The 230,686-nt window shown below is 38.8% G+C and carries 218 protein-coding genes, 2 tRNA genes, 7 pseudogenes and 1 riboswitch (1 of these 228 only partly in view); of the genes and pseudogenes, 167 read left to right on the top strand and 60 right to left on the bottom strand.

The features are described 5' to 3' along the window. Positions 1-1,152: the 3' portion of a tRNA uracil 4-sulfurtransferase ThiI gene (gene thiI / locus ABX891_RS14190; RefSeq protein WP_149602230.1), read on the top strand. Its footprint begins 306 nt before the window's first position; only the last 1,152 of its 1,458 coding nucleotides appear in the window; its start codon lies beyond the left edge, outside the window; the stop codon is at positions 1,150-1,152. Positions 1,153-1,177: 25 nt separating this feature from the next. Here the strand turns inward: thiI and ABX891_RS14185 are convergent, their stop codons facing one another. Together ABX891_RS14185 and ABX891_RS14180 are read right to left on the bottom strand one after the other, a co-directional pair. Next, positions 1,178-2,080 (bottom strand): ketopantoate reductase family protein, encoded by a 903-nt coding sequence (locus ABX891_RS14185; RefSeq protein WP_354629763.1) that lies wholly within the window; start codon positions 2,078-2,080, stop codon positions 1,178-1,180. After that, positions 2,073-2,426 carry a VanZ family protein gene (locus tag ABX891_RS14180; RefSeq protein WP_002958754.1) on the bottom strand — a complete coding sequence of 118 codons (354 nt, stop codon included), beginning with the start codon at positions 2,424-2,426 and terminating at the stop codon, positions 2,073-2,075. The genes ABX891_RS14185 and ABX891_RS14180 overlap by 8 nt, the downstream gene beginning before the upstream one ends. Before the next feature lie 152 nt (positions 2,427-2,578). Here ABX891_RS14180 and ABX891_RS14175 point away from each other — a divergent pair, with 152 nt between their 5' ends. Both ABX891_RS14175 and ABX891_RS14170 read left to right on the top strand, forming a co-directional pair. Next, a complete protein-coding gene (locus ABX891_RS14175) occupies positions 2,579-3,061 on the top strand; it encodes a YajQ family cyclic di-GMP-binding protein (protein WP_165744842.1) in 483 nt (160 codons plus the stop codon). A 165-nt stretch (positions 3,062-3,226) separates the two neighbouring features. Next, positions 3,227-3,410, top strand: a riboswitch (cobalamin riboswitch). 37 nt (positions 3,411-3,447) lie between these two features. After that, positions 3,448-5,298 carry a TonB-dependent receptor domain-containing protein gene (locus ABX891_RS14170; RefSeq protein ID WP_166377312.1) on the top strand — a complete coding sequence of 617 codons (1,851 nt, stop codon included), beginning with the start codon at positions 3,448-3,450 and terminating at the stop codon, positions 5,296-5,298. A gap of 236 nt (positions 5,299-5,534) precedes the next feature. Here ABX891_RS14170 and msrA read toward each other — a convergent pair whose 3' ends face one another. From msrA to ABX891_RS14155, 3 genes are all read right to left on the bottom strand, one after another. After that, positions 5,535-6,071 (bottom strand): peptide-methionine (S)-S-oxide reductase MsrA, encoded by a 537-nt coding sequence (gene msrA, locus ABX891_RS14165; RefSeq protein WP_354629762.1) that lies wholly within the window; start codon positions 6,069-6,071, stop codon positions 5,535-5,537. An 85-nt stretch (positions 6,072-6,156) separates the two neighbouring features. Then, positions 6,157-9,255 (bottom strand): efflux RND transporter permease subunit, encoded by a 3,099-nt coding sequence (locus ABX891_RS14160; RefSeq protein ID WP_354629761.1) that lies wholly within the window; start codon positions 9,253-9,255, stop codon positions 6,157-6,159. A gap of 3 nt (positions 9,256-9,258) precedes the next feature. Next, entirely contained in the window at positions 9,259-10,311 is a 1,053-nt protein-coding gene (locus ABX891_RS14155) for an efflux RND transporter periplasmic adaptor subunit (protein ID WP_354629760.1), read from the bottom strand. A gap of 246 nt (positions 10,312-10,557) precedes the next feature. On the opposite strand from ABX891_RS14155, the gene ABX891_RS14150 reads away from it, so the two are divergent. From ABX891_RS14150 to ABX891_RS14125, 6 genes are all read left to right on the top strand, one after another. Continuing rightward, positions 10,558-11,262, top strand: a complete 705-nt coding sequence (locus tag ABX891_RS14150; RefSeq protein ID WP_024598599.1) for a DUF2982 domain-containing protein — start codon at positions 10,558-10,560, stop codon at positions 11,260-11,262. Positions 11,263-11,284: 22 nt separating this feature from the next. Next, positions 11,285-11,617 carry a hypothetical protein gene (locus ABX891_RS14145; protein ID WP_342876926.1) on the top strand — a complete coding sequence of 111 codons (333 nt, stop codon included), beginning with the start codon at positions 11,285-11,287 and terminating at the stop codon, positions 11,615-11,617. 69 nt (positions 11,618-11,686) lie between these two features. Then, positions 11,687-13,336, top strand: a complete 1,650-nt coding sequence (locus ABX891_RS14140) for an Lcl C-terminal domain-containing protein (RefSeq protein ID WP_354629759.1) — start codon at positions 11,687-11,689, stop codon at positions 13,334-13,336. 9 nt (positions 13,337-13,345) lie between these two features. Next, positions 13,346-13,864 carry an Lcl C-terminal domain-containing protein gene (locus ABX891_RS14135; RefSeq protein WP_024598596.1) on the top strand — a complete coding sequence of 173 codons (519 nt, stop codon included), beginning with the start codon at positions 13,346-13,348 and terminating at the stop codon, positions 13,862-13,864. A 165-nt stretch (positions 13,865-14,029) separates the two neighbouring features. Then, positions 14,030-14,947 (top strand): ExeA family protein, encoded by a 918-nt coding sequence (locus tag ABX891_RS14130; protein ID WP_024598595.1) that lies wholly within the window; start codon positions 14,030-14,032, stop codon positions 14,945-14,947. Between the two features lie 11 nt (positions 14,948-14,958). Then, positions 14,959-15,996 carry a general secretion pathway protein GspB gene (locus ABX891_RS14125; RefSeq protein ID WP_354629758.1) on the top strand — a complete coding sequence of 346 codons (1,038 nt, stop codon included), beginning with the start codon at positions 14,959-14,961 and terminating at the stop codon, positions 15,994-15,996. Between the two features lie 53 nt (positions 15,997-16,049). Here the strand turns inward: ABX891_RS14125 and ABX891_RS14120 are convergent, their stop codons facing one another. Both ABX891_RS14120 and putA read right to left on the bottom strand, forming a co-directional pair. Further along, a complete protein-coding gene (locus ABX891_RS14120) occupies positions 16,050-17,243 on the bottom strand; it encodes a cyclic di-GMP phosphodiesterase (protein ID WP_354629757.1) in 1,194 nt (397 codons plus the stop codon). Between the two features lie 118 nt (positions 17,244-17,361). Continuing rightward, positions 17,362-21,165 (bottom strand): bifunctional proline dehydrogenase/L-glutamate gamma-semialdehyde dehydrogenase PutA, encoded by a 3,804-nt coding sequence (gene putA / locus ABX891_RS14115; protein WP_354629756.1) that lies wholly within the window; start codon positions 21,163-21,165, stop codon positions 17,362-17,364. 168 nt (positions 21,166-21,333) lie between these two features. Here putA and ABX891_RS14110 point away from each other — a divergent pair, with 168 nt between their 5' ends. After that, positions 21,334-21,816, top strand: coding sequence for a winged helix-turn-helix transcriptional regulator (locus ABX891_RS14110; protein WP_024596882.1), 483 nt, complete (start codon positions 21,334-21,336; stop codon positions 21,814-21,816). Between the two features lie 80 nt (positions 21,817-21,896). Here ABX891_RS14110 and ABX891_RS14105 read toward each other — a convergent pair. From ABX891_RS14105 to ABX891_RS14065, 9 genes and pseudogenes are all read right to left on the bottom strand, one after another. Beyond that, positions 21,897-22,337: pseudogene (locus ABX891_RS14105) on the bottom strand (GGDEF domain-containing protein); the annotation flags it as partial. Between the two features lie 34 nt (positions 22,338-22,371). Beyond that, positions 22,372-23,340, bottom strand: coding sequence for an IS30 family transposase (locus tag ABX891_RS14100; protein ID WP_354629755.1), 969 nt, complete (start codon positions 23,338-23,340; stop codon positions 22,372-22,374). Positions 23,341-23,411: 71 nt separating this feature from the next. Beyond that, the gene (locus tag ABX891_RS14095) at positions 23,412-23,984 is read right to left on the bottom strand and encodes a PAS domain-containing protein (protein WP_354629754.1); all 573 of its coding nucleotides are present in this window, start codon (positions 23,982-23,984) and stop codon (positions 23,412-23,414) included. 184 nt (positions 23,985-24,168) lie between these two features. Next, a complete protein-coding gene (locus ABX891_RS14090; protein ID WP_354629753.1) occupies positions 24,169-24,549 on the bottom strand; it encodes a DP-EP family protein in 381 nt (126 codons plus the stop codon). A gap of 20 nt (positions 24,550-24,569) precedes the next feature. Then, positions 24,570-27,823 (bottom strand): annotated as a pseudogene (locus ABX891_RS14085) (nSTAND1 domain-containing NTPase). A 168-nt stretch (positions 27,824-27,991) separates the two neighbouring features. Beyond that, a complete protein-coding gene (locus ABX891_RS14080; protein ID WP_002958733.1) occupies positions 27,992-28,828 on the bottom strand; it encodes a mechanosensitive ion channel family protein in 837 nt (278 codons plus the stop codon). Between the two features lie 38 nt (positions 28,829-28,866). Beyond that, positions 28,867-29,610 (bottom strand): LrgB family protein, encoded by a 744-nt coding sequence (locus ABX891_RS14075; RefSeq protein WP_278381385.1) that lies wholly within the window; start codon positions 29,608-29,610, stop codon positions 28,867-28,869. Continuing rightward, positions 29,603-29,956: a CidA/LrgA family protein gene (locus ABX891_RS14070; protein ID WP_002958731.1), complete on the bottom strand. Its 354-nt coding sequence runs from the start codon at positions 29,954-29,956 to the stop codon at positions 29,603-29,605. The genes ABX891_RS14075 and ABX891_RS14070 overlap by 8 nt, the downstream gene beginning before the upstream one ends. Positions 29,957-30,027: 71 nt before the next feature. Beyond that, positions 30,028-30,819: a crotonase/enoyl-CoA hydratase family protein gene (locus ABX891_RS14065; protein ID WP_354629752.1), complete on the bottom strand. Its 792-nt coding sequence runs from the start codon at positions 30,817-30,819 to the stop codon at positions 30,028-30,030. Positions 30,820-31,186: 367 nt separating this feature from the next. On the opposite strand from ABX891_RS14065, the gene ABX891_RS14060 reads away from it, so the two are divergent. Genes ABX891_RS14060 through ABX891_RS14050 form a run of 3 tightly spaced genes read left to right on the top strand, consistent with a single transcriptional unit; the run spans position 31,187 to position 32,870 of the window. Next, positions 31,187-31,507: an HI1450 family dsDNA-mimic protein gene (locus ABX891_RS14060; protein ID WP_002958729.1), complete on the top strand. Its 321-nt coding sequence runs from the start codon at positions 31,187-31,189 to the stop codon at positions 31,505-31,507. A 42-nt stretch (positions 31,508-31,549) separates the two neighbouring features. Next, positions 31,550-32,362: a DUF481 domain-containing protein gene (locus ABX891_RS14055; protein ID WP_354629751.1), complete on the top strand. Its 813-nt coding sequence runs from the start codon at positions 31,550-31,552 to the stop codon at positions 32,360-32,362. Positions 32,363-32,387: 25 nt separating this feature from the next. After that, positions 32,388-32,870: a hypothetical protein gene (locus tag ABX891_RS14050; protein ID WP_354629750.1), complete on the top strand. Its 483-nt coding sequence runs from the start codon at positions 32,388-32,390 to the stop codon at positions 32,868-32,870. Positions 32,871-32,913: 43 nt separating this feature from the next. On the opposite strand, the gene ABX891_RS14045 is transcribed toward ABX891_RS14050, so the two are convergent. Both ABX891_RS14045 and ygfZ read right to left on the bottom strand, forming a co-directional pair. Next, entirely contained in the window at positions 32,914-33,405 is a 492-nt protein-coding gene (locus ABX891_RS14045) for an FKBP-type peptidyl-prolyl cis-trans isomerase (RefSeq protein WP_354629749.1), read from the bottom strand. 12 nt (positions 33,406-33,417) lie between these two features. Then, positions 33,418-34,329 carry a CAF17-like 4Fe-4S cluster assembly/insertion protein YgfZ gene (gene ygfZ, locus ABX891_RS14040; RefSeq protein WP_354629748.1) on the bottom strand — a complete coding sequence of 304 codons (912 nt, stop codon included), beginning with the start codon at positions 34,327-34,329 and terminating at the stop codon, positions 33,418-33,420. A 164-nt stretch (positions 34,330-34,493) separates the two neighbouring features. On the opposite strand from ygfZ, the gene ABX891_RS14035 reads away from it, so the two are divergent. Both ABX891_RS14035 and ABX891_RS14030 read left to right on the top strand, forming a co-directional pair. Further along, complete coding sequence (locus ABX891_RS14035) at positions 34,494-34,745, top strand: FAD assembly factor SdhE (RefSeq protein WP_024598759.1); 252 nt, start codon at positions 34,494-34,496, stop codon at positions 34,743-34,745. Positions 34,746-34,800: 55 nt separating this feature from the next. Continuing rightward, entirely contained in the window at positions 34,801-35,157 is a 357-nt protein-coding gene (locus ABX891_RS14030) for a hypothetical protein (protein WP_354629747.1), read from the top strand. Here ABX891_RS14030 and nadB read toward each other — a convergent pair. Beyond that, complete coding sequence (gene nadB, locus ABX891_RS14025) at positions 35,132-36,742, bottom strand: L-aspartate oxidase (protein ID WP_024598757.1); 1,611 nt, start codon at positions 36,740-36,742, stop codon at positions 35,132-35,134. The two genes, ABX891_RS14030 and nadB, sit on opposite strands and share 26 nt — an antisense overlap. A gap of 246 nt (positions 36,743-36,988) precedes the next feature. Here nadB and rpoE point away from each other — a divergent pair, with 246 nt between their 5' ends. From rpoE to pdxJ, 10 genes are all read left to right on the top strand, one after another. After that, positions 36,989-37,570: an RNA polymerase sigma factor RpoE gene (rpoE, locus tag ABX891_RS14020; protein ID WP_002958721.1), complete on the top strand. Its 582-nt coding sequence runs from the start codon at positions 36,989-36,991 to the stop codon at positions 37,568-37,570. A 1-nt stretch (position 37,571) separates the two neighbouring features. Further along, complete coding sequence (locus tag ABX891_RS14015) at positions 37,572-38,189, top strand: sigma-E factor negative regulatory protein (RefSeq protein WP_007581717.1); 618 nt, start codon at positions 37,572-37,574, stop codon at positions 38,187-38,189. 4 nt (positions 38,190-38,193) lie between these two features. Next, positions 38,194-39,144 carry a MucB/RseB C-terminal domain-containing protein gene (locus tag ABX891_RS14010; protein WP_024598755.1) on the top strand — a complete coding sequence of 317 codons (951 nt, stop codon included), beginning with the start codon at positions 38,194-38,196 and terminating at the stop codon, positions 39,142-39,144. 19 nt (positions 39,145-39,163) lie between these two features. Beyond that, positions 39,164-39,613, top strand: coding sequence for a SoxR reducing system RseC family protein (locus ABX891_RS14005; RefSeq protein ID WP_024598754.1), 450 nt, complete (start codon positions 39,164-39,166; stop codon positions 39,611-39,613). 275 nt (positions 39,614-39,888) lie between these two features. Beyond that, positions 39,889-41,676 carry a translation elongation factor 4 gene (lepA, locus tag ABX891_RS14000; RefSeq protein WP_008134818.1) on the top strand — a complete coding sequence of 596 codons (1,788 nt, stop codon included), beginning with the start codon at positions 39,889-39,891 and terminating at the stop codon, positions 41,674-41,676. Positions 41,677-41,692: 16 nt separating this feature from the next. Further along, positions 41,693-42,628 carry a signal peptidase I gene (gene lepB / locus ABX891_RS13995; RefSeq protein ID WP_007581726.1) on the top strand — a complete coding sequence of 312 codons (936 nt, stop codon included), beginning with the start codon at positions 41,693-41,695 and terminating at the stop codon, positions 42,626-42,628. 2 nt (positions 42,629-42,630) lie between these two features. After that, positions 42,631-43,308: a ribonuclease III gene (gene rnc / locus ABX891_RS13990; protein ID WP_024598752.1), complete on the top strand. Its 678-nt coding sequence runs from the start codon at positions 42,631-42,633 to the stop codon at positions 43,306-43,308. Continuing rightward, positions 43,298-44,230: a GTPase Era gene (era, locus tag ABX891_RS13985; protein ID WP_024598751.1), complete on the top strand. Its 933-nt coding sequence runs from the start codon at positions 43,298-43,300 to the stop codon at positions 44,228-44,230. The genes rnc and era overlap by 11 nt, the downstream gene beginning before the upstream one ends. A 20-nt stretch (positions 44,231-44,250) precedes the next feature. Continuing rightward, positions 44,251-44,943 carry a DNA repair protein RecO gene (recO, locus tag ABX891_RS13980; RefSeq protein WP_024598750.1) on the top strand — a complete coding sequence of 231 codons (693 nt, stop codon included), beginning with the start codon at positions 44,251-44,253 and terminating at the stop codon, positions 44,941-44,943. A 22-nt stretch (positions 44,944-44,965) separates the two neighbouring features. Next, positions 44,966-45,697 carry a pyridoxine 5'-phosphate synthase gene (gene pdxJ, locus ABX891_RS13975; protein WP_007581734.1) on the top strand — a complete coding sequence of 244 codons (732 nt, stop codon included), beginning with the start codon at positions 44,966-44,968 and terminating at the stop codon, positions 45,695-45,697. Between the two features lie 79 nt (positions 45,698-45,776). Here pdxJ and barA read toward each other — a convergent pair whose 3' ends face one another. Then, entirely contained in the window at positions 45,777-48,551 is a 2,775-nt protein-coding gene (gene barA / locus ABX891_RS13970; RefSeq protein WP_354629746.1) for a two-component sensor histidine kinase BarA, read from the bottom strand. A gap of 109 nt (positions 48,552-48,660) precedes the next feature. On the opposite strand from barA, the gene rlmD reads away from it, so the two are divergent. The 5 genes from rlmD to eno all read left to right on the top strand — a co-directional run bounded on the left by rlmD (position 48,661) and on the right by eno (position 56,159). Further along, positions 48,661-49,986: a 23S rRNA (uracil(1939)-C(5))-methyltransferase RlmD gene (rlmD, locus tag ABX891_RS13965; protein ID WP_354629745.1), complete on the top strand. Its 1,326-nt coding sequence runs from the start codon at positions 48,661-48,663 to the stop codon at positions 49,984-49,986. 8 nt (positions 49,987-49,994) lie between these two features. Beyond that, positions 49,995-52,151 carry a GTP diphosphokinase gene (gene relA, locus ABX891_RS13960; protein WP_354629744.1) on the top strand — a complete coding sequence of 719 codons (2,157 nt, stop codon included), beginning with the start codon at positions 49,995-49,997 and terminating at the stop codon, positions 52,149-52,151. A gap of 2 nt (positions 52,152-52,153) precedes the next feature. Then, positions 52,154-52,951, top strand: coding sequence for a nucleoside triphosphate pyrophosphohydrolase (gene mazG / locus ABX891_RS13955; RefSeq protein WP_354629743.1), 798 nt, complete (start codon positions 52,154-52,156; stop codon positions 52,949-52,951). A gap of 162 nt (positions 52,952-53,113) precedes the next feature. Then, complete coding sequence (pyrG, locus tag ABX891_RS13950) at positions 53,114-54,748, top strand: CTP synthase (RefSeq protein ID WP_033020682.1); 1,635 nt, start codon at positions 53,114-53,116, stop codon at positions 54,746-54,748. A gap of 112 nt (positions 54,749-54,860) precedes the next feature. After that, a complete protein-coding gene (gene eno, locus ABX891_RS13945) occupies positions 54,861-56,159 on the top strand; it encodes a phosphopyruvate hydratase (RefSeq protein WP_002958706.1) in 1,299 nt (432 codons plus the stop codon). A 192-nt stretch (positions 56,160-56,351) separates the two neighbouring features. On the opposite strand, the gene mutH is transcribed toward eno, so the two are convergent. After that, positions 56,352-57,023 carry a DNA mismatch repair endonuclease MutH gene (gene mutH / locus ABX891_RS13940; RefSeq protein WP_354629742.1) on the bottom strand — a complete coding sequence of 224 codons (672 nt, stop codon included), beginning with the start codon at positions 57,021-57,023 and terminating at the stop codon, positions 56,352-56,354. A gap of 530 nt (positions 57,024-57,553) precedes the next feature. On the opposite strand from mutH, the gene rppH reads away from it, so the two are divergent. The 13 genes from rppH to ABX891_RS13875 all read left to right on the top strand — a co-directional run bounded on the left by rppH (position 57,554) and on the right by ABX891_RS13875 (position 69,483). Continuing rightward, positions 57,554-58,072: an RNA pyrophosphohydrolase gene (gene rppH / locus ABX891_RS13935; RefSeq protein ID WP_002958704.1), complete on the top strand. Its 519-nt coding sequence runs from the start codon at positions 57,554-57,556 to the stop codon at positions 58,070-58,072. A gap of 30 nt (positions 58,073-58,102) precedes the next feature. Beyond that, positions 58,103-60,367: a phosphoenolpyruvate--protein phosphotransferase gene (ptsP, locus tag ABX891_RS13930; protein ID WP_101217578.1), complete on the top strand. Its 2,265-nt coding sequence runs from the start codon at positions 58,103-58,105 to the stop codon at positions 60,365-60,367. Between the two features lie 90 nt (positions 60,368-60,457). Continuing rightward, the gene (locus ABX891_RS13925) at positions 60,458-61,267 is read left to right on the top strand and encodes a sulfite exporter TauE/SafE family protein (RefSeq protein WP_007583120.1); all 810 of its coding nucleotides are present in this window, start codon (positions 60,458-60,460) and stop codon (positions 61,265-61,267) included. Between the two features lie 13 nt (positions 61,268-61,280). Further along, positions 61,281-62,084 (top strand): prolipoprotein diacylglyceryl transferase, encoded by an 804-nt coding sequence (gene lgt / locus ABX891_RS13920; RefSeq protein ID WP_007583122.1) that lies wholly within the window; start codon positions 61,281-61,283, stop codon positions 62,082-62,084. Positions 62,085-62,094: 10 nt separating this feature from the next. Further along, positions 62,095-62,946: a thymidylate synthase gene (locus ABX891_RS13915; protein WP_354629741.1), complete on the top strand. Its 852-nt coding sequence runs from the start codon at positions 62,095-62,097 to the stop codon at positions 62,944-62,946. A 23-nt stretch (positions 62,947-62,969) separates the two neighbouring features. Then, on the top strand, positions 62,970-63,848 hold the full coding sequence (gene galU, locus ABX891_RS13910; protein WP_007583126.1) for a UTP--glucose-1-phosphate uridylyltransferase GalU: 879 nt from the start codon (positions 62,970-62,972) through the stop codon (positions 63,846-63,848). Between the two features lie 332 nt (positions 63,849-64,180). Next, positions 64,181-65,452 carry an IS4 family transposase gene (locus ABX891_RS13905; protein WP_354629740.1) on the top strand — a complete coding sequence of 424 codons (1,272 nt, stop codon included), beginning with the start codon at positions 64,181-64,183 and terminating at the stop codon, positions 65,450-65,452. A gap of 463 nt (positions 65,453-65,915) precedes the next feature. Beyond that, the gene (locus ABX891_RS13900; protein ID WP_354629739.1) at positions 65,916-66,599 is read left to right on the top strand and encodes an SPOR domain-containing protein; all 684 of its coding nucleotides are present in this window, start codon (positions 65,916-65,918) and stop codon (positions 66,597-66,599) included. 106 nt (positions 66,600-66,705) lie between these two features. Further along, positions 66,706-67,296 carry an SPOR domain-containing protein gene (locus tag ABX891_RS13895; RefSeq protein ID WP_354629738.1) on the top strand — a complete coding sequence of 197 codons (591 nt, stop codon included), beginning with the start codon at positions 66,706-66,708 and terminating at the stop codon, positions 67,294-67,296. 48 nt (positions 67,297-67,344) lie between these two features. Further along, the gene (locus ABX891_RS13890; protein WP_039484754.1) at positions 67,345-67,938 is read left to right on the top strand and encodes a FlgO family outer membrane protein; all 594 of its coding nucleotides are present in this window, start codon (positions 67,345-67,347) and stop codon (positions 67,936-67,938) included. Positions 67,939-67,951: 13 nt separating this feature from the next. Beyond that, a complete protein-coding gene (locus ABX891_RS13885; RefSeq protein WP_354629737.1) occupies positions 67,952-68,653 on the top strand; it encodes a FlgO family outer membrane protein in 702 nt (233 codons plus the stop codon). Positions 68,654-68,661: 8 nt separating this feature from the next. Beyond that, a complete protein-coding gene (locus ABX891_RS13880) occupies positions 68,662-69,336 on the top strand; it encodes a FlgO family outer membrane protein (RefSeq protein WP_154903503.1) in 675 nt (224 codons plus the stop codon). Between the two features lie 72 nt (positions 69,337-69,408). Continuing rightward, positions 69,409-69,483, top strand: a tRNA-Arg gene (locus ABX891_RS13875). A gap of 199 nt (positions 69,484-69,682) precedes the next feature. Here ABX891_RS13875 and ABX891_RS13870 read toward each other — a convergent pair. The 6 genes and pseudogenes from ABX891_RS13870 to ABX891_RS13845 form a co-directional block, all read right to left on the bottom strand. Beyond that, positions 69,683-70,234, bottom strand: coding sequence for an ADP-ribosyltransferase (locus ABX891_RS13870; protein WP_064435328.1), 552 nt, complete (start codon positions 70,232-70,234; stop codon positions 69,683-69,685). A gap of 127 nt (positions 70,235-70,361) precedes the next feature. Next, positions 70,362-70,544 (bottom strand): hypothetical protein, encoded by a 183-nt coding sequence (locus tag ABX891_RS13865; protein WP_354629736.1) that lies wholly within the window; start codon positions 70,542-70,544, stop codon positions 70,362-70,364. Between the two features lie 4 nt (positions 70,545-70,548). After that, positions 70,549-70,866 (bottom strand): hypothetical protein, encoded by a 318-nt coding sequence (locus ABX891_RS13860; RefSeq protein WP_354629735.1) that lies wholly within the window; start codon positions 70,864-70,866, stop codon positions 70,549-70,551. A 111-nt stretch (positions 70,867-70,977) separates the two neighbouring features. Beyond that, a pseudogene (locus tag ABX891_RS13855) lies at positions 70,978-71,910 on the bottom strand (exopolyphosphatase). 144 nt (positions 71,911-72,054) lie between these two features. After that, the gene (locus ABX891_RS13850; protein ID WP_354629734.1) at positions 72,055-73,503 is read right to left on the bottom strand and encodes a dihydrolipoyl dehydrogenase; all 1,449 of its coding nucleotides are present in this window, start codon (positions 73,501-73,503) and stop codon (positions 72,055-72,057) included. An 80-nt stretch (positions 73,504-73,583) separates the two neighbouring features. Continuing rightward, positions 73,584-74,312 (bottom strand): glutathione peroxidase, encoded by a 729-nt coding sequence (locus ABX891_RS13845; RefSeq protein ID WP_197098613.1) that lies wholly within the window; start codon positions 74,310-74,312, stop codon positions 73,584-73,586. 112 nt (positions 74,313-74,424) lie between these two features. On the opposite strand from ABX891_RS13845, the gene ABX891_RS13840 reads away from it, so the two are divergent. Continuing rightward, positions 74,425-75,324 (top strand): LysR substrate-binding domain-containing protein, encoded by a 900-nt coding sequence (locus tag ABX891_RS13840; RefSeq protein ID WP_354629733.1) that lies wholly within the window; start codon positions 74,425-74,427, stop codon positions 75,322-75,324. Here the strand turns inward: ABX891_RS13840 and ABX891_RS13835 are convergent. Then, positions 75,321-76,514 (bottom strand): flagellar assembly protein FlgT, encoded by a 1,194-nt coding sequence (locus ABX891_RS13835; RefSeq protein WP_354629732.1) that lies wholly within the window; start codon positions 76,512-76,514, stop codon positions 75,321-75,323. The genes ABX891_RS13840 and ABX891_RS13835 overlap by 4 nt on opposite strands. A gap of 140 nt (positions 76,515-76,654) precedes the next feature. On the opposite strand from ABX891_RS13835, the gene ABX891_RS13830 reads away from it, so the two are divergent. From ABX891_RS13830 to ABX891_RS13820, 3 genes are all read left to right on the top strand, one after another. Then, positions 76,655-77,113: an LPP20 family lipoprotein gene (locus ABX891_RS13830; RefSeq protein WP_024593173.1), complete on the top strand. Its 459-nt coding sequence runs from the start codon at positions 76,655-76,657 to the stop codon at positions 77,111-77,113. A 147-nt stretch (positions 77,114-77,260) separates the two neighbouring features. Continuing rightward, positions 77,261-77,968, top strand: coding sequence for a transglutaminase-like cysteine peptidase (locus ABX891_RS13825; RefSeq protein WP_024589974.1), 708 nt, complete (start codon positions 77,261-77,263; stop codon positions 77,966-77,968). Then, positions 77,968-78,228, top strand: coding sequence for a LapD/MoxY N-terminal periplasmic domain-containing protein (locus ABX891_RS13820; RefSeq protein WP_354629731.1), 261 nt, complete (start codon positions 77,968-77,970; stop codon positions 78,226-78,228). Before ABX891_RS13825 ends, ABX891_RS13820 begins: the two co-directional genes overlap by 1 nt. Before the next feature lie 26 nt (positions 78,229-78,254). Here the strand turns inward: ABX891_RS13820 and flgN are convergent, their stop codons facing one another. The 3 genes from flgN to flgA all read right to left on the bottom strand — a co-directional run bounded on the left by flgN (position 78,255) and on the right by flgA (position 79,783). Then, positions 78,255-78,686, bottom strand: coding sequence for a flagellar protein FlgN (gene flgN, locus ABX891_RS13815; protein WP_039484691.1), 432 nt, complete (start codon positions 78,684-78,686; stop codon positions 78,255-78,257). Beyond that, complete coding sequence (gene flgM / locus ABX891_RS13810) at positions 78,679-78,999, bottom strand: flagellar biosynthesis anti-sigma factor FlgM (protein WP_002959436.1); 321 nt, start codon at positions 78,997-78,999, stop codon at positions 78,679-78,681. The genes flgN and flgM overlap by 8 nt, the downstream gene beginning before the upstream one ends. Positions 79,000-79,075: 76 nt before the next feature. After that, positions 79,076-79,783, bottom strand: coding sequence for a flagellar basal body P-ring formation chaperone FlgA (flgA, locus tag ABX891_RS13805; RefSeq protein ID WP_354629730.1), 708 nt, complete (start codon positions 79,781-79,783; stop codon positions 79,076-79,078). Between the two features lie 140 nt (positions 79,784-79,923). On the opposite strand from flgA, the gene ABX891_RS13800 reads away from it, so the two are divergent. From ABX891_RS13800 to ABX891_RS13650, 31 genes are all read left to right on the top strand, one after another. Beyond that, positions 79,924-80,859: a chemotaxis protein CheV gene (locus tag ABX891_RS13800; protein ID WP_149591731.1), complete on the top strand. Its 936-nt coding sequence runs from the start codon at positions 79,924-79,926 to the stop codon at positions 80,857-80,859. 17 nt (positions 80,860-80,876) lie between these two features. After that, complete coding sequence (locus ABX891_RS13795) at positions 80,877-81,707, top strand: CheR family methyltransferase (RefSeq protein WP_010553245.1); 831 nt, start codon at positions 80,877-80,879, stop codon at positions 81,705-81,707. Between the two features lie 145 nt (positions 81,708-81,852). Then, a complete protein-coding gene (flgB, locus tag ABX891_RS13790) occupies positions 81,853-82,260 on the top strand; it encodes a flagellar basal body rod protein FlgB (RefSeq protein ID WP_149591732.1) in 408 nt (135 codons plus the stop codon). 5 nt (positions 82,261-82,265) lie between these two features. After that, complete coding sequence (gene flgC / locus ABX891_RS13785) at positions 82,266-82,697, top strand: flagellar basal body rod protein FlgC (RefSeq protein WP_010553247.1); 432 nt, start codon at positions 82,266-82,268, stop codon at positions 82,695-82,697. Between the two features lie 13 nt (positions 82,698-82,710). Continuing rightward, complete coding sequence (locus tag ABX891_RS13780) at positions 82,711-83,391, top strand: flagellar hook assembly protein FlgD (RefSeq protein WP_149591733.1); 681 nt, start codon at positions 82,711-82,713, stop codon at positions 83,389-83,391. Positions 83,392-83,449: 58 nt separating this feature from the next. Then, positions 83,450-84,832, top strand: a complete 1,383-nt coding sequence (flgE, locus tag ABX891_RS13775; protein WP_149591734.1) for a flagellar hook protein FlgE — start codon at positions 83,450-83,452, stop codon at positions 84,830-84,832. Between the two features lie 156 nt (positions 84,833-84,988). Continuing rightward, on the top strand, positions 84,989-85,732 hold the full coding sequence (locus ABX891_RS13770) for a flagellar basal body rod protein FlgF (protein ID WP_149591735.1): 744 nt from the start codon (positions 84,989-84,991) through the stop codon (positions 85,730-85,732). 21 nt (positions 85,733-85,753) lie between these two features. Next, complete coding sequence (gene flgG / locus ABX891_RS13765; protein ID WP_002959420.1) at positions 85,754-86,542, top strand: flagellar basal-body rod protein FlgG; 789 nt, start codon at positions 85,754-85,756, stop codon at positions 86,540-86,542. 16 nt (positions 86,543-86,558) lie between these two features. Beyond that, a complete protein-coding gene (gene flgH / locus ABX891_RS13760) occupies positions 86,559-87,242 on the top strand; it encodes a flagellar basal body L-ring protein FlgH (RefSeq protein WP_002959418.1) in 684 nt (227 codons plus the stop codon). Positions 87,243-87,253: 11 nt separating this feature from the next. Next, a complete protein-coding gene (locus ABX891_RS13755) occupies positions 87,254-88,348 on the top strand; it encodes a flagellar basal body P-ring protein FlgI (RefSeq protein WP_341603370.1) in 1,095 nt (364 codons plus the stop codon). Between the two features lie 167 nt (positions 88,349-88,515). Next, entirely contained in the window at positions 88,516-89,532 is a 1,017-nt protein-coding gene (gene flgJ, locus ABX891_RS13750; protein WP_354629729.1) for a flagellar assembly peptidoglycan hydrolase FlgJ, read from the top strand. A gap of 1 nt (position 89,533) precedes the next feature. After that, complete coding sequence (gene flgK / locus ABX891_RS13745) at positions 89,534-91,537, top strand: flagellar hook-associated protein FlgK (protein WP_002959412.1); 2,004 nt, start codon at positions 89,534-89,536, stop codon at positions 91,535-91,537. Positions 91,538-91,539: 2 nt separating this feature from the next. After that, a complete protein-coding gene (flgL, locus tag ABX891_RS13740; protein ID WP_002959411.1) occupies positions 91,540-92,760 on the top strand; it encodes a flagellar hook-associated protein FlgL in 1,221 nt (406 codons plus the stop codon). 330 nt (positions 92,761-93,090) lie between these two features. Next, positions 93,091-94,050, top strand: a complete 960-nt coding sequence (locus tag ABX891_RS13735) for a flagellin N-terminal helical domain-containing protein (RefSeq protein WP_002959410.1) — start codon at positions 93,091-93,093, stop codon at positions 94,048-94,050. Between the two features lie 454 nt (positions 94,051-94,504). Further along, positions 94,505-95,473: a flagellin N-terminal helical domain-containing protein gene (locus ABX891_RS13730; protein WP_002959409.1), complete on the top strand. Its 969-nt coding sequence runs from the start codon at positions 94,505-94,507 to the stop codon at positions 95,471-95,473. Positions 95,474-95,637: 164 nt separating this feature from the next. After that, on the top strand, positions 95,638-96,597 hold the full coding sequence (locus ABX891_RS13725; protein ID WP_002959408.1) for a flagellin N-terminal helical domain-containing protein: 960 nt from the start codon (positions 95,638-95,640) through the stop codon (positions 96,595-96,597). 86 nt (positions 96,598-96,683) lie between these two features. Beyond that, on the top strand, positions 96,684-97,100 hold the full coding sequence (locus ABX891_RS13720; RefSeq protein WP_002959407.1) for a flagellar protein FlaG: 417 nt from the start codon (positions 96,684-96,686) through the stop codon (positions 97,098-97,100). 27 nt (positions 97,101-97,127) lie between these two features. Continuing rightward, positions 97,128-98,528 (top strand): flagellar filament capping protein FliD, encoded by a 1,401-nt coding sequence (fliD, locus tag ABX891_RS13715; protein ID WP_002959406.1) that lies wholly within the window; start codon positions 97,128-97,130, stop codon positions 98,526-98,528. Positions 98,529-98,571: 43 nt separating this feature from the next. Continuing rightward, entirely contained in the window at positions 98,572-98,994 is a 423-nt protein-coding gene (gene fliS / locus ABX891_RS13710) for a flagellar export chaperone FliS (RefSeq protein ID WP_002959405.1), read from the top strand. Further along, positions 98,984-99,280: a hypothetical protein gene (locus tag ABX891_RS13705; protein ID WP_002959403.1), complete on the top strand. Its 297-nt coding sequence runs from the start codon at positions 98,984-98,986 to the stop codon at positions 99,278-99,280. The genes fliS and ABX891_RS13705 overlap by 11 nt, the downstream gene beginning before the upstream one ends. 7 nt (positions 99,281-99,287) lie before the next feature. Beyond that, positions 99,288-101,381, top strand: coding sequence for a motility associated factor glycosyltransferase family protein (locus tag ABX891_RS13700; RefSeq protein WP_002959402.1), 2,094 nt, complete (start codon positions 99,288-99,290; stop codon positions 101,379-101,381). Positions 101,382-101,426: 45 nt separating this feature from the next. Further along, positions 101,427-103,337: a class I SAM-dependent methyltransferase gene (locus tag ABX891_RS13695; RefSeq protein WP_002959400.1), complete on the top strand. Its 1,911-nt coding sequence runs from the start codon at positions 101,427-101,429 to the stop codon at positions 103,335-103,337. Beyond that, entirely contained in the window at positions 103,337-104,674 is a 1,338-nt protein-coding gene (locus ABX891_RS13690) for a glycosyltransferase family 2 protein (RefSeq protein WP_002959397.1), read from the top strand. Before ABX891_RS13695 ends, ABX891_RS13690 begins: the two co-directional genes overlap by 1 nt. A 262-nt stretch (positions 104,675-104,936) precedes the next feature. Then, positions 104,937-105,545: an SIS domain-containing protein gene (locus ABX891_RS13685; protein ID WP_002959396.1), complete on the top strand. Its 609-nt coding sequence runs from the start codon at positions 104,937-104,939 to the stop codon at positions 105,543-105,545. Then, on the top strand, positions 105,542-106,552 hold the full coding sequence (locus tag ABX891_RS13680; RefSeq protein WP_002959394.1) for a Gfo/Idh/MocA family protein: 1,011 nt from the start codon (positions 105,542-105,544) through the stop codon (positions 106,550-106,552). Before ABX891_RS13685 ends, ABX891_RS13680 begins: the two co-directional genes overlap by 4 nt. Then, complete coding sequence (locus ABX891_RS13675; RefSeq protein WP_002959392.1) at positions 106,545-107,204, top strand: SDR family NAD(P)-dependent oxidoreductase; 660 nt, start codon at positions 106,545-106,547, stop codon at positions 107,202-107,204. The genes ABX891_RS13680 and ABX891_RS13675 overlap by 8 nt, the downstream gene beginning before the upstream one ends. Beyond that, a complete protein-coding gene (locus ABX891_RS13670; protein ID WP_002959390.1) occupies positions 107,201-108,271 on the top strand; it encodes an AroB-related putative sugar phosphate phospholyase (cyclizing) in 1,071 nt (356 codons plus the stop codon). The genes ABX891_RS13675 and ABX891_RS13670 overlap by 4 nt, the downstream gene beginning before the upstream one ends. Beyond that, a complete protein-coding gene (locus ABX891_RS13665; protein ID WP_002959387.1) occupies positions 108,268-109,182 on the top strand; it encodes a phosphoglycerate dehydrogenase in 915 nt (304 codons plus the stop codon). Before ABX891_RS13670 ends, ABX891_RS13665 begins: the two co-directional genes overlap by 4 nt. Then, complete coding sequence (locus ABX891_RS13660; RefSeq protein ID WP_002959385.1) at positions 109,179-109,883, top strand: SDR family NAD(P)-dependent oxidoreductase; 705 nt, start codon at positions 109,179-109,181, stop codon at positions 109,881-109,883. Before ABX891_RS13665 ends, ABX891_RS13660 begins: the two co-directional genes overlap by 4 nt. A gap of 3 nt (positions 109,884-109,886) precedes the next feature. Then, a complete protein-coding gene (locus ABX891_RS13655) occupies positions 109,887-111,017 on the top strand; it encodes a cytidylyltransferase domain-containing protein (protein WP_002959383.1) in 1,131 nt (376 codons plus the stop codon). A gap of 32 nt (positions 111,018-111,049) precedes the next feature. Next, entirely contained in the window at positions 111,050-112,072 is a 1,023-nt protein-coding gene (locus ABX891_RS13650; protein ID WP_002959381.1) for a class I SAM-dependent methyltransferase, read from the top strand. A 39-nt stretch (positions 112,073-112,111) separates the two neighbouring features. Here the strand turns inward: ABX891_RS13650 and ABX891_RS13645 are convergent, their stop codons facing one another. The 4 genes from ABX891_RS13645 to ABX891_RS13630 are packed head-to-tail and all read right to left on the bottom strand — an operon-like array spanning position 112,112 to position 115,105. After that, on the bottom strand, positions 112,112-112,795 hold the full coding sequence (locus ABX891_RS13645; RefSeq protein WP_002959380.1) for a hypothetical protein: 684 nt from the start codon (positions 112,793-112,795) through the stop codon (positions 112,112-112,114). Beyond that, a complete protein-coding gene (locus tag ABX891_RS13640; RefSeq protein WP_002959378.1) occupies positions 112,792-113,733 on the bottom strand; it encodes a glycosyltransferase family 2 protein in 942 nt (313 codons plus the stop codon). Before ABX891_RS13640 ends, ABX891_RS13645 begins: the two co-directional genes overlap by 4 nt. A gap of 19 nt (positions 113,734-113,752) precedes the next feature. Beyond that, the gene (gene tagD / locus ABX891_RS13635; RefSeq protein ID WP_033020803.1) at positions 113,753-114,211 is read right to left on the bottom strand and encodes a glycerol-3-phosphate cytidylyltransferase; all 459 of its coding nucleotides are present in this window, start codon (positions 114,209-114,211) and stop codon (positions 113,753-113,755) included. Next, positions 114,212-115,105, bottom strand: a complete 894-nt coding sequence (locus ABX891_RS13630; protein ID WP_002959374.1) for a nucleoside-diphosphate sugar epimerase/dehydratase — start codon at positions 115,103-115,105, stop codon at positions 114,212-114,214. Between the two features lie 133 nt (positions 115,106-115,238). On the opposite strand from ABX891_RS13630, the gene ABX891_RS13625 reads away from it, so the two are divergent. Genes ABX891_RS13625 through ABX891_RS13585 form a run of 9 tightly spaced genes read left to right on the top strand, consistent with a single transcriptional unit; the run spans position 115,239 to position 123,077 of the window. Further along, the gene (locus ABX891_RS13625) at positions 115,239-116,255 is read left to right on the top strand and encodes a hypothetical protein (RefSeq protein WP_002959372.1); all 1,017 of its coding nucleotides are present in this window, start codon (positions 115,239-115,241) and stop codon (positions 116,253-116,255) included. Next, positions 116,242-117,318, top strand: a complete 1,077-nt coding sequence (gene pseI / locus ABX891_RS13620; RefSeq protein WP_002959370.1) for a pseudaminic acid synthase — start codon at positions 116,242-116,244, stop codon at positions 117,316-117,318. Before ABX891_RS13625 ends, pseI begins: the two co-directional genes overlap by 14 nt. Then, the gene (locus ABX891_RS13615; protein WP_033020801.1) at positions 117,315-118,055 is read left to right on the top strand and encodes a cytidylyltransferase domain-containing protein; all 741 of its coding nucleotides are present in this window, start codon (positions 117,315-117,317) and stop codon (positions 118,053-118,055) included. The genes pseI and ABX891_RS13615 overlap by 4 nt, the downstream gene beginning before the upstream one ends. Position 118,056: 1 nt before the next feature. Further along, positions 118,057-118,605, top strand: coding sequence for a GNAT family N-acetyltransferase (locus ABX891_RS13610; RefSeq protein ID WP_033020799.1), 549 nt, complete (start codon positions 118,057-118,059; stop codon positions 118,603-118,605). 1 nt (position 118,606) lies between these two features. Then, positions 118,607-118,846 (top strand): acyl carrier protein, encoded by a 240-nt coding sequence (locus ABX891_RS13605; RefSeq protein WP_002959364.1) that lies wholly within the window; start codon positions 118,607-118,609, stop codon positions 118,844-118,846. After that, on the top strand, positions 118,839-119,585 hold the full coding sequence (locus tag ABX891_RS13600) for an SDR family NAD(P)-dependent oxidoreductase (protein WP_002959362.1): 747 nt from the start codon (positions 118,839-118,841) through the stop codon (positions 119,583-119,585). The genes ABX891_RS13605 and ABX891_RS13600 overlap by 8 nt, the downstream gene beginning before the upstream one ends. Before the next feature lies 1 nt (position 119,586). After that, complete coding sequence (locus tag ABX891_RS13595; RefSeq protein WP_002959361.1) at positions 119,587-120,930, top strand: AMP-binding protein; 1,344 nt, start codon at positions 119,587-119,589, stop codon at positions 120,928-120,930. Continuing rightward, positions 120,917-121,960, top strand: coding sequence for a LuxE/PaaK family acyltransferase (locus ABX891_RS13590; protein WP_002959359.1), 1,044 nt, complete (start codon positions 120,917-120,919; stop codon positions 121,958-121,960). Before ABX891_RS13595 ends, ABX891_RS13590 begins: the two co-directional genes overlap by 14 nt. Further along, positions 121,944-123,077 (top strand): aldehyde dehydrogenase family protein, encoded by a 1,134-nt coding sequence (locus ABX891_RS13585; RefSeq protein ID WP_002959358.1) that lies wholly within the window; start codon positions 121,944-121,946, stop codon positions 123,075-123,077. Before ABX891_RS13590 ends, ABX891_RS13585 begins: the two co-directional genes overlap by 17 nt. Here the strand turns inward: ABX891_RS13585 and pseC are convergent. Together pseC and pseB are read right to left on the bottom strand one after the other, a co-directional pair. Beyond that, positions 123,035-124,237, bottom strand: a complete 1,203-nt coding sequence (pseC, locus tag ABX891_RS13580; RefSeq protein WP_354629728.1) for a UDP-4-amino-4,6-dideoxy-N-acetyl-beta-L-altrosamine transaminase — start codon at positions 124,235-124,237, stop codon at positions 123,035-123,037. The two genes, ABX891_RS13585 and pseC, sit on opposite strands and share 43 nt — an antisense overlap. 8 nt (positions 124,238-124,245) lie before the next feature. Further along, a complete protein-coding gene (pseB, locus tag ABX891_RS13575) occupies positions 124,246-125,247 on the bottom strand; it encodes a UDP-N-acetylglucosamine 4,6-dehydratase (inverting) (protein WP_002959352.1) in 1,002 nt (333 codons plus the stop codon). A gap of 208 nt (positions 125,248-125,455) precedes the next feature. Between pseB and ABX891_RS13570 the strand changes: the two genes are divergently transcribed. Continuing rightward, on the top strand, positions 125,456-126,241 hold the full coding sequence (locus tag ABX891_RS13570; protein WP_354629727.1) for a flagellin N-terminal helical domain-containing protein: 786 nt from the start codon (positions 125,456-125,458) through the stop codon (positions 126,239-126,241). Positions 126,242-126,390: 149 nt separating this feature from the next. Further along, a complete protein-coding gene (locus ABX891_RS13565) occupies positions 126,391-127,827 on the top strand; it encodes a sigma-54 dependent transcriptional regulator (protein ID WP_002959350.1) in 1,437 nt (478 codons plus the stop codon). A 313-nt stretch (positions 127,828-128,140) separates the two neighbouring features. Here the strand turns inward: ABX891_RS13565 and ABX891_RS13560 are convergent, their stop codons facing one another. Next, entirely contained in the window at positions 128,141-128,734 is a 594-nt protein-coding gene (locus ABX891_RS13560) for a DNA-3-methyladenine glycosylase I (RefSeq protein WP_002959348.1), read from the bottom strand. A 132-nt stretch (positions 128,735-128,866) separates the two neighbouring features. Here ABX891_RS13560 and ABX891_RS13555 point away from each other — a divergent pair, with 132 nt between their 5' ends. The 31 genes from ABX891_RS13555 (at position 128,867) to ABX891_RS13405 (ending at position 158,819) form a co-directional block, all read left to right on the top strand. Then, a complete protein-coding gene (locus ABX891_RS13555) occupies positions 128,867-129,979 on the top strand; it encodes a sensor histidine kinase (protein WP_007581877.1) in 1,113 nt (370 codons plus the stop codon). Then, the gene (locus ABX891_RS13550) at positions 129,976-131,442 is read left to right on the top strand and encodes a sigma-54-dependent transcriptional regulator (RefSeq protein WP_354629726.1); all 1,467 of its coding nucleotides are present in this window, start codon (positions 129,976-129,978) and stop codon (positions 131,440-131,442) included. The genes ABX891_RS13555 and ABX891_RS13550 overlap by 4 nt, the downstream gene beginning before the upstream one ends. Before the next feature lie 156 nt (positions 131,443-131,598). Continuing rightward, positions 131,599-131,931: a flagellar hook-basal body complex protein FliE gene (gene fliE, locus ABX891_RS13545; RefSeq protein ID WP_354629725.1), complete on the top strand. Its 333-nt coding sequence runs from the start codon at positions 131,599-131,601 to the stop codon at positions 131,929-131,931. A gap of 20 nt (positions 131,932-131,951) precedes the next feature. After that, entirely contained in the window at positions 131,952-133,667 is a 1,716-nt protein-coding gene (gene fliF, locus ABX891_RS13540) for a flagellar basal-body MS-ring/collar protein FliF (RefSeq protein WP_039484629.1), read from the top strand. Beyond that, a complete protein-coding gene (fliG, locus tag ABX891_RS13535; protein WP_007581881.1) occupies positions 133,660-134,700 on the top strand; it encodes a flagellar motor switch protein FliG in 1,041 nt (346 codons plus the stop codon). Before fliF ends, fliG begins: the two co-directional genes overlap by 8 nt. 3 nt (positions 134,701-134,703) lie before the next feature. Continuing rightward, positions 134,704-135,510 (top strand): flagellar assembly protein FliH, encoded by an 807-nt coding sequence (gene fliH / locus ABX891_RS13530; protein ID WP_354629724.1) that lies wholly within the window; start codon positions 134,704-134,706, stop codon positions 135,508-135,510. An 18-nt stretch (positions 135,511-135,528) separates the two neighbouring features. Further along, positions 135,529-136,863: a flagellar protein export ATPase FliI gene (fliI, locus tag ABX891_RS13525; protein ID WP_002959338.1), complete on the top strand. Its 1,335-nt coding sequence runs from the start codon at positions 135,529-135,531 to the stop codon at positions 136,861-136,863. Next, positions 136,863-137,309, top strand: coding sequence for a flagellar export protein FliJ (gene fliJ / locus ABX891_RS13520; RefSeq protein WP_024589948.1), 447 nt, complete (start codon positions 136,863-136,865; stop codon positions 137,307-137,309). Before fliI ends, fliJ begins: the two co-directional genes overlap by 1 nt. A gap of 89 nt (positions 137,310-137,398) precedes the next feature. Then, positions 137,399-139,168 (top strand): flagellar hook-length control protein FliK, encoded by a 1,770-nt coding sequence (locus ABX891_RS13515; protein ID WP_354629723.1) that lies wholly within the window; start codon positions 137,399-137,401, stop codon positions 139,166-139,168. A 57-nt stretch (positions 139,169-139,225) separates the two neighbouring features. Next, complete coding sequence (fliL, locus tag ABX891_RS13510; protein ID WP_002959335.1) at positions 139,226-139,756, top strand: flagellar basal body-associated protein FliL; 531 nt, start codon at positions 139,226-139,228, stop codon at positions 139,754-139,756. Between the two features lie 9 nt (positions 139,757-139,765). Further along, entirely contained in the window at positions 139,766-140,857 is a 1,092-nt protein-coding gene (gene fliM / locus ABX891_RS13505) for a flagellar motor switch protein FliM (RefSeq protein ID WP_007585802.1), read from the top strand. A gap of 20 nt (positions 140,858-140,877) precedes the next feature. Continuing rightward, entirely contained in the window at positions 140,878-141,276 is a 399-nt protein-coding gene (gene fliN / locus ABX891_RS13500; RefSeq protein ID WP_007585803.1) for a flagellar motor switch protein FliN, read from the top strand. Further along, on the top strand, positions 141,273-141,656 hold the full coding sequence (fliO, locus tag ABX891_RS13495; protein WP_002959331.1) for a flagellar biosynthetic protein FliO: 384 nt from the start codon (positions 141,273-141,275) through the stop codon (positions 141,654-141,656). Before fliN ends, fliO begins: the two co-directional genes overlap by 4 nt. 4 nt (positions 141,657-141,660) lie before the next feature. Next, a complete protein-coding gene (fliP, locus tag ABX891_RS13490; protein WP_002959327.1) occupies positions 141,661-142,401 on the top strand; it encodes a flagellar type III secretion system pore protein FliP in 741 nt (246 codons plus the stop codon). Between the two features lie 40 nt (positions 142,402-142,441). Next, entirely contained in the window at positions 142,442-142,711 is a 270-nt protein-coding gene (gene fliQ / locus ABX891_RS13485; protein WP_002959325.1) for a flagellar biosynthesis protein FliQ, read from the top strand. Positions 142,712-142,713: 2 nt separating this feature from the next. Continuing rightward, the gene (gene fliR / locus ABX891_RS13480; protein WP_002959323.1) at positions 142,714-143,493 is read left to right on the top strand and encodes a flagellar biosynthetic protein FliR; all 780 of its coding nucleotides are present in this window, start codon (positions 142,714-142,716) and stop codon (positions 143,491-143,493) included. 9 nt (positions 143,494-143,502) lie between these two features. After that, positions 143,503-144,633: a flagellar biosynthesis protein FlhB gene (flhB, locus tag ABX891_RS13475; protein ID WP_182737879.1), complete on the top strand. Its 1,131-nt coding sequence runs from the start codon at positions 143,503-143,505 to the stop codon at positions 144,631-144,633. Positions 144,634-144,705: 72 nt separating this feature from the next. Continuing rightward, positions 144,706-146,817: a flagellar biosynthesis protein FlhA gene (gene flhA, locus ABX891_RS13470; protein WP_354629722.1), complete on the top strand. Its 2,112-nt coding sequence runs from the start codon at positions 144,706-144,708 to the stop codon at positions 146,815-146,817. Between the two features lie 21 nt (positions 146,818-146,838). Beyond that, complete coding sequence (gene flhF, locus ABX891_RS13465; RefSeq protein ID WP_354629721.1) at positions 146,839-148,320, top strand: flagellar biosynthesis GTPase FlhF; 1,482 nt, start codon at positions 146,839-146,841, stop codon at positions 148,318-148,320. Then, on the top strand, positions 148,313-149,173 hold the full coding sequence (locus ABX891_RS13460; RefSeq protein WP_002959312.1) for a MinD/ParA family ATP-binding protein: 861 nt from the start codon (positions 148,313-148,315) through the stop codon (positions 149,171-149,173). Before flhF ends, ABX891_RS13460 begins: the two co-directional genes overlap by 8 nt. 26 nt (positions 149,174-149,199) lie before the next feature. Next, entirely contained in the window at positions 149,200-149,910 is a 711-nt protein-coding gene (locus tag ABX891_RS13455; RefSeq protein WP_002959310.1) for an RNA polymerase sigma factor FliA, read from the top strand. 40 nt (positions 149,911-149,950) lie between these two features. Further along, positions 149,951-150,334, top strand: coding sequence for a chemotaxis response regulator CheY (cheY, locus tag ABX891_RS13450; protein ID WP_354629720.1), 384 nt, complete (start codon positions 149,951-149,953; stop codon positions 150,332-150,334). Between the two features lie 17 nt (positions 150,335-150,351). After that, positions 150,352-151,125: a protein phosphatase CheZ gene (locus ABX891_RS13445; RefSeq protein WP_149602298.1), complete on the top strand. Its 774-nt coding sequence runs from the start codon at positions 150,352-150,354 to the stop codon at positions 151,123-151,125. A 15-nt stretch (positions 151,126-151,140) separates the two neighbouring features. Next, positions 151,141-153,360: a chemotaxis protein CheW gene (locus ABX891_RS13440; protein WP_354629719.1), complete on the top strand. Its 2,220-nt coding sequence runs from the start codon at positions 151,141-151,143 to the stop codon at positions 153,358-153,360. 58 nt (positions 153,361-153,418) lie between these two features. Further along, positions 153,419-154,582, top strand: coding sequence for a protein-glutamate methylesterase/protein-glutamine glutaminase (locus ABX891_RS13435; RefSeq protein ID WP_290173834.1), 1,164 nt, complete (start codon positions 153,419-153,421; stop codon positions 154,580-154,582). Next, on the top strand, positions 154,575-155,339 hold the full coding sequence (locus ABX891_RS13430; RefSeq protein WP_024606204.1) for a flagellar motor protein: 765 nt from the start codon (positions 154,575-154,577) through the stop codon (positions 155,337-155,339). Before ABX891_RS13435 ends, ABX891_RS13430 begins: the two co-directional genes overlap by 8 nt. A gap of 1 nt (position 155,340) precedes the next feature. Then, the gene (locus ABX891_RS13425; protein WP_354629718.1) at positions 155,341-156,300 is read left to right on the top strand and encodes a flagellar motor protein MotB; all 960 of its coding nucleotides are present in this window, start codon (positions 155,341-155,343) and stop codon (positions 156,298-156,300) included. Positions 156,301-156,312: 12 nt separating this feature from the next. Further along, positions 156,313-157,083 (top strand): ParA family protein, encoded by a 771-nt coding sequence (locus ABX891_RS13420; RefSeq protein ID WP_002959298.1) that lies wholly within the window; start codon positions 156,313-156,315, stop codon positions 157,081-157,083. 3 nt (positions 157,084-157,086) lie between these two features. Next, positions 157,087-157,878, top strand: a complete 792-nt coding sequence (locus ABX891_RS13415; RefSeq protein ID WP_024595393.1) for a chemotaxis protein CheW — start codon at positions 157,087-157,089, stop codon at positions 157,876-157,878. A 24-nt stretch (positions 157,879-157,902) separates the two neighbouring features. After that, positions 157,903-158,400, top strand: a complete 498-nt coding sequence (locus ABX891_RS13410; protein ID WP_002959294.1) for a chemotaxis protein CheW — start codon at positions 157,903-157,905, stop codon at positions 158,398-158,400. A 17-nt stretch (positions 158,401-158,417) separates the two neighbouring features. Then, positions 158,418-158,819, top strand: coding sequence for a DUF2802 domain-containing protein (locus tag ABX891_RS13405; RefSeq protein WP_024595394.1), 402 nt, complete (start codon positions 158,418-158,420; stop codon positions 158,817-158,819). A gap of 29 nt (positions 158,820-158,848) precedes the next feature. Here the strand turns inward: ABX891_RS13405 and ABX891_RS13400 are convergent, their stop codons facing one another. Continuing rightward, complete coding sequence (locus tag ABX891_RS13400) at positions 158,849-159,157, bottom strand: EscU/YscU/HrcU family type III secretion system export apparatus switch protein (protein ID WP_024606201.1); 309 nt, start codon at positions 159,155-159,157, stop codon at positions 158,849-158,851. A 2-nt stretch (positions 159,158-159,159) separates the two neighbouring features. Beyond that, positions 159,160-161,613: a flagellar hook-length control protein FliK gene (gene fliK / locus ABX891_RS13395; protein ID WP_354629717.1), complete on the bottom strand. Its 2,454-nt coding sequence runs from the start codon at positions 161,611-161,613 to the stop codon at positions 159,160-159,162. A 103-nt stretch (positions 161,614-161,716) separates the two neighbouring features. Between fliK and ccmA the strand changes: the two genes are divergently transcribed. Genes ccmA through ABX891_RS13345 form a run of 10 tightly spaced genes read left to right on the top strand, consistent with a single transcriptional unit; the run spans position 161,717 to position 169,437 of the window. Beyond that, complete coding sequence (ccmA, locus tag ABX891_RS13390; protein WP_100218342.1) at positions 161,717-162,337, top strand: cytochrome c biogenesis heme-transporting ATPase CcmA; 621 nt, start codon at positions 161,717-161,719, stop codon at positions 162,335-162,337. Further along, positions 162,337-163,023, top strand: coding sequence for a heme exporter protein CcmB (ccmB, locus tag ABX891_RS13385; RefSeq protein ID WP_002959286.1), 687 nt, complete (start codon positions 162,337-162,339; stop codon positions 163,021-163,023). Before ccmA ends, ccmB begins: the two co-directional genes overlap by 1 nt. Further along, entirely contained in the window at positions 163,023-163,760 is a 738-nt protein-coding gene (locus ABX891_RS13380) for a heme ABC transporter permease (protein ID WP_002959285.1), read from the top strand. Before ccmB ends, ABX891_RS13380 begins: the two co-directional genes overlap by 1 nt. Positions 163,761-163,762: 2 nt before the next feature. Continuing rightward, positions 163,763-163,966 (top strand): heme exporter protein CcmD, encoded by a 204-nt coding sequence (gene ccmD, locus ABX891_RS13375; protein WP_002959284.1) that lies wholly within the window; start codon positions 163,763-163,765, stop codon positions 163,964-163,966. Further along, complete coding sequence (gene ccmE / locus ABX891_RS13370) at positions 163,963-164,442, top strand: cytochrome c maturation protein CcmE (RefSeq protein WP_002959283.1); 480 nt, start codon at positions 163,963-163,965, stop codon at positions 164,440-164,442. The genes ccmD and ccmE overlap by 4 nt, the downstream gene beginning before the upstream one ends. A gap of 2 nt (positions 164,443-164,444) precedes the next feature. Next, on the top strand, positions 164,445-166,415 hold the full coding sequence (locus tag ABX891_RS13365) for a heme lyase CcmF/NrfE family subunit (protein ID WP_354629716.1): 1,971 nt from the start codon (positions 164,445-164,447) through the stop codon (positions 166,413-166,415). Further along, positions 166,412-166,981 carry a redoxin family protein gene (locus ABX891_RS13360; RefSeq protein ID WP_002959281.1) on the top strand — a complete coding sequence of 190 codons (570 nt, stop codon included), beginning with the start codon at positions 166,412-166,414 and terminating at the stop codon, positions 166,979-166,981. Before ABX891_RS13365 ends, ABX891_RS13360 begins: the two co-directional genes overlap by 4 nt. Further along, positions 166,981-167,442: a cytochrome c-type biogenesis protein gene (locus ABX891_RS13355; RefSeq protein WP_002959280.1), complete on the top strand. Its 462-nt coding sequence runs from the start codon at positions 166,981-166,983 to the stop codon at positions 167,440-167,442. Before ABX891_RS13360 ends, ABX891_RS13355 begins: the two co-directional genes overlap by 1 nt. Beyond that, positions 167,443-168,696, top strand: coding sequence for a c-type cytochrome biogenesis protein CcmI (ccmI, locus tag ABX891_RS13350; protein WP_309167087.1), 1,254 nt, complete (start codon positions 167,443-167,445; stop codon positions 168,694-168,696). A gap of 9 nt (positions 168,697-168,705) precedes the next feature. Further along, positions 168,706-169,437, top strand: coding sequence for an MlaA family lipoprotein (locus ABX891_RS13345; protein ID WP_002959276.1), 732 nt, complete (start codon positions 168,706-168,708; stop codon positions 169,435-169,437). A 147-nt stretch (positions 169,438-169,584) separates the two neighbouring features. On the opposite strand, the gene ABX891_RS13340 is transcribed toward ABX891_RS13345, so the two are convergent. Continuing rightward, on the bottom strand, positions 169,585-170,811 hold the full coding sequence (locus tag ABX891_RS13340) for an EAL and HDOD domain-containing protein (RefSeq protein ID WP_024606195.1): 1,227 nt from the start codon (positions 170,809-170,811) through the stop codon (positions 169,585-169,587). A 331-nt stretch (positions 170,812-171,142) separates the two neighbouring features. On the opposite strand from ABX891_RS13340, the gene putP reads away from it, so the two are divergent. Further along, positions 171,143-172,621 carry a sodium/proline symporter PutP gene (gene putP, locus ABX891_RS13335; protein ID WP_149602304.1) on the top strand — a complete coding sequence of 493 codons (1,479 nt, stop codon included), beginning with the start codon at positions 171,143-171,145 and terminating at the stop codon, positions 172,619-172,621. Between the two features lie 273 nt (positions 172,622-172,894). On the opposite strand, the gene ABX891_RS13330 is transcribed toward putP, so the two are convergent. Further along, positions 172,895-173,212 (bottom strand): YebG family protein, encoded by a 318-nt coding sequence (locus ABX891_RS13330; protein WP_024606193.1) that lies wholly within the window; start codon positions 173,210-173,212, stop codon positions 172,895-172,897. Between the two features lie 313 nt (positions 173,213-173,525). Between ABX891_RS13330 and ABX891_RS13325 the strand changes: the two genes are divergently transcribed. Then, entirely contained in the window at positions 173,526-173,822 is a 297-nt protein-coding gene (locus tag ABX891_RS13325; RefSeq protein ID WP_354629715.1) for a ComEA family DNA-binding protein, read from the top strand. Between the two features lie 24 nt (positions 173,823-173,846). Here ABX891_RS13325 and ABX891_RS13320 read toward each other — a convergent pair whose 3' ends face one another. After that, on the bottom strand, positions 173,847-174,149 hold the full coding sequence (locus tag ABX891_RS13320) for a DUF6170 family protein (RefSeq protein WP_010553884.1): 303 nt from the start codon (positions 174,147-174,149) through the stop codon (positions 173,847-173,849). A 1-nt stretch (position 174,150) separates the two neighbouring features. Continuing rightward, positions 174,151-174,669 (bottom strand): disulfide bond formation protein DsbB, encoded by a 519-nt coding sequence (gene dsbB / locus ABX891_RS13315; protein ID WP_354629714.1) that lies wholly within the window; start codon positions 174,667-174,669, stop codon positions 174,151-174,153. 544 nt (positions 174,670-175,213) lie between these two features. On the opposite strand from dsbB, the gene fadR reads away from it, so the two are divergent. Further along, positions 175,214-175,927: a fatty acid metabolism transcriptional regulator FadR gene (gene fadR, locus ABX891_RS13310; protein ID WP_354629713.1), complete on the top strand. Its 714-nt coding sequence runs from the start codon at positions 175,214-175,216 to the stop codon at positions 175,925-175,927. A gap of 362 nt (positions 175,928-176,289) precedes the next feature. After that, positions 176,290-176,895, top strand: coding sequence for a peroxiredoxin (locus tag ABX891_RS13305; RefSeq protein ID WP_354629712.1), 606 nt, complete (start codon positions 176,290-176,292; stop codon positions 176,893-176,895). A 61-nt stretch (positions 176,896-176,956) separates the two neighbouring features. Here ABX891_RS13305 and ABX891_RS13300 read toward each other — a convergent pair. Both ABX891_RS13300 and smpB read right to left on the bottom strand, forming a co-directional pair. Continuing rightward, positions 176,957-179,340: pseudogene (locus ABX891_RS13300) on the bottom strand (TonB-dependent receptor). 627 nt (positions 179,341-179,967) lie between these two features. After that, positions 179,968-180,447, bottom strand: coding sequence for an SsrA-binding protein SmpB (smpB, locus tag ABX891_RS13295; protein WP_004335699.1), 480 nt, complete (start codon positions 180,445-180,447; stop codon positions 179,968-179,970). Between the two features lie 146 nt (positions 180,448-180,593). Here smpB and ABX891_RS13290 point away from each other — a divergent pair, with 146 nt between their 5' ends. Both ABX891_RS13290 and ABX891_RS13285 read left to right on the top strand, forming a co-directional pair. Beyond that, on the top strand, positions 180,594-181,034 hold the full coding sequence (locus ABX891_RS13290; RefSeq protein WP_197098581.1) for a type II toxin-antitoxin system RatA family toxin: 441 nt from the start codon (positions 180,594-180,596) through the stop codon (positions 181,032-181,034). Continuing rightward, complete coding sequence (locus ABX891_RS13285) at positions 181,031-181,354, top strand: RnfH family protein (RefSeq protein WP_004335703.1); 324 nt, start codon at positions 181,031-181,033, stop codon at positions 181,352-181,354. Before ABX891_RS13290 ends, ABX891_RS13285 begins: the two co-directional genes overlap by 4 nt. 132 nt (positions 181,355-181,486) lie before the next feature. Here ABX891_RS13285 and ABX891_RS13280 read toward each other — a convergent pair whose 3' ends face one another. Further along, complete coding sequence (locus ABX891_RS13280; protein ID WP_004335706.1) at positions 181,487-181,846, bottom strand: outer membrane protein assembly factor BamE; 360 nt, start codon at positions 181,844-181,846, stop codon at positions 181,487-181,489. Positions 181,847-181,953: 107 nt separating this feature from the next. Between ABX891_RS13280 and ABX891_RS13275 the strand changes: the two genes are divergently transcribed. Next, positions 181,954-182,283, top strand: a complete 330-nt coding sequence (locus ABX891_RS13275; protein WP_024594786.1) for a GIY-YIG nuclease family protein — start codon at positions 181,954-181,956, stop codon at positions 182,281-182,283. Between the two features lie 94 nt (positions 182,284-182,377). On the opposite strand, the gene ABX891_RS13270 is transcribed toward ABX891_RS13275, so the two are convergent. After that, positions 182,378-184,297, bottom strand: coding sequence for a methyl-accepting chemotaxis protein (locus tag ABX891_RS13270; RefSeq protein ID WP_354629711.1), 1,920 nt, complete (start codon positions 184,295-184,297; stop codon positions 182,378-182,380). A gap of 192 nt (positions 184,298-184,489) precedes the next feature. After that, positions 184,490-185,962, bottom strand: a complete 1,473-nt coding sequence (gene ilvC / locus ABX891_RS13265; RefSeq protein WP_004335714.1) for a ketol-acid reductoisomerase — start codon at positions 185,960-185,962, stop codon at positions 184,490-184,492. Positions 185,963-186,100: 138 nt separating this feature from the next. On the opposite strand from ilvC, the gene ilvY reads away from it, so the two are divergent. The 6 genes and pseudogenes from ilvY to ABX891_RS13235 all read left to right on the top strand — a co-directional run bounded on the left by ilvY (position 186,101) and on the right by ABX891_RS13235 (position 191,745). Continuing rightward, a complete protein-coding gene (gene ilvY, locus ABX891_RS13260; RefSeq protein ID WP_024594947.1) occupies positions 186,101-187,006 on the top strand; it encodes an HTH-type transcriptional activator IlvY in 906 nt (301 codons plus the stop codon). A gap of 116 nt (positions 187,007-187,122) precedes the next feature. After that, positions 187,123-188,169 (top strand): annotated as a pseudogene (locus ABX891_RS13255) (GGDEF domain-containing protein). 401 nt (positions 188,170-188,570) lie between these two features. Next, entirely contained in the window at positions 188,571-189,383 is an 813-nt protein-coding gene (locus tag ABX891_RS13250; protein ID WP_197098577.1) for a MipA/OmpV family protein, read from the top strand. 1 nt (position 189,384) lies between these two features. Beyond that, positions 189,385-189,765 (top strand): DUF3019 domain-containing protein, encoded by a 381-nt coding sequence (locus ABX891_RS13245; protein ID WP_024594944.1) that lies wholly within the window; start codon positions 189,385-189,387, stop codon positions 189,763-189,765. Between the two features lie 14 nt (positions 189,766-189,779). After that, a complete protein-coding gene (locus ABX891_RS13240) occupies positions 189,780-190,472 on the top strand; it encodes a response regulator (RefSeq protein WP_004335729.1) in 693 nt (230 codons plus the stop codon). Positions 190,473-190,497: 25 nt separating this feature from the next. Continuing rightward, positions 190,498-191,745: an ATP-binding protein gene (locus tag ABX891_RS13235; protein WP_024606184.1), complete on the top strand. Its 1,248-nt coding sequence runs from the start codon at positions 190,498-190,500 to the stop codon at positions 191,743-191,745. Between the two features lie 25 nt (positions 191,746-191,770). Here the strand turns inward: ABX891_RS13235 and ABX891_RS13230 are convergent, their stop codons facing one another. From ABX891_RS13230 to ABX891_RS13220, 3 genes are all read right to left on the bottom strand, one after another. Beyond that, positions 191,771-193,081 (bottom strand): IS4 family transposase, encoded by a 1,311-nt coding sequence (locus tag ABX891_RS13230; RefSeq protein WP_309167426.1) that lies wholly within the window; start codon positions 193,079-193,081, stop codon positions 191,771-191,773. Between the two features lie 180 nt (positions 193,082-193,261). After that, positions 193,262-193,483 carry a DUF3820 family protein gene (locus ABX891_RS13225; protein ID WP_024606183.1) on the bottom strand — a complete coding sequence of 74 codons (222 nt, stop codon included), beginning with the start codon at positions 193,481-193,483 and terminating at the stop codon, positions 193,262-193,264. A 349-nt stretch (positions 193,484-193,832) separates the two neighbouring features. Beyond that, positions 193,833-195,407: a cation:proton antiporter domain-containing protein gene (locus tag ABX891_RS13220; protein ID WP_165742700.1), complete on the bottom strand. Its 1,575-nt coding sequence runs from the start codon at positions 195,405-195,407 to the stop codon at positions 193,833-193,835. 266 nt (positions 195,408-195,673) lie between these two features. Here ABX891_RS13220 and ABX891_RS13215 point away from each other — a divergent pair, with 266 nt between their 5' ends. Then, on the top strand, positions 195,674-196,417 hold the full coding sequence (locus ABX891_RS13215; protein WP_024606181.1) for a sporulation protein: 744 nt from the start codon (positions 195,674-195,676) through the stop codon (positions 196,415-196,417). Positions 196,418-196,486: 69 nt separating this feature from the next. Next, positions 196,487-196,936, top strand: a complete 450-nt coding sequence (locus tag ABX891_RS13210) for a GNAT family N-acetyltransferase (protein WP_354629710.1) — start codon at positions 196,487-196,489, stop codon at positions 196,934-196,936. A 78-nt stretch (positions 196,937-197,014) separates the two neighbouring features. Here ABX891_RS13210 and ABX891_RS13205 read toward each other — a convergent pair whose 3' ends face one another. The 6 genes from ABX891_RS13205 to ABX891_RS13180 all read right to left on the bottom strand — a co-directional run bounded on the left by ABX891_RS13205 (position 197,015) and on the right by ABX891_RS13180 (position 202,755). Continuing rightward, positions 197,015-198,370, bottom strand: a complete 1,356-nt coding sequence (locus tag ABX891_RS13205; RefSeq protein ID WP_354629709.1) for a sodium-dependent transporter — start codon at positions 198,368-198,370, stop codon at positions 197,015-197,017. A 204-nt stretch (positions 198,371-198,574) separates the two neighbouring features. Further along, complete coding sequence (locus tag ABX891_RS13200) at positions 198,575-199,867, bottom strand: sensor histidine kinase (RefSeq protein ID WP_354629708.1); 1,293 nt, start codon at positions 199,865-199,867, stop codon at positions 198,575-198,577. Positions 199,868-199,886: 19 nt separating this feature from the next. Next, complete coding sequence (locus ABX891_RS13195) at positions 199,887-200,591, bottom strand: response regulator (protein WP_004335749.1); 705 nt, start codon at positions 200,589-200,591, stop codon at positions 199,887-199,889. Positions 200,592-200,615: 24 nt separating this feature from the next. Then, positions 200,616-200,999, bottom strand: coding sequence for a DUF3019 domain-containing protein (locus ABX891_RS13190; RefSeq protein WP_354629707.1), 384 nt, complete (start codon positions 200,997-200,999; stop codon positions 200,616-200,618). Beyond that, positions 200,989-201,846 (bottom strand): MipA/OmpV family protein, encoded by an 858-nt coding sequence (locus tag ABX891_RS13185; protein WP_502936048.1) that lies wholly within the window; start codon positions 201,844-201,846, stop codon positions 200,989-200,991. Before ABX891_RS13185 ends, ABX891_RS13190 begins: the two co-directional genes overlap by 11 nt. Positions 201,847-201,951: 105 nt before the next feature. Next, a complete protein-coding gene (locus ABX891_RS13180; protein WP_309167037.1) occupies positions 201,952-202,755 on the bottom strand; it encodes a hypothetical protein in 804 nt (267 codons plus the stop codon). Between the two features lie 112 nt (positions 202,756-202,867). On the opposite strand from ABX891_RS13180, the gene ABX891_RS13175 reads away from it, so the two are divergent. Beyond that, the gene (locus ABX891_RS13175) at positions 202,868-204,022 is read left to right on the top strand and encodes a serine hydrolase domain-containing protein (RefSeq protein ID WP_354629705.1); all 1,155 of its coding nucleotides are present in this window, start codon (positions 202,868-202,870) and stop codon (positions 204,020-204,022) included. Continuing rightward, on the top strand, positions 204,019-204,519 hold the full coding sequence (locus ABX891_RS13170; protein ID WP_354629704.1) for a SixA phosphatase family protein: 501 nt from the start codon (positions 204,019-204,021) through the stop codon (positions 204,517-204,519). The genes ABX891_RS13175 and ABX891_RS13170 overlap by 4 nt, the downstream gene beginning before the upstream one ends. An 82-nt stretch (positions 204,520-204,601) precedes the next feature. Here the strand turns inward: ABX891_RS13170 and yhbY are convergent, their stop codons facing one another. Next, positions 204,602-204,898, bottom strand: a complete 297-nt coding sequence (yhbY, locus tag ABX891_RS13165; protein WP_002963153.1) for a ribosome assembly RNA-binding protein YhbY — start codon at positions 204,896-204,898, stop codon at positions 204,602-204,604. 88 nt (positions 204,899-204,986) lie between these two features. Here yhbY and rlmE point away from each other — a divergent pair, with 88 nt between their 5' ends. The 20 genes and pseudogenes from rlmE to purF all read left to right on the top strand — a co-directional run bounded on the left by rlmE (position 204,987) and on the right by purF (position 229,768). Next, the gene (gene rlmE / locus ABX891_RS13160; protein ID WP_002963155.1) at positions 204,987-205,616 is read left to right on the top strand and encodes a 23S rRNA (uridine(2552)-2'-O)-methyltransferase RlmE; all 630 of its coding nucleotides are present in this window, start codon (positions 204,987-204,989) and stop codon (positions 205,614-205,616) included. Positions 205,617-205,682: 66 nt separating this feature from the next. Further along, positions 205,683-207,617 (top strand): ATP-dependent zinc metalloprotease FtsH, encoded by a 1,935-nt coding sequence (gene ftsH / locus ABX891_RS13155; protein ID WP_138488736.1) that lies wholly within the window; start codon positions 205,683-205,685, stop codon positions 207,615-207,617. 78 nt (positions 207,618-207,695) lie between these two features. Then, positions 207,696-208,541: a dihydropteroate synthase gene (folP, locus tag ABX891_RS13150; RefSeq protein WP_354629703.1), complete on the top strand. Its 846-nt coding sequence runs from the start codon at positions 207,696-207,698 to the stop codon at positions 208,539-208,541. Next, positions 208,541-209,890, top strand: coding sequence for a phosphoglucosamine mutase (glmM, locus tag ABX891_RS13145; protein WP_309167026.1), 1,350 nt, complete (start codon positions 208,541-208,543; stop codon positions 209,888-209,890). The genes folP and glmM overlap by 1 nt, the downstream gene beginning before the upstream one ends. A 71-nt stretch (positions 209,891-209,961) precedes the next feature. Then, positions 209,962-210,711, top strand: coding sequence for a triose-phosphate isomerase (gene tpiA / locus ABX891_RS13140; protein WP_354629702.1), 750 nt, complete (start codon positions 209,962-209,964; stop codon positions 210,709-210,711). A 1-nt stretch (position 210,712) separates the two neighbouring features. Beyond that, on the top strand, positions 210,713-211,066 hold the full coding sequence (secG, locus tag ABX891_RS13135) for a preprotein translocase subunit SecG (protein WP_002962769.1): 354 nt from the start codon (positions 210,713-210,715) through the stop codon (positions 211,064-211,066). Positions 211,067-211,146: 80 nt separating this feature from the next. Then, positions 211,147-211,231: transfer RNA gene (locus tag ABX891_RS13130), tRNA-Leu, on the top strand. A 208-nt stretch (positions 211,232-211,439) separates the two neighbouring features. Further along, positions 211,440-212,467 (top strand): annotated as a pseudogene (locus tag ABX891_RS13125) (methyl-accepting chemotaxis protein); the annotation flags it as partial. A 70-nt stretch (positions 212,468-212,537) separates the two neighbouring features. Continuing rightward, positions 212,538-213,718 (top strand): IS3 family transposase gene (locus ABX891_RS13120; RefSeq protein WP_502936047.1). Its coding sequence is split into 2 segments (ribosomal slippage): positions 212,538-212,805 and positions 212,805-213,718, totalling 1,182 coding nucleotides; the frame shifts between segments, so codons are not numbered across the junction. Continuing rightward, positions 213,719-215,071, top strand: a pseudogene (locus tag ABX891_RS13115) (TonB-dependent receptor); the annotation flags it as partial. It lies immediately after the preceding gene. Between the two features lie 265 nt (positions 215,072-215,336). Next, on the top strand, positions 215,337-216,458 hold the full coding sequence (locus tag ABX891_RS13110; protein WP_024606169.1) for a 4-phosphoerythronate dehydrogenase: 1,122 nt from the start codon (positions 215,337-215,339) through the stop codon (positions 216,456-216,458). Between the two features lie 48 nt (positions 216,459-216,506). Further along, positions 216,507-217,523, top strand: a complete 1,017-nt coding sequence (locus ABX891_RS13105; protein ID WP_024594855.1) for an aspartate-semialdehyde dehydrogenase — start codon at positions 216,507-216,509, stop codon at positions 217,521-217,523. A gap of 354 nt (positions 217,524-217,877) precedes the next feature. Then, complete coding sequence (locus ABX891_RS13100) at positions 217,878-222,053, top strand: FimV/HubP family polar landmark protein (protein ID WP_354629700.1); 4,176 nt, start codon at positions 217,878-217,880, stop codon at positions 222,051-222,053. A gap of 303 nt (positions 222,054-222,356) precedes the next feature. Then, positions 222,357-223,667: an IS4 family transposase gene (locus ABX891_RS13095; RefSeq protein ID WP_354629699.1), complete on the top strand. Its 1,311-nt coding sequence runs from the start codon at positions 222,357-222,359 to the stop codon at positions 223,665-223,667. 90 nt (positions 223,668-223,757) lie between these two features. Next, on the top strand, positions 223,758-224,552 hold the full coding sequence (truA, locus tag ABX891_RS13090; RefSeq protein WP_165724236.1) for a tRNA pseudouridine(38-40) synthase TruA: 795 nt from the start codon (positions 223,758-223,760) through the stop codon (positions 224,550-224,552). A 162-nt stretch (positions 224,553-224,714) separates the two neighbouring features. Continuing rightward, the gene (accD, locus tag ABX891_RS13085) at positions 224,715-225,590 is read left to right on the top strand and encodes an acetyl-CoA carboxylase, carboxyltransferase subunit beta (protein WP_002958359.1); all 876 of its coding nucleotides are present in this window, start codon (positions 224,715-224,717) and stop codon (positions 225,588-225,590) included. A 25-nt stretch (positions 225,591-225,615) separates the two neighbouring features. After that, positions 225,616-226,881: a bifunctional tetrahydrofolate synthase/dihydrofolate synthase gene (gene folC, locus ABX891_RS13080; RefSeq protein ID WP_354629698.1), complete on the top strand. Its 1,266-nt coding sequence runs from the start codon at positions 225,616-225,618 to the stop codon at positions 226,879-226,881. Positions 226,882-226,892: 11 nt separating this feature from the next. Beyond that, complete coding sequence (locus ABX891_RS13075) at positions 226,893-227,534, top strand: SPOR domain-containing protein (protein WP_354629697.1); 642 nt, start codon at positions 226,893-226,895, stop codon at positions 227,532-227,534. 194 nt (positions 227,535-227,728) lie between these two features. Continuing rightward, positions 227,729-228,223, top strand: coding sequence for a CvpA family protein (locus ABX891_RS13070; protein WP_002958356.1), 495 nt, complete (start codon positions 227,729-227,731; stop codon positions 228,221-228,223). An 18-nt stretch (positions 228,224-228,241) separates the two neighbouring features. Further along, positions 228,242-229,768, top strand: a complete 1,527-nt coding sequence (purF, locus tag ABX891_RS13065; protein ID WP_024596369.1) for an amidophosphoribosyltransferase — start codon at positions 228,242-228,244, stop codon at positions 229,766-229,768. 114 nt (positions 229,769-229,882) lie between these two features. Here the strand turns inward: purF and ABX891_RS13060 are convergent, their stop codons facing one another. Continuing rightward, positions 229,883-230,482 (bottom strand): Yip1 family protein, encoded by a 600-nt coding sequence (locus ABX891_RS13060; protein WP_165744914.1) that lies wholly within the window; start codon positions 230,480-230,482, stop codon positions 229,883-229,885. Positions 230,483-230,686: the final 204 nt, after the last annotated feature.

Genomic DNA, 230,686 nt, shown 5'->3' with positions numbered 1-230,686 from the left:
CATACAATTGTGGGAAAAACTTTTTGTGTGCGTGCTAAGCGTATAGGCCAACACGACTTTACCTCGACTGATTTAGAGCGTTATGTTGGTGGTGGGCTAAATCAACATATTGAAGGCGCAAGCGTTAAGCTTAGCCGTCCAGAAGTAACAATACGCTTAGAAGTAAAAGACGATAAAGCTTACATTGTTTCGCAAACGCATTTTGGTATGGCGGGCTTTCCACTACCAACGCAAGAAGACGTGCTTTCACTTATGTCGGGTGGTTTTGACTCTGGCGTAGCAAGTTACCAAATGATTCGTAAAGGCGCACGTACGCACTTTTTATTCTTTAATCTAGGTGGCGCAGCGCACGAGATTGGTGTTAAGCAAGCGAGCTATTTTTTATGGAAAAAATACAGCTCAACACATAAAGTTAAATTTATAACAGTTGATTTTGAACCTGTTGTTGCTGAAATTCTAGAAAACGTTGAAAACAGCCAAATGGGTGTTGTACTTAAACGTATGATGATGCGAGCAGGAAGTGTAGTGGCTGAAAAGTTGAACATTCAGGCGCTTGTCACTGGTGAAAGTATTGGCCAAGTATCTAGTCAAACATTAGCGAACTTAAGCGTGATTGACCGTGTTACTGAAACGCTTATTTTACGCCCGCTAATTCAAAATGATAAACAAGAAATTATTAATCTTGCTCGCCAAATTGGTACAGCTGAAATGGCTGAAACGATGCCTGAATATTGTGGTGTTATTTCTAAAAAACCGACAGTTAAAGCCAAAATTGAAGTAATAGAAGCCGAAGAAGAAAAGTTCGATTTTGATGTGCTAGATACCGTAGTAAATAACGCGCGCATAATGGATGTACGCGATATTGACGTAGAAGCCAAGCAAGAGCTAAAAGAGGCAGAGTCGGTTGCTGATTTACCTGCAGGCTCTGTAGTAATTGATATTCGCTCACCAGAAGAAGAAGAAGCTGCACCGCTTGCAATCGATGGTGTTGAAGTGGTGCATTTGCCGTTCTTCCGTTTGGCTACTAAGTTTGGTGATTTACCAAAAGACACTGACTACTATTTATATTGTGACAGAGGCGTAATGAGCCAACTACAGGCACTTATGCTGCACGAACAGGGCTTCGAAACGGTAAAAGTTTATCGCCCGTAAAGTTAAAAGCTTATATAAGCGTGGTTTATACCACGCTTTTTTTTGCCTGAATTTTGACTAACAACTCATCGTTGTAAGGCGTTGGAATACTGTGAAGTTTACCTTGTTGGCTAATATAGCCACATATAGCTGATATTTCAGTTTCTCTATTGTGAGCTATATCTTGCTGCATTGATGAGTAATTATTTGCGGTTAACTCCATTATTTTATAAGCGATATTGAGCGCTTTAATTAATGGGATATTAAGCCCTTGAGCCTTTGCAATATTGCATGCTTCAGTGAGTGCATTAAAAATTATTGTATTGTACTTAGGTGCACGTAGTTCGCCATTTTTTACATTACTTAAAGCGCTTAATGGATTAATGGCAATATTGACGAGTAGCTTTTCAAAACGAAGCTGCTGAATGTTATTAGTAAACTTTAGGTTGGGTATTACTTTAAAAATATCAGCTATTGGCGCACTATTTTGAAGTGCAAGCTCATTACAGCCACCAATAACGCTTTGTCCTTCACCTGTGTGTTGCACAATATATTGGTTTGATTTAAAGCCCGCTATGCTTGTCGTTAAAAAGTAGAGTGCTTGATGGGTGTTTAGCTGGTTATTTATCTCATCAACGTTGCCCATTCCATTATGCGAAAGTACAACAGAGCAATGTGTCGGTAAAAATGGCTTTATTTGAGAAAACGCATCAAGCACTTGAAAAGCTTTAACGGTAAATAAAATCACATCAAATTCAGTTGCTTTATCTAACTGATTTAATGAAATAAATTTTGCGTTAATTTTTTTTGATGCACCCTTAGCTCTGCTGTAAAAGCGGGTGTTTGTTGGGTTTTTACGAGTTAAAACACTGATATTATGCGATGCGCTCAAAAAGTGGCTCAGCAACAAGCCAATAGCGCCATCGCCAACGATTAAAATATTAGCCATGTGGGTTCTTTTTTCGAGGTGTAAAAATTACTCTAAGTAAAAAGTAGCTTGCAGCACCTGCAAAATCAGCAAAAAAATCACCAAGTGATGCTTGCCTATAAGGAAGTGCGTCTTGCATTATTTCTATCGAGGCGCCATAGCCTGCTAATAAGAGTATTTGAGCATATAAAGGAAGCTTAAAAGCCTTATCCATTATTATGGCTAATATAAAAAAAATCCCAAAATGGGCGACTTTATCAACATGAGGGAATAAATTTACAACGCCACCTTTTATTTCTTTAGCAAATAAAAAGGTGAAAGCCACTATGCTGATTAAAAAAACTGCTTGATAAACACGCCTTGTCACGACAAATCCTAAAATCGCTTAAAAAAGAGGCGCAAGTATATCAAATTAATTTAGTATCGCACCTGAACAAGATGCAGAAAAATGTAAAGATTTATAATTTTAGCGTTATAATTGCCACATAAAATTAAGATTAAATAGTTAGGAGTATACTAATGCCTTCATTTGATATTGTATCTGAAGTAGAAATGAACGAAGCTAAAAATGCGGTTGATAACGCAAACCGTGAACTAGAGACTCGCTTTGATTTTAGAGGCGTTGATGCATCTATTGAGCTAAACGATAAAACAATTAAGCTTAAAGCAGAAGCTGACTCTCAAGTTATGCAGTTGTTCGATATTTTAGCGGGAAAAATTTCAAAGCGCGGTATGGATGTAGCTAGTTTAGAACTTCAAGATATTAGCCGTGCAGGAAAAAATGTATTTCGTAACGTTGGGTTAAAGCAAGGTATCGAAAAAGACATGGCCAAAAAAGTGGTTAAAGCCATTAAAGATTCAAAAGTTAAAGTACAAGCCGCTATTCAAGGCGAAGAAGTGCGTGTGACAGGTAAAAAACGTGACGATCTTCAAGAGGCTATGCAAGTAGTGCGCAGCGCTGAGCTAGGTCAGCCTTTTCAGTTTAAAAACTTTCGTGACTAAAGTGCACCTGCTAGACCCTAGCTAACGAGTGTGTTGAATGTATTAATAAAAGCTAAACAGTAATGTTTGGCTTTTTTCTGTGAGGTTATTTTTCGTATTTATCATAGGTAAATCTAGCTTTAGCTATATAGACGTCCATTGACATTTGTAAACAAAATACTCACAATAGCGACATATTTTCAAGGTGCTTGCTAGCCACTTCATGTAATGATTTTTTTAGCAGGATAATCGGGAAGTTGGTGCGTTTTCATGATGACTACAAGCCCAACACTGCCCCCGCAACGGTAAAGTATTGCATATTTTGATGTGCTTACTGAGTCCGGAGACCGGCCTTGATGCTATCTTACTTACTTAAATCTTTGCGGTGGGCAAAGGTAGGGGACATCATGTTAAACAAAACAACTTTAGGCGTTGCTATTTCTGCTGCGCTTTCATTTTCTGTGTCTGGCGCAGAGCAATCAATTGAAAAAATAACCGTTACAGCTAATAAATTTGAGCAATCAATCAATGACGTTTTAGCAAGTGTAAATGTTATTGAGCGTGCAGAAATAGAAGCAAGCAACGTACGCGATTTACCCTCTCTTTTAAATACAGTTGTTGGTCTTGATATTGTAAGTAATGGGGGCTTTGGGCAAAAAGCGGATGTATTTGTACGTGGCGCGTCGGCAAAATACACATTGGTTTTGGTGGATGGTGTTAGGATAAGTGATGCGACATCGGGGAGTGTGTCGCTTACTAATATCCCTGTTAATAGCATTGAACGTATCGAAGTTATCAAAGGTGCTCGCGCGGCCATTTATGGTTCAGATGCAATCGCAGGGGTTATTAACATCATTACTCGTGATGCAATTAATAATACCTTATCTGCAACATTTGGTAGCAATAGTTACTCAAACTATCAGCTAGCAGGTGGGGTAGCTAAAGATGCGTTGAGCTTTAAATACAATGCAGGTTATGAAGAAACAGATGGCTTTGATGTTACTGAAAAAGACCCTACTGCTGCAATTACTAAAGATCATGATGATGATGGCTATAGAAATAAAAATATTGGTTTTAACTTAAGCTATCATACTGAAGATTTGGGTCAATTTAGCGCACAAGCACAGTATAGTGAGGGTGAGGGTGAATACGACTCGGCATACTCTAGCGACGCTTATGATTTTGAAAACTATATAGCTAAATTAGGTTGGGAAAAAAGCTCTCAAAATTATAATCAAGGTGTTTCAGTCAGTTTATCGCAAGAAGAAAATGAGCAAACAGGGACTGCAGTAAATACTTTTTATAGTACTGAACGTTTTGAAGCAGAATATCGTGGTCTATATACTTTAACTCAAACACTAGAATTAAGTGGCGGTGTTAATTTATTACAAGAAGATTTATCCGGTTCTACAGCAACTTCATTACATGAAAAACGCGATAATAAAGCATTATTTATTGGTGCTTTTTATGACGATGACATATGGCTTGCTAGTGCTGTTATTAGAACCGATGATTACGATTACCACGGTCGCGCTAATACATACAGCACAGGTGTTGGTTATAAAGCTAATAAATATATTAGTGTTCGTGCAAGTCACGGTACAGCATTTAGAGCACCATCATTGGTGAACGCGTTTGTAACGAATAGCCTCTATTATGTAGGTAACAGCGATATTAAGCCCGAAGAGGCTGTGAATAATGAGCTGGGCATTACGCTTACAACAAAATGGGGTCGTTACGATATTACTATTTTTGATAATAATATTACAAACTTAATTGAAAACCAATATGACGCTAATTTGGGAAAATATGTCCCTTCAAATGTTGCGCGTGTGTCTATGCAAGGGGTTGAAATTAGTGCTGAGTTTAGCGCATTAGGATTTGAACATAACGCTAACTTAAGTTTTTTAGATACAGAAGATGAAACTACGGGTAAAGAGTTAGCGCGTCGTCCATCTGAAGCATTTAATTATACACTTACTAAAAGTTGGGGATATTTTGACGCCAATCTAACCATGCTATATCGCTCATCTCGCGATTCAATTTCATACTACGATACAGAAATTGCAGCGTTTACTGTGTTTAATATTGCTGCTAACTATCAGCTTTTAGATAATCTAGCGCTACATGCACGTATTGAAAACTTAACTGATAAAGAGTACTTCACTGCGGGTATTGGCTTTGCCGCAAGTGGTGAGCTTTTAGGTTACAGCGCACCCAGCAGACAAGTATTTGCTGGGATTAGCTACCAGTTCTAAGTTTATTATTTAGTTATAAAAAATACAAAAGCCCGATAAGTTATCGGGCTTTTTGCATTTTCTGTTTACTTTTAAGTTATACCAACCTGCATAGACCTCTAAACAGTTTAACCGATTAAATCATACGCTAACGTCGTTATAAATTTTTATTTAGAACCACTAGATATAAAATTTTTGCCTAGTTAGAGCGCAATTTTATTATCGTTAAATAGCTTCTATACTTATGCAGATTGGTATTAATCAGCTAAGAACTCTTTAAATACGGTTGCAAACTTATGTAATTTAGGTGCTATTAAAATACTACAGTAACCCTGCTGTGGGTTTTCGTTATAGTAATCTTGATGATAATGCTCTGCTGGATAATACGTAGTGGCAGGGCTGACTTCTGTCACAATTGGCTCACTCACATGGCTTTGCAGTTGAGCTATCATTTCATTGGTTTGCTTTAGTTGAGCTTCATCGTGATAATAAACAACGCTTCTATACTGTGTGCCTATATCGTTACCTTGGCGATTCAATTGTGTTGCATCATGCAAAGTGAAAAACATTGCTAGCAGTGTTTCAAAGCTAACTACAGTCGCGTCAAATTCAATTTTAACAACCTCAGCGTGACCGGTTGTGCCTGAGCATACAGAATCATATGTTGGGTTATTTGTTTCACCGCCGGTGTAGCCAGAGCTTACGGTTAGTACGCCATTTACACGTCTAAATGCAGCATCTATACACCAAAAACAGCCGCCACCAAATGTTGCTACTTGCGTTGTTGAGCTCATAAGTATTCCTAAAATGTATATGGGGTTTAAAGGCGAGCATAAATTGTATGCGCCGCAACAACAAGGTTACGGCGCAATTAAGAGGCTAGATCTCTTCGAAAGGTTTTTCAGCCGCTTGTTTGTCTAATTTTTGCTGTAAAAACTCAGGTGATTGAGTGTTACGTGCAAGTGCATAATATGCAGCAGGTACAACAAAAAGAGTTAGTAGGGTCGATACAATAACCCCAGTAAACACGACTACACCTATCACCATACGGCTTTCAGCGCCCGGGCCTGAAGCAAGTACTAAAGGTACCGAACTCATAACTGTAGTCAGCGAGGTCATAATAATAGGGCGCAAACGCTGAGTTGCTGCTTGCAAAATAGCTTCACTAAATTCAACGCCTTTATCGCGCAGTTGGTTAGTAAATTCTACAATCAAAATACCGTTTTTAGCACTTAGCCCTATGAGCATGACAATACCTATTTGGCTGTAAATATTTAAGGTAAGTCCTGTAGCCCAAAGTCCGAACATAGCGCCCATTAAACCAAGCGGTACGGTAAGCATAATTACAAACGGGTGCATAAAGCTTTCAAACTGCGCAGCAAGTACTAAAAAGGTAACGGTGAGTGCAAGTATAAATACGTAGGTCATCGCTGATGCGCCTTCGTAATAAAGCTGCGATTCACCTTTGTAATCTACTGCGCCATCTATATCGTTTTCCTCAGCGGCTACCTCGTTTAAAAAGTTAAGCGCTTGCTCAAGTGTATAACCGTCGGCTAAGTTGGCGCTTAATGTAATTGCGCGCATACGGTTGTAACGGTTTAAGCGTGAGGCTGTTGCTTCTTCTTTTAAGCTGATAAGGCTATCAAGTGGTACTAGTTCATCGCTTCGTGATTTAAGGTATATATTTGAAATATCAGTAGGGTTGGTGAAATCTTCTTTAGTCCCTTTTAAAATCACATCGTATTCTTCACCGCGGTCAATAAAGGTTGTAACACGGCGCTGGCCAAGCATTGTTTCTAGTGTACGGCCTACATCAGATACCGACACGCCTAAATCGGCGGCTTTGTTTTTATCTATACTGACTAAAAACTGTGGGAAGGTTTCTTTATAATCATGATCGATTCTAACTAAACCAGGGTTTTGCTCAGCACGCTTTATTATACGGTCACGCCAATCGGCAAGTTGTGCATAGTCATTACCCTGCAGCACAAACTCAATTGGGCGAGATGAACCACCACCGCCAATACCACGGCGCATAATGGCAAATGCACGAACATCGGTAACTTCTTGCATTTTACCGCTTATTTCATCCATTACTTCCCACGTTGAGCGTTTGCGTTTATCCCAATCGGCCATACCCACAATCGCAACACCGCCGCTGCCACCCCAACCGGGTACTCGAACAAGTACGCGACTTAGCTCACCTGCTTGCGAATAAGGCATTAGGCGCTCTTCAATTTTAGCCATATTAGCGGCGTTATTTTCGTAACTTGCGCCTTCAGGGCCGCTCATCATAATAAAGAACGTGCCACGGTCTTCTTTTGGTGTTAGCTCAGAAGGAACTTGTAAAAACAACGAGTAACTAACAAAGCCAGCTAATAATAAGCTCACCATTAAGCCCCATTTTCGGGTTATGTTAGTGGAGAGTGAATTACGGTAACTTACTTCAATTTTAGTAAATTGACGGTCCATCCATTGGCTAAATTTATTTGGTTTGTCTGATACTTTAAGTACTTTAGAGCACAAAGCTGGTGCGAGAGTAAGTGCTGTAACACTTGAGAAAAATACGGCAGCACTTACCGCCATAGCAAACTCAGTAAATAATGCACCTATACGGCCATCCATAAATACTAATGGCACAAACACAGATATAAGTACAAGAGTGGTTGCTATTATGGCAAAACCTACTTCACGCGCGCCTCTAAATGCAGCTAGTAACGGCGGCTCACCCAATTCAATACGACGGTGGATATTTTCAAGCATTACAATGGCATCATCTACTACTAAACCAATGGCCAGTACTAAGGCAAGTAAAGTGAGTAAGTTAATTGAGTAGCCCATTGCTAATAAAAACATAAAGCTACCAACAAGTGCAACGGGTACGGTGACCGCTGGAATAAGCGTTGCTCGTATATTGCCTAAAAACAAAAATATAACGAGTACTACTAAACCCATAGAGATTGCTAGTGTGCTGTAAACCTCATTAATAGACTCTTTAATAAATACAGACGAATCGTAGCTGTCTTGGATTGTGGTGCCTTCAGGTAGGTTTCGTTTGATTTTTTCAAGCTCGCTACGTGCGTTATCTACTACGGTAAGTGTGTTTGCTTTAGCTTGTTTTACAATACCTAAGCCAATCATATTACGCCCGTTACCACGGAATAAGCTTTCGTCATCGGCAGCTTCTAAGTGTACATCGGCAACTTCACCTAAACGTACTAAATAGCCTTCATCGCCACGTTTAATTACCAGGTTTTTAAAATCGCGTTGATCTTTATAGCTACGTGCAGTACGTACTGTAAAGTCACGATCTATTGATTCTATTTCACCGGCAGGTAGTTCAACGTTTTCTGTACGAAGTGTATTTTCAATATCGCTTGAAGTAATACCACGAGCAGCCATTGCTTGGCGGTTTAGCCAAATTTTCATTGCGTATTGACGCTCACCACCAATACGTACGTTAGATACGCCGTCTACCACGGCTAAACGGTCAACAATAAAACGCTGCGCGTAATCAGATAACTGTAACGAGTCCATTGTTTCGCTGTTTAATACAAACCATGCGATTGGGCTTTCATCACTATTTGATTTAGACACTTCTGGCGGGCGTACCTGATCAGGCAAACTATCAAGTGCACGTGCTACCCGTTCGCGTACATCGTTAGATGCAGCGTCTATGTCGCGGTTAATATCAAACTCAATAGTAATGTTTGAGCGCCCATTACGGCTCGAAGAGTTAATACTTTTGATGCCTTCAATACCTGAAATTCGATTTTCTATTATTTGCGTTATTTTGGTTTCTATAATTTCGGCAGAAGCACCTGTGTATTCAGTGCTGATATTTACAATGGGTGTTTCAATATCTGGATATTCACGAAGTGGCAGCATAGTAAACGCAACCAGTCCAAAAGTAAGCAGCAGTAAATTAATTACAATGGCAAAAACGGGGCGTTTAACACTAGTATCTGTAATTTTCACGTATTACCCCTTTACGCTTACTTTACTTCCAGAGCGAATTTTTATTAGCCCCTCAGTAACAATTTGCTCGCCATCGTTTAAGCCTTCGTCTATAGCAACCCAGCCATTATTTCTGCCAGCTACATGTACTTCAACTCGATTAGCTATTCCGTCTTGAATTTGAAAAACAAAGTGTTTGTCTTGCAAAGGGATTACGGCTTTTTCAGGTACCATTAATGCCTGGTTGCTGCTTAGCTCAAGTGCTGTATTTAATAACATACCAGGGCGAAGTAATCCTGATTTATTAGCAAAACTTGCTGTTACTTCAACACTGCGTGTAACCGAATCAATACGCGAGCTAATATGCGTTACCTTGCCGTTAAATGTTTGTCCTGGATAGGCATCGTTTTGGGTAAGTACTTTCATGCCCATGTTTAATTGTGCTAAATATTTTTCAGGTACTTTAAAGTCAACTTTAATAATACTAATATCATCAAGTGTTGTGATTATTGTTGTATTACTTACGTAGGCACCTATTGATATTTCACGCTTACCTAACAAACCTGAAAACGGAGCACTAATAGTCATCTCGTTTAATTTAGTTTTAGCGCTTTCTAGTTGGGCCTCTGTTGCATCAACCCGCGATAACTGCTCTTCAAGTAACGATTTTGCCGTTGATTGCGAGCGTGAAAGTTCGGTTAGGCGATCTAACTGGCGCTTTTCTTCACGTAAGTTTATGCCAAGCTCTTTAACTGCAATTTGTTCTTGTTGGCTTTGTAGTTTTACTAGTTTTTGTCCTTTACTGACTAAGTCGCCGTCTTTAAAATATATATCTGTGACATAATCGTTTTGCGCACTTTTTATATAGATAGCTTGGTTTGCACGCGCGCTACCGATAGCTTCTATCATCACAGCATTTTCCTGTGAAGTAACAGTATGAGCAGTTACCTGAGTAGACATTTGTGATGAATCGGCCTGTTCGCCGTGGCTAGCGGGTAGATATAAATAAACGCTAAATATTAGAAGTAACGTAATAATAAATGGAAAAAGTGCTTTACCTGATTGTCTTGAGTACATTGATTTCATACCTGAAAATGAATTGTAAGTATTGTACGAAATAAGACCGGGAAAAGACGGTTATGTGTCTCATAAATTTGTGCGTTAAGCGTAAAAGTAAATAAGATTTATTCATTGTTCCTATTTTGTTGAGGTAAAAGTGGTAATGTATGAAATTTAAAACTACCTGTAACTTATGTATAACAACAAGAAAGGTCATAATTTGGGCCATTATTATGTTTGTTTTTTATATGGTGTTTTACCAATATGGATAAATCTAACAATGTCATTAAGTTTCGAGCACAAGGTGCGCGAAACGCAATTGAGGTGCTCGCTGTAGGTGCTATAGGCTTAGCTTTTATTATGTTATTCAATATACTAAGGCCAGGTGAAATTAGCATCCTTGAAGTGTTTTTAGTTAGTTTGTGCCTTGCTGCTATTTTTATTGGCTTTTTGAAAACCCAAGAGCCATATCATAGTCTTATTTTAAGTGAGTCGGAGCTTGTTTATTGCCATAAGTACGGGGCTTGGTGTATGCCTCATAGTAACTTTCATCACAGTGGTATACCCAAAGTAGAAGATGGCTTTGATTATTTAGAATTAAATGCAGTTGGTGTTAAGGTAAACGACATAGACGAGTTTTTAACAAGCATAGCGCCTAGAATTGCAGGGAAATTATTAATAGAGCAGCGCAACTTATTCATGCAAGTTGTTCAAAAACATTGCAAAAATGGCAATTGCCCATCAGAATGGCTAATAGAAGATACACATTACACATCCCATAAAGGGATAAGCTATACTGGTCTTATAGCCATGTTTGCCAACAGAACTAAGCACCTTCGACTGTTAACCGGTTACGATTTATTATTGCCAGCCAGTGTGTTGGATAGAGATATCTGGACATTTAGTGCTAACTTAAATAAATGGAAGCGCGAGCCTAGTCAGTTTATAGCGTCGCAAATTAATAATTAAGCTGCGACTGTAGGAAAGAAAAATGAGCCAAGACAGAGCCTTTTTAAAAAGTGGTCGAAACACCATAATACATAAAGATAAAAAGCACGATTTAGTGATTGTAAACTCTGAAATCCATCCCAAAATTAAAGTAACGCAACATGGCTTGGAGCCATTTAAAGAAGAGTTACCCAAAAACCGTCGCGACGCAAAAGAGCGTTATTTAGAGATGGTTTATGTAAGTAGCGCTGATATATTTGGCGAAGAAAAACAGTTATTGTTTATTCAAGCGTTAGATGGTCGAGAGTATAAAATTGATTACAGCAAAATAGGCACAAAGCTATTTGTACGCATTCATCAAGACACATATATGTAGCACTTTAATGGCATCTTTATTGCTTATGATTACACTATAGTAATTATTTGACATAATAAGGAGCTGCGTATGAAAGCGTTTGCTTTAATCCCCCTCATTTCTTGTGGTTTGCTGAGTGCGTGTGGAGGCGGTGGCGGTGACAGCGATAATACAGTTGTAGAAACATCTGTTAATGCTGGAGCCGATTTACAAATTATCGAAAAAACTGAATTTACCATCACAGCACAAGGTTCCCCTGCGGATGGTACGTTTTCATGGCAACAGGTTAGCGGCCCAAGCTTAGAAGGTTTTCCGCTTGATGGCGCAGAGCAAACACTTACAGCCCCTGACGTAAAAACTGATAGTGAAATAATCTTAAGAGTGAGCTATCAAAGTACGGGTAGTAGCGCTGTTAGTGACGATATTTCTATTTCGGTTAGCTCTAATAATCAGCTTCCTTTAGCCGTTATTACCCAAACCTTACCTGAAACACTCCCTTCTGTTTATAATGATACAGTGACTTTGAGCGCCCTTGAGTCGAGCGATCCTGATGACAATGGCCAAATTGATAGTTATTTGTGGCAACTGCTATCAGGTCCTGATTTAGATATTGCGAGCTTTAACGAGTCAACTCTTAGCTTTTCTCATCCATTACTAGAAAGTAACGTAAATTTATCTTGGCAGCTAACAGTCACTGATGATGAAGGCGGTGAGGCGAGTACTCAATATTCAATGACACTTAATAAAACAAATGAACTAGTGGATGCAAATGCAGGCGCTGATCAAAATGTCGAAGAGTTTGAAGAAGTAACGCTTGATGCAACGAATAGCGAAACTGTCACCGATACGTATCAATGTAAATGGCAACAACTTACCGGTAATAGCGAAACATTAAGTAATAGCGACCAATGTACAACGACATTTTTTGCCTCTGATGTAGATACTGAATCCACGTTGAGCTTTGAAGTAACGGTAACCGACTCAAAAGGACGCACCGATACAGATTCTTTATTTGTTGATGTATCACCAAAAGCGCTTGGGCTTATAAATGATAGTGGTGTTGGTGAGTGCTATAACAACACCCAACGAATTAACTGTGAAAGCGATGACTTTCCAGCGCAAGATGCTGAGCTTGGACGCGATAGCTATGCAAACCGCATAGATAAGGTTGGCAAAGGTAATTTAGCGTTTGACTACACTAAACTTAATCAGTTTGCTGATGAAGTTGGTGATGATAGTAGTGACTTTACCTGTATACGCGATAATGTTACTGGACTTGTATGGGAAGTAAAAAGTGAATCCTCAGGAGTATTACCAAATACAAGTTTGCGTGAGGGGCAAAATCATTACTTTTGGGATGTAGGGAATACTACTTTTACCGATACCAGTACAGCCAATTCAACGTGTCCGGACAACACAAGTTGCGGTGTACAAAGTTATATAAACGAAGTAAATAACTTAGATTTTTGTGGTGGTACAAACTGGCGGTTACCTACTTATACAGAGCTTTTAGGTTTAATTGATTACGGTAAACAAGGGCAAAGCATATTAATTGATGAGGCGTTTTTTCCTAATATGCCCAGTGAAAGTGCATTAAGCCATTTACGTTACTGGACCTCACAAACCGCAGCCGATGGTACAAGTTTATCGCAAGCGTATATCATTGACATGAGTGATGGTAACGATCTTGCTTATCCAAAAGAAAATACCGCGTATGTTCGCTTAGTTAGAAGCCGTTAGGAGAAAATAATGAGATTAAAATTACTCTATGCACTAGCAACTATAAGCTTGAGCTTTAATATTGCAGCGGCGCAAACGTGCTACGACGGTGCAGATACCACAACGCCGACAGATAGATTTACCATAAATACAGATGGTACAGTGTCTGATACCGAAACAGGCCTCATGTGGCAACGCTGTAGTTATGGGCAAACTTATAATACAGAGACCCAGCTTTGTGAAGGCTCAACACCTTCTCTTACTTGGCAAGAAGCACTACGCGGTGCTAAAAATGATACAACCGCAGATTACGATGATTGGCAAATGCCTAACATTAAAGAGCTTGCGAGTATTTTAGAGCACAGTTGTACCGAGCCGAGCATTAATGAAGAGGTGTTTTTTGGTACTAAGCTTCAAAACTATTGGTCAAATACATCGGGTGTGAGCACTATGAGCTCGGCGTGGGTTTATCAATTTGATAGTGGGCTTAATAGCTTACACGCCAAAACCAGTAATGTGTATTTGCGGTTAGTTCGTTACGAAGAATAAAGTACATAGTAAGATTAGACAGATGAAAGTGCAGCCTTAAACCCGCTGCATTTTTTGGTTTTACATAAATTTACGTTATTTCAATAATAAAGCGCTTACAACGTTGTCACTTAGCGCGTTTTTTTGCCATTATAGGCCGTGATTTAATTACGAAGGAACATCACGGTGTATTTAAGCTATTTTGGCCTGAATGAAAAACCTTTTTCAATTTCGCCCAACCCTCATTACTTATTTTTAAGTGAACGACATAAAGAAGCCTTAGCACACCTTACCTATGGATTAGGTGAAGACGGTGGTTTTGTATTATTAACAGGCGAAGTGGGTACAGGTAAAACTACAATTACCCGCAGTATGTTAGAGCAGTTACCTGAAAACACGCAAGTAGCTATGATCCATAACCCAGCACTTTCAGAGCTAGAGTTATTAGCCAGTATTTGTGATGAGCTCAACATTAGTTATGATGCTAATAATGCAACGCTTAAAAGTCTTACCGATATTATAAAAAAGCATTTAGAGACCAATAATAAATCGGGTGGGCATACCATTCTTATAATTGATGAAGCGCAGTTACTTGCCCCTAATGTGCTTGAACAATTACGCTTGTTGACAAATATAGAAACCGATCATAAAAAATTATTACAAATAGTATTGGTTGGTCAACCTGAGCTACAAGAGCTTTTAAAGCGCAATGAATTAAGGCAACTCGCCCAGAGAATAACAGCTCGTTACCATTTATTACCACTTACGCAAGGCCAAACAGTCGCTTACATAAAGCACCGTTTACATGTTGCAGGATGTGATAAAGGAATTTTTTCGATGGATGCTATGCAAGCTGTTCATCAATTAACCGGTGGTGTGCCACGATTAATGAACTTGGTCTGTGAGCGAGCTTTGGTAGGCACTTTTGCAAAGCAGCAGTTGATAGTTGATAGCGATATAATAAAAAAATCAGCACATGAGTCATTACCCATGGATTTTGTAGCGCCCGTTAATGAGGCTAACAAAGCAACGTCACTAGTACCATATAGCCTTGCATTCGCTGCTTTATTTGCCGTAGGCATTGGGCTTTCATTTATTTTATAGTTAGGTAAGTTATGTCTTATTTATTAGATGCGCTAAAGCAGTCACAGCAATCAGATATGAGTGCTGAGCAATACGACTTACAATCAGAGCAGTTAAAGCAACAGCAAGCACTTAAGCGTTATAGACGATTAGCGCTAGTATTTGGTACAAGCTTAGCTGCTTTTATTGCGGTAGCTGGTGGGTTTACTACGGGTAAGTGGTTTCAAGGTACTACTTTATTAAACATATCGGAGCCCGCTGTAATTAAGGTGGTTGAAAGTGAAAAATCGTCACCTAAAGAAGAAGTTAAAGAGGTAGATGTTGAAGTTGAAAAACAGCAAATAGCTAAGTTAGAGCCTGCTAAAGTAGCTCCAACAAATACTGCAACAATTGAAGGGCAACTTGTGCATGTGCAAACACCCAATGGTGTACAGCAAATGTTATTAACCCCAAATGGTCAGTATATTCCTATGCCGTCGAGCCAGATCACGAGCGCAGCAGGTTATAATCAGCAAAACATGCAACAAGTAATGCCGGTTCAAAATTATAATCAGCCAGTATTTAATCCACAAAGTAATTACAATCCAAATAATATGCAGAACGCTTCGGTATTTGGGCAAAGTCAAAATACAGCATCTGCTCAACTAGATATGAGTAAATATAAAGTCCTGGGTAAGCCAATTAATGGTAGCAACCAATCTCAATTGATGAGCGATCCTGAACTTGATGAGGTGCCTACAACACTTAAAAATGCGTTTGCTCAAGCTATACAAGACGTCGAAAAAAATCAAGATTATGAAGTTACCCAAGCATCAAAAACGTCATCACGTGTTGAGCCTGTAGAATTGCTGCCTGATGGTTTGCAATCAATGTTGCCTAGTATTAAATATCAAGCACATATATATTCATCGAGTGCGGATAAGCGTTGGATCAAGCTAAATGGCCGAGAGCTACATGAAGGTGAGAGCATTGGCGCTTTAACTGTAAGAGAGATTACACCTGAACAAAGTGTACTTGATTTTGATGGTTATGAGTTTAGCTTAAAAGCTTTGCAAGATTGGCCAGAGTAAGCGCTTAGTTATTTAATTGAGAGCTCGGTAGAGTGTTGAGCTCTCAATATTGCTTAGGATAATATTGAGTTTTTATAAAAGCGTTCTAAATCAATATTATACTCTTTAGGTTTCACCGCTGATTCAAGGGTATCTAGGGTTTTTTTATTAGATAAATCGATATCTTTTATCTCTGTATAGCGACTATGTTTGGCGCTGTAAAATGTTTTAACAATAGGCTTTAGTGGTGTACTTGGGTTACTCTCGGTCACTAAGCCAACTTTTTGACTCGATAACCTAACAAGCGTTCCTACTGGGTGAATACCAATACATTGAATAAACTTATTAAGCAGCACAGGGTCGAAGCTATCTGGGCACCCATCTTTTAGTATTTTAAACGCTTTTATTGGCTCCATGCCTGCCTTGTAAACACGCTCTGCAGTGAGTGCATCATACACATCTACAATTGACGCCATACGTACGTATTGGCTTATTTCGTCGCCCTTTTTACCAAATGGGTAGCCTTTACCATCAAGCCTTTCATGATGCATACCTGCAATATCAACAGCGATACCTGTTAAGCCGGACTTTTCTAAAATCTCTTTACTGAAAAGCGAGTGCAATTTCATTATTTTAAATTCTTCATCAGTAAAGCGACCAGGTTTATTGAGTATTTCATCTGGAATTTTTATTTTTCCAATGTCATGTAAAAGTGCGCCTGTAGTCAGCTCAACGATAATGTTTTTTTCTATACTTAAATGCTTAGCGAAGATCCCCATTAGTATCGATACATTAATAGAGTGCTCAAGTAGGTAGGCATCTTTTTGGCGCATTTGAGTAAGGCAGGCTAGGGCATCTTGGTTTCTAAAAACAGAGTCCATAAAGCCACTTGCCAGCTCTTTAAATGGCGCAATATCTATATCGCGGCCTGCTTTTATATCTTTAAATGCTTTTATTTGTAGCGTTTTAGCTTCGTCATACAGCTTTTTTGCCTTTCCCATTTCTTGTTCGGCACTGTGTGTTTTTTGCCAAGGGTCGCGCTTTATTTTTGTTGTAGGTGTCGCAATTGGATCTTTTTCGGGGACTGTATCAATGAGGGTTTTATCAGGGTCGATTTCTATTTCTAGAATGCCTGCTTTTATCAAGTTGTTAATACCTGCCTGAGTTTTAACCCAGCCTTGATTTTTAATTTTGATACTACCAGTTTGCTTGGTAACACTTTGTACAAACATACCTGGGAGTAGCTGACTAACGGGAATTATTTTCAAATTTACTGCTTCTGTTACTAATCTTTAACTAACCTAACAAAAACATACGTTACTACCTAATAAAAAAGGCACTTTTCAGTGCCTTTTTTATTTTTTATTTAAAAAAACATTAGCTTAATTATTCATCATCTTCAACAAGCGTCATTAGTGATGTGTTACCACCCGATGCTGTTGTATCAATACTGATTGTTTTTTCAGTAATAAGACGTTTAATCAGTGTATCGTAATACTCAGAGCTAATTACTGGTAAAATTGCGCCTTTACGCTGTGCAAGCTGTTGGCTAAAGTAGCCTAAGCGAGACGAGCGAGCAGCAACTACCGCACCGGCTAAATGAGGGTGGGCCAAAATAGCTTGTAGCTGGTTAGGTTTAGCTACTTGGAAAACACCTTCAGCAACACCTGTAGAGATAAATTTATCTTTAAAGGCAACGGCTTCATCATAAAACAGCTCAGACGCTACTGTAATTACCGTATTACCGGCGGCAATAGCAGTAATGATAGACAATGCCCAGAAGTTAAATGATGTACTCTTATCTGCATAGCACACTACGCAACCACGTGCTTCTAGATGAAGTGTATTTGACTCACCCGTTGGCCCAGGCAGGGTAGTAAACTTACGCATGTGCTTTTCAAGGCGGTTAAGCTGTGCACGTGCTTCTGATAGTGTTAATGCTAAATCGTCTGCTAAATCGTCGATAATTTCTACCGTCGCAATTTTAGCAAGCAACTGACGTACAGCCGAAACACGGTCGTTTAGTGGTGTTGCGCGCCAGATTTTTTCATCGCGCATTGAGTTCGTCATTAGCTTTTGAACTTGCTCATTCGCACCGCTGTAGTGGTGTAAATCAAGCTCATCTGGCGTCAGGTTAGTCATTTGTACGTTATCTGGTGATGCTTTTTCTTTTACTAAACGTTGTAGGTAGTTAGGGCCACCGGCTTTAGGGCCAGTACCTGATAAACCACGGCCACCAAACGGTTGCACACCAACAATTGCACCAATCATGTTGCGGTTAATGTAAACATTACCTGCACGTGACATCTTAGCAAGGTACTCACAACGCTCTTCAATACGTGAATGAACCCCCATTGTCAGACCATAGCCCGTGTTATTTATTTGATCCATCACATCATCAAGTTCATTCGATTTAAAGCGAACAATATGTACACATGGGCCAAACACTTCACGTTTAAGTACTGATAAGTCTTCGATTTCGTACAAGCGAGGGGCAAAAAAGTATGCGCCATTTTGAGTGTTATCAGGGATTTTACACTCGTAATGAAGTATAGAATTACCTTTTAAGTACTCAACGTGTTCATTTAAGTTTTTAAGTGCTTTTTCATCAATTACAGGACCAACATCAGTTGATAATAACGATGGATCGCCAATGTGTAACTCAGCTAAGGCACCTTTAAGCATTTCAATAATGCCATCAGCTACGTCATCTTGAATGAATAAAACACGAAGGGCAGAACAACGTTGGCCAGCACTTTGAAAACCAGAACTGATCACATCGTCAACTACTTGCTCAGGAAGGGCCGTTGAATCAACAATCATACAGTTCTGGCCACCTGTTTCTGCAATTAACGGTACTTGAATATCGTTACGTGCAGCAAGTGTTTGAGAAATTAATGTGCCTGTTTCAGTAGAACCTGTAAACATAACCGCTTGAATGCGCTCATCAGGAACGATTGTTTTACCTACTTCAGAACCACGAGCAATAACCGGTTGAACAACATGCTCAGGTAAACCAACAGACAGCATTAGTTCAATAGCACGAAGGGCGATTAAACTTGTTTGCTCAGCAGGCTTAGCAATTACAGTGTTACCTGTAACAATCGCAGCAGCAACTTGACCTAAGAATATTGCAAGCGGGAAGTTCCACGGGCTAATACATAAAATAACGCCACGGGCTTCAAAACGCTCATCTTTAGATAACTCTTCAGCGCGCGCTGCGTAGTAACGACAAAAATCAACCGCTTCACGTACTTCATCAATACCATCTTGCGCTACTTTACCCGCTTCTTTAATACAGATAGCGACTAGTTCATCATGATGGCGCTCTAAAATATCAGCAACGCGGCGCAGTAGATTAGCACGGTCTTTTACAGGTGTTTGTGACCATGATTCAAGTGCAGCTTCAGCGTTAGCCAGTAATACTTTCATCTCTTCGCCAGTTTGCAATTTAACGTGGCCGATGATTTCTTTGTGATTTGCTGGGTTTTTAACAGCCAATGAGCCTTCTGGTACTTGGCTTTGCTCAATTAAGTGCTCGTTAAACCATGTTTCAAGATTCTCTTTGAAAGGGGTAATAACGTTAATATCGGTTAAATCCATGCCTTTAGAATTAGCACGTTCTTCACCGTATAAATCAATCGGCATTCTGATTTGCGTATTGTACTTATTACGCAAGCCTTGCAGTGTTTCTACAGGGTCTGGTAGTAATGATTCAACAGGTTTTGTTGTATCCACAATGGCGTTTACAAATGATGAGTTAGCACCATTTTCTAACAAACGACGAACAAGGTAAGCAAGTAGGTCTTCGTGTTGACCAACGGGTGCATATACACGACATTGAATTTTTTCTTCGTTAACGATTTGGTCGAATAATGATTCACCCATACCGTGCAAACGTTGAAATTCAAAACCTGTGTTGTCGCCTTTCGCTACTTCTAAAATAGTCGCAGCAGTGTAAGCGTTATGTGTAGCAAATTGCGGATAAAGCACGTCGCGCGCTTCAAGCATTTTAATTGCACATGCTTTGTAAGAAACATCGGTCGTTGCTTTACGAGTAAATACAGGGAAATGCTCTAAACCATCTTGTTGTGTGGTTTTGATTTCTGTATCCCAGTATGCGCCTTTAACTAAACGTACCATCATCTTACGACCAACACGGGTTGCAAGGTCTGTTAGCCATTCAATTACAAAAATAGCGCGTTTTTGATACGCTTGAACCGCTAAGCCAAATCCTTGCCAATCACCAAGATCTTCATCACTAAATACTGCTTCAATTACATCTAGAGAAATATCTAAACGGTCAGCTTCTTCAGCATCAACAGTAAAGCCGATATCGTATTTCTTAGCGGCAAGCGCAAGCTCTTTTAACTTTGGTACAATTTCTTCCATCACACGGTCTTTATGAGTGAACTCATAACGTGGATGAATAGCAGAAAGCTTAACTGAAATGCCAGGGCTCTTAATTGGACCACGACCATTGGCCGCTTTACCAATAGAGTGTATAGCGTTCATGTAGCTGTCAAAGTAACGCTTCGCATCTTTCATTGTGCGCGCGCCTTCGCCTAGCATATCGTAAGAATACACATAGCCTTTTTGCTCTGTTTCGGCAGCACGTTCAATTGCTTCGTCAATGGTACGACCCATTACGAATTGCTTGCCCATAATTTTCATAGCAAAGTTTACAGACTTACGAATAACTGGCTCACCTAAACGACCAATGGTCTTTTTAAGCATGCCGAACTGTTGTTCTTTAGTTTTGTCTGTGTAGTTAACCATTTTACCGGTAACTAATAATCCCCAAGAAGATGCGTTTACAAATAAAGAATCGCTGCTTCCTAAATGAGAGCTCCAATCACCTTTGGCTAACTTGTCACGAATAAGTACATCTTGAGTTGCTTTATCTGGTACGCGAAGCAGTGCTTCGGCCAAACACATTAATACAACGCCTTCTTCACTAGAGAGTGAAAATTCATTTAAAAGCGCATCAACACCGCCTTGCCCATCTTGCTCTTTACGAATGTTCAAAACAATCTGGCGGGCTCTTTCCCAGGCACGACTTCGTGCTTTTACGCCTACTTCTGCAAGCGGTAAAATATGATCAATAACTGCATTTTCATCTATGCGGTAGAAGTCACGGATTCTTTGTCTGATAGGACAAGTAGTAGTTAAATCGCCGTTGAATAACATAAGCAACCCTCAGGATGTTAAGAATTAAAGTAAAATTAATTACCAATAAATTACCAGTGATATTGTGAGTGCATTCTAATTAAAATTCAGCAGAATATGCTGGTTAAATTTCGCGATTTACGATAATTTACAGGGTATAAATTTAACTTATCCGCATAAAATTCTGTTATGACAATTCCAAATAGATTACGCATGCTAGATCGTATTGATTTAGCCATACTAGACGTTCTTCAAAAGAACGGCAGAATTTCTAATGTTAACCTCGCAAAACAGGTTAATTTGAGTGCCAGCCCGTGCCTAGATCGTGTTAAACGATTAGAGCAAGAAGGGTATATTGAAGGCTATTATGCCAAGCTTAGCGAAGCTAAACTTAATCAGAGCTTAGTAGCGCATGTTCAAGTATCGCTTGTTGCTTCAAATACAGCTGTATTTAAAGTATTTAGAGAGCACATATTAAGGATAGAACAAGTAGTCGAATGTGACATGGTTGCTGGTGGTTATGATTACTTATTAAAAATTCGCGTTTCTAATATGGAAGAATATAGACAAGTTCTTGGCGACTTAGTAGATATTCCCGGCGTGGGTACTCATCATACTTATATGGTGATCGAAAAGATTAAAAAAGACGAAGGATTGCTAATCGATATTTAAGCTTTTCTCAAGTCATAAAAAAACCGCAATTGCGGTTTTTTTATTTTAGTAGATAAATGCTATACCAAATAGTTAGTACATCACCTTATACATAATTTATTACGACCTTCCGACTTCGCTCTGTATAAGGCCGTATCCGCCGCGCATATTAATGCCTCAGATGTTCTGTATTGATTATTGTATTCACATGCTAAACCCTGACTTACACTTATTTTTACATTCGCTGGTAAACCGAGATCTCTAAAATTAATGTTGAGTATTTTTTCTTGAATACGCTTAGCAATCATTTGTGCATTTGAAATGTGCGAACGAGGCAGCACAACAGCAAACTCCTCACCACCATAGCGTGCTACTAAACTGTCTTTAGATGGTAAGCACTCTTCAATTGTACGAGCGACTTTTTGAAGGCACTTATCACCTTTTACATGGCCAAAGTTATCGTTAAATAATTTAAAGTAATCAATATCAATAAGTATAAAACTAAGAGGCTGCTTGTTAACTATGCATTCTTGCCAATTTTTAATGACGCGGATTCAAATCTGAAGTGCATAACGTTTAGGCGGCTTTAGCCGCCAAGTGATCCTGCATCAATTTTGCAGGCGTTTCAAATCCAAGTGTCTTCCTCGGACGATTATTAAGTTGCTCAAGTACTGGTATAACCTGCGCTGGTGTTACCGCCTTAAAATCTGTGCTCTTCGGCCAATACTGGCGTAGTAATCCATTCGTGTTTTCATTCAATCCGCGCTCCCATGAGTGATAAGGGTGAGCAAAATAAACAGGAACACATAAAGCCTCTGTGATTTGCTCGTGATAAGCGAACTCTTTTCCATTGTCAGCCGTGATGCTATGAAGCGCTGACCTATATGGCCTTAATAGTTCTATCGTCGCCGCAGTGACGGCTTGTGCTGTTTTGCCTGCCACCTGCGTTGATACAGTGAATTGGGTGACCCGCTCTACAATGGTAACAAGGGTACCTCGATGACCTTTACCTATGACGGTATCTATTTCCCAATCTCCGATACGACCTTTCTCATCAACTATTTGTGGGCGTTCTTCAATGCTAACGCGATTTTTTATTTGCCCTCGGTTTGTTTTACCATGACTGCGCTTGTGATATTTCTTACCGTGTCGGCGCAGATGTAGGTATAACTCACCACCTGCTTTTTTATCTTCCCAGATATACAGATAAATGCATTCATGGCTGACAGACCGTTCACTTTCTTTACGCAACCATCCCGTTATCTGTTCAGGGCTCCACTTCTCATTAAGCTTCTGGGTAATTAAAGCCATCATTTCAGGTGTCATCTTAAGCGGTTTTCTTACACTTCTTCGGCGAAACAAAGCCCGCTCATGAGCTTGTTTGTGTCTGTAACCTCGCTTACCTGTATTTCTAGAAAGCTCTCTTGAAATCGTAGATTGCGATAAATTAGTTAGCTCAGCAATACTTTGTTGCGTAAAACCACTTTTCTTTAGAACGGCGATCTGGCATCTTTGCGCATAGGTCAGTTGTTTGTAATGTCTCATTGTAAAATCTCTTGCCGGAGAAAAAGCAGTTAGCTTATGAGCAACTGACCACTTAATCTACCCAAAACAAGTTATGCACTTACAATTTGAATCCAGGTGATGGTTTTTTCTAAAGTACAACGATTAGCAATACCAGTGAGGTGATCAAGTTTGGCTACGTTTTCCAGTACTTTATACTTTTTAACGTGCTTTGAAATATCATGCATTATACAAATAAAAAGTGGGGTACTTGCGACTACCGATTCGGGTAAACATGATATAGATAACTCAACATCTAAACAGTTACCATTGTTTTTTCTTATTTTAACTTCTTTCGGGCCATGGTTGAGTGGTGTTTGATAGTTGTTTTTCCAACTTTCAAACATGTATTTATAGTCATCGCGATACTGTTCTTGTAAACAATCTTGCCATTTTTTACCTATTAATGAATCAGACGTTACATTGAAAAAACGTGCTGCTACGGGATTTACTGATTCAAACACCCCATCTGCATTAACAATAAAAATAGCATCGGCCATGACATTAGTGACATTAATAATTGCGCTTATTTTTTCATTGTTAACGGTATTAGAAATGCTGCTGATTAATGCAGATACAGCGCTGTCGGTGTTGTTTGCTTTGCTATTTTCATTATTGTTAGACATGGTGTTGCTCATTTTTATTGTTAATGAAACTTTATGTCTAGCAGTTTATTCAATTTATCGTTTTTAAACCTTTCGGTAACCTTCTGATTTAAGTTGTTGTTATTTAAGTTTATTTAAGGGGCGTTTTTAAATAAATTACACCGCAATTAATATGCCTGTGCAATTTAAAAATAAGCATTACTAATTAGAGTTCTTTTTCATTCTTAACTTGAGGATCAGCGCTTTCATATTTATTGCCATTACACTCAACGTTAAAGATTAAGCATACAGAGCCATCATTTTCATCTGTGTCGGTAATGATAATTGTGTGGCCGTTGTCACTTACTTTATAGCTGAAGTCTTGGGCGCATGGTTTTTGTGTGTCGTTATCGGTGATAGTAGCGCCAGTAAATACGAAACCATTTTGAATTGTGGCGTCGTCTAAATTGTAGTTGCCAGCGGTTTCAGTTCTTACAACACCACCGCCAGTAGCGGATTCGCCATTTTTTGTATAGCTAAAAATAGCTTCACCGTTGTTAAGTTCAATATTTACTTGAAAGTCGACATTTTCTAGGGTGTTATTCATATCATTTCCTTTATGAGTAATTATAGTTGGAAGTTCGTAATGCCTAATTTAACTAGGCTTGTTTTTATATCTGATATTTCGTCTTCCCTGTTTAAACAGGTATAAGCTTGTACTAGTGGGTATGTTATTTTTACGCTCTGACTTATTTTTGCAGCTTCAGAAATTGCTTTGATAGCACTTAAGCAAAATTGCTCTCGCTGTTTATTAGTTGTAGCTAAGTTTGCTTTGATTAAGTTTATTCGCGTATGTACTAAGTAATCACCAGTTCTAGTTAGGTTGGCTAATTGATGTGTGTAGTTTTCATTATTCTCAAGCTCAGTTAACAACTCCTGCGCTTTGAGTGGTAATTGTCTATTTATAAAATATTGAATCAGTGTAATTTGTGTATTAATAGTGCTGTTATTTTTAAAATTTTGAGATTTTAAAAAATTAATTATTTTTTCAATTGTTGAGTCAGTAGCTTCATCAGTAGATAGCATTAGTGAATGTGCTAAAGAACGATAATACATAAGCTGAAATTTATTGTTTTTTGGATCTTGTACTAAAGCTTCATTGATAACTTGATTAGCCAAGCTGGCTTTTTTATGAGCCATCCGTTTATCACTCAAATAGCTCAGTAAATAACTTTGTTGCATATATAGGTTTGCTGACGTGTAAAAAAGGCTTGCATCACTAGGGTAGTTATCAATCAATTTTGTGATTACTTCAACTGCAGCCTCTAATATATTAACTGCTTCTTTAAAGTTACTTAGTTTCTCTTCTGTTTTTGCAAGCCAACTAATCGTATCGGATTTATCTCGAAGTAAATCTTTGTTATTAGGTTTCAGTTCAAGCGCTTTATTTTTAAGTAAAAGTGACTCTGTAAAGTTCTTTTTTGCAGCGCTGTAGTTAGATTTTTCTATGTATAAAGAACCTAAAGAATTAGATGAATACGATAATTCCATAATGGAGTTAAAATCATTGGCCGCCAGCGCATACATTTTTTTACTGTAAGCGTGGTATTTTTTAAACATTTGCTCAGTAGCTTGATGATCATTTTGATCATAAGCTAATTGACCAAGCCAAAAGGCATTGGCACCTGCAAGCGTGAGTAGCTCTAAGTTGTTAGGCTGTATTTTTAATAATGCCTCAAGGCGGGTGCGGGCGTTTTCAAAGGCGGTAAAGGCTTCATCGGTTTTACCTCGGGAATAAGCTACTTCACCCATTGCTTCGAGGGTTTGTGCGTACTGAAAACGGTTGTTAAATTGTGCTTTATTATCGCTAAAGCTAAAAAGTGAACTTGAATCGTCAGTTTGATCAGTAAAATACTCAAGTGCTTTATTACTAATACCATCAAGTAAGTCCATACGTTCAACGCTACGTAATTTATCGGCAAAGTCGCCGACCATAAACCCTAGTAAGCTTTCGGCCTCAAGCTGTTTTTTTTGCGCATGCTGTTGGGCTTTAAAACTAGTAAAGCTCATTAATAACGCGGTAAATGTAAGTAAGCACAATAAAGCAACGGTCACTCGTTTTGCTCTTATTTTTGTTTTTGTTTTTTTACAGAGCTTTTGATAAGAGCATGCTCGTTATCATCTAATTTAAACAGCTTGTCGTTAAGTAATAGCTGCGCTTCTTGTAGCGGTTTACCTGGCGCTAGGAGGTAAGCACTACTTTTATCTTCATCTACCCAATTTTGTGCTTGATGTTGTAAACGACTTTTTATTGCTAAGGCATCTTTGTGGTCATTAATCCATTGTTTTGCGCGCGGCCATTGACGCAATAATGCCTCGTGAGCAAGGCTAAAACAGGCTTCTTGGTTTTGTAAATGCGATACAAATAAACGGCTATCGACCATGGCTTGCACAAGCTCTTTTTGGCTTGTGTTTGTTAATGTTTGCCAGCGGGCAGCGCGGCTCGTAATGGTTTTACCATCTGGGTTTAAAGTGATCAGTTGTGATAATACGCTTTTTAGTTGCTGCTGTTGCTCATTACTAAGGTCAATAAATATATCTTCTGCTTTTTTGCCTATGGCACCCTCAATACCCCCGAGTTTTTTGTAAACACTGTGCAGTAGCTCGTTATTATCACTGCGCTGTAAGTACAGCTCTTGCAATGTGTATTGCAGCATGGGCAATGCATCGGGGTTATTGGCGGTATCGGCGCACAATATTTCATCCAGTGGTGTTTGAGTTTGTGGGTCATTGGAGAACGTTAAATTAGCGGTTAACGCTGGCAGGCGAATAATTTGTTGGAGTTCTTGGCGGTTTGGCGGTGTTAAATCGTAGTGCGCGCCATGAGCTTTGCCTGCCATTAAACTTGGTTGTTCAACCACTAAAGGGTAAAAGTCGTTACGACACGCACTAAATACAATCACAGCTTTAGAGATTGCTAAGCGTTCAATAACCGATAAAAAATGGCTGCGTGTTTCGCTACTAAATATAGGAGAAGAAAGCAGTACTTCTAAGCGGTCAATAAATAAAAATAACTGGGGTGTTTTAAGTTGTGTAGAGGCTTTACTAAGTGCAGCTTGTATGGCGTTAATTACGCCATCTATTGCCAATTCTAGTTGCTCTGCAAGTGTTTGCGCGCTTAATCCTTCAAACACAGGCTGGGCGTTTATATCCCAATCAAGTAATGCAGAAGCTAAGTCTAGAAAAAGTCTATTTTTATGCACATCTGCAAAGTCGATCTGGGTGTAGGAAATAACCCCGATGCTATTATAGCCTCGCTCATCTAGCAGTTTTGGTAAAATTCCAGCATTAACAAGCGAGGATTTACCTGTACCACTAGGGCCAAGTATTAAGCAAAAAGCACGACCGTAATTTACCTGGCTAGATATCCTTTCCAGCAGGGTAGCTATAGATTGGGTACGGCCAAAAAAAACGTGGGTATCATTTGGGTTATATGCACGCAGGCCTAAGAAAGGGGATCCTCCCTGCCATGTACTTTTAGTGCTTGGGATAGGATCTGCTAACGGAAAAGATAATTTTGCAATAATGCGGTAGCCACGTTTACGGATAGTTTCAATATAATGTGGTTCATTGGCTTTATCACCGAGCGCTTTTCTTAGCTGAGTGATAGTTTTATGTAATGGATTATCGCCAATATCAGTATTTTTCCAGCATTTATTGAGCAATTCATCGCTGCTTACAATGTCGCCATTTTGTTGACACAAATGCAATAAAACTTCCATCGCTTTGGGCTCTAACTGTTTGGCTTTACCAGTGAGTTGAATTGAGTTAGTTGAGGGTGTTACTTGCCAATCGCCTAGGTAGAAGGGGTTGCGCATCATCATTACTCATTATTGTTTTTTATTATTAAAAATTAAGTGCGTATTGATATTTATTAACACTATTTATATGGCAAATAAATCTATAACACAACTATTTGAGTTTATTCTGAGCAGAGGGGGGTAGTAAAGGATGAGCTTGCAGATATGCAAGCTCAAAATAAAAATAAATTAGCTTTCTAGGTCTGCTTTGTTAATTGTAATGACGCGTTGAGGGAATGGAATTTCAATATCAGCGTTATTAATTGCTTTATAAACACCACCGTTAATAGCCAGTTTGGTTTCGATAATTTTAGTAGTAGGCACCCAATATCGGTAGCTTATTGTAACACCGCTATCGGCGAAGCGTTCAATACCCACTTGTGATAACGGATTTTGTGCGACTAATTCATGTGCTTTAAGTACGTCTTCAATGAGGCTAATCGCGTTATCAGAGCATGCACTATAAGCTATATCTATTTCACCTTTGACCAATGAGTAACTAAATGAGTTATGAAGTATTTCACCCACTATGTGCTTATTTGGAATGGTGATTTCTACTTTTTCTTCATTGATTAAAATAGTGTAGCCAAGCTCAATTGTTTTAACTTGGCCGCTTACATTTTTAACTTCAATAGTATCACCAACAACAAAAGGTCGCGTGGCTATAATGGCAAGGCCTGCACCATAATTAGAAAGCATTCCTTGTAGTGCTAAACCTGCACCTAAAGACGCAGCACCAATGGCTGCTACAAATGGCGTAACGCTAATACCTATTTTGCCAAGTGCAATAATTATAACCATTACAATGAGCAGTACTTTTACCACGCTACTGACAAAGTTTGTGAGCGTAATATCAACGTTATGACGGGTCATTAACGCGGCTACAAATTTGGCAAGCTTTTGTGCTATCCACAAACCAATGAGGACGATAAAAATAGCGCCAACAATTTGCATACTGTAGGTAACCATATACTCAGTAAGCATGGTGTAATATTTTTCAAACTGTTCGATTTCAGAACTGATCATAAAGCGCTCTATGTTAGGGCTATGTTGTATTTTTCCAACTATAGCAAAATGTTGACTAAAAATGGATATAACAGCGGCACTATAATCGCTGTTAATAAAGCACTTAGTGCCATTGCAACTGATGAGTAAGCGCCTACTTTTGGATGCTCAGCAATAGCAGCAGCGGTCCCAATTGCATGGCAAGCTGTGCCCATGGCAACTCCTTGAGATTCGTGATTAAAAATATTAATGAGTTTAAAAAGCATAAAACCAAATAAAGCGCCTAGTAAACCAATAAAAATAACTAAAGCCGCAGCAAGTGAGCTAATCCCTCCTAACGAGTCGGTAACAATTAAAGATATTGGGGTCGTCACACTGAGTGCGGCAACAGATGCACTTAGCTGCGCTGGCGAATTAAATAATATGCTTAGCAAAAATGCCACAACGGTTGCGTTAACAATACCTAAGCTACATGTTGCGACTATGAGTAATAGATTTTTTCGTACGTGTGTAAACTGCTGATATAAAGGAAGCGCTAAAGCTACAATCGCGGGCTCTAATAACCAGCTTAGTAATTTGCTGTGCGTGGCAAATTGCGTATAAGGCAAGTTTAGATTAACGAGTAATAAAGCAATAATACTAATACTTAAAAATACGGGGTTGGTGAGCGATTTAAATACGCTGTTTTTTATACTTTGGTTTACGGCCCTTAGTGCTAAAAATAATACAATAATAAAAGGAATACTTAGCCACCATAAATTAGGCTGTAGCTCTGAAATAGCGGAAAAAGTAAAATTAGTCATTATTTTCTCTTCCCTTAAAGTACGCAATTACACTGCTAACAAGCAATAAAGTAGTTATAGGGACAAGCACCACAACTGATGCTAAAAATGCCCAGTGCGATTTTATAAGGCCGAGATGCTCAATAAATCCCACACCCGCTGGAATGAAAAAGATAGGCATAATATTTAAAATAGGGGAGGCGCATGGTTTTATATGTTGCTCTTTTACAATACCCGATAAGAGTAAAACTAATAAAATAACCATAGCGAGTAACGGTGCAGGAAAGCTTCCACCAATAAAGTGCATAATGAGTTTAGCGCAGGCTAAACATAGTAAAATAATAGCGCTACTGAGCAGATATTTCATCAAAGTGGCTCACAGAAAAGATAAGAGCTTAACTTTAACAAATCAAACTCTTTTATGCATTGTGCAATAGTCTACCATTGCTTTGTATTTGCGTAGGTTATATCCGCTTTTCCTTTTGCTTTAGCAATTGCTTTTTTAGTGTTTGGGTTTAGCAGTAAGCGAATTTGGCTGAAAGTTTCTTTAGCGAGTATTTTTCGTTGGTTTGGTTTATAGCTAAGTTGTGTAACACGTTTAATAGCAGCAAGCGTATCGGGTGAGCGCTCAAGTAATGTACTGAGCATGTTTTGAGTGGCTTGTTGAGTATCATCGGTAAGCTGAGTAACTAAACCTAGCTCATTTGCTTGTTGTGCTGTGATTGGTTTTGCGTGGCTTGCAAGCCAAAGGGCTTGGTCACGCTTAACTAAACCGCTCATCATTACATTGGCGCCCATATCGGGGCACAACCCCCAACGCGCTTCCATAATGGCAAGCTTGGCATCAACATGGACAATCCTGTAATCGGCACCCAGCGCTATTTGTAATCCACCCCCTAAGCAGTTGCCATCAATTTGTGCAATAACGGGCACGCTGAGTGATTGCCAGCCTAATACTACTTTTTGCGCTAAATTTTGATTGCCAGGTAACCATTTAAGCAATAATTTTATAATATTCAATGGTGCCGCCATTACGGCTGATATATCAAGCCCTGCACAAAAATGCTCGCCATCGCCTTTTATTACTACAGCACGAATACTGCGATCTCTTTTTATGTTTTTAATGGCTTTGTTTAGCTCTACAAACATTTCAAAGCTTAATGCGTTTTGTTTTTTTGCTCTGCTAAGCGTTACTGTTGCAATGCCATTTTGTTTTTTTAGTTTTATCATTACACACTCCTCTGACCTGTTAGTTGAGCTTATGTTGTTATAAGAATTAAGTAAAGTGACGGTATTTTTTAAATAAATGGAATTTATTGCTAAAGCTGTAGTCTTAAAGGGTTAGATTTAGATGAGAAAAAGCTAAACAATTAGAACTTGAGATAATAAAATTTTTTACGTTGTTATTTTAAGCTTAAATTAAAAAAGTAATCTTGATATTCAATGGGTTAGTTAAATTGTTATTTATTGTTTGAGTTGTATGCTGAATAAAGCATGACTCAGTTACAAAAAAGTCAGTGTTTTACGCTTTTTTTTATCAAAGTGATGATGAAATTTGATAATATAGCGCAACTTAAAAGCTTAAGGTTAAGCACATATGTCGGGTCCACGTTTATATACGGTAGAAGAAGCTACTCACCAAGCTTATGATATTTTTTTAGAGCTAGCGCCAAATAACTTGAGTGATAAAGATGTTGAAGACTTTAATGAGTTTAGAGAAGACCTAGGCTTTATTGAAGAAGACGAGCCAGACGATCAGTGGCAAGATTTTGTTGCCCTTGAGATAGAGCCAGAGCACTTTATTCAGGTGCTAGTTGGTTTAGAATTTGAAAATGATGATGTTTTGTTTGCTAAAATTTTGATTAGTCGTGATAAAGATGCTCCGTTTTGTCATATTTTATGGAAAGAGAGTGAATAAGCAATACCGCTTATTTTTATAATTGTGTGCAGAGAGAGTGTTGTGCGTAAGTATTTATTTTTAATTTTTTTAATAATTAGCTGCCCAAGTTGGGCTGTTGATCCATTTGAAGATTTTCATGAATATGGCAAGCTCTCTGATGAAGAAATTCATGAGTTACACAAAGGTGATATGCTTTACGGTGATACTGAATTTGGTTTTATTCTAAGTAAAGGTAACACCAATTCGACCAGTTTTAAGCTCAAAGGTAATTTATACCAAGATTTTGAAAAGTGGCGTAACCAATTCAAAATAGACTCTCTTTATAAGCGTGATGAGAACGATGAAAGCGGTGGCACTGATGTTACAGCTAATCGTATTTTTGTATCAGCGCAAGGTAACTATAAATTAGGTGTTAAAAACTCCTCATTTTTTATTTACGGTGATTACGAAGAAGATGAGTTTAGTGGACTTGATTTTAAAAGCACGGTGGCGACAGGCTATGGTGCGCGTGTATATCAAGGCTCTAAAAACAAAGTAGATATTGATATAGGACCTGGTTTATACCGTTCAGTCGCCGATGAGGATTCGGATGTGAGCGAAGATGAAATTGATAAAACCGGTTATTTAGTACGTGTTGCAATGCAGTGGGAACGTTTAGTTTCTAAGCGTACTCGTTTTAATCAAGATGTGAGTATAGAGCAGTCGCTTTCAGGTCTTAATTCTCGCTTAAAATCGGAAACCGCACTGATAAGCCAAGTGATTGGCGCGGTATCACTCAAATTTACCTACATGTATCGTTATAATTCAAAACCCGAAGATGATAAACTCAAGTTTGACTCAGAGCTGAGTGCTACATTGGTATACAGCTTTTAAGTATTTATTTAATTTAGAGAATATTATGTATCAGCATAAACAGTATGCGGTGTTTATCTTTTTTGTATTAGCGTGGATTGGCGGTTTTGTGGCGCTTGCGTGGAACTTGTTAGGCGCTGATGGACCTTTAATAATATTTACTGGGATTTTAGTGCTGGTGGGCTTTTTGTTCCATGGCCTAACAGTAAAAGTAGATGATAAGAATATTAGCTGGGCGTTTGGTCCAGGTGTTGCTGGGCAAAGTATTGAGCTTAGCGAAGTCGCAGAAGCAAAAGCAGTTCAAAACTCTTACAGGCACGGTATTGGTATGCGAATTACTCATGATGGTTGGGTGTATACAGTATCTGGCTTTAGTGCAATACAGTTAACGCTTAAAGATGGCACTTTGTATCGAGTTGGCACAAACGATCAAAAAGGTTTACTAGCCGCTTTAAAAGAAAAGAATGTATCAATCGCGCTGCCTAGTAAGGCAAAAACTGAAACAGTTAAGCGCAACAATATGATATAAAAAAAGCGCCTTAGGCGCTTTTTTTAATTGGTATAACAGTGTATTAGTGGTCGTGACCACACCCACCTTCACCATGTACATGTACATGACCATGAGTAAGTTCTTCTTCGGTTGCATCACGTACTTCTAGTATTTCCACATCAAAGTTAAGTGTTATGCCTGCAAGTGGGTTATTACCATCTACAATAACTTCTTCATCTTGGATATCGATGATCATTACTGATTGGTCACCATCGTCTGTTGATGCACGAAATTGCATGCCGACTTCAATTTCCATACCTTCAAACATCGACTTAGGTACAGCTTGCATTAGGTTATCGTGGCGTTCGCCATAACCTTCATCAGGTTCAACTTTTACGCTAAGTGTGTCGCCTGGTTGTTTGCCTTGCAAAGCATTTTCTAGGCCTGAAATTAAGTAGCCTGTGCCAATGATAAAGTGTAGTGGCTCACCACCGAACGAATTATCAATGCTATTGCCATCATTATCCATTACCGAATAATGCATTTTTACCACTTTGTTTGCCGCAACGATCATAGTCATTCCTATTTATTCATCTTCAAAAGAGTAGGGTAGAGGCAGAATGCTTAGCTCCACCTGAGGTGTGTGTTTTACACGAAGTACCTGAGTTACATCAGTATCGTTTGGCAACACAACAAGGCCGGTTAATTTTTTTGTTTGTTCATTAAAGCTTTGTGCAATAAGTTTACCCGCACGGCGCCAGTTTTCGCCTAATTGGGTTTCCAAATCAGGCTCTGAAAGTATCCCTTCGCTTTGACCTGAGACTATATACATTGCACGCTTATTTTTACCTAGGTACTTCATGCGAGCCACAGTTTCTTGACCGGTATAACACCCTTTTTTAAAGCTTATACCGCCAATAGCATGTAGGTTTACCATTTGAGGAACATACTCGCCAATTGCATCTGCACTTAACTGAGGTTCACCTGCAAGCATAGATGCTTGTTGCCAAGGAGCTTCGTTATCAAGTGTAGATACGTCATCAGGCATACTAAACTGACTATCAACCATTAATAAAACACGGTTATCAGCTAATTTTAGTGCTTTCCCGGTTTCAAAGTCACACGCGCTCGCATCACCTTCAAAGTTAATATCAAGTTGTGCGAGTACATCCGATAAATCATCACCAATGAGACCAATTAATCGCTTTGTGCATGCACTAATGTCAACTTTTGCAAATACGGCATACTTTTTTAGCTCAGCTAACGATTTTTCTACTTCATTTTCGCTGCCTGTAAGGTAGTAGCTGTCTTGATAAGAAAATAATTTAAATACGCCCCAAAGTTTACCTTTAGCGCTGCAATGGCCAGCCCACAAATAATTACTGCTGGTTAATTTATTTAGATCTTGAGTGATTTGCCCGTGTAAATAAGATAATTTATCAGCGCCTGAGAGGCTAATAAGTTGATGAGATAACGGACATGCATAAACGCTCGACATAAAAACCTTCTTTGCAATAGAAATGAAGTGACATAATAACGCAGTTGTTACGTATGGTACAGGCAAGCGCTTATTGGTGCGGGTTTATTGTTTAATAAGAGATTAATAGCTGCTAAATAGGCTTGTGTTTGTTAAACTTAAGTCAATTAAGTATGAGGTTTAAAATGGTTGAAATTCATAGTAAAGCACGTATTCGTTGGGCCTGTCGTCGTGGCATGTTAGAGCTAGATGTTTTGTTTATGCCGTTTGTAGAAGAAGCATACGACTCTTTAAACGCAGAGCAGCAAGCTATCTTTCAGCGTTTGCTCACAGAAGAAGATCCTGATTTATTTGCATGGTTTATGGGCCATCAAGAGTGTAAAGATGAGCAACTAAATAGCATGGTTCAGCTTATCTTAGACCGAGTTCGTGTATAGGTTTACGGTTACAAATAATAAAGCTGACCACAAACCTATTGTGGTCTTTTTTTGTATGCTCGGTTTAATATTATGCCTATTTTTAAGTTCAGTATTAGCCATTATTTTTTGCTTAGTAATGAATGTGACCGCTGGTTTTGTAGTTTGGCAAAAAGTGTTAGCGATTCATCCAACCGATGGCGTTATAATATTAGAGTCTAAGCTATTTAGGTTTGAGGGCGGGAGCTTAAAAATCCAGGGTGAAATTAGTAAAAAAAGCCGCTTTTATGGCAATAGCATTTGGCTGCATATTAAGGGTTTTAGTGACAACCATTGGCTAATAATTTCAGCCAATGGTGTTAACAAACAAAGCTATGCGCGTTTAAAACGTGCTACTTTAAGCGCGATTAGTTGCGCTGAGGAGTCAAAATAGTCGGTGTTGGGTTTTCATTTTGTTCTGGGTAATCAATAGTATAATGTAGGCCTCTGCTTTCTTTTCGCTCCATTGCACTTCTGATAATGAGTTCTGACACTTGTACTAAGTTACGAAGCTCAAGCAAGTTATTACTTACTCTAAAGTTTGCATAATAATCGTGTATTTCTTGCTGTAGTAACTCAACTCTATGCAGTGCACGTTCTAAGCGTTTAGTAGAGCGTACAATACCTACATAGTCCCACATAAATAAACGTAGTTCATGCCAGTTATGGGTAATAACTATTTCTTCATCAGAGTTACTAACACGGCTTTCATCCCAATGAGGTAGAGCCATTGGCTCTGGTGCTTGTTCAATTTTACTTAAAATATCTTTAGCTGCGGCGTGGGCAAACACAATACATTCTAATAGAGAATTACTTGCCATACGGTTTGCACCATGTAGGCCTGTGTAAGCGACTTCGCCAACTGCATATAAGTTATCGAGATCTGTTTTACCGTTAAAGTCGGTCATTACGCCACCACAAGTGTAATGTGCAGCAGGTACAACTGGGATTGCTTCTTTTGTTATATCAAGCCCTACACTTAGGCATTTTGCGTAAATAGTAGGAAAGTGCTCAATAATAAAGTCTTTATCTTTGTGGCTAATATCTAAATAAACACAATTAGCACCTAAACGCTTCATTTCAAAATCGATTGCGCGTGCCACTATATCGCGTGGAGCGAGTTCTTCACGGCTGTCAAAGTCTTTCATAAAACGAGTACCATCAGGTCGTTTTAAATAAGCCCCTTCACCGCGCATAGCTTCTGTAATTAAAAAGTTTTGTAGCTCTGGATGATAAAGGCTTGTTGGATGAAATTGATTAAACTCCATATTGGCAACTTTACAGCCAGCGCGCCATGCCATTGCAATGCCATCACCACTTGATACATCCGGGTTAGATGTATACAAATACACTTTGCTTGCGCCACCAGTGGCAAGGGCAACAAATTTAGCTGAAATGGTTTCTACCTTTTTAGCTTTTTTGTTCCACACATACATACCTTCAATATGTGAGCCTGTTTTTCCGGCGCTTTTATCTGTAATTAAATCAATGGCGTTGTATTGTTCTAGGAGCGTTATGTTCTTATGAATTTTAACTTGGCTAATAAGTGTGGTTTGCACCGCTTTACCAGTAGCATCGGCTGCATGCAAAATACGACGATGGCTGTGACCGCCTTCACGTGTTAAATGAAAACGCTCTTTTCCTTTGCTATCAAACTCCATATCAAAGGGAACACCTTGGTCGATTAACCACTGTAGGCAATCGTGGGCGTTGCTGGCAGTATAATGAACAGCGTCTCTGTCACATAAACCGCCGCCCGCATCGAGTGTATCTTCAACATGAGATTCTATGCTGTCGTTTTGTTTATCAAATACAGCTGCTATACCACCTTGAGCATATAAAGTAGAACCTTCTGTAAGCGCTCCTTTACTGATCACGGTAACGTTACAATAATTAGCGAGAGATAATGCAAGTGATAAGCCTGCTGCGCCGCTACCTATAATAGCGACATCTGCAATGTGATGTTTATTTTGGTTCATGTCAGAGGTACTTTGCGGTTACAATGCTCATATAGAGCAATATTTGTTTTTAATATCTGTAGTTGTACCATATTTGTCATACTACTACGTAGTGATTTTAAAGGCTTAGCGCCGTTATTTATCATCTATTTTATAAAAAAATAATATTAAGCAGAACTTTTTATTCATAAAGAGGTCAGAGTATTTGTGAACAATGACGACAATATGAATAACAAGCAAAAATCAGACATAGGAGTACCGGCTCGAATGAGCGAGCAGGAATTAGATTTAGTGCTAGTAAAAAGGGTCCAGCAAGGAGATAAAAACGCCTTCAACCTATTAGTAAAGAAGTATCAAAACAAAATTGCAGGTTTGATCTCACGTTATGTATCAAACCAAGGCGATATTGCTGATGTAGCACAAGAGGCTTTTATTAAAGCTTACCGTGCACTTCCTAACTTTAGAGGTGACAGCGCCTTTTACACGTGGTTATACCGTATTGCCGTTAATTGTGCTAAAAATTACTTAGTAGCCCAGGGGCGTAAGCCGCCAGCAAATGATATAGACGCCGAAGATGCCGAATTTTATGATTGTGCAGATTCAATGCGATCTAATGCATCTCCTGAAAACCTACTTTTAAGCGAAGAAGTACGCGCTGTTATTTTTAATACGATTGATAGTTTGCCTGAAGATCTTAAAACCGCAATCACCCTTAGAGAAATTGAAGGGATGAGCTATGAAGAAATAGCAGTGGTAATGGATTGCCCGGTCGGGACTGTGCGTTCGCGTATATTTCGTGCCCGTGAAGCAATAGATAACAAATTAAACCCATTAATAGGCGAGTCTTAGTATGACAAAAGCACACCTTAACAAGTTAGATAACGAAGCGTTATCGGCATTACTTGATGGCGAGCAACATCTGACTGATGCAAAAATTGCAGAGCAAGATGTAACTACGTTTGGCCGTTATGCGTTAATTGGTGATGCGATGCGTGCTCAAAAAAATAATAACGACATACATATTGATATTAGCGATCGCGTTGCATTAGCACTAGAAAGCGAGCCTGTTTATGCTGACTTTAGTCAGTCAAAAACACAGCCTCAAGCAATCACTGAAACAGTACAAGATAATAAAGTAGTGGCTTTTAATTGGCGTAAGCCAGTTGCTCAACTAGCAATTGCAGCCAGTGTGGCAATGTTTGCTATTGTAGGCGTTAATACGTTACCTCAAAGTAACAACGAGCAACAAAGCGAAATTCCATTACTACAAACCACACCGCTGACAGGTATGGCATCGCCAGTAAGTTACTCATCTGAGCCTGCGCTTGAAAATGCAGAGCAAGGTTTACGTGAATTACAGCAACAACGTATTGGTGCATTAGTTCTTGAGCATCAACGCCAAGCACGAGTTGCGAATTCTTTAGAAACAGCGCAAACTAATACCAAAGCGTCTGAGGAAAAAAACTAATTAAATGAAAGTAATCACTTTTGTTCTGTCGTTGGTAGTAAGCTTTAATGCATTTGCCAACGACACAAATCCTGCCAAAGATTTATTACTAAAAATGGCTAATGCCGTTCACACCCGTAATTTTGACGCTTCGTTTGTGGTTGTCAAAGGTAAAACAATGGAACCCTACCGATGGGTGCATGCTTTACAAGGTGACACAGAACTTGAGCATTTAAGTTTACTTAACGGTGCTGGGCTTGAAATGGTCCGTATTGACAACCAAGTTACTTATTTTGAACCTCAGTCAGAACCATATTCTCTAAAAACAGATTCAATAGCTGGTCCAATTCCTGAAGTACTTTTTAAAGATATAGATCGCTTAAGCGCGCACTATGATTTTGTACTAGGTGGTAAAGGTCGTATTGCAGGGCGTGCTGCACAACTAGTTCGCATAGAATCTAAAGACGAGTATAAATATAATTATTGGATTTGGCTGGATATGGAATCGTCGTTGTTACTAAAAGCCGCTTACGTTAACCACGAAGGTGAAGCTTTAGAGCAGTTACAGCTTACTCATATTAGTGTGACAGAGCAGCCAGCAGGTATGTTACTTGAAGTGCTCAATCGAAACTTTCCAACGCCGTTACCAAACGATGCACTTGTAAATGAAGATAGTACTGCTACTAATTGGCAAATCAGTTGGTTACCAGATGGCTTTGAATTACTAAAATCAGACAGACATAAGCTCGATTTAAATAACGAATTAACAGACTATTACTTGTTCTCTGATGGTTTTGTTGAAATTTCGGTATTTATTCAGCGTCCATTGCCGGGTAAGCGTTTAAGTGGTGCACTAACCTCTGGTGCAACGACAGTATATGTGCATAATGGCGGTAATTTTGATGTATCGGTTGTTGGTAATGTACCGAGTATGACCGCAAAAGCGATTGCTGAGTCAGTTACCCGCGCATTATAAACGATTCGTAAGGATTGTTATGATTGAACAAACCCTCACTGTTGTGGCCCTCGATGGCCACATTGCTCATTTAGAAGCGCAACAAAAACAAGCATGTGAAGGCTGCAATGGTCGTTGCGGCTCACAAGTGTTTGGTAAGCTGTTTGGCACTGCAAAAAAAACCTTCCCTTATAAATTTGAATCCTCTGTTGAAGTAGGACAAAAGGTAACCTTGTCACTTGACGATAGTCACGTCGTTAAGCATGCATTTGCGGTATACATGCTTCCGCTCCTTCTAAGTTTAGTTTTTGCACTGATTGCAGCGCAATTGTTTATGGCTTCCGAAGCTTGGCAAATTTTAGCTGCAGCTTTAGGTGGTGTTACTGGCTTTTTTATAGCTAAAACTCGCGTGAGATCGCTAAAGCACGATATAAAAGTTATAAAAATTCACCCAATTAGTATCCCTTTAACTCAAATAGATGGTGATTGACGCCAATTAAATGTAAAATTGCCGTTTTATACCAAAGTAACTTGGAAATACAGGGAATAGTGGTTTTTAAAATTATTTTATCTAGTTGGGTTATTTAAGTTAAGAAAGCATAACTTATTGTTATTTAATAAATAAAATAATTGTAACCGATCTTAAAAAGCGTGAGTGAAGTCTGTAACTTACAAACTGAGCTTATGGCATCCTAAAGTAAGTATTTTCAAGTCACTTAGGTATTCATATTTAGTCCATTAAAATAGAAGTATAGAATCCAGTTTATGAAGCATATCCGTAATTTTTCGATCATCGCCCATATTGACCATGGTAAATCGACCCTTTCAGATCGTTTGATCCAAGTTTGTGGCGGTTTAACCGACCGTGAAATGCAAAAACAAGTTTTGGATTCAATGGATATTGAGCGCGAACGTGGTATTACCATTAAAGCGCAAAGTGTAACGTTGAATTACAAAGCGAACGATGGCGAAACTTATCAACTTAATTTCATCGATACTCCAGGGCACGTTGATTTTACGTATGAAGTATCGCGTTCTTTAGCCGCATGTGAAGGTGCGCTACTCGTTGTTGATGCAGGCCAAGGCGTTGAAGCACAAACATTAGCTAACTGTTACACCGCTATTGAAATGGAATTAGAAGTAATTCCAGTACTTAACAAAATCGATTTACCGCAAGCAGATCCTTTGCGCGTTGCAGAAGAAATTGAAGAAATTATTGGTATTGATGCCCTTGATGCAGTGCAATGTAGCGCTAAAACGGGTGTAGGTATTGCCGAAGTACTCGAAATGATTGTTAGAGATGTTCCGCCGCCAGTAGGCGACAAAGACGCACCTCTACAAGCGCTTATTATCGATTCTTGGTTTGACCCATACCAAGGTGTTGTATCACTTGTGCGTATTAAGCACGGTGAATTACGCACAGGCGACAAAATAAAAATAATGTCGAACGAGCATATACATACTGCTGACCAAGTAGGTGTATTTACGCCTAAACAAACCAACACCGGTATTTTAAGAACAGGTGAAGTAGGGTTTGTTATTGCTGGCATTAAAGAGATACATGGTGCGCCAGTTGGCGATACTATTACTCATCAAAAAAATGCTGCTCCACTTCGTTTACCTGGTTTTCAAAAAATTAAGCCACAGGTTTATGCAGGTATGTTTCCAATTGCATCAGATGAGTATGAATCGTTCCGTGATGCACTTAATAAATTAAGCTTAAACGATGCGTCGTTATTCTTTGAACCAGAGAATTCAACTGCACTAGGTTTTGGTTTCCGCTGTGGCTTTTTAGGTATGCTACACATGGAAATCATCCAAGAGCGTTTAGAGCGTGAATACGATATTGATTTAATTACAACGGCACCTACGGTAATCTATGAGATAGTTACTAAAGAAGGTACATTCCAGATTGATAACCCGTCTGATTTACCTGCAGTAAACGATATTGTAGAAATTCGTGAGCCGATTGTTGAAGCTAATATTTTGGTACCACAAGAATACTTAGGTAATGTTATTACTTTGTGTATTGAAAAACGCGGTAGCCAAACAAAAATGACCTATCACGGAAAGCAAGTAGCTGTTACGTACGAGCTACCTATGGCTGAAGTGGTAATGGACTTTTTTGATAAATTAAAATCAACAAGCCGTGGTTTTGCATCGCTTGATTATAACTTTAAACACTTTCAAACATCAGATATGGTGCGTGTTGATATTTTAATCAATAGTGAGCGTGTTGATGCACTTGCGATTATTGTTCATAGAGATGGTGCGCAGTCTCGTGGTCGCCAGTTAGCTGATGCATTAAAAGAGCTTATTCCACGTCAAATGTTTGATATTGCGATTCAAGCAGCGATTGGACAACACGTTATTGCACGTACTACGGTAAAACAGTTACGTAAAAACGTAATTGCTAAGTGTTATGGTGGCGATGTGAGTCGTAAGAAAAAGCTACTTAAAAAGCAAAAAGATGGTAAAAAACGTATGAAGCAAGTAGGTAATGTTGAAGTGCCTCAAGAAGCGTTTTTAGCTATTTTAAAAGTTGGTAAATAAAAACAAAGGATTATAAATGGCTGGTTATTTTTCAGTTTTATTGGTGCTATTAACCTTAGGCTCAGGCTTAATATGGTTAATAGATCACTTAATGTATGCACCTAAAAGACAGGAGCGTTTAGCGATAGCGCAAACGTCTGCTGGAGCTCCGTTAGATGAAGAAACTGCGGCATTAATTGCACCAGAACCAGTACTAACAGAAACAGCAAAGTCGATTTTTCCGATGATTGCAGCAATTACTATTTTTAGATCATTTATTTTTGAACCGTTTCAAATTCCATCTGGTTCAATGATGCCTACACTGTTAGTAGGTGACTTTATTTTAGTACAAAAGTATTCATATGGAATAAAAGACCCAGTTTGGCGTACTCAATTAGTTGATATTGGTGAACCTGAACGTGGTGATATTGTTGTTTTTAAATACCCTTTAGATGAAAGTGTTGACTATATTAAACGTACGATTGGTTTACCTGGCGATAAAATTGTTTATCGTGATAAACGTTTATATATTCAACCAAACTGTAAAGAAGGCGAAACCCAACAGGGTGAGCTTTTATGTAATGAATTCAATAAAATTGATTTTAAACTAATTAATGATAACGAATTTAAACAAGGCCCAATGCCTCTAGCTCGTGTGAATGAAAATTTAACAACAGTTACGCATGATATATTAATCAACCCACAAGCGCCTGAGAGAAAAGGGCGTTACTATCAGCAACCGGGCACACCTTCTGATGAATGGACTGTTCCTGCTGATCATTATTTTATGATGGGTGATAACCGCGACAACAGCCAAGATGGTCGCTTTTGGGGCTTTGTACCAAAAGAAAACTTGGTGGGTAAAGCTGTCTTTATATGGATGAGTTTTGAATTTGAGAATGGCCCTGATGATATTTTACCAGGATGGGTTCCAACTGGTGTTCGCTTTGAACGCCTAGGTAATATTCAGTAACGATGAAAAAAAATGTAACAGAATTATATAAAAAAATTGGCTATGAATTCGCTGATCAAGGTTTACTTGAGCAAGCAATGACGCACCGCAGCCACAAAGGCCAACATAATGAGCGACTAGAATTTTTAGGCGACTCAATTTTAAGCTTTGTGATTGCCAATGCACTTTATGCCAAATTTCCTAAAGCGCGTGAAGGCGATTTAAGCCGCATGCGTTCAACACTTGTGCGTGGTCAAACACTTGCCGAGTTTGGTCTTGAATTTGGTCTAGGCGATTATTTACGCCTAGGGCCGGGTGAGCTTAAAAGTGGCGGATTCCGTCGCGAGTCAACGCTTGCTGATGCAGTAGAAGCTATTATAGGCGCTGCATTTTTAGATTCAGGTATCGACAGTTGTGGCGACCTTATATTGGCGTGGTACCAATCACGTTTGGATGCTATTTCACCAGGGCTTAACCAGAAAGATCCTAAAACCCTGCTGCAAGAGTATTTGCAAGCTCGTAAATTATCGTTACCGGGCTACACGGTTGTTGATACTAAAGGCCAAGCACACAATCAAACATTCACGGTCGAATGTATTGTTGATGGAATGGATAGCATAATTTCTGTTGGTAGCTCGCGCCGTAAGGCCGAACAAAAAGCTGCCGAAAAAGCATTGAAGATACTTAAAAATGAACCTTGATACCTTAATACAACCTCATGAACGTGATGTAGATACATTTTGTGGAATGGTGGCGATTGTCGGTCGACCAAACGTAGGTAAATCGACTTTGCTTAATGAAATCATTGAGCAAAAAGTGAGTATTACCTCACGTAAACCACAAACTACACGTCACCGTATTATGGGTATTCATACTGTAGATAAACACCAAGCGGTATACATAGATACACCGGGTCTACACGTTGAAGAAAAGCGTGCTATTAACCGTCTAATGAACCGAGCAGCGTCTAGTTCTATTGGCGATGTGGAACTTATTATTTTTGTTGTTGAAGGCACTCATTGGAATGCTGATGACGATATGGTACTTAATAAAGTATCACAAAGTGGTAAGCCTGTATTATTAGTAATTAATAAAATTGACCAAGTTAAAGACCGTGATCTTGTATTGCCTCATATGAAGTGGTTAAGTGACAAGTTTGATTTTGTTGGAATTATGCCAGTATCGGCAACGCAAGGTAAAAACGTTGATTTAATCAAAGAAGAAGTAACTAAGCGCTTACCTCCTTGCGAATTTTACTTTCCTGAAGATTACGTAACTGACCGTTCGATGCGCTTTATGGCAGCTGAAGTTATCCGTGAAAAGCTAATGCGTTTTATGGGTGAAGAACTACCGTATTCTGTGACTGTTGAAATTGAGCAGTTTAAATGGCAAGACAACGGTATTTGGCACATAAATGGGTTAATTCTTGTTGAGCGCGAAACACAAAAACGCATGGTTATTGGTAATAAAGGCGAAAAGCTAAAAACCATTGGCCGTGAAGCCCGTAAAGACATAGAAGAAATGCTTGATAACAAAGTGTTTTTAGAACTTTGGGTTAAAGTTAAGTCGGGTTGGGCTGATGATGAGCGTGCACTAAGAAGCTTAGGTTACAGTGAAGACTAAACCAAGCAGTAGCTTAGTGAATGGATAGCGACTTCTACACTGCGTATTTATTACATCGGCGTCCTTATAGTGACTCCCAAGTAATGTTAGATATGCTTGTAGAAGGCGTTGGTCAGTTAAGAATGCTGGCCCGAATTAGTGGTCGCCAGGCCACTAAGCATAAAGCACAACTTCAGCCGTTTCAGGCACTCCTTGTTAATTACAGTGGCAAGTACGATTTAAAATACATCAATAAGTTTGAACTGCATGGTAATTCGCACTTTTTAAAAGGTGATGAGCTTTATTGTGGTTTTTATTTAAATGAGCTGACTAACCGCATCGTTCCTGTTAATGAGCCAATTGAACAAGTATTTGAGCTATATAAATCCCACCTAGGAAATCTAAACAGCGGAGCTAATTTACAAGAAGTACTTCGCTCGTACGAATTTCAATTATTGGAATTACTCGGTTATGGTGTGGATTTTAGTTTTGATGCCAATGGTGAACCAATTGATGAAAAGCAGACGTATAGTTATTTCCCCGAACTTGGTTTTTTAGTACAAGAAGATACGCGTTCTGGATTTAGTGGCAAACAACTCAACGCCATAGCAAATCATGACTTTAGCCAAAGTGATGTGCTATATATGGCAAAGCAATTAAGCCGCTATTTATTAAAACCCTTATTAGGTAGTAAACCATTAAAAAGCCGTGAGCTATTTATGGCCTCTCAATAAACGTAATTTTACAGGTAAGAAAATGAAAGATATTCTTTTGGGTGTAAACGTAGATCATATTGCAACACTTCGCCAAGCGCGTGGAACAAGTTACCCAGATCCAGCTCATGCAGCAAGTGTAGCAGAGCATGCAGGCGCAGACGGTATTACGATTCACTTACGTGAAGACAGACGCCATATTCAAGATCGCGACGTTTATGTGATGGCTAAAACTATCCAAACTCGCATGAATCTTGAAACCGCTGTTACCGATGAAATGATACAGATAGCGCTTGAAGTAAAACCCGAGTATGTGTGTCTAGTGCCTGAAAAACGTGAAGAACTAACCACCGAAGGCGGCTTAGATGTAGCGGGTAATATAGATAAAATTAAAGCCGCAACAAAAACGCTTACCGATGCGGGTATTAAAGTATCGCTATTTATTGATGCAGATAAAGCACAATTAGATGCAGCTAAAGAATGTGGTGCTCCTTATGTAGAAATACACACAGGCGCGTATGCTGATGCAACAAATGATACTGATTTACACAAAGAGTTAGAGCATATTCGTGAAGGTGTTAAATACGCAGCAAGCTTAGGTTTGATTGTTAACGCTGGCCATGGCCTTCATTATCATAACGTTAAGCCCATTGCCGCGATGCCTGAGATTTACGAGCTAAATATTGGCCACGCTATTATTGCTCGTGCAGCGATAGATGGACTCGATAAAGCCGTACGCGACATGAAACGATTAATGATTGAAGCAAGAATGTAATACGAACTTACATAAGTATTTAAATAGCTTAATTAAAAACGCGGTAAATACCGCGTTTTTTTGTATCTAAAATAAAACCTTACCTTTGCAGTTCGGTCACACTTGCATCTGCAAGTAGGTTTTCAAGCTCGTCCTGTAACTCAAATAATTCAGGTTCAATATTCTCTAACAAGCATTTATTTTTAAGTGATGTTTCAATTGTTTCTGCGAGTGATTTAAGTTTAGGTACACCCGTGTAGCAACATGCGCCATGAAACTTGTGGACAATACTTAAGACTTGCTGACAATCGTTACCCTCTATCGCTTTAGCAAGCAATGTAAGAGTTTCAGGGACGCTTAGAAGTAGCATATTAAGCATCTCTAGCGCTAACTCGCTCTTTCCGCCAGCACGCTGCAGCGCTTGTGCCCAATCAATTCGACTACTTTGAAATGGTGCAGGGCTTTGCGGTGTATCTGTTTTTGTTTTATCACGATTAACCGGGGTCTGTGGACTATGGTCGCTAATAATTTGTTTAAGCATATCTTCATCAATAGGCTTAGTTAAATAGCCTTTAAAGCCATCTTTTAGTAGTTGCTCTTTTTCGCTTTGAAGGGCGTGAGCCGTTACAGCGATAATGGGTGTATCTTCATTAAGTGATGATTCTTGTATAAGCTTACATGCGGTTATACCGTCCATAATTGGCATTTGTATATCCATAAAAATTATGTCGTATTTATGACTTTTACTTAAGCTGTATGCTTGTGAACCATTATGAGCCGTTTCTATTACTTCAATCTGTTCACTTAATAAAGTATGGAGAAGTTTTAAATTGGCATCGTTATCATCAACAACCAATACTTTTAACGCCAGCAAAGCTTGATCGTTTTGTTCAATATTATGAGTCGGGTGGTCAAGTCTGTAAGGTGCGGCAAGTACTTCACATAACTTACGGTGATTAAGTGGTTTACTTAAACATGCATCAGCTCCGCTGCCTATAAAGGCTTCTCGCATATTGTGCGATACAGTATTAAGCATTAAATATAAGTAATCAGTAGATTCACGCACGGCTTTTACATAGCTTTTTAGTTGCTGCATATCATCAACTGATGCCATATGGCCAATTAAGCAAACGTCATATTTATGTTCAGTATTTTTTATAGCGTCTAAAAAGCTAGTTTCGTTAAAGCATGCCGTAACGTTTGATTCCCACTGGGTTAATAACGAAAGTACGGCATGGTGCGTATGCTCATGTGGCTCTAAATATAAGATACGCTTACCAATGAGCGATTTAGTCGGTAAGTCATTTGTAAATACGTGATTTGGCAAACTAAACACACTATTGAATGTAAAGCAGGTACCGTTACCAGGCGCAGAATTTAACGTTATACGACCACTCATTGCTTCAACAATATGCTTGGTAATAATAAGACCAAGGCCTGTACCACCAAACTTACGTGTAATGCTTGAGTCTGCTTGCCCAAATGGAGTGAATAAAGAGTCTTGCTTATCCATAGGTATACCCACGCCAGTATCTGTTACTGACACAAGTAAAGAAGTGCGTTCGTCGTCAAGTAACCGATGGCTTATGTCGACCTTAATAGAGCCTTTTTCGGTAAATTTAATCGCATTACTTAATAGGTTTATTAAGACTTGTTTAAAGCGAGTGGGATCGCCTGTTAAGTCATCCGGTACTTGTTGGTTAATGTAAATGGATAGCTCTAATTGCTTATCGTGTGCGCTAGGAGCGAGTAGTGTCATTACTTCATTTACAGCATCACGAAGTTGAAACTGTATCGACTCAAGCTCCATTGCACCTGCTTCTAGTTTTGAGAAGTCTAGAATGTCGCTAATAATAGTCATTAAACTATTTGCTGAGAGCATAATAGTGTCGAGGTAATCTTTTTGATGTTTATTCAGCGGTGTTTTATAAAGCTGGCGTGTAAACCCAATAACACCGTTTAACGGAGTACGAAGCTCGTGACTCATTTTAGCTAAAAAGTCTGATTTTACACGGTTAGCATCTTGCGCTTCTTTTTTAGCAAACGAGAGCTCTATATTTGACGTTTCGTATTGCTCTAGTGTTTCGCGGTAGTCGCTTGTTGCTTGATCAATATTTTTTTGCATTTCATCTTTTTGCTTCATCATAGTGTGAGCAATGGTGTTTAAGCCTTCTCGAAGTAACTCAAACTCACCAATCATGTTGTCGTTAAGGCCAGTACTTCTTTTACCTTCAACTAACTTGTCGGTTGCAAGTACTAACTTATTAAGCGGCGTCATAAACATGCGGCTTAACCTTAAAGCTAAAATAGCTGCAAACACCAATGATAAAATAATCACAATACCGCTAATTAATAAAGCTCGTTGTTGCCCTATAACAGCTTGGTCTTTGTTTAGCTGTATAATAACGGTGCCCAGAGATGACTGAAAAGCCGACGGGTCCCATTTAGAATCGTGACTTGTATGGTTAATAATGGGGGTGAAAAATGTAACAAGCTCATCTGACTTTTGCACATGGGTGGTTTTTAAATTTATGAGCGTTTTTTGACTAATTAACTTTTCAAATGAGCGGTGATAATTACTGGTCATTAATAGCGCATTATTTTTATCAAAAATTGCAATCGACTTAATTGTAGGGGAGTGCTTGTTATGTGTGTAGCTTATAAGGCGATTCAATAGCTGTTTGTTTTTTTCGAGCATGGGTTGCTCAAGCGCAATAGCAAGGGGCTCAGAAATAGTAGTGCCTTGCTGATATAAAATTTCATCAAGCTCAATGTAACGATTTATTGTAAAATAGCCACCAAGTAGTAATCCTATGATCACCGTTGGGATCAGGGTCAGTGTTAAAACAGAATCGCGTAAGCCTAATTTGGTCATAATGAGAGCGTTTTATCGTTATTAGTATGACTTGAGTATATACGGTTCAACACGCATTCTAAAGCATCTAAATATAGGTGCTTCATAAATAAAGTTAAGGTAATGCCTAATGGCGCAAATTTTTAAAGCGAAAAAAAAACCGTTAAAGCAACAAACACTAGAATTAACTATAACGGGAATGGATCATCAAGGGCGTGGCATTGCTAAACATAACAATAAAGTATGTTTTGTAAGCGGTGCATTACCAAACGAAACAGTCAAAGCAACACTCGTCGAAGATAAAGCTAAATACAGCAGTGCAAAAGTAATTAAAGTTATTCAAGCGAGTGAATCAAGAGTAGATGCTTTTTGTGAGCACTATAATCAGTGTGGTGGTTGCCAATTACAGCATTTAGAAGTAAGCCAACAAGTTGTAGAAAAACAAACTGCAGTTACTCAGTTATTTAGTAAGTTTGCTAAATTAAACAGCTTAAACTGGCAAACCCCATTATTAAGTAAACCTGTGCATTACAGACGCAGCGCTCGTATAGCTGTTATGTTTGATAAAGCAGCTAAAAAAATGCGCGTGGGTTACAGAGCAAGTGGCTCAAAAAATATTGTGAGTATTAATAAATGTGCAGTACTTGATGAAGTATTTACAGATGTTTTCACACTTTTTGATGATTTAATTAATCAACACAAAGCACTGCACAGTATAAGCCATTTACAGTTATGCCAAAGTGATAAACAAAACTTTGTTGTTATTCGTCACACTAAAGCAATTAATGATGATACAAAGGCTTTGGTTGAGCACATAACAAAAAGCCAGCAGTTTAAAATTGTATGGCAAAGCGAGAGCGATGCAATAGAACATTCACACTTAGCCATGCCATTTTATTATCTTAAAGAATTTGATCTAAAATTTGAATTTGGTTTAGGTAATTTTATTCAGGTAAATGCGCAAGTTAACGAAGCTATGTTAAAGCAAGCTGCAAATTGGCTTGATTTAAAAGGTGATGAAAATTTATTGGATTTATTTTGTGGGATTGGTAATTTCTCATTAGTGTTAGCAAAACAAGCAAAATCTCTAATTGGTGTAGAAGGTGTGACTTCAGCGGTTGCAATGGCTGCTCAAAATGCGCAAACTAACTCTATTACCAATGCGCAGTTTCATTGCTTTGATTTAACCCAAAGCATACAGAGCGCCCCATGGTTTAGCAAAAACTTAGATGTGCTTGTACTCGATCCTTCGAGGACTGGTGCTATGGCTGTATTAGAGGAATTACCTTTAAAGCAGTTTAAAACTATTTTATATGTCTCTTGTGACCCTGTTACTTTAGCCCGTGACAGCGCAATTATTTCACAAGCTGGCTTTGATCTTAATAAAATTGGGCTAATGAATATGTTTCCTCATACAGGGCATATTGAAACTATGGCGTTATTTCAACGGAGGTAGAACGCATTATGGTAGCTACACGACAATCACATCAACAAGATGAGACAACAGATTTTAGCACTCGGCTTTCATTTCTTGCCTTGTCTGAAGAAAAAACAGAGCTACTTACTAAAGCCCAAGCGCTCTGCGTAAAATGTGATAGTGAAAGCAGGCAAACTACTGCAATCGAAATGGTTGAAATTTTAGCTGAGCTAAATCTCGACCCCGAATCGTTAGCTACTGCGTATTTAACCCCGTATTTTTTAAACGACTTAATATCGCTTGAAACCATCGAAGAGCAGCTTGGGAATAACATTGCCATGCTGCTAACTGGGGTTGCACAAATGGCCACTATTAGTACTTTATCGCATCAAGGTAAAGGCACTATGCAAGTTGATAATATTCGAAAAATGTTATTAACCATGGTTGAAGATGTGCGCGCCGTGGTCATTAAGCTTGCAGAGCAGGTATGTCATTTACGCAATGTAAAAAATGCGGATGAAGAAGACCGCGTCATTGCCGCTAAAGAAACGGCTGATATTTTTGCACCATTGGCAAACAGATTAGGAATAGGGCAATTAAAATGGGAACTGGAAGATTTATCGTTTAGATATTTGCACCCAGGCACCTATAAAAGCATAGCCAAACAACTTGACGACAAACGCCTTACACGCGAAGCCTACATGGAAGATATGGTTGAGCAAGTAAAAAACCGTTTAAGTGAAGCGGGCATAGAGGCCCAGGTTTATGGTCGTCCTAAGCACATTTACAGCATTTATAAAAAAATGCAGCAAAAAAACTACGAGTTTGATCAGCTTTTTGATATTCGGGCAATGCGTATCGTCGTTGAACGATTGCAAGACTGCTACGGTGCGCTGGGCATTGTGCACACCAATTGGCGTCATCTTAATAAAGAGTTTGACGACTATGTAGCAACCCCAAAACAAAACGGCTATCAGTCAATTCATACCGTGGTATTTGGACCTGAAGGTAAAACGGTAGAGATACAAATTCGTACCAGCGACATGCATCAAGATGCTGAGTTAGGGGTGGCGGCACACTGGATGTACAAAGAAGGTGCATTACCAGGGCGCGGCTCGGGTTATGAGCAAAAAATCAGCTGGTTGCGTAAATTACTGCAATGGCAAGAAGAAGTAGTCGATGGCGGCGATTTAGCAGAAGAGCTTAAAAACCAAGTAGTAGAAGATCGCGTATACATATTTACCCCAAGCGGCGATATTATCGATTTACCACTTGGCGCTACACCGCTTGATTTTGCTTACTACATCCACTCAAATGTGGGGCATCGTTGTATTGGTGCAAAAATATTCGGCAAAATAGTGCCGTTTACGCATCAACTTACAACAGGGGATCAGGTAGAAATACTCACCCAAAAACAACCAAATCCAAGTCGTGATTGGTTAAACCCGTCATTAGGATACATTAAATCATCCCGTGCTAGAGCCAAAATTCATCACTGGTTTAAACAGCTCGACCGCGACAAAAACTTAAGTGCGGGGAAAGAAATTCTCGACAGTGAATTACAAAAGCTCAATTTAACATACAAAGATTTAGAGCCAGCCATTAAGCGTTTTAACTTTAAAGAGCTGGATGACTTAATGGTTGCGATTGGTGCGGGCGATGTTCGCCTCAATCAAATGCTTAACTTTGTAAGTGATCGGACTGAAGATGAGCCGGTTATTCGCATTAAAGCACCAAGTAAAGTAACTGGTGACAAAAACGGCATTGTAGTTGATGGCGTTGGCAGCTTAATGAGCCATGTAGCCAAGTGCTGTCGCCCAGTACCTGGCGATGAAATAATAGGTTTTATAACGCAAGGTCGAGGAATAGGTGTTCATAAGGAAGACTGTGATTCGTTTAATAACTTAAAAAACCAGCATCCTGAGCGTGTTATTTCGGTAAGTTGGTCTGATGATATCAACGGCTCGTACGCACTAAGTATTAAAATAGAAGCCACCGACCGTTCAGGGCTAATACGCGATATAAGCTCAGTACTTGCTAACGAAAAAGTAAATGTTTTAAACATGAACGTAAATACGGTTGAAGATAATCAGTTAGCTATATTTACAATGCAAATAGAAGTACATGACTTATCGGGTACTAACCGTGTTCTTTCTAAGTTACACCAAATTGAAGGTGTACATGATGCCAAGCGTGGTCATTAATCATGAATGATAATGCAGCGCTTACACAACTTCTTAGCATAATGAAAACACTGCGAGATCCCAAGAGCGGTTGTCCGTGGGATCTCAAGCAAGATTTTAAATCTATTGTGCCGCATACGCTAGAAGAAGCGTACGAAGTTGCCGACTGTATTGAATCAGGCAACTTAGATGAGCTTAAAGGTGAATTGGGTGATTTGCTATTTCAAATAGTTTTTTATGTGCAACTTGCACAAGAGCAAAATCTATTTGATTTTAATGATCTAGTAGAGCAATTAAACGATAAGCTTACCCGTCGTCACCCGCATGTGTTTGGTGAAAAAAAAGAGCTAACAGATAAGCAATTATCACAGCAGTGGCAAGCAATCAAAGCACAGGAGCGAAGTGCTAGAGCACAAGCCGAATCCCCTTCTTTTTGGCAAGATATCCCTGGCAATATGCCAAGCTTAAGTAAAGCCAAAAAAATTCAACAACGCGTGGCTTCCCTTGGCTTTGATTGGCCAACCTATCATGGTGCACTAGATAAAGTGAGCGAAGAAGTACTTGAAGTAAAAGAAGCGATTGAGCAAGACCCGCTATCTGATCATACAGCGGAAGAACTCGGCGACTTACTTTTTGCCACTGTTAATGTTGTACGCCATGTTAAACGAGATCCCGAACAACTGCTTCGTAGCGCTAATGATAAGTTTTCAGCGCGTTTTGAAAAGGTAAACGCTTATTTGCATGCGCAAGGTAAAAGCTTAGATACAGCAACCTTTGAAGAGATGGATAGTGCGTGGGATGCGATTAAAAAAGTAAAATAGGCTTAATGTTAAATAGTGCACATTTTTTGTGCGCGTATTAGCTAATTTTAGCTGGATTGATAAGCAGTGTTTTGGTACAATTTCGCCCCGTCTTGATGATATACCCAGAGTCTCTTTCTCGGGTGTTATATTCCTTTTAATTCCTGATATTCTAGGGTTCGCATGAGTACAAAATTTATCTTCGTTACTGGCGGAGTTGTTTCTTCGTTGGGTAAAGGTATTGCCGCAGCTTCACTGGCCGCTATTTTAGAAGCCCGTGGTTTAAATGTTACCATTTTAAAGCTGGATCCTTACATCAACGTTGACCCAGGCACAATGAGCCCAATTCAACACGGTGAAGTTTACGTTACAGAAGACGGCGCAGAAACGGACCTTGATTTAGGTCACTACGAGCGTTTTATCCGTACCAAAATGACTAGTCGTAATAACTTCACACAAGGCCGTGTATATGAAGACGTATTACGTCGTGAGCGCCGTGGTGAATACCTAGGTGCTACTATTCAGGTTATTCCACATATCACTAACGATATTAAGCAACGTGTATACGACGGTGCTGAAGGTTATGATATTGCTATTGTAGAAATTGGCGGCACTGTAGGTGATATTGAATCACAACCGTTTATTGAAGCAATTCGTCAGATGGGAACTGAAATTGGTCGCGAACGCGCGCTATTTATTCACTTAACACTAGTGCCATTTTTAGGCCCTGCCGGTGAAGTGAAAACGAAACCAACTCAGCACTCTGTTAAAGAGTTGCGCTCAGTAGGTATTCAACCAGATATTCTTATTTGTCGTTCAGACCGTAAACTACCTAATAATGAGCGTGCAAAAATCTCATTATTCACAAACGTAGAAGAAAAAGCGGTTATTTCACTACCCGATGTAGACAGCATTTATAAAATTCCTGCGTTATTAAAAACACAAGAATTAGATAACTTTGTATGTCGTCGTTTTCACTTAGATCCACCAGAAGCTGATTTAGCTGAGTGGGAACAAGTACTTTATCAAGAGTCTAACCCAACGGGTGAAGTGACCATTGGTATGGTTGGTAAATATATTGAATTACCAGATGCGTACAAATCGGTTAACGAAGCATTAAAGCATGCGGGTCTTAAAAACCGCCTAACAATCAACATTGAATACGTAGATTCACAAGACTTAGAAAGCAAAGGTGTTGAATTACTTTCACACTTAGATGCTATTTTAGTACCGGGTGGATTTGGCGGACGCGGTGTTGAAGGTAAAATTTTAGCAGCTAAATATGCACGTGAAAATAAAGTACCATACTTAGGTATTTGTTTAGGAATGCAAGTAGCATTAATTGAATATGCACGTAATGTTGCAGGTTTAACGGATGCAAACTCTACAGAATTTAATGCAAATTCAGAAGCACCGGTAGTTGGCTTAATTACTGAATGGCTAGATGCTGAAGGTAATGTTGAAACACGTAGCGAAAAATCTGATTTAGGTGGCACTATGCGTTTAGGCGCACAAAAATGTCATTTAACGCCTGGTTCTAAAGTACATGGAGTATATGGCAGCGACGAAATTGTTGAACGTCATCGTCATCGCTACGAAGTAAATAATAACTTCGTAGAAATACTTGAAAAAGCAGGCTTAAGCTTTACTGGTTTATCAGAAGATAAAAAACTGGTAGAAATTATCGAAAATAAAGATCACCCATGGTTTATTGCCGCGCAGTTCCACCCGGAATTCACGTCAACGCCACGTGATGGTCATCCGTTATTTGAAGGGTTTGTAGCAGCTGCGCACATCCACCAAAAAGCGAATTCGTAATTTTAAAAGCCGTGCATATTGCACGGCTTTTTTGTTTTAAGGGCTGACTAAGCTATATAAAACGTAGTAAAGTTAGCTGAACTCACCATTTTGGGAATATAGAGGAATCAAGATGTCAGAAATCGTAAAAGTAATCGGTCGCGAAATTATGGACTCGCGTGGTAACCCAACTGTTGAAGCAGACGTACATTTAGCAGATGGTTCTTGGGGTCGTGCAGCAGCACCTTCAGGCGCATCTACTGGTACTCGTGAAGCATTAGAGTTACGCGACGGTGATAAATCACGTTACTTAGGTAAAGGCGTATTAAAAGCAGTTGGTTATATTAATAAAGAAATTGCTGATGCTTTAGCTGGTCAAAATGCATTAGATCAAAACGCTGTTGATAAAGTGATGCTAGATTTAGATGGTACCGAAAATAAAGAAAAATTAGGTGCAAACGCAATCTTAGCTGTATCACTAGCAACTGCGAAAGCAGCTGCACAGTCTAAAAAAGTTGAGCTTTATGAGCATATTGCTGACTTAAATGGCACACCAGGTGTTTACTCTATGCCACTTCCAATGATGAACATCATCAATGGTGGTGAGCACGCAGATAACTCTGTAGATATTCAAGAATTCATGATCCAACCTGTTGGCGCTAAAAACTTCCGCGAAGGCCTACGTATGGGCGCTGAAGTATTCCACAGCCTTGCTAAAGTGCTTAAAGCTGATGGTCACTCAACAGCGGTTGGCGATGAAGGTGGTTTTGCACCTAACCTTGCATCTAACGAAGCGGCTCTTGCTGCAATCAAAGTAGCTGTTGCAAACGCAGGTTACGAGCTAGGTAAAGATATTACTTTAGCGATGGATTGTGCTGCATCTGAGTTTTACGATAAAGAAGCAAACATCTACGATCTTAAAGGTGAAGGTAAAAAATTCACTTCTGAAGAATTTAACTTCTTCTTACAAGATCTTACTAATCAGTACCCAATCGTTTCTATCGAAGATGGTCTTGATGAGTCAGATTGGGATGGCTTTGCACACCAAACTAAACTAATGGGTGATAAAATCCAATTAGTAGGTGATGACTTATTCGTAACTAACACTAAGATTTTAAAACGTGGTATCGACAACGGTATTGCTAACTCAATCTTAATTAAGTTTAACCAAATCGGTTCTTTAACTGAAACTTTAGCTGCAATCAAAATGGCTAAAGATGCTGGTTTTACTGTTGTTATTTCTCACCGTTCTGGTGAAACTGAAGATTCAACAATTGCTGATTTAGCAGTGGGTACGGCCGCAGGTCAAATCAAAACAGGTTCATTGAGCCGTTCTGACCGTGTTGCAAAGTACAACCAATTGCTACGTATTGAAGAGCAATTAGGTGATAAAGCACCGTACAATGGTCTTAAAGAAGTTAAAGGTCAGTAATTCTAATTATATAGAATCTAACTTTTAACTTTAGATGATAAAATCCTCGCCTATGCGGGGATTTTTTATGCCTGATACTTTTTCCAAAGAGATGAAAATAAATTGTAGGCTTCAAGCTTGTTGATGTCCGCAGCACTAAAGAGTGGAACACAAAAGTATAACGCTTTATTCATGCTTTAACTTCTTACGCACTCATAGCTGAAACTGCTGCTTTAAAATATCACCTGTAAAACTGGTTTTTAAATAAAAACCACGGGGTAGGGTTTTAATTATTTGCCCATTTGGGCCAATAGCATCAGTGACTATTTTACTATGAGCAGCTTTGGGGCGTATTTGCATAGCATCGCCTAAATGGCCTGATATTTCGTCGACTCTACCTAGCGCAATTAGCTCCATTTGCTCTTCCCAGTCGCGTTGTAACAAAGCGTCTTGTTCAGGTGAGGGCTGCCAGAAAAAGCCGCTGCCGATGGTTCTGTCAAACGGCGCAATATCACGTTCGCTTAAAATTGGGAGCCATAAAACATGATTTAGTTTTTTACGCACAGAGCTGGTATGCCACGTCATTCCTGTCACGTTCATTAAAGGTGTAACCGATACAAACGTAGTTTCCAGTGGCCTACCTTTATAAGAAATAGGCAGTGTTTTTAGCTCAATTCCTAAATCTTCAAAATCGGGGAGGGGTTTTGAGCCTGCAGTAGCGCCTAGTACGTTTTCAATGAGTTGCCCAGTCCAGCCTTTTTCACGTAGTAAATCATCTGGCGTTTTAAAATTATACTTGTTAGCAAGTTGTCCTAGCGTTAATCCGGCAATACTGTTAACGCGTTGCATTAAGTCGTTTATTGAGTGTGGTTTTGTAGGTCGCATATTATTAATTTCGGTTGTATAAATACCATAGCCATGATAGCAAATAGGCTAAGCCGTGGATATCTTTAGGGTTGTACGTTTTTTGCTCGCTTGTTGTTTGTGTTAATTTTGCACATATTGAAATTAAGCTACTTTACTTTAAGTTACTGACTCTGCAGGTTTTTTTAAATGTGCACGTTCAGTTTTGATTAAGCCATTTAAAAGTTGTAAGGATAAATACAACTATATGAACATGTTTATCCACAGAATCTGTGGAGAAGCTAAGTTTTAAGATCTAATATTGTGGATTTGTTTGCAAAATGAGCGTGTTTTACAAAAGTTATGCACAAACTGTGAGTAACTAGAGGAAAACAAGAACCGCAATAGCTTTGCTGAGTTATTTTCTAAATATTTACCTATTCTCTATTAATTTATCAACATACTAAAAGCTCAAACTTAGCTCACTAATTGGCTTGGGTATAATAGTATTTGCCGTATTGCGGCTAATGTGGAACAATCATTAAAAATCGACTTACAAATGAGGCACTAAGGTGATTGATGCCGAAGGTTTTCGTGCCAATGTCGGAATTGTGATTTGCAATAATCAGGGACAGGTTTTTTGGGCCAGACGTTATGGTCAACACTCTTGGCAATTTCCCCAAGGTGGTGTTGATGATGGCGAAACTGCAGAACAAACCATGTACCGTGAATTACACGAAGAAGTAGGGTTGCGACCAGAAGATGTAGAAATAGTCGCAAGCTCAAAACATTGGTTACGCTATAAATTACCCAAACGATTAATCCGCCGAGACTCTAGTCCGGTGTGTATTGGGCAAAAACAAAAATGGTTTTTACTAAAATTACGCTGTAAAGACGAAGATGTAAATTTACTTAAAACCCATCATCCAGAGTTTGATGATTGGCGCTGGGTAAGTTATTGGTATCCTGTAAGACAGGTTGTATCGTTTAAACGGGATGTTTATCGACGAGTAATGAAAGAGTTTGCTCCTTTCGCCATGCCTTTTAATAAGAGAGAACAACATAAAGATCATTGGCGGAGTAAAAGGTAGTAATTTCTCGATACAATAAAGGAGCAGGGTATGCTGGCTACACTGAGATCTATTGCGGAGTCTGTATCGCGACAAGCGAATTTAGACAGCGCATTAGTGTGCTTTGTGCAAATGGTTAAAGATGCCATGAAAACCCAGTGCTGCTCCATTTATTTTGCAGATTACAGCCAGGACAATTTTGTACTTATGGCAACCGAAGGGCTAAACCCCGATGCGGTAGGTAAGTTTAGAATTGGTTTTACCGAAGGTTTAGTTGGCCTAGTAGCGCAACGCGAAGAACCTATTAATATTGCATTTGCTAAATCGCATCCTCGTTTTAAGCTCTCCCCCGAAGTAAACGAAGAAGGCTACAACGCTTTTTTATCTGTACCCGTTGTTCATCAAAAAAAAGTACTGGGCGTTATTGTTGTCCAACAAAAAATGGCACGTGTATTTAGCCAAGACGAAGAGTCTTTTTTAATAACACTTTCTGCTCAACTTGCTTCACAGTTAGCGCATGCTGAAATTAAAGAAATACTACGCCAAGATGAATCATCTCATCAAACGTCTGTTTTAAAAGGTGTATCGAGCGCGCCAGGAATAGGTATAGGACAAGCATTTGTTGTATTACCAAAACTTGATTTTAAATCTATTGAGCTTTTAAAAGACAGTGACGTCACTGAGCAGCGTCGTTTATTTACTCAAGCTGTAGCTGCAACGCGCAAAGAATTTAATACCCTATCTATGACGCTAAGCGATTCTATTCCGCACGAAGCTCTTGCGGTATTTGATGTGTATCAACAACTGCTTGACGCTAAAAGTTTAGGGCATAATGTTGAAATGCAATTACAAGAAGGCTGGTGTGCTAAAAGCGCCCTAAAAATTGTAATAGAGCGTTTAATATCTCAATTTAATGCCATGCAAGACCCTTATATAAAAGAGCGTGCTGTTGACGTTAAAGACATTGGTCTTCGCGTATTACACCACCTTGTAAATACCGAGCACGCTGTTAAAAATTATCCGGCCAACACTATTTTAATTGCTAATACCTTAACACCCGCCATGCTTGCTGAAGTGCCAAAAGGTCACTTAACAGGCGTTGTAAGCGTAAATGGCTCTGCAAATAGCCATGCTTCTATATTAACGCGTGCGATGGGCATTCCTGCTATTTGGGGTATAGAAGATTTACCTCTACTGCAGTTTAATGGCAAATCGATGATTTTAGATGCATTTGCTGGGCGTTTATATATATCGCCTTCACAAATGCTGATGGACGAATACACAGAGTTACAGCATCAAGATAACCTACTTAATAACCGCTTTTTAGCTGAGCAAGACTCAGAATCAATTACGCTTGACGGTGAACATGTTAGCTTATTATTAAACGCAGGCCTTGAGCTTAATACTGAGCAAAGTAGCGCTCATATTTGTGACGGTGTGGGGCTTTATCGAACCGAAGCGTGGTTTATGCAAAAGGGTCAGTTTCCTTCGCAATCAGAGCAAGAAAATTGGTACCGAGAAGTACTAACTAGCTATCATCCTAATCCTGTGGTTATGCGTACATTGGATATTGGGGGCGATAAGGTACTTGATTACTTTAATATTACCGAAGAAAACCCATTTTTAGGTTGGCGTGGTATTCGTATTAGCCTTGATCATCCAGAGTTATTTTTAGATCAACTAAAAGCGATGCTTAAAGCAAATATTGGTTTGGGTAATTTAAAAATAATGCTCCCTATGATCAGTGGCACTGAAGAAGTTGATGAGTCACTTGCGTTATTTGAACAGGCTTATTTTGAGTTAAGTGAAAAATACCCAGAGCAAACCATAGAAAGACCCGACATAGGAATAATGCTGGAAGTACCTTCAAGTGTATTTATGCTTCCAGAGTGGTCAAAAAAAGTCGATTTTTGCTCAGTAGGCAGTAACGATTTAACACAGTATTTATTAGCAGTAGACAGGGCTAATGCACGTGTAGCCGAACTTTTTAACCCTTATCACCCAGGTGTACTAAGAGTACTAAATAAAGTGGCGCACGAATGTGAGCAATATGAACTGCCATTTAGTTTGTGTGGTGAACTAGGCGGCGATCCTGAAGGAGCTATTTTACTTATTGCCATGGGTTACAGACGCCTGAGTATGAATTTATCATCGCTTAATAAAGTGAAGTGGGTACTTAGGCGTTTAAATGTCAGTGACATGGAACAACTACTAAGTGAATGTTTAGCGCAATCCACAGCCAAACAAGTACTACGTTTAACGCGAAGCTTTATGCTAGAGCATAAATTAGGTGATTTGTTTTACACCCCAAAATAAGCTTGTACACCTAATTAATTGCAATACACAGATGCTATTAGTTTTATAATCCTTTAATATATAAACCTTAAAAGGGTATTTGAGATTACTATGTATGACTTAGGTTTGTTAGTCGCAAGCTGCGCACTACTAGGCTGTATTGTTGGGTTTTTAGCTGGGTTACTAGGCATTGGCGGCGGTTTAATTATCGTTCCAGTACTAACCACTCTGCTACTCTCATTTAATGTAACGTCGGCTGATCATGTATTAGTAATTGCTATTGCAACCTCACTCGCTTCTATTTTATTTACTTCAACGTCTTCAGCGCTGGCTCATCATAAAAATGATAATGTGCCTTGGGCAATCGCCCCGTGGGTTATGTCGGGTGTGGCTTTAGGTGCACTTATTAGTGGCTTTGCAGCAAGTTTAATCCCTGAACAAATATTACGTACAGTGTTTGCTATAAGTGTTGTATTTATTGCAGCAAGAATGGTGCTCTCCGCGCGTAATAAACCGATGTCAGAAAAACCGTTGCCGGCTGGTCCTATTTTAGGGGGCGTTTCTGCAATAATGGGCGGGTTATCAGGTTTAATAGGGATTGGCGGCGGAGCTTTAATAGTACCGATGCTTAATTATTTTTCGGTTGATATAAAAAAAGCAATTGGCTGCGCGGCAGCGTGCGGAATTGTTATTGCATTATTTGGCTCTATTGGTTACATCAGCGCAGGCTGGCATGTTACCGATTTAGAGCATGGTTTTGCCGGGTTTGTTTATTTACCTGCATTATTTGGGATTGTTATTACCTCGTGGTTTGTTGCGCCCATTGGCGCCAAAGCAACTCACTATTTACCTGTTAATACAATTAAGAAAGTTTTCGCGGTGCTGCTTGTAGTTATCGCAATTAAAATGGTTTTTAGCTAAAGGTTTATTTTTTATGGCACTTGAGTTTCCTCAAATTGATCCAATTATTTTTTCTGTTGGACCGCTAAGCGTACGTTGGTATGGCTTAATGTACTTAATAGGTTTTGCATTTGCGATGTGGTTTGCTAATCGTCAAGCGTCAAAGCCAAATTCGGGTTGGACTAAAGACCAAGTAAGCGATTTACTGTTTTACGGCATGTTAGGGGTAATACTGGGTGGGCGTATTGGCTACGTATTGTTTTACCAGTTTAGTTATTTTATAGAAAACCCACTGTATTTATTTAGGATAGATCAGGGCGGTATGTCGTTCCATGGTGGAACACTTGGCGTTATAACCGCCGTCGCAATTTTTTCGTGGACGCGTAAAAAGTCACTGCTTCAAGTAGGCGACTTTGTTGCACCACTTGTTCCTGTAGGGCTTTTAGCAGGGCGTATTGGTAACTTTATAAACGGTGAGTTATGGGGCCGAGTTACTGACGTGCCATGGGCAATGGTATTTCCAACGGGCGGTCCGCTTGCGCGTCACCCATCGCAATTATATGAAGCATTTTTTGAAGGCTTAGTACTGTTTTTAATCCTGCAATGGTTTATTAAAAAACCACGTCCAGCAGGCAGCGTAGCTGGTGTATTTTTATTAGGTTACGGCGTGTTTAGATTCTGTATTGAATATTTCCGCCAACCCGATGCACAACTAGGTTTATTTGCCGACTTTATTTCAATGGGACAAATATTGTCACTTCCTATGATAGTGGGTGGTTTAGGTTTATTAATTTGGGCATATAAGCAACCACAACACGTTAAAACAGCTAAGGCATAATAAGAAAAGCATGAAACAATATTTAAAATTATGTCAGCGTATTGTTGACGAAGGTCAGTGGGTCGAAAACAAACGTACAGGTACGCGTTGTTTAACCGTTATTAATGCCGATTTAGAATACGATGTGGCTAATAATAAGTTTCCAATGATCACGACGCGCAAAAGTTACTACAAAGCAGCGATTGCTGAGTTACTAGGATATTTACGCGGTTACGACAGCGCTGCGCAGTTTCGTGAGATTGGCTGTAAAACATGGGATGCCAACGCGAACGATAATAACGCATGGCTTAATAACCCTAACCGTAAAGGTGAGGATGACATGGGGCGTGTTTATGGCGTACAAGGCCGTGGTTGGCAACGTCCAGATGGCTCAACGCTTGATCAGCTTTCCAAAGTTATTGATAACTTAAAAAATGGCATTGATGACCGTGGTGAAATAATCACGTTTTATAATCCAGGTGAGTTTGAGCTTGGTTGTTTGCGCCCGTGTATGCATACGCACACTTTTTCACTACTTGGCGATACGCTATACTTAACGTCATACCAGCGAAGCTGTGATGTACCGCTTGGCCTTAATTTCAATCAAATTCAGTGTTTTGTGTTGCTTGCGTTAGTGGCTCAAATTACCGGCCACAAAGCGGGTAAGGCGTATCATAAAATTGCTAATGCACATATTTACGAAAACCAACTTGAACTGATGCGAGACGTGCAGTTAACGCGTGAGCCATTTGAATCACCTCAGTTAAAAATTAATCCAAAAATTAAATCATTAGAAGACATAGAAACGTGGGTAACACGAGACGACTTTGAAGTAACAGGCTATCAATGCCATGAAGCGATTCAATATCCATTTTCAGTATAATAAAAGATTAAGGAAAACATAAAATGAAAGCAGTGATCCCAGTAGCGGGCCTTGGTACTCGTATGTTACCAGCCACTAAAGCAATTCCTAAAGAAATGCTGCCAGTGGTAGACCGTCCTTTAATTCAATATGTAGTAAACGAAGCCGTTGCTGCAGGAATTAAAGAAATAGTGTTAGTAACGCACTCAAGTAAAAATTCAATCGAAAATCACTTCGATACAAGTTTTGAACTAGAAGCTACTTTAGAAAAGCGTGTTAAGCGGCAACTACTTGCCGAAGTGCAAGCAATCTGCCCTAAAGACGTAACCATTATTCACGTACGCCAAGGTGAAGCAAAAGGCTTAGGCCATGCTATTAGTTGTGCAGCGCCTATTATTGGTAACGAACCGTTTGTAGTTATTTTACCAGATGTAATTATTGACGATGTAGAGAGCGATCTTAAAAAAGATAACTTAGCAGAAATGATCGCTAATTTTGAGAAAACCAAGCACAGCCAAATTATGGTAGAACCAGTACCAATGGCACAAGTTAACCAGTTTGGTGTGGTTGATTTAGGTGATGTTGACTTAAAGCAAGGTGAAAGCTCACCAATTCTTAATATGGTAGAAAAGCCGCCAGTAGATGAAGCTCCATCAAACTTAGCTGTAGTGGGTCGATACGTATTAAGCGAAAATATCTGGCCGTTACTTGCAAAAACTCCGCAAGGTGCAGGCGACGAAATTCAATTAACTGACGCAATTGCGATGTTAATGGAACACGAAAAAGTAGATGCATACGCTATAAAAGGCCGTAGCCACGATTGTGGAAGTAAAATTGGTTACTTAAAAGCAACGATTGAATTTGCACTTCGTCGCGATGAATTTGCCGATGAATTAAAATCATTTATTAAAAAATTGATTTAACAGTTAACGTAAAACATGAAAGGCGCCTATATCGGCGCCTTTTTTTATGAGTTTTATTAGGGCCTGTTTATCTTTCGAGGTTAGATTTTCAGCAGGTTGTTTGGTATTTAGGCAAGGCAGAGCCTATGTAGTGTGGTTATTCCCCATAAATAGGCGATAACGTAGCATAGATGCAAAACATGCGCTGCCCGAAGGGTTCTGCCTCGGGGCAATTTACTCTTTGTTACCTACATGGATGTCATAGGTAAGATCTTAAGAAATTGAGTTGAAGCTCAATTCATGATCAAATGGTTGTTACCACACAAACCACAGAATCAAGAAAAGAGCTTCAAATGAATGCTAACATTTTTATTAATAAGTTAAAAAGTATCCTAAGTGAAAAAAAACTGAACCGACTTGGTAAACAAGTAGCATTTACTAAAAGAGAAAGAAATATTACCGCATTTCATATGGTTGTTATTCTTGTTGCTGCGCTTGGGGATAAAAAAACGATCTATTTATCCGAAATATTAAGAGTTTATAACCAGCTAACAGGGCAGTCTATTAAGTATAAGCCTTTTCATAACCAGTTAGTTAAACCTGAACTAGCTGAACTAATGCGAGAGGTAACAAATAGAGTTTTTAATTGTTGGATAAATGATGCGCTTAAGTACACTAAAAAAGATTTGTGCAAGTTTGAGAATATTTTAATTCAGGACGGTAGCTCTATTATGCTTCATCGTTCTTTAAAAGATGTTTTTCCTGGGCGATTTTCAAATACGTGTCCAGCAGCCATTGAATTGCATGCTACTTTAAATTTAACGCAAGGTTGCTTTGAAAAAGCAGGTATAACACCAGACAGTTACTCTGAACGTGAAGAACTTCCAACATTTAAAGAGTTGAAAGGACAGTTGTTACTTGCTGATAGAGGATATTATTCAGGTAGTTATATTCATGAATTAGATAAAGCAGGAGGATTTTACGTATTAAGAGCGAAGGGATTAAAAGCAGTCAGAGTACATAATGCTTTTAAGCAAAATGGACAGGAATTAACAGGAAGTCATTCCCCAAAGTTATGTGAATTGCTTCCCGAATTACCTAAAAATGATCTTATTGATATGAATGTTAGCATAAAAAACAAGCTAACAAGAGTCGTTGGGTATTGGTCAAAAAAAGAAAAACAATATACATTTTTAGTCACTAATTTATCTATTGATGAATTTACAGCGACTGAAATAGGCAAATTATATAGGTTACGCTGGCAGGTTGAATTACTTTTTAAGGAGTGTAAGTCTTATAATAATTTACGCGGCTTTCAAACATCAAACGCAACCTTACAAGAGGCGCTAATTTATGTAAGTTTAATAGTAACCACGCTTAAAAGATTTTTAACTGGCTGTATTGAAAAGATATTTAAAACTGAAATGTCTACAATGACAGTAGCAAAAACAACGGGTGTTTGGTGGATTGCCATATTAACAGCGATTATTAGGAAGCATAGGAAAGGATTGTTAAATGCAGTTAATGGAGCATTTGACTTTCTGAGGAAAAATGCAGCTAGGGCACACCCCAAACGCGATCGAAAAACAGGAGTATTTCAGTATGGGGTAGAGCCAAATTTTTAAGGCTGTACTTAATGTTTTTCTTAAGTACCTACCTATGACATGGATGTAGGTAAGGGGCGTGAGCAGGACGCGGAAGCTTTACTCGGTTTTTACTTAGCCCACTAGGTTACAAACCTCGCGCCGCGATTAAATGGCCCCTAGATTGAACAAATTTTAATCCTGAAAGGTCAACAGGCCCTAGAATAAAATAAGGAAAGGAATAGCTCTAAAATAAAAGTTTTTAAGTCATTACAGACATATTGTTATTTATGTTGTAAAGTTTGTGTTAATTGGCATTGAATTTGTATTAAATAATGCTCTCAAGGAAGGGGTGGAGTATGCAACGTTGTGTTTTACGAAATACTGACAAGCATGCGAAGAGCTAAGTTTTATAGCTCACAGCTTAAATAAAGTTAAACGCTTTCTTGTGAGAATGTTTAACTGAAATGTAGTGTAAAAACACTGCTTTCAGGACAACTAATACATGTTTATATATAAAAAAAATAACATTGGGCTTTTATTTAGCTTGCTAATGCTTTTATTTGGCACAGCATGCAGCGTTACGCCTGAAATAAAAACTATTGACGAACAACCTCAAAATAACTCGCCTGACTACGTCTCAATTACAGCCTTGGAGCTTGCTCAGCTAAAAGATGCTGCAATGCAGTGGCAACAAGCACGCGAAGGTATAGAGCGAATCTTAAGGTTAGAAAAAGAAATAACTTACCTCGTAAATCATATTGATATTATAAACAGCAAAGCTATTGCGCAGGCTAATCAAGGGTATAGCAGCAAGTCTGTACGCTCACCTCGAAACACACGTAATGTTAAATCACGCCAACAAGTTAAACAAAACTACAGTAATAAAAAACAAGCTGTAAAATTAAATAAACCAAAACATGTATTTGCTTTGCAGGTAGCTTCGGTTGACTCAGAGCAAGGTGTGGCTAAAGCATGGCAAGAGCTAAATACTAAAGCAGCACCGTTGTTTAGAGACAAAATATTGACTAACGTAGAAACCGCCAAAATAAACGACAAAATGTTTTACAGGCTAAAACTTGGCTCTTACCAAAACTTTAAAAATGCAAAAGCAGACTGTGACGTATTCAAGCTGTACAAACTCGATTGCATAGTAAGTAACTACACCGATAAGCCAGTAAGGCTGTAGTTAAGAAACTTGCTTAAAAATTGTTTATCCATAAAATACACCCTTCATAATTAAATACGTTTAGGGGATAAATAACCCCTAAACAACGTCATTTTAGGGAAGTTAAATGTTATTAAAATGGAGTTTAGAATGCATGATGCTAATGGTTGTACTTGTTTTATCTGCATGTAACTCATCTCAACAAGTTAAAATGGCTCAAGCAACCCCGCAACCGATTCTTATTGAAAAGTCTGATTTAGAGCAGCTCAAAATCTCTGCGGCACAATGGGAAAGCTCTCAACCAAAAGTAGAGGAGCTACTCAAGTTAGAAAATCAATTAACGCAGCTTGCTACTAATCTAAAACAACTAAATGATTCTGATGCTCTAAATACTCTTGTAAATGATGAAGTTAATCACGAAAGTATATTAAAAACCCACTCGGCATTGTTTGCTTTACAAATTGCCGCTTTTAAAAATAAAAATGCATTGCAAAAGAAGCTCAGCGAATTCCAAGAAAAAATACCACAAAATATTATCTCACCCACTGAGATAAATGTAGAAACCGTAAGTGTTAATAACACAACTTTTTATCGATTGAAGTTAGGTGCTTATAGTAATTCAGCGGACGCAAAAAGTGATTGTTTAGCCCTTATAAAGCAACAAGTAACATGTTTTGTTAGCTATTATGTTCAACAACCTTACAGAAGTACGATATAGGCATACAAATTGCTTCACCCTCAGTATGTTTTGAAGAGGATGGCAATTATGCGCCTTTTACTGCCTTTATTATTTTTAAATTTAGCTGCTTGTAACTTGGTGCCACCACCAGAACCAAGTGTGCCTACAAATGCATCTAAAGCGGCCATGGCTCCTTTTACGGTTAATGATTATGTAGTTAATTTAACTTCGCAACTTAACCACCTAAATGGAGCGTTAAATGCTAATGCACGTGTTGGCGTTAGTAGCTTCTTTTATGCAGATGCACTAGATACAAAATTAGTGACAGGGCAGGCCTCAGGCTTAAGTCAGCAGATCCAAGAAAGTCTGCTTACACAATTTACTCAACTGGGTTATCACACCGTTGAGTACAGACTTGGGAATAACCTCTCTTTATCAGAAAACTCAGACAGTATTTTAAGTCGCGATTTAAGTAAATTACGAAACCGCCAAAATATTGACTTAGTTATCACAGGAACAGTGACTCGTCAGCAGCATGCATACATAGTTAATGCACGGCTTGTGAATATTGAAAATAAACAAGTGCTCTCTGCGGGAAGTACCGAGATCCCAATTAATGTAATGTGGGGCAATGAAAAAATACAGCAACGCGATGGCTACTTATACCGCAGCGAATACTAATCAGGAGCACAAAATGAGAAACCTATTAATTACCCTCTGTTTACCTTTGGGCTTTGGCTGTTCGCATATACTAAGTGGTATGAATACAGGTACAGACGAGGCCCAGGTTCAAAATAATAACCAAACAATGCAACTCGTTAATAATCAGCGTGATGTTGCAGATCCAGTATCCAATGACCGTTTATTTCAATCGCACTTTGCTCAAAAAAATAGTCATACTAAGCCGACTCCGCCAATGCGAAAGAACATAAATCATTATGTACGCGGAATAATGCAAGACATGGTTGAAAACCTGCAATATGTTAATGGAAAAACACCATTAGCTGTTTCAAGTTTTGTATTTTTAGATGATGATTTTAATGACAGTAGTTTACTGGGTAATCAAATATCCGAAAGTTTTATGCACGAGCTACATAATTTTGGTATACCCGTTATTGACTTTAAAACAACCGACTACATGCGTGTTACACCTGAAGGAGACTTTGTATTTAGTCGAGATTATTTAGAGCTTAACCAAGATCAAAACTTTAAATACGTACTCGCTGGAACATTAGTGAGTAGTCAAGGAGGAGTCCTTGTAAATGCACGTATTATTGGGCTGCAAAGCAAAGCCGTAGTAGGCACTGCGCAAGGTTTTATTCCGCAGTCAGTTGTTGATGCACTTAATAGTAACTACCGCACTGATGGCATAATGCTTAAGCAAGCAAGCAAGTGAGGCTAACTATGTCGTATATACTAATTACTATCGTTGGATTTACTACTTTAATTGGGTTAACAGGCTGCTCAATGACGCAAAATAATGAGCATAACGAAAACACAACACGAACAGATTACACAGTAAACGGTGGTAATGATCAGCTTAATGTTGCTTATAACAATCAAGCAATACAATCGCAAGTTGAATACGATCCATCTCAGCAGTTCACACCACTTAAGCACCATAAAACACTTGCTAACTATGTAGAGCAAATGGCACTTGATTTGGTTGATACGCTTGAGTTTGAAAGTGATACCGACACCAATATTAATATTGCCGTTACTACCTTGGTCGATCTTGATTCATCGCTTACTAAAAGTAATCAATTGGGTAATCAAATTTCAGAAACGTTAATTCATCAGTTACAAAAGTTTGGTTATGGCGTGGTTGATTTTAAAACAACCCAAACAATAGATGTAAATAGTCGTGGTGATTTTGCTTTTTCGCGTGATATTGAAAAGCTTAGCGAAGATCAAATGGCGAGCCATGTATTAGCGGGTACATTAATTTATCGCAGTGATGCTGTTGTTGTAAATACACGTGTAATTAACGCGCATACAAAAAAAATCGTCGCGAGTAGTCGAAAACTAATCCCAATTTATGTACTAAATAAAGAAGATATATACTTATCAAGCAATTAAGTTCAGTTGTCGCTTGATATAAAAAACCAGATGCCGTTATAATTCACACCTCTAAGCACACAGCTTATTTGTGGCCTCTTAGTTAAATGGATATAACGGCCCCCTCCTAAGGGGCAGTTGCAAGTTCGATTCTTGCAGGGGCTACCAATTAAATCAATGAGTTACAAATTAATTCATTCCCCATCTTTTTTCTGTGTAGCACATGTGTAGCAGAGTAAATTGAAGTTTAAGAATTTAGCGCTGTCCTTTTTTATTAAAGTACCCAAATTACATTCAGGCTGTTTTGTGCCATGAGCAGACATTGAAGATTTTTAATGTATGAAGTCAAAATTTGACCCCATTAGCTTTATGTAACTTGCCTAATAATATAGTCAATTTCATCACATCGAGTCAAAGTGTTGATAAAGCTCGAACCTCTTGGCAATATAACCTCTTGAATATCTATAGAATAATCATCAGAGTATAAAGCTATATCACGGCCATTCAAATGTTCAATTTTAAACAAAATGCACTCAGGATCTGCCATTGTAATCTCATTAGGAAATTTCAATGTACTTAAATAAGCTTTTTCAAATACTTCTTCATAACTATCTAATTTTTCCTTTTCTTCAAGCAGAGGTAAAGTCCATCTAAAAACATATTTCCCTCGGTAAATTGGGAGATTTTTAATTCCTGAATCTATTAATTTAATTATAAAATTATTCGTATCACCATCCCGTAGAGCCTTATTTATCTCCTTGTATAATGGTGGGTGACAAAGCGTATATGCGTAGAGTGCAATGGCCTCATCTTTTATTAATTTAACTTCTTGATTTACCTTACTATGGTTTAATTGCACCATATTCCAGAACTGATCATAAGTGGCTACTTTGAGTAGCCTTTTTAAACTAGATTGCATTACTTGTTAAATATTCTCTAAAAGCATCTATTGAGCTTGGACGATGTTAATTACCTAACATTGGGTTTATGTTTAATTGAAAACTAGAAACAATTACAGTTATGTTTATTTAGTAAAGACAATATATTTAGAACAAACCTGCTATTTTTCCAACAAGCCCTGAAATTATAGCTATGATAACAACAACAGACCATAACCAATGATCTCTCACGTACTCAATGAGCGCTTTAGGGTGAATCCCATACTGATCTTGCCAAGAAGCATTGGTGATTAAAGAACCATCAATAGTTCTTTCAAATATATTCGACATACAATCAATTTTCCGTAATGCTGTTTTCTAGTTTTTGACACTCTAGAGTTGTTTCATCAAAGTATTCGGAATAATCCTCAAGCGTAGGGTAGTCTTCTGGATCCCATTTAGCCAAGTAGAAACTACTTACATCATTGCTGTACTCTTCTTCAAATACTTTTTTTAAACCCGATAAGGTATTAAACATTGGAAGTAGTGAGTAGCTACCTGTGTGGTAAAAGCCCATTACATAAAGATCGTTACCGTATTTTTGTATAATGTTTTTAAATGCTTTTTTGGTATCTTGATAAAGTGTTTTTTCGAAGTTTTTAGTATCTAACATGAGGTCATTATTTTTTATGATTACAGAAATTTATATGAAAAAGAGTGATTAAAACTCATTCTACTAAAATAACCAGAGCTATTATATGACTCTGGTTATTGTAAGTTAATATTAACCATCACTTGTAATTTTATCGATTAACTCACTAAGCACGGCTTCAGATTTACTTGTTTCTACTTGGCAAGTCCCTGCATTTAAATGGCCGCCGCCGCCGTATTTAAGGCACAGTTCGCCAACATTGGTGTTTGAACTGCGGTTAGTTATTGATTTACCTATGGCATACACTACATTTTGCTTTTTAAGGCCCCACATTTTATGAATCGAGATATTGCAGTCGGGGTACATGGCATAAATAACAAATCGGTTTGTGGCGTAAATTGTTTCTTCCTGAGTTAAATCAAGGACTACTAAGTTTTTATGAACGGTAGCGCATTGAGAAATTTGCTCTTTGGCTTTTTCGTTATGCTCGTTATATAAAGCAACACGTTCGGCTACGTCTTCCATTTGTAGGATTTCTTCGATGCTCTGATCTTTACACGCATCAATCAGTTTCATCATTAATTGGTAATTTGAAATTTTAAACTCGCGAAAACGGCCAAGTCCAGTTCGCGCATCCATAATAAAGTTCATTAATACCCAATCGGTTGGGTTTAATATTTCGTCTTTTGAAAACTGAGCAGCATCGCCTTTGTCTACCGCGTCCATCATTTCAACAGAAATATTTGGAAGTTTTTCAGCGCCGCCATAGTAGTCTTACACTACGCGAGCTGCTGATGGGGCTTCTGGATCAATGATATGATTTTTTATGTCGCTTGAGTTACGAACGGTTTCGCTAAGGTGATGATCAAATGCTATATGACAGCCTGCAACGTAGGGGAGGTTGGTCGTAATGTCGTTTTCGGTAATGTCTATTTTGCCATCTTGCATGTCTTTTGGATGAACAAATAAAATATCGTCAATTAGGTCTAAGTCTTTGAGCAATACGGCACAAATTAAGCCATCAAAATCGCTGCGAGTGACTAGTCTAAATTTATTATTGGGCATAGCTATTCCATCTTTTTAATTGAATTATCAATTAAGTGTAACAGCTAAATTTTTTTTGAGAGGTCAGCTCAAAAAAATTATAAAAAAAAGCCAAAACGTTAGTTTTGGCTTTTACTTAGCAAGTTTGTATGTGTAGTAAATTGGTTATGCGCCTGGGCCACATTCCATACATGAATTTACAATATCTGGGCCAAATTTAAGTTTGGCGTTTAAGTCGCGAAGGGCGGTACGTAGCCCTTCTTCAATTACTGGGTGGTAAAATGGCATATCAAGCATTTCTGGTATGGTCATTTTGTTTTGTACAGCCCATGCTAGTAAGTGAGCAATATGTTCGGCTTGTGGACCAATAAACTCAGCACCTAAAAATAAGCCTGTACCTTGCTCTGCGTATACTCGCATATGGCCTTTATTTTTTAGCATTACTCGGCTGCGGCCTTGATTTTCAAAGCTGACTTCGCCTACTTCAAAACAACCACATGGGCCTAATCGGTCAGTAATTTGCTTGTAGCTTTCGCCTACCATTGCTATTTGTGGGTCGCTAAATACGGCTGCAATTTTTGCTCTACGCAGACCTATACGTACATCAGGGAAGCGCCCAGCATTTTGACCTGCAATAGCACCTTGGTCAGATGCTTCGTGTAGCAATGGGAGCATGTTACTTGCATCACCTGCTATAAATATATTCGATTCACCACATTGCATTGTGTGCGTGTCTGCGTGCGGTACGCCGCGTTCATCAAGCGCAATACCGGTGTTTTCAAGGCCTAGTTTATCTACGTTAGGTACTCGGCCTGTGGCTGCAAGTACGTAGTCAAACTGTTCGGTGTGCTTTTCACCTTGTTTGTCGGTGTAAGTTAGCTGCGCTTTGTCGCCAACTTGCATCATGTCAGATACGTTTGAGTCGGTATCTACAAAAAATTCTTCAGCAAAAACAGTATTTGCATAGTCTTTTACTACTGGGTCTGTAAGTGGGCCAATTGCGCCGCCTACACCAAATAGTTTTACATTTACGCCTAGTCGGCTAAGTGCTTGGCCAATTTCAAGGCCTATAACACCAGGGCCAAATACAGCGACTGATTCTGGTAGGTCATCCCAATCAAATACGTCGTCGTTGATAATAAGTTTGTCGCCAAAGTTATTAAATACGCCAGGGTATGAAGGGCGTGAACCGGTAGCAATTACAAAGCGTTTTGCTGTAATAATTGTATGGTCGTCTATTTGTACGCGGTTTGTGTCTAAAAATTTAGCGTAGCCACGAATTTTATCACCCTCTGGTAATTCATCTACGGCTTCTACTACGAATCCTGCAAAACGATCTCGTTCACTTTTAACGCGTGCCATAACTGCTTTGCCATCAATGACTGGCTTTGAGCTATGAACACCAAATGCAGGTGCCATTTCAATTGCGTGTGCGGCTTCGGCTGCGGCAATTAATAATTTGCTTGGCATGCAACCAACACGTGCGCATGTTGTGCCGTATGGGCCTGATTCGATCATTAATACGTTTTGTGTAAACTGTTTAGCGTTACGGTAAGCACTTAAACCAGCAGTACCAGCACCTATAACAACAACATCGGTTTGCAATTCTTTCATAGTATTTTCCTCTAATAAATAGGGGCATAAAAGCCCCTATTTTTTACCTACTAACGTTAGGTATTTAATTTACTTATCAATTAAGCAAAGTATTTTTCTAAGTCGTCTGAACCACCGATGTGTTTACCACCAATGAATATTTGTGGAACAGTGTCACGACCAGATACAGCTTTTAGACTTGTTAGTGATGCGCCTGCACCCATAACAATCTCTTCATATGCGAAGCCTTTTTCTGCAAGAAGCTCTTTTGCTTTTTTACAGAAAGGACAGCCAGGTTTAGTAAAGATGCTTACAGGTTCTGGTTTAGCTTGCTTAGGGTTGATGTAATCAAGCATTGTGTCTGCGTCAGATACTTCAAACGGGTCACCTGGTAAATCTGGTTCGATGAACATTTTGTCAATCACGCCATCTTTAACCAGCATAGAGTATCTCCAGCTGCGCTTACCAAAGCCTAGGTCGCTCTTGTCTACTAACATGCCCATGCCGTCAGTAAATTCGCCGTTGCCGTCTGGTAATAAAGTAATGTTTTGCGCTTCTTGATGCTCAGCCCATGCGTTCATTACAAAGGTATCGTTTACTGATAAACATACAATTTCGTCAACGCCGTTTTGCTTAAGTACGCCTGCTAATTCGTTGTAACGTGGTAAGTGAGTTGATGAACATGTTGGTGTGAATGCACCTGGTAGTGAAAACACTACAACCGTTTTACCTTTAAAAATGTCATCTGTTGTTACTGATTTCCAATCGTTATTTTGACGAGTTGCAAATGTAACACTTGGGATTGTTTGACCTTCGATATTGTTTAACATAATTTTTGTTCCTCTTGATTTGTTGATAGCCATTATGGTGAATAATTAAATATAGTTCCAATCGTTTGTTTGTATTAAACTGATAGTTATAAACTATCACGTAGAGCTGAATATGAACTTAAAAGATTTTGAATATGTAAAAGCAATAGCGCAATATAAACACTTTCGCAAAGCTGCCGATGCATGTTTTGTAAGCCAGCCTACATTAAGTGGCCAAGTAAAAAAACTCGAAAATGAGCTTGGCGTTACTTTATTTGATCGTTCAACCAAGCAAGTTACCTTAACAGCAAAAGGTGAACGTTTGTTGACACAAATAGAGATTATTTTAGAACATACGCAAATACTCAAAGAACTTGCTGCTACTTCTAACGAGCCTCTACAAGGTAAATTAACTATTGGTATTATTCCTACCATTGCGCCTTACTTGTTGCCTGCGTTATTAACATCGATGAAAGCGGCATTTATTGATAGCCAGTTTTCGTTTATTGAGATGCAAACAGCAACAATTTTAGAAGCTTTAAACAAGGGGGAACTCGACTTTGCTATTTTAGCCGATGTGCCAGAGCTTATTAATTACCATACGGTTGCTTTATACAAAGAAGATTTTTTAGTGGCGGTATCACACGATAACGCGCTGTCTAAGCATAAAAAAGTAGCGCTGAGCGATCTTCAAGGATGCAGCCTATTAATGTTAAGTGATGGCCATTGCTTTAAAGATCAAGCCCAAAAGTTTTGTTTTTCTGCGGGGGTCGATGTATCTAACCAGTATAAAGGTAATAGTTTAGAAACATTATTAGCGTTAGTGGCTATGGATGACGGTATTACATTTGTACCAAAGTTGGCATGTACCGACCGTGTAGGGATTGATTACTTGCCTATATTCCCTAATCAGCAGCGTAATGTGGTGTTTGCATGCAGAAAGCATTATCCGCACTTATCTGGTGTAGAACTATTGGGCGAGTGGTTATCGGCTCACCCTAATTTAAAAGCTAAATTGAGTAAAAAACTCTAAAGATCTTGGCTGATTATTTCTACTACATCGTTAATTTGCACGCCAGGTAGCGGTTTGTCATCAATACTGACTGCTACTGCGGTTTGCTGATAAAGCTGCTCTACGCGAATTTTATTAAGCGTGGTAATGGTGTGCGGCATAACATTCCCTGCCGCGTCGGTTAAATAGTTATGGTGCGCAATGCTTAGCATTTGGCCTTTTTTTAACCCATGAGCTTTACCCAAGTTAATAACGATTTTGCTATTTTCCATATGCATTATTTTACCTTGAGTAGGTAAACACGCCATGGCTGCTTGAATGTCATAACTTACTGCTTGGTTGATATCAGTTATGCTTTGCCCATAAGGCGATTGCCAAAATCTATCACTATTAACATCAACTATGGTTGTTTTTTCAAATGGCCAAATTGCTTGAGTATGGTAACTATTTTGCCAAAGTTGCTCATAGGTAGTGCCATCAAACAGTGCAAACTCAATGTTGTAACTGCGCTCATACGCTTCGTCTTGCCAAAATGCATAATCGTTATTGAGTTTGTCGCTAGTCGAAAGGCTGGTTATTTGGCTAAGCAGAACATATTGAGCGTTACTGCGCGAAGATATTTCTTCTAATTGAGCGTTTGAATAGTCGTGCTGCTGCGAAAAGTATTTATCAACGCTTATTGCATTATTATAGTAAGCAATAGGTACTGCGCTCATTTTTGATTTTTGCAGGGAGGTAAAAATATTTTTGCTAATCGCTTTGCTTACGTCAAATATTTGACCCATTTTAGCGTGTTCACGATGAACAAGTTGGCTTTGTGTAACGGCCACAAATTTATTAAAACTATTTTGTGGACATTGCTCTGTTTGAGAAAAAATATCGAGTCGTAATGTAACGGCAAATTTATTGTCGTATTTATTTTCGCTGACCAGTTCAATTTTTTGAATTTCGCCGTGGCTGCTAATTTTTAGCTGATCTTGCATTAATACGCCATCTACCAAGGTTTGCACAGAGCTAACCCGTGCGCCAGAGAACACTAACGCTTGTGTAATCGCATCTTTTATAGCGGCAGATTTAGCTGTGCTCGTATCGCCATTTTGGACGTTCGCGTGGCCCGTTGATTCATACCACTGCGCTTTAGTAAAAGGGGAGAAGGTTAATAATGCCGTTGCACTTAATCCTGCAAATGCCAATGATAAAAACGACTTCATACTTTTACTCCAATTAAACGTTAGCTATTAACTAGGTAGAGCAAGGACTGTACCAATGTTATTTGGTAATTATTAGTAATGCTATAAATGGCATTAAACGTGCATATGTACTGCTAATTACTATACAAGGGCTAAATGCTATGCGAGCAATTTCATTACTTATTACACTTGGGTGTTTAACCTTAGGTGGTTGTAGCAGCGTTTTTGATAAGCATGTTGAATATAAATATGTAGAGCCAAATAATTACCCCGTTTTAAAAGCGATAGGGTATGCACCTATTAGCTTGCAAAAAGGCGCTAACCTGTCGCAAAAGCAACTTATGGCAATTAAGGCTTCTAAGCTTGAGGCTTACCGCGAGCTTACTGAGCAAGTATATGGGCAAAAAATTACCGCAGGAACAACGGTGGAAGGTTCAATTGCTCAAGACGATTACCTAGAAAGTAAAGTGCAGGGGCTTATTAAAGGTGCACAAATAATTAAAACTTACGCAGTAGATGACACTTACGTGACCGAGCTTGAGCTTAATATGAAGCGTGTGCACGATTTATACATAGGTGAAGTAAAACCACGCGAAGTTAAAAAAGTAACTTATTACTAAATAGCCCAGTTAATTAAAAAAGTTATTCAAAATATCTCATCCTCTTATATTGAGTGCTATGCTGTTGTTAGGATTAATTTTTAAGCAGATTGCGTAGTGCTCAACAGATGTATTTTATTGCCACTTATATTAACAGTGGCTCTGTAAATGGCGTTTAAGCCAACTCATTTAAATCCTAAATTATTTATATGGTGCAAAGCCAATTTGCGCTACCTATTGTTGTTTTTTGTACTCTCTAGTGGTGTGCTTGCAAGCCGACTAACTATTCAATTTAATACCTTTATTGAGCTGATGGGTCAAAAATATGGACCTGCGCGAGCGGCTGTTGCACGTAACTGGCAAAGTATGTTGGTACAAACTCAAAACAAACCAGAGCAACAACAAATTCTTATTGTTAATGATTTTTTTGCGCGTAATTTACGCTACCAAACTGATATTTTGCTATGGAAACAAAACGATTATTGGGCAACCCCTTTAGAAACGTTAGGCAGAGGCTTAGGTGATTGTGAAGATTACGCAATAGCAAAGTATATAAGCTTGAGAGCCCTAGGGGTGAGCGACGACAAGTTACGCCTTATTTATGTAAAAGCAAAAATTGCGGGCACTAACAAAACGCAAGCACATATGGTGTTAGGTTATTTTGCTACACCAAACGCTCAGCCACTTATTTTAGACAGTTTAATAACAAAGGTTTTACCTGCTGCAAAACGTGTAGATTTAAGCCCTGTTTTTAGCTTTAACAGCCAAGGTTTATGGGCTAATAATTCAACCAAAAGTGTAGCCAGCCCAACAGCAAGACTTTCACGCTGGCGTAAAATTTTGGAGCAGACAACCAAAGAAGGAGTTATGTGGTAATGGCATCATTTTCCTTATCTAAGTATCTTAAAAAACGAAAAATAACACTCAGGCAAGAGCTGTGGATTGCATTATTAATTGTTATTTTTGTAGGCTTTATAAGTAGTGTTTTAATTAGCACTAATTCGGCTAAAAGTTATTTTTCGACCCAGCTGTACTTAAAAAATGTAGATAACGCCAGTTCACTCGCGTTAATGATCAGCCAATTAGACAAGGACCCCGTTGAGGACATTAAAAAAGCCTTATTGATAAATCAATAAGGCTTTTTTAATGTAAAATTTTGGGCTTACGCTTTTAGATTACGAACCAGTTTACTCTCGGTATTTACAGATTTACCGGCTTGGTCGTAGGTCATTGACGTTGGTGCGCCAATTAATATCTCTTTTAATTGTTTAACACTAAGCTGGGCTTGACGGGCAGCATGAGCATTAACATTATTTTGTTTTTGGCATTGCGCAAGTTGAGTTTTAACTTGGCTTATTAACTCAGATATTTCAGGGCTTTGTGTATCGTTACTGGCAATTAGCTTACTTAGCTCTTTATCTAGAGTGCTTAGCTTAGTTAAAAAAGACATTTTTTGTTGGGCAATTTCTTTTAAACCAGCACCACGTCGTGAGGCAATAGCAGTAAGCTCATCGTTTAATAGCGTGTGTAAAGAGTCTAAACAACTTACTTGTTGGTTTAGCTTTACGCTAATTAAACTATTATGATCAGCCATACACGTTAAACTCAAAATCAGCTAAGTTTTTAGCAAGCTTTTCACTGTCCACTTGGTATTTACCTTCAGTTATTGCTTTTTTTAGCTCAGCAACTTTATCGCTGTCAAAGCCAGGCGATTGCTGTGCTTTATCTTGAAGCGTTTTTAATTGCTGCGCTTGCGGCGTTAAACTTACAGAATCACTTGCAGCTTTAGGCGAAGGGGCCTGAGCAGCTTGTGTATTTGCGTTATCTTTTTTTAAATCAACTTGTTGCTGCTTTGCATTTGTTAACGCATTAGCTTGTTGATTACTGCCATTAACTTGATTAACCATAATAATAAACCCGTATATTACCCAACTTATGCCATGTTATCGGCATATACGTAGGATACTTTAGTATAAATCTAAATTAAATATTCACTTGAACAGACTCTACACCATCTACTCGCGCATTTAAAACTTTACCTGATTTTTTGTTTTTTATTTGTATCTGTTCGCCCAAAGTACCGTCTTCTAAAGCAATACCAGTGGTTTTAATTCTAAGGCCTCTTAGGTTTGCGTAAATATTAACAGAGTCACCTTTACACACCATGCAAATTTGGTTTAGTAATACTGGCATACCACTTCTAATATTTCGTTTACTTCTACTACCTATTAGCATTGTGGGATCATCTAAGTACTGTATTCGTACAAAGTGAGTTGGTTTCATTTCAATACTTAAATGCGATTTAGTTATTACTTCACCGCGGGTTAAATTAGCAGTGGCAACAACAACTGGGGCCATTTCAACAACTCTTACATGAACGTATTGAGCCCACGTTTGCGCATCATTGCACTTAGCTTGTAAGGTTACTTGGCGGTTAAATGGTGGTTCATCGGAAGTTGATAATTCAAGGTCAGAATTACAAATACGATCAGGAATACGACTGTCTAAAGGCAGTGCACTTAATTGCATATTAGTATTTTTTAATGTACCAATCTGCTCAGTTATATAAGCAACAGCCATCTCTTGTAATAAATCTTTGCTAAATACTTTGGCCTGCAAAGGTAATGCAAAGCAGAGGCTAGCAACAAAATAAAAAACACTGTATCTTCTGACTTTTTTTAACAAACTCATAATGTTTCGACTATGCTTATGGTTTCAAACAGGGTATAAATATTTTGCGTCAAAAAGTAGACGCACCCGCGATGTTATGTAGCTTTATTAATAGAAAGCAATTATCGTTCCGCATTATTTGTTTTCTTTAGGAGATTTGAATGGCAGGCATTTTAGACTCAGTAAACCAACGCACACAGTTGGTTGGGCAGAACCGCCTAGAATTACTTTTATTTAAGCTCAGAGGGCGTCAGCGTTTTGGCATTAATGTATTTAAAGTGAGAGAAGTATTGCAATGTCCTCCACTTACAAGCATGCCAAAATCGAATGCTTATATTCGTGGTGTTGCTCATATTCGTGGTCAAACTATCTCAGTAATTGATTTATCAATGGCTGTAGGTGGGCGGCCAATAGAAAATATTAAAGACAGCTTTATTATCATTGCCGAATACAATCGCTCTGTTCAGGGCTTTTTAGTTGGTGGCGTGGAGCGTATTGTAAATATGAATTGGGAAAAAATAATGCCACCGCCATCAGGTGCTGGGCGTTATTCATATTTAACAGCAGTGACCGAAATCGAAAATGAATTAGTAGAAATTTTAGACGTAGAAAAAATTCTCAACGAAATTTGCCCAGTAAATACAGAAGTAAGTGCTGAAGTTGCACAAAGTGGCGACATTCAAAAAGACTTAGGCGAGCGTATCGTATTTATTGCAGACGACTCCGCTGTTGCGCGTAATCAAGTTAAACGTGCTTTAGAACCGCTAGGTGTGCAAACAGAGCTTGCTAAAAATGGTAAAGAAGCTTTAATTAGGCTTAAAGAAATAGCAGAGCTTGATTGTAAAAACGACATTACTGAACGAGTAGCATTACTTATTTCTGATGTTGAAATGCCAGAAATGGACGGTTATACATTAACAGCCGAAATAAAAGCAGATCCTAAGCTTGCACCATTACATGTTATTTTACATACATCATTGAGTGGTGTGTTTAACCAAGCGATGATAGAAAAAGTAGGTGCTGACGACTTTATCGCCAAATTTAACCCTGATGAGTTAGCAACTGCGGTTAAAAAATGGGTTAATAGTGACCAATAAAAATAGGTGTTATTGATTTGAATAATAAAGATTTGCAGCAAAGTGAATACGACCAGTTTCGTTCGTTTTTAGAGCAGCAATGCGGTATTGTTTTAGGTGAAAATAAGCAATACTTAGTTAAAAGTCGACTTGCTCCACTCATGGCTCGATTTAATGTGGAATCTTTATCACAATTAGTAAGTAAAACACTTGGCCTTCATGAGCGGCAATTAAGAGCCGCTGTTGTTGATGCAATGACCACAAACGAAACGTTATGGTTTAGAGATCAATACCCATTTGAATTACTTCAAAATAAATTATTTCCTGAATTTAAAGAGTTAAGAAGACCATTAAAAATTTGGTCTGCTGCCAGCTCCTCAGGGCAAGAACCCTACTCGATAGCTATGTCGGTTGCCGAGTTTCAAGCTAAGCAACCTGGCGTGCTTCGTATGGGCGCGCAAATTATTGGTACAGATATATCTAATACCATGCTCGATATGTGTAAAAATGCAGAGTACGACGCGCTTGCACTTGCCAGAGGCTTATCGGCAGAACGCCGTAAAAAGTTTTTTAAAGATAGCGGCAACGGTATGGCACAAGTAAACGATACAATAAAAAAACAAGTTAGTTTTAGGCATTTAAATTTGCTTGATTCGTACGCGTTAATGGGCAAGTTTGATATTATTTTTTGCCGTAATGTACTTATTTACTTTGCACCTGAAATAAAAGCTAAAATTATTAATCAGTTTGCACAAGCGTTAAATCCAAAAGGGTACTTGTTTTTAGGTGCATCAGAGTCTTTGACTGGCTTAAGTACTGAGTTTGATATGGTTAGGTGCAACCCGGGTATAATTTACCAAAAGAAATAATTAAGTTAACTCCCTTCCCTAAAACGACGCACTCAGCGTCGTTTTTCTATTTAGATACATGACCTTATAAAAATGTAGCATGCCCTAACATTAATGGCTTATTTTTTGCTTTATTAATGGGTAAGTCAATTTTTTGGAGAAGGTTATGGCTATCAGTTTTGATAAAGCATTAGGTGTGCATCCGCAAGCCATGTTGATCCGTTCACAGCGAGCAGAATTAATTGCGACTAATATAGCTAACGCTGATACGCCTGGCTATAAAGCAAAAGATATAGACTTTGCCTCTGCTTTAAAAGCGGCAAGGTCAACCCAGCAAAGCGGCAATACTATGGTAAGAACTAATGATAAACACATTGGTGGAGGTACTCATAGTATGGGCAGTTCAGAATCATTTCGTATGCCAAATCAATCAGATACGGGTGATGGTAACTCGGTTGATATACAAGTGGAACGAAACTTGTATACACAGAATGCTATGGAGTATCAGGCCAGCTTGCAATTTTTAAGCGGCAAATTTAAAGGCCTGAATAAAGCTCTCGGTAGTCAAGGATAAAAATTATGAGTTTATATAATGTTTTCGATATTGCAGGTTCGGGTATGAGCGCACAAAACGTTCGCTTAAATACTACAGCTAGTAATATTTCTAATGCTAATACCATTAGTTCATCTCAAGACAAAACGTACCGAGCGCGCCAACCTGTATTTGCTGCTGAGCTAACAAAAGCTTCAGCATCAGCAAGTAATCAACAGGGCTCCGCAGTTGGTGTTAAAGTTTTGGGCATTGTTGAAAGCGATGCACCATTACAAATTGAATATAACCCAAATCATCCAAGTGCGGATGAAAATGGCTATATCTATAAACCCAACGTTAATGTTGTAGAGGAGATGGCAAATATGATTTCTGCCTCTCGTTCTTACCAGACAAACGTGCAAGTTGCTGATGCAGCAAAGCAAATGCTAAGTAAAACACTGTTGCTAGGGCAGCGGTAACCGAGGGTAGGTTATGAGTAACGATATTAGTACATCTTCATCCTATTTAGACTCTTTGCGTTGGCAAGAATCGCAAGTAGCGACCAGCGATGGTGAAAGCGATGCGTTAACGCAAGAAGACTTTTTTTCTTTGTTAACTCAGCAATTATCGTATCAAGATCCCAGTAATCCTGCGGATAATGATCAAATGATTGCTCAAATGACTAGCTTTACGATGGCGCAGGGTATTAGCGATTTGAATTCAAATTTTGATACGTTGGCTACTTCGATGACATCAAACTCAGCCCTGCAAGCTTCAACGCTTGTTGGCAAGCAGGCTTTACTAGAGTCAAATACTGTTGATTTAAATGAATCAGGTGATGCTAAAGGGTCTATCGTTGCTGAAAGTGCAGTTGAAAGTTTAACACTTAGTGTAACTGATGCTTCAGGACAGCTAGTGAGAACAATTGATATGGGTTCTCAGCCTGCGGGCGCTGTTCGCTTCGCCTGGGATGGCAATAATGAAAGCGGTGAGCGTTTACCTGAAGGGGAATACACGTTATCGGCACAAGGTAGTACAAATGGTCAGTTTTCTAGCTTGCCTATTGCAACTTTCAAAAATATTGAAAGTGTAAACATTAACGGATCAAGCGGCATCATTGTTAACACTAAAGAAGGTGCGGTTAGATTAACCGACATTGCAGAGATCGCGTAATAAATTTAATATTTCTTGCCTGCCAGCAGGCCACAGACTAACAGGTTAGAGGTGAATTATGAGCTTCAATATTGCATTAACCGGCCTAGCTGCCGCACAAAAAGATTTAGACGTAACTGCAAATAATATTGCAAACGTAAATACAACAGGTTTTAAAGAGTCACGCGCTGAGTTTGCTGATGTGTACGCTTCATCAGTATTTAGCTCTGGTAAAACTAAAAATGGTGACGGTGTACAAGCGACAATGGTTGCACAACAGTTTCACCAAGGGTCATTACAATTCACTAATAATTCGCTTGATTTAGCGATTACTGGTGAAGGTTACTTCGCGATGACAGATGACTTATCTTCGCAAGACTTAACATACACACGAGCAGGTGCATTTAAATTAAACCAAGATAATTTCATAGTTGATGCTAAAGGTAATTTTTTACAAGGTTTCCCTGTTGACGAAGCAACAGGTAATACAACATCAGTAAGCCTAAGCACTTCATCAGCTTTGCAAATTCCTGATTCATCAGGCTCTCCGCGTGCAACAACAAGTGTGTATAGCTCATTCAATTTAGATTCGCGAGTTGAGTCACCAACGCTTCCATTTAATCCAGATGAAAGTGCTACTTATAATTCATCAACATCAACTACAGTTTATGACTCATTAGGTGAGCCACATGTTTTACAGTTATTTTTTGTAAAACGTGATGATACCGCAACTGCGACTGACGCAAATAAATGGGATGTTTATACTACCCTTGATGGTGATAGTTTTGGAGAGGATGGCGTGCTTCAAGATGGGAGTACGCCTTATGTACCTTTAACAACCCTAGGCTTTGACTCGAGTGGCGTACCGTCAACAACAGGTGATCCAGCTGAAGATAATGTAGCGAATACTTTTAAACCTATTTCGATAATTGGAGGTGATGCAGCCTCCGGTACAGCAGGCCTTTCTGATTTATTAACGAATGGTGCAAGCTTTCCTGCAGATATCGAAGTTAATTGGCGTGATGAAACTGGTACAGCAAATAAAGTGCCTACTCAATATGCTAGTAATTTTGAGGTAAAAGCGCTTGAGCAAGATGGAGCAACGGTTGGCCGTTTAGCCGGCATTGATATTGGTACTGATGGTAAAATTGTAGCGTCATACAGTAATGGTGATACATCATTTTTAGGCCAGGTAGCTATGGTGCGCTTCTCAAACTCGCAAGGTTTACAGCAAGTCGGCGATACTGCGTGGAAAAAAAGCTTAACATCGGGTGAGCCTATTGCAGGTGAGCCAGGATCGGGTACTTTAGGATCAATAAATTCATCTGCACTTGAGCAATCAAACACCAATTTAACTACTGAACTAGTAGACTTAATTACTGCACAGCGTAATTACCAAGCAAACTCACGTGCGCTTGAAGTTAACTCAACAATTCAGCAGAGTATTTTGCAGATTCGATAAGTTACACTCAATTGAATATATTAGGCTGCATTTTTGCAGCCTTTTTTATAAGCCCTCTTTGCAAGCTCTTCTAAATACCTCTCAATGTTGCGTCAAATTTAATCTGGCATCTATTTTGCATTTGTAAGTTCATAGTTTTTTATGTGAGTCGATACTATGGACAAAATGGTCTACATTGCGGCCTCTGGCGCTAAGCAAAGCCTGCAGGGGCTTGCGCTTAAAGCCAATAATTTGGCGAATGCAAATACAACAGGATTTAAAGCCGACTTTGCCCAGGCGCGTTCTATGCAAGCGTTTGGCGAAGGTTTGCCTACACGTGTATTTGCAATGCAAGAGCGTCCGGGTTCTAACATGGTATCGGGTGGCATTGTTCAAACCGGGCGCGATTTAGATATTGCAATGAGCGATAACGCGTGGCTTGCCGTGCAAGATGCCTCTGGTAACGAAGCTTATACCAAAGTAGGTACGCTCAATATTACTGCGCAAGGCATGTTAGTAACGAGCGGTGGTCGTCAAGTAATTGGCGAAGGCGGTCCTGTTATTTTACCCGTCCCAGTCGAAAAAATAGGGTTTAGCCAAGATGGCGCTATTCAAGTTCGCCCGCAAGGCGCTCCCGCTAATTTTTTAGAAGAAATCGACACGCTTAGAGTGGTAGAAGCAAACAGCTCACAGCTCGAAAAAGGTAACGACGGTTTATTTAGACCAAAAGCCAATGTAACAGTAGATACCTCTGCCAATGTAAAAGTTTTAAGTGGTTCGCTTGAAATGTCGAATGTGAATCCGGTTCACGAAATGGTCGACATGATAAGCCACCAGCGCCAATTTGAATTACAAGTGAAATTAATGAAAACAGCTGAAGAAATTGACGAGCGTCAAGATCAGTTATTACGCATAGTTTAACTTTAAAGTGAGGACACGATTATGAATCCAGCATTGTGGATCAGTAAAACGGGGCTAGACGCTCAACAAACCGATATATCGGTTATTTCAAATAACTTAGCGAATGCGAGTACTGTAGGTTACAAAAAAAGCCGCGCTATATTTGAAGATTTACTTTATCAAAATATTAATCAACCAGGTGGTCGTTCATCGCAAGATACCGAAATGCCGTCGGGCTTAATGTTAGGTGCGGGTGCTAAAGTTGTAGCTAACCAAAAAGAGTTTACGCAAGGCAACATGTTAACCACTGAAAACTCACTAGATTGGATGATTTCTGGCGAAGGTTTCTTTGAAGTACTGCAACCAGATGGCAATATTGCTTACTCGCGCAACGGCCAGTTTACTACCGATGGCGATGGACGAATTGTAACATCGGGCGCAGGTTATGTGATTCAGCCAGAAATGAATGTACCAGACGACGCGCAATCAATTACGGTGTCGCAAGACGGTGAAGTATCTGTACGTGTTGCAGGCCAAGCGGATAACGTAGTCATTGGTCAGCTGACTATTAGTGACTTTATTAATCCATCGGGCCTTGAGCCAATTGGTCAAAACCTTTATACCGAAACCGCTGTAAGTGGTGCGCCGGTGCAAGGTAATCCGGGTGTTGAAGGATTAGGTAGCATTATTCAAGGTTCACTCGAAACATCAAACGTAAATGTAACTGAAGAGCTGGTAAATCTAATAGAAACTCAACGTATTTACGAAATGAACTCAAAAGTAATTTCGGCCGTTGACGAAATGATGAGTTATATCAATCAACAGCTTTAATAAAGTAGGGGGAATTATGCGTAATATTATTTTATTTGCAGCGGGCACATTATTTTTAAGTGGCTGTATGTCTACGCAAAATAGTGAGGTAGTGCAGGACGACCCTTACTACGCACCTATGTACCCCGAGCCTATTTTAGAGCCGCTGGTAGCCACAGGTTCATTGTTTAATACTCATACATCAAACGACTTATATTCTGATAAAAAAGCGCTACGTACTGGCGATATAATTACGGTTAAATTGCAAGAGTCTACTCAAGCAACAAAGGCGGCTAAAACAGAAACAGACAAAGAAACTGACGCAAGCTTAGACCCAGTGATTGGATTAGGTGGTCTACCTGTAAATATAGGTGGCGATAGTATTCAGTTTGGTATTGGTAGCGATTCGTCGTTTACGGGCGATTCAAAATCAAACCAATCAAACAGCTTAGTGGGCGATATTTCGGTTAATGTAATGCGCGTTTTACCTAATGGTAACTTAGTTATTCGCGGTGAAAAATGGCTAACGCTTAATACCGGCGAAGAGTTTATTCGTCTAGAAGGGCTAGTACGCCCTCAAGACGTAAGCGCCGATAATACGGTTGAATCAAACCGTATTGCTAATGCACGTATTCAATACTCAGGTAAAGGGCAAACGCAAGAAGCGCAAAGTCCTGGTTGGCTTACACGTTTCTTTAGCAGTTCGCTGTTTCCATTTTAGAGGGTAACAACATGAATAGCCTTAAAGCTTTATGTTTAGTTGTGTTATTAGGTTGGCAGTTTACTGCCAGTGCTGAGCGCATAAAAGATGTGTCTATGGTTGAGGGCGTACGCTCTAACCAATTAGTCGGTTATGGCTTAGTGGTTGGTTTACCGGGCACTGGCGAGCAAAACTCATACACACAACAAAGTTTTAGAGGCATGTTGAACAGCTTTGGTATTACGCTACCTTCAACTCAAAGTCCTAAAATTAAAAATGTTGCCGCTGTTGCGGTGCATGCAGAACTACCTGCATTTAGAAAGCCCGGGCAAGCAATCGATATTACGGTTTCTTCTATAGGTAGTGCAGGCAGCTTACGTGGTGGTACTTTACTACAAACTTTTTTAAAGGGTGTAGACGGTAACGTGTATGCAATTGCACAAGGCAGTTTAATTGTCGGTGGCTTAGGCGCACAAGGTCTTGATGGCAGTAAGGTTGTAATTAATACCCCTACCGTTGGTCGTATACCTAATGGTGCAACAGTCGAACGTGCAGTAGAAAGCCCATTTATGCAAGGTGATTACATTACCTTCAACTTAAACCGCCCAGACTTTACAACGGCAAAACGCCTAGAAAAAACAATTAATGACTTAGTTGGCCCAAATAGCGCACAAGCAATTGATTCAGTTTCCATTCGTGTTATAGCACCACGCGATGCATCCCAGCGTGTATCGTACTTATCAACACTCGAGAACTTAGAATTTAAGCCAGCTGACATGGCTGCTAAAATTATCGTTAACTCGCGCACCGGTACCATTGTGATTGGCAAGAACGTTAAGCTTCAGCCAGCGGCTATTACGCACGGTGGCTTAACCGTAACTATTGCAGAACAACAAAATGTGTCGCAACCAAATCCGCTAGCAAACGGTGACACCGTTGTTACCCAGCAAAGTATTATTGATGTAAACCAAGATGACTCGCGCGCCTTTGTATTTAACCCAGGTGTAAGCCTTGACGATTTAGTTCGCGCAATTAACGAAGTAGGCGCAGCACCTGGTGACTTAATGGCTATTTTAGAAGCACTAAAAGAAGCCGGCGCAATTAACGGACAATTAGTTGTTATATAAATAACCCGAGCCAATAAATAACGCATTACTTAAGCCCTATATTTTTGAAATTAGGGCTTTTTTATTTACAGCAACTTAAGTTTACTATTTTTATCTTCCTTGTTTTATCGGTAGTGGCTCAATTTTTGCATTTTTAACTGCATTATTCATTTTGTGTCAAAAAGCCGATGGAAACTAATCACCTCGATAAACAAAACTTTTTTGATTTAGGCAACTTAGATTCACTTCGTAAAGAAGCCTTAACGAGTGGCGGTGCATCAACTGATGCCTCTAAAGCTGCGCTCAAAAAAGCGGCCGCACAATTTGAAGCTATTTTTACGCAAATGTTGCTCAAAGGAATGCGCAAAGCTAACGAAGCATTTGAAGACAAAGACAGCCCATTTAATTCAAGTGGCGTAAAGTTTTTTGAAGAAATGCACGATCAGCAACTTTCAACAGAGCTTTCATCAAATGGCTCGTTAGGCCTTGCCGATTTAATAGTTCAGCAGTTATCGCCTGAGTCTAAAAACTTTATGCCAGGCTCGGTGCTTAGAACAACCAACGATATTTTTAGCGATACGCAAGTCGGTTCCGCTCTTCCTCATGAGCAAAAAAATAAGCAACCCGATCTTATCGTTAATAACACTAAAGCCGATATTGCTGAGCCTAAAGTCGATACTACAGAGACTAAAGCTGATAGCCCAACATTTAAAAATGCAGAAGAGTTTGTAAGTTCAGTGTGGGAACACGCTAAAACTGCAGCGCAAAAAATTGGTTTAAATCCTGCGGTAATGGTTGCACAAGCGGCACTTGAAACCGGTTGGGGTAAGCACATTATTAATAAAAGTGACGGTGGCAGTTCAAATAACTTATTTAATATTAAGTCAGATAAAAGCTGGGAAGGCGATAAAGCAAGCAAAATAACGCTTGAGTTTGAGCAAGGTACACCCGTTAAAAAACAAGCCAGCTTTAGAGCCTACGATTCAATTAAAGACAGCGTGAACGACTTCGTTGATTTTTTAACGCAAAACCCACGCTACAAAGAAGCATTACAAAATACAGCTAAACCAAACGACTTTTTAGATTCATTACAAAAAGCAGGTTATGCAACCGATCCAAATTATGCCAACAAAATAAAACAAGTGCTCAATAGCAGTCAGCTAAAAGACATTGCGGCAAACGTGATCCGCCAAGGAGTAGAGTAACATGTCGTTTAATTTATTAAATATTGCCAGTTCTGGGGTTAGAGCAAGCTCGGAGCTACTGCAAACGACAAGTAAAAATATCGCCAATGTAAATACCGAAGGCTATGTGCGTGAGCGTACAGAGTTTACTACTATGGTTGACAACCAAGTAGGGCGAGGCGAAACATACCGATTACTAAACGAGTTTGCTCAGTCACAGCTAAATCGTGATACCTCTAATAAATCGTTTTTCGATCAGTTTATTACTGAGGCTAATCGAGTTGATACTATTTTTTCTGAAGAGTCGAACAACCTTTCGACTGGTATTAACTCTTTATTTAATAACGTGCAAGAAGCGCTAAATCAGCCCTCATCTACTGTTGCTCGCTCATTAGTAATGACAGATGCGCAAAGCTTAATTGATCAAATGGATAGGCTTTCGGGCATCGTGCTTGATCAAAAAAGTATAGTCAATGAGCAGCTCGAAATATTTTCAGATGAAGCAAACTCACTCATTCAGAGTATTAGCACGCTAAATCAAAATATTGCAGCCGTTAATGGCACTAATAACGCCGCAGATGCCAGCTCTACCTATAACGAACGCGATAAAGCAATACGCGACTTATCAGAGCTAATAGACATTGAAACGCTTGATGGTCCAAATGGCGAAAAACTCGTTTTTATGGGCACAGGTGAAGCGGTTGTTATGCAAAATGGCGCATTTAACCTATTTTCGATGACAGGGGATCCTGATCCTAATTTTAAAGAATTCACGCTTGACGTTAATGGTGGCAAAGCTGTGCCGCTTGAAGTTGATGTAAGTAAGCTTAAAGGCAAAATTGGCGGCTTACTTGCTTTTAGAGATGACATATTAGTCCCTGCGCAAAACCAAATTGGTCAAATGGGCTTAGCGATAGCTGATGCATTTAACGAACAAAACAAACTCGGTATGGATGCAACAGGTCAGTTAGGTGGTAATATTTTTAATATTCCTACCGTTGGCGCTTATGCGTATCAAGCTAACACAGGTACTGCCGGTATGACTGCAACGGTAGAGCCAGGTAAGGGCAGTGAACTTCCTGCCAGTGACTTTATTATTACTTATACAGGCAATGCTAATGAAGTAAGTATTCAGCCTATAGATAACAAAGGCGACCCGTTAGGTCAGCCTTCACTTGCTGATATATCGACAGGTGTTATTGATTCATCGACTACTACCGGAGAATCATTTGGTCTTCAAGTAAATGTATCTGGGGCTGGTGTTGAGGGTGATCAATTTCAAATAAAGCTTAATTCAGATGCTGCTTCAAGTATTACACTTGCAACAGGGCGCGCAGAAGATTTAGCACTAGCATCGCCAATCCGTACTGCTAACGATTTAAATAATATAGGTACCGCCACTATTTCAGCGGGAGAAGTAACAAGTGTTACCTCCGGTGGTTTTACTTCAGCACCAGGCTTAACAAACGGTGAAATAACACTTGTTAAAGCTGCTGGTACAAATGATTATTTAATTAGCGATGGTAACGGTACTAATGTAGCAGTAACGATAGCGCCACCGGGTAAAAATGTTTTAGCAGGTCTTGGTACCCCTTATGATTCATATGGTTTTGACTTTGATATAGAAGGTACACCAGCAACAGGCGATACCTTTACACTTGAGTTTAATGAAGGCGGCTTTGACGATAACCGTAATGGTTTAAAATTAGCTGATTTACAAAATGGTGAGTTAGTCCGTTTAAATGTAGAAACAACAGCAACGGCCGACAACCATAAAACGTTCAACCAAGCTTATTCAGGATTAGTGAGTGATATAGGTGTTATAACTGGCCAAGCAATCACAAGTGGGGCTGCATTTGACGCTCTAGCACAGCAATCTGAGGCATGGTACGAGTCGTTATCAGGAGTAAACCTAGATGAAGAGGCCGCAAATTTACTGCGTTTTCAACAATCATATTCAGCATCAGCAAAGGTTTTAGCGACTGCTCAAGCAATTTTTGACACCTTATTAAATGCGGCGAGGTAATTATGCGTTTATCAAATAATTTAATGTATCAAAATAACATAAATAAAATATTAGAAAATCAACAAGGTGTGAGTAGAGCTCAAGAGCAAGTTAATACACAGAAGCGAATTTTATCAACCTCAGATGATCCATCAGCGATGTCTCAAGCGTCGCTTTATTCAGATAAAATACAAGCAAACGAGCAGTATGAAAAGAACATTACTATGCTTTCTAGTCGCTTAACTAATGAAGAAACCGTACTGGATAATATAAAAAGCTCATTAGAGCGAGCGCATACATTAACAATTCAAGCAGGTAATGGAGCTTATTCCGATATTGATCGTGAAGGAATCGCAGAAGAACTAAAATCTATACAATCGACAGTACTCGATTTAATGAATGCTAAAACAGAAGATGGTAAATACCTTTTTTCTGGATATCAAGATAATACACCTGCTTATAGTTATAACAGCGCGAACCAGAAGTATGAATATGCTGGAGACCAAGGACTGCATAAAATAAAAATAGCCGAAGGTATCGATATAAAATCAAGTGATAATGGATTTGATGTTTTTGAAAAAGTACAAGCTAGGTTAAATGTAAGCTCAAATGATGGTGTAGTATCGGGTGGAGTACTCGATTCTAAGGTATACGTTAAGGAACAAGGGCAATTTGATAGCTTTCATAGTGCTGAATATGATCCTTCAGGTGCTAATAATACCTATAATGTGATAACAACAGCAGGCTCCCCTGGAACTTACACAGTCGAGCAAGGAGGGAATGTTTTAGCCAGTGGTGACTTATCTGATGGGCTTGTTAAATTTAACGGGCTCGAAATAAGTATTTCACCTGTAGCTACGGGGCAAGTGGATTTCACTCTTGGGGTACCTCAAAAAGAGAACGTGCTTAATACTATGAGCAATTTAATTACAGGTTTAAAAGATATAAGCCTAGATCAAGACGCTTTTGAGCAAGTAATTGCTGATGGTCTATTGCAATTAGATAATGGGAGAAATAAAGTATCGTTAACGCAAGCAGGCCTAGGTGGGCGCATTAATGCTGCAGATAAAATTTCCCAGTCAAATGCCGAGTTGGATATAAACAATAAAGCGGCACGTGCCGATTTAGTTGAGTTAGATATGGCAGAAGCGATTACCGAACTAACGAAGCAAGAAACTGCCCTTCAAGCATCTCAGGCAACTTTTGGCCGTTTGGCTAACCTATCACTATTCGATTACTTATAAGTAAGTAAAGGAGTAAGGCAATATCTTACCTCACTCCTGAGTTTGCCATGCCTTTTAAGATTATCTCCCTATTATTTTACAGCTTAATATTTCCCTGACAAAAAAGACTTGGATAATACTTTTTATTTTTGTAATGAAAATAATTAATAACTATAAATTATTTAAATTACATGGCTTTATAAAAAAATATAAATAAAATAAAAAAAAAGCTAAAGGATTTTTCGACTAGACCGATAACTTAATTAACCAAGCAAAGCGTTGTAACTAACAACCACTGCTTAATCTAGTAAGTTTGAGAGTAAATGATAAGTTTACTTCTGGAGAGATATCATGGCTTTATATGTAAATACAAATGTTAGTTCATTAAACGCACAAAGACAATTAAGTAATTCAGGTAATTCACTGGATACATCATTCCAACGTTTATCATCAGGTTTTCGTATAAATAGTGCGAAAGATGATGCGGCAGGTCTACAAATTTCTGACCGTTTAACGTCACAAATTAATGGCTTAAATCAAGGTAACCGTAATGCGAATGATGGTATTTCATTAGCACAAACTGCTGAGGGTGCACTTGACGAAGTAACATCAATGTTTCAACGTATGCGTACATTAGCACAGCAGGCTTCGAATGGTTCAAACACAGACGAAGACAGATTAGCAATTCAAGAAGAAATGCGTTCGTTATCATCAGAAGTTAACCGTGTTGCAGGTGATACTACGTTTGGTGGTCAAAATTTACTAGATGGTACTTACGACGCTAAATTTCAAGTAGGGGCGGATGCAGTGCAAACAATTAACTTTAGTATGCAAACCGTTGGGGGCAGTGGTAACTCTTTAGAAGCTAATGGTGGTTTCACATTATCTGGTATTGCAGGTGTTGCTGCGGGTGTGACAGGAAATACATTAACAGAGCTAGCTGATGGTGTAAGTACTATTTCTGGTGAAGCTAATACATATACTTTTGCTGATACTTTCAAAGCTGGTGATATTAGTGTATCAACTCAAGCAAATGCACAGGCTGTATTTGCCGGTATGGACTCATTAATAGCGGTAGTTGATAAAAAGCGTGCTGAACTGGGTGCTGTACAAAACCGTTTTCAATCAACGATTCGTAACCAATCTAATATCTCTGAAAATTTAAGTGCAGCACAATCACGTATTAAAGATACTGACTTTGCGCAAGAAACGGCTAACTTAACTAAGATGCAGATTTTACAGCAAGCAAGTCAAACAATTCTTAGTCAGGCAAATCAGCGTCCACAGGCTGCACTAAGTCTTCTAGGGTAATAGTTAGCTTTTGTAAAAGTTAAGAGCAGTCAAGAAATTGACTTGCAAGAAAAGCGCCTTTGTTTGATGGGGTATTAACAAAGGCGCTATTGAAGGACTATAAAGCGGAGGCGCTTAAAATCCATCTGTAGTGTTCTAATATTTGTAAGAACATTACTAACAAAGCACGAATTATGCCATATTTTATTCTTCATAAACCCACTCTCAAACTTATCTTATATAAAGGCTCTATTTAGAGCCTTTCTTATGCTCGATCCTCTATCGTACAACTGTTTGCATAACTATAAAAGTTGGCCTAAAGCTTGCTCTGCTCTTATTAAGTTTTTAAAAAACCTGCAAAGTGGCGGTTTTTTGCCTCAGGCAATTAAAGTTTGCCGTTGTAATGAGTCACTTTGTCAAATATCACCAATTTCAGCTGGTGAATTAATTTTGACAGATAAGAAGAGAGTTTATTATGGCTTTATATGTAAATACTAATGTGAGTGCACTAAATGCACAACGTCAGCTAACAAATACAGGTAATGACTTAGATACGTCATTTAAACGTTTATCATCTGGACTACGTATAAATAGCGCAGCTGATGATGCTGCAGGTTTACAAATATCGGATCGACTCCAGTCGCAAATACTTGGTTTAAACCAGGGAAACCGTAATGCTAACGACGGAATCTCTCTAGCGCAAACGGCTGAAGGGGCGTTAGATGAGATAACGTCGACTTTCCAGCGTATTCGTACGTTATCTCAACAAGCCGCTAATGGTTCAAATACAGATGAAGATAGATTGGCGATTCAAGAAGAAATCCGTCAGTTATCGGCAGAAGTAAACCGCATTGCGAGTGATACGACGTTTGGTGGCCAAAATTTATTAGATGGTAGTTATTCGGCAAGTTTTCAGGTCGGTGCTGATGCAGTACAAACTATTGGGTTTAGCATGCAGTCTGTCGGGGTTAGTAATAATTCATTGGAAGCCAATGGAGGCTTTACTATTTCGGGTATTGCAGGCATTGCAGCAGCCGTTGGTGGTAAAGGCTATGACGTATTGGCGGCAGGAATTAGTGGTATTGATGGCACTGTAGCTGCTGCTTCCATGAGCTTTTCGACTGTTTTTACAGCCGGTGGAATTAGTGTATCAACTCAGGTAAAAGCACAAGCTGTATTTGCTGGTATGGACTCATTAATCGCGGTAGTTGATAAAAAACGTGCCGAGCTAGGTGCTGTGCAAAATCGTTTTCAATCGACTATTCGTAACCAAGCTAATATCTCTGAAAACTTATCTGCAGCTAAATCGCGAATTAAAGACGCAGACTTTGCTGCGGAGACTGCAAGCTTAACTAAAAATCAAATACTGCAACAAGCAAGCCAAACTATATTAGGTCAGGCAAACCAACGACCTCAAGCCGCTTTGAGCTTGCTACAAGGTTAAGGTTAAATAAAAAGTTAAAAATATTTACAAGTGAAGCTAAAGCTTCCATTTAATCGGACGATAAAAGAGTTAGAGAACTATTATTTAGAACTCTAACTCAGGTAATGTTACAGGGTAGGGGTATCCCGTTATATTACTCATAAAACGATAAAGTGGAGGCTATTATGGCTTTATATGTAAATACCAATGTGAGTTCTTTGAACGCACAAAGACAATTAAGTAAATCAGGCAATTCACTCGATACTTCGTTCCAACGTCTATCATCAGGTTTTCGTATTAATAGTGCAAAAGATGATTCTGCTGGTATGCAAATAGCCAACCGTTTAACAAGCCAAGTTAATGGTTTAAATCAAGGTAACCGAAATGCTAACGACGGCATTTCACTTGCTCAAACGGCTGAGGGCGCACTTGACGAAGTAACATCAATGTTCCAACGTATTCGTACCCTGGCTCAACAGGCTTCAAACGGTTCAAATACTGATGAAGATCGCTTAGCGGTTCAAGAAGAAATTCGTTCATTATCTGAAGAAGTTAACCGTGTTGCAGCGGATACTACATTTGGTGGTCAAAATTTACTAGATGGTACTTACGACGCTAAATTTCAAGTAGGAGCGGATGCAGTACAAACAATTAACTTTAGTATGCAAACCGTTGGGGGCAGTGGAAACTCTTTAGAAGCTAATGGTGGTTTCACATTATCTGGTATTGCAAGTGTTGCTGCGGGTGTGACAGGAAATACATTAACTGAGCTAGCTGATGGTGTAAGTACTATTTCTGGTGAAGCTAATACATATACTTTTGCTGATACTTTCAAAGCTGGTGATATTAGTGTATCAACTCAAGCAAATGCACAGGCTGTATTTGCCGGTATGGACTCATTAATAGCGGTAGTTGATAAAAAGCGTGCTGAACTGGGTGCTGTACAAAACCGTTTTCAATCAACGATTCGTAACCAATCAAATATTTCTGAAAACTTATCTGCTGCTCGTTCGCGCATCCAAGATACAGATTTTGCACAAGAAACTGCAAATTTGACGAAAATGCAGATACTTCAGCAAGCAAGTCAATCTATTTTGAGTCAAGCTAATCAGCGCCCACAAGTTGCTTTATCGTTACTTGGGTAGTAAATACGCTTTATAAGCCACTACGTGGAAGCAGAATATTTTCTCATAGTGGCCTATACTTTAGCTTATAAACAAGGGGAGTTGTGATGATTGATTTTAATTCGGCACAAAGAGCGAGCGAAAGCTTCACTTCTACTAATTCTAGTCAGGTAAAGATCGGAATAGAAGAAGAAAAGCTTAGTAAAGGCACGGAAATTGCTGGTAGAGAAGCAGTAAATATAGATAAAAATACTCTAGTAGATCAGCAAGAAAGAAAAAATTTATTTACTGAAGTAAAAGATAATTTGGAAAAGCTCAATGAGTTTATTCCAGTCACTGCTACAAATTTGATTTTTGAGTTTGATGAGTTAGGAGAACCACCAATTATAAAAGTGCTTGATAAAAAAAGTAATGAAGTAATACGTGAGATCCCAACTGAAGAATTTAGAGAAGTTGCTAAAGCTTTAGATGAATTTGCCGATAAACTTACCAATAAAGGTTTATTGTTTAATAAAACGGCTTAAAGTATTTAATATACTAGGAGTATTGTTATGCCACTTATTACATCTGCAGGTATAGGTTCTGGTTTAGATTTAGAAAGTATTATTTCGGCGTCAGTTGCTGCAGAAAATACTCCTAAAATGAATGCTTTTGCCACAAAAGAAGAGTCGCTAAATGTTGAATTATCGTCTTTGGGTGCAGTAAAATCAGCTATGTCAAAACTTCAAGAAACAATTGAGAAGTTAGCAGACCAAGACAACTTTGATAAGCGAATTGCGAATATCATTCAACCCACTGGTGATAACGGTGACCTGATATCTGTTACTCCGACATCAAAAATAACACCAGGAAACTTCAATGTCGAAGTAGTTGCTTTGGCTCAAGGAAGTCGAGCAGTTTCTAATGACAGTTTATTTTCTTCTACAGATGATGTGGTTTCGGCTTCAGGTGGTACATTATCCTTTGCAGCAGGAGATGATAGTTTTGACTTGACCCTAGATGCAGGAGCAACACTTGCTGATTTACGTGATGCAATTAATGATTCTGATGATAACTTTGGTGTTACAGCGAATATCATTAATACAGGTACTGAAGCAAAGCTTGTACTTACCTCAAACGTAAGTGGCGCAGGGAACGATTTAGTTATCACTAATGATAACGCTGAACTCGATAATATTTCCACAGTTGCAAATGGCGGCGGGGCTGGTGGAATCGCAATTGCAACAGGTGATGAAGCAACCAGTGCAGTTATTAAAGTCGATGGCTTATCTATTACAAATGATACCAATACATTTAAAGATGCAGTTCAGGACATGACAATTGTTGCTAAGCGCAAAAGTGTGGATAATGAAACAGCAAAATTGTCAGTTGAATACGATAAAAGTAGTGTGACTAAACTAGTTGATGAGTTAGTTACAAATTACAATAACCTAATAGGGCAAATAGGTTTGCAGACCCGTGTTGATAAACCTCTCAATGGAGATTCAACGATACGTTCATTTGATGCTCAATTAGTAGGAACTCTTTCTACCGAATTAACAGATGCTGGTCCTTTTTCAAGTATCTTTGATATTGGCTTAGGTATTGATAAAGATGGATACTTAGAAAAATCATCTTTAGTTCGTAGTCTAAGTGAAGCTATGGATGAAAACTTCGATGATATTGGTAAGGCTTTTGCGGGTGAAAATGGTCTCGCAACTAAGTTTGAAGCTTTGCTGAGTAATTATGTTGATTCAGATGGGATTATGAAGCAGCGTGAAAATAGTTTAAACGAGCAATTAGATGAATTAGAAGATGATGTGATTAATCATGAATATCGAATGGAATCACTTGAAGCTCGTTTACGTGAGCAGTATGCGGGCTTAGATGTACTGCTAGCTCAAATGCAATCAACACAAAGCTATTTAAGTGCACAATTATCAAGTTTGCCAGGATTTACTAAATCCTCTTAACTTACCTTTTTTAATTATATTTAACACGCAAAATAGGTGACTCATGTATAACGCGAGAGTAAAAAATTATCAAAAAGAAGCCCTCAAAACACGTGTGGCAGGGGCTGATCGCTATGAAATTATTCAAATGTTGATGGCGGGAGCTATTGAAAAAATGGTACTTGCAAAAGTGGCGATTGATAAAAAACATCTAGAGGCCAAAAGTGAACATCTATCAAAGGCATCTGCAATTCTTGCTGCATTACGTGATTGTTTAGATTTTGAAGTTGGTGGTGAAGTAACCGAAAACTTATTTTCACTATATTCTTACATGATTGAGCGCTTAATTGATGCTAGTATTCACAATGATGTGAAAATTGTAGATGAAGTATCTAATCTGTTGAAAGAAATCAAATCAGCGTGGGATGCCATTCCTGCCGAAGTACGCAACCAAACATTTGCTGAAAACAGTGCTCATGCAAGCTAAGCTAGAGCAATTAGAAGGCCAATTAAATTTATTAAAGCGACAAGTAGCTGAACAGAAAATAGAAAAGTCAACGGCTCAGCTTGAGCTTTTTCTTAATTCATTAAAAGATGTATTTAGTCAGCCTCATAAACTTAATCAGCTAGAGCAAGTGCAATTACAAGAGATGAACCAACAACTTATTACACTGTGTCAACAGCTTCAAGGCGCAAAAGACTCAAGTAAAAGTAACCTTTCTAATCTAATGAAAAACAAAAAGAAAGTTGGATTATATAACCAGCTTAAGTAGGCTATCAATGACTCTTCCTCCGAATTTTCAAGAGCAAATAAACGATATAGAACAAAAGCTCACACAAGCACAAGCCCATGAGTTAAGAGAAGAGAAGTTTGCTATAGAGGCGAATGAGCGCTTTACAAAAAACTTAGCCGCATTTGAATATTATTACCCTGACGTTTTTAAAGCTATTCAAGAGTTTCAACCTCGCGAAGATTTTTGTCTTCATGTCACCAAGTCTGGACACGGCAATTTTGTGCCGCGGGATAAAGAAGCTCCTTTGTATGGGGATGACCCAATCGAGCAGGTTCGGAAGCAAGTAGAGCATGCTGTAAAAAATCCAACCCTAACATTGACAGAATACACTCGATATAACCCTCTAAGCCGAGATCAGCGTATCCATATTAGGTATATGCAGACTTTGGGCAAATATATGTTGGATCTCAAGAACGGAGTTGAGCCCGAACAGTTAAAGTCTTTGCCCTCACAATTTCCCTCAGGAATTATTTTTGGTCTAGGGTTAGGTTACCATCTGCAACCTTTGTTAGATAAGACAACGTTTGATTACTTATTTATAATTGAGCCTGATTTGGAAGTATTTTTTGCAAGTCTCTTTTGTATTGACTGGCAAAAGATAATAAAAAAAGTTGATGAAGAAGGCCGCTGTTTATTTTTACATATCGGTGCAAATAAAGAAGATCTTGTAAATGACTTAAACACGGTTGTTGAAGATATAGGATCGTTCTCTGTTGTTCGAAGTTTCTGTTTACAGCATTACCCAGACGACACGTTAGCTAATTTAGTAAACCAGTTTTTTGCAGATTATTTCCGTTTTCAATTTGGCTTTGGTTTTTATAATGATGCAATAACAGGCTTAGCTCACACTTACCACTTAGTTAATAAGCAAGTTCCATTTTACGATGCTGAGACCCCTGCAATAGCCGCTTTTGCCGATATTCCTATTTTTATCATTGGAAATGGACCTTCTCTGGATGAAGCAGAGGCGTTTATTAAAAAAAATTATCACAAGGCAATCATTTTTGCTTGCGGTAGTGCATTAGGTTCGCTGACTTCAATGGGTGTGAAAGCTGATTTTCATATTCTAGTTGAACGTCCATACCGTAATTATCAGGCCGTATTGGATATGGCATCACCTGAGGTTTATAGGGAATTAAATCTACTTGCTTTAAATACTGTGTATCCAGACACTGCGGATTTATACCAATGGTCCGGTTTAGCCTTAAAAGGTAATGAAGCCGCTACAGACTTTGTTAATATTATGTTGGCACTACAAAACAGAAAGAGTTTAACTTCAGTACCTTACTCTAATCCTCTGGTTGCAAATGCCGGGTTATCTTTTGCTTTAAGTTTTGGCTTTAAAAATATTCATCTCTTTGGAGTAGATAATGGAAGCTATGACTCTGCTCATCATTCAAAACATAGTATTTACGATGATAAAAGTAAAACAAAGTTTAGGTATTTCCCAAATAAAGTGGGAGAACACAGCTTGCCAGGAAATTTTGGAGGAGAAGTATCAAGTAATAGCGTTTATTCAATGTCAGTGAAACAGCTAGAAGACCTTCTCTATTATAAAACTGGAGCAAATGTTTGGAATGTAGGACCAGGTGCTAAGATACGAGGGACTCAAGCAACACATGCTGATGAATTGGTCTCACTCGATTTGGATTTTGATAAACAAGCTGTGATTGATGTTATTAAAAGTCAGTTTCATCAATTGCCGTTTCCATCACTTGATGAAAACACACTTGGCATAAAAAAAGCGTATGAATTGGTGTCAAATTTAAAAAATATTGCAAGTGAAAGCTTTGCAACAGTCTCTGAGGCAAATGAGTTGTTAAAGCGTCAGCAACGCTATTTATATGCATTTAGAGGTAGTGTTTTTAGTCATGTTTTTCAGTTGTTTAAAGGTACTTTGTTGTATTACCATTGTCCAATGCTAACTATTTTATATAAATATGAGAGAGAACAAGACTGCTTAAATGTTTTTTCTGATTTAAATAAATTGTGGATTGATTATTTGGATGAAATAGCTGAGCACTTAGCTACAAGCGCGACAGAAAAGTGTGATTGGTCTTTCTATAATATTAAAAAATAAACTTTGAAGATCTACTAATTTTTTATAAAAAGTTTCGGAGTATTGATGAAAATATCAGAACTAAATAAAAAGAAGGTTATTTTAGCTCCATATAACGATCTCTCTATTAAGCTTAGAAATACACTTCCAGAAGATATTTACTTTGCTGGTTTTGTTGATAACTTCAAATCAGAGGATGGGGTTTTTTCTTCTAAAAACTTGCCGAAACATGAAGCTGTTATTATAAATAGCCCTAATCATTGGAGAAAAATTGCTGCCGCTTTCAATACTAGTAAGGTATATTTATATAATATGCTAGGCTATGAAATAATTTCTTATGATGAATATATTAAATTCGTTGAAGAAGAACATTTTTTTGATGTGTTACTTTTACCATCAAATAAGTCAAACATTTATGATTTGTCAATAATAGCTAGAGAACTAAAAGAGCTAAATATTTCTTCCGCCATTATAGATATTTCTTCTAACATTAATGAAAATTTCAAAGAAGGTTTAGAAGAGAATAACGATATTCGAACTGTACATAAAGACCAGGTTGATTATACGAAACGTAAAGCAATTTTATCCTCCACTGATTGGCAAGTTGGGTTCTGTCATCCATTTTTAAAGAAAGCAAGAGAAAATGGTGAACTCACTATTGGGATAGTTGATGGAATAGAGGATTTTGAAGATGCTGATTACCTTTATCAAAGGAATGCATATGAGACTGTAGAGTTTGTTTTGTTAATGGGTAAAGATGATCAAAATCATTTGAAACATAAAGTTGAAAAAACATCAATAGTCGGTTTACCTAAAATGTGGTCTCTTGTCAATGAACGATCCTCATTACCTAGAAATGATCGAGTAATGATCAATGTTAATTTTACATATGGTAGCTTTGAAGAAGCTAGGGAACAGTGGGTGAATGACGTAATGTCTGCTTGTCAATCTGCAGAATTACCTTTTATTATTTCTCAGCATCATGCTGATAATGGTTCATTCCCAACAGAGCTTGTTTCTACGAAAAGTGTTTATGACACAATAAATGATACATCAATTGTCGTTTCAAGATTTAGTACCGTCATACTTGAAAGCTTAGCAATGGGTAGACAGGTTATTTATTTTAATCCCCATGGAGAAACTGTGAAACTTTACGCAGACCCAGAAGGTGCTTACCAAATAGCTAAGACAATTCCCGACTTAATTAATTGTCTGAAAATTGCAAAAAATGATAGAAGTTATGGTAAGAACGAAGCTCGTCAATTTCTTGAACGTAAATGTAATATTAGTTCAACAATACCTCCTGGTAAGTTAGCAGCCTATAGAGTTAAAAACTTAATTGAAGAACGAGAGTTCATTAGTCTCACTCCTGAGTATAAATATGAAATGGATCAGCGTTATTGTGCTCGAAAAGTTTTTCATCAATATGACATTCAAAGCCATGAAGATGAGTGGAGGTTAGAAGTTTATCTGCATGCACTTGGATTAATGGTTAAAAATCGCTTTACTAGTATTGCAGACGTTGGTTGTGGTTCAGGCTTTAAGTTGATGACCTATTTTAAAGACTACAGTACTTTAGGGTTGGAGCTACCAAAGAACGTTAATGTTTTGAAAGAAAAATACCCAGATAATAATTGGAAAGTATCTGATTTTTCTTCACAAGTTCAAGAAATATCGACGGATGTAATTATTTGCTCTGACGTGATTGAGCAAATAGTAAATCCTGATGCGTTATTGTCTTACTTAGACCGACAATCATTTGAATATTTAATATTATCTACTTCAGCTAGAGAGCTTATTTACAGTAAAGATGATCCCGCTATGTTTGGACCACCAAAAAACCTTACTCATCAACGAGAATGGAATTTTGAAGAGTTTCAATCTTATCTATCAAAGTTTTTTGATGTTATTGATCATAGAATCACAAATTACCACCAAGCTACGCAGATGATGATTTGTAAGAAGAAGCGTAAGTAATGGCTTGTGAACAACCTTTTTTTAGTATTGTGGTACCTATTTATAATACTGAGAGATATTTATTTAAATGTTTAGAAACAATAAAAAACCAAGAACATTTCTCCAGTTTTGAAGTTGTATTAGTCAATGATGGTTCTACTGATTCTTCATTTCATATATGCAAGCGTTTCTTAACTAGTGATAGTAGATTTAAATACTTCGAAAAAGAAAATGGTGGTCTTAGTTCTGCCCGCAACTTTGGCGTTGAAAAATCTATTGGTAAATATTTACTATTTGTGGATAGTGATGACTATGTCCATTTAGAATATTTAGCTACAGTATATACTTCAATTTTGCAAAATGAGTTTCCCGATATAGTTGAATTTAAGTTAGCAAGAGTAAGTAATGATAATGTTATCTTTGAGTCAGCATATAATCAGACACCTTCTCCATATACTGTTATTGCTTGTATATCTGACAGCTCAGTGTGTACAAAGGCATTTAAAAGATGTTTCTTTATAGAATCTAATGTTTTATTTCCTGTAGGTTGGTTATATGAGGATATTGCTACAACATACAAGCTTTATTTACTAGCAAATGAAATTATAAGTATTGATGTAGCCCTATATTTTTATGTACAGAGGGGAGGCTCAATAACAGATGAAATAAAGCTAGTGAATATTAATGATCTTTTTAAAATTGCTCACACTACAAAAGAATTCTTAGAAAATAAAAACTTAGATTGTCAATATGCTGATGCAATCCATCTGCGTTTTATTTCAGTGGCATTGTTGTGTTTAAAGGGGTTGTGGGGGTGTCCTTTAAAGCAAGAATACGTATCTATCGTTGTTCAAAGGTTACATTCTATCTATAGTGAGGAGTCTAACTTAGAGCTCTTGAAGAGTAAAAGTATTTTGCAATTAGAAAAATACGTCGAGAATATTTCCTTGTGGAAGGAAAAGTGCTCTTCAGAAATTAAAAAAAATGAAATCTATAAATCTAGCCTTTGTAGCGCTAATAATGTTGCATTATCTCGCGATCTAAACGCATTTGTTTTCTTTTTTTCAGAGCTAAAAAAGAAGCACAGCAAAATTGCATTATATGGAAATGGTAATGTATCAAAGCTAATTAAAGCTATTTTAGGTGAGTCTGTTTGTTATGTTTTTGATATGATTAGTAATATTGACAAACTTCAGAGCTTTCAATTAAGTCGAGCTGTACTAAATCCGAGCTGTATAGATGCTAGTCAATTTGACATTATTGTTATTTCGATTCTCGGGAGAGAGAAAGAAATAATGCGCTTTCTATTAGAAGAGCAATCAGTTCCTATTGAAAAAGTAATAACGTTTAAAAAGTAGCGTTGATATAGCCTGAATTTAAGCTGAGCTAACCAAAAAGCTGTATTTAATCTTCGTTTTTTGAGCGGTTAATAGTAAAAAGTGGCACTCATTATGCTTGAGTCAATTGTTGCTTTAGTCTGTGTCCAAAAACTTTATGGGTGTATTAGCAAAATATTAGACGTTATTGATCAATTTGTTTTTAAGGTCTGTTTTAGATTTGATTATGGTAAAGCTTCTTAGCAATGAGTTGATTTACATAAATACTTGAAAGAGAAAGTCCATGAAAAATGCAAAACCTTTTGTTGAAGGGTATATAAAAAAATTAATAAGTGCTCTTGAGAGTATCAATACTGCTGAAATTAGCAAAATCATATTTGCGTTAGAGAAGTGCCATGAGCGTCATGGTACCGTCTATGTAATTGGGAATGGTGGCTCTGCTGCAACAGCCTCGCATATGGCAAATGACTTTGGTGGTGGTTTGAAGTTAAGAGATATTAGAAACTTTAAAATCGAAAGCTTGGCAGATAACTCGGCTTTGTGTACTGCAATTGCTAATGATGTAGGGTTCGAAAATATCTTTTACGCACAAATTGTTGATGAAATTTCGGATAATGATTTATTGATAGCAATTAGCTGCTCTGGCAACTCTCCTAATATTGTGAAAGCAATTGAATATGCACATGAAGTTGGTACTGAAATTATAGGCTTATCAGGTTTTTCTGGAGGCCGTTTAAAAGAGCTTTCCACTTACAATTATCATGTTGAAACTGAGGCCGGTGAATACGGTATTGTTGAAGACCTTCATATGATTTTTGACCACATGATTTTTTCATATTTTTTATCATTAGAGCCTGAGAAGAAAAGCTACAGTAAAAGGTTTAAAGCATGAGTATCAGCGTTGCTATTGCCGGTTTCGGTAAAATGGGGAAAATCCGCGCAAAAACGATATTAGAGAATAAAGATACTGAATTAGTTGCTATCTATGAACAAAATGATGAATACATTTGTAATGATGACTTAGCCAATTTAAGTGTTGATAGCTTTGATGATTTACTTGCAGTAAACCCTGAGGCTATTTTTATTTGTGCATTTAATCATGTCGCTGCTGATTACACTATTCGTGCTTTGCAAAAAGGCATTCATGTCTTCTGCGAAAAACCCCCAGCAAAAAATACTGCAGAATTAATGCAAGTACTTGCTGCTGAAAAATCTGCAAAAACAGTACTAAAATATGGTTTTAATCATCGTCTCCATTATAGTGTGAGTGAAGCAAAGAAGATTATCGATAGTGGCAAAATGGGTAAGTTACTTTGGTTACGTGGTGTTTATGGCAAGGCAGGGAGTATTGATTACCAAGATAATTGGCGTAACTTTAAAAATTATTCAGGCGGGGGGATTTTGATGGATCAAGGTATCCATATGCTTGATCTGTATAACTATTTGTCAGGCCTTAACTTTGAGGTTGTTTCTGCAACATTGCAAAACAGCTTCTGGCCGGTCGGTGTGGAAGATAATGCATTTGTATTGCTACAAAGTGATAGTGTTATGGCATCGATGCACTCATCGGCAACTCAATGGAAACATAAGTTTTTATTAGAAATGTGCTTCGAAAACGGCTTTGTCAACCTAGATGGCATATTATCTGACTCTAGAAGTTATGCGCCAGAAACGCTTGTTGTTGCAAAAAGGGAATTCGAAGATGTGACATTTGCTATGGGTAAGCCTGCTGAAAATATAACTTGGTTTGAGAATGACGATAGTTGGAAGCTTGAGTTAGCTGAGTTTGTTGCAGCTGTAAAAGGAGAAGAAAAAATTGTGAATGGAACGAGTGGGGATGCCTATAAGGTACTTGACTTAGTTGAGCGAATCTACGCGAAGAGTGGTTTCTATGACTAAAAATGTCTTATTAACAGGCGGTAGTCGAGGCATAGGTCGCGTCATTCAAGAAATATTCACTAAAGCGGGGTTTAATGTAATTGCTCCGAGTCGTAATGAGTTAAATTTAAGCTGTGAGGTTTCTATAAGTACATTTTTTGAATCAACAACTGCAGAATACGATGTGGTTATTAATAATGCGGGCATTAATATTATTAAGCCAATTTTAGAGATCACTTCTGATGATCTAAAGCTTATTAATCAGGTAAACCTCTCGGCACCTTTACAGATCATTCAGCATTGTGTTCCCTATATGAAAGAGCAACAATCAGGTCGTATTATAAATGTCTCATCTATTTGGGGAGTTCGCTCTAAAGAATATAGAACCCTTTACAGCGGCACTAAATTTGGGCTTATAGGTTATACTAAAGCGTTAGCTAGAGAATTGGCTGAGGATAATATTTTGGTGAATGCAGTATGTCCCGGCTTTATTGATACAGAATTAACCGCAAAAAGCTTATCAGAATCTCAAAAAGATGAGCTATTAAAGCAGGTCCCGCTAAACCGTTTAGGTAAGCCTGAAGAAATCGCGAAACATATTTTATATCTTGCTACAGAAAATACATTTATTACAGGGCAAGCGACGATTATTGATGGAGGTTTTTTATCGTGAATACAATAGAGATCCCTTCAAATATACATAACTACCTTGTTCACTATGGTTATGAATTTCTAGATTTAAAGGAAAAGTTTGAAGATAATGCTTTTTACATAATTGATAAAAAGGTTTTCCAAGCATTTAGCAAGGAGTTATCTTTTGTCAATGAAAATAATAGCCTGCTTATTGATGCATTAGAAGAACACAAGAATCTAGATAAAGTTATTGAAATATATAAAGTATTATTAAGTTATGGCTTTAAAAGGAATTCGCATTTAATTAGTATTGGTGGTGGTATAGTACAAGATATCTCAGGTTTTGTTGCATCTACTCTATTTAGAGGTGTGCAATGGAGTTTTATCCCGACTACTCTACTAGCGCAAGCAGATAGCTGCGTTGGTAGTAAAACATCGCTAAATCTAGACAGCTATAAAAATACAATTGGTAGCTTTTACCCACCAAATAACATATACATTTTAGAAGCTTTTTTGAGAACTTTATCTGAACAAGAAATTGATAGCGGTTCAGGAGAGATTATTAAATTTCTATTACTTTCAGATCACGAACAACCAAATATTTCTAACATTAAGCAACTTGTAAAAAGAGTAAAAGAAGGTAAATGTAAAAAAGCTATTTATGAAACCCATTTAGTTAAAAAGAGTTATATTTCACAAGATGAGTTTGATCAAGGTAAGCGTAATCTTTTTAATTATGGACATTGCTTTGGGCATGCACTTGAGTACGCTTCGTCATATGCAATACCTCATGGTATTGCAATCACGATAGGAATGGTTTTAGCTAACATCATAAGCTTGAACCGCGGGTTGATTAGCGCTGAATGCTTAAACTTATTAAATGAGCAGCTTCTTTTAGATAATATTAATCTGACTGTAAATCCTGAATATGTCGTAATAGATTCAATCATTGAGGCATTGAAAAAGGATAAAAAGCGTAGAACAAATGATTTGACTTTCGTCCTTCTCAACAGTGATGAGTTCTCTGTTGGGATGTACCACGACGTGTTGCAAACTGAAGTTGAACAAGCTATCAATCAGTTAATGGAGATTTTGGATTCAAAATGAAAGTAGCAGTAACGTCAAAAGCATTTTCAAAAAATGAAACGCTTATTAATTATTTAGCTCATTTTTTCCCCGAATATAAACTAAATTTGACGGGCAAGAAGCTTAATGATAATGAACTAGTCGATTTTCTTTCTGATGTCGATGCAGTAATCGTTGCATTAGAATCTATCAATGATTATGTATTATCAAAATTGCCGAATCTTAAATACGTATCAAAATTTGGTGTTGGTTTGAATAATATTGATTTTGATGCTTGTGAGCGAAATAACGTTAAAGTGTTATATAAAGCCGGAGTTAACAAAGGGTCTGTAGCTGAAATGAGCTTAGGGTTTTCATTAATGCTACTAAGAAACCTCTATACAACATCAAACCTTTTATCCCATGGTGAGTGGCGTAAAAGTGGTGGGGTCAGCCTCTACGGTAAGACAGTCGGTATTATTGGTGCTGGTCATATTGGTGAAGAATTTATTAGGCTTCTGCAACCATTTGATTGCAATATTTTGATCAATGATATTTTAGATAAATCAAAATTGATCGCTGAGTATAATAACGTAAAACAAGTGCCATTAGATTCATTACTCAATCAATCGGATATTGTATCACTTCATGTTCCGTTAACTGTCGAGACAGAGCAACTTGTTGATACTCGTTTTCTTGCAAAGATGAAACCTTCGGCGGTTCTTTTGAATACAGCAAGAGGAGAGTTGGTAGATCAACTAGCATTGAAAAATAGTCTACTGAAGGCACAAATATCAGGGGCAGCAATCGATGTTTATGATCAAGAGCCACCAACTGATTTAGAGCTATTATCAATACCTAATTTAATTCCTACACCTCATATTGGTGGAAATTCACTGGAAGCAACGCTTGCAATGGGTAAATCGGCAATTCATAACTTGAGGGATTTATGAATAAGGCTTTGGTAATAGGAGGGAGCAGCGGAATTGGCAGTGCGATTTGTCAACGATTTACTGATGCTGATTATAATGTTTATAGCACTGTGCGTGATGCTAATTTATCTCTAGAATTTACTGACGGACTTTTTGTATTAGATTTAACAGATACTGAGTCGTTTAATCGTTTTTGTAAAGATATTGAATCTGTAGGGGCATTTGATGCCGTTATTTTTAATGCCGGTATCATAGAACCTCAGCCATTTGGTGAATACGAATCCATTAATATAGACAATATGTTTTGTGTTAATACATTATCACCCTTAAAGCTTTTGAATAAGTTAGTGAAAGCTGAGCTTATTCAAAACACTGGTAAGGTGGTATTCGTAGGGTCGATTGCCAGTGTTGTTTCTAAACCAACTTCTGTTGGCTATAGTGCGAGTAAATCAGCCTTAGTTGGTGCAATTAAGGCCCTCTCATTGAGTCTTGCTGAACACGGTGTTTTGGTCAATATCGTTTCACCTGGTCCAACAAAAACTGCTATGTTAGATAAAAACCTCAGTCCTCAACAGCAGCAGGAAATTATCAATACAATCCCTTTAAAAAGGCTAGCTAGACCTGAAGAGGTCGCTCAAGCGGTTTATTTTATGGGCTCAGAAATGAACACTTATATCACAGGGCAAAATATTATCCTTGATGGTGGATTTACAAGTAGGTAAAAAATGAAAATAGTAGCAATGATCCCTGCTCGTCTAGGCAGTAAGCGAGTTCCGAAAAAAAATTTACGTATGCTAGGCGATAAACCTCTAATTGCATATGTGACAGAAACAGCAAAAGCGTCAGGTGTTTTTGATGAAGTGTATATAAACTCTGAAGCGGACGTGTTTGATAAAATTGCTGATGAGTATGGAGTTAGCTTTTACAAGCGTCCAAGTTCGCTTGCTGCTGACCAAACAAATAATGATCAATTTCTTACTGATTTTTGTGAGAATGTTGACGCAGACATTGTCATTCAAATTTTGCCAACATCACCATTTTTAACGGTTGAAGAAATTACAGCTTTTGTACAAAAAATGAGAGATGAAAGCTTGGAAACGTTAGTTTCTGTTGTTGACCATCAGATTGCGGCTGTTTATCAGGGGAATGAAGTTAACTTTTCAAAAAATGAACCTCATATATCCTCTCAAGATATGGTGCCTGTATCTAGTTACGCAACCGTGCTTATGGGGTATCAAACAGCTACATTCCTTAAAAATATTAAAGAATATGGCTTTGCATATCATGGTGGCAACTCGAAGGTAGCATACTTTCCAATTAAGGGTTTTTCTACAGTTGATATTGATAACGAAGAAGATTTTGAGTTAGCAGAAGCTGTGCTTTTATACGTGGAAAATAAGGGCAAAACTCTGCCTAAATACTACCAAGAGAACAACGTCGAGCCTTCAGAAGCTGAAGCGGATGTACCTTCAATTTTAAAGCTAGATGGGATCCACCATTCTAATTTTGAAAATGAAAATAAAATGCTGAGTAATATTCAGGATATAATTAACTCAATGGACAGTAGTGAGTCTTGGTGCTATCGAGTTGTAAATTCTGAAAGCAATAGCGCGACATTGATTTCTCAGCTACCAGGAGAAGGTAATCGTCGTCACTATCACCCTGATTGGAATGAGTGGTGGTATATCGTTGATGGGCAGTGGCAATGGGATATTGAAGATGAGTCGCTTGTAGTTTCCAAAGGGGATATGGTCTTTATAGAAAAAAATAAGTGGCATAAAATCACCGCTATTGGCGATAAGCCTGCAATCAGGCTAGCTGTAAGTCGCGGTGATGTAGTACATGTCTATAAATAATCACCAATCAAACTTTTAAAGCGGATACTAAAATGGAAAGAAATATTAACTATGCGGAAAATTACTCTTTTAGCGTTAAATTGAATAGAGCTTATGATTTTATTGAAGAACTAAAACGTGAGAATAAGAAAGTTTTATTATATGGGAATAGTAGGGCTGGACGCATCATTGCAAGTTTGTTAGGTGAGTGCGTAGTTGGAGTTGCTGATAGAGCTCATGATGGTTCAGAATCATCAGAAAAACTTTATTCACTTCATCAAATATCAGAAGTGAATTATGACATTTTACTTGTAACGGTTCTTGGCCGAGAAAGTGAAATTATTAATGAACTTGTAAATAATTATAGTGTTAAGAAGGACACCATTTTAACCTTAAACCTCTCATATGTTCCAGCAAATAACGATAAAGTTAGGGCTTCAATTACAGATGCAAATTTAAATATCAAATATAATAGAGATCGGTGGGGCTCTGAAAGTAAATGGCTAAATTTAGATAACTACGGATACTCTTGGGATGGTGGAAATTCACATACATTGAGTAGCATAGCCAAGCTGTCTGATGAGTACCTAAAACCATACTTAAATAATCAATATAACCTAAATATTTTAGAGTTATCACCTGGTGGTGGAAGGTTTACATATGAATTGTTGAGATATGCAAACTCTATAGATTTAGTCGATATGAATGAAGTTTGCCTTAGTTTGTGTAAAAAAAGATATTCAAATTTAACTACTCCAATGCAATTTTATCAAAATGATGGCCAAAGCCTTTCTTGTTTATCAGGTAAAAAATATGATCTGATTGCATGTTTTGACTCAATGGTTCATATGCATCCTGATATTGTTGAAGGCTACATAAAGCAGTTTGCTAAATTAATAAATGAAGGTGGTATTATTTGGTTAGATCATAGTGGTAAAGGTGAAAAGGATATTGGCCATCGTACAGATATGACAGACCTCAAAATTACCGAGATCGCTATGAAAAATGGGCTTTCAGTCATTGCACAACATTTTAGAAATAGTCATGACTGTATTTCAGTTTTATCAAAGGGTTAATTTAAGTTTATTGAGCGATAGTTTTGTTTAATAGCTTCTTTAGATCAATGTAAAGCTAAAAGTACCGAGATGATTAAAGTTAACTTGGTACTTCTTTTTTGCATTTATCTCAACGCAAGGACTAATTCCACCTGTTGCCACTAACTGTCCTTCCCTAAGTGGTAAATTATGCTTTTTTGCTAATTCTAAAAAGTCTGTTAATAAATTGAATGGGGACTTAAGAAGGTTGTTGTAAAGCCCTTCGGTAACAGGTTTTTTGTGATCTAAAAGCTCAATACAGCCGCTAAAATTACTTATTAATGAATCATTCCACTCTATCTCTTTACCGATAATCAGTGCACCAGCGGCGCAATTATCTCTAATTAGATCGGGTAAGGTTATGCTAGATAAATCATGTTTTGAATAAGGAAGCTCAACTGATGGCATTACACTGCTTATAAAGTTACAAGCTGAAGTGATTGGGTAATCTATAAAAAAATTGGTTTCAATTTGTTCGTTTAATCTAAAAGTAATTTCAAGCTCCGCTAAATGAGCAGTTGTATCAATCAGCTTGTCTAAGTACGAAAAAATTTGTGGACTTTTTAATGGGCCATAGAATAAATGTTCAGGGTTAAAGTGTTTAGAGCTGGCTAGATTTGTACCTCCTAGCTTCCAAGCCGCAATATCTTTATAATTGTTATTCAGGGCTCTTTGTTCAGTAAATGCGTCAAGTAATGTCATCATAAAAGTGAAACTCGCTGTGACAGATTGCTATCAAGAGACTCGTAAGGAAAGTTAAATCGTTTACAGTAAGTGCGCCACCTTAGTTCAAACTCCAAAAAGCAATCGGGAAAAGAGTGCTGAGATAATGTGCAAACTTCTAACAAAATTTCTTTTAATTGAGATATGTTTAATACTTTTTGCTGTTCGCAAAACTTAAAGTAACTGTTTAGTTGATCAACATTGAATTGAATTCTGTAGTGCTTCAAATGTGTTTGTAATAATTCGATACGACGTTGTTTTTGTACATCGGCAAAGGTATTGCAAATAGAGCTGTTGTGTATTCTGTATTGATATAGTGCTTCTGGAACAGATAATATCTTGCCATTTTCTCCACGTATTACACGGTTTAAGAAGTCAAGATCCTCTAAGTGTGTATAGTTTGGATTAAAAGGGTATTTTTGGAACAAGCTTTTGTGTGCTAAAAAGGAAGCATGTGTTAAACAGCACCGGGCAAACAAACTAATCACTCGCGATTCATCGTTAGTGCGTCTGTAGTGCCAGGTTTCAGATCGTCCTCCAAACAGTTTAATCCAGCACCCAACGAGCATAATATTTTCTTCAGAAGTTATTTTTGTTAATTGCCTTTCTATTCTGGTTGGTAGTGAAATATCATCGCCATCCATACGAGCAATGTAGTCACCTTTAGCAAGCGTAACCATTTCATTAATTGTATCTATTAAGCCTTTATTCTCTCTAGAAATAAACCTAATGCGTTTATCTATAGAAGAGTAGTGTTTAATTATTCCTAGACTTGCATCTGTAGAGCCATCATCAATAACTAGGAGCTCAAAATTTTTATACGTTTGATTTAAAATAGATTCAATTGCAGCATTCAGGAAAGGCGCGCAATTGTAAACAGGCATTAAAATAGATACTAATGGCTGAGCAGATAGATGCATTTTCATTTCCTGTTATAACTTACTGAATTGTGTTTATAATTGCTTTGATACCATCAAGCGCTTTTTTAAATTCATCGATTTTGGCTGTATTTAGTATATTGATACTTTGTTTTACAGCGGTAGACGAAATGTTTTCTGTTCTTGGTAAATAGATAACATCACATTGGTTTTTTAAGTGATCAAACTTACCTGCCCAATCATTGCCAATAGCGAATGTACTTACATGGTATTTTTCTATATCAGTTAATTTTTGTTCCCAGCTATATTCTGGAATAACTAAGTCTACACAACCAATTGCTTCTACTATATCGGCACGATCCTGATATTTATAAATACTTTGTTTGCCTTTCTCTAAATTAAACTCATCTGTGGATACACCAACAATTAAATGATCACCCATTGCTTTTAGTCTACGTAGTAGATTCAAGTGGCCAATATGGAACAAATCGAAGGTACCGTAAGTTAAAATCGTTTTCATCTACTCCCCCTTAAAAACGGTTGCATTACTTATCTGTCCTAAATGCCACTCTTTTTTCGGTGTACGCCAGTCATCACCATAGTGATCCTGTAGGTAACTCTCAGCTTCTTTAGGGATTATTAAGTTGTGAGCTTTAAACGTAATGTTTTTTCGATGAAACATATGTTTACTTTTAAAGGTGAAGCCGCGTGATGAAATAACATGATACATTTCATTACCATTGATATATTTAATAAAAAAATCAACTTGTGGGAACTCTTCGAGATTAGTTAATGGGCGTAATTTAAAACTAGCAATATCATTTTCTTCTATTGTAGCGTAGTCACTCTTTGCATAATTCTCAGCAATATTCCATGCAACACCAAAACATTGCTCTAGTTTCGGTATTAGCTTATTGAGTGCATTTAAACACTGTTTTGCATGGGGGTGAGCGATGGCGATATCTAAATCATCGTCCCATGGGATTAATTCATCATCGCGAACAATCCCTAATAGCGTGCCTGCATCAACAAAGTAATCTATCGATTTAAGACTCAAGGCTCTGCAAATAAGGCCAAGTAATTGAGTTGCCCGCTGTTTAGTTTTGGTATCACCAAGTTTTGTTACTTTAATAGCGTGAGCTGGGAGTACTTTCACTTTCTGAGCAGCTACTCCAAATTTAGTAATAAGTTGCTGCTCTATTTGTTCAAAAAACTCACTGGCAATAAAAATATAATCAAATTCAAAGTGAAGAACCTTTTCAGAGGCATATATGTTCAAACCATTTATTTTGGTTGCTTGTTTTTCAGCATCATTATCAATATAACCCTTTACACTATAGTGAGCTTTTAAAAAGTTGTATGCGGCGATACCGGCGTCACCAGCACCAAAAATATAGGCTGTTTGTTGTGTCATAGTATTTGTATTATTATTTACATATTAAAAATTAAGCAAACTTTAGACCATTTAGTTAATTTTGCTAGTGTACTTGAATATAAGCTTAACTGAAGGCATAGTCATTTGATAGTTTCTTCGAGCACTTATTTGTATGAAAGAGCAAAGAAAAATCGCATTTTATGCAAATGCAGGTCAAGCAATTGGTTTTGGCCACATTATGCGCCAGTTAGCATTAATTGAAGCTGCTTTACTGCAAAACTATCAGATTGTTTTGTTTGCATATGATATTGCTCCGACAATACTAAAACGATTATATTTACTGCCAATAAAAATAGTGTTGTTAGAAGGAAAATGCTTAACAACGCAATTGCATAATACAGAGGTGTTGATAATTGATGATTATCACTTAACTGAATTGAATTTTGTAAATTTAAAGCAAAGTGTGAGCTGTATAGTTTTGTTTGATGATAATACTTATGAGCCTACCCTAGCGGTTGATTTAATAGTAAATCCTAGCGATGCGTTTGAGAGTAAGCATAATGCATCTATAATATTGCAAGGTCTAAGTTATAGGCTGATACGCCAAGAGTTTTTGTTGCAATCTCATACTACTTTTCGAAAAAGTGGTCGGGTATTAGTGTGTTTAGGTGGTACTGATGTCAAAATGTTGTCGGCTAAAATATGTCATGCTTTACTGTCGCATTCTGCTGTTGAGCATATTGATGTACTAGCGACAAACTCGATGGCTAAGCAAACTCTCGAAGAATTAAAGAATTTATTGGCTTGTAATCGAATTACACTTCATCTAGATGCAATGAATGTTGCTGCAATTATGGCTCAAGCTGATATATCAATTGCAGGTGCTGGGGGGAGCCTTTACGAGTTGCTCTATTTAGGTGTGCCAACGCTTGCTTTGGTGATGGCCGATAATCAACAGCAAGCGCTTTTATCGCCTTTATGCGGTACTGCTTATATTGGTCTAGATTTGCGCAACAGCGTGCGAAGCATTGAAAATATAACACATCAGGCTTTACTTTTATTACAATCAGCCGATAAGAAAAGTAATTTAAGGCAAGTGGCGAACGAATCGCTCGACGGCAAAGCCGCCACACGTATTTTAGATGCAATTAATCGACTTATAGTGAAAAACAATAATGACTCAATTTGATGTAGGGCAACTACAAAAACACATTACTATTGACGGTATTAAAATTGGTGAGGGTTGTCAGCCTTACACGATTGCTGAGCTTTCTGGAAATCACGGTGGCGATATTAATAAAGCACTTGAATTAATTGATGCTGCTGCTAAAACGGGGGCAAGTGCAATTAAAATACAAACTTATCGCCCAGATACGATTACACTTAACCATGATGGGCCAGAGTTTGTTGTTAAAGATAAACTTTGGAAAGGCCGTACTTTATATCATTTATATGAAGAAGCACATACTCCGTGGGATTGGCATGAAGCGTTATTCGCACGAGCAAAGCAACATGGCATTACACTTTTTTCTTCGCCATTCGACAAAACTGCAATTGATCTGTTAGAAGACTTAAATTGCCCTGCATATAAAATTGCTTCGTTCGAAATTACAGATATAGGTTTGATTCAATACGCGGCTCAAACAGGTAAGCCAATCATTATGTCAACTGGCATGGCCACCCTTGATGAAATTGAAGAAGCTGTGACTGCGGTAAAAGAAGCTGGTGGTAAACAGTTGGCAGTTTTACACTGTGTCAGCGGTTACCCTACACCAATCAATGACTGTAATTTATCAACACTTGCTTATTTAAAACAGCACTTAGCACTTCCTGTTGGTTTAAGTGACCATAGTCTAGTCGATACTGCTGCGATAGTATCAGTTGCACTGGGGGCGAGTATTATAGAAAAACATTTTAAATTAGAACATGATACAACAAGTGTTGATGCTGCCTTTTCATTAAGTCCTAGTGCCTTTAAAGCGATGGTTGATGCTACAACAGCGACCTCTAGCGCGCTTGGTGAGCCTAGCTTTCGCTTAGCGAAAAGCGAGCAAGATAACGTCGCATTTAGACGTTCTTTGTATATAGCGCAAGATATTAAACAGGGTGAGTTATTTACTGAAACAAATTTACGCTCAGTTAGACCCGGCCTTGGTTTACATCCACGTTATTTAAACTCAATGCTAGGTAAGCCTGCTAGTAAAGCATTGAATAAAGGTAGCGCGATGAAGCTGGAGTATGTTCAGAAATGAAAGTGATTGCTTGCTCACAAGCTCGGTATGATTCCAAAAGACTACCAGGAAAAGTGCTACAAACTGTTAATGATCAATCGTTGTTGCAATACCATATAACACGTCTTAAGTCGGCAAAAAATATTACCGAACATGTAATTGCAACGAGTGATCATAATAATGACGATGATGTTGCTGTGCATTGTTTAAAACTAGGAGTCAGGGTTTTTCGCGGTAGTAAGCTTAATGTATTACAACGCTTTGCTGATGTTATGCAGGTACTTGTCTTGAATGATGATGACCGTATTGTACGTTTGACTGCTGATTGCCCGTTAGTGGATGCTCAACTTGTTGATCAATTAATCGCTTATCATATTGCTCAAGGTGATGATTATTCGAGCCTGTACATCGGTGAACATATCCGTGGTTTTGATGCAGAGATAATGTCGGTTAAGGCGTTAAAAATGGCTGCAAAAAATGCTGTGGAAGATTATCAAAAAGAGCATGTAACGCCTTATTTGTACCAGCATCCAGAGCAATTTAAAATTAGTCAATGTAAAGTACCATGTGATTATCAAGGTTATGCGCGATTATGTATTGATGAGCCAAGAGATTTACAGATGTTTACACAATTAGTGACGGCTTATCCCAGTGATATTAGCGTAGCTAAGTACATTGATATTTTAGATTTTTTTAAATCACGCCCTGAAATAGCTTTGCTCAATCAAGATGTAAAACAAAAAAAGTTAGGAGAATAACGTGCGTCTTTCTCGATTAGCAAATTATGCAGTACAGTTAAGTGAAGTTAAAGCAAGTGATTGTGAGCGCGTTTGGCAATGGCGAAACCTTGATCATGTTAGGACCCAGATGAAGAGTAGGGATGCTATACAGTGGCAGCATCATCAACAATGGTTTAATGCGATGCTTGTAGATGATAAGCAGCAGCATTTTATCATTAATTATAAAACAGCTGCGATTGGTGTTATTAATATTCACGCACAGCAAAACCTTGAAACAACAGAGACTGCAAGTATTGGACTTTATATTTCTGATACACACTACCTGAATAACATACTGGCCTTTGCGCCGTCTTTAGTGATGCTGGATTATGCGTTTAATGATTTGAATATTTTACATTTAAACTCAGAAGTAAGGCGGGAAAACCAAGATGCAATTCGCTATAATCAACAACTTGGCTATCAGCTCACTGAACACCCAAGTGATAATCATATGCTCAGCATTTCACTCAACCAATCAGTGTTTGAGCAAGCAGCAACTAAAATAAAGCACTTTTTAAATCGAGGTTAATGTGTCATTAGAAAAGCTCACCACTGTATTTGTTAACGTATTAGAGATCACACCAGAAGAAGTGTGCAATGAACTTAGTTATTCTGAACATCCTAAATGGGATTCAATGAGCCATATGATGTTAATTGCAGAACTGGAAGGCGAATTTGATATTATGTTTGATACGGATGATATTATAGATATGAGTTCGTTTTTAAAAGCCCAGCAAACTTTAGCTAAGTACGGAGTGTCATTTGAATAACACCGCTACTTATACGTTGATCACAGGCGCTAACAGTGGCATAGGATATGCCACTGCGAGTAACCTTGCGGCGCAACATAAAGCTGTAATTTTGGTTGCTCGAAATGCTGAAAAACTAAACATGGCGCGAGAGCAATTACTATTAAGTCATCCCATGGCAAATATACTCACAGAGATTACTGATTTAGGTGATAGTGCAGATATAAAACAACTGTTTAGTTCTATTTCTCTGCAGAAGATTAATCTTGAAGGGGTTGTGCATTGTGCTGGTGATATGCTTGAAGCTCCTTTGATAATGAGCCGTGATGCGCAGATTGATCAACAATATCAAATACATTTAAAAGCAGCACTATTACTTTGCCAAGGCGCTAGCAAACTGATGCTTCGTAAAAAGTGCGGTAGTATCGTGTTAGTTAGTTCTGTTGTTGCAGAGCAAGGTAGTAGCGGTCAAGTTGTCTATGCTAGTATGAAAGCCGCTATTAAAGGGTTAGTGACAAGTTTAGCGCAGGAACTAGGAAGTTATAATATTCGTGTAAATGCTTTAGCACCAGGGGTTATAGCAACACCGTTAATCGCTCATTTTGATGATGCAAAGAAACAGCAACTCAGTCAACGTACCGCACTTAAACGTTTAGGGCGGGCTGAAGATATTGCCAATGTGGCGGCATTTTTGTTAAGCAGTCAAGCGGCTTATATTACGGGTCAAACAATTGCGGTTGATGGCGGATTAAGGTTGTAATATGGCTGGAATGTTCTGGCAACTAACAGCAAAAAATCCTCAAGGACGACTGTTTTATGGTACTCAGGCAATTGATTATATAGAGCTTGAACAGCAAGTATGTGATATTCAAAGTACCTTACCAATTGAGCGAGAATTGATTGCACTGGTTGCAAACTCTTCCCTTAATTTTGTTGTTTATTATTTAGCATTATTAAGAACGCAGCACGTGGTACTTTTAGTTGACCCGTCATTAAGTGACACCGAAAAACACGCTTTGTACGATCGTTATCAAGTTAACTTTATAATTATAGAACAAACTATTCAGCCATTTAGCAAGATAAAACATAAGCTTGCAGCTGAACTCAGTGTGCTTTTATCTACCAGCGGTTCAACTGGTTCGCCAAAGCTGGTGAAGTTAAGTAAAGCAAATATTGCGGCTAATTGTGCCTCAATCTGTGAGTTTTTACCGATAAAAAGTAGCGATGTAACAATGACATTTTTGCCGCTTTCGTATTCATTCGGGTTGTCTATTTTGCACAGTCACTTGGCGTGTGGCGCCTCGATAGTTATACAAAAAGAGAGCCCAATGTCAGCAAGTTTTTGGCAGCAGTTCCAAAAATTTAAAGTAAATAGCTTTTACGGTGTGCCATTTAGTTTTCAGTTGTTGGTGCGACTGGGTTTAGACAAACTACCTTTACAGCAAATTCGCTACATGGCGCAAGCTGGTGGAAAGCTGCTTGAGAATCAGTGGCAGGCCCTTGCTAATTTCACAGAGGCTACTGATGTCGAATTTTATACTATGTATGGACAAACAGAAGCCACTGCACGAATTGCTTATTTGCCCGCCGAGAATTTTACTGAAAATACTGGGGTGATTGGCCAGGCGATCCCTAATACAACCCTGCATCTCATTGATGGAGTCGAGCAAGAAGTTACTGCCTGTAATACGCCTGGAGAGTTGTGTGTGGTTGGCGATAACGTATTTGGTGGTTATGCGAATTCAGTGGCAGAACTGAATACATTCACGCAAAATTTACCGTTAAAAACAGGCGATATTGCACAACGTCTAGAGAACGGCTTTTATCAAATAGTGGGTCGCTCAAAACGTATTTGTAAACTTACGGGTAAGCGTATTAATCTTGATGAAGTTCAAGCTTGGATAAGTACTGAACTTGCTCTAGAGGTAATCTGTACTGGCAGTGAAGATGTATTTAATGCTTATGTTAGTGAACACACGAATGCTGATATAAAAAAAATGCTAGCCGATAAGCTCAAATGCCATAGTCGATTAGTCAGTATTATTCATTTGAAAGCGATCCCGAGACTTAGCAACGGTAAGGTAGACTATCATGCACTTAACTGATGAACAGTTGCGAGAATTACCCGTTTATGGTTTAGCTAATAATGAAAAGCAAGCTTTTTTAAATGTGCAACTTGCATTTTTAGATAGTTACCACAAGCAGTATTGTGTGTCTTATCAGCGTTTGCAGCAATCATTCGCTGATACAATGCCATTAGCTGTACCCTTATTTAAGCAGTTTTTGTTGTCCAGCATAAATGCAGATCAACAACATCGTTTATTAACTTCGTCGGGCACCAGCGGCGCGGTATCTAAGATATCATTAGATGCACAGACTGCGCAGTTACAAAGTAAAATTCTGACAAAAACATTGCAGCATTGGTTAGGTAAGCAACGTTTACCTATGTTGATTATTGATGCGAAACAGACGGTACAAAAAAAATCAGCAATGTCAGCACGTGCAGCAGGCATACAAGGCATGTTGTTTTTTGGTCGTGATCCGCATTTTGCACTAAATGATGATATGACTTTAAATATGCTTGTCATTGATGCTTTTTTTAAAAAATACAGTACTACACCAGTGTTTATCTTTGGTTTTACTTTTATTGTTTGGCAGCAATTTATTCAGGCATTGGTTAAATGCGGTAAAAAGATTCAGTTTGAAAAAGGAGTATTACTACACGGTGGTGGTTGGAAAAAAATGCAACAGCATGCTGTGACCAATAATGTATTTAAACAAGCTGTTGCAGAGCAACTCGGTGCTATTAAGGTGCATGATTATTATGGCATGGTGGAACAGACGGGCACGATTTATATTGAGTGTGAGCATGGTTTTTTACATACGCCTGTTTGGTCTGATATTACTATCGTTGATGCAGCTACACAGAAACCTTTACCTGCTCATACGCAAGGGGTAATTCAAGTTGAGTCAGTGCTAGCCAAAAGTTATCCCGGACATCGTTTATTAACCGAGGATTTAGGCACTTTGCATGGTGAAGATAATTGCCAATGCGGTCGACTGGGTAAATACTTTACGGTAGAAGGGCGGCTAGCTAAATCACAAGTTAGGGGCTGTAGTGACACCTTTATTTAAACATACCTCATTGCAGCAATTGCAGGGGGATCTCACGCAGTTATCACCGCAGGCAGTGCCGTTTCTAGATGATACTGTTGCTGATATTGCTACTTTCTCACAGTTTTTGTTGGAAAAGCAGCAATCGAATGCAATATCAGCACTGGGGTTTTGGTGTCGAAAGGCAAATATACTTGCTATGAAAAAACACTATATGGCGCTAAATCATAGTCAGCCACGAGGATTAGTTTTTCATATTACTCCGGCTAATGTCGATACAGTGTATTTTTATAGTTTACTACTGAGTATGCTCTGCGGTAACTGTAATATTGTGAGGATCAGTGATCGCAGTGGCGAGCAAACTTATCAGTTGATAGCTTTACTGAATGAATTTTTATCCTTGCATCCATACTCGGTATTAAACTCATTGTGTGCCATTGTATCTTATCCAAGTAATGTGCAGGATATTACTGAGCATTTTAGTGAGCATTGCGATATGCGGATCATTTGGGGTGGCGATGATGCAATAGAAAAAATCAATCAACAAGCCAATGTTCAACACCAAGTATGCTTCCCTGATCGATACTCGTTAGCGGTCATTCGTCTTTCGACAAATCTCGATGTTGACCTTGCTGTGACACGTTTTATTCGTGACTTTAATGCTTTCTCTCAACAAGCTTGTTCTTCACCTAAAGCTATCTTGTGGTATCAGACATCCTTAGAGTTACAGCAGTTATTTTGGCAGGCACTTCGCTTAGCTCTTAGTAAAGATGAATCACAGTTTAGCCAAACCGCAAAAGCCAATCGTTTATATCATTTACAGCAGTTAATTTTACTTGCAAATATTAATATACAAGCTATTGATAAATATTCTGAATTTATGTGTTGTGAATTAGTGGCATTTTTACCAGATATGCTATTACATCACCAAGGTGATGGTTTGATTTTGTCTTATCAAATGCAGCGTTTAGAATTAAATAAAACGGATAAATTACAAACTATTAGTTGTTTTGGATTAAACGCCAGTGGGCAAAATCAACTTGCTACAGCTGCAATTAGAACGATTGCTTTAGGGCAAGCGCTCACATTTGATCATCATTGGGATGGTGTGGATTTACTCGCAGAACTGAGTTGTTGATAAAGACTCTTAACTGTATTTTTAACCGTGCTAATTTCTTGCTCGTTAAGTGTTGGGTGTAAGGGAATAGTAATAGCTTGAGAGTAGTATTTTATCGCATTTGGGAAGGCTGATTTAGCAAAGCCCAGCTGTTGATAGAAAGGCTGCAAAAATATTGGAATATAGTGTAAATGAGCTTGTACGCCCTGAGCTCTAAGTTGTTTTATCATCATAGCTTGCTGTGCTTGATTGCTAAACTCTAAGCGCAAAATATACAAATGATAACTACTGTAGGCATCTTCAGTGCTTAACAGCGATTGCATGTTTTGCTCAGTAAAAAATACATCGAATTGTTTTGCAATTCGATTTCGTACTTTCACAAAGCTGTCGAGTTGATTTAGCTGGCTTAACCCAAGTGCGGCTTGTAATTCTGTCATTCGATAATTAAAGCCAAGTTCAATTTGTTGATAATACCAAGGACCGTGGCTTAGTTCGGTCATTTCATCAGGATTATTAGTAATTCCATGACTGCGTAAGAGCTTCATCTTGTTATCGATTTCTTCGCAGTTGGATACTGCCATACCACCTTCAGCTGAGGTAATAATTTTAACGGGGTGAAAGCTAAATACAGTGATATCTGAGTAGTCGCAACAGCCAACAGGTTTATTGTGATATTTAGCACCAATAGCATGAGATGCGTCTTCAATTATTTTGAAGTTGTACTTTTTGGCTAGATTTGCAATGGCCTGCATATTACATGATTGACCCGCAAGGTGAACAGGAATAACAACTTTCGGCAAAGAGTTTGTTTTTTCTGCTTCGAATAATTTTTGCTCCAAGGCCAATGAAGACATATTCCCTGTTTCGAGGTCTATATCGACAAAATCTACTTTTGCCCCACAATACAAAGCACAATTAGCAGAGGCAACAAATGAAATTGGGGATGTCCAAACGGTGTCACCCTCGCCAACGCCTAACGCTAAGCAAGCAATATGCAATGCTGATGTAGCACTATTCGTTGCACAGGCGAATTTTGCACCACAGTAATTAGCAGTTGCGTGCTCAAAAGCGGGTATTTTAGGGCCTTGTGTAAGCCAGTCAGACTTTAATACATTAACAACGGCATCTATATCGTCTTGTGAAATAGTTTGCTTACCGTAAGGAATGACTTTATTTTTCATAGCAGTATTTACAACAAAGCTTGCACATTAAAGTCTTTTATTTCTTCAAGAGTCATGTACTGTGGGTTGCTTAAAGAGTTATATTCAAAACCTTGTTTTACTTTTTTGCCTTTTTCACCCAATGCATTAACAGTGAAATCATTACTGCGGCTACTAAATTTAATTCCAGGAGCTATTAAGAAATGATCTTGATATTCATAAGTTTCAAAGCATAAATCCGCAGGACACATTACTTCATGAAGCTTTTCTCCAGGGCGAATACCAATTATTTTAACCGGTAAATCGGGAGCCATTGCTTTGGCTAAATCTGTAATACGGATTGAGGGGATTTTAGGAACAAAAATTTCACCACCTAGCATACGCTCAAAGTTTGTTAGTACAAAATCAACACCTTGTTGTAGGCTTATCCAAAAGCGGGTCATTTCTTCATGGGTAATAGGGATATGGTCGCGACCTTGGTCAATAAATTTTTGGAATATAGGCACTACTGAACCGCGCGAGCAGACTACATTACCGTAACGAACAACTGAAAATGTGGTGCGATTACCACCGGCAATGTTGTTAGCCGCAACAAAGAGTTTGTCAGATGCTAATTTTGTGGCGCCATATAAATTAATTGGGTTGGCTGCTTTATCAGTCGATAGCGCAATGACTTTTTCAACATTGTTGTCCAGTGCTGCATCAATCACGTTTTCAGCACCATTTATATTAGTTTTGATACATTCCATAGGGTTGTATTCAGCCGCAGGGACTTGCTTTAAAGCAGCTGCATGAATTACATAGTTGACCCCACGCATTGCACGTCGTAAACGGTCTTTATCGCGTACATCACCGATAAAATAGCGCATACATGGTTGATCAAAGTCTTGCTGCATTTCAAATTGTTTCAGCTCATCACGAGAGAAGATAATTATTTTTTTTGGTTTGTATCGTTCAAGTAACGTTTTTACGTATTTTTTACCGAATGATCCGGTACCACCGGTAATTAAAATTGTTTTGTTATCGAACATAGTGTTACCCAAGTTATTTATCATTGGCGTAGTTATAGTAAAAATTAAATACGCAAAAGTGAAATTTAATACACTGCTCAGTACTTTACCTATTAACAGAGTAGGTTAGCAAGCACGATGCCAAGTTAATTTAGTTTAAACATGGTACAAAGTACAAAATTTGGCAAATTAAGCTATAATTTAACCATTCAGTGTGTCGGAGCCTGTTATGAAAATTCAATCACCAGCAACTAACTTTTTAAACCAAACTCAGCAAACCCCAAAGCAGCTTGCAGAGCAACTTGCTACGGGTAAAAAAGTAAACTCAGCGGCGGATGACGCCGCGGCATTACAAATTATTGACCGGTTAACCTCCCAACAAGATGGTTATGGGCAAGCTGTTCGCAATGCTTACGACGGTATCTCTTATTCACAAGTGACTGAGTCAAGTTTATCTGGGGTTAATGATGCAGTGTCACGTATTCGGGAATTGTCTCTTCAGGCGGGGAATGGTGCGTTAAGTGATAATGATCGTGCTGCATTACAAGAAGAAGTGGTGCAGTTACAAAGTCAAATTACAGAGACGTTTGAAAACGCGTCTTTTGGCGGTAAGCCTTTGTTCGATGGTCAGTCAGTGTCGTTTCAAGTGGGGCCAGATGCCAATACAACACAAAAAACTACACCTTCCGACGGTAGCTTTGCTGCTGCGATTGCAACTATTGATATTTCAACTCAAGCAGGCGCACAAGCTGCTATTGATATTAGTGATCAAGCGAGCGACGAAATTAATGCTCAGCGTGCTGAACTAGGCGCTTTTCAAAATACCTTAGCGAGCACTATTAAAGGGCTAGGTACACAGCAAGAAAATATTGTTGCGAGCCAAAGTCGTATTCAAGATACTGATTATGCGCAAGCAGTTTCACGACAAGCTTCAAACGATATTTTGACGAATGCATCTATTGCTCTTCGTGGACAAGCTAATCAATCTGCTGAGTCTATTTTGAGTTTACTCTAACTTAATAATCATTAAGTATTATTAAGTTAACCAATCCGTCTGTTTTTTGGCGTTTATGTCAAAAAACTGCCGCTATCACTTGCATCCATGCTGAACTGGCTTACAATTTAACTAATTATACAAATTAGTGAAAGTACGGCTCGCTAAATATGATCTTGATTTTAGATAATAATAACAACCGCGCAATAGGATTAAATGCTTCACTTGGCTTTATTGGTGAAGCTGTACAACTATTAAGCGAAGACTGCTTTGAACAAGAATGCAAAAAATATCAGCAGCAAGAATGCATGATTATTTTAGGAGCGTTGCAATCACTTGACTACGAAAGCTTAATTAAACGCTATCCAACATTACCGTTTTTATTAATTGGCGAAACGCTAAAACCACTATTAAGTATAGCTAATGTGGTGGGGCTTATTTGCGAGCCATTTAATCACGAAGTGACAACGCAGTTACTTCACGATTGCCAGCAGTATCAGCGCATGTTGCCAAATGAGCATAAGCATTCTAAACCACATAAAACTTTTGACGGACTTGTTGGTGAAACAGAGGCCGTAAAAGATGTTCGCTTTTTAATTGAACAAGTGGCAAAAACCGATGCTAATGTTTTAATTTTAGGCGAGTCAGGCACAGGTAAAGAAGTGGTTGCCCGTAATGTACACCTGCTTTCAAAGCGCATTAATGGACCGTTTGTACCTGTAAACTGTGGTGCTATTCCGGCAGAGCTGCTCGAAAGTGAACTATTTGGCCACGAAAAAGGCGCGTTTACTGGTGCTATATCGGCTCGTAAAGGGCGCTTTGAACTAGCTCAAGGCGGGACGCTATTTTTAGATGAAATAGGCGATATGCCACTGCAAATGCAAGTTAAGTTGCTGCGAGTATTGCAAGAACGCAGCTATGAACGTGTTGGTGGTACAAAGGCAATCCAAGCTGATGTACGCGTTATTGCGGCCACGCATCGTAATCTTGAAACAATGATTGAAGAGGGCAGTTTTAGGGAAGATTTATATTACCGCTTAAATGTATTTCCTATCGAAAACCCATCGCTTAGTGAACGTGCTGATGATATACCGCTGCTTTTAAAAGAGTTAATGCGCCGTGTTAACGACCAGACTGGTTCTACCGCTAAGTTTACAGAGCGGGCAGTTGAGAGCTTAAAAGAACATGCTTGGCCTGGTAATATTCGTGAGCTTGCTAATTTGGTGGAGCGTATGGTCATTATGTTCCCTGACAAAGTGGTTGATATTCCTGATTTACCTAACAAATATCGTTACATTGAAGTTGAAGCCTACGAGCCAGAATACCCTGAAGAGTTAATGGAAAAAGATGCCTTTAACGACATATTTAGCACCGGTTTTAGTGATTATGAAAGTGAGCCCGATGCTGAGTTTAGCCAAACGGGTAGTGGGCTATTGCCTGATGATGGTATTGAACTTAAAGATTATTTAGCCGAACTTGAAATTAGCTTAATAACCCAAGCGTTAGAGCGCTATGATTACGTTGTAGCGCGTGCTGCGGAGATATTAGGGGTTCGCAGAACAACACTCGTTGAGAAAATGAAAAAGTATAATCTTTCACGAGATTAGAAGTACGAAAATGGTGAAATACTTTTCGTTATTTATTATTTATTATTTATTTGTGATCAATCACTTTACGGGCTTTGCCCGTCACGCAAGCAAGTTTGGCGTCTACAAGATAACCCAAACTTAAACCTTGGCGGTAGACGCTGAGCTTGCTCGCGTGAAAAGCGTAGCTTTTAATCATTTAAATAAAACGTTATTTCACAAAGAGAAAAACGAAGGTAAATGAGAAACCATAGTCAACTTACGCTTTACTTCTCTAAAGCGCAGCGTCTCTTAACCTCTTTGTGAACTAATCACTTTTATGGTTATAAATCACTTACTCACTAAAAGTCTTAATAATTTCTTCTTTCCTAAAACAATCATTACTGTGATCGTTAACCATACCGCAGGCCTGCATATGAGCGTAAACCGTGGTTGGTCCTAAAAACTTAAAACCCCGTTTTTTTAAATCTTTCGCAAATGCAGTTGATGCCTCTGTAATTGCTGGGTAGTCCTCAGCGTTATTTAAATTACTTATAATCGGTTTATTATCGACAAACTGCCATTGGTAGTTACTAAAACTTCCAAATTCTTTTTGTATTTCTATAAAGCGCTTTGCGTTGTTGACGGTTGCCGCAATTTTTAAGCGATTGCGCACAATACCCTCATCAAGCATTAATCTCTCAATGTCATCTTGTGTGAATTGTGCCACTTTATCTACATCAAAATTAGCAAATGCTTTTTTATAACCGCTGCGCTTTTTTAAAATTGTGTACCAGCTTAAGCCGGCTTGCGCTGATTCAAGAGTGATAAATTCAAACAGCTTTGTATCATCATAAAGAGGGACGCCCCATTCTTCATCATGGTAAATAACGTAGTCGGGTTTAGTGGTGTCGAGCCACGGGCAACGGCACTTTTTTTGCTCACTCATTATTATTCCTTTTTGTGTGCGTCATTTTTATGTCGCTCAAATTATTGATGTAACTTAATGATAAGTATGTAAATAAATTTTGGTATAAATCGTGCATTTAGACATATATCTACATCAATTCGAGATTTGATTATGGCCCTTGCTAGCGTGCTAAAACCACAGTTTTTTTCTGCAAATCAGTATAACCCATGTTTACTTCAAGAGGAGTACATTGGTGAATTAAGCGATCTGCGCAAGCAAGCAAGTTGGCTTTCGCATTTGGTTGATACCATGCCAGCAGGCGTGGTTGTACTTGATGGCAAAGGGTTGATTGCAAAAGCGAATCAAATAGCGATTGATATGCTTGGCGAGCCACTTGAAGGTGAGCGCTGGTTTAATGTTATTCAGCGCTCTTTTAGGCCACATCAAGATGATGGCCATGAAGTGTCTTTAAAAGACGGACGCCTAATAAAGCTTGATATTACTGCTTTAGCACCAGAGCCTGGGCAACTTATTTTAATGACGGATTTAACCGAAACTCGCCGCTTACAAAAACGTGTTGCACATATGCAGCGATTAAGCGCGCTGGGTAAAATGGTTGCATCATTAGCGCATCAAGTCCGTACGCCGCTCTCAGCCGCTATGCTGTACGCTGCTAATTTAGGGTCTAAGCGCTTACCCGAAGCATCTCGCGATAACTTTCAAACAAAGTTAATGTCGCGTTTAAAAGATTTAGAAACTCAAGTAAACGACATGCTGTTATTTGCTAAAAGTGGCGATCAGCAAGTTGTTGAGCAAGTTTCAATGCAGCAGCTTTTAACCGAAGTTAAAGCAGGTGCCGATGCGATGGTCGCACTTAATGAAAGTGAACTGGATGTAAGCTTACCAGAACCCGATATACAAATAGTTGGTAATAAAACGGCATTGGCCAGTGCTATTCAAAATCTAGTGCACAATAGTATTCAAGTTATTGGCGGCGGCGCAAAAGTAAAAATTAGCGCACAAAGAGATTTAAAAGATTTAGATATGGTTCGTATTAGTGTGAGCGACAATGGCCCAGGTGTTGATTTAAGCCAAAGCGATAAAATTTTTGAACCATTTTTTACTACAAAAAGTCAGGGCACGGGTTTAGGGCTTGCTGTAGTGAGTTCGGTGGCTAGTGCGCACCAAGGCCGTGTTGATGTGACTAATAATACGCAGGGTGGTGCCTGCTTTAGCTTGTTACTGCCTATTAAGGCAACATCTAAATTAGAGGGGTCATTATGAGTAACACTATTTTAGTTGTCGAAGATGACGCAGGGCTTCGTGAAGCCTTAATAGATACCCTTGAAATGTCGGGTATTGAATGTGTTGCAGCGAGCAGTGCTGAGCAAGCAATGTTACTGCTTAAAAAAGATCAATTTTCGCTTGTTGTAAGCGACGTGCAAATGGGCGCAATGAGTGGACTGGATTTACTACGTAGTATTAAATTAAACCACCCTGATTTACCTGTATTGATGATGACGGCGTATGCCACAATTGACGATGCGGTAGAGGCCATGCGCCTAGGTGCAATTGACTACATGGCAAAACCATTTGCACCTGAAGTGCTGTTAAATATGGTGAGTCGTTATTTGCCTGAAAAAGCAAAAGAAACCGACGGCCCCATTGTTGCTGATCCAACTAGTATTCAATTATTGGAGCTTGCAAGTAAAGTAGCACGCTCTGATGCAAGTGTAATGGTACTTGGCCCAAGTGGCTCGGGTAAGGAAGTACTTGCGCGTTATATTCATGATAAGTCGAGCCGATGTAATGAGCCATTTGTAGCGATTAACTGTGCGGCGATTCCTGAAAATATGCTTGAAGCCACGTTATTTGGTTACGAAAAAGGGGCTTTTACGGGGGCGATTCAAGCATGTCCGGGTAAGTTTGAGCAAGCACAAGGCGGCACTATTTTACTTGATGAAATTACTGAAATGGATTTAGGGCTACAAGCTAAGCTTTTACGCGTACTGCAAGAACGTGAAGTAGAGCGTTTAGGGGGGCGTAAAACAATTCAGCTCGATGTACGTATTTTGGCAACCAGTAATCGTGATTTAAAAGAAGCTGTAGTAGATAATCAGTTTAGAGAAGATTTATATTACAGGCTTAATGTTTTTCCACTTATGTGGCGACCATTGAGCCAACGCCCTGGTGATATTATTGTATTGGCTAAGCATTTAATTGAACGCCATATAAGTAAAAGCAAAGAGCCCATGGCATATTTAGATAAAGCTGCTGAGCAAAAGTTACTGGCTCACGCGTGGCCTGGTAATGTACGCGAGCTTGATAACGTTATACAGCGTGCACTTATACTGCGAAGTGGCGATACAATAAACGAGCATGCTATTTTTATCGAAAACTTAATATCTAATAACTTTGTTATGGAGCCTTCATTGGCACCGGCGCAAACCGTATCGCCAACAGAAGTGACTCACGCAGATAAAGGCGCTGATAAAAGCATGTTAAGCTCTGCATATTATGATGAAAAGTCGCATGCTGAGGATGAGCCTAAACAAGGTTTATTAGCGGCAGATACCGGTAGCTATAAAGATGAGCTTAAAGACAAAGAGCATCGCATTATTTTAGAAACCCTTGCACGTTGCCAAGGTAAGCGTAAAGACGTTGCCGAAACGTTGGGCATAAGCCCACGAACTTTACGTTATAAACTAGCGCAAATGCGCGATTTAGGTATTTCACTTCCTGCATAACCTCCTATAAACCCTAAGTTTGCGCTGCGAACTTAGGGTTGTCAAAACTCTGACTCACGTAAATTAAAGTTAACCTTTTGTATTTTAATGATTAATTATTTGGCATGCTTTGTGCTTTATTACTTATAAGAGTTCACTGCGTGTCAGAGATAAATTATGAAAATTCAAAACAGTGCTGTATTTCAAGAAATGCAATCAATGGCTTTAGAAGCCGGCCGTAATAATCAAACTAATAAACTGCCAACTCAGGCGCAGTCTACTTCTACAGCACAATTTGGCGACATGCTAAGTGATGCAATAAATTCAGTGCACGGGTTACAACAAGATGCCGCGCAAAAAGTAACAGCAGTTGAGATGGGGGATCGAAGTGTATCCCTTGCTGAGGCGATGATTGCTTCTCAAAAATCGTCAGTTGCTTTTGAGGCTACAGTACAGGTTCGTAATAAACTTGTTGAAGCTTATAAAGAAATCATGAACATGCCTGTTTAATTAGGTAGTGGAGAATTATTGTGGCGCAATCTAACCAATCTACAGACCTAGCACTTGCTGGTGGCGGTATTGACCAAAGTGGTGGTGATGATCAACAAGAACAAAAGTCAGGCTACTTAAGTGCTTTAAATGGTGTTGATGTATTGCGCCAAGTAACATTGGTTATAGCATTGGCTATTTGTTTAGCTATCGCGATTTTTATTATTATTTGGGCTCGTCAGCCAGATATGCGCCCGTTAGGCAAAATGCAAACAGAAGAGCTTATTCAAACATTAGACTTTTTAGATGCGCAAAAAATTGAATATCAACTTGATGGCAATGTTGTATCGGTTGATGAAAGCGAATACCAAAATATTAAATTGCTAATGACCCGCGAAGGGTTAGAGCAAGGCCCTGCATCTGGCTCTGACATAATTATGCAAGATATGGGCTTTGGTGTAAGCCAACGCTTGGAGCGTGAACGCTTAAAGCATGGTCGTGAGCAGCAATTAGCACGCACCATTGAAGAGCTAAATAACATTACGCGCGCCAAAGTATTGTTAGCCATCCCTAAAGAAAACGTATTTGCCCGCAGAGAGAAAAAACCATCCGCTACTGTTGTATTAACACTTAAACGTGGCCGCTCACTTGACCGTGAAGAAGTAGACTCTGTTGTTGATATGATTGCTTCAGCAGTACAAGGCTTAGAGCCTGCACGTGTTACAGTTACTGACCAAAATGGTCGATTATTAAATTCAGGTTCGCAAAGCTCATTAGCAGCACGCTCTCGTAAAGAATACGATTTAGAACGCAAGCGCGAACAAGAGTATCTTGAAAAAATAGACAGTATTTTAATACCGGTTGTTGGGCTTGCAAACTATACAGCTCAAGTTGATTTGAGCATGGACTTTAGCTCAGTTGAGGAAACTCAAAAGCGTTATAACCCAGACCTACCAGCGGTTAGAAGCGAAACCACATTTGAAGAAAATAACATTGGTGGTTTAGCTGTTGGTATTCCTGGTGCGCTTACAAATCAGCCACCGCTAAACTCAAACATCCCTGAAGTTGCAGGACAAGGCGGCGCAGGCACAGCTACATCACCAACACGTAGCCACAAAGAAGCAACACGTAATTATGAACTTGATACAACTATTTCTCACAAGCGCCAGCAAAGTGGTGTAATACGCAGAATAAGTGTGTCAGTTGCTGTTGACTATGTCCCTAAAGTGGGAGAAAACGGCGAAACAACTATGGCCCCGCGCTCGGTAGAGGCATTGTCAAATATTCGTCGCTTACTACAAGGTGGTGTAGGTTTTGATATGCAACGTGGTGATGCACTTGAAGTAGTAACAGTGCCGTTTGTACGTGAAGCAACAAATTTAGCAATAGAAGTGCCACTGTGGGAACAAGACTGGTTTATGAAAATAGCCCGCCTTGTACTAGGCGCCTTAGTTATCATTGTATTGATAATGGCAGTAGTAAAACCAATGCTTAAGCGCTTAATTTACCCAGACGATACACTAGAAGAATACGACGAAGATGCATTAAGTTCAGGCGTAGATATTGGCGACAATACACTTGATATGCTAAATAAAGACTTTGATTCTGCTTCGGTTGGTTTCTCAAGTGATGGTACACTGCAGTTACCGGATTTACATGGCGACGAAGATTTACTCAAAGCAATTCGTGCCCTTGTAGCTAACGAACCAGAACTATCATCACAAGTAGTCAAAGCGTGGTTAACAGAAGATGACTGATCAAGAACAAAAACAACTCCCGCCAGCCTTTGATGTTGATAAGCTAGATGGGGTAGATAAAGCCGCTATATTACTTTTGAGTTTATCAGAAGAAGATGCCGCGCAAATCCTTAAACACTTAGAACCTAAACAGGTGCAAAAAGTGGGTATGGCAATGGCTGGGCTACAGGATTTATCTCAGGCTAAAATAAGCGCTGTACACAACTTGTTTATAGAACAAATTCAAAGCTTTAGTACCATTGGTTTTCAGTCAGAAGACTTTATTAAAAAAGCGCTTACAGCAGCACTTGGTGAAGACAAAGCCGCTAGCCTTATTGACCAAATTGTTATGGGCTCAGGTGCTAAAGGCTTGGATTCATTAAAATGGATGGACTCTAAGCAGGTAGCAAACATTATTCGTAATGAGCATCCGCAAATTCAAACTATTGTATTATCGTATTTAGAGCCAGAACAGTCAGCTGAGATTATTGCTCAGTTCCCTGAAAAAGTGCGTTTAGATTTAACAATGCGTATTGCAAACCTTGAAGAAGTTCAGCCAGCAGCACTGCAAGAGCTAAACGAAATTATGGAAAAACAATTTGCTGGCCAAGCAGGTGCGCAAGCCGCTAAAATGGGCGGCTTAAAAGCAGCTGCAGATATAATGAACTACCTAGATACCAATGTAGAAGGGCAGTTAATGGACTCTATTCGTGAGCATGACGAAGAGATGTCGCAGCAAATTCAAGACTTAATGTTTGTGTTTGAAAACTTAATGGATGTTGAAGACCGTGGTATTCAAGCAATCCTGCGAGAAGTACAACAAGACGTATTAATGAAAGCAATTAAAGGCACCGACGATGCCCTTAAAGATAAGATACTGGGCAATATGTCTAAGCGTGCAGCCGAAATGCTTGCTGATGATTTAGAAGCTATGGCACCTGTTCGTATAAGTGAAGTAGAAGCGGCGCAAAAAGAGATTTTATCAACAGCGCGTCGTTTATCTGACTCAGGTGAAATTCAGCTGGGCGGCGGCGGTGGCGAGGAGTTCTTGTAAACCATGAGCAAACTCAAAGGGCGCACACTTCGGGCTGATGAAGCCGATGAATTATTAAAAAACTGGGCTATTCCAGATGTAGCACCAGATGAGAGCAGCTTTGGCAATCGCTCTACAGCTTACGGCACACCGCTTAGTGATCTGTATAAAAAAGAATTAGCTGAAGAAATGCCAATTGATGAGCCACAAGAACCAGAATTGCCTGCGCTTACTATGGTTGAGCTTGAACGCATTAGGCAAGACGCCTACGAAGAAGGCCTCAAGCAAGGTCATGAGCAAGGCTACATAGACGGCTTTGAGAAAGGCGTTGGCGAAGGCAAAGAGGCTGGCTACAAAGAAGGCTTAGAGCAAGGTAAAACCAAAGGCCTTGATGACGTAAAACCATTAATTGAAGAGCAGTTAACAAGTTTAAAAACTATTTTAGAGGGACTTACTGCACCGCTAGATAAAGTCGATGAACAAGTTGAAAAGCAATTAGTACAACTTGCTAGTATGTTAGCGGAAGCTGTTATTTATCAAGAAGTAAAAACATCGCCTGATGTGATTTTACATACGTTAAAGCAAAGTATAGATTCTCTTAATGCCGAGCAAGAAAAAGTACGAATTCATTTAAACCCCGAAGATTTAGAGCTCATAAAAGAGAGTTACGGTGAACAAACCATTATTGATAATAACTGGCAATTAATGGCAGAGCCCACTCTTGAGCGCGGTGGCTGTGAAGTTAAAACAGCGCAATCATCACTCGATATGACCCTTAAAACACGTGTCAAAGAAACGTTGGATAGTTTTTTGCATAATAGTGGTATCTAACTATTTTATTGGCGTGTTATGTCAACTCAACGTGCACCTTTAAGCGAACGCTTATCTCAATATCAACAACATATTAAAACCCCAGCGCCTGCTGTGGCAGGTATTTTAACGCGTGTTGTTGGCCTTACCCTTGAGGCTAGAGGTTTACGTGCTCCCGTTGGTAGCCAATGTAAAATAGAAACTATGAACGGCTTTGTAGACGCCGAAATAGTCGGTTTTAACGATCAAACTTTGTACTTAATGCCTAATGATCATATCTCTGGTGTACTTCCTGGTGCGCGTGTAATTCCTCAAGTTAATAACTTAGGTTTACCTGTAGGGATGAGTTTACTAGGGCGCGTGGTTGATGGCTTAGGGCGACCGCTAGATGGCCTTGGTAAAATTAATGCTGAGCATCATTTAAAATTTGCACAAAATACTATAAACCCGCTTTCAAGAAGACCAATTACTAAGCCTATGGATGTAGGTGTGCGTGCTATTAACTCGGTTATTACAGTAGGGCAAGGCCAGCGCATGGGCTTGTTTGCAGGCTCTGGTGTGGGTAAATCAGTACTTCTCGGTATGATGACCCGAGGTAGCGAAGCCGATGTCATTGTTGTTGGCTTAGTGGGGGAGCGTGGTCGCGAAGTAAAAGAATTTATTGAAGAGATACTCGGTGTAGAGGGGCGCAAACGTTCAGTTGTTGTCGCAGCGCCCGCTGATTCATCACCGCTTATGCGTTTAAAAGGCTGTGAGAGCGCTGTAACTATTGCAGAGTATTTTAGAGATCAGGGTTTAAATGTATTATTGTTACTCGATTCGGTAACGCGTTATGCAATGGCACAACGTGAAATTGCACTTGCTGTAGGCGAGCCGCCTGCGACAAAGGGTTATCCGCCTTCGGTGTTTGCTAAATTACCTGCGCTGGTGGAACGTGCTGGTAATGGCGGTGAAGGGCAGGGTTCAATTACCGCCTTTTTTACGGTGTTGAGTGAAGGCGATGATATGCAAGACCCTATTGCTGATGCAGCGCGAGCTATTTTAGATGGCCACATTGTATTATCGCGTGATTTAGCCGACAGTGGGCACTATCCCGCTATAGATATAGAAAAATCGATTTCGCGTGTTATGCCTCAAGTCGTTTCTGAGCCACATATGCAACAAGCCCGAGTGCTTAAGCAAGTTTATTCAATGTATCAACAAAACAAAGATATGATTACTTTAGGTGCCTATCAAAAAGGGACCGATCAAATGCTCGACCAAGCTATAAACATGATGCCAAGAGTAAATGCATTTTTACAACAAGGTATGCGAGATGTCATTAGTTACGATGATGGTCTGCAAGGTCTTGCTCAGTTACTAGGACAAGCATAATGGCTAAAAACAAACTCGATTTATTGCTCAAAATTGAAAATGATAAAGAAGAAAATTTGCGCATGAGTTACTTACAAGCTAATCAAAACTTGCAATCGAATCAACAAAAGCTACAAGGTTTAAATAACTTTAGACTTGAATATTCTCAACAGTTACACCTAAAAGGTAAGTCGGGTTTATCTAGTGCAGGATTTGGTCAGTACCATGCTTTTATAGCTAAAATTGAAGAGGCAATTCGCCAACAAGCAAGTACCGTAAATACCGCTAAGCAAGTTGTTACTCAACGTAAAACGCTATGGCTTAAGCAGCAAATTAAAGCTAAAGCAGTTGCCAAACTAATCGAAAATCAAAAACTTAAAGCAAATGCGTTAATGGCTAAAAACGAGCAAAAAATGTTAGATGAATTCTCAGCTAATCAGTTTTTTCAACGTCGGAAAGCTTTGTAATTCAGGCACGTTAATTGCTTTATTACTTAGTGGTATTTAACTTTTGGCGGTATGCGGTGGCATATTGCCGTAATGGTATTAGGTGATTTATGGCGATGAATAACATTTCGTTTTTAGTTTCTTCTGAAAAAGATTCACTGTTAGCTTTTAAAGACAATAGCTTCGCTAATGGCGAAGAAAATTTAGGCGAAGAATTTTTAAGCCAGCTAAACGAAGCGCATAACTCTATGGGGCCTTTGATTAAGGGCAATAAAAATCCCGATGCCGAAAATTCGATTGCTAGTCTCAATAATGGTGAGTCTAGTGAGAATACAGAGATACCTAAAACCTTGGATGGAAACCCAATAGGTGAAGTCATAGCCGTCTCTAGTGATAGTATGCTGGCTCAAATAAGTTCGGCACAGGCCATTAATACCTCTGTTTCAAAACCAACAGAAAAGGTTGGCGGACCAGATGGCGAGGCTAATGGAGTAACTGACGAGGTTGATTCTAAGAAGGCATCAACTACAGATAGTTCTAAAGCTGATATTGCTATTGAGAAGTCCATAAGTAAAGTTGTTTCTGAGAGCAAAAATATTCCCAATATTGATTCATCAGTTGCTGCATCTACAACAGCAATTACACAAATAACCGAAAGAGATAAAAGTACTGCTGTAGATACACTAATGACTAAAGATACTGATTTAATTAAAGCAGATAAAATACTTGCCAGTTTAACGCCAGAGCAAAGGTTACAGCTAAGTGTGCAAACTCAAGCATTAGATAAGCCTAGTAACGTTAATAACGTAGCAGCTTTAAAGCAGCTGCTTGCACAGTTTATTACTGATAATGAAAAAGCGCAGAGTAGCGTAACTAAGCAGTCTTTCAGTTCTGAAATTGATACGCTTAATACAACTGAAAAACAAAGCTTATTAACGCAATTAAATGATTATATTAAAGCTGAGCAGCCTAAGGGCGAGAGGTTGGAAGCACTCAAGCAAACAGTTACAGAGTTGAAAGCTTCAATTGAAATAGGACTTGCTGATACCGATACCGCTAAATCAGAATCAAAAACGCTTTTAACGCCAAGCACTCAAAGTACTGTAAATAACTCCCAAAAGGTAGGCTCAAAATTTTCTACAAGTGAAAATACTGAACTAAATAAAGTGGCTACAACTTCATTGAAAGATGAAAGCGCAATAAAGTTATCTGAGCAAATGCAAAAAGATGGATTGAAAAATATAAGCGCAGAACAAACTCCTCCACGCGTAGCACAAGTATTTACGCAAATTACAGCCGCTTTAAATACTCAGCAAACGAGCACATTAAGCCAATACGACTCATTAAGTTACGAGCAGAGCTTACTTGATACCCAAATAATACAAACTCAACAATTACAAAGTACATCACAAGTTAAGCAAGTAAGCGTTGATCCTGGTTTAATGCAGGCAATTAATATTGTTAAAAGTGATGCAGCTAAATTACTGCAAGAGCGAGTTAGCTCAATGCTGAACATTAATAATAAAGAAGCAGAAATTCGCCTCGATCCTCCAGAAATGGGCAGCATGCAAATACGTATTCGTAGCGATGCAGAACAAGCACATATAAACTTTGTTGTACAAAACCAGCAAGCCAAAGAAGCGCTTGAGCAATCAATGCCTCGCTTACGTGAAATGTTAGCGCAACAAGGGCTAGAGCTTGGTGAAAGCACTATTTCTTATGGGCAATCAGGTAGTGAAACCGCTGAGCAAAGTGAGAGTGGAGCCCAAGGTAATTTGGCTAATAATAAGTCAGTTAATGATGAAAACGACGAGCAAGCAAATAACCCTGCACAAAGTTCTCGACAACAAACTTCATCATCAATAGATTACTATGCCTAAGTACTGCTATTATAATAGTTAAAACAAGCAAGTACCTTTGCGATTAAAGGAATCATGATGGCTGAAGAAGCAAGTTTAGAAATCGAAGAAACCGGTAAAAGTAAAAAGAAACTAATAATAATCATAGTAGCTGTACTACTTATTGCAGGTGGTGCTGCGGGTTACTTTTTTATGTCAGGTTCGGATGCGCCAGTTGAAACCTTAGATGAAGAGACTGCGATGTCGACTGATGCTGCTCCTGCAGCTTCTGGTTCATCAGCAGAAGTTGGCAGTGCTTTATATGTTGCTATGCCACGCCCATTTGTATTTAACGTGCCTGGCTCAAGTCGCGATAGAATTGTACAAATTAAAGTACAATTATTAGTACGTGGCGAAGTAAATGAAGAAACAGCCAAAAAACATATTCCACTAATAGAAGGGACGCTATTAAGCGTGTTTTCTACTACAACAGCTGACGAATTAAGTACGAGCTCTGGTAAAGAAACACTTCGTTTTTCTGCACTTGAAAAGGTACAAAAAGCCTTAATGGATGTTGAAGGCAGCAAAGTAATTGAGCGGGTATTGTTTACCGGCTTTGTAATGCAATAAGGGGTTAGCGTGAGCGATTTATTATCCCAAGACGAAATTGATGCGCTATTACATGGCGTTGATGACGTTGAAGAGGAAGATATACACGAAGGAGAAGATGGCGGAGGAAGTACGCTTCAGTACGATTTTTCTTCGCAAGATCGGATCGTGCGTGGTCGTATGCCGACGCTGGAAATTGTTAACGAACGCTTTGCTCGCCATATGCGAATTAGCCTATTTAACATGATGCGTCGCACCGCAGAGGTGTCTATTAACGGCGTGCAAATGATTAAGTTTGGCGAGTATATTCATACTCTATTTGTTCCAACCAGCTTAAATATGGTCCGTTTTAGACCTTTAAAAGGCACTGGCCTGATTACCATGGAAGCACGACTTGTGTTTATTTTGGTAGATAACTTTTTTGGTGGTGACGGGCGTTACCATGCAAAAATAGAAGGCCGAGAATTTACTCCTACAGAACGTCGAATTGTACAAATGCTCCTTAAAATAATCTTTGAAGATTACAAAGAAGCATGGGCACCGGTTATGGATGTATCATTTGAATATCTCGATTCTGAAGTAAACCCAGCAATGGCAAACATTGTAAGCCCAACCGAGGTTGTGGTTATTAGCTCTTTTCATATTGAGCTTGATGGTGGCGGTGGGGATTTTCATATCGCTTTACCTTACTCAATGCTTGAGCCAATTCGAGAGCTGTTAGATGCGGGGGTTCAGTCTGATACTGAGGATACTGATTTGCGTTGGAGCAAAGCGCTTCGCGACGAAATAATGGATGTAGAGGTTGAAATATCAACTCAGTTACTTGAAGTTGATTTAACCTTAAAACAAATTATGGAACTCAAAGCCGGTGATATTATTCCGGTTGAAATGCCTGAGCATATAACCGTGTTTGTTGAAGAACTACCTACATTTAGAGCCAAAATGGGTCGCTCTCGCGATAATGTTGCGCTTCAAATTAGTGAAAAAATTAAACGACCTGATTCAGTTAAATCTGAGCTGCATGTATTTACCAAAGGCGGCAAGAAAATTGACTCAGATGCAGAATTAGCAGAACTAGAAGATGATTTACACCTCTCTGACGGTGTAGACTTAGACTGGTAATTGATTAAAAGGTTAAAAGTATGAGCGATGATCAAGACACAATGGATGAATGGGCAGCAGCATTAGCAGAAGCCGAAGCTCCAGATGATAGTAGCGAAGCACATGTTGCAGAGCTTGATGAGTTAAGTGATTCAAAACACGAAATGAGTGGCGATGAAAAACGAAAACTCGACACTATTTTAGATATCCCCGTTACTATTTCAATGGAAGTAGGACGCTCTAAAATCAATATTCGTAACCTACTGCAACTTAATCAAGGCTCTGTTGTTGAGCTTGACCGTGTTGCGGGTGAGCCGCTAGACGTACTAGTTAATGGTACTTTAATCGCTCATGGTGAAGTAGTTGTAGTAAACGACAAATTTGGTATTCGCTTAACTGACGTGATAAGCCAAGTAGAGCGGATCAAAAAATTACGATGAGCTTATTAGTTGCTTTAACGACTACCGTTTTTTCAAAAGCAGATGTGGCAACACCCACTGGGGATATACTCTCTATGGTGCTGTCGCTTGTAATGGTGCTAGTACTGATTATTGTACTGGCATTTTTTGTTAAAAAGCTTAACCCTAATTTAGCAAATAGTGATGAGTTTAAAGTAGTTAGAAGTCTACCTTTAGGTTCTCGCGAGCGTTTAATGGTTGTTGAGATAGATAATGCTCAGCATTTACTTGGTGTAACTCCCCACAGTATTAATTATTTACACAAGTTAGAAACCCCATTAAGTGAAAAAGAACTGCCTGAACTCGCTAAACGATTTGGTAAACTTTTAAACCCGCAATCAAACCAAAATAAAAAGAATTAAACCTATGACAAAGTGGCTGCTTATTATTTTTGCCATGGTGTTTGTACCAAATGTAAGTGCAGAAGGAATTGATGCCCTTACTATTACAACAAACGCTGATGGCACACAAGATTACTCAGTAACGTTACAAGTTTTAGCAATTATGACGGCGCTGAGTTTTATACCGGCCGCCATAATTATGATGACCTCTTTTACACGAATTATTGTTGTACTCGCCATTTTGCGCCAAGCAATTGGCTTACAGCAAACACCGTCAAACCAAGTGTTATTAGGCATGTCACTTTTTTTAAGTATTTTTATAATGGCGCCTATTTATCAGCAGGTAAACGAGCGAGCTATAGAGCCTTACTTAAATGAGCAGGTTACATCAGTAGAGGCTTTAGAGCTTGCTAAAGAGCCAATGAAAGCATTTATGCTTTCACAGGTGCGTTTAAAAGATTTAGAAACGTTCGCTAAAATTGCTGGTTACGATCAGCTAAATTCGCCACAAGATACGCCATTAATAGTGTTAATACCGGCCTTTGTAACCAGCGAACTGCAAACGGCATTTATAATTGGGTTTATGTTTTTTATCCCATTTTTAATTGTTGATTTAGTGGTCGCTTCGGTATTAATGGCGATGGGTATGATGATGCTTTCCCCCATGATAGTGTCCTTACCGTTTAAAATTATGCTGTTTGTACTTGTTGATGGTTGGAGCTTAGTGATGGGTACCTTAGCCAAAAGCTTTGGTTTAGGGACTTAGTATGCAAAGCATTAACATGACCCAACAATAGGAGTACAACATGGAACCGGAAATTTTTGTTGATATCCTAAGTGACGCTCTTTTTTTAGTTATTAAGCTGGTGTCTGCAATTGTAGTCCCAGGCCTAATTATTGGTTTAGTGGTTGCTGTATTTCAGGCGGCAACATCAATCAATGAACAAACGTTGAGCTTTTTACCTCGTTTATTAATTACCATTAGTGCGCTTATTGTAGGTGGGCACTGGCTTACTCAAGAACTAATGGATTTTTTTACTCGCCTAGTATTACTTATTCCTGAAATTGCAGGTTAAACGTGGAATACCCCTTTGCTGTCGTTATTCAATGGTTGAGCGATTTTTTGCTGCCGCTGGTACGCATTAGCTCAATGATTATGATTATGGCTGGTTTAGGTGCTAAAAATGTCCCTACGCGTATAAAAATGGGGTTATCAGTTGTTGTAACTTTTCTTGTCGTTCCTGTTCTGCCGCCAGCTACATTCACTAATTTATTTTCGTTTGAGATGATTTTAGTCGTTATTCAACAAATGCTGATTGGTGTTGCTATTGGTTTTGCATCTATACTTTTATTAAATACCTTTGTTTTAGCAGGGCAAATACTTGCGATGCAAACCGGTTTAGGTTTTGCTTCGGTTATTGACCCCTCTAATGGCGCAAGCGTGCCAGCGGTTGGCCAGTTTTTCCTTATTTTGGCCACCTTGTTATTTTTTGCTTTTAACGGTCATTTAATGATGATTCAAATGGTGGTGCATAGCTTTCAAGTGCTACCCATTGATGGCACATGGTGGTCTGTAGATCATTACTGGGACATAGTGACTTGGGGCGGCTGGATGTTTACTACAGCACTGGTACTCTCACTTGCACCGCTTACCGCAATGCTCGTTATTAATATTTCTTTTGGTATTATGACGCGTGCGGCACCGCAATTAAATATCTTTGCAATTGGCTTTCCGTTCACACTTGTTGCAGGGCTTACGATTATTTGGGCAACGTTAGGTAACTTTACTCTTCAATTTGAGTTTCAGTGGTTAAAAATGGTTGAGCTAATGTGCACTTTAGTTGGTTGTTCACCGTAGGAGAGGCTAATGGCTGAAGATTCAGGACAAGAAAAAACAGAAGAACCCACGGGGAAAAAAGTAGACGAATCGAAAAAGAAAGGGCAGGTAGCGCGTTCTAAAGAGCTTGGCACCATGTTTGTACTTATTTTTTCCGCTATATCTTTGCTCTTATATGGTCCTGAGATTGGTAAAGGCCTATATAACATTATGGGGCGAATGCTGAGTCTTAACCGAAATGAAGCCTACGATACCACTAAAATGTTTGCTGTTTGGGCTAGTGTGTCTGATGTGCTTATTTTTCCTATGGCAATGTTTGTATTTATTATTTTATTTGCAGGTATTATAGGAAATACGCTATTGGGGGGATTTAATTTTAGTTGGCAAGCAGCAGCACCCAAAGCAAGTAAAATGTCACCGTTTAAAGGCTTTAAGCGTATGTTTGGCCCCCAAGCAGCGGTAGAGTTAACCAAAGCCATTTTAAAATTTTCTGTAGTTGCTGGCTTTGCTGTATTTCTAATTAACACTTTCTTTGATGAGATTTTACATTTAAGTATAGAGCCTGCACCAAATAACATTATTCATGCGTTAGAAATATTAGCATGGATGTTTCTAGCTCTCTCTTGTACGTTGGTTATTATTGCTGCAATAGATGCGCCTTATCAAAGTTATACTCACCATAAGCAACTTAAAATGACAATGCAAGAGGTTAAAGATGAGTATAAAAACTCTGAAGGTGATCCACAAATAAAAGCGCGTATTAGACAAACACAAAGGCAAATGTCACAAAGACGCATGATGCAAGATGTTCCTGACGCTGATGTTATTGTTACCAACCCAACTCATTACTCCGTAGCATTAAAATACGATACAGAGCGCGCAGGTGCGCCTATAGTGCTTGCTAAAGGTATTGATGAAATGGCGATGCAAATTCGTAAAGTAGCAATAGGGAATGAAGTACCTATATTAGAATCTCCCATGTTGACCCGAGCGCTTTATCATACGGCTGAAGTAGGAGAGCAAATACCGGATCAGTTATTTACCGCTGTGGCGCAAGTTTTAGCGTATGTATTTCAGCTTAAGCGCTTTAATAAAGGGCGCGGAAAACGTCCAACTAAGCTCAATAAAAAGCTGCCAATCCCCGATGCCTACAAGTATTAAACCGTTAACTGAGTAACTTGGAATAGTTATTGCTAATTCTATGTAGTGTCAATTTTTTGAAATTGTAGAATTATGAATTTTAAAGCAGTATTACAAAAACTTAACAGAGAAAAAAAAGAATATGGCAAAGGGGTAGGTACACCTTTGCTTGTGCTTGCTGCCTTGGGGATGGTGATTTTACCACTACCGCCATTTTTACTCGATATCCTTTTCTCGTTTAATATTGCTCTCGCATTAGTGGTTTTACTTGTAACTGTTTACACGATGAAGCCGGTTGAGTTTGGTATATTCCCCTCTGTAATATTAATCGCTACCATTATGCGCTTAGCGCTTAACGTGGCCAGTACTCGTGTTGTATTACTTGAAGGCCATAATGGTGGTGATGCTGCTGGTAAGGTAATTGAAGCGTTTGGCTCCGTGGTTATTGGTGGTAACTACGCTGTTGGTTTGGTTGTGTTTTTAATCCTGATCATTATTAACTTTGTAGTAATTACTAAAGGTGCTGGTCGTATTTCTGAGGTATCTGCGCGTTTCACCCTTGATGCAATGCCGGGTAAACAAATGGCCATTGACGCCGATTTAAACGCTGGTTTTATAAGTGCAGAGCAAGCGCGTGACCGCCGTGAGGAAGTAACTCGCGAAGCTGATTTTTACGGCTCAATGGATGGTGCGAGTAAATTTGTTAAAGGCGATGCTATTGCAGGTATTGTTATATTAATCATCAATATAGTTGGTGGTTTATTTGTCGGTATGATTCAGCACAATATGGGCTTTGGCGATGCCATGGAAGTATACACATTACTTACCATTGGCGATGGCCTAGTTGCTCAGCTTCCTTCTTTACTGCTTTCAATTGGTACCGCGATTGTTGTAACACGTCAAAATGAGTCGCTCAATATGGGGGACCAATTTAAGAAACAACTTGGCAACGAAAAGTCATTATTTATTGCTTCAGGTATTTTGATCATCATGGGCTTAGTGCCTGGTATGCCGTATATTGCTTTTTTAAGTTTAGGTGCGTTACTGGGCTACTTAGCTTACTACACACAGCAAAGTAAATTAAAAGCTGCTGCCGCAGAGGCTGAAGAGGCCGCTAATGGTGGAAGTGCAGCTACGGGTGTTGCTAATAAACAAGAGCAAAAAGAACTTGGCTGGGATGACGTTCAACAAGTTGATGTAATTGGCTTAGAAGTCGGTTATAGATTAATTCCATTGGTAGATCAATCTCAAGGTGGTGAGCTACTTAATCGTATTAAGGGTGTACGTAAAAAGCTTTCTCAAGAGCTTGGTTTTTTAGTACCGCCAGTGCATATTCGCGACAACTTAGAGCTTGACCCTAACGCTTACAGAATAACACTAATGGGGGTTTCAACCGGTGAAAGCGAGCTTAAGCATGGCGACGAGCTAGCAATTAACCCAGGACAAGTATTTGGTCCAATTAAAGGGGTTGAAACAAAAGATCCTGCGTTTGGCCTTGATGCAGTATGGATCAAGCCAGATCAAAAAGATGAAGCACAATCACTAGGTTATACCGTTGTAGATTCAGCCACGGTAGTTGCCACTCATATTAGCCAGTTATTAACTAACAGTGCAGCGTTATTACTAGGGCATGAAGAAGTTCAAAACCTACTTGATATGCTTGCTAAAAGCCATCCTCGCTTAGTGGAAGGACTAGTACCTGATGTATTGCCATTAACTGTTATTGTAAAAGTACTACAAAATTTATTAAATGAAGGCGTGGCTATTCGCGATATGCGCTCAATTGTTCAAACCCTTGTTGAGTATGGCCCACGTAGTCAAGACCCTGATGTATTAACGGCTGCAGTGCGTATTTCACTGCGTAGATTAATTGTTCAAGATGCGGTGGGAATGTCATCAGAAATCCCTGTCATAACCTTGGCGCCTGAGTTGGAACAGATGTTGCATCAGTCATTACAAAATGCAGGCGATGAAGGTGCCGGTATTGAGCCAGGACTTGCAGAGCGACTTCAAGTGTCATTGACACAAGCGCATCAAAATCAAGAAATGGCCGGCGAACCTTCTATATTGCTAACGTCAGGAATGTTACGCACTGTGTTATCTCGTTTTGTTAAGTACACCATTCCAGGATTGAGAGTGATGTCTTATCAAGAGGTACCAGACGAAAGACAGATCAAAATTGTAAGCTCGGTAGGCCAACAATAAGATTTTAACAGGGGTTGAATCATGAAAATTAAACGTTTTTTTGCTAAAGATATGCGCACAGCACTTAAAGAAGTTAAAGATGAGTTAGGTGTTGATGCGGTTATTATGTCAAATAAAAAACTGGCTAACGGTGTAGAAATTGTAGCGGCAGTTGATTATGACAAAGCAGCCCCTAAAGTAGCAGCGCAACCGCAACGCCCTGCAGAGCCGCGTACTCAGGCGCCACAACAAAGCATGCATAATTTTGTAAAACCAGAGCCACAGCGTGCCAAGCCTGAGCCTCAAGCAAAAGTTGCTGACAGCCTACAAGCATTATTAGAGCGTCAATCACCGCGTCCTCGTTCTCCTGAGCTTGCATCAATGTTTTCACAATCGGGTATTGATACTACTGATAACTATCAAGAACCTGATATGGGGCAGCGTACTAAAAATATGTTTGCTCCTGAAGCTGCTGCGCCAGTTCGTCCACAAACTCAAGCGGATAGCTTAGGTTTTGATGATTTAGACCGTGACTTTGATGATTTAGATAGCCCGGTAACTACTCGCCCACAAAATAAAAATAATGAAAGCGAAGAAATGACAACAATGCGTGAAGAAATGAACGCAATTCGTCAATTATTAGAACATCAAGTATCGGGTTTAATGCAGCAAGACATGGCACGTCGCGACCCAACTCGTGCTTGTATGGTTGACCGTTTGGTTGGCATGGGTATTGATAAAGAAGTCGCGCAGCAAATGGCATGTTTTGTACCTGACGATGTATCTCGTCAACAAGGTTGGAAAGCATTGCTAACAATGGTTGAGGATCAAATGCAAACAACCAATAACGAAATACTTCGCCAAGGTGGTGTATATGCGTTAGTGGGTCCAACAGGTGTGGGCAAAACCACAACAGTTGCTAAGCTTGCAGCTCTAGGCGCACAAAAATATGGTGCCGATAAAGTGGCGTTAATAACCACTGATACATACAGAATTGGTGCTTATGAACAACTTGCAACGTATGGTCGTATTATTGGTTGTGGTGTTAAGCAAGTTAAAGATGCTAATGAATTAGCTGAAGTTTTATATCATTTACGAAATAAACGTCTTGTATTAATTGACACAGCTGGTATGAGCCAGCGAGATTTACGTTTAACTGAGCAATTAAACACATTAATGCGTAACCAACGTGTAGATATTCGCAGCTACTTAGTACTCAGCGCGACAGCACAGATTAATGTATTGCAAGAAACTGTACGGCACTTTAAAAAAGTACATTTAAGTGGTTGTATTTTCACCAAGTTAGATGAATCATTAAGTTTGGGTGAGATTATTAGTATTGCCATTCAAAATCGCCTTCCAATAGGGTATCTTACTAACGGACAACGAGTACCAGAGGATATTCGTGTTGCAAATGCTGAAAAACTAGTAAAAAAGGCTGAGCAATTATATTTAAAAAGAACAAAAGCACAACATTCAAGGCATCAAGCAGTGGCGTCAAGTACAGTAGGGATGTATGATTAACACAGTATTAGATCAAGCAAGCGGCCTGCGCAAAATGAGTCAAAACAATAACAACGGCGTTAAAGTTATCGCTGTAACCGGTGGTAAAGGTGGGGTGGGGAAAACAAACGTTTCTCTAAATACCGCTATTGCACTAGGGCAGCAAGGTAATAGAGTACTAGTACTGGATGCTGACTTAGGTTTAGCAAATTGTGATGTGATGCTTGGTTTACGTGTAGAGCGTAACTTGTCACATGTCTTGTCTGGTGAATGTGAGCTTGATGAAATTTTAGTTGAAGGCCCTGCAGGAATTAAAATTGTACCCGCTACATCGGGTTCGCAAAGTATGGTTGAATTATCACCATCTGAGCATGCTGGGCTAATTCGTGCGTTTAGCGAATTGAATACCGAATTTGATATTTTAATTGTAGATACGGCCGCTGGTATTTCAGACATGGTACTGAGCTTCTCGCGTGCAGCGCAAGATGTAATGGTTGTTGTATGCGATGAGCCGACATCAATCACCGACGCTTACGCACTTATTAAAGTATTAAGTCGTGAGCACGGCGTTTATAAATTTAAAATTGTTGCCAATATGGTGCGCAGTATGCGTGAAGGCACTGAATTGTTTGCAAAGCTATCTAAAGTTACCGACCGCTTTTTAGATGTATCAATGGAGCTAGTAGCAACGGTTCCTTATGATGAAAATATGCGCAAAGCAACACGTCGTCAAAAAGTAATAGTAGAGCTCTTTCCAAATTCGCCAGCCGCTCTTGCGTTTAAAACGCTGGCAACAAAAGCAGTTAAATGGCCAATACCCAACCAACCATCTGGGCATTTAGAGTTTTTCATTGAGAAACTAGTAAACGGTTAATTATGACAACACTGGTGAATAGAGCTATGGGATATCAATCAACACAAAATTTAAATGTGATTGTTGAGAAGCATGCATCACTTGTTAAAAAAGTGGCATGTCATCTAATTGCTCGATTACCACCTAGCGTTCAACTTGATGATTTAATTCAATCAGGAATGATAGGCTTAATAGAAGCTTCGAAAAACTTTGATGCAACAAAAGGCGCAAGCTTTGAAACTTTTGCAGGTATTCGTATTCGCGGTGCTATGCTTGATGAAATGCGCCGTGGTGATTGGGCTCCTCGTTCAGTTCACCGTAAAAACAGGCAAGTTGCAGAAGCAATTACTGAGCTCGAAAGTAGTCTGAACCGCGAACCAACGGACATAGAAGTTGCTGAAAAACTTGAAATTTCGCTCAATGAGTACCATCATATTTTAAATGATGCGAATACGAGTAAAATATTAGGTATTGAAGACCTTGGTGTAGATGAGGATGTTATTACTCCTGTAGGCCAAGATTTAGCACAAGATAAACCTTTTAATAATGTTAAAAATGATAGGTTTAATGAGTCTTTGCTAAGTGCAATTAAGTCATTACCAGAGCGTGATGCAATGGTGCTTTCTTTGTACTACAACGATGAAATGAATTTAAAAGAAATAGGACATATACTCGATGTAAGTGAATCGCGTGTAAGTCAGATACATGGTCAGGCGATGATTAAGCTTAAAGCTAAAATCAATGACTGGATAAATTAGTAGTAAGTAAACAAAGGTTAATACCTCACTGGGGGATGTTTTGGATAAAAACATGAAAATTCTTGTAGTTGATGATTTTTCAACGATGAGACGCATTATAAAAAACCTGTTACGTGACTTAGGTTTCACTAACGTTCAAGAAGCTGATGATGGGTCTACAGCTTTGCCTATGTTGCAAAATCAAGTGTTTGATTTTGTAGTTACGGATTGGAATATGCCTGGAATGCAGGGTATTGATCTTTTAAGAGCAATACGTGCAGACGAGAAGTTAAAACATATCCCTGTATTAATGGTAACGGGAGAAGCTAAAAAAGAACAAATAATAGCTGCGGCGCAAGCTGGCGTGAATGGTTATATTGTTAAGCCATTTACGGCTGGAACATTAAAAACTAAATTAGAAAAAGTATTTGAACGCTTAGGCTAATGATGGGGGAGAGGCTTATGCCAGCACCAGCTGCGCCTCAAATAACGTTAGAACAAGCTCGTCAGCTCGTTGTTTTTTTAGAAAATGATGAGCAAGATAAAGCAAATCAGTTGATTTTAGAGGCTGCTTCTAAAGAGCAATCTGAATTATTTGCTGAAGTTGGAAAGTTGACTCGTCAACTGCACGAAGCCCTTAAAAGTTTTGAGCTTGATACTCGCTTAACTGATATAACGACAGATGCGATTCCAGATGCTAAAAAGCGGCTTAATTATGTTATAGAAATGACAGAAAATGCGGCTAATAAAACAATGGATGCAGTGGAAGCGAGTCTTCCTATAGCCCAACAGTTAGCGGACGAAATATCTCATATCAAACCGACATGGGATCGTTTAATGAGCCGCGAGATTGAGCTTGGTGAGTTTAAGCAACTTTGCCATAGCATCGATAAGTTTATGAACAACTCTCATCATAAGACTGATGAGCTTCAAAGCTTAATGACAAATGTACTAATGGCTCAAGACTATCAAGACTTAACAGGTCAAGTTATTCGCCGTGTTATTGAACTTGTTAGGGAAGTAGAAGAAAGTTTACTGCATCTTTTAACTGCGTTTGCTGAACAAGACGACACTAACAGCACCGCGAATAAAGTAGAACAACAAAAAATAAAAGAACCAGTTGCCACACAAACTTTAGCAGGTCCTGAAGGCCCTATTATTGATAAAGAATCGCGTAATGATGTTGTATCTGATCAAGATGAAGTTGATGATCTTTTATCAAGTTTGGGCTTCTAAGAGGAGAGTAACTGCATGTTTGAAGTCGATGAAGATATTTTACAAGACTTTCTTGTAGAGGCTGGAGAAATCCTAGAGCTTTTATCTGAACAGTTAGTTGAGCTGGAAAATAATCCAGAAGATACCGAGTTACTAAACGCTATATTTAGAGGTTTTCACACTGTAAAAGGTGGTGCAGGCTTTTTAGCTATGACAGAACTTGTTGATGCTTGTCACGGTGCTGAAAACGTATTTGATTTACTACGTCAAGGCGTGCGAACAGTCAACTCAGAGTTAATGGATGTTATTTTACAAGCACTAGACACCATTAATGAGATGTTTGCGACTATCCAAAACAGAGACAAGCCTGAACCTGCAGATCCTGAATTACTTCATACTCTTCATATCTTAGGTCTACCTCCAACAGAAGCCGAAGCCACTGAAGCCTCTTCACAAACAGAGGTTGAACAACCTCATAATGAAGTGGTGGATACACCGGTAGCTGATGATGAAGATCCGTTTGCATTTGATGAACTATTTAGCGGAGCGCCTTCGGTTAGCGATGCTGAAATAGATGAAATCACTGAAGACGAATTTGAAAGCTTACTTGATGAGCTACACGGTAAAGGACAAGGTCCTGCAGTTGAAAAACCAGTAGCAAGTAGTAGTGATTTTAGTGGTGATATTACTGATGATGAATTTGACAGCTTATTAGACGAGTTACATGGTGTTGGCAGTTTTGGTGAAGTTACGATCAAACCTGAACAAAATGATGCCAATAAAACACCTGTAGAACCAGCTACACCAGCGGCAAATACAGTTAATTCATCAGATGATGAAATTAGTGATGACGAATTTGAAGCGCTTCTTGATGAACTTCATGGTAAAGGCACTGCTCCTAAATCGATAGAAAGTGCGCCAGCTGCAAAACAACCTGAACCTGTTTCACCGCCAGCTAAACAAATGAGTGAACCAGTAAAAAAAGCTGAGCCAGCTAAAGCTCCTACTCCAAAACCAGTTGAAAAAGCGCCAGAGAAGCCAGTAGCTAAAGTACCACCAGCAGCAGCTCCAAAAAAATCAGCGCCACCAGCAGCAGAAACCACCGTTCGCGTAGATACAAAACGACTCGATCAAATTATGAATATGGTTGGTGAGTTAGTTCTTGTACGAAATCGTTTGGTTAGTTTAGCGACTAACTCAGACAGTGAAGCGATGGGTAAAGCAATCTCTAACTTAGATGTAGTGACTGCGGATATTCAAGGTGCGGTTATGCAAACGCGAATGCAACCAATTAAGAAAGTATTTGGTCGCTTCCCTCGCGTTGTACGCGACTTAGCACGTAGCTTAAATAAAGATATTGATTTAAAGCTTATTGGTGAAGAAACCGATCTAGATAAAAACTTAGTTGAAGCACTTGCCGATCCGCTTGTGCATTTAGTTAGAAACTCAGTTGACCATGGTATTGAAATGCCCGCTGTCCGTGAAGCTGCAGGTAAGTCTAGAACAGGTAATGTTACTTTATCAGCGTCTCAAGAGGGCGACCATATTTTGCTAACCATCAAAGATGATGGTGCAGGTATGGATGCTGAAAAACTGAAAAAAATTGCAATTAGTAAAGGCGTACTCGATCATGACCAGGCGAGTCGACTTTCTGACACCGAAGCATATAACCTGATTTTTGCACCTGGCTTTTCTACAAAAGAAGAAATATCTGATATTTCAGGCCGTGGTGTAGGGATGGACGTAGTTAAAACTAAGATCACGCAACTTAATGGCTCAGTAAGCATTCAGTCTGAACTTGGTGTCGGTACTATTTTAGAAATAAAAGTACCACTTACCTTGGCTATATTACCGACATTAATGGTCGTTGTTGGCGCACAAACATTTGCGTTACCACTGGCTGGTGTTAGTGAGATATTCAATTTAGATTTAACGAAGACGAATGTAGTTGATGGGCAATTAACAATTATTGTGCGTAAAAAGGCGATACCGTTATTTTACCTTGAGCATTGGTTAGTAAAAGGCTCAGATCGTTCTCAGCGAAAATCTAAAGGTCACGTCGTTATTGTACAAATTGGTACGCAACAAATTGGTTTTGTTGTTGATTCATTAATTGGCCAAGAAGAAGTAGTGATTAAGCCGCTTGATGCGTTACTTCAAGGAACGCCAGGTATGGCAGGGGCTACAATAACTTCGGATGGTGGCATTGCACTGATTTTAGACGTTCCAAACATGTTAAAACATTACGCAGGCTAATAATAAAGTAGGTATATATTTAATATATACCTACGCATAAATTTAATAAGAGAGCTAAATGGCCGTTAAAGTTTTAGTTGTTGATGATTCAAGCTTTTTTCGCCGTAGAGTAAGCGAAATCCTTGAGCAAGATAGCGATATACAAGTTATAGGCTTTGCTGTTAATGGCAGAGAGGCTGTTGAGAAAGCTGCTCAATTGCGTCCTGACATGATCACCATGGATGTCGAAATGCCTGTGCTTGATGGTATTAGCGCAGTTAAAGAGATAATGGCGAGTAACCCAACTCCTATCTTAATGTTTTCATCACTTACACGTGATGGTGCAACAGCAACGTTTGATGCGTTAGATGCTGGCGCAATGGATTTTTTACCGAAAAAATTTGAAGATATTGCGCGCAATAATGAAGATGCAATTAAGCTTTTGCAAAGTAAAGTAAAAGATATAGGGCGAAGACGTTTACCGCGAACATTTAGAGCGGCAACACCAGCTAAACCAGTCATTTCAACGAAACCAACAAGTTCACTTTCGCAAAGAACAAGCACATCAACAACTCAAATCAAGCAGCCTGATAGAAGCTTTCAAAGAGCTGCGCCTGTTGCATCGACAAGTTCAAATGTTGCCTCAATGCGAGCAAGTGGAAAACAATATCAACTTTTAGCTATTGGTACTTCTACAGGTGGTCCTGTTGCTCTGCAAACTATATTGACTCAATTGCCTGCTAATTTTCCTCACCCTATTTTACTTATTCAGCACATGCCCGCTGCATTTACACCCGCGTTTGCAGCGCGCTTAAACGGTTTGTGCCAAATAAAAGTGAAAGAAGCACAACAAGGCGATCGTTTACAACCAGGAACTGCTTATTTAGCGCCTGGCGGACAGCAGATGATGGTAGAGGGGCGTGGAGCAAATAGAACGCTGCGCGTATTTGAAGATCATAGCGAGAGAATAAGTTATAAACCAAGCGTAGATGTAACGTTTGCTAGTGCAGCTAAAACGTATCAAGGCGATGTACTTGCTATTGTTTTAACAGGTATGGGCGCTGATGGTCGTGATGGTGCAAGAATGTTAAAACAAACGGGGGCAACTATTTGGGCACAGGATGAGAAAAGCTGTGTCGTTTATGGAATGCCCCAAGCAATTGCTAATGCGGGGCTTTCAAGTGAAAGCTTAGCATTGAGCGATGTTGCAGCGCGTATAATGAGAGAGGTAGGTTGTGGATAAACTCTCAATATTTGGACTATTGGTAGCACTTAGTGCAATAGGTCTAGGTTATTCTTTAGAAGGCGGTGTTGTTTCAGCTTTATTTAATGGCCCTGCGCTTATTATTGTACTAGGTGGCACGCTTGGCGCTGTTATGTTGCAAACCTCTGCTAGCACATTCAAAAAGATGCTAAATATGAGCTCGTGGGTTTTTGTTGCACCACAATACGATATTGAAGACGCAATAGAGCAAGTTAAACGATGGTCTCATAAAGCACGTCAAGAAGGTTACTTAGCGCTTGAGAATGAAGCCTTAGCTCACCCAGATGCGTATGCAGCAAAAGGTTTAAGCTTACTTGTCGATGGCTGCTCAGAGCAAAAACTACGTGACACGCTTGAAATTGATTTACTGCTAGAGCGTGATCGTTTGCTTGAAGCCGCGCGTGTTTATGAAGCAATGGGGGGTTACAGCCCTACCATTGGTATTTTAGGTGCGGTGCTTGGCTTAATACAGGCAATGTCGTTTATTACCGATCCACAAATGCTTGGCGCCGGCGTTGCAACGGCATTTATTGCGACCATTTATGGTGTTGGTTTAGCTAATTTATTGTTTTTACCTATGGCAAATAAGTTAAAACAGCGTGTAGAGCAAAAAATGCTTTACCATGAAATGCTTGCTGAAGGCGTTATTGCAATAAGCATAGGTGAAAGCCCAGTAAATATAGAATTAAAGCTTGAAGCCTATCGTGTAGAGCGACCTAATTTAGTGGACGAATAACATGTTACGCCGACGACTTCGTCACTCTGCTGCTAAAAGTCAACATACCGAACGTTGGCTTGTATCGTATGCCGATTACATGACTATTATGTTTGCTTTTTTTGTGGTTCTGTATGCGATAGCGATTAATAAAGAAGAACAATTCCAAATATTGTCAGATTCCCTTGAACAGGTTTTTGATAAGTCAGCTCGCCAACACTCCCAGCAAGGTGAAGGTGTCAACGGTAATGGAATATTGACAGATAGAGTGACACCTGAACAAGAAGTTCTTTATGGCGAAAGTATATTAAAAGAAGAGCAAGGTCCTGAGCTACTCGACGGCCAAAGTGATACAAGCAACATCCAGCAAAAGTATTTAGGCAAACCTCTTGATAGTTTATTAATTAAATTACAGTCAGCGCTTATTGATGAAATCCGTGATGGAGAAGCCAGTTTAGAGCTTAACCAAGATTGGCTGATTATAGAGCTAAGCTCAGGTATGTTATTTTCAAGTGGTAGTTCAGTTGCACACTCTCGAGCAAAACAGGTCGTCAAGATTGTTAAAGATATTATTGCACCAGTAGATAACTATGTAAGAGTACGAGGTTATACTGATGATGAAAGTATTCGCAATGAAATATTTCGCTCAAATTGGGAACTGTCGGTAGCTAGAGCCACGTCAATTTTAGTAGAGCTGGAAGCATTAGGCATTAATTCAGCTAGAATGGCGATAGAAGGTTATGGCCAATATTCACCTTTTGCAAGTAACGATACAGAACAAGGGCGCGCAGAAAATCGTAAAGTTGTTATCGCACTTTCTAAGTATGGATTACCACCAAAACAAGAGGTTAAAAGTGACGGGCGAGCTGATGAGCCTGCAGTGATTGAACCTGAAATTGAACTTCCTTCAGATGACGATACAATAAAAATAATTCGTTTGCCTCATGGCGGTATTCGCATAACAACGCGCAATGAACAGTAATTAGGATGTAATGTGAAGATTTGGACTGTCGCTAATCAAAAAGGAGGGGTTGGTAAAACAACAACCGCAGTGAGCCTTGCCGGTATTTTGGCATTACAAGGTAAACGTGTATTGCTTATAGATACAGACCCTCATGCGTCACTCACTTATTACTTTGGCATTGACTCAGAGGATTTAGAAGTCAGTGTGTACGATATTTTTGCCCGTGGTACAAGTATGCAAAGTGAAGAGATACTCCAAGCTTTGTGTCCATCAACACTTCAAAACCTGGATATTTTACCTGCGACTATGGCAATAGCTACACTTGATCGAAGTATGGGTAATAAAACAGGGATGGGGTTAATACTAAAAAAAGCGCTTGCAAAAATTAGCGAACATTACGATTATGCCATTTTAGATTGCCCTCCAGTTTTAGGGGTGTTAATGGTCAATGCGCTTGCAGCAAGTGAGCGAATTTTAGTGCCAGTGCAAACGGAGTTTTTAGCACTCAAAGGGCTTGATAGAATGATGCGTACTATGGATTTGATGCAATCCTCTCAAGCAAAAGATTATCAATATACTATAATTCCTACCATGTACGACAAACGTACCAAAGCATCGTTAGAAGCATACAAAACATTGCAAAGTACATATGGTGATAAAGTTTGGCCAGGTGTGATACCGGTGGATACCAAATTTAGAGATGCAAGCTTTGCACAAAAAGTACCTGTAGAGTATTGTCCTCGCTCGCGCGGTGTATACGCATATAAAGCACTGCTAGAATATTTAATTGAACAAGGTTAATGAATGAGTAAGCAATTGTTTGCTAATGAAAAAGTAATGAAACAATACCTCGGGGCTTTGTTATGTGAAGATGAACCTGTAGATAACCTTGAGCCAGTTGCAAAATTACTTGAGCAAATCCCAGATGATTCACAACAGCATATTCATTCAAAACCTAAAGAACAATTAAAAGCAGCAGAGAGTACATTTGATAATGACTTGCTCAATGTTGAAATTGAGCCAATAGCTGAGCCAGCGTTTGAAACTGAAAAAGTTAATGAAGTGGTTGACGAGGAAGTAATAGCACCTGCAATTACTACTATAGAAAAGCCAGAGCTGGAGATTGTAACTACTAGCCAATCAGACTATTTTGATGGTGAATTTCAGGCATTGTTTTTTGAAGTTGCTGGCTTGACCTTGGCTGTGCCATTAAAAGCACTTGGTGGAATACATCAATTAGGTGAAGTAAATCATTTGTTTGGTAAGCCGAAATGGTTTAAAGGCGTGATGCTCAACAGAGAAGAAAAGCTTAATGTTGTTGATACTGCGCGTTGGGTTATGCCAGAAAAATATGATGATAAATTAGAGGCATCTTTAGATTATCAATATCTGATTACATTAGGTGATAGCCAGTGGGGTTTATTAGCTGAGAAGTTGATAAATAACATTACATTGAGTAAAGAAGATGTAAAATGGCGTACAAATAAAAGCAAGCGCCCATGGCTTGCTGGCGTTATAAAAGAAAAAATGTGTGCTTTGATAGACGTAGATAATTTAAATATATTATTAGAGAAAGGCTTAGATAGCCGTCAGTAGTAATGACCATTACGGGGTAATAGCATGAATCAAGATAAATTACTGTCAGCAAATAAAAACGCAGATAATAACGATGAAATTTTACAGTGGGTTACGTTTAAGCTAGAGGAAGAAACCTACGGCGTAAATGTAATGCAAGTACAAGAAATACTTCGTTATACAGAGATAGCTCCTGTACCAGGTGCGCCTTCATATGTGATTGGTATTATTAACTTACGCGGCAACGTTGTTACCGTTATTGATACTCGCGCACGTTTTGGTTTGCTAGCTGCTGATGCAACTGACAACTCTCGCATCTTAATTATTGAAGCAGAAGAGCAAGTTATTGGTATTTTAGCCGACAGCGTATCGGAAGTAGTTTACTTGCGCAGCTCTGAAATCGACAGTGCGCCAAATGTTGGTACTGAAGAAAGCGCTAAGTTTATTCAAGGTGTTTGTAATCGCGATAATGAATTACTGATTTTGGTTGATTTAAATAAGTTACTCAGTGATGACGAATGGGATGAGTTAAGCGATATATAAGCTTTACCAAATAAATTATGGTGTTACTTAGTATAGCTATATCAGCGTTAGCGGTAGGACTTATATCGCTGGCGTTAATTATTGCATTAAAAAATAAACACGCGAATGAAATTAATGCTGTATCGCAGCAGCTTAAAGATAGCTCTGAGCAGACTCATATTTTGCGCAGTGAAATTTCGGAGATTAGAACCGGGCTCTTAAGTATTGGTAAGCGAGTGCTTGAAGTTGAACAACAAAACCAAGATTTAATGCAACAGCAAGCGGCGCAAAAATACGATGACCCTGATGCTAAAATTTACTCTCGTGCTGTAAAAATGGTTGAGTTAGGTGCAGACCTTGATGAAGTAATACGCGAGTGCGAACTACCACGAGCAGAAGCCGAATTACTATTTTCATTACATAAACAAAAAGGTGCTTAGCGCCTTTTTTTATGTGCGGATAAATTGGCTCAAGCCTTAATATTTAACTTACCTTGAAAATTCTGCCAACCTGGCGGAAATTGACCTCTTAATACATACGAAAACGCAATAAGCTCTGCAATAACATAATAAAGCTCTTTAGGAATTTCTTCTCCTAACTCTAAATGCGACAACGTTTTAGCAAGTGCTGCATCTTCGTGGATCATAATTCCTTTTAGTTTAGCCGCTGCAATTATTTCATCAGCTAATTCACCAAACCCCTTAACACTTACAGTGGGTGTGTTACCAGCTTCGTACAAAAGCCCAATGGCCGATTTATTAATCGGTGTTTCACTCATAGCTAAACCTTAATATTAATAATTGCGTGAGATTTATAGAATGCCTGATTGTTGGCATCGCCTCGCCTTAAATTGAGCTCGCCAACTTGTAAGCCATGTTTAGCTAGTTTTGATCTTAAATTATCTAAGTGAGGGTGAGCAATTACACTTACTTCTTGGCTCGAGGCTAATAGCTGGCAATCGATTGCTTTATCCATTAACTCTGCAGTAATTTGTAGCTGCCCAAGTTGGGCATAATCAAAGTTTAATCTGACAAACCATACATTTTTATCTTCTAATTTACCGGCGCTTGGCTTTTTATACTGTCCAAGTGTTATTTCTGTTTGGGCTGCTTCTGGAGGTAATCTCATCGGTAATAAAAATTGTGCAAGCGGGTTTGTGTCTGACTGTTGATTTGGTGTTGAGACACTTACTTGGGTAAGTGTGTTTTTAACGTGTACGATTTCGCTGGCCAAAGCTTGTACTTGAGCTTGTTGAAGCTGTTCAAGCATTTTTGCTCCCGTGTTACCCATTTTAAAAGTAGGTATAAGTACTTGTAAGAGAGCATCTAAGCCAGTTTGATTATTAAAACTGATAGGCGTTACGGATTGGCTAATCAGAGGCGCAGCTAAAATACTCACAGCCACCTGCTCAAGCCCTTTAGTGAAACTACTTTGCAGCATATCACCCGCTAGTTGAGTGGGCTGTAAAGTAGCAAGTATCTCACGCTGTATGGTTGCAGGGTTTATGTTATTACTTGAAACCATACGGTTAAATGCTTGATTAATTAAGCGAGTTAAATCAGGGGTGTCTTTTATTGCCTTATTTGTAATATCAGTAATTTGACTGCTTAAAAGTTGTTTATTGTAAGCCAGCCTATCTGTAGGGGTTGTGGCATCAGGAAGCTTTAATAATGTACTTAATAGTTTTGCTTCTATTGGTTGTAGCATTTGACTACGAGAGGGCGCATTAGATAACGGCTCAGTTAACAAGGTAATGCTTTTAGTGTTCACTGTGCTTGTGTTGTTTTGATTGTTATCGTTTATTGCAAGCTGTGCTGAGGAGGTGGTAAGTCCTTTAGTGACTACTTCATTGGTAGGGTTAAGCAAGGTGTTCGATTTACTGTTTTCACTAGTAATAAGGGGTTTTAATTGGCTTGCTTTTAAATCACTTGGCTTAGCGCTCGCCACTTCACCTGGGGTAGTATTATTTGTTATTGGCGTGTAGGTTGTTGCTGTGTTAGCAGGTGTTTGCCAAACACTAACACTTCCTTTTACTAGTTGCGTTAATTGTACAATAGGCGGGAGCCTTGAAAAATGCTCTGGCAAAATATTACTCGTATTGTTATTTAACGCAGTACTTACACTTTGAGTAATGTTAACTCTATTTAGCGGTGATTCACTCAGTTGTATAGCTAAAGACGTTTTTTGTTGCGTAGGCGAAGTTGATAGCTGCGTTAACTCAGATTTACTTATTGTAGCAAAAGGCTTATTTTCAAAATATTTAACCGCATCATTAATTCGCGTTTTTAAATCACTAAAACTATTTTGTAACCACGATTTTATTGGACTATTTAGGGTCAATAATGGATTTACTTTAATATTACTCGCAGAAACGGCTACTTCAGGTGCATTGCTTTTTTGCGCTAAAAGTAACTCGTTAAATGGTTTTGAGAATGAGTTGTTAAGCGTTACTTTTATATTGTTTGTATCAGTTTTAATAAATAATTTATCTGCCTGGTTTACTAAATTTACTTTAATCGGTGTATTAGGTAGCTCGGCAAGTTGTTGATTAGTAATAGGTGTTGTAAATGAACCTGACTTTTGAGGATGAGTTAAAATAGCCAGTTTTGGTGTTACTTGAAGCTGCGCACTGGGTAATAAGGCCGCGAGTAAATTAGTAAGTTTAGTTTGGCTAAGTGGTTGCGAGTGAACTGTATCAGCAAAGCGGTTAATAACATTAATCTGTGCGCCTTTATTAGTCGTACTAACAACTACTTTTAAAGGCTGTTCAGTTGTAAGTAACTGGGCTACGTCTTTATTTATGGCAATATTTGCGTTGAGTTTATCAATAACTAACTTGGGAGACGGGGATACAGCAACCTGTACATCCATTGGTTGGCTTTGTACCTCAGTGCCCGTGCTTACATAATTTAACAAGCGCTGTAATTGTACTGGCTGATTTAAAGTAAGGGTTGTACTGTTTGGCGAGATGTTGAGCTGCTTACCATCAGGGCTGATTTGTATGTTAGCACTGACTATTTTTTGCAGGTTTTGTGGTGCGCTTGAAGTGCCAAGCCTTAATGTTTGCCAATGTTTATCAATAAATACATCAAGCGTAATCGAGTCTTTCGAAAATTGGATGTTTTTAGCCGCAAGTACCTCACTAGGTAACTGTGGTAACTCATTGGTCTGGCTGTGAGCAGATTGATTGATAACCAATGAGTTAGATAATGTTATTTGCGTTGGTGTATTCATTATTTTAAATCAAGTTTTTGTTAATCGATTATAAAGCAATATTCGTATTACCCTATCATTATGGTAGACTAACGCCTAATTTTTGGCAGAGAGAATCGTCATCTTGTTACACATTAAGTCCGTCACCTGCATCAAGCAAGATCGTTGTTTGTTTGCGGATCTTAATTTTAGCCTTAATAGCGGTCAAATCATGCAATTAGCGGGTCCTAATGGGGCTGGTAAAACATCGCTATTGCGTATTATTGCTGGCTTTTCTGTGCCTGATGAAGGGTCTGTTCTGTTCCAAGAACAACCTATATCTAAGTACTATGAAGAGTATGCCAGAGAGCTGCTTTTTATAGGGCATAAAACAGGTGTAAGTACTCAGCTTAGTGCAGTTGAAAATGTTCGCCACTGGTTACAAATCAATGGCTACATAAATGAGCCTGATTTATATCCTATTTTAGCGCAACTTGGCCTTGTTGGACTCGAAGATGTACCCGTTAGAATGCTATCTGCTGGACAACAACGACGTGTAGCGCTAGTTAGGCTTTGGTTAAGTGATGCTAAATTATGGGTACTTGATGAGCCATTTACCGCGCTTGATAAAAGCGGTGTCGCCTTTTTACAGCAGCGATTTACTGAACACTTACAAAGCGGTGGTGCCATTTTATTAACGACCCACCAAGACTTAACGACCCACTTTAGTAACTTACAAACGGTTACACTGGAGTATCGCCACTAATGACTCGTCAACACTCTTATTGGTTGCTATTTAGTGCGGTATTTACCAAAGATGTAAAACTTGCGTTTCGCCAGCGCGCCGAAATTGTAAATCCTATTTTATTCTTCTTAATTGTAATTTCATTATTTCCGTTAGCAATAGGGCCTGAGCCCGGTCTACTTGCGAGGATGGCGCCAGGTATTATTTGGGTTGCCGCATTACTCTCTACCATGTTGGGCCTAGATAAGTTGTTTAGGGATGATTTTAACGATGGCTCGTTGGAGCAGTTAATTGCATCCTCTTATCCATTATCGCTAACCGTACTCGCTAAAGTGGCTGCTCATTGGGTGGTAACAGGTTTACCACTTGTATTAATGACCCCGTTGTTTGCGTTGTTGTTAAACCTAGAAAGTACGGCATTAACAGCAACCGTTTTAACATTATTATTAGGCACACCATTATTGAGCTTTATTGGCGCAATAGGCGCTGGGCTTACTGTGGGGCTACAAAAAGGAGGTATTTTGATGAGTTTACTCGTACTGCCTTTGTATATTCCTGTTTTGATTTTTGCAACGTCGGCTATCGATACCAGTACAATGTCACTGGATTATAGTGGGCAGCTTGCCATCCTTGGTGCAATGTTACTTATTGCTATTATTAGCGCACCAATTGCCATATCGTCAGCTTTAAAAGTGAGTGTAAGTTAATGTGGAAGTGGTTACATCCCTATGCTAAAGCAGAGCGTGCATACCAGTTATGCAATACGTTACTGCCTTATTTTGCCGTAGTTACCGTAGTTAGTATGATTGTTGGATGGGTATGGGGGCTTGGTTTTGCACCTGCCGATTACCAACAAAAAGACAGCTACCGTATCATCTTTATTCATGTGCCTTCTGCCATTTTATCCATGGGCGCCTACTCCTCAATGGCAATTGCCGCCATTGTTGCACTTGTATGGCAACTACGAAATGCCGAGCTTGCTGTTATTGCTATTGCGCCTGTTGGTGCATGTATTACTGCTATAGCGCTAATTACTGGCGCTGCATGGGGTAAGCCTATGTGGGGTGCTTGGTGGGTATGGGATGCACGTTTAACGTCTGAGCTTATTTTATTATTTTTATATCTTGGTGTGCTTTCGCTTTACCATGCATTTGAAGATAAGAAGTCAGCAGGGCGTGCGGCTTCTATTTTAGCAATTGTTGGCGTAATTAATTTACCTATTATTCATTACTCTGTTGAGTGGTGGAATACGTTACATCAAGGTGCAAGCATTACAAAGCTAGACACAAAAGCAATAGATCCAAGTATGTTCTGGCCTCTTATGGTTAATATTTTAGCCTTTGCTGCTTTTGTTGGAACAGTGACTTTAATTCGTCTTAAAAATGAAATTTTGCAACGTGAAAAGCACCGACCGTGGGTGCGCTCGTTGTTAAATAAGGGGTAATTATGCAGTTTGACTCTTTTTCTGATTTTATTGCAATGGGAGGTTATGGATTTTATGTCTGGCTTTCTTTTGGTACATGCGCACTTATTTTACTCGGTATTTTAGTGAACTCTTTGAGAGACACCAAGCGTATTATGGCTTCAGTGGAGCAACAAATAATACGTGAAGCGCGAATTAAAAAAGCTAAGCAGGAACAAATCTCATGAATCCAAGACGTAAAAAGCGCCTATTGGTAATCATTGCCGTACTGTTTGGTATTGGTGGGTCAATTGGTTTAGTGCTTTATGCACTGCAAGAAAATATTAATCTTTTTTATACGCCAAGCGAATTAATTGATGGCAAAGGCCCTAACAAAGAAAAACCACATATAGGTCAAAAGTTACGTATTGGCGGCATGGTTGTGCCAGGCACGGTTGAGCGTAATGAACAAAGCTTACAAGTAAGCTTTAAGCTAATAGATACAGGTCCATTAGTGACTGTGCGTTATCAAGGCATATTGCCAGACTTGTTTCGTGAGGGGCAAGGCATTGTAGCGCAGGGCGTATTAGTCGAGCCTAATGTTATTGAAGCATTTGAAGTACTAGCAAAGCATGACGAAGAATATATGCCAGCAGAAGTTGCAGAGGCAGTTAAAGGTATTAAGCACGAAAAACCAAAATACAACTTAGATAGTGGTAATTAGCTATGATCCCAGAAATTGGTTATTTTTCTTTAACGCTTGCCATGGTGCTAAGCGTTTTACTGTGTATTTTTCCTCTTTGGGGCGCGCATACTGGTAATCTTCGATTAATGCGTGCGGCTCCATCTTTAGCAATAGGCCAGTTTGCTTTTGTACTAATCTCTTTTGCTGCACTTATTTATGCAAGTTTAACAGACGACTTTACCGTATCTTACGTAGCGTATCATTCAAGTAGTACGCTGCCTTGGTACTATAAAATCACCTCTACGTGGGGCGGTCATGAAGGTGCTATTTTATTATGGTTAGTAATGCAAGCGGGTTGGACTGCTGCTGTAGCAGCGCGTTCTAAATCATTACCTTGGGTATTACGTGCTCGCGTACTGGGTGTACTTGGCTTTTTAGGTGTAGGTTTTATGATGTACACCTTACTGCTTTCAAGCCCGTTTGAGCGCCTACTTCCTTATTTTCCGGTAGAAGGGCGTGACTTGAATCCGTTGCTTCAAGATCCAGGTATGATTATTCATCCACCATTACTGTACATGGGTTATGTGGGGCTGTCGGTTGCTTTCTCTTTTGCTATAGCGGCATTGTTAACAGGTAAACTTGATAACACATGGGCTAAATGGTCACGCCCGTGGACGATGACAGCATGGGGGTTCTTAGGTTTAGGTCTTACTATTGGTAGCTGGTGGGCGTATTCAGAACTAGGCTGGGGCGGCTGGTGGTTTTGGGATCCAGTAGAAAACGCAGCGCTTATGCCTTGGCTTGTTGCAACCGCATTGCTGCATTCATTAAGTGTGACAGAAAAGCGCGGTATATTTAAATCATGGACCGTATTACTCGCAATTGCAGCATTCTCTTTAAGTTTGCTAGGTACGTTTATTGTACGCTCGGGTATTATTGTATCGGTACATGCGTTTGCTACAGACCCCGATAGAGGCTTATTTATACTCGCCTTTTTAGGCATCGTTGTCGGTGGTGGCTTGGCGTTATATGCAATGCGTGTGTCACAAGTTCACAGTGAAGGACGATACAAGCTGGTATCGCGCGAAGTGGCCTTATGGCTCAATAATATATTTTTAGTTGTTGCTACATTAATTGTTATGTTAGGTACATTGTTGCCAATGGTTCATAAAGAAATGGGCTTAGGTAGCATTTCTATTGGCGAACCGTTTTTTAATAAGATGTTTGCAATAATTTTAGTACCGTTTGCTATTTTGATGGGGATCGGACCACTTTTACGTTGGAAGCAAAACAAGTGGGCTTTTTTGCAAAACAAAATATTAATGGGCGTATTAGCAAGTGTTGTGATTACCTGCGCTTGGTTATTCTCAAGTTACGATTTAGTAAAACCACTTACGTTATTAGCGACAACACTGGCGGTTTGGATTGCAATATCAACAGGGATTGATATTTACACCAAAGCAGCTGTGCACGGGAGCTTAAAAGAAGGCTTAAAACGCTTTACTGTAAGTTACTGGGCTATGGTACTTGGGCATATTGGTATTGCATTTATTATTGCGGGCGTAACACTTACCTCGGCTTATTCAGTAGAGCGTGATGTATCTATGAAACCGGGTGAAATAGCACAGCTTAATGAGTATGAATATCGCTTTGATGGCGTTAAAACTATTCGTGGGCCAAACTACAGCGGTCATGCGGGCGTTGTATCTGTGCTTAAAGATAATGAGCTAGTAACACGTTTACACGCCGAAAAACGTAAATATGACATTGGTATGCAGTTTATGACTGAGGCGGCAATAGATGCCGGTTTTAAACGTGATTTATACCTAGCATTAGGTGAGCAATTAAGTGGTGATGCATGGTCACTTCGCATTTATCATAAACCATTTGTACGCTGGATATGGATTGGAGGTGTGCTTATGTCATTAGCAGGTTTCATGATTTTGTTTGATAAACGTTACCGTACATCAGCTAAAACAGCCCGTAAAGATGTTCCGGAGAGTGTTTTATGAACCGTAAAATTTTAGCTATTGCTCCGCTTTTAGTGTTTGCTTTTGTGTGTGTATTTTTATACCAAGGTCTTTTTGCCAACCCTCGTGAAATTCAAACAGGGCGGTTAGGTCAAGAAATGCCAGCATTTAATTTACCTGATTTAATGCAAGACAATAAGCAGTGGACTAACGAGTCGTTAAAAGGTGAAGTTTACTTATTAAATGTATGGGGTACGTGGTGCCCAACATGTTTAGTCGAACTTGGTTATTTAACTAAGTTACGTGAGCAAGGCGTTAAAATTATTGGACTATATTACGTACAAGGTTACGACGCTGATTTTGATGGCCCGTTTGATATGCAATCACTTCGCAGCGAAGTCACTGATATGCTGCAACGTGCAGGTGACCCTTACCAATTTAATATTTTAGATTTACACCGTACTTTGTCGTTGGATTTAGGCGTGTCGGGTGCGCCAGAAACTTTTTTAGTCGATAAAAACGGCACTATTTTGTTACATCACACCGGTGATATAAATCCGCGAGTATGGCGAGCTAAATTTGCGCCAATTATGCAGGAGCTTAAATGATGAAGTGGTTACTACTTACGCTTAGCCTTTTTGTAAGCATGGGTGCGTTTGCACAGCAAGATCGCTATCAATTTGATAACAACAAACAAGCAATATTGTTTGAAGAGTTAACCAAAGAGCTACGTTGCCCTAAGTGTCAAAATCAAAACATTGCGGACTCCGACGCTGTTGTTGCTAAAGACTTGCGCGATAAAGTGCTCGTATTGGTTAAAGAAGGTAAAAGCAAAGACGAAGTGATTGATTATATGATTGACCGCTTTGGCTATTTTGTTCATTACGACCCACCTGTTACACCAGCGACTTTAGTGCTGTGGGTACTACCTGTGTTAATTGTAATTGTTGGCTTTGGTTTTATTGTTATTCGCCAACGAAAAGCATCAGTAAAACAAACATGGAGCAGCGACGATGAAATGCTGCTAGCGAAGCTAATTGAACAAAATAAACGTCAGGAGCAAAGCTAAATGATTTTAATGTGGGCGTGTTTTGCCTTACTCACACTGATTGCTCTTAGCTTTGTTATGATACCTTTTTTAAAAAAAGAGCGTGTTCAAACGATTACTCATAACGCCAATGCTGAATTAATTAGTATTTATGAGCAGCGTTTAGTCGATTTGCAAACTGATTTAGATAATCAACGCATTGATAGCGTAAATCACGCAGAATCAATTGTTGAATTAAAACGTCGCTTATTGAACGAGCTATCACCAGAGAAATCACTTAACAGCAAAGGTAATAACCGTATTTTTGCTTTAACAGGCGGTGCATTTGTTCTTGCACTTACAGGGATTTTTTATAGTTTTACAGGCAGTCAGCAGCAAATTTCGGCTTGGCATGATGCAATGGATAATTTAGCTGATTATGGCGAGCGTGCTGTAATGCAAAAAGGTGAGCCGCTTAGTCAAAATGAGCTGCAGGCTTTTGCATTGGCGCTTCGTACTAAACTTAGCCGTTCTGGCGATGATGAAGTTGCTTGGATGCTACTTGGTCGAGTGGCTATGTCGCTTAATGAATTTGACATGGCGCAGCAGTCATTTGATAAAGCACTACGTATGAACCCTGATAATATGCAGGTTCTTATTAGTTACAGTCAGGTTTTATTGCTTGAAGGTAGCGAAGCTAATATGACTCGCGCGGCAGGTATGCTTTCAAAAGTGCTAAACGTTGAGCCTACAAATTTAGATGCTATTTCGTTACTAGCGCTGATAGCGTATGAGCGTAAAGATTGGCCTCAAGCTAAAACTGCATTTGAAGTTTTATTGGCGAGCATGGAAAAAAATGATTCACGTTATAACATGATCTCAGAACGTATTGCTGATATTGAGCAGCAAATGCAAAGTGAAGGCTCAGTTATGCCAGTTACTACTACAACGGGTGCTATTGCAGTTACAGTCGACATTGCAAAAGAGCTTATTGATAAACAGCCAAAAGACGGTATTTTGTTTATATTTGCAAAAGCTGCAACTGGCTCACCTATGCCATTGGCTGCTGTTAAGCTGACTAAATATTCATTTCCAATTACAGTTGAGTTGAGTGATAGTAGTGCAATGGTTGCAGGGCTTAACTTATCTAGTGCAGAAAATATTATTATTTCGGCACGTATTTCTATCGATGACTCTGTTATGCCAAGCTCTGGTGAGCTAGAAGGTCATTCACAGGCGTTAAAGCGTGAAAGTGTAAGTGACTACCAACTTCAAATTGATACATTAATACCTTAAGGACGTTAGATGTTAAAACACAGTTTTACTTTTTTATGTTTATTGATACTAGCCGGCTGTGCTCAAGTACCTCAAAGCAAAGTAGATGACAGGGATCCGCTGCAAAGTATTAATCGTCCATTATATGACTTTAATATGGATGTACTGGATGCTTATTTGTTGCGCCCAGTTGCTGTAGGTTATGTTGAAGTAACGCCTGTACCGGTAAGAAACGGTATTGTTAATTTTACAGGTAATATCACCGCACCTGTAGATATGATCAATGCGGGTTTGCAAGGTAAACCGGGTAATGCAAGTGTGAGCTTAGCACGCTTTTTAGTTAACTCTACTGTCGGTCTGTTTGGTATCTTTGATGTTGCAAGCTCACTAGGTCTTGAAATAGTCGATGAAGACTTTGGACAAACGTTGGGTGTATGGGGCGTAGGTGATGGCGCCTATTTAATGCTACCAGGTATGGGGCCAACAACAGCACGTAACCTGACCGGTGATGTAGTCGATAACTTTGTATTACCTGAAGTTGCGCTAACGACTCCACAAACTATTTTAGTATTTGTTTTAAAAGCAGTTGAGGCGCGTGCATCATTAATCCCACAAGAAGGGCTATTAAATGATTCACTTGATCCGTACTTATTTGTAAAAGATATTTACTTCCAGCGTCAAATTTATGAGCTGTACGATGGCAACCCACCTATAAAAGAAGAGCCAGCTGATTTTGATGAAGACTTTTTAGAAAGTTTATAATTGAAGCCAATAATAAAAACGCCAGCTAAATGCTGGCGTTTTTATTGACTGTTTATATATAATCTGAACTTTGGCTAGAGAAAAATAAACTTAAGTATCATTATGATTCAATATATTAGTAAATACCTTAACCAGAGTTCGGGTTACTTATTTTTCGTTAACTATTAACTGCATTTGCTCATTAACCCAAGTGAGTGCTTCATGATAGGCATCAGGAACTTTTTCACCTAGGTTTAGCTCTTTCGTTAATTCGTTTGCGGCTGACCAGTTAGCTTGTTCATAATACTTAACTAAGTTTAAATATTTTGCCAGCAAGCCTTCATCGTTTAATAACGCTGCTTTTATGTCATTCGAAAGTGGAAGCTTTTTCATAACGCTTTCCATACTCTCATCTAAAATAGCATCCATAAGAGACATCATACCGGTTAAAAATGCCATGCCGGTATCTTTAAATTGTCCATGGGATATAGCGAGTAACTCACCAAAACGAGCGCGCGTAAGCGATAGCCTAATTAGCTCTACAGGTTTATCTGCTGATACTTGCGCTGCAAATAATAATGATAATAGTTTTTTAATTTCGTTAGCACCAAGCACTATAAGGGCTTGCTTAATGGTACTTATTTCAGCACGCCTTGCAAAGGCAGCAGAATTTGAATACCTAAGTAATTTGTAAGATAGGTTTACATCACGCTCAAACACATCAGTGATTTTTTTAAGATCCATATCAACGCTTGATGTTTCGTAAAGTAATTCAGCTAATGCCATTTCTGAAGGCGGTAGAGCCTTACTTTGTACCATTTCAGGTTTTGAGAAGAAAAATCCTTGGAAATAATCAAAACCAAGCTCTAGAGCTTGTTGGTAAATTTCATAGGTTTCTACTTTTTCGGCAAGTAACTTAATATGCGAGTGCAGTTTTAAATCATTAAGAACCGTTTTTATTGTATCTATATCAGATGCTAAAAAGTCTATTTTAATAATATCAATAAATGGGTAAAAATGACGCCATACAGGTTGATGAATATAGTCATCAAGAGCAATAGTGTAACCTTTATCTTTTAAATCTTTAACGATAGCTAATAAACGCTTACCAGGCTGGATAGTTTCAAGTATTTCTACAACTATAGTGTCTTTACCTAGTAGTGTAGGGTAACCCTTTGATAGTGTTTCTAGGGTGAAGTTTATATAGGCAGGTTTATTGTCGGTTAAATCTTCTAAACCAAAATTAAACTGGCTACCCTCTATAAGTCGTGTTGTTGCCTCGTCACCGTCTATATCGGGAAATACGTTATCAACGCCATCGCGAAATAAAAGTTCATACCCGATGAGCTTTTTATCTCTGTCTAAAATAGGTTGGCGTGCAGCGTAAAAATACATAAACAGTTCCGTAAGAGTAATCTAATTAGTTATTGTAATAATATATGGCAAAAGACTCAAAATAGCATTACGTATATTTGCTAGATTAATAAATTATCATTAAAAATTAAGGTCTTTCTAGTATTTAATTTATTATATTTCACCAATTCGCTTTAAAATTATTCAACATGAGTATTTTTGTATCAGGTGAGGGCAGCAAGTTGGAGATTTTATTATCAAGCATGATATAGTCAGCGAGAATGGTTTTTACCCCAATAGTGTCTTAACTATAAAATTTTAAGAGTCATTATTTGGATTAAAGCCTATTATTAATAATTATGCGGAGGCTAATTTGGAAACAGGAATGATTATTTCACTAGCATTATATTTTATTGTAATGTTAGGTATCGGACTATATGCATATAAGCAATCTACTGACGATGTATCTGGTTACATGTTAGGTGGACGAAATCTATCTCCAAGTGTAGCTGCACTGTCTGCAGGTGCATCTGATATGAGTGGCTGGATTTTAATGGGCCTACCTGGTGCGATGTTTGTTACTGGTTTTAGTAGTACATGGATAGCAATTGGCTTGGTGATTGGTGCTTGGTTAAACTATTTGTTAGTTGCACCGAGATTACGTGTTTACACTGAAAAAGCAAATGACTCTATAACCATCCCAGATTACTTTTCAAATCGCTTCAATGATAAATCCAACCTATTACGTGTTGTATCAGCTGTGGTAATTATTGTTTTCTTTACTCTTTATACTTCATCTGGTGTTGTCGCTGGTGGTAAATTGTTTGAAAGCTCATTTGGTTTAACTTATGAGATGGGTTTATACATTACAACGGGCGTAGTTGTTTTATATACCTTGTTTGGTGGTTTTTTAGCTGTCAGCTTAACTGACTTTGTGCAAGGTTGTATTATGTTCATTGCACTTATTCTAGTACCAACGGTTGCATACTCTTTGCTTGAACAACCTTTAGAATCAACTTTACATAGCGTAAATCCAGATATGCTTAACTGGATTGGTGCAGGTTCTGCATTAGGTATTATTTCTGCAATGGCTTGGGGTTTAGGTTATTTTGGCCAACCACATATCATTGTTCGTTTTATGTCGGTGCGTAGTGTTAAAGATATGCCTAAAGCACGCCGTATTGGTATGACATGGATGATTGTTGCTGCCATTGGTGCTGTTGGTACTGGTATATTTGGTGCAGCTTATACTTATGAGAACAACATTGTAGTTGAAGATCCTGAAACAATTTTCTTAATTCTTTCTGAGTTGCTGTTCCACCCACTTATTGCTGGCTTTTTACTTGCTGCAATTTTGGCTGCGATTATGAGTACTATCTCATCTCAATTATTGGTTAGTTCAAGTTCATTAACAGAAGATTTCTATAAAACATTCTTACGTAAAGATGCCAGTGATAAAGAGCTAGTTGCTGTTGGCCGTATTAGTGTTGCCGTAGTTGCTATGTTCGCTATTTATTTGGCTTACGATAGAGATAGCTCTATTTTAGACCTAGTAAGTAATGCGTGGGCTGGCTTTGGTGCTGCGTTTGGACCACTTGTATTGTTTAGCCTTTATTGGAAACGCATGAACTTTGCTGGTGCGTTAGCTGGTATGTTAGTAGGCGCATTTACTGTGCTAATTTGGATATATGGACCATTTACTATCAATGGTGAAAGCTTAAGTAGCTTTATGTACGAAATAGTACCTGGCTTTATTTTAGCGAGTATTGCAATTGTTGTTGTTAGCTTAGTAACAAAAGAGCCAGAGCAAAACATCACTGCTTTATTTGATGAAGTAGAAAAAGAGCTTTAATTAGCAATTACTACTTATTTTAAAGTGAGTAGTAATTAATACCAATCCGCAATAATACTTAATCATTTTGCGGGGCTAAACGTGTTGCTACCGGCGTTAAAAAATTCTCATTTAGTACAACTAAATATCGAATTTTTGCCTAGCTATCAACACGTTTTTCCACCCTCAAAGAGATCACTTAATTAAGCGAATTGGTATAATAAAAAAGGGAGCAACTTAGTTGCTCCCTTTTTTATTTAGTTTGTCCCGTTCGAGGAGGGAACATTCTATGAATTAACTTACTTTTTTATCGTTGTTATCTTCAATTGATGCAACGTTATCTGACTTTTTACTTTTTGCTGGCGCTTTGGTAACAACTGGATCTTTGCCGCCCTTTAATATGGTCATAAAGTCATCTTTGCTTTTCGCTATTTCTAAAGCAAGTGATTCAATTTGTTGCTCACTAAGCGGTACGTCTACCTTTTCTAGCATTAGCTCAAGTGATTCTGCTATATCGAGCATCTTATCATAAGCATCAGCTTCTTTTTTGGTAGTAAACGTCATACGCTCGACTCCGTTTCGTTCTACAACATATTTAACAACAACAGCCATGATTTCTCCTGCAAAATTGCTTGGCACCGTGGTTTGTAAAAACCATTAGATTACTGTTTTTATGTACAGTAATGGTTTGGGCGTAAATTTGCAAGCGCGAAGTATTAATTTTTAGGTGTCTTAAATTTGACAAAAAACGGTAACTTTACTTTAGTTAAGCAATCACTTGTTGTACCAGCTGCATTTTCAGGATTTCGGATCATAGTGATAATGCGTTTAGGTACACTTTAAATGATGAGCTTTTCAGTTCCTTACTTTTTGGTTTTCCTGAGCAATATTCAAAATTAAGAAAAGAAGAATAGGGACAAGTTTGATGAAAACGTTAAAAAATTTATTCATAATAAGCTTATTATGCTTACTACCCGCGACTACCGCGTATGCACAATTATCAGAAGTAACTAAGCAAATGCCTCAAGTTGAGACAATTAGTATAAATAATGCCGATGCAGAGAAGCTTGCTAAGCTACCAGGTATAGGTAAGAAAAAAGCGCAGGCAATAGTGGACTTCCGTGAAGAAAACGGCGAATTTAAAAGCGTCAGTGATTTATCGCAAGTTAAAGGAATTGGTAAAAAACTATTAGCCAGATTAGAGGGGAAAATTTCACTTTAATAGCAGTAGATAACAATCAGGGCGCTATGCGCCCTGATTAAATTGTTTTAATGCATCGCTTAAGTGTTTTTTAGCAAAGTTGATTTCAATAGGTGTTGTTAAAAGTGGGTAGCAAAGTCCGCCGAGTATCAAAAACGGGATTAATATCCAACCTTTAAATACTGTGAATATTAAAAATAGTGGACTTAGTAATATTAATTTAATAATACGTAGTAACACTTTATCAGTTGGCGATAACATACTTAAAGAAAGTGCTATTACGTCCTGACGCTTGCGTACCTTTAGGTGCTTAAGCTCATCTAATTGGCTTGAAAAAAATGTGAACATATCAAATCGACTTTTTAATTAATAAACGGCCAATAACTATAATAAATAGTGTTAGTGAGAAAATCCCAAATATAATTTCCATCCAAGCAGGCATGCTCAAACCAACAAATTGCCAATCTATATTTCCACAATCCCCGGTCGCCTGAAAAAAGCTAGGTATCCATTCATGTAACGGCATAAACGATGGGAAGTTTGGTTCAAACTCACAGCTAAATGCAAAAGGGTCCGTGGTGGTTTGCATATCAATATGCTCGCGAGCAATTAAATATCCCCAAACACTCGATACACCCCAAACTACATACGCTAATATACGAACTGCTTTGCTCTGTGGTTTAGTCGAACCTACAATTCCTGCGCCTAATAGACCCAGTACGGCTGTACGTTGATATATGCACATTATGCAAGGCGCCAATCCCATTTGGTATTGAAAGAAAAGGGCGGTCACTTCAAGTAAAAAAACGATAGCTGTAAATAAAAGCCAAGGGGTACGTTGGGTGGGTAATTGCGCAAGCCAGTTCATAAAAATTCCGCGTTTAAATAAGACGTTAGATTATGACCTAGGATAATGTATGCGGCAACAAAAAGGAAAAAAAAGCTACCGAAGTCGCTTTTTATAAGATGAAATTTTTGACCACTCAATGCAGCCTCAGCAGAGGCTACATGACGCTCGACTTAGTTCCCATTGATACATAAGCTTAGTTATATCGCTTACTTATACAACATTGGTACATTGCCTAATCAATTCTTTAAAGTTGCGGTTAGAACGCTCTGTTGCATAGGTGTTCCTTTTTAATGTACTTATGTGTTTTAAGTTGATTCAGCTAGGTATGGTGTAAATAAAAAATACCAATAATTACAATGTACCTACAATGAATATTGCTCTGTATATTTATACATTGTAGCTATATTAGAAAAACCTAAATTTTATTATTTATTAATCTTTAATTTCTACTCATTTGCTTATTAATATACCTGACTTTACTTGTTAGTTATGCTTCCTCTGGTACAATCAGTCAGTTATTCGTGTAAAACGATGAGTGTTGATTAATTCGAGTGGGAACTGGATGAGAATTTTTAAAGCGAAAAGCCCAGCAGGATTTGCTGAAGAATATATAGTTGAATCTATTTGGAACGGCGATTTCCCTCCAGGTTCAATTCTACCTGCCGAGCGAGAACTTTCAGAGTTAATTGGTGTAACAAGAACGACCTTGAGAGAAGTATTACAGCGTTTAGCACGTGATGGTTGGTTAACAATTCAGCATGGTAAACCAACAAAAGTAAATAACTTTTGGGAAACGTCTGGCTTAAACATTCTTGAAACATTAGCGCGCTTAGATGAAGACAAGATGCCAGAGCTGACAGATCAGCTTTTATCTGCACGTACTAATATTAGTGCTATTTATACACGTGCTGCAATTAAGTTAAATCCTGAACGCGTGATTGAAATTTTATCACAAAGCCATGAGCTAGAAGACACCGCTCAAGCATTTGCTGACTATGATTATAAAGTGCATCACGAATTAGCCGTTGCGGGTAATAACCGTATTTATGTATTAATACTTAACGGCTTTAGAGGCTTTTATTCAAAGATTGGTTGTCATTACTTCTCTGATGCTGGAACTCGTGAACTTGCTCGTCAGTTTTATAAAGATTTAACCATTTTGGCAGAAAAGAAAGAGCATGATGGTGCTATTTCTATGATGCGTAAATATGGTCATCAAACGGGTGAGGTTTGGCAAAAAATCCGTGGTGATATGCCCTCAGATATAATGGACTAAGTCTAAGCGAGAAACCTGCATTTGCAGGTTTTTTTATATCTGTAAAATTTAGCGCCACCGTATATGAAATTCTAAAAAGTTTAATGCATAAACCACTTCGATATTTTTAAAATTTCTACTTAGTTACAACGCAACTTACACTTTAAATTAGACCTATTATTTAAGCATATTAGCGCAAGTTGCAAGTGTTCGTTATTTTCGATTGCTCACATCGTTAAATGCGATTGTTCTTTTGTAGTGAATAACTTTAGAATGCCAATTAATTATATGTATGCGCTATTGGTTTTTAATTTTTAGCGCCCATATAAGTACCAGCATTGCGAAAGCAATTGAAAACAAACTCAAAATATTTGGAGAATAAAATGGGTGTATTAGTAGGCCGCCAGGCACCAGACTTTACCGCTGCAGCTGTTCTTGGTAACGGTGAAATTGTAGATAGCTATAACCTTCATGAAACAATTAAAGGTAAAAAAGCAGTTATCTTCTTTTACCCACTAGATTTCACGTTTGTATGTCCTTCTGAACTTATTGCATTTGATAAGCGTTTTGAAGAGTTTCAAAAGCGTGGCGTAGAAGTAATTGGTGTTTCTATCGATTCACAATTCTCACATAACGCATGGCGTAACACTGCTGTTGCAGGCGGCGGTATTGGTAAAGTTCAATACGCACTAGTTGCAGACGTTAAACACGAAATTTGTAAAGCATACGACGTTGAGCATCCAGAAGCGGGTGTTGCGTTCCGTGGTTCTTTCTTAATTGATGAAGAAGGTAACGTACGTCACCAAGTAGTGAACGATTTACCACTAGGTCGTAACATAGACGAAATGCTTCGCATGGTTGACGCGCTAGCGTTCCACACTGAGCACGGTGAAGTATGTCCTGCTGGTTGGACTGAAGGTAAAAAAGGTATGGATGCAAGCCCTGAAGGCGTTGCTAAGTTCCTATCTGAAAACGAAGGCGATCTATAATTTAGCTCTCGTTTTAAATAAAAAAAACCGCCAATTGGCGGTTTTTTTTGTTGCTTCTAATTTAGAACGAGAAGCTTACTTTAGTATAAATATAACGACCGCGTGGATTATGAACCCCAGACGCATAACCGTAAAGGTCAGAATCGCCATCACCAATTGCAAAAGGTGGCTCTTCGTCAAACAAGTTATTAATACCTAGTGATAATTTAGCTGACTCAGTGATACGGTACGACGTTTGTAAGTCAACCAACACTTGTGAATCAATCATACGTGATGTATTGCTATCAAAATCTAAGTTACCGTCAAAGTCGATATCAGGTGTGTCTTCAAACTCACCAACATAACTTAAGTTAACATTAGTATTGAAGTCGCCCACTTCCCAGTTAGTTGAGAAAATCCAGCGATGCTCCGGGTAACCATATTCTCCAGAGTAATCACGGCCATCTTTTTCAAATTTGTTTTGGTAAGCCCACTCTAAATTGAATTTCAATAAACCTAAATCATCCAATGAATGATTGTAATTTGCTGAAAAGTCGATACCAGATACTTCTTGTGAAGAGACGTTTTTAAAGGTGCTATGAATTTTATCTATAGTACCTAAGCTCGCCCCGCCTGTTGGTGCTAAGCGTTCACATATAGTGCTATTTTGGTTATTACATTCAGAGTTATAGATTGGGCCAAATTCTTCTTGGTCAATTTTATTGTCTTGAGTAATACTCCAAACATCTACACTTAAACCAAATTCTGCGCTAGGGGCCCAAATGAAGCCGACGTTCCATGAATCTGATTCTTCAGCTTCAAGGTCAGGGTTACCAGCAAATTCAATGTTGTAATCAAGTGCATCACAATCAAGGCCCGTTGCTTCACATCGGTATGTATCTACAAAGAATTGGCTTTCTTGAGATGGACCTAAACCAACTTGTGCCAAAGAAGGCGCTCTAAAGCCTTGTGCCCAAGAGCCACGCACTGTGATTTCATCAGTAGGCGCCCAGCGAAGAGCTACTTTAGGGTTTGTTGTTGTACCGAAGTCACTGTAGTCATCGTAACGGCCAGCAAGTTGTAGCTCTAAATTATCAGCAAGAGGGATAGAAAACTCGACATAGGCTGCGTATTGTTCACGATCTGCAGATGCAGACTCTGTGCCAAATATTAAACCACTTTGAAATTGATCATCAGGAATGTCATTAACGTCTTCTTCACGGTACTCAATACCTGCAGCCATCATTACTACATCATCGCCAAAACTAAATGCTTCACCTGTAATGTTTGCATCAAAGGAAGTCATGTGAGACTCACCACGACGCACTAAGCTTGTTGTAATACGATCAATTACAGCAGGGTCGTTGTATGTACCACCAAATGGATTGTAGTTTCCTGCATCAATTTCTTGTTGTAAGAAATCAGTACGCACCCAACCTTGTGTTCTATCACCTGTTTGAAGAGATTTACTTCGGCCTTTTTGTACAGCTGTTTCCCAGCTCCAGTCATTAAACTCACCTCTAAGCCCTGCAACAAAGCGAAGAGTATCTGATTCAATATCCCATTGGCGTGCGCCAGCATCAACTGTACGGTAACGACCAATTTGAATGTCTTCACCAAATGGATTGTTAGGGTGGCTAGCTGGGACAGTTAAGCCTGCATCTTCATCAAGTGGAGTAGGGGCTCCGGCCGCAACAGACGTATTGTGCTGTACTGCCATTTCTAAAAAGCCCGTAATGCCATTATCAAAGTTATATTCAAATTGAGAAATAGCACCCACGCGTTCAGACGCTGGTGCGATATAACCGTAAGGGCCGTAATCAAATAAACAACTGCCGCTTGAAGTTGCATTTTCAGCAGGACAAGCCGGATCAATTGTTTTAACACCGTCTACATAAAATATCCAGGGAAGCCACGAGATGAGCGAAAATCTTCACCACCATAAGGTGATTGATTTGCTGTACCTAAGCTGCCCATTTCATCAGAAGAAAGAGATGTATTTTTAAAGTAATCGATAATAACTGACGCGCTACTTTTCTCGCTAGTAGTACCCCATACTAAACTTGCTGTTGTTTCTTCATAATTGGGACCATCAGTACCACCGTAGCCCAAATTAACTTCAACACCGTCAATGTCTTTTTTCAAGATAACGTTTACAACACCCGCTACTGCGTCTGAGCCGTAGATAGCTGAAGCACCATCTTTTAGTATATCGATTCGCTCAATGGCAGAAACTGGGATATTGTTAATATCTACAAATGAGTTTGTGATACCTTCGGCAAATGCACTAATAGAGACACGACGGCCATTGATTAGTACGAACGTAGCATCAGCACCTAAGCCACGTAAACTAACAGCAGCAGACCCATTTGCAGTTGAGTCTTGGTTGTTACCACGTGTTGAGAAAGTACCGCTACCCGCGACAGGCATTCTTTCGAGGAGTTGTTGTAGGTTGTCATAACCCATGTTCTCAATATCAGCTCTTGCGATTGATTGAACCGGAGAAGGTCCTTCGATATCTGAACGTTTGATTCGTGAGCCAGTTACTTCAATGCGCTCTACTTTGTTAGCTTCTTCAGCAGCGTAAGTTGTTGTTGTAAAACCTGCTGAAAGTGCGATTGTAGCACCTGCAATTAAGCTAGGTGTAAATGCAGTTGATTACTTCATCCTTAAATCCTTGTTGATATGTTATAAATTTAGTTGCTCTATACCAATCCTTTTTAAACTGTTAAATAAATCCCATATTTAAGCGGATTGATATAACAAGCGACGACATTAATATCATGTAACTTAAGTGTTAGCAATTAGACTGAAATGTGATTTTAGTATGGTTTTTTGTGTGTTTTTGGATGATTTTAAAACAGATGTTATGCGCTGAAGAAGGTTGAAATAGGCGCATATGCTTTATTTTGGAAATAACAAATACAGCCTAAATGCGAGTAATAATTAAATTAATTAATTCACAATAAAATTGTAATAAATTATTTACATGCATATTCTGAATGAATAGCAATCTTGTTGTATATTAATAAAACAAATAATAATTAATTTTTTAATAAAAAAAACGCCTAACTTATTAGTTAGGCGTTGTGCTTATACTTTGTGTTTCATTAAGCGTTCTTTTTCGCGAGACCAATCTTTATTTTTCCCGTCGTCACGTTTATCGTGCAACTTTTTACCTTTTGCTAGATGAAATTCAAGTTTTACCCAGCATTTTTTCCAGTACATAGCTGTAGCTATTAATGAATAGCCATCTCGCTCTGTTGCACCGAGTAGACGGTCAAGTTCGCGTCTGCTTAATAGTAACTTACGATAACGCAACGGATCGCAAATTACATGGGTTGATGCACTATTAAGTGGCTGGATTTGCGCGCCAAGCAAAAATGCTTCGCCATTTTTAAGATGAATATAAGTTTCGGTGATGTTTACCTTACCTGCTCGGATACTTTTTACTTCCCAGCCTTGTAGTTCAACACCTGCTTCAAACTTATCGTGTAAAAAATACTCATGTCGCGCTTTTTTGTTTAGCGCGATGGTATTACTTGTCGATTTTGATGAATTTTTCTTAGCCATAGTGCCCTATAATATACGTAATGTGAGATGTTTTACATCGATTTTTTAATAATGCTTTTAAAAATTAAGCTTTAATTTAAGCAGCATGAAAATTTGGGGAAACGCGCAAAGCTTGCTAAAATTCGCCCACACAGTTGGGAGTGAGTATGCCACAAATAGAAAAAAGTGCGCTGGTTATGTACAGCACTAAAGAGATGTTTGATCTAGTTAATGATGTAGAAGCTTATTCGCAGTTTTTACCAAATTGCTCAGACTCAAAAATTGTTTCACAGCATGATAATAACATGACCGCGAGTTTAGAAATATCCAAGGCGGGTATAAAAAAGTGGTTTACCACCGAAAACACCTTTGTTGATGAGCAAACCGTGTTGCTAAGCCTTGTTGATGGACCATTTAAGACGTTAAAAGGGCGCTGGCACTTTCAAGAGCTTGACGCCAAAGCATGTAAAGTTCACTTGCAACTAGAATTTGAATTTTCAAGTAAGTTAATAGAGCTTGCCTTTGGTAAGATTTTTAACGATGTTGCAAAAAATATGGTGAGTGCATTTACTCAACGTGCAAAACAGGTTTATGGAGCGCGAGTATGATTAATGTTGAGGTGGTATTTGCGTTACCAACCACGGCAACGTGTTTATCAATTGAAGTGCCACAAGGGACTACAGTCGAGCAAGCTGTTATTCAGTCAGGTATTATACAAAAGTGCCCTGAGATAGATGCTACATCGCTAACGTTAGGTGTGTGGAATCGAACTGTAAAAGCTAACTATGAGTTAAAAGACGGTGACCGTATAGAGATATATCGTCCATTAATTGCAGATCCTAAAGATGCGCGCAGAAAGCGTGCAGAAAAAGCTAAAGAAGAGGGGCGTGCAAATAAAATAACGGGTGGCCGCCCACTCGAAAAGTAACGCAAATCGGTATAAACGTGGAAAATTTAACTGATTAAATTATACGCTAACGTTGTTTAAAATGGTAAAAGCTTTTAAATAAACCAATAAAAAAGGTGAGCCATGCTCACCTTTTTTTACCACTTGAGAAATTTATTGCTCGAGCGGTGTAGTAAAGTTTTCAGGTTGGTCATAATCACCTGAGATTGAAACTAACTTTTCATTTTCAAAGTTAATTACTAACTCTTTATTTTGCTCGTTTTTACGGCCTTTATTGAAGCTGTAAATATAACGCCAAGTATTGTTATCAAAGGCGTCTTCGGCAATAGGTCTGCCTAATACGTAAACAACTTGCTCTCGAGTCATATTTACACGAAGTTTTTCAACATCCGATTGCTCTAAAAAGTTGCCTTGTGGGATGTTAATTCGGTATACCCAGCTAGAGCAACCTGCTGCTGAGCTAAGTGTTAAAGCAACGATAAGCCAAAGAGAAAAAGTTTTTAACGACTGCATTGTTAGTTGTGATCCTTATTTTTTATAATCTGCATGATACCGATTAGTCACTGAAGGTAAAACCCTTTTAAGCAATTGTTTTATGTTAAGGGCGTTAAGGTAATGTTTTGACCATTAATAATGAAAAAAGTTTACAGCACATCGAAACGAATATTTTAAAAACGGAGTCTACTTGGTTTTTATATATAGTTGAGACACGATTTGGTCATTGGTACACAGGGATCACGACTAATGTTGAAAAACGCTTTGCAACTCATCAAGCCGGCAAAGGGGCCAAAAACCTTAGAGGGAAAGGGCCGCTTTTACTTATCCATCAACAACAAGTTGGTAATAAAAGTGAAGCAAGTAAACTTGAGTATCAATTAAAAAAGCTTCCTAGGGCCAAAAAAGAAGCATACGTTTTAGCATTTAATACCGGCGACACTAAAATCATTTAGTTAATTTACTTAGATTAAACCGTATTCGCTGTGGGCAAAAGCTAGCTTTTAATATAGCTTTTGCTCACAAAGGAAATATAGCAGTTATAGCTGCTTAGCGATGTTTTTCAAAAGTAGCGACAAGTGCATCGAGTGTTTGAGCACTGTTTGCCAAGTCACGAATAGCTTGCTCTGTATTGATTTGCTCGCTCATTGCTTTATCGCTAATTTCACTTATTTGCTCTATGTTACGACCTACATCAGCAACCACATTACTTTGCTGCTCAGTTGCAGTTGCAATAAGCGTAGCCATATCGTTTATTTGATTAGCTGTTTCGGCTATCGCATCGAGTAATTCTACTGAGCTTTGCATTGCACCAACGCTTTGCTGCGCTTTATCTTTTGATTGGCTAATATCATTAACTACATCATCAGATATTCTTGTAAGCTCTTCAATCATAGATTGAATTTCGGTGGTTGATTGCGATGTACGGTTTGCCAGAGCGCGTACTTCATCAGCAACAACAGCAAAGCCTCGGCCGTGCTCACCTGCGCGAGCAGATTCAATTGCCGCGTTTAAAGCAAGTAGATTAGTCTGATCCGATATCCCTCTAATTGAATCCACAATACTTGCTATATCAACCGTTTTTTTAGAAAGCAAAGTAACTTGCTCTGTTATGCCATCAATATCGCTAGCTAGGGCTGAGATAGTTGCCTGGCTTTGTAATACTTGTTTGTGGCTTTGAATGGTGTTCTCACGACTGTTATCAGTTAATTTTGCTGTGTTTGCTGCGCTTTGCGCTATTTCTTGAACAGTTGCACCCATTTCGTTGATAGCTGCTGCGACAGATATTGTTTGCTCTTTTTGACTATCTATTGCTTGCGAGTTTCGCTTTGCTTGCTCAAATACATGATCAGAACTTTGGCGAATATCGTGGCTTTCACTGGCAACTTGAGTAATCGCTGTTTCTATTTTATTTATAAACTGGTTAAAGCCATTACTTAAATTGTTGAGCTCTGGTTGGCTTGATTCTGGTAAGCGGTACGCTAAGTTTGCATCGCCAGAGCCTAAGCGTGAAAATAACTCAGCCATTTTAGAAAGTGGAGATGAAAGAGAGCGAGCAAGTAAGTAACTAATCAAGCTAGCAACTAACGCGGTGATTACTGTAAAAGTAAATATTTGCCATTGTAGGGTGTTTACACTTGCGAATACTTCACTTTTTGGTACTTGAGCTACAACATATAAGACAGTGTTTTTAATTGGGGTTGCAGCTATAAGAGTTGGTTCGCCATTTAAGTTAATTTCTTCTAGTGCAAAGCCATTACTATTAAATAGTTGGCTGTGAATATTTGCAGTATATAAATCGTCAATATTTGCTTTTGCTACTTTATTGGCATCTTTATGAAGTTGAATTAATCCATTTTTATCTGCAATAAATACAAAACCTGTTTGCTCAATTTTAAATTGCTGTAATAGCTTTTGCATATCAGTGATGCTTTTTGCAAGACCTGCTAAACCAGTACCATTAGCTTGCTGATGATTTACAAACATTTTCACATCATTGGCTGACTCTTGATAAATACTGATAGAATAAGGTTGTTTTGATTGCTTAAAAGCAAAGAACCAGCCATCGGCTGCATCATTTTTTAACACACGCAAAAACCCATTCTGGTTCCAGTACTGTGCAGTGTCTCTATTTGCCCAAGATGCTGTTGCTAAATCGTATTGCTGGGCAACACGATTTAATTCTTTTAATAATAAAGTGTCGTCTTGATTACTAGACTGAGCCCATTGTAAAACAAATTCGTTTGATGATAGTTGCTGAGCAGCACCAAGTAACTCGTTTATTTCACCACCAATGTGGTTACTAATTGTTTGCAGTTTACTAGGCAGCTCTGACTCGATCATACGTTGCTCAATTATGTCTTTAGAGCTGTATAAAGAGGTCAAGCCAATCAGTGCCGCTACGCATATAGCAATAACACTGCCTAAAGCTGTGATTTTTTGAGTAATAGAAAGGTTTTGTATCGTCATGATATTAATTAATTTTACAACTGATTAGAGGACTATACTAGCACATTATTTATTTAGAGCTAGATATTGCCTACTGTGAAATGAATAGAAGGTAGCGTGTTATGGTTAAAATTTTATGAATATGCATAAAAAAGCCCATAAGCAAAGCATATGGGCTTGGTTTCTAACAAGCGAAACATTTATCGTTTAGGGTTAAACAATCTTTTTCATTGCTGACATGTAGCCACGTAATTTAGCACCTACTTTTTCAACTGGGTGTTCACGAAGGGCGGCGTTAATTTGAATTAATGTTTGGTTATCAACTTGGTTACTGTGCTCGCCAAGGCCTTTACCAATAACATCTGTATCAATTTTTTTCATAAAATCTGCAAGTAATGGTAAACATGCATGGTTATATAGGTAACATCCATACTCTGCAGTGTCAGAAATTGTACGGTTCATTTCAAAAAGCTTTTTGCGTGCAATAGTATTAGCAATTAATGGCGTTTCATGTAAAGACTCGTAGTAAGCTGACTCTTCAATAATACCGGCTGCTGTCATGGTTTCAAAAGCAAGTTCAACACCTGCTTTTACCATTGCTACCATTAAAATACCGTTATCAAAAAATTCCTGTTCTGAGATTTCTACATCGCCAGCAGGGGTCTTTTCAAAGTTAGTCTCTGCTGTTTCAGCGCGCCATTTAAGTAAGTTTACGTCATCGTTATTCCAGTCTTCCATCATAGTGCGTGAGAAGGTGCCGTCGATGATGTCATCTTGATGCTTATTATAAAGCGGGCGCATAATTAGTTTTAGCTCTTCGCTTAGTTCGAACGCTTTTACTTTTGCAGGGTTTGAAAGGCGGTCAAGCATGTTTGTAACGCCGCCGTACTTAAGTGCTTCGGTAATTACTTCCCAGCCGTATTGAATTAGTTTTGATGCATAACCCGCATCAACGCCTTTTTCTATCATTTTATCAAAACATAAAATAGAGCCAGTTTGTAACATGCCACATAAAATGGTTTGCTCGCCCATTAGGTCTGACTTAACTTCAGCAATAAATGATGATTTAAGTACACCTGCACGGTGTCCGCCAGTCCCTGCTGCATACGCTTTAGCTTGTGCTAAACCATGACCTTGAGGGTCATTTTCTGGGTGAACCGCAATTAGAGTTGGTACACCAAAACCGCGTTTGTATTCTTCACGTACTTCAGAACCAGGACACTTAGGCGCAACCATGATTACAGTAATGTCTTCACGTACTTGCATGCCTTCTTCAACAATATTAAAGCCATGAGAGTAGGCAAGTGTAGAGCCTTTTTTCATAAGCGGCATAATTGCACTTACTACAGCAGTATGTTGCTTATCTGGTGTTAAATTAAGTACTACATCAGCTGTGGGGATTAGTTCTTCGTAAGTGCCAACAGTAAAGCCGTTTTCAGATGCGTTCAAAAATGATTGGCGACGCTCAGAAATAGCTGATGCGCGTAATGTGTAAGAAACATCTAAACCAGAGTCACGTAAGTTTAAGCCTTGGTTTAAACCTTGTGCGCCACAGCCTACAATAACTAGTTTTTTACCTTTAAGTGCATCAACGCCATCGGCAAATTCGCCTGCGTCCATAAATTCACATTGCGCTAATTGCGCTAATTGCTCGCGTAAAGGTAAGGTATTGAAATAATTCGCCATTGTTAGTGTCCTATAAAGTCATGTTTGTTAGATGCGCAATGTTTACTGCGCTTACAAACACCATATGCAAAATCGTTGCTTGCGTAAAATGATATATTTGAATTAAAGTGTTTCATAATATGAAATACAGGGGGTTGGATGGAACATAAGCACTTAAACTACTTTTTAGCGTTGGCTAAAACACTTCACTTTGGGCGCGCAAGTGAGCTTTGCCACATAAGCGCACCCACTTTGAGCCGAAATATAAAACATTTGGAAGAAGAAGTTGGAGTAGCATTGTTTATCCGCGATAACCGAAGCGTTAAATTAACGCGTGAGGGGGAGTCCTTTATTGATTACGCAACGGCAACGCTTGCTAATTGGCAACGTTTTAAAACGAATGTAAAAGACCCACAACAGCATATTTACGGCAAAGTAAGTATTTATTGTTCTGTAACTGCATCTTATAGTTTTTTACATCAAATATTAGAACAACTTCGTGCGCAGCATCAGTACATAGAGATAACATTAAATACAGGCGACCCAGCACTTGCTATAAATCGTGTACTTGATGGCCACGAATTAATGGCAATTGCAGCTAAGCCTAATAAATTACCGTCGCAAATTGCCTTTGTTGATATTGGGCACTCACCACTTTTATTAATTGGCCCAAAAATTCAATGTCCGATCACACAAAAGCTTACACAAAATAGTGATGACATTAATTGGTCTGATTTAGAGTTTATTGTCCCAGAACAAGGTTTTTCTCGCCAAAGGTTAGAGCACTGGTGGCGCAAAAATAATATTCACGGAAAAATCTACGCCCAAGTTGCAGGACATGAAGCAATGGTATCTATGGTGAGCTTAGGGCTAGGCGTCGCAATGGTCCCTAAAATAGTGCTAGATAATAGCCCGCTGCAGGATAAGGTACAAATACTAACACCAAAAATGCAGGCACCTGAAGGGTTTGATATCGGTTTGGCGGTATTAAGAAAAGAGTTAAATGACCCTGCAATCAGTGCGTTGTGGAATATTGCGCAAACTTTAGAAGCAAAAGCAATTTAATATGCACACAGAGCAAGCAAATTAGTTAAATAGTATTAATATAGGTTGCGTATGAGTTTACTATTACTTAACATTGAGTGCTAATAATAAAAACAATGACGCTTGAGAGTTTATTTATGAACCACGCCGTATCACTTGCTCATTCTGCTCAATGCCTTAAAAAGGCGATTCCTTTGATGGTAAAATACCGCATGCCGGTTACGCCTATCAACTATGCAATTTGTACTGTTACATTCAAGGGAGTAACCCTTCATTAAATGCTGAATTAGACCATGTTATTGCTGAGCAACAAACATGCTCACAAGACAAAGCAAAAGAAATTTTTGATAAGCATTTAACGCAAGACGATCTGGCTTTCTTTCAAGAAATGACTGAAAAGTTCCATACAACTATGGAGCAAGTCCAGCAAGATATAAGCACCACGCTTGAGCATTCCAAAAGCTTTACAACAAGTTTAGTTGATTCACAAAATGAATTAAATATGCTTGCTGATGTAAATTCTTATAATGAAATATTAGGTTGTGTAGAGCGCTTAACCGACGATTCTATTGCTATGCAGGATTATGCTAGAGAATTTCAAACTAAGTTAGCTGTTGCTTACAACGAAATAAAAGATTTAAAAGAAGCACTTAATATTTCAAAAGAAGCAGCTGATACCGACACGCTTACGGGGTTTTATAACCGAGGTAAGTTTGATTCAGGTATCGTAAAATTTTGTTTTGAATACTCAGAGAAAGCACAGGAAGATTCTCTTGCCGTACTAATTATGTTTGATATTGATCACTTTAAACGTTTTAACGATGACTTTGGTCATCAAAAGGGTGAACGAAGTGTTGAGGTTAGTTGCCAAAAAAGTGAGAGAAAATACAACTGAAACAGCAAATATATATAGATACGGTGGCGAAGAGTTTTGTATAACAGCTTATTTTGACACTATTAACGATATAATAGCGTTTGCCGATTGTATACGTTTAGCTATTGCGAAATTAGCGATTCGTAAAAAGCATGATATAACAGCTAAACGTGCTATTTCTGCAAGTTTTGGTTTAGCTATTTTACGTCCATTTACTAATAGCTCAGTTTTAGTTGAGCGTGCAGATAGAGCCTTATATATCGCAAAAACACATGGCCGAAACCGAATAGAAATAGCCCCTGATATTTAATAAGCATCAGAAGCTTGATTTATTACGGCTAAAGCCGCTATTAACTTTGGTAACCTAGTAGCTTGTAAGGTTAATAAAAAAAAGTTGTTAGAGTTGGCTTCCTGCAGATTTTATTTGAATTAAAGCATTTGCGAGGTTATCCCTCATTTCCAAAGTTTCTCAAAGCAGTGCCAGCTTAGCCAACGCACATAACTAATTTGAAGGGTTTGTCACTTCAAAAACACAAAAGTTAACATTTGTGTATACAAATTGTGAATAATTGTAACCAGCTAGAGCTAGTTTAAAAAGACCTTGCTAGTATGGGGAACTTACTTAATTTAATACTTTGATGTACGCTGATGCGGTATTCCTTCTCCTTATTAACTGCTCTATGCTTTAGCACTTTGTTTGCTTGCCTTTCGGTGCAAGCAACACAGGCAAGCAAGCATGCTGACGATTATACAGAGCAAGATATAACAACTGATCGCCTGCATTTGAGTTTAAGCGTTGGGGCTGGAGTTATAACCAACCCTTTGCATGGTGGAGATCATATTCCGCTTGTGCTTATTCCACAAATTGCATTTTATGCAGAGCAATGGTTTTTTGATAATGGCCGCCTTGGCTATTCATTTTCACAATCCCCAAAGCATCACTTTAATCTAGTTAGTGAACTCAACTCTGAATCTCGCTTTTTTATAGACTGGCACCCTAAAAATGTATTTGCATTGCAAAGTAGTGCTCTTAATAATCAGCTCGTAATGCAAAATGAAGCCTCGTCCTCTCGCTACGCTGATATTGATAATTTGCATAAACGGCAAATTGCCTTGGATGCGGGTATTGCATATCACTATGTAAATGATGACCATGTTTTTTCAGTTCAGGCTCTGCATGATATAACCGATGTTTATCGAGGTGTACGCGGTGCATTGCAGTGGCAATATCATACTGTGCTAGGAAAGCTTAAAATAAAGCCAACACTTGGAATAAACTATAAATCTGCGGAACTAAATAGCTATTTTTATGGACTTAATGAGGGTGAAACTCAATTTGGCAAAATAGACGTTGGTAGTAGTTGGCAACCTTATGCTAAAATCGACGCCCGTTGGCCACTGAGTAAGGCTGACTCTCTTCGTTTTCATGTAGCATATTACGACTATTCGGCTATGGATGGCAGTCCGCTCTTTGAACGTACTTATTCAATGACTGCATTTATAGGATTCGATCGTACTTTTTAATATGAAGTATTCAATATTAGTTGTGTTTATTACCACTTTTTTTAGTGGTTTTAGCGTGGCACAAACCCCTGTTTTTAGTGTTTCTCCAAAAGTCTGCGTGGTTTCCGAACAGCAGGATTTTTGCGATCTTGATTTACAGTTTAAATGGCTATTAAACACCTATAGTGATGTCTGTTTGTATCAACAAGAACAACTACTTCAATGCTGGCAGCAGCAGCGTTCTGGGCAATTTAATTATAAAGCGCGTGTTCAGGTGGAGACCATATACTCCTTAATCAATCCTCATACGGGTGTGTTAATAGCAAAAACACAGGTTGAAGTACAAAGCGCCCATGCTAAAAAAAATAGGCGTAGGCTTCGCTCTCCGTGGAGCTTTTTTTAATTTAGGAGCAACTAATGCCAAAAATTTTACTTGTTGAAGATGATCTCGGTTTACAACAGTTAACAAAAGATTACCTTGAACATAATGGCCTTGAAGTCGAAGTGTTAGACCGCGGTGACGAAGTGTTTAATTACCTAGAAAACAATACACCCGATTTAATGATTCTAGACGTTATGCTGCCAGGTAAAGATGGCTTTAGCGTTTGCCGCCAAGTAAGAGATAAATTTACTCTACCAATTTTAATGTTGACTGCTAAAGGTGAAGACTTCGACCAAGTACTTGGTTTAGAACTTGGTGCTGATGATTATGTAATAAAACCAGCAGAGCCACGTGTATTACTAGCGCGGATCAATGCATTACTTCGACGTGGGCAACCAATAGTAAAATCTAGTGAAGAACTGCAGTTTGGTGATTTAGTCATCGATAAAACAAGCCGTATTGTAAAACTAAGTGATTCAGAGATTGTATTAACTTCGCACGAGTTTGAACTACTATGGCTATTAGCGTCAAATGCGGGTGAAGTACTAAGCAGAGAGCATGTGCACCAACATATGATTGGCCGTCAATACGACGGACTTGATAGAACTGTGGATGTACGCGTATCACGAATTCGTAAAAAATTAGGCGACAACAGTGATAAGCCGTATCGTATAAAAACTGTATGGGGACAAGGCTATTTATTTGTTTCTGATGCGTGGGATCTCTAGAACTATTTAAGGTTAATCGGCTGTAATGGGAAAACTGTTTACCAGCTTATACTTATATATCATTGTTTCATTATTTGTTGTAAGTGGTGTTATTGAGCAGCTGTGGCCCTATGAAGAGTCACAGCAGCAGGTCTTCTTAGACGATGAGTTTGGGCAATCACTGTGGTTGCTTTCGCAAACCCCAAATGGTCTTAAAAAGCTAAAGCATAACTTTGAAAGTAAAGTGATTGAACGACGTGATTTAATACTCCCTCAAAAACAACAATCGCAGCTAAATCAAAATCACTACTTATATTTGTATGATAAGCAACAACGCATTGTTTGGTATGTAGATCTCGGTAATGATTCATTACTTCAGGTAGGGCCGGTAGGTGTATTAACGCAAGAATCATCTTCAGTTTGGCCGTATTTATTACTACTTATTATTGTAGGTATACCAGTTGGGCTATGGAGCTTTTTACTCTGGCGTGACTTTGCAAAGCTACGTAAAGCGTGTGAAGCGGTAGAGGGTTTGCAAGACTTTCAACTAAATGACTCTTCTAAGTCTTTCTTTTTACCTATAACAGATACATTAAAGGTAATGCAGCAACGTATTGAGTTTTTACTTAGTGCGCAGCAAGAGCTTACCTCATCGGTATCACATGAATTTAGAACGCCATTAGCACGTTTAAAGTTTGCAATTGTAATGTTACAAGAGCAAATGCTTGATGAAAAAGGCGAAAAATACCTAACAAACATGCAAACAGACATTAGTGAGCTTGAGTCACTAGTCTCTGAAATGCTTGAATACGCGCGATTAGACTCTCAACAACCAAGTTTACAGCCAATAAACTGCGATTTAGCTGGGCTGGTAAAAACCACTGTTGAAAAGCTAAATTTTGAAGCTAGAACAACGCTCTCTATAAACCTCCCTGAGCATTTAAATTACTACTGTGATAGCCACTTTATGGCGCGAGTATTTCAAAATTTAATTGGCAATGCGCTCAAATACACTCATCAACAAGTCAAAATTTCATTGCTACAAGAGGCAACTCACATCGTATTGATTGTTGAAGATGATGGTGAAGGGATTGACCCCGTTGAGCGAGAAAACGTATTTAAGCCTTTTACTCGATTAGATAAAAGTAGAGGCAAGGACACTGGTGGCTTTGGTTTAGGGCTTGCTATAGTTGCTAAAATTGTGTCGTGGCACCAAGGAGAGTGTAAAGCAGAAAGCTCAAGCTTAGGTGGTGCTAAATTTATTGTATATTTACCTCTCAAATTTAAGACATAAAAAAAGCGCCTAAGGCTAATGCCGTTCACTTAAGGTGAGCGGCTTTTTTATTTCTAGCGTACCGCTGTGGTCTTGGCTTGACTGCACGAGGAAAACCTCGATCCCTTCGAGGCTCTAGAATTAGGCTTTCTGCCATCGCATAAAAGTATTTTAATTGACGTGGTATGGCTCCAGGTGTTGAATAAGGTAATCCAACAAGCAACCTCATTATTTGAGCTAAACTACCATTGAAACTCAGTTGGTACGGTAAATAATCACCTTTTAATGTGTGGCACATTTTTACCATCTGATATCGCACCATATTATAAGTAAGCAACACTCCCCACAGCTCTTGCTTTACAAGCGCTGGTAAGCGACTTCTTAATGTTAATCGATTGCCCAGCATATATTGCTTTTGTTCCCGATAACCAAGCTCTATCTCCCAGCGGTGACTGTACAAATCACCTATATCGGCTGATAGATATCGCATCGGATCTGTCATAGATGTCATCACACTATATGATTTCCCCTTTATTTTTCGAGTCACTAACCTCGCGATTAAGGTGTTAGGCAGCGTTGGCCACATCTTTCTTGCTCTTGGGTTGCTGCTAAGTTGGACTAATTTATCATTACGCCCTAATGTTTGAATAACTTCATATTGCACATTTTTTTTCAGGGGGATTAGCCAATGGCGTTCACTGCCAGTTGTTTGCCATTTATGTAAAAGCCCTAAAGAATAGAAACCTTTGTCGAATAAAGTGAGACTGTTATCGGGTGTGGTTTCTATAAGCTTTTCAGCCAGCACCATTTCATTGACCTTGTAATCATCAAAAGCACTCCCCGTGATTAGGTGGCTGCTTAGCTCCATTTGACACACCATTCTGACCTGTGGGTATTGTGTATTAGTCGGTTTTGTAAAGGCTTCATTGTTTTGGGGTGAGTCATCCGTACGCCAAACGACACCATCGACACCAAGCAAGGTAAGCCCATTCCAATGAGGATGATTAGCGTCATTATTCCAATGCCTTTGGGTGCATTCAAATAAGGCTTTCATGGCGGCTTCACCTAGGTTTTTACGACGCTGAGTTAAAGCGCTTGGCGCAACAAATGGCTTACCATCGCGGTCAACAATGTCGAGCATATTAACGACATCGGCCATCGATTTGTCATTATAAATAACCATCCCGATCAACAACCAAGCCATCGATTCTAGGGTTAGTTTTCTTTTTCGTAGTGTAACGGTTTCGGTCAGTGCATAGGCTTCTTCGATAAGAGATAAAGGGAGTAAGTCTGCGAGTGTTTCAACGTCATTAGGTTTGATGTTGTTAATAATATCGAGAGCATTAGAAAGTTGCATAAAAAAATCCGAATTCTACAAAAGAATTCGGATTCTTACATACCTAGAAGATCGTTCAAGTGCTATTAACTAATTCTTAAATGATCGGCATTAGCGCCTAAGGCGCTTTTTTTTGCGGTTAAAAACCAAAATCAACAAGTAGCAATATAGTAGACCGCAAGTATTTAAAAAAGTTCTCAATTATTTTTTATTTTTTTCAAGTAATGGCATTAACATTTGCTCAAGGCCATTTAGTTTAACCTCATACATCATCGCTAGTTGGCTACCAAGTTTTGAGTCAGGAAATCCCTGCTGTTTGAACCACACCAAATAAGGTTCTGGTAGTAGTAATAAAGGGCGCCCAGCATATTTCCCAAAAGGCATCGTTGTATTTACAGCTATTTTTAATTGTTTTGGATCCATAAGAGTTACTTAGGTTTTAAAGTCTGCGTAAGTGTAAGGGATTTTAGAAATATAAAATAGGCTGTGACGGGCAAGAAACAGCCTATTTTGCGAGGGAGTAGGCCCTCTGATTTAATAATTTTTGTTGATTAATATAAACCTAGTTGAACTTTAATTAGCTGGGATCTAATTAAGTTATTATTAGAACATGGGTTTTTATTTAACCAACACGGATAGTCTACCTGTTTTTCATTGTTGTGGTGAAATGGCTTGTAAAGGAATGTAAATAGAATTGCTTTTTATTTAGAAACTAATAACAAAGCTTTAATAATTCTAAGACTTTGTTATTTATAGACGTTATAAAAAGTGATTATTCGTTAAATAGCTCTTGTTTAACGTGTTCTGCAAAACCACTACCTGCTTCTAAGTAAAAGTTATAAGTAGAATGAACACCCATTTCTTCTAGCTCTTTTTGTTGATCAGGATAGTTTGCAATAGCTGTTACTTGGCCTTTATAACCAGAGGCTTGTAGCTGCTCTAACGCAAAAATATTTTGCATATGCTTTGGCATCGCAAGCATGACCATTTCTACTTGCGAATGATTTACTCGTTGCCAAAAGTCAGGATCTGTTGCATCAGCAATTAAGACGTTGCGGCCTCTGTTAACGTGCTTATCTACCACCTCAGGTTTTATATCTATGCCTGCAACAACATTTGGGTGAGTCGCGTTAATAGTCTCATACGCACCAGTACCAATACGTCCCATACCAAAAATGACTATTTTAGTATCGTTTAGGTTAACGGGTAGCTCTTCAGCTAAACGAGTTTTGCTTTCAAACTTTAATAGCCAGTGCTCTATTTTTACGTATAACTCGTTTGAGCGCTTATTTAACGGCGAGGCAATTACAAAGGTAATGGAAACAGCAATTGCCATTACAGCGAGCCACTCCGAAGTGATCATGCCTGTGCTAGCTGCTACTGCACATACAATTAACCCAAATTCACTGTAGTTAGATAAACTAAAGGCGGTAAGTAATGATGTACGCGCGCGTAGTTTGAATATATTCGTGAACACATAATAAAGCGCTATTTTAATCGGTAAAACTAAAACAAGTATAATGGCAACGATTAATGAGCTAGTGGTTAGCTCTGCGCTCAAGCCAATACTTAAGAAAAAACCGACTAATAATATGTCTTTTAAATTAAGCAGGGATTTTGATAGCTCGCCTGCCTTTTTGTGAGGGGCAAACATCATTCCTATTATTAGTGCACCTAAATCGCCTTTTAGGCCTGCAAATTCAAATGCATGATAACCAGCAACTAAAGCAAAGAAAAAACCAAATAATGGTAATAGTTCACCATGTTTAGAGCGATTTAATACGCCATACATGACAGGTCGTAATAAAGGCAGAGCAATTATTAATGCAATTGCCCACACATTTGGAATTTTACCTGTACTAATCGCTAAAAAGATAACTGCAAAGATATCTTGCATGACTAGTATACCAATGGCTATTTTACCGTGAAGGCTTGCCATTTCTCCGCGTTCTTCAAGCACTTTTACTGCAAATACAGTACTTGAAAAACTAAGCGCAAACCCAACCAGTAAAGCACTTTGCCAACTTAAATCAATAAAGAGTGGAATGGCGAAAATACCAAGCAATAACATAAAGCCACTAAAAAGCGCACTGCTAAAAATAATATGCAATGTTGCAGGCGCCCACACTTGGGGTTTAATTAAACTGTTTACCTTTAGCTTTAAACCAATACTAAAAAGAAGAAGGGTTACGCCAAGTGCTGCTATTGTATCGAGCAACTCTGTACTTTTATAACCCGATAAATTTAAAGCAAAACCTGCTAATAAAAATCCAATAAGAGGAGGCAGCTTTAACTGATAAACAGCAAAACCACACACAAACGCGGCAGCAAAATAGATTAGTTCCATAATTCTTAATATCACTTCATTTGGGGTTGCAGTGTAACGAAAAATTTATACCATTGAAAATAAAAATAGACCTAAAAATGAACGTGTCTAATCAGATATATGGCTAACTGTGTATAAAAAATGCGCATCAAACATACATTTAATCGTAAATAGTATGTAAATAACATTTTTTCACTGACATTGGCTTTTAAATATGGTTAAGATGCGATAACGAAGAAGTTTAAGCGAGAGCAAATAATAGAGCCGCTCAGCTTAAGGAGAAATATATGTTTAAAAAGATTTTAGCGTCGGTAGGTATTGGTGCTGCAAAAGTAGATACTGTTTTAGAGACTGAACACCTACAACCTGGTCAGCTTTTTAACGCACAAATAGTCATTACCGCAGGTGATGTTAGCCAAGATATTGCAGGCTTAGATTTATTACTTATGACCCGTGTTAAAGTGGCAGGTGATGATGGCGATTATTTTACCAATCATGTGATTGACCAATGGCGAATTACAGATATAGGTACAATTGAGCCGGGCGAAGTTAAAAGTATCCCTTTTGAAGCACGCCTTCATTCTGAAACTCCTATTACAGAAATTAATGCAGGTTACAATCAATCTCATGTGTGGCTTGAAACAGGCTTGGATATTGATTTAGCACTTGATCCGAGCGATAAAGACCATTTACATATTTACCCTAATGAAGCTGTTAAAACGTGCATGCAGGCGATGGAAAAATTAGGCTTTAGCTTAATGAAAGCTGATGTAGAAAAAGGTCATTTGCGCGCTTCTACATTTCAATCGTTATCGGGCTGTTATCAGGAGCTTGAATATAAACCAAATAGCCGTAGTTTATTTGGCATTCAAGAGATTGAGTTGTCATTTGTTCCAGAGGCACATAAAACACATGTGCTCATAGAACTAGACAGAGCTTTTAGAGGCGATGGTTATGTAGATTTAACCATAGAGCATGACCATGTGAATGTATCGCAGTTGTGCGACCAACTAGAGCGTTTATTTGCTTAATATAAATTAACAAGTGAATAATATTATTAAACCCGGCCTAGGCTGGGTTTATTGTTTATAGGATTTAAAATGCAATTTAAATGTGAGCAGTTTAATGCTTTAGATGCGCATACTCTTTTTACTATTATGCGAGGACGTGTGGACGTATTTGTTGTAGAACAGGCGTGTCCTTATCCTGAACTTGATGATGTAGATATAGCTTTAAATACACAGCATCTATATACATTAGACAGTGGGCAGCTACACACTTATGCGCGATGCTATGAAAAAAATGAGCAATATAGCGCAATAGGGCGCGTGCTGGTAAGTAAAAGCGCGCGTGGCAAAGGCGACGCCACTTTACTTGTAAGTAAAGCTATAGAGTGCTGTAAAGAGCAGTGGCCTGAGCGAGATATTTATATTGGCGCACAAACCTACTTACTTGATTTTTACCGCTCTTTTGGCTTTGAAGATTACAAAAGTGAATATCTAGAAGACGGCATACCTCATCAAGATATGATTTTAAAACTCACTCAATAAATCCAATTTAAGCAGCTATAAAAAGCCCACTAATGTGGGCTATTTTAATTTAAAACTATTTTAAGGCTAAGGTATCATTTAGCTCAATAGTGAGTGTAAAAACACCATACCAATAGCAAGTGGACATACAAACTTGGTATACCAAGGCCATATTTTCCAAAACAGTGTATTGTGAACCTCTGGGTTACCCTCTTGAATTGCTTTTAGTAATGAGCCTCTATACCAAATCCAGCCTACAAATATACAACACATAAGGCCAAGTAAAGGCTGAGCTACTTTTGTAGTGAGAGTGATTACTAAGCCAAATAAGCTGCTAAGGTTACACACAATTGTAATGCTGACGATAGCGATTAGCGCCCCAATTAACCACGTTGCTTGAACGCGTTTCATCCCAAAGCGCTCTACGGTGTATGATACTGGCGCCTCTAACATTGAAATAGATGATGTTAAAGCGGCAATACTCATTAACGCAAAAAATGAGAAACCCACAAACAGACCTACTTCGCCCATTCCATCAAATAAAGCGGGGAGTACCTGAAACACTAATGTATCTTCAGAGAGTAGCTTACCCGTTGTGGCCGAGAATATTTCAACGCCTTGAGCTTGTGCTACGTACATAGCTGGGATGATCAGTAAGCCTGCAACAAAAGCAATAAATACGTCAATAAGGGTTACATACGCGCCTAAAGAAACGAGGTTTTCTTTTTTACTAATGTACGAGCCGTAAATAATCATTACGCTAGTGCCAAGCGATAATGAGAAGAAAGCTTGCCCTAATGCACTTACTAATAGTTTTGCGTCAAAAATAGATGAAAAGTCAGGGACTAAGTAGGCTTTTAAGCCTTCCATAGCACCATCTTGCGTCATTACGTAAGCAATAAGTGCAAATAAAATGCCTAAAAGTGCAGGCATTAAACGCTTAGACCACTTCTCAATACCGTTTTCAACGCCTCTACTTATAATAGCGACTGTTAGTACGATAAAGATCATGGTGAATATAATATTTCGAGTAAGTGATTGCTCGCTTAACCATGTAGATGCTGTGTTGGCACCAACTAAAGTGGCTATTGGTTCAGCTGTGGCGCTGAGCATCCAACCGGCAACAATGGCGTAAAAGCTTAGTATAAAGCCAGCGCATAAAATACCGCCAAAACCAACAGCAAAGGCAAAGTGTTTTTGCCATGGCTTATTAGATATTTTTTGAAGAGATGACACTGCGTTTGCTTGGCCATGACGTCCAATCATAAGTTCAGCCATTAAAGCGGGGTAGGCTAAAAAGAACGCAAGCACTAAATATCCGACTAAAAATGCAGCACCGCCATTACTGGCTGTTTGTGTAGGGAATCCCCAAATATTGCCCAAACCAACGGCAGAACCCGCGGCGGCCATAATAAAACCAAAGCGAGAGCTAAACTCGCCTCTAACTGCGCTCATATTATTGTACTTCTCTATTGTGTGACGGCGGTGACAATCTACTGGAAATGTAAAAAAATAAAAAGTGCTTATTTGCTGATCTAGCACAAATTAATAAGTAAAGTGTATGTTATAACCATCGATTTTAATTGTTGTTATTAAGTCGTTTAAAATAACGAGTTGATTTTGTTTAATAATTGTTAATTACAATCTGTAACTATTGCTTTACGGATTATGGTGCTGTGCAATAGTTAGAGTAAAGCACGCACCACCTAGCTGGGTGCTTTTAGTTACTTTAACGCTGCCATGATGCCAATCAGCTACTTTGGTAACAATGGCTAAGCCAAGGCCATAACTTTTATCGGCTCTGTTACGGTGATCTTCCTCTCTAAAAAATGGGCTAAATACGTTACTAAAGTTTTCTTGTGCGATACCTGGGCCGTCATCTTCTACCGTTATTATAAGCTGTTGCTCGTGTAACCTTGCACTGAGGTAAATATGTTGGTTTGCAAAATCACATGCGTTTGTTAATAAGTTAGTAATTGCACGAGCCAACCAGTGAAGATCTGCATTTATTATTTTATCTGTACTATTGAGCTGTACGTTGAGCATTTGCATTTCAAGTTTTGGTGCAAGTTGAACTAAAATATCTTCAAGGTAGGATTTAATATTGGTTGATGAATAGGTTAGTTTATTCGCGTTTTGCTCTAAAGTAGCAAATGCTAAATAGCTACTAAGCATCGATTCCATATGATCTAAATCGTTTTCCATACGGGTTAAATACTGTTTTACTTTTTGCTCATCATGGCTATCTAATGCCGCATCTAAACCAAATCGCAGGCACGCGATAGGGGTGCGGATGTCGTGAGACAAGCTCGAGGCCATTAGTTTGTTTTCGGCGACAAGTTTCTCTATTTGGCTAGCCATGCGGTTAAAAGTAAGCTCTACATCTTTTATATAGGTAAAGTGCGATACCTTTATTCGGGCTTGAACATTACCAGAGGCAAACTTTTTAGCGGCTTCATTTAAGACAGTTAGCCGTTTAGCTAAGGGCGCGATAATAAACCCCATAAATACACATAGGCCTGCGTAAAATAGTAGAGTTAATATAATGTCGTTATGCTGCTCGCTATCAAAAATTTTATCTAAGCGCATTGATAAGTGAAAAGGATTTAAAATGTCGCTACTATAAAGCATATAAAAGCCTTGCTGATCCTCTAAAATCAGCCCACCTGGCGTGTGCATTTGTAATAATAAAGAAGGTGGTAAGGCGAGTGACTCATTTGGCTTGTAGTCAATTAAAACATCAAACTCTCGGGCTAGTTGTTTTACATAATCGCTGCGCTCAGATGTAGGTATGTTAGCTAACTGCTTATTAAAACCCATGATCATTTTACTTTGCTGACTAAATTCATCTTGTGGGGTATGCGCTTGTTGACTAAAAGCATCAATAAGCCAGCCCAATACCACAATAGATAAAAGTGCACTGCCTAGAAGCGATATATAAAACTTTTTCATTTATTTATTCATCGCTCTATTACCACGCGGTAGAAACAAGTAAATATCCACGGCCCCAAATAGTTTTAATTTTTTCGGGGTTTTGTGGATCATCATTAAATTTTTTACGAAGTGCAGAAATAAGTACATCAACACTTCTATCAAGCCCGTCGTACTCTCTACCTTTCGTCGCTTTAAATACGGCATCGCGTGAGACAACTTGACCTGCATTGCTTGCAAGGTAGTGTAATAATAGATATTCGGCGCTTGATATGTTTATATCTTGCTCGTTAAGGGTCACATTTCTAGATTCGGTATTAATACTAAGTGCACCAACTTGAATAATGCTTTGGCTAACCTGTGGCTTATTTGGCTCATTGTTTTGACGCAGTGCTGCTTTTATTCGCGCTAGTAATGCACGCGGACGCACCGGTTTCATTATGTAGTCGCTTGCGCCAACTTCTAAACCAATAACTTCATCCATCTCTTCATCGCGTGCGGTGAGCATTATAATAGGCGAATTATAAAAGCTACGAAGCTCTCTACACACGCTGATACCATCTTGCCCCGGGAGCATAATATCAAGGAGCACAATATTTGGGTTTAACGTTTTGACCTTGCTAACAACTTCGTCACCACGATGACAAACATGCGTTGTATAGCCTTGCTCTGTTAAATATTCAGCAACCCATTGCGCTAGTGATGCATCGTCTTCAACAAGTAAAATAGTGCCGTAGTTATCCATAAAATATCCCTAATGCGATTGGTATTAAAATAGTCGCCAGCGGCGTTTTTTTTGTCTGTTTTGATAAACCCATTGTAGTTTTACTTCTGCTGTACTGATGACTTTGGATGTATTGCTATCAAATAGTTCAAATGAAATGCTTTGCTGTGAGTCAAAAGCATAATTAAAAGTACCACTTTGTTGCTTTAGCCAACATTGCATAATGTACTTTGAAGTTGCATCGCGTAGGCAGTAATTGCCAATGATAGGTTGCTCCCACGTAAGTGTGACATCGGCATAGCAATTACGCCCTTCGCGCAGTGCAACACAAGTGTCGGGTAGTGCTATGAGTGCTTCAGGGGGGTCCTGCGCTTTAACAGTAAAGGTACAGGGAAAGATCAGTAATACCCAGATCCATCTAAAATACATAACGTAGGCCTACCTTGGCTTTATGTTGATATCCTTGGGAAATAATTGGGCTGTCGTCAATTTCTTTTGAAAACCATGTAGTAAGCCAACCGGATAAAAACACCCAATCATGGCTTATTGGATATTCAGCATGGAACTCAAAGATAATACTAGTACTGGCATTGCTGGTATAAATCGGGCGAAGGCTGGTGGCTTCATCGCTATCAATGCCAAAGTAATAATTGGTAAAGTCAGCAGAGTAGGCGCTTAAACCAACACCAGACCTAAACTCCCAGTTTCGCCATGGCAAAATGTGGCTAAAAAAGCTATTTATAACCCAGCCATTATGGGCACCAGATATGTCATGAAGGTATTCAAAGGAGAATTGTGAGTTTTCAAATCGGCGCGAGAGCCTAAGACCAACATCAAAATCGTAATTACGTTTTTTAATACCTTGGAGTTCTTTTATAACACCATGGTTATAAAACCCGAGGCCTTTTTCGTCAAACCCGGCTTGAGTATTTGTGCCAAGTATATCTAAGCCCCAATCAAATTTATCTATAAGACTGTAACCAATTACAAGGCCACCGCTGAGTTGATTGTGATCAAAATCAAGATAAAATTTATCGTAAGAAACAGCAAGACTTAAATCAAGCTCAACGCCCTTATCGTAAGATTCGATACCGATTAGGTAAGAATCTTCAATATAAAAGCCCGCACCTGCACTCCAATCCCAGGCAAAGCCTTGGGTTGGCTCTAACGTATTGTCTGCATAATAGCGATTACTTGCCATACTTGTGGTGCTAAAAATAAAGCAAAAAAGCAGTGTTATGCTCAGTAAAGTATGGTTAAGCAAAGTGTTTCTCATCCCTAAGGGCCTAATTATTATTTGTTATTAAGCGTAGTATATTGTTAATTCGTTCCTTTAATCTGTAAAAAAATGTAGTAAGTGTAAGCGCAAGCTGGCTAAAACCTACTGAACTTTAATTTTATCGATTAATATACTGCTTAAGTAAAACTGCATCATAGGCGTTAATGCGCTTACTTCTGTTCTGTTACATGGACCACTAAGCTTGGCAAGGCTAGATAACTTTGACAACGTTTTGTACTGAGGAATTTGAATGTCTTTTCCAAGTCTTTCCATGCGGGCTTCATCAGTATTTTGCTGATGGACAAAAGCGACAACCTCAAGCTCATTAGTTATTTTTTGCTCTTCGGTGAAACTATAAACTAGTGGCTCACGATGAAAACTTGCACTATCAATAGAAGATTTAGCAAACCAAACAACATCACCCGATGCTTTGTGTGTGAGGCGCATACTTACTTGTGCGAATATTGCAGCGCATTCCTGAGTTGGGTATTGCTGAGCAATATCTGAATATAATGTAAAAGGGTTCTCAGGTTGCTTTATTGCGTACTTAACATCGTCAGTGAAAGTTAAATCAAGTTGCTGAATAGTTAGTGTGTAGTCACTGTTATTTTTAGTGGTTACTTTTAGCTGTTTATCGTTAAGTGCTTGGCTAATTTGCGATAAAAGTTTATCGGTTACACTTGCCTTATCGGTAATAATTTTTACTGTTTGGTTTCTAACTACCTTATGTGCAGGAAGTTGAACGGATTTAACTTTTGGGGATGAGTGTTCTGTGGTGTACTCAAGCTGGTAGGTCTGACTTTTTAATGTTGGCTTTAATGGCATAGCCAGTGGCTCGGCCGGCTGCTTTGTAAGAGTACAACCAGTTGATAATATAACAAAAAGTGACACAACAAAAAAACGCATAAGTACTAAACACTCACTAAAAACCAAATAATCGTCGTATTGTACGTTAGTCCAAACAAAACTTCATGATATTATCTACATAGATGTAGTTAAAAAGATAAAATTTATAAAAATGAAGTATCTCAAATCTTTATTGTATAGCCTACCTGCTTTGTGTTTGTTGTTTAGCTCTGTGAGTTTTGCAGCAAAAGCAGATCCTGATTGGGATGCATTTGTAAAAAAGTACGGCCGTTATGCGCAAAAAAAATTAAAAAGTAAAGGTATACCAGGCGCTGCACTTTCGATTGTAAGTACAAACAACTCAGACTACATCCACACCATGGGTGTAACTAAAACCCGAAATGGACAAAAAGTAAATAAGCATACCCGGTTTAGGCTCGCGTCTGTTTCTAAAACATTTGCAGGCTCGTTATCAGCTAAATTAGCCAATGAGGGTTTACTTAAATTAGATAAAGCTGTTAGCGATTACATAACTGAGTTCAAAGGGACTGTTTATCAAGATGATTTAAAGGTATTTCACCTTCTAAGTCATGCAAGTGGGTTAGTGCCTAATGCGTACGATAATTTGATAGAGTCTCGTATGGATTACCCCAGTATTGTTGAAAAATTACTTAGTGTTAAACCTATTTGCAAACCAGGCGAATGTTACGGTTATCAAAATGTTATGTTTAGCCTTATAGGTAATGTGATATTACAAAGCAGTGGTAAAAGTTACGCGCAGTGGTTACGAGAAACTATTTTTGCGCCTTTAAAAATGGGTGATGCCAGCTTAGGTTTTGAATCTATGGTTCAGGATGAAAATTACGCATTACCACACGTGCGCGGTACAAAACGTTGGTATAGCGCTAAGCTTAAAAAAAATTATTATAAAGTGGAACCTGCAGCGGGTGTAAACGCAAGTGCAAGTGACATGGCCATTTGGTTAAAAGCCCAGCTAGGGCAATACCCTGATGTTTTGTCATTAGATACTCTCGCAAAGCAAACGCGTCCTTATACACATACAAAAAAAGAAATGCATCGCAGGGTGTGGAAAAAACACCTTAATGAGGCTTATTACGGACTAGGTTGGCGGGTTTATAATTACGCTGATGAAACGCTTTACTATCATAGTGGCTGGGTGCAAGGATATAGAAGCGATGTGGTTGTGTTTCCCCACTTAAATGTTGGTTTTAGTTTAATCGTTAATGCTGAAACCGGCGTAATAAATGAATTAACAACTGAATTTATCGACAGGCTATTAGAATACAAACGAGGTGAAAAAATATGAATAAAATAATATTAGCAATCACTTTTTTAGCCTTGTCATTTAATTGTAGTTTGGCATTTGCCGCACCTGATGAGATATATTTGTTTCGTCATAGCGAAAAGTTAACGGGGAAAAACCCAGCGCTCTCAGAAGAGGGGAAGGCACGTGCAAATAATTTAGTTACTTTGTTTAAAGAACATCAAAATATACATCTTTTTAGCAGCAACTATAAACGCACGTTGCAGACAGCCGCACCTTTGCAGGCACATTTTAATACCAAATTAAATGTGTATAACGCAGGTGAGCTAGGTGATTTAAAAAATGAGTTACTCAAACTAAAGGGTGTAGTTGTTGTTATTGGGCACAGTAATACTACGCCGCAACTAGCCGAGCTACTTTCCAATGAAAAAGTGCCAGCTATGAGTGAGACACAATTTACTCAGTATTTTATATTGCATAATAAGCCCAGAAGTAATGGCACTGATTATGATGTAACGCACCATACAATGAGCTTTTAAATTAAAAAGTGTTATATAACAAAAAACCAGCATTAAGCTGGTTTTTTAATTTAAACGTGCTAAATCCTTTAAATAGGATTAATTAATTACGTGGTAAATGTATTTTTTTCTCAACACTTTGACGATAAAGCACAATAGTGTGACCTATCGTTTGTAGCTTAGTCGCACCAGTTTCACGTACGATTGCTTCAAAAATAAGTGCTTTTGTTTCACGATCATCAGTTGGAACTTTAACTTTGATTAATTCGTGAATTTCTAATGCACTTTGAATTTCGACTACTACGCCTTCGGTTAAACCGTTAGAACCTAGTAAAACTACAGGCTTGAGGCTATGTGCCTGACCTTTTAAAAACTGCTTTTGTTTGTTTGATAATGTCATGTTTATACAAATTTTGCTGAATATGGCTTGAATTAAGGGTATTCTAACGCCATCTAGAGAATATTACTAATTAGTTGCGTGTTAATTTATGACAAATAAAAAACAGTCAGCCAGTTCACAGCGATGGCTGAAAGAACATTTTGATGATAAATATGTTCAAGAAGCGCAAAAAAAAGGCTGGCGTTCACGAGCGGTTTTTAAATTAGATGAAGTACAAAATAGAGATAAGTTACTTCGCCCTGGTATGACCGTTGTTGATTTAGGAGCAGCTCCAGGAAGCTGGTCACAGTATTTGGCAGAAAAAGTAGGTGACAAAGGTCAAGTAATTGCCTGTGACATATTACCTATGGACTCACTTGCGGGTGTTGACTTTTTACAAGGTGACTTTCGTGAAGAAGCTGTGTTAAATGCGTTGCTAAAACGTATTGATGGTAAAAATGTTGATGTGGTACTCTCTGACATGGCACCAAATATGAGTGGTAATAACTCAGTAGATCAAGCGGGTAGTATGTATTTGGTAGAACTTGCGCTGGATATGTGTAGTCAAGTACTAAAGAAAAATGGCGCATTTATTGTTAAGGTTTTCCAAGGTGAAGGCTTTGATCAATACTTGCAAGATGTACGTAATAGTTTTAAAGCAGTGAAAATACGCAAACCTGATGCCTCACGTGCCCGTTCTCGGGAAGTATATATAGTAGCGACTGGATACAAACTGTAGTACAGTTGCTTGGCGTTTAGTTGAATTTAAATTAATTGGATACAAGAGGTTAACCCCTTGAGCGATATGGCGAAAAATTTAATACTATGGCTGGTGATTGCAGTTGTGCTGATGTCAGTCTTTCAGAGCTTTAATGGTGGCGAGCAAGTTGATCGTCAAACAAGTTACACTCAATTTGTTAAAGATGTCCGCAGTGGCTCTTTACAAGAAGTTATTATCGACCGCGGTACAGGAAATATTACTGGTACTAAGAGCAGTGGTGAGCGTTTTCAAACAACGATGCCAATGTACGATGAAGACTTAATAAATGATTTACTTAAAAATGATGTAAATGTGAAGGGGGTACAACCTGAAGAACAATCATTCTTAGCAAGTATATTTATTTCTTGGTTCCCGATGATACTGCTTATAGGTGTATGGATATTCTTCATGCGTCAAATGCAAGGCGGTGGCGGTAAAGGCGCTATGTCATTTGGTAAGAGTAAAGCCCGTTTAATGAGCGAAGATCAAATTAAAACCACGTTTGCAGATGTTGCTGGTTGTGATGAAGCGAAAGAAGATGTTACCGAATTGGTAGACTTTTTACGTGACCCTTCTAAGTTTCAAAAGCTTGGCGGTAGTATTCCTAAGGGCGTACTAATGGTTGGTCCTCCTGGTACTGGTAAAACGTTACTTGCAAAGGCTGTTGCGGGTGAAGCGAAAGTACCGTTTTTTACAATTTCTGGTTCAGATTTTGTTGAAATGTTTGTCGGTGTTGGTGCGTCACGTGTACGTGATATGTTTGAACAAGCTAAAAAAGCGGCACCTTGTATTATCTTTATAGATGAGATTGATGCGGTTGGTCGTAAACGTGGCGCAGGTATGGGCGGCGGTAACGATGAACGTGAGCAAACACTCAACCAAATGCTAGTAGAAATGGATGGTTTTGGTGGTAACGAAGGTATTATCGTTATTGCGGCAACTAACCGACCAGATGTTCTAGACCCTGCATTACTTCGTCCAGGTCGTTTTGACCGTCAAGTAGAAGTAGGTTTACCTGATATACGTGGTCGTGAGCAAATACTTAAAGTACACATGCGTAAAGTGCCATTAGGCGATAACGTAGAAGCGGCTCTTATAGCACGTGGAACACCAGGTTTTTCTGGCGCTGATTTAGCGAACTTAGTAAACGAAGCTGCACTTTATGCTGCACGTGGTAATAAACGTGTTGTAAGTATGGCTGAATTTGACGCTGCTAAAGATAAAATCATGATGGGCGCAGAGCGCAAAACCATGGTGATGAGCGAGCAAGAAAAAGAAATGACAGCATATCACGAAGCAGGCCACGCAATTGTGGGCCGTATGGTTCCTGAACATGATCCAGTTTACAAAGTATCTATTATTCCACGTGGCCGTGCGCTAGGTGTAACAATGTACTTGCCTGAACAAGACCGTGTTAGTCATTCAAAAGAACTTTTAGAATCAATGATTTCAAGCCTTTATGGTGGCCGTATTGCTGAAGCGCTTATTTATGGTGCTGACAAAGTAACAACGGGTGCAAGTAACGATATTGAGCGCGCAACTGATATTGCACGTAAAATGGTTACACATTGGGGTTTAAGTGAAAAGCTAGGTCCATTGCTTTACGCTGAAGATCAAAACGAGATGTATATGGGTGGTGGCGGAAGCCGTGCATCTAGTATGTCGGATGATACTGCTAAAGTAATTGATGCTGAAGTACGCTTGTTTTCAGATCGTAACTACCAAAGAGCAGAAGAAATATTAAAAGAAAATATTGATATTCTTCACTCAATGAAAGACGCGTTAATGAAATACGAAACAATCGACGCTAAGCAAATTGATGATTTAATGGCACGCCAACCAGTGCGTGAGCCGCGCGATGCTCATGACCGCCATGAAGCTAAGCCGGTAAAAGAGCAAGAGCCAGTGCTTGATGAAAGTCAAAAAGCGGATGATTCATCGAAAAAAGATGAAACAAACCTTGATGATAAAGCTGAATAATCGTTAAAATAGTAATGAAAGCCCCGAATTTCGGGGCTTTTTTGTATCAGCTATTTAGAAAAAGAATAAAGGTTGACAATGACTAATATATTAAAGCTTCCCAGAGGACGTACGCTCAATATTGAAAAGCCTGTTATTATGGGAATATTGAATGTAACGCCAGACTCATTTTCTGACGGCGGGCAGTTTTTAGACCCCAAAATAGCGCTAAAGCGCGCAATGCAATTATTAGATGACGGTGCGCAAATTTTAGATATAGGGGGAGAATCTACCCGCCCAGGCGCGCCAGATGTGAGTTTAAAAGATGAACTTGCCCGAGTAATTCCTGCTATTAAAGCGATACGTGAGTACAGTGATTGCGTTATTTCAATTGATACTAGTAAAGCGCAAGTTATGGAGCAAGCAATACTCGCTGGGGCAGATATAGTCAATGATGTAAGAGCTCTACAAGAAATAAACGCCTTAGAAACGCTTGCGCAGTATGAAGATGTAGCAATTTGTTTAATGCATATGCAAGGGCAACCCCGCAGCATGCAGTGCGCACCTCATTACGACAATCTGTTTGCAGATATAAATATGTTTTTTAGTGAACGTATTAAAGCATGTGAAACAGCAGGGATTAAGTTTGAGCGACTTATTCTAGACCCTGGTTTTGGATTTGGAAAAACACTTAGCCATAACTATCAAATATTGGCTAAGTTTGATGATTTTAACAAGTTAGGTTTGCCATTATTGGCCGGATTATCTCGTAAGTCGATGATAGGTAATCTATTAAATAGAGAAACAAATGAGCGATTAGCGGGCAGCTTAGCGGGTGCGTTAATCGCGGCGCAAAATGGCGCAAAAATTATTCGTGTACATGACGTTAAAGAAACCGCAGACGTACTTGGTGTATATCAAGCCTGCGAGAAAGGAATTGCATAATGAAAGAAAGAAAATATTTTGGTACTGATGGCGTACGTGGTCTAGTAGGAACGCCACCTATTAACCCTGAGTTTGCAATGAAGTTGGGTTGGGCTGCAGGGCGCGTATTATCTCAAAGTGGTACTAAAAAAGTCATTATAGGTAAAGATACGCGTATTTCGGGCTATATGCTTGAAACCGCACTTGAGGCTGGTTTAATTGCCGCTGGTATTGATGTTGTATTACTGGGTCCAATGCCGACACCTGCAGTTGCGTATTTAGCGCAAACATTTCGTGCTGAGGCAGGTATTGTAATTAGTGCCTCACATAATCCGTATTACGATAACGGTATTAAGTTTTTCAATGGTCAAGGCTTAAAGCTTGATGATGCAGTAGAGCTTCAAATTGAAGCGATGCTTGATGAGCAAATGACATGTGTTGCTTCAGATAAATTAGGCAAAGCTTCGCGTTTAGTTAGTGCAGACGGCCGTTATATAGAGTTTTGTAAGAGCCAGTTCCCCCAAGGGTTATCTTTAGAAGGGCTTAAAATTGTTGTCGATTGCGCAAATGGCGCTACATACCATATAGCTCCTTCTGTCATGCGCGAACTTGGCGCTGAAGTTATAACACATGCATGCGAGCCTAATGGCGTTAATATAAATCATGAATGTGGCGCTACTCATGTAGATACCCTTAAACGCAAAGTGCTTGAATTTAAAGCTGACGTAGGTATTGCATACGATGGGGATGGCGATCGTGTAATGATGGTTGATCATAATGGTCGTGTATTTGATGGTGACGATTTAGTTTATATTATTGCTTGCCAAGCTGCCGAAGATGATATGTTGGGTGGAGGTGTAGTTGGCACTGTAATGTCTAACATGGGTCTTGAAAATGCTTTAAAAGCGAAAGGTATCGAGTTTGCTCGCAGTAAAGTGGGTGACCGCTATGTAATGGAATTACTACAGCAAAAAGGCTGGAAAATTGGCGGTGAAAGCTCAGGCCATGTATTAAATTTAGATTTAATTAGCACGGGTGATGGCATTATATCAAGTTTGCAAGTACTTGCAGCTATGGTTGCTCAAAACCGTACACTACAAGATTTGGGTGCTGGTTTTACTAAATATCCAATGAAAATGATTAACGTGCGCTATACCGCTGGAACAGATCCGACAAAAGCGCCAGAGGTACTTTCAGCTGTAGCAGAAGTTGAGCTTGCTTTAGGCGACAAAGGCCGAGTTTTACTGCGCAAATCAGGTACTGAACCTGTGGTTCGTGTTATGGTTGAAGCCGAGCAAGAAAAAATTGTAATAGACAGCGCTCAAAAAATTGCAGCTGTTGTAGAATCTATGAGCAAACAGACTGATTAATAACAATAACCTCTTGTAACTTTGGGCGAGAAAAGTTAATATCTCGCCCGCTTTCTAATGTGGAGTGGAAAATGGCAATACGCAAGGCGATGGTCGCAGGCAACTGGAAAATGAATGGTTCGTTAGAGCTAGTTAAACAAATGTCTGATGCTATTAACGACGTAAAATCACAAGAGATGGACATTGTTTTATTTCCTCCATTCCCACTTGTACCAGCGATGATAGCTAGTGGTGTTTCTACAGGCGCTCAAACTGTTTCTGAAAATACACCTGGTGCGTTTACCGGTGAAGTAGACGGACAGCTTCTAAAAGATTTAGGTGCAACTTACGTACTCGTTGGTCACTCTGAACGCCGCAGTATTTATAACGAAAGTAATGAAACTGTCGCTGAAAAGTTTGCTAGAGCACAAGAAGTTGGGTTAACACCAATTTTATGTGTTGGCGAAAGTGAAAGTGAGCAAAAAAACGGTCAAACCGAACAAGTAGTTGCTGCACAAATTGATGCAGTAATTGAAAAATTAGGTGTAGCAGCACTGAAAGATTCTGTGATAGCATACGAGCCCGTTTGGGCCATAGGCACAGGTAAGACTGCATCGCCAGAGCAGGCACAAACTGTTCATAAATTTATCCGTGATAAAATTGCTGTACTTGATAGCACTTTAGCACAAGGGCTTACCATCTTATATGGTGGTAGCGTTAATGAAAAAAATAGCGAATTATTATTTGCACAAACAGATATAGATGGCGGCTTAATTGGCGGCGCAAGTCTAAAAGCAGAATCTTTTTCTGCAATCTGTAACAGTGCAAAAGGGACTGTATAAGATGTACGAAATTTTATTAGTAGTTTATTTAGTTGTGGCTTTAGCTCTAGTTGGAATGGTTTTAATTCAACAAGGTAAAGGCGCAGATATGGGTTCTTCATTTGGCGCTGGTGCATCAGGCACGGTTTTTGGTTCGTCAGGTGCTGGTAACTTTATGACAAAAACAACCACAAGCTTAGCAACAGTATTTTTTGTTTTAAGCATTGTGCTAGGTAACCTAACTGCAGGTCAAATTAAAAAGACTGACGAATGGGAAAACCTAGAAGCAGCTCCTGCAGTGGAAACTGTAGTTCCTGTTGAAGAAGATGTTCCGGTAACATCTACTAAAGAGCAAAGCTCTGACGTACCGAACTAATTTAGCGTAATGTTATCGTTAAACGATTTATACTCCTCAAATAAATCATATGTTTAACAAATAAGCGAGAGCTTAAAAATGCGGATGTGGTGGAATTGGTAGACACGCCACCTTGAGGGGGTGGTGCTTTCGGGCGTGGGGGTTCAAGTCCCCCCATCCGCACCAAATTTAGAAACCAGTAACAGAAATGTTACTGGTTTTTTTGTGCCTGCAATTTAAATTGAATGTTATTTGTACTTTCTTTTTTAAAGGGCAATTAGTTATGTAGAATTTTGAATTATTTGTAAAAAAAACTAGAAATATTACAAATTTAGTTAACACTTATGAGTAATAAGCCGATAATAGATTTAGACAATAAAATAAGCTATTCACAATGGCTTCAGGCTTCTCTTTTCAAAATCTCAGCATAAGTAAAAAAATACATGCGATTACGAGTATTGCTGTCGTTGCATTTTTAGTGATTGTTCTGATCAACTATTTTGCTATGAATGATAATAGAATTGCACTTGATGAAATGGAAAAATCATCCTACAAAGTTGTTAAGTTAACATCAGCTAATGTTGGTATTTTAGAGAAGCTGGACGAACTTTACACCCAAGCCGTACATTTGGTGAGCAAGATTTAGTCGAGAAAGCATCTGACACATACAAGCAACTTGAATTGAATATTATTGCGATAGAAAAAATAAATGCCTCTTACATTCACAGTGACACTAAAGAGCAGCTCGCAAATTACGAAAAAATATCAGCGACTATCGCAAATGGCATGGTAAATGGAACAGCAGATTTTAGTAAAATTCAACAACAAGCACAGAGGAAAACAGCGCTTTATAACGATGTCCTAGAAAAGTTTAAGGCAGCACAAGTCAAAGCTGACGATCGTTTTTTTGAACTTGTTGCAAGCACAAAGGACCGCTCTGATTACGCCCTTACGTTAATGTTAGTTGTTTCTATTGTATCGCTTATTTTATTGCTCTTTATGGCTATTTGGATAGCTAAGCGAATTGCTTCTTCGGCAAGTGATGCGGCAAATAATTTAAGCTTATTAGCAAGCGGTAAAGGCTCGCTAAGCACTAAATTGACAGTTAACTCTGAAGATTAAATAGGTCAAGTATCTATAAACTTCAACTCTTTTATTGGCATATTGAAAAAAACGGTGTTAGAAATTATCGCGGTTTGCGAACCGTTAATGGAAAACTCTACTCGCTTAGTGCAGGGGATGGAACAAGCGGAGCGTGCAACGACTAAACAAACCACTGATGCTGAGATTGTAAAGCAATCAATGGAAGAGATGAAACAGAGTGTAGGAGATATCTCTCAATCAGCTGCAAGTGCTTCTCATGCAGCGCAAACGGCTGAGAAAGAAGTTGAGCAAAGTAGAACTCAAGTACAAATTGTAGTGGTAAAGTAATTTTGGCCACCCATTAAGAAAGAAATGTTATGCTGATAAGCATACAAATTTGGGTGAAAAAATGACGAAATTAAAACGTGCAACGTATTCTGCAGCAATCAAATTAGAAACAGCTCAGCTTGTAGTTGACCAAAGTTATACTCAAGAAGAAGCAGCCAAAGCGATGGGTGTGGGTAAATCAACCGTTAGTAAGTGGGTTACTCAATTAAAGCAAGAGCGTAATGGCCAGCCACCATCGGCTTCGCCAATGACGCCCGAACAAATTGAAATCCGCGAACTTAAAAAGCAAATCCAACGCATCGAATTAGAAAAGGATATATTAAAAAAGGCTACCGCTCTCTTGATGTCCGACTCCCTGAACAATTCTCGTTAATTGAGAAACTAAATCAACGAAAGCGTTACCCAATTAGCGTGCTGTGTAACGTATTCAATGTGCATCGTAGCAGTTATAAATATTGGGCTATAAGGGATACAACGCCGACACCAGAACAAATAAGGCTAGAGGCTGAAGTTAGAGCAATACATGCAATGAGCGGCGGCTCAGCTGGGGCGCGGACAATCGCGGCAATAGCAACGAACAATGATTTTGAATTGAGCCGTTATCGTGCTGCTAAGCTAATGGTTAAATTAAAGCTTGAAAGCTGCCAAGTACCTCAACATTCATATAAACGCGGCGGTAATGAGCACCTTGAAATTCCAAATCTGCTTGATAGACAATTTGATGTTGTTGAGCCAGATACCGTGTGGTGCGGTGATGTGACGTATATTTGGGTAGGTAATCGCTGGGCTTGTTTAGCCGTTATTATTGATTTATTTGCACGTAAAGTAGTTGGCTGGGCCATGTCGTTGTCGCCAGATACTAATTTAACGCTAAAAGCGCTTGAACTCGCGTATGAAAGCAGAGGAAAACCGACAGGACTGATGTTTCATTCAGACCAGGGTAGTCACTATACCAGTTTAAAATATCGTCAACGTTTATGGCGCTATAAAATCAAACAAAGTATGAGTAGGCGTGGAAACTGTTGGGATAATGCACCAATGGAGCGATTTTTTAGAAGCTTTAAAACGGAATGGATGCCAAAGGTTGGATATGGAAATTTTATAGATGCTAAATATAGCGTTAGTGATTATATCAACGGATATTACAACAGCGTTAGGCCGCATCATTATAATGCCGGTTTAGCGCCAAATGAATCTGAGGTTAGATATCAAGATTCTAAAACTGTGGCCAAATTTTATTGACCACTACACCCTGATGAATTAGGCACAACCGTTGCAGGTATTGAATCAACTTCTTACTCAGGTTGGGGCACATCGTTCTCGGCTGATTGGGCAATTAACGATACTTATACTACTAAGTTTATCTCAAGCTACCGTACATCTGAGTATGAAGGTGGCCTAGATGACGATGCATCACCTTTAAACTTATCTGAGTTTCCAGAAGAGGGCGGAGCTGATCAGTACTCGTTTGAAATTCAACTAAATGCAACATTTGATAATATGGACTTTGTGTCAGGCCTTTACTTTTTTAATGAAGATGGCTTTACACGTTCAGGCCCATTTGTATTCAGCCCATTTAATACACCCAATGGCTTATTGAATGACGGAGTAACAGAATCATTTGGTGGTTACGGCGATTTTGAAATTAACCAAGAAACTAATTCTTACGCAGCCTACTTTAATGCAAGCTATGATTTAACTGACGATTTAACCGTTGGTGGTGGTCTTCGTTATTCAAAAGATGAAAAAGATGCAAATGCTATATTCCCATCATTTCCTACTCGTAAGTATGTAAGTGCAGATTTTGATGCAGTTACCTGGGATGTAAATGCATCTTATCAGCTTAGTAATAATATGAATGTGTATGGCCAAATTCAAAAAGGCTACCAAACAGGTGGTTTTCCACCGCGCCCATTTGGTGGACCAGACCAGTTTGTATCATTTGACGAAACGAAAGCGGTTAACTATGAAATGGGTCTAAAAGGCCAAGTACACGAAAATGTATCTATGATGCTTGCGGTATTTGTGACTGATTACACTGATTTAGCATTACCGTTTTCAGACCCAACAGCAGGTGGCGGTTTCGTAACAATTGTAGAAAATGCGGGTCAGTCTAAAGCACAAGGTATTGAGCTTGAAACAACCGTCGCTATTACTGATGACTTTACTATTCGCAGTGCAGTTGGTTATTTAGATTCTGAAATAACAGAAGTGGCTGAGGGTGTACAAGGTATAGGTAAAGGCGATTCACCAGCACTTACACCACGCTGGACTGTCATGGTTGCACCTTCTTACTTTATGGATTTAGAGAGCGGCGCAACACTTGCATTTAATGCTAACTATTCGTACCGAAGCGACATGCAAGGGCAATCAGTTTATAACCAAAGTGAGACAATAGATTCACGTGAACTAGTTGGTTTTAATATTTCCTACACTAATCCATATGGCGATATGGAAGTTACACTGTATGGTGAAAACGTTCTAAACGAAGTTTACGATGTTGGTCGTCTACAACAATCAGGTTTTGTTGGCGTAATGCGTAGTAATGATCGAAGTGAATTTGGTTTGAAATTCAAAAAAGACTTTGAGCTATAAACTAAAATCAAGTAAATAAAATATAATGTAATTGAAGTTTATTTTGCATAATAAAGGCCGAATCATGCTGTGATTCGGCCTTTGTGTATTCAATAGTAAGGTTATTATTTGCATCGTTTAAATTCCTAATTTTAATTGCTGATTTAAAACAATCCACATCCCCATTTTTGAGTGTTTGTATTAACTAAAATGCGCCTTTTTAGTTTGTGTAAAGGCTAGGTTGTTCGCTACAATGGCGCCTCTTAATTGCCAAACGGACTCTGTAATGAAAATTCTTGCCGATCAAAATATGCCTTTAGTTGAGCAGTACTTTGCAGACTTTGGTGAGGTTGAGCGTTTTGATGGTCGTAAATTAACGCCTGAACAATTAATAGATGTAGATGTTCTTCTTACTCGTTCGGTGACAAATGTTAATCATGAACTTTTGGTACAAGCTGACAAGTTGAGCTTTGTAGGTACTGCCACAATCGGCATTGACCATATTGATACGCAATTACTGCATGATAGAAATATTGCTTTTACAAGTGCACCTGGTTGTAATGCGGTTGCTGTAGCTGAATATGTAATTAGTAGCTTATTTGCATTAAGCCAAGAAAATGCGCGTCCATTGTGTGGTCAAACAATTGGTATTGTAGGGATGGGCAACATTGGTACATGTTTGGCGCAAAAATTAAAAGCATTAAACGTAGTTGTACTGCTGTGCGATCCGATTAAGCACGAACAAGGCTTATTACAAGAGCATGTAGCGCTTGATGAGTTATTAGCGCAGTCAGATGTTGTTACTTTTCACGTTCCCCTTGTTAAAAGTGGCGAGCATAAAACACTGCACATGATGGGTAAAGAGCGTTTAAAGGCACTTAAGCCAGGAACCACGCTAATTAATGCAAGCCGTGGCGATGTAATTGATAACCAAGCATTACTTGAGGTAATGGAAGCTGGGGCTGATTTAGATTTAGTACTTGATGTATGGGAGAAAGAACCCAATATTTTAACTGAATTACTAGAGCATGTTCGTTACGCTAGTGTGCACATTGCAGGGCATACACTTGAGGGGAAAGCTCGTGGTACACAAATGTTGTATCAAAAACTGTGTCAGCTCAAAGGTGTTGAGGCGATTAAATCGTTGGATGATTTTTTACCAACACCAGCCATTACAAATGCAACTGTTACGCAAAGCCTTAATGAGCAAGATATTGCCCGTTTAGTGCATTTAATTTATGACGTTCGCCGCGATGACGGAATATTACTTCGTCGTCTAGAGAGCGACGGCTTTGATAGTTTACGTAAAAACTATCCTATAAGGCGAGAATTTAGCACCTTATTTCTACAAGGTGATAGCCCACAATTAGCAGCACTTAGCCAGCTTGGCTTTAGCATAGCTGAATAATTATTTAACTAACGATGTTGTTTTAATGTCGTTTATAGAGGAAGAAATATGTCGCAAAAATATAACGTTGCCGTACTTGGCGCTACTGGTTTAGTAGGCCGTCAAATCATTGAAACGCTAGCAGATCGTAAGTTTCCTGTTGATCAGCTTTTTTTACTTGCTAGCAGCCGCAGCGCAGGTGAAGATATAAAGTTTCGTGGTGAGACCATTGAAGTACTTGACGTTGAAGGCTTTGACTTTAGCCAAGCGCATATAGGTTTGTTTTCTGCTGGTGGCAGTGTATCTGAAAAATATGCTCCTATTGCTGCTGAAGCCGGCTGTATTGTAATCGATAATACATCGCACTTTAGAAATGATTTTGAAATACCACTCGTGGTGCCAGAAGTTAATGCTTCAAGCCTAGCTGATTTTAGAAATCGTAATATTATTGCTAACCCTAACTGTTCAACTATTCAGATGATGTTAGCACTTAAACCAATTTATGATGCTTACGGAATAGACCGTATTAATGTATCTACTTACCAAGCTGTATCGGGTGCAGGTAAAGACGCGGTTGATGAACTTGCAAAGCAAACAGCTAATTTGATGAATGCACGTCCTATGGATAATAAAGTATTTCCAAAGCAAATTGCATTTAACGTTATTCCTCAAATTGATAGCTTTGAAGATAATGGCTATACGCGCGAAGAAATGAAAATGGTAAACGAAACTCATAAAATTTTGGGTGATACCACTATTGCAGTGAACCCAACGTGTGTACGTGTTCCCGTATTTTTTGGGCACTCAGAATCAATTAATATTGAAACGCGCATGCCTTATGACTTTGAACACGTTAAACAACTTTTAAAAGACGCGCCTGGTGTCGAGCTAATTGATGATGAAGGTGACTACCCAACAGCAGTGTCTGACGCTAGTGGTAACGATACTGTGTATATAGGTCGATTACGTGCTGATATTTCTCATCCTCATGGATTAAACATGTGGGTTGTAAGTGACAACACTCGTAAAGGTGCTGCAACTAATAGCATTCAAATTGCAGAAGAGCTTATTGCCAATTACATGTAATAGTTAATTGCGCTAAACATGCTTTTGAAGCGGTAAACAGTAGTTGTTTGCCGCTTTTTGTTTATATGGCTTGTCAAATTTTTGCCGTTTAATTTTAAAAATACAAAAACTGATTGATAACACTCAATAAATTAATATTTATAAAGATGTTTTAAGGCATTTATTTTCAAGGTGTTGCGATGGATATTACGCTCTAACTGGTTTATAGTTTGTAATTGGAATAGAGCTTGCAATAAAAATAAATTGTAATAATAAATGCGAGTCAGTCATTTGGCTGATAATAGCAATAATAAACAATATTTATGCACTTAAGTTTTAGGTGTTTTATTAATATTTAAATATTAAAGGATCAGCATGCGCGGTTTAGCTACACTTATTATATTAGCGTCTGCATTGATAGTAACGCCAGTTTACTCTCAGGACAGTACCCAATTAAAGGGGCCTAAAGGCGTTGACTATGGTGCGCAAGGGCGATCAATTGGGCCAATTAAACCAACTGATACGCTTTGGCGTATAGCGGCTAAAGTGCGCCCAGACAATTCTGTCAGTATTTATCAAGTTATGCAGGCTTTGTATAACAAAAATCCCGATTCATTTTTAGAACAAAATCTTAACCACATTCAAAATGGTACCTATTTAAAAATCCCTACCTTAGCCGAAATAAAAGCTATAAATACGCAGCTCGCAAAGCAACGCTCTGAGCAAGATGATGCATTATGGGAAAAGAAAAAAAATGGCACGCTTACACAAAGCGAAATTAACTCAGCGCAAACAAAAGTAACTCAAGCGCGTAAAATTGATGTAGACGATGCTAAAAAAGAGATACAGAAAGAATTAAATGAAATAAAAACAGAGCAAGGTACTAAGCTTGTTGAGTTACAACAACAGTTTAAAAGCTCAGTTAGTAATGTAGAAGAGATTTTAGTTGAAAATAATAATCTTAAAAAACAGTTATCAGGAATATCTAAAGAGCTCGAAAACTTACGTTTGCAATTAGGACAAGACAGCGAAATTCAAAATCAGTTAAAAGAACTCATCGTTAAACAAAACGAGATTATTGCCCAACAAAAAAAACAAGAAGTAATACCAAAAGAGTCATTTGATTTTGGCTCATTATTTTCAAACCCCATAGTACTGGGCTTGTTAATGTTTATTCCTGGGTTACTGATTATTTTTGCAATCGTTATGTTTTTACGCAAACGAGCAAGTAATCAAGAAGAGCCGCAAAACGATGATGACTTTTTACCACAAACCCCAACTTATACTGGCGATGATGATTTAGGCCCAAGCTTAAATGACGATCCAATTGTACCTGACCCTTTAGATGACTTGAGTGTTCAATTAGATGATAGTCTCGAAAGTGATATGTTGCCTAATGATGATTTAGACGACGGCTTAGATGATTTTTCTGGCGACGAAAATTTACTTGATCAGGATGAGCTCGAAAGCTTGCTAAGCGATGACATTGTTTTTGATGATGAAAATACCGATGACGATGATGAGCTCGATATTTTTATGCAGCAAGGGTTTGATCAACCTTCAGATGAAAACGCTGAAGATATAGATTTAGACTTATCTGATGACTCAATTAACAATGATGAAATCCTAACTAATGACGATTTAGATAGCTTGTTTGATGAAGACGATAGTCTACCTGAGTTTGATGCACCGCAAACAAGCGAAGCTTTAGAGGATGACAGCTTAGAATCTCATGATGAAATGGCGGCTTTAAGTGAAGAGCTTGCAGATGAAGATAATTTTGATATAGATGAATTATTAGATCAAACATCAACAGAATTAGATACCTCAAATAACACTACAGCTGAACTTGATACAAGCGACGACTTTGATTTAGACGATATAGATAGCTTAATTGATGAGGCGAATGACCCAAAAAGTGATGTGGTAGATGACTCACTTGATGCAGAGTTACTCGACGAAGATGAACTTCTAGAAGAAAGCGACGACTTTGATTTAGACGACATAGATAGCTTAATTGATGAGGCTGCAGTTGATACTGCAGATGACTCATTAGTTGAGGAAAGTGACGACTTTGATTTAGACGATATAGATAGCTTAATTGATGAAGCAGTAGTTGATACTGCAAATGATTCATTAGTTGAGGAAAGTGACGACTTTGATTTAGACGACATAGATAGCTTAATTGATGAGACTGCGGTTGATACTGCAAATGACTCTTTAGTTGAGGAAAGTGACGACTTTGATTTAGACGACATAGATAGCTTAATTGATGAGGCAGCAGTTGATACTGCAAATGATTCATTAGTTGAGGAAAGTGACGACTTTGATTTAGACGACATTGATAACCTAATTGATGAGGCAGCAGTTGATGCTGCAAATGATTCATTAGTTGAACAAAGTGATGGCTTTGATTTAGACGATATAGATAACCTAATTGATGATGAAGTAAAAAATTCAGATGTAAGAGATTCAGAAATTGATAATGCATTGGCAGACTCAGTTGAGGATTTAGCAGATGCTCAAGAAGAATTAAATGTTGATGATATTGAGTCGCTTGCTTCATCATTAAATGAAGAGCCCGAGCTTGACGATGAGCCTGAACTCGCAGAAGAACCTGAGCTTGAAGAAGAGCCTGAGCTTATAGAAGAACCTGAACTTGAAGAAGAGCCTGAACTTGACGATGAGCCTGAGCTTGAAGAAGAGCCTGATCTTATAGAAGAACCTGAGCTTGAAGAAGAACCTGAGCTTGAAGCAGAGCCTGATCTTATAGAAGAACCTGAGCTTGAAGAAGAGCCTGAGGTTGTAGAAGAGCCTGCGCTTGAAGAAGAGCCTGATCTTATAGAAGAACCTGAGCTTGAAGAAGAGCCTGAGCTTGAAGAAGAGCCTGAGCTTGAAGAAGAACCAGAGCTTTTAGCAGGACCCGAGCTTGAAGAAGAGCCCGAGCTTATAGAAGAACCTGAGCTTTACGATGAGCCTGAACTTGAAGAAGAGCCTGAGCTTATAGAAGAACCTGAGCTTGAAGAAGAATCTGAACTTATAGATGTAGCGGTTGATGATTTTTCAGATACATCAGAGTCGCTTCTTGATCCTGAAGATGGGCTTGAAGAATATACAGATGATACTTTAAAGAGCGTTGATGAGCTTTTAAATGAGCTACAACAAGCGACGGATGATGACTATATAGAAACACCAGATTGGTCTTTAGATGAGCTTGACGACGATCTTGAAGAAATAGAAGTAGATCTTGGTGACGATCCGTTAGCGGGCGACGATGACTCAGATCTTACCAAAATTGAAGAGCAGCTTGATAGCGATCTTATAACGCCAAGTGAAGAGTTAGATGAATATCCTGAACTTGAATTAGACGATGATCATTCATTATTGGAGAATGAACCTTCGTTTGAGCCGCAAGAACCTAAAGAAAATGCACCGCGTGAAGAAAATGCAGTAGCACTTAGTCAAACAGAGAAAGATCTCGCAAATGCGCTTTCTGAAAATGCTAACTTAGATAGCTTAGAAGATGATTTTGATGATGAACTATTAATTGATAATGACTTCTCTGAATCAGAAGCTAAGGTTGAAGACGAGTCGTTTGATGATGATTTACTGCAAGAAATTAATGACGGAATTGATTCTGTTGAACCAGTTAGTATAGAAGAGGATACCAAACCTCTTAACCTTGATGAAGTTCAAGAAACACTAGAAAGTGAGTTGCCATTTACCCCCGAAGAATTACAAGGTGATGATTTAGACGGTGAGGCGCAGGGAGTCGCTTCCAGCCAAGCTGAGCAGGACTTATCAAATGCGCTTTCTGAAAATAATGATTTAGATAGTTTAGAAGACGATTTTGATGATGAAATTTTAATTGAAGACGATTTTTCTGACTTAGATGTTGAGTTTGACGAAGATATTTTAGAGCAAGCGCTAACTGATGAGTTATCAGACGAGCAGCAAGAGCAAACAAATGCAGAGCGCGAAGCACAGTTAACAAACTCAGATGAAGCAGGTAGCACTGATATTAGCTCTGACGATGAACTTGATGAAGAGTTTATGTCAAATTTGACGCAAACTGATTTTGATTCATTACTTAGTGAGTTAGCGGAGCCTGAAGGATTAAGTGCTGAGGATAGCAGTGAATTTGATGTCGACTTTGACAGCTTGCTAAAAGAAGACTTAGAGGAAGATGACTCATTAACTACAAAAGAGCCACTTGTTGAAAGTAGTGATATTGATCAACTTGATAATGATGAATTTGTAGATATAGATTCATTATTAGAAGAAAGTGAAGAGGCTGAACTTGAACACGAACCTTACACCGACGTTAATATGGATGTTGGTTTGAGTGAGTTTGATGCATTACTTGCTGGTGATAACCCAACCGATGTTGATGCTGAAAGTGGTGGCTATTCAGCTAAACTAGATTTAGCGCGTGCTTATATTGAAATTGATGATTTTGATTCTGCGCTCAAGGTCATTGAGGATGTCATCAACAAAGGCCCAGAAGAAGTTCAAGAAGAGGCACTTAGTTTAAAAGCGAAACTAAAATAACAAATTGTTTTAAAAAACCCTTAATTGGTTATTCTAATTAAGGGTTTTTTTATGGATGTTAGTTTAATTATAACAAGGAAAAGCAACGCATTAATGAAGCGAATTTTATAGTATGTAATTGTTATAAAAGAATAATTTACATCGTAATTATTAAGTTATTTGATTCATTAAAATGATCATGTTTTTAATAAAAAGGGTATTACCGCACACTAATGCCGATCATTTAAGAATTAGTTAATAGCACTTGAACGATCTTCTAGGTATGTAAGAATCCGAATTCTTTTGTAGAATTCGGATTTTTTTATGCAACTTTCTAATGCTCTCGATATTATTAACAACATCAAACCTAATGACGTTGAAACACTCGCAGACTTACTCCCTTTATCTCTTATTGAAGAAGCCTATGCACTGACCGAAACCGTTACACTACGAAAAAGAAAGCTAACCCTAGAATCGATGGCTTGGTTGTTGATCGGGATGGTTATTTATAATGACAAATCGATGGCCGATGTCGTTAATATGCTCGACATTGTTGACCGCGATGGTAAGCCATTTGTTGCGCCAAGTGCTTTAACTCAGCGTCGTAAAAACCTAGGTGAAGCCGCCATGAAAGCCTTATTTGAATGCACCCAAAGGCATTGGAATAATGACGCTAATCATCCTCATTGGAATGGGCTTACCTTGCTTGGTGTCGATGGTGTCGTTTGGCGTACGGATGACTCACCCCAAAACAATGAAGCCTTTACAAAACCGACTAATACACAATACCCACAGGTCAGAATGGTGTGTCAAATGGAGCTAAGCAGCCACCTAATCACGGGGAGTGCTTTTGATGATTACAAGGTCAATGAAATAGTGCTGGCTGAAAAGCTTATAGAAACCACACCCGATAACAGTCTCACTTTATTCGACAAAGGTTTCTATTCTTTAGGGCTTTTACATAAATGGCAAACAACTGGCAGTGAACGCCATTGGCTAATCCCCCTGAAAAAAAATGTGCAATATGAAGTTATTCAAACATTAGGGCGTAATGATAAATTAGTCCAACTTAGCAGCAACCCAAGAGCAAGAAAGATGTGGCCAACGCTGCCTAACACCTTAATCGCGAGGTTAGTGACTCGAAAAATAAAGGGGAAATCATATAGTGTGATGACATCTATGACAGATCCGATGCGATATCTATCAGCCGATATAGGTGATTTGTACAGTCAACGCTGGGAGATAGAGCTTGGTTATCGGGAACAAAAGCAATATATGCTGGGCAATCGATTAACATTAAGAAGTCGCTTACCAGCGCTTGTAAAGCAAGAGCTGTGGGGAGTGTTGCTTACTTATAATATGGTGCGATATCAGATGGTAAAAATGTGCCACACATTAAAAGGTGATTATTTACCGTACCAACTGAGTTTCAATGGTAGTTTAGCTCAAATAATGAGGTTGCTTGTTGGATTACCTTATTCAACACCTGGAGCCATACCACGTCAATTAAAATACTTTTATGCGATGGCAGAAAGCCTAATTCTAGAGCCTCGAAGGGATCGAGGTTTTCCTCGTGCAGTCAAGCCAAGACCACAGCGGTACGCTAGAAATAAAAAAGCCGCTCACCTTAAGTGAACGGCATTAATTACCGCACACCTCCTTTTATTGCGTCGAGAGATAGCATAAAATGCCGTGTTCATTAGCACAGTAGGTAAAGCAGTAATTATGCGAGTAGCACTTGGAGTTGAATACAACGGCGTACGCTATAGTGGGTGGCAACGTCAATCACATGTAAATAGCGTACAACAAGAAGTAGAAAAGGCATTGTCGCGTATTTGTAATCACCCAGTTGAAGTAGTATGTGCGGGGCGAACTGATGCGGGTGTGCACGGTACAGGTCAAATAATACATTTTGAAACTGAAGCTTCGCGTGACATGGTCGCATTTACAATGGGTATGAATACCTTATTGCCTAAAGATATTGCTATTCGCTTTGCACAACCAGTTGCTGTCGATTTTCATGCTCGTTTTAGTGCAACCGCTCGCCGATACCGCTATATTATTTATAACTCTCCTTTTCGAGGAGCGGTGTTAAACGAAGGGGTTACGCATTTTCATCACCCATTAGATGAAGTTAAAATGCAGGAAGCCTGTCAGTATTTGATCGGGACACACGATTTTACATCTTTTCGAGCGATCCATTGTCAAGCGAATACACCGACTCGTACTATTCATCATTTATCGGTACAGCGCCAAGGGTGTTACGTTATTATTGATATTAAGGCGAATGCGTTCTTACATCACATGGTACGTAATATAACGGGGAGCTTGATGGATATTGGCATACATAAGCAACAGCCTATTTGGTTGAAAGAATTACTTGATTGTAAAGAACGTGCTAAAGCAAGTGCTACAGCTAAAGCTGCAGGTTTATACTTGGTTGATGTCGATTATCCTGAAGAGTTTAATATTCCTAAAATGCCTTTAGGTCCATTGTTTTTACCTGACGCTGAAATTTAGTTATGGTTGTCGTTAGTGCTTTTTATGAACACTTTTAACTACTAAGACCAGTTTTTTATACCGCGTTAGTGTAATTCATGTTTTAATTGAAAAAATTTGTCTGCTAATTGCTAATTGCTATTGGCAGGCTCGCGACACAGAACAGCATTAAGAGAGTTGCAAATGAGTTGGCTAGAAAAAATCTTACCTAAAACGACAAAATCATCAGGTCGTAAAGAAATCCCAGAAGGTGTTTGGGCTAAGTGCACATCGTGTGATTCAATTCTATATAAAGCTGAATTAGAAAAGTCATTAAACGTATGTCCTAAGTGTAACCATCACATGCGTGTTAGTGGCCGTAAGCGCCTGGAGCACTTTTTAGATGAAGGTGACCGTCAAGAGCTTGGCACACAACATGAGCCTAAAGACATTCTTAAGTTTAAAGATTCTAAAAAATACTCTGATCGTATCAGTGCAGCCCAAAAAGCAAGTGGTGAAAAAGATGCACTTGTAGCTATGAAAGGCCGATTAAAAGGCATTCCAGTTGCAGCAGTAGCATTTGAGTTCTCATTTATGGGTGGCTCAATGGCTTCTGTTGTTGGCGCTCGCTTTGTTGATGCTGTTGATCAATGTTTAGAGCATAACATGCCGCTTATTTGTTTTTCTGCATCAGGCGGTGCACGCATGCAAGAAGCGCTTATGTCGCTTATGCAAATGGCTAAAACAAGTGCTGCACTTGCAAAAATGACTGAAAAAGGTCTTCCGTTTATTTCAGTCATGACTGACCCAACTATGGGTGGTGTATCTGCATCACTTGCTATGCTGGGCGATATTAACGTTGCGGAACCTAAAGCATTAATTGGTTTTGCGGGTCCTCGTGTTATTGAGCAAACTGTTCGCGAAACATTACCTGAAGGCTTTCAGCGTAGTGAATTTTTGCTTGAACACGGTGCAATTGACATGATTATTGACCGCCGTGAAATGCGCGATACCCTTGCACGCATTTTAGCTAAATTTATGAACTTGCCTTCTACGGAACAAGAGCATAGAGTAGCGTAAATTTCAGCTTTACTGATTACACGCTATGACAAAAAAAACTCCTAGCCAATCATCAAGCCTTGATGATTGGCTTTTTTATTTAGAAAGTGTTCACCCAGCTAACATTGCTATGGGCTTAGAACGAGTTGCTAATGTTGCTAACAATATTGGCCTGTTAAACACTCCAAGTAAAATTATTCTTATTGCCGGTACAAACGGTAAGGGCACCACAGCACGCTGCTTAGAGTCGCTATTGCTAGCGCAAGGTTTCAATGTGGGTACTTACGCATCTCCACATTTAATTCGTTATAACGAGCGTGTACGAGTTAATGGGGAAGAATTGGCAGACCAATTTCATATAGATGCTTTTCACCAGCTTGAGCAAGGCCGTAAAGACACTCCTCTGACTTATTTTGAATATGGTACTTTGGGTGCGTTGGCAATTTTTAAACGCTGTAACGTCGATTATGTATTACTCGAGGTTGGTTTAGGTGGGCGCTTTGACGCCACAAATATAGTCACTCCCTTTGCAAGCGTGATCACGACTATAGACTTAGACCATAAAGAGTACTTAGGTGATACCCGTGAGTTAGTGGCTTATGATAAAGCCGGTATTTTTCGTGAAAATACTCCCGCTATTATAGGGGATTTAAATATTCCTCACACAATGACTGATTACGGCAAAGAAATTAATGCCAATATGACGTTGTCGGGCAGTGACTTTATTTTTAAAGAAAATGCTGAGAGCTTTAATTGGCAATATAAAGAACATAATCTTGAAATAGATAAGCCTGCAATACCGTGTCAAAATGCAGCTACCGCATTAACTACGCTCAGTGTTTTAAACTTATTACCAAGTGAGCAAGTTATACGAAGTTGTTTAGCTAATTTAGTTGTCGAAGGGCGATTTCAACAGTTAAGTATTGAGCCTTTAGTCTTTACCGATGTAGCACACAACCCTGAGTCGGCGCGTTATTTAGCCAATAAGTTATCAAGCTATAAAGATAAAGGCTTTAAAATTCATGCATTAGCCGCTATGCTTGCTGATAAAGATAAAGCGGGTGTATTTAAAGAAGTAAGTCACTTGGTCGATGAGTGGTCATTAGCGAGCTTAAGTGGCCCGCGAGGTGACACTGCAAGTAATTTACAAAATGCACTGCACGAATTGTCTCATCATAATACTATTAATAGCTATGATAGTGTGGCACAAGCATTGAATGTAATTTTACCAGAACAACAAAGTGATACTATGTTGATTATATTTGGTTCATTTTTTACAGTTGCTGGCGCTATTAATTACTTTAAAAAATAGAGAGGATGTCGGTGAACTCAAGTTTTATTAATCGCTTAGTCGGAACAAGTATAGTGGTGATCGCAGCAATTGTGTTTATCCCTAATATACTCGATGGCGAAAAAGTGCATTATAAAGAAGGCTTTAAAGCGATCCCAGACCGCCCTGAGTTCAAAACAATCGATCTTCAAGAGTCAATTGATGAAAATATGGCTAATGCTGAGCCACTAAAGCAAGATGAAATTGAAGACATTCAAGCTGACGATGAAGCTTTTGAGCAGCAAAGCGCGAAGGATGAGAGTGATTACGCTGTGGAAGATAAAGTTGTTGAAGCAACTATAGAACCCAAAGCTACACCAATTACAGAAGCGCCTGTTCAAGCTAAGCCAGAGCCAATTGCACCACGTAAAAGTGATGAAAACCTAACGAGTATGGCCTATGTTATTCAATTAGGTAGTTTTTCACATGTTGCAAACGTTAAAGCATTACAGGCTAAATTAAAGGCTGAAGGGTTTAAAACGTTTACTAAACCGATTAAAACCCCAAATGGGACATTAACCAAAGTATTTGTTGGTCCTTCGCTTGATAAAAGTGAATTACAAAAGCAGCTCCCCCAGCTCAAAGAGCTTACTAAATTAAATGGTAAAGTTACGCAGTACGAAGTAACAAAATAATTTTAAAAAGGCTTGTATAACAAGCCTTTTTTTATTTATTTATATTTTTTTTGTCATTATCTTTATCTCACAATACCTAGACTAGAATGTTAATTTTTTGTATTAACTACAACCCAGTAATCTCCCGTTTAAACTTGCATACTAACGATGTTTGGGTATAGAATGCGCCCCAAATTAGCGACTAATTGGTTCTTATGATCTGGGTTGATTACGCCATTATTGGCATCATTGTATTGTCTACCATCATCGGTTTAATACGCGGCTTTGTAAAAGAAGCAATGTCATTAGCGGTATGGGCTGGCGCCTTTATCATCTCTAGCTTATTTTACCAATATTTAGCTTCCTTCCTAACAACCATTTCTGAACCCCTTTTAAGAAATGCGGCGGCCATAGCCATATTATTCTTTGCGACGCTACTGTTAGGCGGTTTACTAAACTACATTTTAGGTGAACTTGTACATCGTACTGGTTTATCGGGTACCGACCGTGTCTTTGGCATAGTGTTTGGTGCTCTACGAGGCGTGTTGGTCGTGAGCGCGTTACTCTTCTTTCTTGATGCTTTTACTGGTGCACCCAATACGCACTGGTGGGGCAATTCTATTTTGATTCCAGAATTTGGCTTTGTTGTTGAATGGTTCTTTTCGTACCTAGAAAACAACTCGAGCTTTTTAAATTCAGTAAACCGTTAATCGGCGAGGATAAATTACATGTGTGGTATCGTTGGAATAGTCGGAACATCCCCTGTCAATCAGGCGATTTATGATGGCTTAACTGTTTTGCAGCACCGTGGTCAAGATGCCGCGGGTATCATTACCATTGAGAATAATACGTTCAGCTTACGCAAAGCAAATGGCTTAGTGAAAGATGCCTTTCACACTCGTCATATGAAACGACTACAAGGTACGATAGGTCTTGGCCATGTGCGCTATCCTACAGCAGGGTCTTCAAGCTCATCTGAAGCACAGCCTTTTTATGTTAACTCACCGTTTGGTATAGCGCTTGCCCATAATGGTAACCTTACTAATGCAGAAGCTTTAAAAGAGCAGTTATTCTCAGAAGCACGTCGTCATGTAAATACAACATCTGATTCAGAAATCTTACTCAACATCATGGCACATGAACTAAGTAAATCTGATAAGTTGCATTTAGACCCTGAAGATATATTTACTGCGGTAACCGAGGTAAATAATAAAGTAAGCGGTGGTTATGCAACAATTGCTATGATTATTGGTCACGGTATTGTTGCTTTTCGCGACCCTAATGGTATCCGTCCACTTGTATTTGGTAAACGTGAGACTGCAAAAGGGACTGAGTACATGTTCGCCTCTGAAAGCGTTGCGTTAAAACCGGATGGCTTTGAGTTTGTACGTGATGTTGCCCCTGGTGAAGCTATATATGTTACAGAAGAAGGTGAATTTCATTCACTTAGTTGTGCAGATAAAGCATCTTACTCGCCGTGTATTTTTGAATTTGTTTATTTTGCTCGACCTGATTCAACAATAGACCGGATGTCTGTGTACGCAACACGCGTAAACATGGGCACAAAACTAGGTGAAAAAATTGCACGCGAATGGGCTGATAAAGACATTGATGTAGTTATCCCAATCCCAGAAACTTCATGCGATGTAGCACTGGAAATTGCACGTGTACTTGATTTACCGTATCGTCAAGGTTTTGTTAAAAACCGTTATATTGGTCGTACATTTATCATGCCTGGCCAAGAGATGCGTAAAAAATCAGTGCGTCAAAAGCTAAACGCAATTGATCGCGAGTTTAAAGGTAAAAACGTATTATTGGTTGATGACTCAATTGTTCGTGGTACAACATCAGCACAAATTGTTGAAATGGCTCGAGAGTCTGGTGCTAAAAATGTTTACTTTGCATCCGCAGCGCCTGAAATACGCTTCCCTAATGTGTACGGTATTGATATGCCTTCAGCAGCTGAGCTTATTGCTCACGGCCGTGAAGTTGAAGATATTAATGCAAGTATTGGTTCTGACGGTTTAATCTTTCAATCGTTAAAAGATTTAATAGCTGCGGTTAGCCAAGAAAATCCTGAAATTACTAAGTTCGAAACCTCAGTATTTGATGGGCAATATATTACAGGCGACATTGATCAAAACTATTTAAACCGTATTGATGAGCTACGTAACGATTCAGCAAAAAGCACCCGCGAAAGTGCGATGTCTTCAAGTTTAGAGATTCACAACCAAGACGAAAACGAAGCTGATTAATAATTAGTTAATAAAAAGTCGTTACATAAAAAAAGGAGCTAATTAGCTCCTTTTTTGCGAAGGAAAGAAAGGGAACATTTCTATCAAACACGACTCTTTGTTAGCTAAACTTTACTAAGTAAACATTGGACTAACAATCCCATTTGTCCAAAGCATGGCTGTTACAGCTAAAATAATAACCAGTAATATTAATCCACACGTTACAACCGAGCTGGCATAAATAAAGCCACGCTCTTCTGGAATATGCATAAGTATTGGTACGCCGGTATAAAGTAAGTAGACCGAGTAAGCTAGTGCAATAATTCCAATACACACTACAAACCAAAGTACAGGCCAAAAGGCGGCAAGCGCCGACATAAACACAGGTGTTGCAGTATAAGCTGCAAGTTCAAGTGTTTGTGTAAATGTAGGCTTAGAGCCAAATGTAACGGCCATCCAATGAGCCAAATACGCCAATGCAAAAACGCCCGCTATTAAAGCAAAATACATTGCACCTGCAATTAATAGCGCACTATCGTGCGTTAAAAATACGGGATCGCCTGCACCTATACTCCATCCTAAATAAACAGATGAGTAATAACCCATTATTGAAGGAAACAAAGCAATCAGTAAAATATGCGACAAACTATAGGTTAAACTTTCATGGCGATTATCTATTGTTTGCCATTCTTCAAGTGGGTGAGCATAAATGCCCCAGAGGTGATTTAATATCATAGTGCTTACTCCATAAAAGGAACGTATTACTGTTTTGGTTGGTTTATTTTTATACAGTCTATGTACAGTTATGGTTCACTTATTTTGCAAAGTCAAGTTAACTCACTATTAACATTTTTGCACAGGTTAAGGCTTTGATTTATCCCAAACAAAATTTCGTGTTAAAATAATGGCATATCAAATTTATTTAGTAATGAGCAGTCA

It is taken from the genome of Pseudoalteromonas sp. NCIMB 1079 (genome assembly GCF_040567695.1).
GTDB lineage: Bacteria > Pseudomonadota > Gammaproteobacteria > Enterobacterales > Alteromonadaceae > Pseudoalteromonas > Pseudoalteromonas distincta.
Note: the sequence above shows the minus strand (reverse complement) of the source record. Positions and strands in the feature narration are given on the sequence as shown.

Coding starts and splice junctions, on each gene's coding strand:
- ABX891_RS14185 (WP_354629763.1), bottom strand. CDS start 2,080: ATGGCTAATATTTTAATCGTTGGCGATGGCGCTATTGGCTTGTTGCTG.
- ABX891_RS14175 (WP_165744842.1), top strand. CDS start 2,579: ATGCCTTCATTTGATATTGTATCTGAAGTAGAAATGAACGAAGCTAAA.
- ABX891_RS14170 (WP_166377312.1), top strand. CDS start 3,448: ATGTTAAACAAAACAACTTTAGGCGTTGCTATTTCTGCTGCGCTTTCA.
- msrA (WP_354629762.1), bottom strand. CDS start 6,071: ATGAGCTCAACAACGCAAGTAGCAACATTTGGTGGCGGCTGTTTTTGG.
- ABX891_RS14155 (WP_354629760.1), bottom strand. CDS start 10,311: ATGTACTCAAGACAATCAGGTAAAGCACTTTTTCCATTTATTATTACG.
- ABX891_RS14150 (WP_024598599.1), top strand. CDS start 10,558: ATGGATAAATCTAACAATGTCATTAAGTTTCGAGCACAAGGTGCGCGA.
- ABX891_RS14145 (WP_342876926.1), top strand. CDS start 11,285: ATGAGCCAAGACAGAGCCTTTTTAAAAAGTGGTCGAAACACCATAATA.
- ABX891_RS14140 (WP_354629759.1), top strand. CDS start 11,687: ATGAAAGCGTTTGCTTTAATCCCCCTCATTTCTTGTGGTTTGCTGAGT.
- ABX891_RS14135 (WP_024598596.1), top strand. CDS start 13,346: ATGAGATTAAAATTACTCTATGCACTAGCAACTATAAGCTTGAGCTTT.
- ABX891_RS14125 (WP_354629758.1), top strand. CDS start 14,959: ATGTCTTATTTATTAGATGCGCTAAAGCAGTCACAGCAATCAGATATG.
- putA (WP_354629756.1), bottom strand. CDS start 21,165: ATGTTATTCAACGGCGATTTAACTACTACTTGTCCTATCAGACAAAGA.
- ABX891_RS14110 (WP_024596882.1), top strand. CDS start 21,334: ATGACAATTCCAAATAGATTACGCATGCTAGATCGTATTGATTTAGCC.
- ABX891_RS14100 (WP_354629755.1), bottom strand. CDS start 23,340: ATGAGACATTACAAACAACTGACCTATGCGCAAAGATGCCAGATCGCC.
- ABX891_RS14095 (WP_354629754.1), bottom strand. CDS start 23,984: ATGTCTAACAATAATGAAAATAGCAAAGCAAACAACACCGACAGCGCT.
- ABX891_RS14090 (WP_354629753.1), bottom strand. CDS start 24,549: ATGAATAACACCCTAGAAAATGTCGACTTTCAAGTAAATATTGAACTT.
- ABX891_RS14080 (WP_002958733.1), bottom strand. CDS start 28,828: ATGATCAGTTCTGAAATCGAACAGTTTGAAAAATATTACACCATGCTT.
- ABX891_RS14075 (WP_278381385.1), bottom strand. CDS start 29,610: ATGACTAATTTTACTTTTTCCGCTATTTCAGAGCTACAGCCTAATTTA.
- ABX891_RS14070 (WP_002958731.1), bottom strand. CDS start 29,956: ATGAAATATCTGCTCAGTAGCGCTATTATTTTACTATGTTTAGCCTGC.
- ABX891_RS14065 (WP_354629752.1), bottom strand. CDS start 30,819: ATGATAAAACTAAAAAAACAAAATGGCATTGCAACAGTAACGCTTAGC.
- ABX891_RS14060 (WP_002958729.1), top strand. CDS start 31,187: ATGTCGGGTCCACGTTTATATACGGTAGAAGAAGCTACTCACCAAGCT.
- ABX891_RS14050 (WP_354629750.1), top strand. CDS start 32,388: ATGTATCAGCATAAACAGTATGCGGTGTTTATCTTTTTTGTATTAGCG.
- ABX891_RS14045 (WP_354629749.1), bottom strand. CDS start 33,405: ATGATCGTTGCGGCAAACAAAGTGGTAAAAATGCATTATTCGGTAATG.
- ygfZ (WP_354629748.1), bottom strand. CDS start 34,329: ATGTCGAGCGTTTATGCATGTCCGTTATCTCATCAACTTATTAGCCTC.
- ABX891_RS14035 (WP_024598759.1), top strand. CDS start 34,494: ATGGTTGAAATTCATAGTAAAGCACGTATTCGTTGGGCCTGTCGTCGT.
- ABX891_RS14030 (WP_354629747.1), top strand. CDS start 34,801: ATGCTCGGTTTAATATTATGCCTATTTTTAAGTTCAGTATTAGCCATT.
- nadB (WP_024598757.1), bottom strand. CDS start 36,742: ATGAACCAAAATAAACATCACATTGCAGATGTCGCTATTATAGGTAGC.
- rpoE (WP_002958721.1), top strand. CDS start 36,989: ATGAGCGAGCAGGAATTAGATTTAGTGCTAGTAAAAAGGGTCCAGCAA.
- ABX891_RS14015 (WP_007581717.1), top strand. CDS start 37,572: ATGACAAAAGCACACCTTAACAAGTTAGATAACGAAGCGTTATCGGCA.
- ABX891_RS14010 (WP_024598755.1), top strand. CDS start 38,194: ATGAAAGTAATCACTTTTGTTCTGTCGTTGGTAGTAAGCTTTAATGCA.
- ABX891_RS14005 (WP_024598754.1), top strand. CDS start 39,164: ATGATTGAACAAACCCTCACTGTTGTGGCCCTCGATGGCCACATTGCT.
- lepA (WP_008134818.1), top strand. CDS start 39,889: ATGAAGCATATCCGTAATTTTTCGATCATCGCCCATATTGACCATGGT.
- lepB (WP_007581726.1), top strand. CDS start 41,693: ATGGCTGGTTATTTTTCAGTTTTATTGGTGCTATTAACCTTAGGCTCA.
- rnc (WP_024598752.1), top strand. CDS start 42,631: ATGAAAAAAAATGTAACAGAATTATATAAAAAAATTGGCTATGAATTC.
- era (WP_024598751.1), top strand. CDS start 43,298: ATGAACCTTGATACCTTAATACAACCTCATGAACGTGATGTAGATACA.
- recO (WP_024598750.1), top strand. CDS start 44,251: ATGGATAGCGACTTCTACACTGCGTATTTATTACATCGGCGTCCTTAT.
- pdxJ (WP_007581734.1), top strand. CDS start 44,966: ATGAAAGATATTCTTTTGGGTGTAAACGTAGATCATATTGCAACACTT.
- barA (WP_354629746.1), bottom strand. CDS start 48,551: ATGACCAAATTAGGCTTACGCGATTCTGTTTTAACACTGACCCTGATC.
- rlmD (WP_354629745.1), top strand. CDS start 48,661: ATGGCGCAAATTTTTAAAGCGAAAAAAAAACCGTTAAAGCAACAAACA.
- relA (WP_354629744.1), top strand. CDS start 49,995: ATGGTAGCTACACGACAATCACATCAACAAGATGAGACAACAGATTTT.
- mazG (WP_354629743.1), top strand. CDS start 52,154: ATGAATGATAATGCAGCGCTTACACAACTTCTTAGCATAATGAAAACA.
- pyrG (WP_033020682.1), top strand. CDS start 53,114: ATGAGTACAAAATTTATCTTCGTTACTGGCGGAGTTGTTTCTTCGTTG.
- eno (WP_002958706.1), top strand. CDS start 54,861: ATGTCAGAAATCGTAAAAGTAATCGGTCGCGAAATTATGGACTCGCGT.
- mutH (WP_354629742.1), bottom strand. CDS start 57,023: ATGCGACCTACAAAACCACACTCAATAAACGACTTAATGCAACGCGTT.
- ptsP (WP_101217578.1), top strand. CDS start 58,103: ATGCTGGCTACACTGAGATCTATTGCGGAGTCTGTATCGCGACAAGCG.
- ABX891_RS13925 (WP_007583120.1), top strand. CDS start 60,458: ATGTATGACTTAGGTTTGTTAGTCGCAAGCTGCGCACTACTAGGCTGT.
- lgt (WP_007583122.1), top strand. CDS start 61,281: ATGGCACTTGAGTTTCCTCAAATTGATCCAATTATTTTTTCTGTTGGA.
- ABX891_RS13915 (WP_354629741.1), top strand. CDS start 62,095: ATGAAACAATATTTAAAATTATGTCAGCGTATTGTTGACGAAGGTCAG.
- galU (WP_007583126.1), top strand. CDS start 62,970: ATGAAAGCAGTGATCCCAGTAGCGGGCCTTGGTACTCGTATGTTACCA.
- ABX891_RS13905 (WP_354629740.1), top strand. CDS start 64,181: ATGAATGCTAACATTTTTATTAATAAGTTAAAAAGTATCCTAAGTGAA.
- ABX891_RS13900 (WP_354629739.1), top strand. CDS start 65,916: ATGTTTATATATAAAAAAAATAACATTGGGCTTTTATTTAGCTTGCTA.
- ABX891_RS13895 (WP_354629738.1), top strand. CDS start 66,706: ATGTTATTAAAATGGAGTTTAGAATGCATGATGCTAATGGTTGTACTT.
- ABX891_RS13890 (WP_039484754.1), top strand. CDS start 67,345: ATGCGCCTTTTACTGCCTTTATTATTTTTAAATTTAGCTGCTTGTAAC.
- ABX891_RS13885 (WP_354629737.1), top strand. CDS start 67,952: ATGAGAAACCTATTAATTACCCTCTGTTTACCTTTGGGCTTTGGCTGT.
- ABX891_RS13880 (WP_154903503.1), top strand. CDS start 68,662: ATGTCGTATATACTAATTACTATCGTTGGATTTACTACTTTAATTGGG.
- ABX891_RS13870 (WP_064435328.1), bottom strand. CDS start 70,234: ATGCAATCTAGTTTAAAAAGGCTACTCAAAGTAGCCACTTATGATCAG.
- ABX891_RS13865 (WP_354629736.1), bottom strand. CDS start 70,544: ATGTCGAATATATTTGAAAGAACTATTGATGGTTCTTTAATCACCAAT.
- ABX891_RS13860 (WP_354629735.1), bottom strand. CDS start 70,866: ATGTTAGATACTAAAAACTTCGAAAAAACACTTTATCAAGATACCAAA.
- ABX891_RS13850 (WP_354629734.1), bottom strand. CDS start 73,503: ATGAAAGAATTGCAAACCGATGTTGTTGTTATAGGTGCTGGTACTGCT.
- ABX891_RS13845 (WP_197098613.1), bottom strand. CDS start 74,312: ATGTTAAACAATATCGAAGGTCAAACAATCCCAAGTGTTACATTTGCA.
- ABX891_RS13840 (WP_354629733.1), top strand. CDS start 74,425: ATGAACTTAAAAGATTTTGAATATGTAAAAGCAATAGCGCAATATAAA.
- ABX891_RS13835 (WP_354629732.1), bottom strand. CDS start 76,514: ATGAAGTCGTTTTTATCATTGGCATTTGCAGGATTAAGTGCAACGGCA.
- ABX891_RS13830 (WP_024593173.1), top strand. CDS start 76,655: ATGCGAGCAATTTCATTACTTATTACACTTGGGTGTTTAACCTTAGGT.
- ABX891_RS13825 (WP_024589974.1), top strand. CDS start 77,261: ATGGCGTTTAAGCCAACTCATTTAAATCCTAAATTATTTATATGGTGC.
- ABX891_RS13820 (WP_354629731.1), top strand. CDS start 77,968: ATGGCATCATTTTCCTTATCTAAGTATCTTAAAAAACGAAAAATAACA.
- flgN (WP_039484691.1), bottom strand. CDS start 78,686: ATGGCTGATCATAATAGTTTAATTAGCGTAAAGCTAAACCAACAAGTA.
- flgM (WP_002959436.1), bottom strand. CDS start 78,999: ATGGTTAATCAAGTTAATGGCAGTAATCAACAAGCTAATGCGTTAACA.
- flgA (WP_354629730.1), bottom strand. CDS start 79,783: ATGAGTTTGTTAAAAAAAGTCAGAAGATACAGTGTTTTTTATTTTGTT.
- ABX891_RS13800 (WP_149591731.1), top strand. CDS start 79,924: ATGGCAGGCATTTTAGACTCAGTAAACCAACGCACACAGTTGGTTGGG.
- flgB (WP_149591732.1), top strand. CDS start 81,853: ATGGCTATCAGTTTTGATAAAGCATTAGGTGTGCATCCGCAAGCCATG.
- flgC (WP_010553247.1), top strand. CDS start 82,266: ATGAGTTTATATAATGTTTTCGATATTGCAGGTTCGGGTATGAGCGCA.
- ABX891_RS13780 (WP_149591733.1), top strand. CDS start 82,711: ATGAGTAACGATATTAGTACATCTTCATCCTATTTAGACTCTTTGCGT.
- flgE (WP_149591734.1), top strand. CDS start 83,450: ATGAGCTTCAATATTGCATTAACCGGCCTAGCTGCCGCACAAAAAGAT.
- ABX891_RS13770 (WP_149591735.1), top strand. CDS start 84,989: ATGGACAAAATGGTCTACATTGCGGCCTCTGGCGCTAAGCAAAGCCTG.
- flgG (WP_002959420.1), top strand. CDS start 85,754: ATGAATCCAGCATTGTGGATCAGTAAAACGGGGCTAGACGCTCAACAA.
- flgH (WP_002959418.1), top strand. CDS start 86,559: ATGCGTAATATTATTTTATTTGCAGCGGGCACATTATTTTTAAGTGGC.
- ABX891_RS13755 (WP_341603370.1), top strand. CDS start 87,254: ATGAATAGCCTTAAAGCTTTATGTTTAGTTGTGTTATTAGGTTGGCAG.
- flgJ (WP_354629729.1), top strand. CDS start 88,516: ATGGAAACTAATCACCTCGATAAACAAAACTTTTTTGATTTAGGCAAC.
- flgK (WP_002959412.1), top strand. CDS start 89,534: ATGTCGTTTAATTTATTAAATATTGCCAGTTCTGGGGTTAGAGCAAGC.
- flgL (WP_002959411.1), top strand. CDS start 91,540: ATGCGTTTATCAAATAATTTAATGTATCAAAATAACATAAATAAAATA.
- ABX891_RS13735 (WP_002959410.1), top strand. CDS start 93,091: ATGGCTTTATATGTAAATACAAATGTTAGTTCATTAAACGCACAAAGA.
- ABX891_RS13730 (WP_002959409.1), top strand. CDS start 94,505: ATGGCTTTATATGTAAATACTAATGTGAGTGCACTAAATGCACAACGT.
- ABX891_RS13725 (WP_002959408.1), top strand. CDS start 95,638: ATGGCTTTATATGTAAATACCAATGTGAGTTCTTTGAACGCACAAAGA.
- ABX891_RS13720 (WP_002959407.1), top strand. CDS start 96,684: ATGATTGATTTTAATTCGGCACAAAGAGCGAGCGAAAGCTTCACTTCT.
- fliD (WP_002959406.1), top strand. CDS start 97,128: ATGCCACTTATTACATCTGCAGGTATAGGTTCTGGTTTAGATTTAGAA.
- fliS (WP_002959405.1), top strand. CDS start 98,572: ATGTATAACGCGAGAGTAAAAAATTATCAAAAAGAAGCCCTCAAAACA.
- ABX891_RS13705 (WP_002959403.1), top strand. CDS start 98,984: ATGCAAGCTAAGCTAGAGCAATTAGAAGGCCAATTAAATTTATTAAAG.
- ABX891_RS13700 (WP_002959402.1), top strand. CDS start 99,288: ATGACTCTTCCTCCGAATTTTCAAGAGCAAATAAACGATATAGAACAA.
- ABX891_RS13695 (WP_002959400.1), top strand. CDS start 101,427: ATGAAAATATCAGAACTAAATAAAAAGAAGGTTATTTTAGCTCCATAT.
- ABX891_RS13690 (WP_002959397.1), top strand. CDS start 103,337: ATGGCTTGTGAACAACCTTTTTTTAGTATTGTGGTACCTATTTATAAT.
- ABX891_RS13685 (WP_002959396.1), top strand. CDS start 104,937: ATGAAAAATGCAAAACCTTTTGTTGAAGGGTATATAAAAAAATTAATA.
- ABX891_RS13680 (WP_002959394.1), top strand. CDS start 105,542: ATGAGTATCAGCGTTGCTATTGCCGGTTTCGGTAAAATGGGGAAAATC.
- ABX891_RS13675 (WP_002959392.1), top strand. CDS start 106,545: ATGACTAAAAATGTCTTATTAACAGGCGGTAGTCGAGGCATAGGTCGC.
- ABX891_RS13665 (WP_002959387.1), top strand. CDS start 108,268: ATGAAAGTAGCAGTAACGTCAAAAGCATTTTCAAAAAATGAAACGCTT.
- ABX891_RS13660 (WP_002959385.1), top strand. CDS start 109,179: ATGAATAAGGCTTTGGTAATAGGAGGGAGCAGCGGAATTGGCAGTGCG.
- ABX891_RS13655 (WP_002959383.1), top strand. CDS start 109,887: ATGAAAATAGTAGCAATGATCCCTGCTCGTCTAGGCAGTAAGCGAGTT.
- ABX891_RS13650 (WP_002959381.1), top strand. CDS start 111,050: ATGGAAAGAAATATTAACTATGCGGAAAATTACTCTTTTAGCGTTAAA.
- ABX891_RS13645 (WP_002959380.1), bottom strand. CDS start 112,795: ATGATGACATTACTTGACGCATTTACTGAACAAAGAGCCCTGAATAAC.
- ABX891_RS13640 (WP_002959378.1), bottom strand. CDS start 113,733: ATGCATCTATCTGCTCAGCCATTAGTATCTATTTTAATGCCTGTTTAC.
- tagD (WP_033020803.1), bottom strand. CDS start 114,211: ATGAAAACGATTTTAACTTACGGTACCTTCGATTTGTTCCATATTGGC.
- ABX891_RS13630 (WP_002959374.1), bottom strand. CDS start 115,105: ATGACACAACAAACAGCCTATATTTTTGGTGCTGGTGACGCCGGTATC.
- ABX891_RS13625 (WP_002959372.1), top strand. CDS start 115,239: ATGAAAGAGCAAAGAAAAATCGCATTTTATGCAAATGCAGGTCAAGCA.
- pseI (WP_002959370.1), top strand. CDS start 116,242: ATGACTCAATTTGATGTAGGGCAACTACAAAAACACATTACTATTGAC.
- ABX891_RS13615 (WP_033020801.1), top strand. CDS start 117,315: ATGAAAGTGATTGCTTGCTCACAAGCTCGGTATGATTCCAAAAGACTA.
- ABX891_RS13595 (WP_002959361.1), top strand. CDS start 119,587: ATGGCTGGAATGTTCTGGCAACTAACAGCAAAAAATCCTCAAGGACGA.
- ABX891_RS13590 (WP_002959359.1), top strand. CDS start 120,917: ATGCACTTAACTGATGAACAGTTGCGAGAATTACCCGTTTATGGTTTA.
- pseC (WP_354629728.1), bottom strand. CDS start 124,237: ATGAAAAATAAAGTCATTCCTTACGGTAAGCAAACTATTTCACAAGAC.
- pseB (WP_002959352.1), bottom strand. CDS start 125,247: ATGTTCGATAACAAAACAATTTTAATTACCGGTGGTACCGGATCATTC.
- ABX891_RS13570 (WP_354629727.1), top strand. CDS start 125,456: ATGAAAATTCAATCACCAGCAACTAACTTTTTAAACCAAACTCAGCAA.
- ABX891_RS13565 (WP_002959350.1), top strand. CDS start 126,391: ATGATCTTGATTTTAGATAATAATAACAACCGCGCAATAGGATTAAAT.
- ABX891_RS13560 (WP_002959348.1), bottom strand. CDS start 128,734: ATGAGTGAGCAAAAAAAGTGCCGTTGCCCGTGGCTCGACACCACTAAA.
- ABX891_RS13555 (WP_007581877.1), top strand. CDS start 128,867: ATGGCCCTTGCTAGCGTGCTAAAACCACAGTTTTTTTCTGCAAATCAG.
- ABX891_RS13550 (WP_354629726.1), top strand. CDS start 129,976: ATGAGTAACACTATTTTAGTTGTCGAAGATGACGCAGGGCTTCGTGAA.
- fliE (WP_354629725.1), top strand. CDS start 131,599: ATGAAAATTCAAAACAGTGCTGTATTTCAAGAAATGCAATCAATGGCT.
- fliG (WP_007581881.1), top strand. CDS start 133,660: ATGACTGATCAAGAACAAAAACAACTCCCGCCAGCCTTTGATGTTGAT.
- fliH (WP_354629724.1), top strand. CDS start 134,704: ATGAGCAAACTCAAAGGGCGCACACTTCGGGCTGATGAAGCCGATGAA.
- fliI (WP_002959338.1), top strand. CDS start 135,529: ATGTCAACTCAACGTGCACCTTTAAGCGAACGCTTATCTCAATATCAA.
- fliJ (WP_024589948.1), top strand. CDS start 136,863: ATGGCTAAAAACAAACTCGATTTATTGCTCAAAATTGAAAATGATAAA.
- ABX891_RS13515 (WP_354629723.1), top strand. CDS start 137,399: ATGGCGATGAATAACATTTCGTTTTTAGTTTCTTCTGAAAAAGATTCA.
- fliL (WP_002959335.1), top strand. CDS start 139,226: ATGGCTGAAGAAGCAAGTTTAGAAATCGAAGAAACCGGTAAAAGTAAA.
- fliN (WP_007585803.1), top strand. CDS start 140,878: ATGAGCGATGATCAAGACACAATGGATGAATGGGCAGCAGCATTAGCA.
- fliO (WP_002959331.1), top strand. CDS start 141,273: ATGAGCTTATTAGTTGCTTTAACGACTACCGTTTTTTCAAAAGCAGAT.
- fliP (WP_002959327.1), top strand. CDS start 141,661: ATGACAAAGTGGCTGCTTATTATTTTTGCCATGGTGTTTGTACCAAAT.
- fliQ (WP_002959325.1), top strand. CDS start 142,442: ATGGAACCGGAAATTTTTGTTGATATCCTAAGTGACGCTCTTTTTTTA.
- flhB (WP_182737879.1), top strand. CDS start 143,503: ATGGCTGAAGATTCAGGACAAGAAAAAACAGAAGAACCCACGGGGAAA.
- flhA (WP_354629722.1), top strand. CDS start 144,706: ATGAATTTTAAAGCAGTATTACAAAAACTTAACAGAGAAAAAAAAGAA.
- flhF (WP_354629721.1), top strand. CDS start 146,839: ATGAAAATTAAACGTTTTTTTGCTAAAGATATGCGCACAGCACTTAAA.
- ABX891_RS13460 (WP_002959312.1), top strand. CDS start 148,313: ATGATTAACACAGTATTAGATCAAGCAAGCGGCCTGCGCAAAATGAGT.
- ABX891_RS13455 (WP_002959310.1), top strand. CDS start 149,200: ATGGGATATCAATCAACACAAAATTTAAATGTGATTGTTGAGAAGCAT.
- ABX891_RS13445 (WP_149602298.1), top strand. CDS start 150,352: ATGCCAGCACCAGCTGCGCCTCAAATAACGTTAGAACAAGCTCGTCAG.
- ABX891_RS13440 (WP_354629719.1), top strand. CDS start 151,141: ATGTTTGAAGTCGATGAAGATATTTTACAAGACTTTCTTGTAGAGGCT.
- ABX891_RS13435 (WP_290173834.1), top strand. CDS start 153,419: ATGGCCGTTAAAGTTTTAGTTGTTGATGATTCAAGCTTTTTTCGCCGT.
- ABX891_RS13425 (WP_354629718.1), top strand. CDS start 155,341: ATGTTACGCCGACGACTTCGTCACTCTGCTGCTAAAAGTCAACATACC.
- ABX891_RS13415 (WP_024595393.1), top strand. CDS start 157,087: ATGAGTAAGCAATTGTTTGCTAATGAAAAAGTAATGAAACAATACCTC.
- ABX891_RS13410 (WP_002959294.1), top strand. CDS start 157,903: ATGAATCAAGATAAATTACTGTCAGCAAATAAAAACGCAGATAATAAC.
- ABX891_RS13405 (WP_024595394.1), top strand. CDS start 158,418: ATGGTGTTACTTAGTATAGCTATATCAGCGTTAGCGGTAGGACTTATA.
- ABX891_RS13400 (WP_024606201.1), bottom strand. CDS start 159,157: ATGAGTGAAACACCGATTAATAAATCGGCCATTGGGCTTTTGTACGAA.
- fliK (WP_354629717.1), bottom strand. CDS start 161,613: ATGAATACACCAACGCAAATAACATTATCTAACTCATTGGTTATCAAT.
- ccmB (WP_002959286.1), top strand. CDS start 162,337: ATGACTCGTCAACACTCTTATTGGTTGCTATTTAGTGCGGTATTTACC.
- ABX891_RS13380 (WP_002959285.1), top strand. CDS start 163,023: ATGTGGAAGTGGTTACATCCCTATGCTAAAGCAGAGCGTGCATACCAG.
- ccmD (WP_002959284.1), top strand. CDS start 163,763: ATGCAGTTTGACTCTTTTTCTGATTTTATTGCAATGGGAGGTTATGGA.
- ccmE (WP_002959283.1), top strand. CDS start 163,963: ATGAATCCAAGACGTAAAAAGCGCCTATTGGTAATCATTGCCGTACTG.
- ABX891_RS13365 (WP_354629716.1), top strand. CDS start 164,445: ATGATCCCAGAAATTGGTTATTTTTCTTTAACGCTTGCCATGGTGCTA.
- ABX891_RS13360 (WP_002959281.1), top strand. CDS start 166,412: ATGAACCGTAAAATTTTAGCTATTGCTCCGCTTTTAGTGTTTGCTTTT.
- ABX891_RS13355 (WP_002959280.1), top strand. CDS start 166,981: ATGAAGTGGTTACTACTTACGCTTAGCCTTTTTGTAAGCATGGGTGCG.
- ccmI (WP_309167087.1), top strand. CDS start 167,443: ATGATTTTAATGTGGGCGTGTTTTGCCTTACTCACACTGATTGCTCTT.
- ABX891_RS13345 (WP_002959276.1), top strand. CDS start 168,706: ATGTTAAAACACAGTTTTACTTTTTTATGTTTATTGATACTAGCCGGC.
- ABX891_RS13340 (WP_024606195.1), bottom strand. CDS start 170,811: ATGTATTTTTACGCTGCACGCCAACCTATTTTAGACAGAGATAAAAAG.
- ABX891_RS13330 (WP_024606193.1), bottom strand. CDS start 173,212: ATGGCTGTTGTTGTTAAATATGTTGTAGAACGAAACGGAGTCGAGCGT.
- ABX891_RS13325 (WP_354629715.1), top strand. CDS start 173,526: ATGAAAACGTTAAAAAATTTATTCATAATAAGCTTATTATGCTTACTA.
- ABX891_RS13320 (WP_010553884.1), bottom strand. CDS start 174,149: ATGTTCACATTTTTTTCAAGCCAATTAGATGAGCTTAAGCACCTAAAG.
- dsbB (WP_354629714.1), bottom strand. CDS start 174,669: ATGAACTGGCTTGCGCAATTACCCACCCAACGTACCCCTTGGCTTTTA.
- fadR (WP_354629713.1), top strand. CDS start 175,214: ATGAGAATTTTTAAAGCGAAAAGCCCAGCAGGATTTGCTGAAGAATAT.
- ABX891_RS13305 (WP_354629712.1), top strand. CDS start 176,290: ATGGGTGTATTAGTAGGCCGCCAGGCACCAGACTTTACCGCTGCAGCT.
- smpB (WP_004335699.1), bottom strand. CDS start 180,447: ATGGCTAAGAAAAATTCATCAAAATCGACAAGTAATACCATCGCGCTA.
- ABX891_RS13290 (WP_197098581.1), top strand. CDS start 180,594: ATGCCACAAATAGAAAAAAGTGCGCTGGTTATGTACAGCACTAAAGAG.
- ABX891_RS13285 (WP_004335703.1), top strand. CDS start 181,031: ATGATTAATGTTGAGGTGGTATTTGCGTTACCAACCACGGCAACGTGT.
- ABX891_RS13280 (WP_004335706.1), bottom strand. CDS start 181,846: ATGCAGTCGTTAAAAACTTTTTCTCTTTGGCTTATCGTTGCTTTAACA.
- ABX891_RS13270 (WP_354629711.1), bottom strand. CDS start 184,297: ATGACGATACAAAACCTTTCTATTACTCAAAAAATCACAGCTTTAGGC.
- ilvC (WP_004335714.1), bottom strand. CDS start 185,962: ATGGCGAATTATTTCAATACCTTACCTTTACGCGAGCAATTAGCGCAA.
- ilvY (WP_024594947.1), top strand. CDS start 186,101: ATGGAACATAAGCACTTAAACTACTTTTTAGCGTTGGCTAAAACACTT.
- ABX891_RS13245 (WP_024594944.1), top strand. CDS start 189,385: ATGAAGTATTCAATATTAGTTGTGTTTATTACCACTTTTTTTAGTGGT.
- ABX891_RS13240 (WP_004335729.1), top strand. CDS start 189,780: ATGCCAAAAATTTTACTTGTTGAAGATGATCTCGGTTTACAACAGTTA.
- ABX891_RS13235 (WP_024606184.1), top strand. CDS start 190,498: ATGGGAAAACTGTTTACCAGCTTATACTTATATATCATTGTTTCATTA.
- ABX891_RS13230 (WP_309167426.1), bottom strand. CDS start 193,081: ATGCAACTTTCTAATGCTCTCGATATTATTAACAACATCAAACCTAAT.
- ABX891_RS13225 (WP_024606183.1), bottom strand. CDS start 193,483: ATGGATCCAAAACAATTAAAAATAGCTGTAAATACAACGATGCCTTTT.
- ABX891_RS13220 (WP_165742700.1), bottom strand. CDS start 195,407: ATGGAACTAATCTATTTTGCTGCCGCGTTTGTGTGTGGTTTTGCTGTT.
- ABX891_RS13215 (WP_024606181.1), top strand. CDS start 195,674: ATGTTTAAAAAGATTTTAGCGTCGGTAGGTATTGGTGCTGCAAAAGTA.
- ABX891_RS13210 (WP_354629710.1), top strand. CDS start 196,487: ATGCAATTTAAATGTGAGCAGTTTAATGCTTTAGATGCGCATACTCTT.
- ABX891_RS13205 (WP_354629709.1), bottom strand. CDS start 198,370: ATGAGCGCAGTTAGAGGCGAGTTTAGCTCTCGCTTTGGTTTTATTATG.
- ABX891_RS13200 (WP_354629708.1), bottom strand. CDS start 199,867: ATGAAAAAGTTTTATATATCGCTTCTAGGCAGTGCACTTTTATCTATT.
- ABX891_RS13195 (WP_004335749.1), bottom strand. CDS start 200,591: ATGGATAACTACGGCACTATTTTACTTGTTGAAGACGATGCATCACTA.
- ABX891_RS13190 (WP_354629707.1), bottom strand. CDS start 200,999: ATGTATTTTAGATGGATCTGGGTATTACTGATCTTTCCCTGTACCTTT.
- ABX891_RS13185 (WP_502936048.1), bottom strand. CDS start 201,846: ATGAGAAACACTTTGCTTAACCATACTTTACTGAGCATAACACTGCTT.
- ABX891_RS13180 (WP_309167037.1), bottom strand. CDS start 202,755: ATGCGTTTTTTTGTTGTGTCACTTTTTGTTATATTATCAACTGGTTGT.
- ABX891_RS13175 (WP_354629705.1), top strand. CDS start 202,868: ATGAAGTATCTCAAATCTTTATTGTATAGCCTACCTGCTTTGTGTTTG.
- ABX891_RS13170 (WP_354629704.1), top strand. CDS start 204,019: ATGAATAAAATAATATTAGCAATCACTTTTTTAGCCTTGTCATTTAAT.
- yhbY (WP_002963153.1), bottom strand. CDS start 204,898: ATGACATTATCAAACAAACAAAAGCAGTTTTTAAAAGGTCAGGCACAT.
- rlmE (WP_002963155.1), top strand. CDS start 204,987: ATGACAAATAAAAAACAGTCAGCCAGTTCACAGCGATGGCTGAAAGAA.
- ftsH (WP_138488736.1), top strand. CDS start 205,683: ATGGCGAAAAATTTAATACTATGGCTGGTGATTGCAGTTGTGCTGATG.
- folP (WP_354629703.1), top strand. CDS start 207,696: ATGACTAATATATTAAAGCTTCCCAGAGGACGTACGCTCAATATTGAA.
- glmM (WP_309167026.1), top strand. CDS start 208,541: ATGAAAGAAAGAAAATATTTTGGTACTGATGGCGTACGTGGTCTAGTA.
- tpiA (WP_354629702.1), top strand. CDS start 209,962: ATGGCAATACGCAAGGCGATGGTCGCAGGCAACTGGAAAATGAATGGT.
- secG (WP_002962769.1), top strand. CDS start 210,713: ATGTACGAAATTTTATTAGTAGTTTATTTAGTTGTGGCTTTAGCTCTA.
- ABX891_RS13110 (WP_024606169.1), top strand. CDS start 215,337: ATGAAAATTCTTGCCGATCAAAATATGCCTTTAGTTGAGCAGTACTTT.
- ABX891_RS13105 (WP_024594855.1), top strand. CDS start 216,507: ATGTCGCAAAAATATAACGTTGCCGTACTTGGCGCTACTGGTTTAGTA.
- ABX891_RS13100 (WP_354629700.1), top strand. CDS start 217,878: ATGCGCGGTTTAGCTACACTTATTATATTAGCGTCTGCATTGATAGTA.
- ABX891_RS13095 (WP_354629699.1), top strand. CDS start 222,357: ATGCAACTTTCTAATGCTCTCGATATTATTAACAACATCAAACCTAAT.
- truA (WP_165724236.1), top strand. CDS start 223,758: ATGCGAGTAGCACTTGGAGTTGAATACAACGGCGTACGCTATAGTGGG.
- accD (WP_002958359.1), top strand. CDS start 224,715: ATGAGTTGGCTAGAAAAAATCTTACCTAAAACGACAAAATCATCAGGT.
- folC (WP_354629698.1), top strand. CDS start 225,616: ATGACAAAAAAAACTCCTAGCCAATCATCAAGCCTTGATGATTGGCTT.
- ABX891_RS13070 (WP_002958356.1), top strand. CDS start 227,729: ATGATCTGGGTTGATTACGCCATTATTGGCATCATTGTATTGTCTACC.
- purF (WP_024596369.1), top strand. CDS start 228,242: ATGTGTGGTATCGTTGGAATAGTCGGAACATCCCCTGTCAATCAGGCG.
- ABX891_RS13060 (WP_165744914.1), bottom strand. CDS start 230,482: ATGATATTAAATCACCTCTGGGGCATTTATGCTCACCCACTTGAAGAA.